The organism is Rhizobium sp. CBN3, assembly GCF_030518245.1.
GTDB classification, from domain to species: Bacteria; Pseudomonadota; Alphaproteobacteria; order Rhizobiales; family Rhizobiaceae; genus Rhizobium; species Rhizobium aethiopicum_A.
The window spans coordinates 54965-268109 of sequence record NZ_JAULSE010000007.1 but is presented as its reverse complement, the minus strand read 5'-3'; the positions used below and the strand labels follow the sequence as shown (position 1 = coordinate 268109).

Below are 213145 nucleotides of genomic sequence, written 5' to 3'. Positions count from 1 at the left end.
TGCCACGATGGCTCCATCGCTACAATTGGCACAGGCCTCACGGAAGCCTAAATTCAAAACCACCAATCAGCAGACTCGCTCTTACCCAGGACAACCTGTTGAGGCTCCACACCTAGAGCCTCCCTCACTGGAATTCGAAGATCTGCCGGAAAACACCAGGGGCGATGATCGATAGCGGATTGATCTGCAGGTTCGGCTGGTCGAACTTGCCGGTGAGCTTGAAAGTGATGCCGATCAGGCCGCGGTCGCTGCCATTGCCGAGGATGACACCGATCAGCGGCAATTCGGCAAAGAGGCGATTAAGGCCGTAGGCCGGCATGAAGGTGCCGGTCATATCCATATTGCCCTTGCGGTCGCGCACCACGCCCTGGAAGGTCGCGCCGATCTGGTCGCCGCGCAGCACGCCGTTCTCGATACCGACCATGCCGTTGCGCGAGATGACGCGGGCAAAGCCGCGCTGGAAGCGTTGCGACGAGGTGTCGATGTCGCGTTTTACCGCCTCATTGAGGCTTCGCTGCTCGTTGCCGACAGGTGTCGAGACGATCGAATGCAGGCGCTGTTCATTGACGATCGAGAAGCGGCGCACATCGAGCGAGCCGTCCCATCCGCCCTGCGGCGAAAGCCGGATCGCCAGGTTGAGCAGGCCGCCCTGTATGTGCTGATAGAGATCGGCAAAACGCGATACCGCACCGGCATCGCCGCTGGTGATATTGATGACACCGCCGTCCTTCATCTGGCTGACAACGGCCTCGCCGCTGCCGGTGACGCCGGAAAAATTCAGCGTCTGCAGCTTGTCGCCGCGCAGTGACACCTGCGCCTGGAAATTGCCGATCTTCTCGTCGTTGAAGCCGACGACGTTTTTCAGCCTGGCGCGCACCGATACGCCGGTGTTGTCGCCGTCGCCGTCCTCGCCGCCCTCCGAGCCCGATTTCAATCGCGCGATGACCGGCCGCGCATCGGCGCTGTCGCCGGAAACGGAGACGTCGAAATTGCCCTTGCTGCGCTTGACCGACAGAGCGAAATCGTCGAGCGAGGAGAGCCTGACGCTGTCGAAATCCGCCGAGATAAGGCCTGTCTTGCCGACAACAAGCGATCCGCTGGCACCGAAGCCGTCACCCTTCAGCCGGAAATTCTTGATATCGGTATTCTCGGGCGGGCCGGACATCTCGAATTCCGCGGAGGCGGCAATGCCGCTGCCTTTCGACCAGCCGATCCAGGGCAGGTCGAGCATCGATTTGGTGAGGTCGAGCTGAACGTCTTGCCGGTCGTCGTCGATCCGCGTCAGCACCATCTTCAGGTTGCCCCTGACGATATCGGAAAGCCCGGGCATCACCTTGCTGCGCTGCTCATCGGAGAGCGTCGCCGTAATCACGCGCTGCCGCTCGACGCCCGACGACGCCTCGACCGGCTCGGTCAGATCGATATCGGCGGGAATGCCGTCGATCTCGCCCTTGGCATCGAGCGTGATCTGCTTCGGATCGCCGTTAAGCATGCCGCTGACATTGCTGATCCTGCGGCCGGAAAACGGCTTGGCAAGATCGACGTCGGCGAGCTTCATGGCAGCCTTCCACTCGGCCGGCGGCGGGTTCTGCGAGGAGAGCAGTCCGAAATGCGCCTTCACATTCGCGTCGATGTGCCCCTTGAAGTCGTCAGCCGAAAAGCCGGCGCGCTGCAGCACCCGGACCGGCTTATAGGTGAGGAGTTCGCCTATGGCGTCCGCAGCACCCGATACCGCCAGATCGATATCGGCCATCAGCGGCTTGTCGTAGGCGGACGGTATGACGAACGTCCCCTGCCCGAGGCCGACGGACCGGCCGGAGGGGAAATAGGACATGCCGCTCTTGATCGAAATCGTCGCAACGGGACCGGTCAGATCGAAATGCGCCGCCGTATCGCGGACCGGCGGAATGTCGCCGGCGACGTTCATCCGCGCGCCGGCAATATCGAAGCCGATGCGGATCTGATTGGCGTCGAGCTTCAATCCTTTTCCGCCCGCTGCCTCGTCAAGCCGGCCGAAGGGAATGAAGACTGAAATCGAAGCATCGGTGACGATGCCGCCGAAGAGATTGCCATGCACCCAGGTGCGCACCTTAGGCGCCATCCAGAACGGCCAGAGCTGCTTGATCGCCGTCGTCTGCAGCTCTCTGGACTGGCCGGCGAAGCTAATTTCCGGCGATTTGTCACCGAGCCTGATGTGCAACGCCCCGTAAAGCGCGCCGAGCGGGCTGGAGACGGTCATATTGGGAAACAGGAATTCCCGGCCGGCGACCATATAGCGGCCCGTCGCCTGGATGTCGAAGGCAACTGGCTGTTCGCCGGAGCCGCTCGGAGCGGCGGTGCCGCCGCTGACGAGCAGATCGATGCCGAAGCCCTTGCCGGCTTTGGGATCGAGTTTGTCGAGATCGATCAGCGCCCCATTGAGGGGCAGCGTGGTCGCGCCGAACCGAAGATTCGATTTAGCAATCTCGACTGTCTGCTTGACGAAATCATAGGCCAGATTGATTTGCCCGCCCGACAGTTCCTGCGGATCCCCGTCGGCATAGATCAGACCGGGATCGACGTCGACCGTCGCCGCGAGCGTCGGCTCGACGCCGTCGCGTTTCCTGGTGGCCGACACCGTCAGATCGGCAAAGGCGCTGAGCCCCTGCCGTATCACGCCCTGATCGTTGCGTTTCAACGCAAACGGCGTGAGGTTCGCATGCTTGAGCGTCGCCGTCACCTTCGATACCTGGCCGTCTTCCTTCTCGGCCAGCACGTCGAGTTCCGCCACCTCGCCGTTAAGCGCAACCTCGCCTCGCAATTGCAGCGAGGATGGCCCGCCATGAGCGAACACCAGATTGTCGACGACGAGCGACAGCGGGCCGTTCGCCGTATCGGCAAGCTTGATGTCGATGCCGGAGATGCGCACGGAATTCGTCGAGCCGCGCGTCACGATGCTGTCGAACATGTCGAGTTGCTCGAAAATCGTCTCCATCGCCGCCGGCATGGCGTCGATGCGCAGATCGTCGAGCTTGACCGGGTTGCCGGAGGGCAGAAGCGCGGTGTCGAGTGCGATATCCTCCGCTTCGATGTCCGCAACGGCGATACGGCCGCGGAAAAGCTGCAGCGGATCGAGGCCCAGGCGCACCGAACCCGTCGTCGACAGGTGCTGGCCGCTCTTCTGGTCGATCATGTTGACGTTGCGCGCTTCGAGCGCCAGCCGGAAGTCGGAGGTGAAACGGATGACGGTGGAGCCGACTTCGGCACGGTAACGCGGCCCGGCCACGCCATCTAGCGCCGCCTGCGCCTGTTGCGACAGCGGCTTGTCGAACATGCCGCTTTCGATGGTGAAGACGATGGCAGCAAGGATAAGGAGAATCAGTCCGAGAAAAACTGACGTCAGCTTCGCCGTCCGGCGCATCGGCGAACGCGGCGGCGGGCAATGAACGATGATCGGATCCTCGGCCTGAGCGGACGGCAAGCGGTCCAGCGCAACGATATCCTTCTTGCGAAACGTGACCTTTTCGCCGCGGATGGCTGACATGCGCCCTCGGGCTCTCCCTTAAATCGAAGAATTGAACCCGGCCATGCTGGACGGGTTTCCGTCCACTATATAATTCGGGGACAGAGAGTGTCATCCACAAACCCGGCAAAAGAAAGGTTTTCCCAATGGCGGTTCCCGGCATCGGTGCCCTAGCCCCCGACTTCAACCTCCCCCGCGATGGCGGCGGCCGTGTCTCGCTATCCGATTTTCACGGCCGGCCGCTCGTCCTGTTCTTCTATCCCAAGGATGATACGACGGGCTGCACCGCCGAATCGCTGGCTTTCACTGCGCTGGCGCCGGAGTTTGAAGCAGCAGGTGCTGCCGTCATCGGCATGTCGCCCGATTCGGCCGCCTGCCATGACAAGTTCATCAGAAAGCACCGTCTTTCGGTGGCGCTCGCCTCCGACGAAGAGAAGACGACGCTGCAGGCCTATGGCGTCTGGAAGGAAAAGAGCATGTACGGCCGCAACTTCATGGGCGTGGAGCGCACGACTTTCCTTATCCGCCAGGACGGCACGATCGCGACAATCTGGCAGAAGGTGAAAGTACAGGGCCATGCCGAGACTGTGCTCGAGGCCGTCAGGAACCTGGCCGCGTGACGGGTGATCTCGCGATAAGCTCGCTGCGCGGCGGCGCTATCGACGCCATCCGCTCGGCCGACCTCGACCGCAAGACCGCCCTTGCGCAGGAAAGCGCCATCCGCTGGTTCGCCCGCCGGGTGTCGCTGCGTTCACCGCTCGACGCGGCCCTGCCGAAGAGGCCCGGCCGCCCCGAAAAACCGGTGCTGACACCGCCGACCCAGGTGGAAAAGCGCTCGCTGCACACGCTGAAGGGCCGGATCGCCCTCCTCCATGCCATTGCCCATATCGAGCTCAACGCCGTCGATCTCGCGCTCGATATCGTCGCGCGATTCGCAACCGAGCCGGTGCCCAATTCCTTCTTCGACGGCTGGATGCAGGTTGCCTTCGAGGAGGCGAAGCATTTTCGCATGGTGCGCGCGCGCCTCAACGATCTCGGCGCCGATTACGGCGATCTTCCCGCCCATGACGGGTTGTGGCAGGCGGCTCATTCGACGCGCAACGACCTGACGGCAAGGCTCGCAGTCGTGCCGCTCATTCTGGAAGCCCGCGGTCTCGACGTCACGCCATCGCTGCAGGCGAAGATGCGTGAGACCGGCGATCTCGAAAGCGCAGCGGTGCTCGATGTCATCTACAACGACGAGAAAGGCCACGTCGCCGTCGGCGCCAAATGGTTCCGCTTCCTCTGTGCGCGGGAGAAGCGCGATCCGGCGAAGACCTTTCAGGAACTGGTGCGCGCCAATTTCCGCGGGCCGCTGAAGCCGCCTTTCAACGATCTCGCCCGCGCCGAGGCCGGGCTGACGCCATCCTTCTACCGCTCGCTGGCATCGATCAGCCATGCCTGAGCTAATTGATTTTCTAGCGTAAACGGCGGCAACGAAAGCATTCATTAACCATAAACGTGTCTAATTTTCCGAAAGAGGCGTAGAGCATCATTCGGGAGAGCCTGCGTGAACGGCGGACATCAGCACCGGGTATTCGGCAAGCGGGCCCAGGAACATATTTTGATCCTGGCAAGTGGTGACAAGGTCCGCCACATGACGGTTCGGCCGTGGATGGCCGCCCTCGCCTTCTGCTTCGTCGGTGTGTTTTCCATCGGCTATCTCTTGGCGACCTCCTATCTCGTGCTGCGCGACGACCTGATCGGCGCCACCATGGCGCGCCAGGCCCGCATGCAGCACGACTATGAGGACCGCATCGCCGCCCTTCGCGCCCAGGTCGATCGCATCACCTCCCGCCAGCTTCTCGACCAGCAGGTGGTGGAAGACAAGGTCGACAAGCTGATGGAGCAGCAGATGGCGCTCACCTCACGCCACGGCAAGCTCGACAACCTGCTCGACCGGGCCGAAAGCTCCGGGCTTACGGATAAGGACAGCGCGCCGTCTTTGCCTGCGCAATCCTATGCCCCCGCCATTAAGGACAAGCGCGCCTCGCTCGGTGAAAGCGGCATCGAGGCGATCGAGAAGCAGCTGGCAAGCGGCGCACCAGCCGATGCCACTCCCGACAATACGACCCTCGCCTACGTGCCGGCCACGGAGACGGTCGGCGATCGCGCAGACCGCATCTTTTCCAAGGTGACGCTGTCGCTGAAGGATGTCGAACAGGACCAGCGCAACCGCGTCGAGCAGCTGACGAGCGACGCCGGCAATGCCGCCAATGCCATCGAGAGCGTGCTGACCCGGTTCAAGATCCCGATGCCCGAGACCGCTTCGAAGCAGGACCGGGATGACAGCGCCGTCGGTGGCCCCTATGTCGAGCCGGAGAGCAATGACGATTTCAACAATTCGCTGATCGCTCTCGACGGCGCGCTGACACGGCTCGAAGCTGTGCGCGGCACCGCCGAATCCCTGCCCTTCCGCAACCCCGCCGTCGGCAAGGAAATAACCAGCCCCTTCGGCAACCGCCGCGATCCTTTTCTCGGCCGCCTGGCGCTGCATTCCGGCATAGACTTCCGCTTTTCGCCTGGCGAAAAGATCCGCCCGACGGCGCCGGGCAAGGTGATATCAGCCGGCTGGACAGGCGGTTACGGCAACATGGTCGAGATCGATCACGGCAACGGCATCTCGACGCGCTACGGGCATATGTCGCAGGTCCTGGTCACGGCCGGCGACACGGTCGACCGCAAAGACGTCATTGGGCTTGCCGGCAGCACCGGTCGCTCGACGGGCACGCATCTGCACTATGAAGTGCGCCAGAACGGCCGTGCGGTCGATCCAGTATATTTCATGAATGCCGGCCTTAAACTCGCCACCTATATCAAGTAATACCCACCCGGTAACCAAAGCTTCACTCTGCACAGGGTGCGGCCTCTCTATTTCTTGACTTGCCGGCCATTCGGGGCTATGTCGCGCTGCATTGCGGCATGCAATCCCGCCGACTCGTTCAGAGCTCGGCCGAACCGGAACGGAAACTGTTTTCCCTTTGACGACATTCGCTGACCTTGGCTTGAGCCAAAAAGTGCTATCCGCTGTCACAGACGCGGGCTATACGATCCCCACACCTATCCAGGCAGGGGCCATTCCCTTTGCCCTCGAGCGTCGCGACATTTGCGGCATCGCGCAGACGGGCACCGGCAAAACGGCATCTTTTGTCCTGCCGATGCTGTCGCTTCTGGAAAAGGGCCGCGCCCGCGCCCGCATGCCCCGCACGCTGATCCTCGAGCCGACGCGCGAACTCGCCGCCCAGGTCGCCGAAAATTTTGAGAAATACGGCAAGAACCACCGCCTCAACGTCGCCCTGCTGATCGGCGGCGTTTCCTTCGAGGACCAGGATCGCAAGCTCGAGCGCGGCGCCGACGTGCTGATCTGCACGCCCGGCCGCCTGCTCGACCATTTCGAGCGCGGCAAGCTCTTGATGAGCGGCGTCGAAATCCTCGTCATCGATGAAGCCGACCGCATGCTCGACATGGGCTTCATTCCCGACATCGAGCGCATCGCCAAGCTCATTCCCTTCACCCGCCAGACGCTGTTCTTCTCGGCCACCATGCCGCCGGAAATTCAGAAGCTCGCCGACCGGTTCCTGCAGAATCCCGAGCGCATCGAAGTGGCGAAGCCCGCTTCGGCCGCAAAGACCGTGACGCAGCGCTTCGTCGCCTCGCACAGCAAGGATTACGAGAAGCGCGCGGTTCTGCGTGAACTCGTCCGCGCCCAGACCGAGCTCAAGAACGCGATCATCTTCTGCAACCGCAAGAAGGATGTCGCCGATCTCTTCCGTTCGCTCGAGCGCCACGGCTTCTCCGTCGGTGCCTTGCATGGCGACATGGACCAGCGTTCCCGCACGACGATGCTGCAGAACTTCCGTGACGGCAACCTCCAGTTGTTGGTTGCCTCCGACGTTGCCGCCCGCGGTCTTGATATTCCCGATGTCAGCCACGTCTTCAATTTCGACGTGCCGATCCACTCCGAGGACTATGTCCACCGCATCGGCCGCACCGGCCGCGCCGGCCGATCCGGCGCCGCCTTCACCCTCGTCACCAAGCGCGACACGAAATTCGTCGACGCGATCGAGAAGCTGATCGGCGAAAATGTCGAATGGCTGAATGGCGACCTGAACTCGCTGCCACCGGCGGAAGAAGGCAAGGACAGCGACCGTCCGCGCCGCAACGGACGCGAACGTGGCGACAAGGATCGCGGGCGCGGACGCGGCAGGCACAGTGCTGCGAGTCATAAATCTGATAACGATATACAGGATAATGACGTCCAAGTGATCGCAGCAGCACCAGCAAAGGCCGAAGTCGTGAAGAACGAGCGCAAAGCAGAGCAGAAGCCGCAAAACAATGCGCGCAACAATCGGCCCTATCCGGCAAATGACGACAGCCGCGACCGCCGCCGTCATCGCGATCACGACGATGGCCCAACCCCGGTCGGTTTCGGCGACGATATCCCCGCCTTCATGCTGATCGCCGGCAGCGCCAAGGTCTGAGCATCCAATGGGCAGGCCTGGCGTCGACTTCCCGGGCCTTGGCGTCGGTTTGGTGATCCTGCGCCAAGGCAGGATCCTTCTCTATAAGCGCATGCGCCCGCCTGAAGCCGGCTACTGGAACATCGTCGGCGGCAAGGTCGATCACATGGAACCGGCTGAAGAAGCTGCGCGCCGCGAGGCCGAAGAAGAAACCGGCCTCACGATCGGCCGAATCGAGCGCATCGGCATGACCGAACAGATCATCGATGCCGACCGCCAGCACTGGATCTCCATCCTTTATCTCGCGCGCGACGTCGATGGCGAGCCGCAATTGACCGAGCCGGACAAGCTTTCGGATTTTGGCTGGTTTCCCTTGACCGATTTGCCTGAGCCGCTGTCAGCCTTCACCAAGGCGGCGATCGCAGCCCTGCCGCCAGCCGAACCCGCTCAACTTTCGGCGCGAAGCGCCGCCTCATAGGCAAGCCGCACCCACTTCGCCATCAGATCGGGATCGTCGTAAGCTTCTTCGGGGATCGACCAGTAGGGCATTTTCACCGGCTTGCCCTTTTTGCCTTCATAGGCCCATTGCGTGGCGCCGGCGGCAGCAAATTCTGGGGCGCTCGTCTCATCGGCTTTCAGCAGCATCTCGTCGCGCACTTCGACGGCGACGATGCGCCCGAGATGATAAATGCCCTTGCCGCCGAACATGCGCTTGACCGTGACGGGGCCGAGCCCCTGAAACATTTCCTCGATTCCGGCATTGTCCATTCTCTGTTTCCTCGCATACCCGCCAGCCGGATTACAGCGTGTGATAATCCCGGTTCATATAGATGAGCGCCGGGTGCTTCTCGCTGAAGCGGACGGCGGCAACCTCACCGAAGATGACATTGTGCGTCGGCATTTCCTTGATGTCGGTCACCCGGCAATCGAAGGCGGCGAGCGCATCGGCAAGAACGGGGGCGCCGGTGACGAGCGTGTCGAAACGGCCGCTGGCGAAGCGCTCGTCATTGGCAATCGCGGTGCGCCCGGAGAAAGCGTCGGCGACGCCCTGGTGATGGGCCCCGAGCGTGTTGAGCACGAAGATGCCGCTGCGGAAAAAGATCTCGTTCTTTGGATTGGTGTTGTTGAGGCAGATCAGCACCGAAGCCGGATTGTCCGAGACGGAGCAGGCGGCGGTGATGGTGACGCCGCGGCGCAGACCTTCCATCGCCGTCGTCACGAGCTGCACATGACCGGCATAACGGCTCATGGCATCGCGATAAAGGCCGGGGTCGATATGCTGCCTGTTCAACACGTGCTTCTCCCGCGCGCTCTTCTGCCTGCGTCGTTCCTTAAATCGGGATCGATTTAGGAGAACTATGCAGCAATTCAAAATGCTACAGTGTCCTTTGCGCGACTGAAATGACGTCCGACACCGTAGTTCGACTTGCTATCGCGCCAATATGGCGAGCATCGGTTACCTTTTCTACAATAGGACCGGTGAAAAGCGCTGGGTTCCGCTTGTTTTTCTTTGACGATTGCGGCCTTGCGGATAAAAGGGCATGGACGATGGCTAGGGATCTTCGCCTTTCATGATGAACCTGCGTGGCATAGCAGCCTTTCTGACGCTGCTCGGAACGGCGGCGCAAGGCCATGCGGCCGGCGTAACGATCGGCGTCGTCGCCCCGCAGGGCGGGCCGCTCGGGCTGCTCGGCGCGCAGATTGCCGCCGGCGCCGGTTTCGAGATCCAGCAATCCGGCAATACGCTCGTCGCCGTCAACGAGACCTGCGAAGACAATAGCGGCGCGGCGGTCGCCGATGCGCTCGTGAGTGCCAAGGTGCAGATTGCCGTTGGTTTTCTCTGCAGTGAGACGCTGGAAGGCGCACTGCCGAAGCTGAAGGACGCCAATATTCCCGCGATCACCGTTTCGGCACGTTCGCGCATCCTGATGGAGGATGCGCTGAAAAACGGCTGGCCGCTCTTCCGCTTGGCACCGGCCGATGGCACTGAGGCGGCAAAGATCATCGAGGTGATCCTTAAGGACTGGGCAGCCGACCCGATCGCGCTGATTGAGGACGGCACCATTCACGGCCGCGAACTGACGGAAGCTGTGCGCAATGCGCTGGAGCAGAACGGCCTGAAGCCGGTTTTCACCGATACCTACCGGCCGGGACAGGAGCAGCAGATCGCCCTCATCCGCCGCCTGAAACGGGCCGGCGCCACAAGGGTCTTCGTCGGCGGCGATCGCAACGATGTCGCCGTCATGGCCCGCGACGCCAAGGCGGAAAACATTCCGCTGTCGATCCTCGGCGGCGACGCCATGCGCGCCGCCGATCAGCCGCTACCTCTCGCCCCCGGCGTGCGTGCCGTCGCCCTGCCCGAATATGCGCTTTTGCCAGAAGGCGCGCCGGCGGCCGGCGCTTTGCGCGCCAAGGGCACCGAGCCTGAAGGTTATGTCTTGCCATCCCTGGCGGCGGCCCTGATTGCCGGCCAGGCGGCCGAAGCCGCCGCTGCCGCCGGCAAGCCGCTGCGGGAGACCCTTGTCGGCACGACGTTCCAGACACCAATCGGCGCGGTCGTCTTCACCGGCGCGCACGAGCTTTCGCAAAACCCCTACCGCCTGCTTGAATGGCGGGGCAATGGCTTTTTTCCACCTGCTGCGCCGACGCAATGAGCGGCCGCCAGCCCTGAATTCCGGCGCCGTGCGCAGATGGCGCCCCGTACGGGAGTAAGACTTGATGACGCTGCCCATTCGCATTGCCCCTTCGATCCTCGCGGCGGATTTCGCCAGGCTCGGCGAGGAGGTGCGCGACGTAACGGCCGCCGGCGCCGACTGGATCCACCTTGACGTGATGGATGGGCATTTCGTGCCGAACATCTCCTTCGGTCCCGATGTCATCAAGTCGCTGCGTTCCTATACGAATGCCACTTTCGACTGCCATCTGATGATCTCTCCGGTCGATGACTACCTCGAAGCCTTCGCCAAGGCGGGCTGCGACCGCATCACCGTGCATGCCGAGTCCGGGCCACATCTGCACCGCTCGCTGCAAACCATCCGCAATCTCGGCAAGAAGGTCGGCGTGACGATCAATCCGGCGACGCCGCTGAGCGCCATCGAGAACGTGGTCGACGACGTCGACCTCATCCTCATCATGTCGGTCAATCCCGGTTTCGGCGGACAGAAATTCATTCCCGCGATGACGGCCAAGATCGCCGCGGCAAAGTCTCTGATCGGTGACCGGCCGATCGAACTCGAGGTCGACGGCGGCGTCACCGTGGAAACGGCGCCTGATATCGCGCGCGCCGGCGGCAACGTCCTCGTCGCCGGCTCGGCAATTTTCAAGGGCGGTACGGTCGACAGCTACCGTAAGACCGTCGCCGAATTGCGTCAGGCAGCCGAAGGGGCACGAACATGAAGAAGCGTCTGATCATTGGCGGCATGCTCGCCGCCGCATTGGCCGGCCTTCCCGGCTTGTCGCTGGCCGGCGACATAGCCAGCATCCAGCCGATCGGTTTTTCCGCCGACGGCAAGGTCTTCGCATTTCAGGAATTCGGCATCAAAGAAAACAGCAAGACTCCCTATTCGGAAACCTATTTCATCAATACCGACGGCGGCCAATATCTCGAAGGCACCCCCTTCCGCACCGAACTGACGGATAAGGACGCCAATCTTTCCAAGGCCCGACGCCAGAACTTAACGGCGGCGCGCAGCCAGATGGATAAGTACGACCTTCTGACAAATCCGGGTCTGATTGCCGCTTTCAACCCGCCAACCGAGCTCGGCTCGCCCTCGAAGACACTTCGCTACACCACACTTGCGATCGATGGGCCGCCGAAGACGCCCTATACACTCTCACTCGCCGAGATGCCGGTGCCGACGCCGAAGGAATGCGCAACGGTCGACAAGCGGATCCTTGGCTTCAGCCTGCAGATGATCGAGAAGGAAGGTGTCCCGAACCGTCAGGCGGCGCGGCAGGCAACGGCTGTTCCGGCCGAGCGCACATGCTCGGTCGAATTCAGGATCGGCGGCGCGGTGGTCTACCAGCCGGAAGGCGGAAATCAAATTCATATTGCACTCGTCCTCGCTTTCGATGCTGAGAGGAACGGACGCTGGATCGCCGTCCCGGTCCATCCCTGAGCATGGATCACCCCAGGATGGATCGTCTAAGGGCGGCAAAACCGCCCTCCTCCGATCTCTTTGCCGGCGCATTGCTCTGGGGTGTGCAGATGCTGGCCGCCGCCATGCTCGGCCTTTACCTCCGCAACGGCCTTGAGACGAGCCGGCTCGCCGAGGTGGCCGCACTCTATTTTCTCGGCGGCCTGCTCTCCTGGCCCTTCGCCCTGCCGGTCGCTCGCTTTTTTGCCTATAACAGGCCGCCGGAAGCGCGGTTCGCCGCCTTTTTCGTGACCCTGACGGCAGCCACGATCCTGATGACCGCCTTTCTCTTCGCCATGGAATACCGGATCTTCTATTCGCGCTGGCATGCGCCCTTCGGCAGCGTCGCCTGGGCCTTCCAGTTCGTCTTCACCGGCATCAGCGCCGTCTACCAGTTCCTGGTGATCGGCCTTCGCCTTTTCCTGCCGCTCGGCCTCGTCTGCCTTGTCGTCAGCAGCTATCATCTCGCCAAACGCATGCGTTGAGATTGCCGCCGGTCTTTGCTAAAGGGGCGCTACCTCAATGCAGCAATTTCAGCAAAAGTGCCCAGCGGTTTTGCCAGGCAAAGCGCGAAGCGGTTTTGCCGGGAATTGCGTCTTAGACGTTCAAACCTCTTGAAGTGAAGGCAGCCGCCCATGATCCCGCGTTATTCCCGGCCCGAAATGGTGGCCATCTGGTCTCCCGAAACCAAGTTCCGCATCTGGTTCGAGATCGAGGCGCATGCCTGCGACGCGCTGGCCGAACTCGGCGTCATCCCGACATCGGCGGCAAAGACGATCTGGGAAAAAGGCGGCGCCGCCACCTTCGACGTCGCCCGCATCGATGAGATCGAGGCCGTCACCAAGCATGACGTCATCGCCTTCCTGACCCACCTCGCCGAGATCGTCGGTCCGGATGCACGCTTCGTCCACCAGGGCATGACCTCGTCAGACGTGCTCGACACCTGCTTCAACGTCCAGCTGGTGCGCGCCACCGACATCCTCATCGCCGATCTCGACCGGCTGCTCGCAGCGCTGAAAACCCGCGCCTTCGAACACAAGGACACGGTCACCATCGGCCGCTCGCACGGCATCCATGCCGAGCCGACCACATTCGGCGTCAAGCTGGCGCTTGCCTATGCCGAATTCGAGCGCTGCCGCCAGCGCCTCGTCGCCGCCCGCGAGGAAGTTGCGACCTGCGCCATCTCGGGCGCCGTCGGCACCTTCGCCAATATCGATCCGCGCGTCGAGGAACATGTCGCCGAGGCGCTCGGCTTGAAGGCCGAGCCGGTCTCGACCCAGGTCATCCCGCGCGACCGCCACGCCATGTATTTCGCCACCCTCGGCGTCGTCGCCTCGTCGATCGAGCGGCTCGCGACCGAAATCCGCCACCTGCAGCGCACCGAGGTGCTGGAGGCCGAGGAATATTTCTCGCCCGGCCAGAAGGGCTCCTCGGCCATGCCCCACAAGCGTAACCCGGTGCTGACCGAAAACCTCACCGGCCTCGCCCGCATGGTCCGCTCCTACGCCCTGCCGGCCATGGAAAACGTCGCCCTCTGGCACGAGCGCGATATCTCCCATTCCTCGGTCGAACGCATGATCGGCCCGGACGCCACAGTCACCCTCGATTTCGCCCTCTCGCGTCTGGCCGGCGTCATCGAAAAGCTCCTGGTCTATCCCGAGAACATGGAGAAGAACCTCAACAAGTTCCGCGGCCTGGTCCACTCCCAGCGCGTCCTCCTGGCGCTGACCCAGGCTGGCACCTCCCGCGAGGACGCCTACCGCTTGGTGCAGCGCAATGCCATGAAGGTCTGGGAACAGGGCAAGGATTTTCTGGAAGAGCTGCTGGCTGATGCTGAGGTCAGAGCTGCGTTGTCCGAGGAGGATATTCGGGAGAAGTTCGATCTCGGATATCACACCAAGCATGTCGACACGATCTTCCGCCGCGTCTTCGGCAACGCTTGAGCGGGCTGCGACGATATGACGGCGTCTTTGCGGGCGCCGTCAGGCTGTTGAAATACCACTGCGAAACCGCGACGTCATCCTCGGCCTCGTGCCGAGGATCTGCGCCGGCCCAGTTAAGTGGCTGAAAATAGATGTTTTCCTGTCAAAATATTGTGGTGGTTAGCTGCTCGGCACAAGGCCGAGGATGACGTCGCGGGTTTGCAGTGGTTTGTCAACAAACTGACTGGGCCTTCGCAGGCGCCGTTTTCATTTCTGTCTTTTTCTTTTTGTGATTGCAGAATGGATGATGGTTAGCTTTTCTCAAGTGGCCGTTGTTTCTGCTTCGATGCTTTGGCATTCGCAGAGCGTTTGCGCGCCTGCGCCTTTTTCGGTGGCGGCATCGCTAGCTCAATCTCGGTCGTTTGGCAGACCTCCGTCTGCTCCCGCCCCTTGGCGGCCTTGGCGACCAGTTCATCCAGATGTTTCAACTCTTCCTCATCGAGATTTTCGATGCCGATGAAGCGGTTCTCTGCATGGCTTGTAAGAATGATTTCGTTGAGTTTGGCCTGGATTGCCCGGGTGTCGCGCGTCTGGGCGTTCTGCAGCACGAAGACCATCAGGAAGGTGATGATGGTCGTTCCCGTGTTGATGATGAGCTGCCAGGTTTCCGAATAGTCGAAGAAGGGGCCGAGCAAGGCCCAGATAATGACGACGCACAGCGCCAGGATGAAGATGACGGGCTTACCCGCCCATTCCGATGTCTTGGTTGCGAAGCGGGCAAACAAATGCGTCATCGTCACCTCTGAAATCTCTCCTCGGAGTCTCGGGAGCATGATGTTGCTACAATCATGCTCTCGCAAAAAACTCCGAGGCAGGTTCGAGGTTCCCGAAAATCGGGGATCGCACGGTATCAAGGTTTTCCGCGGGCAGGACCGAAGCTAGACAGCTTCCCGCGCAATCAGCTTGCGGTAGAGATGCCAGGTCGCATGGCCAAGGATCGGGATAACGAGCGCGAGTCCGGCAAAGACCGGGATGGTGCCGACGACGAGGAGCGCTGCGACGATCAGGCCCCAGAGCAGCACCGGCACCGGATTGATGACGGTCGCACGGATCGAGGTGACGACGGCGGCGACCGCCCCAATATCACGATCGAGCAGCAGCGGGAAGGTGATGACTGAAATCGCCAGCACGACTAGCGCGAAGCCGAATCCGATGAGATTGCCCCAGACGATCAGCTGCAGGCCCTGGGCCGTGCCGAAGACCTGGCGGGTGAAGTCCGTCATGGTGCGCGGAAACACTTCGCCGAGAAGATTGGCGTACAGCGTCTGTGCCGTGACCAGCCAAACGACGAACAGGCCAAAGAGCATCAGCCCGACCGCGATGATCGACGGTAACGCCGGCGAATGACGCACCTCGAGCGCATGCGTCCATGACGTATCGAGGCCTTCCTCGCGCCGGCGGCTGATCTCATAAAGACCGATCGCCGCAATCGGGCCTATCAGCACGAAACCGGACATCAGCGGGAAGACCATCGGCAGAAGGTTGGCGCCGGAGGTCCACAGCGTCAGGAAGACGCCGGCAATCGGATACATCAGGCACAGGAACACATAATGGGAAGGTTTCTCACTGAAATCGTCGAGCCCGCGCTTCAGCGCATCGAAGACGTCGGCGATGCCGATGCGATTGACCACGGGCCGCGCCAGGTTTTCACTGGCACCCGTCATGACATGAAATGCCGCCATGGCTTTCTCCTCCTCAGCCGAGACTTGGTCGGCCGCGGACATGCATCGGCGGGTAAGCCGATACGAAATCCGCAACCGGCACTGGAGTAACATAACAAACTTCAGCGCCCGTGTCGCTCCCTTGCCGCCCCCTCTTGACATCTTGGTCAAGCCTTCTCACATCGGCGGCACTATGAAAGCCTCAGACGCAGATATTCTCATCATCCCCGGCTACACCAATTCCGGCCCCGGCCATTGGCAGAGCCGCTGGCAGGCGAAGCTCAGCACGGCGCGCCGCGTCGAACAGGCCGAATGGACGAAGCCGGTCCGCGAGGACTGGATCGCCCGCATCGCCGAAGAGGTGAACGCCTCGACCCGCCCGGTCGTGCTCGTCGCCCATTCGCTCGGCGTGCCCTCGGCAATCCATGCCATCCCGCATTTCCGCAAGCGGGTGGTAGGCGCTTTCCTCGTCGCTCCGCCTGAAGTCACCAATCCGGATATTCGCCCCAAGCACCTGATGACCTTCGGGCCCTATCCGCGTGACCCGCTGCCCTTCCCGTCGATCACCGTCGCCAGCCGCAACGATCCGTTCGGCAGCTACGACCATGCCGACGATATCGCCAGCAGCTGGGGTTCCTTCCTCGTCGATGCCGGCGAGGCGGGGCATATCAATGCTGATTCCGGGCACGGCCCGTGGCCCGAAGGAACAATGGTCTTCGCCCAGTTCCTCAGCCGCCTCTCTGTCTGACTTGGAAACTCCGGCCCTCGCCATTTCAGCGATCGCTTTCTAAGCCTTTCTTAATAGAAAGACCGCAGACTGCGCCGAGGTGAAATCAGCGAGAATGCCCGTGAAGAAAGCCCGCCCGGAGGCCGACAAACCGCATGGCGATATCGCAGCGGCTGAGGCTGGCGTCGGCAACGGATCAACCGACGATTCCGATCTGGCTGAGCGCGAGAGCCGCTGGAACCATGCGCTTGTTGGTTCCGGCCTCGGCGTATGGGATCACAATTACCGTCTCGACCGGAAATATTATTCGCCAACGTGGAAAACCATCCGCGGAATGGCGCCGGACGAGGACGTCGCCGGCGACTATGAGGCCTGGCTGCAGCTCGTCCATCCCGACGACCGCGATTTCGTCGCTCATGCGATCGAGCGGCAGAATGCCAGCGATCCGGATTATCAGATCTTCCAATATCGTGAACGCCACAGGGACGGCCACTGGGTCTGGATCGACTGCCGTGGCGCCTGCGTCGAATGGGATGAGAACGGCGTCCCGACGCGCATCGTCGGAACGGATACCGATATCACCGCCCGCAAGGAAGCCGAGGAGACACTGTCGCGCCTGTCGCGCCGGCTCGACCTGGCGCTGGAAATTTCCCGCATCGGCGTCTTCGAAGCCGATATCGAAAATGACATTGTCGAATGGGACGATCGCCTGATTGCCATCTACGGCTTGCAGGGTGCGGCGCGCAAGATCGGCGGCGACGCCTGGGCCCAAAGCCTGCATCCGGACGACCGTGAACGCGTGCTCGGCCTCGCTGACCGCAGCGTCGAAAGCGGCAGCGACTTTCAGCAGGAATACCGCATCATCCGCGGCGACGGCGTCGAACGCATCATCCGCGCCCGCTCGGCCTTCTTCGTCGACGGCAACGGCCAACGCAAGCTGATCGGCGCCAATTGGGACGTCACCGAGGAAGTCGCGCTTCGCAACGAACTGCAGCGCGCCAAGGATCTGGCGGAAGCCCGTAACCGCGAACTCGAAGCCGCCAAGGAGAGCATCGAGCATCTGGCCTTGCACGATTATCTCACCGGCCTGCCGAACCGCCGTTATCTCGACAAGATGCTGGGCGACCGCGCGGCAGAATGCCGGGCTAATGGCCTCGCTTTGGCGGTTCTGCATATCGATCTCGACCGCTTCAAGCAGATCAACGATACCCTCGGCCATCGGGCTGGGGACGCCATGCTGCAGCACGCCGCAAATGTGCTCAGACATTCCGTCCGCGCCGCCGATTTCGTCGCACGTATCGGCGGTGATGAATTTGTCATTCTCTGCGCCATCGATGCGGCATCGAAGAAGATCGCCAGCCTGGCCGAACGCCTGATCCGCGAATTGCGCCGACCCGTCAGATATGAGGGGCATGACTGCCGTTTCGGCGCCAGCATCGGCATCGCCGTCAATGGCGGCGCCAAGCTCGACGCCAAACAGACGCTGCTCGACGCCGACATCGCGCTCTATCGCGCCAAAGGTCTCGGCCGAAACCGCTTCGAATTCTTCTCGGCATCGGCCCGCAACGATATCGTCTCCGCCAAGCAGCTCGCCGATGAAATCCTGCTCGGCCTGGAGCGCAATGAATTCGTGCCGTTCTATCAATTGCAGTTCGACGCCCGCACGCTCGATGTCACGGGCGTCGAGACGCTCGCACGGTGGCAACACCCCGTGCACGGCCTGCTGACGCCAGACCGCTTTCTCGATATCGCCGAGGATCTCGACGTCGTCTCGACGATCGACGCCCTGATCCTGGAGCGCGCGCTTGCAGACCGGCGTGCCTGGATCAAGGATGGGCTGTCGATACCGAAAATATCGGTCAACGTTTCCGCCCGGCGGCTGACCGATCCCGATCTCGGCAAGAAGCTCCGCGCCCTGAGGATCGAGCCCGGCGCCATCGCCTTCGAACTGCTGGAATCGATCCCGCTCGATGATTGCGACAAGGCGGTGGCCGCCAATTTGAAAAAGCTGCGCAAGCTCGGCATCGACATCCATATCGACGACTTCGGCACCGGCCACGCCTCGATCGTCAGCCTTCTGCGCCTGAGCCCGAACACGCTGAAGATTGATCGCGAGCTGATCCGCATGCTGCCGCAATCGGCCGAGCAGCGTAAACTCGTCGGCTCGATCATCGATATCGGACGCTCGCTCAATATCCTCGTCATTGCCGAGGGCGTCGAAACGGCGGATCATATCCGCATTCTGGAGCAACTCGGCTGCGACACGCTGCAGGGTTATGCGCTCGCCCGGCCGATGCCGGCCATGCAGATCCCCTCCTTCATCCGCGCTGGAAGCTGGCGCCACGGGCTGACCGCGGCGCGCGGCTTGCAGACGCATCTTCTCCGCGCGACGCCAAGCAGAACCGCCAAATAAAACCTGTATAAGCGGCCCGCCATTTCGCCTTCATTCCACCGTAGAGAAAAAGCCGCTAGACTCGTAAAGCGAATTCATTCGATTCTCTTGGCGCTATTCCGTAAAATCCGGAAACAGGGCCATGAAATCCGGGAACCGGGGCCACGAAATCCGGAAACGGGGGAAGGAGCGACAGGCGGATTGTGAAACACTCTCTTTTCCTTTAAGGGGACGCCACGAGATCGATCCACTCGCGCTATCCCAAGAGCGCCAACAACAGAGAATGACCAAGATGAACCGTCGCCGCCGTATCTACGAGGGCAAGGCAAAGATTCTGTATGAGGGCCCGGAGCCGGGCACTTTGATCCAGTTCTTCAAGGACGATGCCACCGCCTTCAACAAAAAGAAACATGAAGTCATCGACGGCAAGGGCGTCCTCAACAACCGCATTTCCGAATATATCTTCAGCCATCTGAATAAGATCGGCATCCCCACCCATTTCATCCGCCGGCTCAATATGCGCGAGCAGCTGATCAGGGAAGTGGAGATGATCCCGCTGGAGATCGTCGTGCGCAACGTCGCCGCCGGTTCTCTCGCCAAGCGCCTCGGTATCGAGGAAGGCGTGGTTCTGCCCCGCTCGATCATCGAGTTCTATTACAAGTCCGACGCGCTCGACGATCCGATGGTCTCCGAAGAGCACATCACCGCCTTCGGCTGGGCCAATCCGGCCGAGCTCGACGACATCATGGCGCTCGCCATCCGCGTCAACGATTTCATGACCGGTCTCTTCCTCGGCGTCGGCATCCAGCTCGTCGATTTCAAGATCGAATGCGGCCGCCTCTTCGAAGGCGATCTGATGCGCATCATCCTCGCCGACGAGATCTCGCCGGACAGCTGCCGGCTCTGGGATATCGAAACCCGCGAGAAGATGGACAAGGACCGCTTCCGCCGCGACCTCGGCGGGTTGCTCGAAGCCTATTCCGAAGTCGCTCGCCGTCTCGGCATTATCAATGAAAACGAGCCTGTGCGCGGCACCGGCCCGGTTCTCGTCAAGTAAGACAGGAAAGACAAAGTGATCAAGGCTCGTGTCACCGTCACGCTCAAAAACGGCGTTCTCGATCCGCAGGGCAAGGCCATCGAAGGCGCGCTCGGCGCCCTCGGCTTTTCGGGCGTCGGCCATGTAAGGCAGGGCAAGGTCTTCGACCTGGAGCTCGAAGGCGCCGACAAGGCCATGGCCGAGGCAGACCTCAAGGCGATGTGCGAAAAACTGCTCGCCAACACGGTCATCGAGAATTACGCGATCGCGATCGACTGACCATTGCAGACCTGCCCGTCATCCGGCGGGTCTTATGGATTGAGCGTCATGCTGAAGGCAAAGCTGGAGACGGAAGTCTCGAAATTCATGAGCTATGTTTTGCGCCATGCGCCGGATGCCGCAGGCTTGACGCTTGATGCCGAGGGTTGGGTATCGTTCGATGATCTCGAAAAGGTGCTGACGTCGAGATACGGCGTCTCCCGCGCCGATATCGTCGAGATCATCGACAACAGTCCGAAGAAACGCCTCACGCTTGTCGATAACAGGATCCGCGCCAATCAGGGCCACAGTGTCGAGGTCGATCTGGCATTGACCCCGGTTGAACCGCCGGCAGTTCTCTTTCACGGCACGTCACTCACGAACTGGCCGTCGATCGAGCGCGAAGGTCTGGAGAAGATGGAGCGGCACCACGTCCATCTGTCGGCCGACGTCGATACGGCGAAAATTGTCGCCGTGCGCCGCAAGGGCGACTATATCATTCTGCGTGTCGACGCAGCCGCCATGTTTTCAGAAGGCCATTCTTTCTTTGTCGCGGACAATGGAGTATGGCTCGCCGAGAGCGTTCCAGTCCAATATCTTTCGCGAAATGCGGGGACTCTATGAAATCAGCCGTCGTTCAACTTCCGGGCCTCAATCGCGATCGCGACATGATCGCCGCTCTCACCAAGATCTCGGGTCACCAACCGGTGACGATCTGGCAGACAGAGACGGAAATCCCCGACGTTGACCTGATCGTCATCCCCGGCGGCTTCTCCTATGGCGATTATCTGCGCTGCGGCGCGATCGCCGCCCGCATGCCGGTCATGCAGGCGATCATCGACAAGGCCGCGAAGGGCGTGAAGGTGCTCGGCGTCTGCAACGGCTTCCAGATCCTCGTCGAAGCGGGCCTGCTGCCCGGCGCGCTGATGCGAAACGCCTCGCTGAAATTCGTCTGCCGCGAGATCAAGCTCGAAGTCGTCAATGCCGAGACGGATTTCACCCGCGCCTACGCGCAAGGGCAGATGATCCGTTGCCCTGTCGCCCACCACGACGGCAATTATTTTGCCGACGAAGCGACGCTGGCGAAGATCGAGGGCAATGGTCAGGTGCTGTTCCGTTATGCCGAGGGCACCAATCCGAACGGTTCGATCAACGACATTGCCGGCGTGATGAACGAAAAGGGCAATGTGCTCGGCATGATGCCGCATCCCGAAAACCTGATCGAGGCCGCCCATGGCGGTTCGGATGGCCGAGGCCTCTTCGCCTCGGCGCTCGACGTCGTCGCCGCCTGACCCCACCTCAACCATGCCGCCCGCAGGCGTACCGCGGACAACGGCATGCGGCCGAGAAGACCTTCATCCGGATCACTGGAGCAAGATCAATGCGCCCTCTCCCCGCCGTCGCAAACGCCGCTTTGTTGACCGCTCTGGCAATCATGATTGCAGCCTGCCAGTCGCCGGCACCGGCAGCAGGTCCAAACCGGGCGGCATTGCCGACGATGGAGCGCGTAGCGCTCGGCGCCAATGCCTGCTGGTTCAAATCGGGCGATCCGGCCTTTGCAGCCTATAAGCTCGCTCCGGAACTCAATTCCTTCTCCGGTCGGCCGCGCATCCTGCTCGTCCACAAGGGCAGCCCGGAAAGCCGGCCGCTGCTCGTCGTCCAGGCCGAGGGAAGCCCTGCCCGTCTGCAGGCCTTTGGTCCGATGATGTCGGAGCCTGTCGCCGGCCGCATCGCCACCGACGTCAATCGCTGGTCCGGCGGCAACAGGGCCTGCAATTGACCGCTGCGGTCGCCCGCAGCATCAGTCCCAGAAAAATGACTTGCTGATTTCGCGTGCGGCTTCGGACTGCGATACCCCGATATCCTTGAGTCCTGCCGCCGTAAGCTCGCTGAGCGCGCGCCGTCCCTCCCGCTTCTGATGCCAGAGACGAATGGCGGCCCAGATCCGTCCCAGAGGCGTCGTCGCCTCGATAGGCGGGCTGGGAAGGATGACCCGCCGGTCCTCATAAGAGACAATCGGTACAATTGGCGTATTGATTTCGGGCAATGCAGACATTCCAGGAATCCTCTCGGCTCGTCCTTGGAATTGACTCTTAATCTTGACAGGGGCAAGGTGACAATATAAGCAATTGTCACCATGACAAATTGGCTTCCAGATCTTTCCCGCGGCTCCGGGCCGGTCTATCTCCGCCTTGCCGACAGTATCGAATCCGCTATTGCGAGCGGTGCCCTGCCCGCCGGCAGCAAACTGCCGCCGCAGCGCAATCTTGCCTATGATATTGGGGTGACGATCGGCACGATCGGCCGCGCCTATGCCCTGGTGCACGAGCGGGGCCTGGTTGCCGGCGAGGTAGGCCGCGGCACCTATGTGCTGAACCGCGCCGAAACGCCGCCCGGCGAACAAACCGATGCACTGGCCGTCTCGCTCGGCGGCACTCGCTATCAGGACGCGCCCGCCGACAAGATCCGTTTCGATACCACAGCCGCTCCCGATCTCGGCCAGGGCAAGATCATCTCGGGCATCCTCGCCGAGATCGGCGAACAGCATCTCAGCGAGATTTCCTCCTATTCCCGTAGTTTTCCGCGGAACTGGTTCGACGCCGGCCACCGCTGGCTTGCCCGCAGCGGCTGGACACCGGAGGTCGAAAACATCGTGCCGACGCTCGGCGCCCATGCCGCGGCGGTTGCCGTTATTGCCGCTGTCTCTGCGCCGGGCGACAAGATCGTTTTCGAAAACCTGACCTACACCCAGGTCAGCCGCAGCGCCCGGCTTCTCGGCCGCCGCACGGTGACGGTCGATTCCGACGAATTCGGCGTGATTCCCGACGATTTCGAACGGCTCTGCCAGCAGCAGCATCCGAAGATCGCCTTCCTGATGCCGACCGTGCATAATCCGACGGTGACGATCATGCCCTACGAGCGGCGCGCAGCAATTGCCGCAATTGCCAGAAAGCACAGCGTCTGGCTGATCGAGGACGACCTCTACGGCGGCATGGCCGACGATGAGACGCCGCTCATTGCCGCGCTTGCGCCCGACCGCACCTTCCTGGTCAACGGCCTGTCGAAATCGGTCGCCGCCGGGGTGCGCGGCGGCTGGGTCGCCTGCCCGCCGCATTTTGCCCAGCGCATCAAGGTGACGCACAGGATGGTCACCGGCGGCCTGCCTTTCATCCTGGCGGAGACCTGTGCCCGCCTGGTCGAAAGCGGCCGGGCGCACGAGATCCGCAAAGAAGTTATCGGGGAACTCTCCCGGCGTGCCCACATCGCCCGCGAGCATCTGCGGGGTTTCGACTTCGCGTCGCACCCGCATGCTCCCTTCCTCTGGCTGAAACTGCCGGAGCCCTGGATGTCCGGCACCTTCAAGAATGCCGCCTTTCGCGACGGCGTGCTGGTCGATGACGAAGACGAGTTCAAGGCGGCGCGCAGTGAGAAAACCTATTACCGCATTCGCATCGGCTTCTCCTCACCCAAAACGGGCCAGGAATTGACCGCAGGCCTGATGATCCTGCGCCGGCTGCTGGAAAATGGCGGTTCCGCCTATGACGGCGAAATATGACCTGTTGCAAATACACGCCATAATTCCGGAAAAACGCACACGCTTGACGAGACCGCTTTACCGCTGCGACCCCCATGCTACCTCTTTGTTATTCCCGCTTGGTGCGAATCAAAGGACGGCAGATGAGGGTCGAGTTCGGAAAGATCGCGTTACGCTTCTTGGGGCTGGCATCAGTGGCGGCCGTAGCCGTCACCTCGATGGCGGGTTCGGCCAATGCTGGCGAGCAGATATTCGATGAATTGCGTTTCGGGGCCTCCGCCTCGGTGCAATCGGGTCGTGCCGCGGAAGATGGCGTCTTTCCGGAGATTACCGCTCTCTTCGATCCTTTCGGATATGAGGAGGCTGTCGGCTGGCAGCAACAGCTGTTGCATCCCCGTATCCATCTCGGCACCTCGATCGGCACCTCGGGTGAAGCAACCCAATTCTTCACGGGCTTCACCTGGACGGTCGATCTCAACGAGAAGCTCTTTGCCGAAGCCGGATTCGGCGGCGTCATCCATACCGGCGATCTGGACGACAATGATGACGGCCCGGAACTCGGCTGCCGCGTCCTGTTTCACGAATATGCCGGCGCCGGCTACCGTTTCACCCGCAATTGGAACGTGATGGCCCAGATCGCCCACTCCTCTCATGCCGATCTCTGCGACGGCCCGAACGATGGCATGACGCGCGCCGGCATCCAGATCGGCTACAAGTTCTGAGCGATTGCCGCCTTTACGAGAGAAGCCTGCCCGCCCTCTGTTGACGGTGGGCTTTTTTCTGTCGCGCGTCGCCGCTACATAAGCTAAAGACAGCGCAAAACGCGCCAGGGACTTTCCGCTCATGACCATTCCAAACACCATCCCGATCACGCCGGAACTCATTGCAAGCCACGGCCTGAAGCCGGACGAGTACCAGCGCATCCTGGATCTGATCGGCCGCGAGCCGACTTTCACCGAGCTCGGCATCTTCTCGGCCATGTGGAACGAGCACTGCTCCTACAAATCCTCGAAGAAATGGCTGCGCACGCTGCCGACCAAGGGACCGCGCGTCATCCAGGGTCCCGGCGAGAATGCCGGCGTGGTCGATATCGATGACGGCGATTGCGTCGTCTTCAAGATGGAGAGCCACAACCACCCCTCCTATATCGAACCGTACCAGGGGGCCGCGACCGGCGTCGGCGGCATCCTTCGCGACGTCTTCACCATGGGCGCGCGGCCGATCGCCGCGATGAACGCGCTGCGTTTTGGCGAGCCGGATCATCCGAAGACCCGCCATCTCGTCTCCGGCGTCGTTTCCGGCGTCGGCGGTTACGGCAACTCCTTCGGCGTTCCGACGGTCGGCGGCGAAGTCGAGTTCGATGCGCGTTATAACGGCAATATCCTGGTCAACGCCTTTGCCGCCGGTATCGCCAAATCCAATGCTATCTTCCTGTCCGAAGCCAAGGGCGTCGGCCTCCCGGTCGTCTATCTCGGCGCCAAGACCGGCCGCGACGGCGTCGGCGGCGCGACCATGGCATCGGCCGAATTCGACGAATCGATCGAAGAAAAGCGCCCGACCGTTCAGGTCGGCGACCCCTTCACCGAAAAGTGCCTGCTCGAAGCCTGCCTCGAGCTGATGCAGACCGGCGCTGTCATCGCCATCCAGGACATGGGTGCGGCCGGCCTCACCTGCTCGGCTGTCGAAATGGGCGCCAAGGGCGATCTCGGCATTCTGCTGGAACTCGACAAGGTGCCGGTCCGTGAAGAGCGGATGACCGCCTATGAGATGATGCTGTCGGAGAGCCAGGAGCGCATGCTCATGGTGCTGCAGCCGGAAAAGGAAGAGCAGGCCAAAGCGATCTTCGTCAAATGGGGCCTCGACTTCGCCATCGTCGGCAGGACCACCGATGATCTGCGCTTCCGCGTCATGCATCAGGGCGAAGAAGTCGCCAACCTGCCGATCAAGGATCTCGGCGACCAGGCGCCGGAATATGACCGCCCCTGGCGTGAATCCGGCAAGCCTGCGCCCCTGCCCGCCAATCTCGTCGCCGCCCCCAAGGATTACGGCCAGGCGCTCCTCCAGCTCGTCGGCTCCGCCAACCAGTCGAGCCGCCGCTGGGTCTACGAACAGTATGACACGCTGATCCAGGGCAATTCGCTGCAGCTCCCGGGCGGTGACGCCGGCGTCGTGCGCGTCGATGGCCACAAAAGCAAGGCGCTTGCCTTCTCCTCCGACGTGACGCCGCGTTATGTCGAGGCCGATCCCTTCGAGGGCGGCAAGCAGGCGGTCGCCGAATGCTGGCGCAACATCACCGCGACCGGCGCCGAGCCGCTCGCCGCCACCGACAATCTCAACTTCGGCAATCCCGAAAAGCCGGAGATCATGGGCCAGTTCGTTCAGGCGGTGAAGGGCATCGGCGAAGCATGCCGCGCGCTGGATTTCCCGATCGTCTCCGGTAACGTCTCGCTCTACAACGAGACCAATGGCGTTGCCATCCTGCCGACGCCGACGATTGCAGGCGTCGGCCTGCTGCCGGACTGGCGCAAGATGGTCCGCATCGGCAGCGCCAATGACGGCGACAAGGTAATCATGATCGGTGTCGACGGCAGCCACCTCGGCCAGTCCGTCTATGTCAGAGACCTGCTCTCCAGCCGTGAAGGGCCGGCGCCGGAAGTCGATCTCTTCGCCGAGCGCCGCAACGGCGATTTCGTCCGCTCCGTCATCCGCAACGGCCAGGCGACCGCCTGCCACGACATATCCTCGGGTGGTCTGGCCGTCGCGCTCGCCGAAATGGCCATGGCCTCGGACAAAGGCATGAAGATCGATCTCGGCGAAGGTAAAGGTGCTGCGCATGCGCTGCTCTTCGGCGAAGATCAGGCGCGCTACGTGCTGACGGTGCCGGCCGATGTGGCGGATTTCGTCTGCGTCAATGCGGAAGGCGCCGGCGTTCCCTTCCGTCGGCTCGGCATGGTCGGGGGCGATACACTTGATGTCGGCGATCTTATTTCACTGCCGATTCAGCAATTGCGCGATGCCCATGAATCGTGGTTCCCTGATTTCATGGAAGGCCGCGGCGAACTTGCCGCGGAATGATGCGCAAGGAGTAACAATCATGGCCATGAAACCCGGCGATATCGAAGACATGATCAAGGCTGGGATTCCCGGTGCCAAGGTGACGATCCGCGATCTCGCGGGCGACGGCGATCACTACGCCGCCGAAGTCGTCGCCGAAGCCTTCCGCGGCAAGAGCCGCGTGCAGCAGCACCAGATGGTCTACGAGGCGCTAAAGGGCAACATGGGCGGCCTCTTGCACGCTCTCGCTCTGCAGACCTCCGCGCCGGATTGACATGCCGGCTTCGGCCGGTTGAAGCTTTGAAATAAAGAGGCCCGGGTGGAAGGCTTCCTTCCTGCCGGGTCTTTAGTTCTCTGCAAAGCGGTTCTGGATGACAAAGGTGTCCGGCCTCGTATGCGGCGTACTTCAACCTCCCTCAGGAATGTTCTTCACCGCGCATCAGCTCGGTGAATGACTTAATGCTCCGGACCGCCTTGAGCTGGCGCGCAACCATTTAGGTCAGGCTGATACGCTTGCCCGCTGCGGCGGATCGCTTCACGGCGTCGATAACCTTTAAGGTTTCCAGTCCCTCACGTCCGCTGACCAGCGGCGCTTCTTCCCCTCTAATGACCCTGCATAGCTGGCGTATCTGCAGGACCAGTGGATCCTCGTTCTCGACTTCCGCGCGATGACATTCGAACGGTTCCATCCAGCTCCTTTTGCCCGGATTGCTCCAGACGTTAAGTGACGGCACCGACAGCGACCCGTGGGTGCCGCCGATCATGTAGCAAGCCTCCTCAGTTTTAGGGTAAGCGGGGTTTTCGCCGGTCGTCATCTCCCAACTCCATGGCGCGACGACGGAATCCGAAACGGAAGCAGTGCCGAGAATTCCGTTCTTGAACTCGATGAGGATCACCGCGGTCTCCTCTACGGCGTTTCCGCGAACTGCGTTGGATTCGAGCGCCTGGACCGCCGTGATATCCCCGAATAGGTAGCGAAGGTTGTCGATGTCGTGGATCAGATTGAGAAAGACTGGTCCCGCGCCGCGTTCGCGGCGCCAGGGAGTGTCGAAGTATTCTTCCGGTTTGAATAGCCAGAACATGGCATTCACGACCAGTATTCGCCCGAGCTTTCCGCTTTCGATAATCTGTTTAGCTTTTTGCATCATCGGATTATGTCGGCGATGATGTCCGGTCAGCAGCGGAACGCCTTTGGCCTCGGCCATTTCAACGAGCCTCTCGCCAGCAGCAATATCGTCGACGATGGGCTTCTCGATCAATGCCGGGATGCCGGCCTCGAGGGCCTCAAAACCGTTTCTGACATGGATCTGGTTGGGAGTCGCGATGATAACGCCGTCAGGACGCGCTGCGGCGACCATCTCAGCAAAGGCCGAAAACCATTTGACGCCAACCTCGCTGGCGATCACCTTTCCAACCGGGCTCGGGTCGACGATAGCGACAAGCTCCGCCATCGGTTCGTCCAGCACGTGTTTGATGTGGCGCTTCCCGATAAGCCCCGCGCCGAGGACCGCCAGTTTGACCGGAGGAGGCATTTGTCAGTCCTTCTTCGGTGCCGTGAGCATCGTAGCGACGCGGCGGATTCCGAGCGTATAGCCCTCCGTACCAAGACCGGTGATGATGCCGTCGGCGCGGTGGGAAACGAAGGAATGATGACGGAAGCTTTCGCGCTTATACATGTTGGAGATATGGATCTCGATGACGGGACCTTCGAACGTGTTCAAGGCATCGAGAATCGCAAGCGACGTGTGCGTGAATGCGGCCGGATTGATGACGATGCCCCCTCCGTCTTCGCGCGCTTCGTGAATCCAGTCGATGATTTCATATTCACGGTTGCTCTGGTGGAAACGGATCTCGTGGCCGAGTTCTGAGGCCAGTTTCCGGCAGTCTGCCTCGACATCGGCCAGCGTCTCGTGACCATAGATGTGAGGCTGACGCTTGCCGAGCAAATTGAGATTTGGGCCATTGAGAACGTAGATCAGGCTCATTGTTATTCTCCTTGTGAGGGCGTTGCCAAGTTTAGGCGAACGCTATTTCCTGGAATGCGAAATTCGGGTCGGACTCGTAAAGATCGGCCCGCAGCCCCAGCCGCCCTGCTTGAAGCGCGGGGGCTGCGACATCGCGCGCAGCTTCGAGGACCGCCTTCAACAACTCCCGCTTCGTTTCTGCCGGCCGGCCAGGGGCCATGCGCACGATTATCTGGATGAAGTGATTGTCCGGATGCTCGTCGCCAACGCAGGAGAAGGTCGCCTCCCGGGCGAAGGTGCGCACGGCAGTGGGCTTGACCAAGCCTCCGTCGCGCACTCGATAATGGACCGCTCTGGTCAATTCGTCGATCGCCACCCGTTCGGCAGCACCTCGGCTGTAGTCGATGATGATGTGCGGCAAGGCATGTCCTCCCGGTCAGGCTGGAGCTCGGCACAATTCTTCGAAGTGACGCGACATGCGTTCCGCATCCGGTTTTACACCCGTGAACAGTTCAAAGGCCGCCGCGGCCTGGAACACGGTCATGCCGCCGCCCGGCAAGGTCCTGCACCCCTTCTTCTCTGCCAGAGCCAGAAGTTCCGTCACGAGCGGCATGTATACAATATCGGCGACCCAGTGACGTGGATGAAGCCATTCCGGTTCGATCGGGAGACCCGGATGACTTCGCATGCCCGTCGGCGTAGCGTGAATCAGCCCGTCGGCCGAAGCGAGCGCCGCACCGACGTCTCTGACCGGTTGCGAGCAGGTTCTTGAAAAGCGTCGGTTGAGCTGATCGGCAAGCGCGGCGGCGCGATTTGTGTCCTGGTCGAAGATCGAGAGCATCCCAATACCGAGCTTGATGGCCGCATGCGCGACGGCGACCCCTGCGCCGCCTGCGCCGAGCAGGACGGCATGAGTTTTGGCGACACCGGGCATACCACGCTCGAAATTCTTGTAGAAGCCATACCAGTCAGTATTGTGCCCGATCCGCTTTCCGTCCCGAAGAACGACCGTGTTGACTGCTCCGAGCATCTCGGCGTCCTCGGACAGGCTGCTAAGATGAGCGATGACCGTCTGCTTGCACGGGTGCGTAATGTTGCTTCCTGCGAAGCCGCGGTCTTCGAGCTCTACGAGCAATTCGGGCAGCGCAGAAGCGGGTAAACTGCGCTCGGCGAAATCGACGAGTTCGTAGTGGTAATCCAGCTCCAGGTGCCGCGCCTCGGTTTCGTGCAGGGCTGGCGACTTCGACATCTGGATGTCGGCCCCGATGAGACCGACGAAGAATTTGTTGTTATTCATTTCGATAACCCAATCTCAGTGATGTGCGAGGATCTCGCCAAGGAAAGCCTTGGTGCGCTCATGCTTCGGAGACTTGAAGAACACCTCGGGCTCGGCCTCCTCTACGATCTCGCCGGAAGCCATGAAGATGACCCTGTCTGCAACCTGACGGGCGAAGCCCATTTCATGGGTGACGCAGATCATGGTCATGCCATCGCGTGCGAGACCGATCATCGTGTCCAGCACTTCCTTGACCATTTCCGGATCGAGCGCCGATGTCGGTTCGTCGAACAGCATCGCCTTGGGTTCCATGCAAAGGGCCCGGGCAATAGCGACACGCTGTTGCTGCCCTCCACTGAGCTGAGCGGGATACTTCTCCGCCTGATCAAGGATTCGGACCCGTTCGAGGTACTTTCTCGCCAGCCTCTCGGCGTCAGCGCGGCTCGTTCCGCGGACCCTCATAGGCGCGAGCGCGCAGTTCTGCAGAACGGTCATGTGCGGGAACAAATTGAAGTTCTGGAACACCATCCCGACTTCGCGCCGAATGGCGTCAACCGCCTTGCTCGTGCCATCGAGCGACTGCCCGTCGACGATGATCCTGCCTTCCTGGATCAACTCGAGAGCGTTGATGCAGCGGATCAAGGTCGACTTGCCGGAACCCGAAGGTCCGCAAAGGACGATCTTCTCACCTTTGCGAACCGACAGACTGATGTTTTTCAGCGCATGGAAGGAGCCGTACCATTTCTCCACCCTTTCAAGGGATATCAATGTCGACCGATCATTAGCGGAACTGAGCACGGCGCCCTCCATGTATGCTTTACTTGACTGTGAACGGGATGTTGGGGATGGATTCCGGGAACGTCGGCAGATCGATGTTCATCCACTTCTTGGTGATGGCTGCGAGCTCGCCATTACCCTTGATCTTGTCGAGGAAGGCATTGACGGCCTCGTTCCAGTCCTTCTCGCCAAGTCGCGTTCCAACGCCATTGTAAGTCGTCAGGAAGTCGATCTTGCGCTCGTAGGTGCCGGGGCTGGCGGCATCGAGCCGCTGTCCGTAGAACATGTTGCCTCCGACGGCCTTGACCTGTCCGGAGACCAGCGCCTGTATGGTTGAAGCGTCGTCGTCGAAGCGGCGGACCGTGGCCGTCGATCCCACGGCGTCGGTAATGGCCTTGTCCTGCGAGCTGGACTTCGGCACGCCGATTTCCCAGCCGGCAACATCGGCAGGCGTTTTCGCGGTATCGGCCTTTGCCGCATAGAGCGAGATCGTGTTCGCCGCGTATGGCTTGCTGTACTGGATCGATTTGGCGCGCTCTTCCGTCATTGCCATCGTGGCGAACAAGATATCGACCTTACCGGTGGTCAGGGCCGGAATGCGATTGGCGACGGCGAGCGGCTGGAACTGGACCTTAACTCCGAGTTCCTTAGCGAAGAGTGTCGCGACATCGGCGTCGAAGCCGTCCTGCTTGCCGCTCGTGTTGACGAAGCCCCATGGCGCGTTGTCGCCCTGAATGCCGACGACGATCGTGCCCTTGGCCTTGATCTCCTCGACGGTCGCTGCGGAAGCCGCAGCAGCGCCTACCGTAACGAAGGCGGCCGTAGCCAGGGCCATTCCAAGAAATTGTCTGCGATTGCTATTCATTCCATTCTCCTCCTCTGTGGTCTTTGCTTCGGGCGAAGCAAGATTAGCGGGCAGCTTTCGCCATCCGTTTTTCGAGGCCGCTCCCGATGTGGGAGAGAGGCCAACAAATGATGAAGTAGATTATTCCAACGATTCCGAAGACGAGCAGCGGGCGGTAGATCTGGTTCGAAATGATCTGTCCGGCGCGGGTCAGCTCGATGAAGCCGACGATTGCTGCGAGCGATGTGCCCTTGATCAGCTGAACGAGAAATCCGATGGTCGCAGGCATCGAAATCTTCAGCGCCTGCGGCAGGACAACGTCCTTCATTCGGGAGACGTAATGCAGCCCGAGTGCGTTCGCGGCTTCGGTCTGGCCCTTCGGAACGGCCTCGATCGACCCGCGCCAGATCTCGCCCAGGAAGGCACTTGCATGGAGGGTGAAGGCGATGGCCACAGCGATCCATGCATTGACGTCGACGCCCAATAGCGCGACGCCGTAGTAGACGACGAAGAGCTGCATCAGGAGCGGCGTGCCCTGGAAGAGCGCGATGTAGCCCGACGATACGAAACGTGCGAAGCGGTTCTTCGACGTGCGCACCAGAGCGATCAGAACTCCAAATATGCCTCCGCCGACGAAGCCGATGATGGCCAGCAGCACAGTCCACTTCAGACCCTGCAAGAGGAAGAACAGCTCGTTTTCGCCGATGGGACCCATGAACGCCTCCTATCTGGTCGGGTAGTTGAAGTAGTGACGGGAGATAAGGGCGAAGATGCCCATCATCAGGCTCGAGATGACCAGGTAGATTGCGGTTACGCTGAAATAGACCTCGAAGCTTCGGAAGGTGTCGGATTCGATCCGCTGCGCCGCCGAGGTGAGCTCGTAGGCGGCGATTGAAGTGCAGACCGAAGTCGTCAAGGTCAGCATCACGAACTGGCTGGTCAGGGACGGATAGATCGCCCGCAGAGCCGGCTTCAGAACGATCAGCCGGAACACATCGGCCTTATGCAAGCCCAACGCAAAACCTGCCTCGACCTGACCCTTGCTCACACTTTCCACACCGCCTCGAATGATCTCAATCGCATAGGCGCCGCCATTGATGCCCAGTGCGATGATGGCGGTAGCCGTAGGGCTCAGTCGGATACCCATGAGTGGAAGCGCGAAGTAGATAAAGAATATCTGCACCAGGAACGGCGTGTTTCGAACCACCTCGACGAAGCTAATCACCGGAGCTCGAACGAGTTTGTTCTTGGATGTTCTTGCAGCGACGCCGAGAATACCGATCGCGAGCGCAAGGATCATTCCGGCAACCGCGAGACCGAGCGTCCCAAGCGAACCCCAAAACAATTCCGGGGCGCGGTCGAAGACCGCACCAAAATCGAACGTATAGCCCATATGTTGACTTCCTCCCTCCGGCGCGGCTCACGCCTTGCCGGGGCCGGATCAGCGATCCGGCCCGAATAATCCTTCGGCCCTGTCGTACAGATGTTTCAAATGCGTCTCAGGCGGGGCAGACCCTGCGAGTGGGACTTCCACCGAGATCGCCGCGTAGCTATCGACCGCCGCAACGAGTTCCTTCAACGGCAATTCGCCCTCCCCCGGTGCGAACCGCCCGCCTCTAGCTTCAGCGATCATCTCCTCCGGCGTCACCGGCGCCGGTCCAGCGACATCGCACAACTGAACGTGCTTTACCCAGCCGATCTCGGCTCGGAGCGAGGCGAGTGTGCCGCCATTCCTGAAGAAATGTACTCCGTCGACGAGGGCGCCGGCATTGCGGGCACCGCTCGCCTTCACAAGATTGACGCTGTCCTGAAAGGTTTTGATCACCCGCCAACCCATGTTCTCGACATCGACAGCCAGCCCGTAGCGGTCCGCAAGGCCGCAGAGATCCGAGAAGTTCGATGCCAATCTGGCCTGATCAGGATCATCTCCGCAGACACTGAGTCGGCGTGCTCCAATATTCGCAGCCGCAGCAACTGTGGCCTCCACCGACGACGCGTCGAACGAGGGGTCGATGACGAAGAACTCGATATCGAAAACCTCGATGCCTTCACCGCTAAGCACGGATTTCAGCTCGCGCGCAGCCGAACCACCGACAGGCAGCTCGTAGTAAGGCGCACCAGGGAACGCCGGATTCAGTCTGAGCCCGATCCTGGAAAATCCCGCGCGCGCAGCGGCCGTCGCAAACTCCACGGGAGACAGCAATATCGATGAGAAGTGCGCGACGCCAATCGGTGGCGCCGATTTCGATGCGGCGGCGGCCATCAAGCGATCCCCTTCGTCGCGAGATGGTTGCGAAGATTGGTGCCGGTGCGATGGATGTGCTGGCGGAGCTTCTCGCAGGCATAGTCGACATCACGCGCGACCGCTCCCTGGGCAATCTCGCTGTGCTCCTGCCCTACATTGCGGTCCCCCGACGTCCGGATCAGGAAGACGCGGCGATATCGGTCGTTGAGATTCAGCAGAAGACTGCAGAAGTGAAGTAGCAGAGGTTTGCCACAGCCCGAGATCAGGGTGAGGTGGAATTCGCGGTGAAGCGCTTCCCAGTGCTCCAGCGTTTCGGGACGCGCGGCGTCGCGCTCCGTGCGGTTTAGACGATGAAGCGCACGCATGATGTTGCCCTCCCATTCGACGTCGCCAAGACGCATGGATTCACGCAACGCGAAAACCTCGAGCTCCTCGCGCAGGGTCGTGACCTCTTCGAGATTAGCCAGCGAGATCGGCGCGACGCGATAGCCTCTGTTGTCCTGAAACTCGACCAGGCCGTCTGAAATGAGCCGGGCCAAGCCCTCCCGCAACGGGCTCAGGCTGACGTTGAAAGTCTTCCGCGCCTTGTCGAGATTGATCTTGCTGCCCGCTTCCAGCTCACCGGAGATGATCGCCTCCCGAAGGCGCGATGCGAGCTGGCTGCCGATGGTGTTCTTGCCATCGTCAAGAAAGCCGGTTGACGGCACATCGTCTGTCAACGGCCCAAGAGAGCTGTCGTCGGCCGTGTCCATTCTTCCTCCAGCAATCCAGGGCAAGTTTCGATTATCGGTATAATAAACGATTATTTATGTCAACATGGATACACTGAAAAGCATCGATCTTCCGACCCCTCGCCCTCAGAAGGCATTTTAATCACGTGATTTCAAAGATCTGTCGCCTCATTCTGGGCAGGTTTCATTAGCCATCAGCATTGAGCGCATAGTGACAGCTTGACAAATAATCGATTATTTTGATAATCGAACCACATTGGGAGGTAGCCTTATGGCAATCAGAACGGAAAGCGAGTTGACGCCGGCCGTCCTCGCCGTGATGAACCGCACCGAAGATCCACGTTTGCGGGATATACTTGTTGCAATGGTGAAGCATCTCCACGCATTCGTGCGGGAAGTCAGGCTGTCGGAAGTCGAGTTTCGCGAAGCAACCGCCATCCTAAATGAAATTGGCCAGCTGCAGACCGACAGCCACAACGAATTCGTGCTCATAGCCGGATCGCTGGGCGTCTCCTCGCTTGTGTGCCTGCTCAACAACGGCGACAACGGGCAGACGGAGACTTCACAGTCGCTACTCGGGCCGTTCTGGCGGCTCAACTCTCCGCGGGTCGAAAACGGCGGAACCATCATCCGGTCGGAAACGCCGGGAACACCCTTGTTCGTCCACGCGAAGGTGGTTGATCGGGGAGGCAAGCCCATCCCGGGCGCCGAGATCGACGTATGGCACGCCTCTCCTGTCGGCCTTTACGAGAACCAGGATCCTGATCAGGCGGAAATGAACCTGCGCGGCAAGTTCACTACGGACGACGAGGGTCGGTTCTGGTTTAGAACGGTCAAGATGGTGGGCTATCCCATCCCTGTCGACGGGGTCGTCGGTCGGCTTCTCCAAGCGCAACGCCGCCACCCTTACCGACCTGCGCATCTGCACGCGCTGATCTTCAAACAGGGATATAAAACCCTCATTTCCCAGGTCTTCGACCCGAGCGATCCAAACATTGAATCCGATGTGCAGTTCGGCGTCACGGCGGCTTTGACAGGCGACTTTGTCCGTCACGACGAGCCGCACCCGTCCGACACGGACGTCACTGGCCCGTGGTTCTCGCTCGACTACACCTACGTCATGGAGCCGGGCGAGGCCATCCTGCCGCGTCCACCGATCAAGTAACGAAACCAGCAGAGCTAGATAATGATTACCGAAAAAGAACGCCAGGCGGCAGCCGACGCGCTGCTGAGGGCAGAAACCGAACGCAGGCCCATTGTCCAGCCAAGCAGGACATACCCGCATTTGGAACTTGAAGACGCCTATAAGATCCAAGCGCTCTGGGCGCAGGCCCGGATTGCAAAGGGCGCGCGGATCGCGGGTCATAAAATCGGACTGACATCGCGGGCGATGCAGATGGCCTCGAAAATGACAGAGCCCGACTACGGCGTGATTCTCGACGACGCCCTCTATAACGACGGAGCGCAGATCAGGGCGGAACTCTTCATCAAGCCACGTCTCGAAGTCGAACTCGCCTTCGTAATGGGCGAGGATCTCGAAGGACCAAGCGCTCGGATCTATGATGTCATGCGCGCGACTGAATTTGTCGTTCCTGCGCTTGAGATCATCGACTACCGAACCGAGGTACCCAGAGCGATCACCGATACAATCGCCGACAACGCCGCCTTTGGAGCGATCGTCGTGGGTGGCCGCATCATCCGGCCAATGGATATCGACATCCGCTGGGTCGGCGCGACGCTTTCGAAAAACGGCATCATCGAAGAATCGGGGGTTTCCGCAGCTATAATGGGGCATCCGGCCGCGGGTATCGCCTGGCTCGTGAACAAACTCCATGCCGTCGGAGGCGGCTTGAAGAAGGGCCAGATCGTGCTTGCCGGCTCGTTCACCCGCCCCGTGGACATCGTCAAGGGCGATGTCATCCAAGCCGACTATGGTCCGGTCGGCTCCATCGGCGTCTCGTTCGTGTGAGGCGCCGATGGAACTTCCCGTCAATCACTTCAAGCGGAAACTGAGAGCCGGTCAAAGCCAGATCGGACTCTGGTGCGGCCTTCCCGGAAGCTACGCGGCAGAAATCGTCGCGCCGTCGGGCTTCGACTGGCTGCTGTTCGATACCGAGCACTCTCCAAGCGACGTCCTCACCGTCCTGCCGCAATTGCAGGCGGTCGCGCCTTACGACGTGTCCCCAGTCGTACGCCCGGCATTCAACGATCCGGTGCTGATCAAGCGCTTTCTGGACATCGGCGTCCAGACGCTCCTCATTCCCTATGTCCAGAACGAAGAGGAAGCGAAGGCGGCGGTCGCCGCTATCCGGTATCCGCCGCGCGGGATTCGCGGCGTCTCCGCCTTGACGCGCGCCACCCGCTTCGGGCGTGTGCCGAATTACGCGCGGATTGCTGAACAAGAGATTTGCCTGCTTCTGCAGATCGAGACCCGCGAGGCACTCGCTCGGCTGGAAGCCATCGCCGCGGTCGAGGGCGTCGACGGCATCTTCATCGGCCCCGCCGATCTGGCGGCTAGCTTCGGTCATCCCGGCCAACCGGGGCATCCCGAGGTGGTCGCGGCGATCGAAGATGCGATCGGACGTCTAAAAATTCTTGGAAAGCCGGCAGGCATCCTTACGCCGGACGAGTCGTTCGCGGCCCGCTGCATTTCGCTCGGGACGTTGTTCACCGCCGTTGGCGTAGACGTCGCCCTGCTTGCGAGAGGATCGGAAGCGCTCGCAGGCAGGTTTGCATCTTAGGGAGTTCGCGCCGATGTCGACGCGGAAAAAAGTTCTGGCCGAGATAGCGCCGGCGGGCGCAATCCGGGCGGCCGTCAACATGTCGAATGCTGCCCTGGTCCGGTGGGACGATCAGGCCGGCGCCTTGGTCGGTCCAAGCGCTCGGATCGGTCGCAAAATTGCGGAGCAACTGGATTGCGGCCTGTCGCTGATCCAGTACGGCTCGGCCGCCGACATCCTCGCCGCCGCGGATCGCGGCGAGTGGGACATTGCTTTCATTGCCTCGGATGCATCGAGAGCCGACCGATTCTCCTTTTCACCCCCCTATATGTCGGTCAAAGCGACCTATATGGTGCGCGAGGCTTCGGCGTTCCGGACAGTCGGAGACCTCGACCTCGAAGGCGTGCAGATCGCCTCCGCAAGAAGTGCCGCATACACGAAGCAGCTCGAACGTACCCTTGAAAAAGCGACTGTCTCGCATACCGACAGCCCGGCAGCTGCCATTGATCTCCTTGTCGGGTCGCAATGCGACGCGGCTGCGGGATTGACCGAATTCCTCGTTCAGATGTCGGAGCGGATTTCCGGCTTCCGGCTGGTAGAAGGAGCGTTCTCCGAAATTCCCCAGACGATCGCCGTGCACCGAAGATCCACTCATGCCTCGGCCTTCTTTGCGGATTTCGTACGCGGTCTGAACGGAACTGCTGCGGGAGACGGTGACTTGGCCGGCGACTGTGAAGAGAATCTCCCTTGATGGCGACGAAACCAGCCCTCAAGTCGGCAGCTTGTTCTGCTCCGGAGAGGCAAAAACCGACGCCGGCATCGGACCTGACGTCATCAGCGTGAAATCAAAGGGTGCCCTGAGATCTGGCCCCAGCACATATTGCCGGTGGACGCGCAGCTGGTCCTTGCGGATCTTCCGATAGTGCTCGCCCGTCAGCATCTGCTTGACGCGGATAAGAAGGATCTTCGCCGCAGGCGCGTCTGCATGGCCTGCGACGGCAACGACCGGCACCTTGTAGAAATTGATCGAATCCGTCAGGCATTGCACGTCGAGCCAGGAGATCTCCGGACAGCGGGCGATCAGGCCGACGCGGGCGCGAAGCGACGTTGCCGATGACAGCAGGGCGCATTGCAGAATGGCGCTGCCGAGCGTGGCAAACACGACGCGCCTGCCCTTGAAAATCTCCGGCTCCTTTTCAAGCAATATGCCGATGACATGGGCGGCGACGCTCGATCCCATGCTGTGCGAGGAGATCACGTACTCGTCCGCCTCCTCGGTCAGCGCCTTGCGCACCGCAATGGCCCGCTCTTCCAGCCAGTCGTTGAACTCGGCCCGATCCATACGGCCGAGCGCCACTGCCATTTCCCAATCGGCAAAAAGATGCAGCGTATGGAAACGCTCGGAAAAAGGCAGGAAGGCGAAGATGAAGAAGCAGAGCGCCAGTGGCCCACTCCACAGCACGTGCCAGGCGGAGAAGCCGAGACTATAGGGCAGGAAAACGATCTCGGCCGTCAGCGCGATCGCCAGCGCCGTCAGCAGGAACGGAAAGAGGAAGAACAGGCCGAAACGCCACGCATGCCTGAAATATCTCCGCATGCCACCTTCCAGCATGATCTCGGCGCAACTCCGAAAGCCTGCAATGATCCGGCTCAGCGTGTTGCGGCCACGCAGCCGACGCACGAACATGTCGTGATCAACCATATGGATCCGGCTCTTCGTCCGCCAGCCGGCGGAACTGGTCTTCGCCGCAGGCGCCGTCTCGTAGGCTCCTGCGCTGCCCGTCGTGACCTCGAAGCTGAGAGGATCGCTTCCCGCCTCCGGCGCACCGGTTTCGACGGAGTAGCCCCAGACGGCAGCACTCTGTCTGGCAGAGCGTTCGTACCGCGCCCTATGGGCAAGGCCGTCGAGAGGCTCGAAGCCCGGGAAATGCAGGACGACCCGCTTCTTTATCAATGTCATTCCGCTGTTCCGGCCGGGCAAATAGCCGGCGTATTGCTGCAAACCGCCTGCTGGCCGCCGACATCGCGAAAAAGCAGGTATGATTTCAAAGCCGTCTTGCTAACCGAACTCATCCGGAATTCAATAGCAGGCACGTCGTTTTCACCGCAAACGGAGGGGTTTTGTGGCCGATCTTGTAAAAGAATTGATATCGGGCGTCGTCGACAGCGTGCTGAAGGAAATCCTGAAGAAAACCACAGGTCGCGTCGCGACGAAACGCAAGAGGCGCAAGGCACGCTCCGCCGCGACGACGACGGCTGTCCGGAAGACGTCTACGGCCAAGCGCAAGCCTGCCCGCAAACAGGTCAGCAAGCGCCGCACCGCCGCCGGCCGCAGCCGTCAACGTCGCGTCTGAGACGCGAGGAAAACTTCCGACCGTAACGCGACAGCAACAATCGCAAAGTGGTCTGACCAGATGGTCTTTTTTTGGTTCGGGCGGCTGGAATTCCTGCTGTCACATGCTATCTAAGGGAAACGATTGAAACGGCGGGCCTTTAACTCGCCTGTTGAAAGGAATCAGATCCCATGAGCGGCATTCACGAATTCATCGACAACGAAATCAAGAGCAACGACGTCGTCCTCTTCATGAAGGGCACGCCGCAGTTTCCGCAGTGCGGGTTCTCCGGCCAGGTCGTGCAGATTCTCGATTACATCGGCGTCGACTACAAGGGCATCAATGTGCTCGCCGATTCGGAGATCCGCCAGGGCATCAAGGATTATTCCAACTGGCCGACGATCCCGCAGCTCTACATAAAGGGCGAGTTCGTCGGCGGTTGCGACATCGTCCGGGAAATGTTCCAGGCCGGTGAACTGCAGCAGCATCTCCAGGAAAACGGCGTCACCGTTCGCGGCGCCGCCTGACCGGTCACCGGACGTCCGCCCGGTTTCCAAATCTGTTTCTCGAGTCCGAGGCGCTGCGGTGAGCAGCGCCTTAGCCTGTTTATGGGAATTTCATTGTGACAGATTCATCACAAGCCGTGTCCGCGGGCCGCCTGCCCATGGGCAAGCGTGAGTTCATCGCGCTTGCCGCCTTCCTGATGGCCATCAACTCGCTTGCCATCGACATCATGCTCCCGGCGCTGCAGCAGATCGGCGCGAGCCTCGGCGTCGAAAGCGAGAATCACCGGCAGTTCGTCGTCTCCTCCTATCTGCTCGGTTTCGGCTGCGCCCAGCTGTTCTACGGTCCGCTCTCCGACCGTTTCGGCCGCCGCACGCCGCTGTTGATCGGCCTCGTCGTCTATATCACATCCGCCATCGGAATCGTTTTCGTTCCCTCCTTCGCCGGCCTGCTGGTGCTTCGCTTCATCCAGGGCGTCGGCTCGGCCGCCACCCGCGTCATCACCATCTCCATCGTCCGCGACATCTATGGCGGCCGGCAGATGGCGGAGGTCATGTCGCTCATCATGATGGTCTTCATGATCGTGCCGGTGATTGCGCCCGGCACCGGCCAGGTCGTCATGTTCTTCGGCAACTGGCACCTGATCTTCCTCTTCATCGCCACAATGGCGACGGCGATCGGCGTCTGGGCCTATGTCCGCCTGCCGGAAACCCTGCATCCGCAGAATGTCCGCCCCTTCACCGCCCGCTCGATCTTCGGCGCCTTCAAGCTGGTGCTGACCAACCGCGTGGCGCTTTGCTACACCATCGCCAGCACCTTCATCTTCGGTGCGCTGTTCGGGTTCATCAACTCCGCCCAGCAGATCTATGTCGGCATCTACGGCCTCGGCGTCTATTTCCCCTTCGCCTTTGCCGGCGTGGCGATCTTCATGTCGCTGTCGTCTTTCTTCAATTCGCGTTTCGTCGGCAAACTCGGCATGCGCCGCCTGTCACACGGCTCGCTGCTCGGCTTCATCGCCATCAACACCATCTGGCTGATCGTCCAGATGGCAAGTTCCGAGCCGATGCCGTTTGCGCTGTTCATCTCCTTCTTCGGGCTTGCCATGTTCCAGTTCGGCTGGATCGGCTCGAACTTCAACTCGCTCGCCATGGAGCCGCTCGGACACGTTGCCGGCACTGCCTCCTCCGTCCTCGGCTTCATGAGCACGGTCGGCGGCGCCCTTATCGGCGCCGGCATCGGCCAGGCCTTCGATGGCACGGCGCTGCCGATGGTCGCCGGTTATTTCATCGTCTCGATCATCGGGCTCATCTTCGTGCTGATCGCCGAAAAGGGCCGCCTCTTCCATCAGCACAATCCGGCCGTTTGAGCGGCCGGTCCCTTCCGAATCCAGGATTTCACCGCATGACGCCGCCGCATAAACCGCACCAGGAAAACCAGGGTTCCCGCCGCATCGGCATGGGCTTCGGCGAATTCGTCGTCACCATCGCCATCATGACCGCCAGCATTGCCATGGCAATCGACAGCATGCTGCCGGCATTGCCCAATATCGGCCATTCCCTCGGTGTCACCAACACCAACGACGCGCAGCTCATCATCGGCGTGTTCTTCCTCGGCTTCGGCGTCTCGCAGATATTCTTCGGCAGCCTTTCCGACACTTTCGGCCGCCGCAACATCCTGCTCGGAGGCCTCGCCTGCTATGTGGTCGCAATGTTTGCCGCTGCGGCAACAGCGAGCTTCGAAATGCTCCTCCTCATGCGCTTCATTCAGGGCGTAGGCGGCGCGGCCGTGCGCATCACCACCATGGCCATCGTCCGCGACTGCTTCGGCGGCCGCGAAATGGCCCGCGTCATGTCCTATGTCATGATCGTCTTCATGATCGTGCCGATCGTCGCCCCTTCGGTCGGCCAGCTCATCATCCTCTATGCCAACTGGCACTGGATCTTCATCCTGCTCGGCGCCGTCGCCAGCATCCTGTTCGTCTGGGCTCTTCTACGGCTGAAGGAATCGCTTCCCCCGGCAGAACGCCTGCCGCTGTCGGTCGGCTCTGTCGCAGACGGCTTCAAGACCGTGCTGACCAACCGCATCACCTGCGGCTACATGATCGGTCTGACCATGTTCACCGGCGTCATCAGCGCCTACGTGATTTCCGTTCAGCAGGTTTTCGGCGAAGTCTATGGTCTCGGTGACTGGCTGCCGATCGCCTTTGCGGCGACCGCCGGCGGCATTGCCGTCGCCAATTTCGCTAACGGCTTCTTCGTCCGCAAATTCGGCATGCGGCGCATCTCGCACGCCGCGCTGCTGATCTTCACGGCCTTGTCGGCTCTCGGCTTCGTCATCGCCTTGGCGGGCAAGCCGGATTTCGCCACCGCCTACAGCATCTTCACCATCGTCCTGATGATGTTTGCGGTGATCGCCACCAATTTCACCGCCATCAGCCTCGAGCCGATGGGCAATCTCGCCGGCACGGCGACCGCCATCACCGGCTTCGTCTCGACGACCTTCGGCGCCATCTTGGGCGGCCTGGTCGGTCAGATGTTCAACGGCACGGTGCAGCCGCTCTTCGGCGGCTTCGCGCTGTTCGGCCTGCTGACGATCGCCGCCACGCTGTGGGCTGAGAACGGCAAGCTCTTTACCCATCCCGGCGACAGCCCGCAACTCGATCCGGGCGCGGCTCACTTCTGAGGCAGGAGCACCGGATCAACTCAAGGCGGTCTTGATGGACGAGCGAATTCTGATCAGGCCTTATGTACCGGGTGACGTGGACGCCACGATCGAGATTTTTCTCCGCTCCATCCGGGAAGTCTCGTCGAAAGACTATTCCGCCGCTGAGATCGAAGCTTGGGCAAAGGTGGAGGATCGTGGCCTATGGGCGGAGCGAAGGATAAGCAGGCCCGGCTGGATCGCGGAAATCGACGAAGAGCCGGTTGGATTTTCCGATCTGACGGACGACGGATGCCTTGATATGATGTTCGTTCACCCTGACTTTCAGGGCGCGGCATCGCAAGCGGCCTGTTGCGCAGAGTCGAGGAGGAAGCTTCGAGCCTCAGATTCAAGCGAATCTATACCGAAGCCAGCCGCACGGCTCGGCCATTTTTTGAACGCAAAGGATTCCGTGTGATAACCCGGCAAATCGTCGAGAAGCGCGGACAAGGCCTGGAAAACTTCCTGATGGAAAAGTTCTACGGCTGAATTGCCAAAGTCTCCCCTCCAATCCCACGTTGCGACCGGCTTTGCGACGGCCGGTCGCATAGGTTTAGACGGTAACGACCTCACGCCGCAGCGTGTCCCATGATGCCTTGTCGGGCGCAATCAGCAGTCCGCCGTCGAGATGCTGCGGCAGGTAGGGCGAGCCGTCGAAGCGGGCGGCATAGGCGCCGGCCTCCTGAGAGATCAGCGTGCCGGCAAGATGATCCCAAGGCATCAGCTTGTTGTACATCAGGTAATGGACGTGCCCGCCGGCAAGGGTGCGGTATTCGTGGGCAGCACAGCGGTAGTTGGTGAGGAAACGCACCTTGGCGAGATTGCCAAGGACCTCGGCGCGCTTCTCCACCGGCAGGTAGCCGGTCGAAGCCATGCCGACCATCTGGTCGAGCTCGACAGGCTCGGCAGCGCGCAGTCGCTGGGCGTCGCCATCGGGCCGGCGAAGCCAGGCACCACCGCCCTTCTCCGCCATCACCCAGTCGTCGCCCATCGGATCGTAGATAATGCCGGCAACGGTTTCGCCGCCTGATATGACCGAGGCCATGACACCGAAGGCCGGGATGCCGGCGGCGAAGTTGAATGTTCCGTCGACCGGATCGACCACGATCGCGAGATCGGCATCGGCAAGCCTACCAAGCAGCGTCGGGTCGGCCGCGACCGACTCTTCCCCGAGGAACAGCGCGTCCGGCCAGAGCCGTTGCGCTTCCGACTTGATCATCCGCTCGGCCTGCTCGTCGGCCTCGGTGACAAGATCGGTCGCCTCGCTCTTGGCGCGCACCTCATCCCGGCCGAGCCGGCGGAAGCGCGGCAGGATCTCGGCCTTTGCCGCGCGGCGCAAGAGATCGGCAAGAACAGTCACGTCAACGTTTGTTGTCATATCAAATCCTATCACTTCGGCCGAGGCCTTATATCAGATGCCGACGATCTCGCGGCGAACCAGCTGCCAGCTTTCCTTATCGGGCGCAGAGATAATGCCGCCGGTCGTCTCGCCCGGACGATAGGGCGTGCCATCGAATTTCGCCGTGTGGCCGCCCGCCTCCTGGTGCGCGAGCACGCCGGCCAGGTGATCCCAGGGCATCAGCTTCGCATGCCCGATGAAATGCATCTTGCCGGATGCGACCATCCAATATTCATAGGCCGAGCAGTTGAAGGCGAAGGTCATCCGCGCCTTCGCCATGTTGGCGCAGATTCGCGAGCGGTCGGGTTCCTCCATATGGCCCCACGACATGCCGCCGACCATCTGGTTCAAGCCGGCAGGCGCAGCCACCTTCAGCCTGCTCGATTGTCCGTCCTGGCGCGACATAAAGGCGCCCGCCCCCTTGATCGCCGTAACCGTGTCGCCGAGAGCGGGATCGTAAATGATGCCCGCGACGGTCTCGCCCCGGACAGTAACCGCAAGCATCGTTCCGAAAACGGGCAGTCCGGCGGCGAAATTGAACGTGCCGTCGACAGGATCGATGACGAAGGCAAGCTCGGCATCGGCAAGCGCCGGCACCACCGATTTATCGGCGTCATAGGCCTCCTCGCCGACGATAAGCGCTGAGGGAAAACGCTCTTTCAGCGCTGCGGTGATCCGGTGTTCGGCAAGCAGATCCGCCTGCGTCACCAGATCGGTTGCCGAGGTTTTTTCCGAAACATCCGTGTCGCCGAGGTTGCGAAAACGCGGCATGACCTCCGCACGCGCCGCCTCCCTTACGCATTCGCCGAGAAAGAGAATATCCTGATCTGAAATAGTCATGCGAATTGCTGTCCTTCATGCAAAGAGCCAGCCTGCTTAGCCGGCCTTTCATGAAGGATCGGTGACACCAAGGCTGGAAAAGTCGAAGAGTTTCGGATCGAGCAGATGCGAGGGGTTCACATGGGAAAGCGCCCGCAGCATCGTGTCCTTGCGTCCAGGCATGCGCCGTTCGATATCGGCAAGCATGTCCTTCATCGCATTGCGCTGCAGCCCGTCCTGCGAACCGCAGAGATCGCAGGGGATGATCGGAAACTGCATGGCGGCGGCGAACTTGGCGAGGTCGTCTTCGGCGGCATAGGCAAGCGGCCGCAGCACCATCAGGTCGCCCTCGTCGTTCAGAAGCTTTGCCGGCATCGAGGCAAGCCGCCCACCGTGGAAGAAATTCATGAAGAAGGTTTCGAGAATGTCCTCACGGTGATGGCCGAGGACCAGCGCGTCGCAGCCCTCCTCCCTCGCGATGCGGTAGAGATTGCCGCGCCGCAGCCGCGAACAGAGCGAGCAATAGGTGGCGCCTTCGGGCACCTTCTCCTTCACGATCGAATAGGTGTCGCGATATTCGATCCGATGCCGGACGCCGATCTTCGTCAGATAATCCGGCAGCACATGCTTCGGAAAGTTCGGCTGTCCCTGATCGAGATTGCAGGCGATGAGCTCGACGGGCAGCAGCCCGCGCCATTTGAGATCGAGCAGCAGCGCAAGCAGACCGTAGGAATCCTTGCCGCCGGAGAGGCCGACCAGCCAGCGCTTCTGTCCCTTCAGCATGTCGAAGTCATCGAAAGCCTGACGTACTTGCCTGAGCAGGCGCTTGCGCAGCTTGTTGAAGGAGACCGAACGCGGCGCATCGGCAAAGAGTGCAAGACCAACGCCGTCGTCCGCTTCGAGCTCATCCGCGATATTCGCTGCGATATTCATTGCTTGTCCTATCGAAGGTGAACTTGCCATAGCAGAAAGCAGCCTGGCAACACAGCCTCAATCGCCGAAAACCGACCAACCGGTGCGGGCCGCAAGCATCTCGAGCGCCACGGCGCCAAGCTGCGAATTGCCGACCTTGTTCAGCCCCGGCGACCAGACCGCGATCGAGGCAATACCGGGCGCTACCGCAAAAATGCCGCCGCCGACGCCGCTCTTGCCGGGCAGGCCGACATGATAGGCAAAGTCGCCCGAACCGTCATAATGGCCGCAGGTCAACATCAGCGCATTGATACGCCGCGCCCGCTTCGGCGAGACCACGGAATGACCAGTCATCGGATTGCTGCCCCGCGCCGCCAGGAACAGCCCGGCCCGGGCCAACTGTTCGCAACTCATCGCGAGCGCGCATTGATGGAAATAGACGCCGAGCACGTGATCGACGGGATGATCGAGATTGCGATAGGCGCGCATGAAATTGGCAAGCGCAACATTGCGGTATCCGGTCTGCGTCTCCGACCGCGCCACCTTGTCGTCGATGGTGATCGACTCGTCGTCGGCGAGATAACGCACGAAACGCAGCAGCTCGCCGATCGCTTCGCGCGGCGCATGGCCCGCCATGACAACGTCAGTGACAGCGATCGCGCCGGCATTGATGAAGGGATTGCGGGGAATGCCGCTCTCGTGTTCGAGCTGCACGATCGAATTGAAGGCCGATCCCGATGGTTCACGCCCGACTCGCTTCCACAGTCCCTCGCCGACCTTGCCAAGCGCCAAGGTCAGCGTGAAGACCTTGGATATGCTCTGGATCGAAAAGGCGATATCGGCATCGCCGACGCGATAGACCTGCCCGTCAACGGTGACGATCGCCATGCCGAACTGCCGCGGGTCCACCTTGGCAAGCTCGGGAATATAGTCGGCGACCTTGCCCTCGCCGATACGTGGCAGGATATCGCTGTAGATGCTATCGAGGGTCGCCTGCAAATCCGCCATCGCTTCTCTCCGGATAACAAAAAAGCCGCCCGAAAGAGCGGCTTTTCCATATGCGAAAACGCCTGGTTTTTCTTAACGCGAATAGAATTCGACGACCAGATGCGGTTCCATGACGACCGGGAACGGAACGTCGCTGAGGGTCGGAACGCGGCCGTAGGTGGCGACCATCTTGTTGTGATCGACTTCGATATAGTCGGGAACGTCGCGCTCGGCGAGGCTGACGGCTTCCAGAACAGTCACCAGCTGCTTCGACTTTTCGCGAACTTCGATGACGTCGCCGGCCTTGCAACGGTAGGAACCGATGTTGACGCGGACGCCGTTGACGGTCACGTGGCCATGGTTGACGAACTGACGGGCAGCAAAGACCGTCGGAACGAACTTGGCGCGATAGACGATCGCGTCGAGGCGCGATTCCAGCAGACCGATCAGGTTTTCCGAGGTGTCGCCCTTGCGGCGGGCGGCTTCTGCGAAGATCGCGCGGAACTGCTTCTCGCGCAGGTCACCGTAGTAACCCTTGAGCTTCTGCTTGGCGCGCAGCTGCACACCGAAGTCCGACAGCTTGCCCTTGCGGCGCTGGCCGTGCTGGCCCGGGCCGTATTCGCGGCGGTTCACCGGGGACTTCGGACGGCCCCAGATGTTTTCGCCCATACGGCGGTCAATTTTGTACTTGGACGATTCGCGCTTGCTCATCGTATTTCCTTTCAAAGGTTTATGGCGGCTTGTTGCCAAACCGCGCGAAGGAAACACGCCCTCCTCTGACCTCTGCCGAGACCTGACAGGATGTTTCGGTTACGCGAACAGAAACCATCCACGGGACATGTCAAATGAAACACCGGACATTGCTGCCCGGTGCTTGGAGCGGTCTTTAGAGGCCCGTCATGAAAATGTCAACTGCGCCAAAGTCCGAAAACGCCACTATTCCGCTGCCAACGGCTGATCGCCCGTATCCGGCGCGTTCGCATCGCCCGGCGCCGTCTGACAATTCATGTCGGGGAACGCCACAATGCGCCTGCCGGAGAAATCCGTGTGCACGACGACGACCCCCTGTTCCTCGAAATAACCGAGCAGCCGTCGGGCGCGCCGCGTCGAATGCGTGCCGTAGGCACGGGCAATGCGCGCGTCGGACGGGCACGGTTCGCCGCAGACAGCGGCCTTCGCGAGCATCAGGAAGACACCCTGCAAATCGTCGGTGACGCCCGCCGACAGCGACAGCGCCGTCGACCACTGATCGCTCGCGGCTGTTGCCGCATCGACGCCGGAGCGCGAAATCGCCACGCGCCGGCGGAAATCCGGCAGCGCGATCGGCGGTCCCGGCACGCGGCGCATGCGCAGCCGGACAAGGAAGTCCTGGTAAAGCACGGAATCGGTGCGGAAGGCGGATGCGGGATCGTCGAGAATTTCGGCGAGCACGCCGGCAAGGCGCTCCTCCCGCTCCTCGGGCGAGATCTCCGCCTGGCTCGCCCTCGCCTCCACCGGCGCTGGGGGTGCCGCCGCCGTCGAGCGCGAGAGTTCGGCCAGGATATCGGTCGTCGGCCGCGGCGCCGGCGGCGGGCGACGCACGAGCGGGCGCTGGAACTCTTCCGGGTCGGGCGTGAAGATCAGGTCCTCGACGTCCTGGGGTGCATCCGGCAGCGGCATCAGCTTCGGGCTGGAGGAGCGCGCCGAGGTCTCCACGGCGCCGATCTGGATCGGCAGCGGCCGGCGCGACAAGGCCGGCCCGAGGGCGACGAAATTGCCGCGCTTCAGATCCCGGAACATTTCCGCCTGGCGCCGGTCCATGCCGAGCAGGTCGGCGGCGCGCGCCATGTCGATATCGAGGAAGGTGCGGCCCATCAGGAAGTTCGAGGCTTCGGCCGCGACATTCTTGGCGAGCTTCGCAAGCCGCTGCGTGGCGATCACGCCGGCAAGCCCGCGCTTGCGGCCGCGGCACATCAGATTGGTCATCGCGCCCAGAGACATCTTGCGCGCATCTTCCGAAACATCGCCGCCGACAGAGGGCGCAAACATCTGCGCCTCGTCGACGACGACGAGGACGGGATACCAATATTCGCGATCGGCATCGAACATGCCGTTGAGGAAGGCGGCGGCAGCGCGCATCTGCTGCTCGATATCAAGTCCTTCGAGCGTCAGAACGCAGGAAACGCGATGCTGTCGGATGCGATTGGCGATGCCTGCCAGTTCCGCCTCGGTGCGCTCGCCGTCGACGACGACATGACCGAACCTGTCGCTAAGGGTGACGAAATCACCCTCGGGATCGATGATGACCTGCTGCACCCATTGCGCGGATTGCTCGAGCAGGCGGCGCAGGAGATGTGATTTGCCGGAGCCGGAATTGCCTTGCACGAGCAGACGGGTCGCCAGCAACTCCTCGATATCGAGTGTCGCCGGAGCGCCGGACGCCAATCCCATATCGATGCCAACCTGCAATGCTGATCCTCGCGGCGAAGAGACTCACATGAATGAAGTGCCATTCTTCCGAAACGGCAACGCCCCGTCTATCAAAGAATGGACAGTATTTCAGGGCTGGATTTCGCCAACCCACAGGACAATTCCGCTCATGCCCTCAAGCCGAATCCCTGCATCAGCCGCCGCGTGGCAAAATCGGGCTTGCCTGACGTGAAGACTGAAAAGTCGAAATTATCCGGATGCACGGCATCGGCAATCAGCGGCACCAGCGTACGGGCGCGCCGCGCGATTGCCTCGGCCGGATCGAGCCAGTCGACCGGCCAAGGCGCAAGACGGCGGAAGAGGTTGGCCATGAAGGGATAGTGCGTGCAGGCAAGCACCACGATATCGGTCTTGTGCCCCTCTTTCTCGACGAAGCACTGGTCGATCTCAGCAAGCACGGCCTCGTCGGAGACCGCGTCGCCGCGAATATAGGCTTCGGCCATGCGCGCAAGATTTTCCGAGCCGACAAGCCGCACGTGGCATTGCTGCGCGAAGGACTGGATGAGGTCGCGCGTATAGGCGCGCTTTACCGTCCCCGGCGTCGCCAGCACCGAAACCAAGCCTGAGCGCGTCCGTTCCGCCGCCGGTTTGATCGCTGGCACTGTGCCGACGAAGGTCATCTGCGGAAAGGCCGCGCGCAGGTCGGCGCCGACAAGGGTGAAGGCGGTGTTGCAGGCGATGATGCAGACTTCTGGATCATGCTCTTGAAGCAGCTTGCCGAAGAGCCCGATGATGCGCTCCTTCAGCGCCTGCTCCTCCCAGCCGCCGTAGGGAAAGCCGGCATCGTCCGCGACATAGATGAAGCCGCGTTCCGGCATCAGCACACGCGCCTCGCGCAGCACGGTCAGCCCGCCTATGCCCGAATCGAAGACGAGGACGGGTTTCAGTTCATTGGTCGGCGCTGTCATCGGTTGGCGCTTCCTTGCCGGATCTGGTGAAACCGCCTTTACGCGGACTGTTACGCGAAAAGCGATCGAGGGAGGAGATGACGCCGCGCAGCACGCTGATTTCCTGTTCCGTGAAGGCCCGGCGGGAAAGAACAGCGCGAAGGTTGTCCACCATTTTCGGTTTTTTCGAGGGCGGATGGAAATAGTTGCGTGAATCGAGTGCTTCTTCCAGCTGGTCGAACAGGCCGAAGAGCTGCTCCTTTGTGGAAGGCCGCTGCTCGAGCGCCTGGAACGGCACGGCCTCCAGATCTTCCATGCCGGACTTCATCCATTCATAGGACATCAGAAGCACGGCCTGAGCAATATTCAGCGACGCGAAGGCGGGATTGACCGGGAAGGTCACGATCTCGTCAGCCAGCGCCACTTCCTCATTGGTCAGGCCCCAGCGCTCACGGCCGAAGAGAATGCCCGTTTCCTCGCCTGCCCGGAACCTTGTGCGCAGCGTTTGCGCGGCAAAGACCGGGGAGCGCACCGGTTTATAGTTGTCGCGGCTGCGCGCCGTCGTGGCGTAGACGAAATTGAGATCGGCAATCGCCTGCTCCAACGTGTCATAGACTTTGGTGGCCTCGATCACGTGGTCTGCCTTGGAGGCCGTCGCCTGCGCTTTCTCGTTCGGCCAGCCGTCGCGCGGATTGACGAGACGCAGTTCGGCCAGGCCGAAATTCGCCATGGCGCGCGCCACCATGCCGATGTTCTCGCCCATCTGCGGCTCGACCAGTATGATGGCCGGTCCTTCGGCCATAAGTTGACGCTCGCTGTTCGTGCCTGCCATGGTCTTATCCCTGTTTCGAGCGCGCAATAGCCTCGCCCGACGCAAACGGCAAGGTGTCGGCCTGCGGATAGAGCCTTTCCAGCGCCGAACCGATCATCTCGAGCCCCACCCGGGCGCCCTCTCGCGACACTGGCAAATGCCGCCCCGTCGTCCGCGACGCCCTGCGCTTGACGAAGAAACAAGCAGAGCCGCGTGGCGCCGCATCATCGATCAGCGCCAGATCCGCCGCGATCAGCCTCCTCTGATCAACGTCGGCAGGCGGTGCTTCATAGCTCCTCGCCAGGACGCGCGCCCAATAGGTGCAGGAAAGAAAGATCGCCAATGTCTGGCGGATCTGGCCAGGCCGCGTCACCACCGACCAGGGGGAGCCAAGCGGGCGGGCCGCCACCGTCACGTCGCGGTAGCAGGCATCGATCTTCTGCGACAACGCGATCAACTCGAAACCGCTCTTGCCCTCGCCGATTGCGTCAAGCAGCTCGCGCAGCGCCTGGAACCAACGGGCGACCGCAGCATCGAGCGCGCCGCGCGTGCGCGCCGGGAAAACGACGAAAGCAACTGCCGTTCCGGCCGCCGCGCCGATCATGGTCTCCCCGATGCGCAGTTTGAGAAGATCGAGCGTCAATACGCCGGTCATGCCGTAGACCAGACAGAGTACGATCGAAATGAAGAAGGTCATCGTCGCGTACGAAACCTGCAGGAAATAGAAGGCGAGAAAGATGCATATGGCCACGACCGGGATAGCGATATCAGGCTCGCCGGAAATCGACGTCGCCAGCACGAGGCCCATGGCGATGCCGAACACCGTGCCGAGCGAGCGCGACAACGCTTTCATAGCTGTATCGCCGCGCGAATTGGTGTTGGTAAAGACAAGGAAAGAGGCAAGCACCGCCCAAAACCAGCGCTCACGCGACAAGAGCAGCCCAAAGCCCATGGCGGTCGCCGCGGCGAGCGTGATCTGCAGCGCTGAACGCAGCAGCGGATTGGCCAGCGAAAAATCGATCGCTTGAGCTTGTGCTTGAGCTGTATCCTTAGCCGCATCAATGCAGGAGAAACCGGATGCACGTCCGTTGTTGATCGCCTCGGTCAGTAGCCACCGCGCTTCGCCCAGCCAGAGCAGCGCCCGTACGGTTTCGCTCTGCGGCTGATCCTTGATGGCCTCGGTTATTCGCTCATATCTTTTGAGTTCTGCCGCATCCGCCTCAATTACCGCGTGAACGAGTGCAAAGGGCGGCGGGCTCTGGAAGCTCAGCACAATAGCGCTTTCGGCGGCAAGATGCGCATCGAAGAGCCGGATCGCCAGCTCCGCAGCGGGATCGGAAGCGCCGTCGAAGACGCCCGCTGCCGGGCGCGGGATGAAGGTCTCGGCCATTAGCACCACTTCCTTCAGCCGCTCTTCCAGCTGGCGCAGTTCCTGCCGGTCGGCATCGCCGATATCGCCACTGGCAGCAAGGGCAGCGAGCCTGAAGAGGATCTGATTAATCCGCCCGCTGACACTTTCGAGCGAGCGCAGCAGATCGCGCCGCCAGTCGTCAGGTAGAAGCACCGCCCTTACCACATGTCCGACAAGCACGGAGACGACAGGCCCGATCGTCACCTCAGGCAGTTCGGCAAGCGGCGGCTGGAAATAGGCCCCCATGAAATAGGAGGTGAAGGCGAACATGCCGATCGCAAAGCCGCGCGGCCCGAACACGCGCCCCGCCGATGCGAGCAGGATGATGACGAGAAAGACGAGGTCGGAGAGAACGCGCTGATCCTCGAGCCCTGCGGCAATGGCGACGGCAACAAGGCTTACAGCACAGCCGAACAGCCGTGTCACCAGCTGGCGTGCATTGCCTTTGTCGCGCACCGCCACCCCGCCTTCGATAGACAGCACGATGCCGAGGCCGAAGGCCGCCGTCGGCAGCGGCAAGATGAAAGCTTTTATCGCAAGCAGGATCAGGAATACGAGGACGATGGTCAGCGTCACCCGCGAGGCCATGCGCAGGCGCGAAAGCGCCGGATCATTGGCAAGCAGCCAGTCGCGGAACTGAAAACGGGAAAACAAATGCATGAGCCCCTCATGCCATGAGGATAGATAGATACCCCCGCGGGAGCGGAAATCAAACCGCCGACCAGCCCCCTCCGATGCCGATCGAATGTCGCGCCCTTACTGGCCCTTGGCGATCAGCACCATGGATTCCTTGAGCGAGCTCGGCCTCTGCCCCTCTTCCCCCTGAACCATGATGTCGTCAATGACGGATTTGCCGTTCTCCTCAATCACCTCGAAACGGACAATCGTGAAGTCATCCTTGTTGGGTGCGCCTTCCATGCAGGTCGTCGCCTTGAATTTCACAGTCACCTCTGTCGTGCCGTTTGCTGGCTGGCCGCTTTCGATGGAAAGGTCCTGCAGCGGACAGGCATCCTGGCCGTTGACGATCACGTCATAATCGAAGGGCGAAATGCCGTCCTCGTCGGCCGCCGGGTTCTGGGCGGCCGCTTTGTATTTGTCGCCGAAGTCCTTGCTGTAGAGCCGGCCGAGCATGCTTTCCTCGAAAATATCGATCCAGTCGCTGACGTCGCTCGCCCAGTTCTTCTGCGTGTCCTTCATGATTTCCTTGACCGGCTCAGTCGCATCGGCCGCAAACAAAAGCCCAGGTGCGACAGACACGGCGGCAATAAGGCCGGCGAACAGAACGGCGATCTTCTTCATGGCAAAATGTCCGGGACTCGGGCGGGCTTATGCCGCGGAGGTTAGCCATTTTCCAGCACTTGGCAATGGCGGCAAAAACGTCATGTCCCTGCCCGTTGCAGCTTTGCGTTCCCGGCTCACAATGCTATAGCGCTCCGGATTACACCACCCAGCCGGGACAATATCCCCTTCCAAGCTTACGAGGCAGATACATGAAGAAGATCAAGGTCGCCAATCCCGTCGCCGATCTCGACGGCGATGAAATGACGCGCATCATCTGGCAGCTCATCAAGGATAAGCTGATCCATCCGTATCTCGACCTCGATATCGACTATTACGACCTCTCGGTCGAAAATCGCGACGCCACCAACGACCAAGTCACCGTCGATGCCGCCAACGCCATCAAGAAGTACGGCGTCGGCATCAAGTGCGCGACCATCACGCCGGATGAAGCCCGCGTCAAGGAATTCAACCTCAAGGAAATGTGGAAGAGCCCGAACGGCACCATCCGCAACATCCTCGGCGGCGTCATCTTCCGCGAGCCGATCATCTGCCGCAACGTGCCGCGCCTCGTTCCCGGCTGGACCCAGCCGATCGTCGTCGGCCGCCATGCCTTCGGCGACCAGTATCGCGCCACCGATTTCAAATTCCCCGGTAAGGGCAAGCTGACGATCAAGTTCGTCGGCGAAGACGGCACGGTCATCGAGAAGGAAGTCTTCAACGCGCCGGGCGCCGGCGTTGCCATGGCCATGTACAACCTCGACGAATCGATCCGCGAATTTGCCCGCGCCTCGATGATGTACGGCCTGATGCGCAAGTGGCCGGTCTACCTGTCGACCAAGAACACCATCCTCAAGGCCTATGACGGCCGCTTCAAGGACATCTTCGAGGAAGTCTACGAGACCGAATTCAAGGACCAGTTCAAGGAAGCCGGCATCACCTACGAACACCGCCTCATCGACGATATGGTTGCCTCGGCCCTGAAGTGGTCTGGCGGCTACGTCTGGGCCTGCAAGAACTACGACGGCGACGTTCAGTCCGATACCGTTGCCCAGGGCTTCGGCTCACTCGGCCTGATGACCTCGGTTCTGCTGACGCCGGACGGCAAGACGGTCGAAGCGGAAGCCGCTCACGGCACCGTCACCCGTCATTACCGCCAGCACCAGAAGGGCCAGGAAACCTCGACGAACTCGATCGCTTCGATCTTCGCCTGGACCCGCGGTCTCGCCCACCGCGCCAAGCTCGACGACAACGCCGAACTCGCCAAGTTCGCCTCGACGCTGGAAAAGGTCTGCGTCGACACCGTCGAATCCGGCTTCATGACCAAGGACCTGGCGCTGCTGATCGGTCCCGATCAGCCGTGGCTCTCCACCACCGCCTTCCTCGACAAGATCGACCAGAACCAGCAGAAGGCAATGGCCTAAGCAAGCCCTTTCGAAATACATTGAAGCGGCGGGGATTTCCCCGCCGTTTTTCGTTTTGGGAGAATTGAAAATGACGGTGACCGTGCGCCCGCTCGAACCTTCAGACCGTGCAGCCTGGGAACCCTTATGGGCAGCCTACCAGCGGTTCTACGAAGTGGTCATCCCCGCCGAGACAACGGATCTTACCTGGGCTCGTTTCCATGATCCCGACGAACCCATGCATGCGCTCGGGGCCTTCGACAAAGACGGCCGCCTCGTTGGCATCGCGCACACCATCTTCCATCGGTCCTGCTGGCTGCCGCAATGGACCTGCTATCTGCAGGATCTCTATGTCGAAAACAGTCAACGCGGGCTCGGCACCGGAGCCGCGCTGATCGAAGCCGTCGCCGAGCTTGCCCGCTCAACGGGTGCCGGCAGGCTTTACTGGATGACTCATGAAAGCAATGCGACCGCGCGGCGCCTCTACGACAGGATCGCCGAGCGCTCGGGTTTCATCCAGTACCGCAAAGCGCTCTAGCTCCGGGCTTGCACAAAGACTTCGCCGCGCTATTGATTCCGCACAACAGCGTCAGGAGGAGGACGTCATGAGCGAAGAGCTGGTATTCTATACGAACCCGATGTCGCGCGGCCGCATCGCGCGTTGGATGCTGGAGGAGATCGGCCAGCCCTATCGTACCGAGCTGCTGACTTTCGGCGAAACCATGAAGGCGCCGGAATATCTTCGGGTCAATCCGATGGGCAAAGTGCCGGCAATCCGCCACGGCGACACCGTCGTCACCGAATGTGCAGCGATCTGCGCCTATCTGGCAGAAACTTTCCCGGAAAAGGGCCTGGCGCCGAGGCCGGAGGAACGCGCCCGCTATTACCGCTGGATGTTCTTTGCTGCCGGCCCCCTGGAATCGGCGGTGACGATGAAGGCGCTCGGCTTCGAAATCCCTGCGGAACGCCTACGCATGGCCGGTTGCGGCGGTTTCGGCGACGTCATGAATACACTTGAGATGGCGGTCTCCCAATCGACCTACGTCACCGGCGAGCGCTTTACCGCCGCCGACGTCTATGTCGGTGCGCATATCGGCTGGGGTCTCGGTTTCGGCAGCATCGAGAAGCGCCAGGCCTTCATCGACTATTTCGGCCGCATCAGCGAGCGCGAGGCCTACAAACGCGCGAACGCATTGGACGACGAGGCCGGCAAGACGATGCAGGCTGCCTGACTGTCAATCCGGCGCGACGTCCGGAACGCCGCGCCGGGATCCAGCCGTCAGGCAAGCGGCATGTGAATATCCGTCATCAGTTCTGTCGGCGGCAAATCGCGCGGATTGTTGAGATATTCCTCGAACATGACACTGTCCTTCAACTGTCGTCCCGAGTTCGGCAGCCATTCGGAATAAAGCCACTGATAGGCCTTATACATGTCCGCATAAGGACCCTTATGGCGCAGGACGGCATAGTTGCCACCCTCGATCGTACGTCGCTCGAACGGCGCCTCGGTGGGAACTCCTGGGGTGCTGGTGACGCAGGCGATGGAGCGCAGTTTTTCGGCAGGCACGATGTCGGGATCGTCGAGATAGACGCCGATCATCCGCATATCCGGCTTGGCAAGGCCGCGGGCGTAAAGCGTGCCGAACAATGTTTCGAAGGCTTTGCCGATCTGCATGTAGGAACCGGTGTGGGCGACGCCGATCAGCTCGATCGGCTCGATCTGCCGCAGGGTAACGTCAAACATGGCTTTGGTCTTTCCGTTAGGTGAGGGTAGGAACGCTGTATGGCTTCCCTCTTTCCGGTAGCGCGCCGGCGGCATGCCATAGACCGATTTGAAGATGCGGTTGAAGGATTGGAGGTTGGGAAAGCCGGATCGCTTCGCAATCTCGCTGACGGCAAGCTCCGTACGGACAATCTCGCCCGCGGCGCGATGCAGCCTGAGCCGCTTTACGGTGGCCGCCAGCGTCTCGCCATAGATCGCCCGATAGATCCTGTGCCAGTGATAGCTCGACAGGCAGGCGATCTCGGCAAGGCGCTCCATATCCAGTTCCTCGTCGAGGTGGTCGTGAATATAGGCCGAAACCCGTCGAAGACGGGTCTCGTAAAGCGTCCATGCAGTCTCGCCGTTCATGTCGAAGCCCTCTGCAAATCGATCGACCGCAGACAACCATATATCGATTTGACAAATCTTGCGGAGTTACTGGATCCGGAGCGCCGACGCTACGCAATCGACCTGCTAAGCGGCAGAGAAAGCCTCGCGATTGTCAGCTACGCCGCCCTCCTCCCTCATTCCTGTGCTCGTCACAGGAATCCAGCCACGGCGCGTCCGCGCCGTGAATGAATCAGCACCTAAAGAAAAGTGCCTTCGCGCCCAAGGACTTGGGCGCACTGGATTCCTGTGACGAGCACCCGTGACGGAGGCTGGGGAACGCCGAATGAAGAACAAGCCTATCAGCAAACTAAGGCGGAAGCCCCAGGTCAGTTCACCCGGCAAGTGCCCCTGCAACAGCCTCAATGGCTTCTTCGGCCTTGGTACCATCCGGACCGCCGGCCTGGGCCATGTCGGGACGGCCGCCGCCGCCCTTGCCGCCGAGCGCGGCAGAAGCAACCCGCACCAGATCGACGGCGCTGAAACGCTGCACCAGATCCGGCGTCACCGCGACGACCGCGCTCGCCTTGCCGTCTTCGGAAACGCCGACCAGCGTCACGACGCCGGAGCCGATGCTGGTCTTGCCATCGTCGGCGAGGCTCTTCAAATCTTTCGGGTCGACGCCCGAGATCGCCTTACCGAGGAACTTGACACCGGCAACTTCGCGCACGGCATCAGCCGAGCCGCCCTGCCCGCCGCCCATGGCGAGCTTGCGCTTGGCGTCGGCCAATTCCTTCTCGAGCTTGCGGCGCTCGTCGATAAGCGCCTCGACGCGCGACAGGACTTCCGACGGCTGCACCTTGAGCGACGCCGCGAGCGTCTTTACGCGCTCGTCCTGCTCGGCAAGATATTCACGCGCCGTTTCACCAGTCACGGCTTCGATACGACGGACGCCGGCGCCGACTGCACTTTCGCCGAGGATACGGACGAGCCCGATCTGGCCGGTGGCCGACACATGCGTGCCGCCGCAGAGTTCGACCGAGTAAGGCTTGTCGGTCTTCGCGCCGTGCAGACCCGTGCCCATCGAAACGACGCGCACCTCATCGCCGTATTTCTCGCCGAAGAGCGCCATTGCGCCTTCGGCGATCGCGTCATCAACGCTCATCAGGCGGGTCGTGACGGGCGCATTCTGCAGAACGATCTCGTTTGCCATGTCCTCGACGACCTTCAACTCCTCGGCCGACATCGGCTTGGGGTGCGAAACGTCGAAACGCAGACGCTCGGGCGCAACCAGCGAGCCCTTCTGCGCGACATGCGTTCCGAGCACTTCGCGCAGTGCCTCGTGCAGCAGGTGGGTTGCCGAATGGTTGGCGCGCAGGCGGGAACGGCGGGCATGGTCGACAGTCAGAACCACAGCATCGCCGGTCTTGAACGAACCTTCGACAACGGTGCCGGAATGCACGAAGAGACCCTCGCCCTTCTTCTGTGTGTCCGATATTTCGATCTTGCCGTGATCAGAGGAGATGACGCCGGTATCGCCCATTTGACCACCGGATTCTCCATAGAACGGCGTCTGATTGACGACGATCTGGACCTTGTCGCCGGCCTTGGCTTCATCGGCAACGGCGCTGTCTTTGACGATCGCCTGCACCACGCCTTCAGCACTCTCTGTGTCGTAACCGAGGAACTCGGTTGCGCCGTGCTTTTCCCTAAGCTCGAACCAGACGGTTTCGGTGGCCTTCTCGCCGGAGCCGGCCCAGTGCGAGCGGGCTTCGGCCTTCTGGCGCTCCATGGCATCGGTGAAGCCGGAGATGTCGACGCCGATCTCGCGAGCGCGCAGGGCGTCTTGCGTCAGGTCGAGCGGGAAGCCGTAGGTGTCGTAAAGCTTGAAGGCGGTCTCGCCATCCAGCATGTCGCCCTTGTCGAGATCCGCGGTCGCATCCGACAGCAGCGACAGGCCACGCTCCAGCGTCTTGCGGAAGCGGCCTTCTTCGAGCTTCAGCGTCTCCGAGATCAGCGCCTCGGCCCGCACGAGTTCCGGATAGGCGCGGCCCATCTCCTGCACCAGCGTCGGCAGCAGCTTGTACATCAGCGGCTCCTTGGCGCCGAGAAGCTGGGCATGCCGCATGGCGCGACGCATGATACGGCGCAGCACATAGCCGCGGCCCTCATTCGACGGCAGCACGCCATCGGCAATCAGGAAGGCCGAGGAGCGCAGATGGTCGGCGATGACGCGGTGGCTGGCGCTGCCTTCCGCCTTGACTCCTATCATATCCTCGATGGTGCCGGTCAGCGTGCGGAAAAGATCGGTATCGAAGACGCTCTGAACGCCCTGGAGGATACAGGCCATACGTTCCAGACCCATGCCGGTGTCGATCGACGGACGCGGCAGCGGATTGCGAACCCCCGGCTCGGTCTGCTCGAACTGCATGAAAACCAGGTTCCAGAATTCCAGGAACCGGTCGCCGTCTTCCTCGGGCGAACCGGGAGGGCCGCCCCAGACGTTCTCGCCCTGGTCGATGAAAATTTCCGAACAGGGGCCGCAGGGTCCGGTATCGCCCATCTGCCAGAAGTTGTCGGAGGTCGGGATGCGGATGATCTTGTCGTCGGAGAAACCGGCGATCTTCTTCCACAGCGCCGCTGCTTCCTCGTCTTCGGAATAGACGGTCACAAGCAGGCGATGCTTCGGCAGATCGAAGCCTTCAGTCACGAGCTTCCAGGCAAGCTCGATCGCATTCTCCTTGAAATAATCGCCGAAGGAGAAATTGCCGAGCATTTCGAAGAAGGTCAGGTGACGCGCGGTATAGCCGACATTGTCGAGGTCGTTGTGCTTGCCGCCGGCGCGCACGCACTTCTGCGAGGTTGTCGCCGTCGCATAAGGACGTTTCTCAAGGCCGGTGAAGACGTTCTTGAACTGTACCATGCCGGCATTGGTGAACATCAGCGTCGGGTCGTTGCGCGGCACGAGCGGACTGGACGGAACGATCTCGTGGCCGTTCTTCTTGAAATAGTCGAGGAAGGTCGACCGGATATCGTTCACGCCGCTCATTCTATGCCCTTCAATGCGGCCCGAGGCCGGTAAATACAAATCCATCGGCTTTTAACGTTCGCCTCCGCCACTGTCCAGCCGACAAACAAAACCGGCCGCATTCTGATGAGGGAATGCAGCCGGCTGAGATATCAGATCAAGTTCAAGCGCGAAAATTACATTTCCGCGGCAGCATCGCCGTCATCGGCATCCGGACCGCCATTCTGAAGGAAACGATCCGCGATCAGGCCGGCATTCTGGCGCAGCGCCAGCTCGATCTCCCGAGAGAGATCCGGATTGTCGCGTAGGAAAGTTTTGGCGTTTTCGCGGCCCTGGCCGAGACGCTGGCTGTTATAGGAGAACCAGGCGCCCGACTTCTCGACGATACCGGCCTTGACGCCGAGATCGACGAGTTCGCCCGTCTTCGACACGCCTTCGCCATACATGATGTCGAACTCGACCTGCTTGAAGGGAGGCGCCATCTTGTTCTTGACGACTTTGACGCGGGTCTGGTTGCCGACCACTTCTTCGCGCTCCTTGACCGAGCCGATGCGGCGAATGTCGAGGCGCACGGAGGCATAGAATTTCAGCGCATTGCCGCCCGTCGTTGTCTCAGGCGAACCGAACATGACGCCGATCTTCATGCGGATCTGGTTGATGAAGATCACCATGCAGTTCGACTTGGAGATCGAAGCGGTCAGCTTGCGCAGCGCCTGGCTCATCAGGCGGGCTTGCATGCCCGGCAGGCTGTCGCCCATCTCGCCTTCGATTTCGGCGCGCGGCGTCAGCGCGGCGACCGAGTCGACGACGAGAACGTCGACGGCGCCGGAGCGCACCAGCGTGTCGGTGATTTCGAGCGCCTGCTCTCCGGTATCTGGCTGCGAGATCAGCAGATTCTGCAGATCGACGCCAAGCTTACGGGCATAGACTGGATCGAGCGCGTGTTCGGCATCGACGAAGGCGCAGATGCCGCCCTTCTTCTGCGATTCCGCAATGGTCTGCAGCGCAAGCGTTGTTTTGCCCGAGCTTTCCGGCCCATAGATTTCAACGATGCGGCCCTTCGGCAAGCCGCCAATTCCGAGCGCGATATCGAGACCAAGCGAGCCCGTCGAAACCGTCTCGATCTCGACGACGTTCTCGTTGGAGCCGAGTTTCATGATCGAGCCCTTGCCGAACGACCGCTCTATTTGTGAGAGTGCCGCTTCAAGCGCCTTGCTTTTGTCCACCGATTTGTCCTCTACCAGCCGCAATGTATTCTGAGACATCCGATCCACCTTTAGGTTATTGAAGCCGCTCAAGCAATGTCGAGTTTGTACCCTATTTGTTCCATTCCCGCAATAGGCGCACAAACATTTGAAAGAAAAAGGTAAAACGGTCCGTGTTCTACATTTGTTTTATCGATGCAAAGCAACGGCTTAGACCCTCTGCGCAAGCTTTGCCGCGGCCGGGCAATGAGCATCGATTCGCCCTTCGCACTTTATGATCCCGGGTAAGTTGATGAAAAAGATTCTCGTTCTCGGCGGTGCCCATATCGACAGGCGTGGCCGCATCTCCGGCGAAACGGCGCCAGGCGCCAGCAATCCCGGCACCTGGTTCGAGGAGCCGGGCGGCGGCGGTTTCAATGCGGCGCGCAACCTTGCAAGACTGGGTTTTCACGTGACGATGATCTCGCCGCGCGGCGGCGATCCCTTCGGCGAAATGGTCGGAGAAGCAGCCGATTTCGCCGGCATTGACGACCGCCCCTTCGTCTTCCTCGACCGCAAGACACCGAGCTATACGGCGATCATCGAGAAGAACGGCGACCTCGTGATCGCTCTTGCCGACATGGATCTCTATCGGTTCTTCGTGCCGCGGCGCCTGTCCATCCGCTGGGTGCGCGAGGCCTTCGCCGCCCATGATTTCATTCTCGTCGACGCCAATCTGCCGGAAGAGACGATCGCGGCGATCGTCGCCAAGGCGAACTCCCTGGCCAAACCCGTCGCGGCCATCGCCATCTCGCCGGCCAAGGTGGTCCGGCTGAAACCCTGCATTGGGGATATCGACTATCTGTTCCTGAACGAGGCCGAAGCCGCTGCCGTTACCGGCGTGCAGCCCGAGGATTCGGGCGGTTGGCCGCCGCTCCTGAACGAGATCGGCATCAGAAACGCCGTCGTCACCCGCGGCCGGCGCGAGCTCGTTGCGATTTGCCAAGACCGCGCCGTGGCGCTGCAGCCGCCAATCGCCGATACCGTCGCCGATGTCACGGGCGCCGGCGATTCCCTTGCCGCCGGCACGCTCGCCGCCTTGATATCAGGCCTGCCGCTTGAGGAGGCCGTTCGCCACGGCGCGGCGGCGGCAGCGCTCACCGTCCAGTCGCGGCACGCCGTCAACGAAAATCTGACGCCGGACCTCTTGAATGAGGCCCTTGCCCTTGTTCCCGAGGTCAGAATTCTACATTGAAGCGACTGAATTAAAGAGTTGAGCATGATGTCGTTCGAAAACCGTCCACGCTTTTCGGTATCATGCTCTGCCGATCACAGGACAAGATCATGACCAAGCCCATCTCCCCTCTTCTGCCGATCGCCTATTCGAAGGAGGTCGCCAGCGCCAAGCAGCGCGGCGCGCCGCTGGTGGCGCTGGAATCGACCATCATCACCCATGGCATGCCCTATCCCGGCAATATCGAAATGGCGCGCAGCGTCGAGACGATCATTCGCGAACAGGGCGCCGTGCCGGCGACCATCGCGGTCATCCACGGCACGCTGCATATCGGCCTTGAAGCCGCGCAACTGGAGCAGCTTGCCAAGGCGACGGAGGTGATGAAGGTGTCGCGCGCCGATCTCGCCTTCGCGATCGCCGAACGGCGCACCGGCGCAACGACGGTTGCTGCGACGATGATCGCGGCGGCTCGCGCCGGCATTCGCGTCTTTGCCACAGGCGGCATTGGCGGCGTGCATCGCGGTGCCGAGGAAAGCTTCGATATTTCAGCCGATCTCGAGGAACTGGCGCGCACCGGCGTTATCGTCGTCTGCGCCGGCGCCAAGGCGATCCTCGACATTCCGAAGACTCTCGAAGTGCTGGAGACCCGCGGCGTGCCTGTGGTCACCTATGAGAGTGAAGAATTCCCCGCCTTCTGGTCGCGTTCATCGGGCATATCAAGCCCGCTATCGCTGAACAGCCCGGCAGCCATCGCCAATTTCCAGACGGTGCGCGAACAGCTCGGTATCGACGGCGGCATGCTCGTCGCCAATCCGGTGCCGGAAGCCGACGAAATCGCACGTGAAGAGATGGAAATCTATATCGAGCGGGCACTTGATAGCGCCGAACGCGACGAAATCACCGGCAAGGCGGTGACGCCCTATCTGCTCTCGACCATTTTCGACCTGACGGACGGCCAAAGCCTGAAGACGAATATCGCGCTGGTCGAAAACAATGCGCGGCTTGCGGCAGAGATTGCCGTGGCGTTGGGTGAGTAATTGGTGGGTTCGTTTTTATCGGCTTAAGGATTTTCAGAGAGGGTTGGCCGTGTGGCACCCCCCTCTGTCCTGCCGGACATCTCCCCCACTAGGGTGGAGATCGGCAAGAGGCCGGCCCATCGTTCCCTCGCTACAGTAGCGGAACAATCATACGGCAGTTGTTTGAGGAATCCATCGCGCCCAGCCGATCTCCCCACCTGTGGGGGAGATGCCCGAAAGGGCAGAGGGGGGTGCCACACAGTGTGCCTCTCCGCAAACCATTAAGCCGTAATCAGCTATCCAACGTTTCCTTCACCACCACGGCAAGCTGCTTCAGCGAGAACGGTTTCGGCAAAAATCCAAATCTTGCATCCGGCGGCAGATTGCGGGCGAAGGCGTCCTCGGCATAGCCGGAAACGAAGATGAATTTCAGGTCGGGATAGTTCTTACGCAACTCGCGCAGCAGCGTCGGGCCGTCCATTTCAGGCATCACCACGTCGGAAACGACGATGTCGACCTTGCCCTCGAGCTCCTCCATGATGCTCAGCGCCTCGACGCCCGAGCCAGCCTCATGCACGGTGTAGCCGCGCGTTTCCAGCATGCGCTTGCCGCCGCGGCGCACCGCTTCCTCGTCTTCGACGAGAAGGACGACGGCCGAGCCGGTCAGGTCCTCCGGCTGCTGCGCGGCCACCGCCGGCGCGGCTGGGACTTCATTGATGGCGTTGTCGATCGAACCCGCCTCCGCGGCAATCGCCGGTTCTGGGATGTGGCGCGGCAGGAAGACCCGGAAGGTCGTGCCTTTGCCGACTTCGGATTCCGGCTGGATGTAGCCGCCCGATTGCTTGACGATGCCGTAGACCATGGCGAGACCAAGCCCGGTGCCCTTGCCGACATCCTTGGTGGTGAAGAAGGGCTCGAAGATCTTGTCCATGATCTCGGGCGCGATGCCTGTACCGGTATCGGCGACTTCGACCAGCACCATGTCCTCGGCCGGCATGTAGGAATAGTTGAAGGCCGCGACGTCGGCTGCGGTCAGATTGCGGGTGCGCAGCGTCAGCGTGCCGCCGTCGGGCATGGCGTCGCGCGCATTGACGCAGAGATTGATCAGCACCTGCTCGAATTGCGAAAGGTCGGTTTTGACGGGCCAGAGATCGCGGCCATATTGCACATCGAGCTTGACATTGGTGCCCGAGAGCAGCCGGTCGACCAGCATGCGCAGGTCGCCGACGACATCGGTGAGGTTCAGCACCGAGGGCCGCATCGTCTGTTTGCGTGAGAAGGCAAGCAACTGGCGCACCAGCACCGCGGCACGGTTGGCGTTGCGCTTGATCTCCATCAGATCGGCGAAGCTTGCATCGGAAGGACGCGCCTGCAGCAGCAGATGATCGGAAGAAAGCAGGATCGCCGTCAGGACGTTGTTGAAGTCATGCGCAATACCGCCGGCAAGCGTTCCGACAGCGTTCATCTTCTGCGTCTGCGCCATCTGCGCTTCCAGCGCCTTCTGCTCGGTCACCTCGACGGCATAGACGATCGCCGCCTCTTCCGGCGCCTCGTCGCTCTGGTCGATGACGGCGTTGACATAGAAGCGGAAATAGCGCGCCTCGTCGGTCGGTGTGCGGGTGTCGAGCGGCGGGATGTCGCTCTGCCGGTCCTTGGCGGCCGTCAGCGCCGCGACCAGTTGCGGCCGATCGCTCTCCTGCACGATCGTTTCCAGATACGGCGCCTTTTCCAGGTCGTCGCGCGAGACGATGCCAGAGAACAGCTTCAGGAACGGCGCGTTGGTGCGCAGGATGCGTCCGTCGCCGTCGACCGAGGCGATCGCCATCGGGGTATTGTTGAAGAAGCGGGTGAAGCGCATGGCGGCAGCTGAAGCGGACTGGCCGCTCTCGCTGCTCTTTCCGCGCGCCAGCACGATCGTCCGGCTTTCGCCCGGGGCGCCGTCGCGCATCGAGGTGACGCTGTGAATGATCTGCACCGGCAGGCTCTGGCCGTTGGTCTTGCGCAGATCGAGATCCAGCGTCACGGTTTTTTTCAGGCCGGGCTCGGCCTGCACCGACTGGATCAGCGCCAGCCCCTCGCCCGCCACCAGGTCGCCGATCGACATCGAGCCCGGCAGGAACTTGGTCAGGTCGAGACCCAGCCACTCCGCAAGCGTCGCGTTCAGGTAGAAGATCTCGCCCTTCCTGCCGGCGGAGAAGAAACCGGCCGGCGCGTGATCGAGATAGTCGATCGCATTCTGCAGCTCCTTGAAGAAGCGCTCCTGATCGTCGCGTTCGGCGGTGATGTCGGTGATCTGCCAAATCTGCAGCGGCTTGCCGCCATCATCCTCCGGCTGCAGCAGCCGCACCTTCAGCCGGTACCAATGCGCGCCCGAGCTGTTGCTGCCGGGCCCGACGGCGCGCAGCAGGCGGAATTCCTCCCGGCCCTCCTTGCCCTCGCGCAGACCATTGACCAGCCGGTAGAGCGCCTCGTTGGATTCGCGGTGCCGCGACAGCAGCGTTTCCAGCGTCTGCACTTCGGTTGCCTTGCGCGCGCCGGTGAGCGCGCCATAGGCGGCGTTGGCATAGATAATCCGGCCCTTTTCGTCGGTGATCAGCGTGCCGTCGGGGTGGCTGTTGAGGAAGGCGCGCGCCAGGCTGTCGGACTGGCGCTGCGGCATCACCTCGATGAAGCCGATAACGGCAGATACCAGGAAGAAGATGCCGACCATGGCGAGAACGCCGAGACCGCCGAGCACCATCTCGTTGTCGAGCGATCGCTTGAAGACGACAAAAGCCCCGGCGGCCGCGATCAGCACGAGCGCCAGGAGAAGAATCCGCAAAACCGTGCCAGAACGCCCCCCACGATCCACAAGCGGTGCGTTATAGTCGTCGACCTGACGCGGTTTCGTCATATATTCCTCGCATAAGCCCCTCCCACCTCGTAGCACGAACAAGAAGCGGGAATCAGGCGCTCTTTCCTTCTTAGCAATTTGCCACGCCGGCAAAAACACCGGTCGCCGGCAAGACCGCTTGAATTCACAGACAAGAGCGCCATCTGCGCCTGATACCTGCGGCAGCGGCCCGCGCGCGAAGCCGGCAGCTGCAATTCGGCATAACACGAAATCGCCTTCGTGCATGGCTGGACAGGACCGGCTGCCCTTGCCTAAGGAACGGAAAAGTCGTCAATATGTGCCGAATGTGAAATGGAGTGAGTGACTATGTTCGATGATCTTGTCGCAGCCTATGGCAGCCGTTTCCTGCTTGCGGCCGGTGGCGTCGGCCTGGCGCTCCTCCTGCTCATTCTGGCACTCTGGCTGATGCGAGGCCGCGCCCCGTCGCCCTTCGTCCGCGGCGGCCGCAACCGTCAGCCCCGCCTGCAGGTGCTGGACGCGGCAGCCGTCGATGCCCGCCGCCGGCTGGTGCTGGTGCGCCGAGATGATGTCGAGCATCTTATCATGATCGGTGGCCCCACCGATATCGTCATCGAAAGCCGCATCCTGCCGGAGACGGCCGAACAGCCGGAAAGCCTCTCACGCCCGGAGCCTGCCGCCGAGCGGCCGATTGCAGTCCCGCGGCCGGAAACACCGCCTGTTTCCGCCGCCCGTGCGCCGGTCACCCCCCGCGCCGAGCCGGCCGCCGAGCCCTCCTTCGCTGCGCCCGCGTCGGAGCCGCGGCCGCGCCCCGAACCATCGGCCCCGCCCACCGTGCCGCCGCCGGTGGCCACCAGCCCGCTTCCGCCAGAACCCGCGACGGCGCCTCTATCGGCCGAACGCGACCAACCCCTACGCGCTGTCCCGCCCCAGCCGCAGGCCCCGGAGCGTCCCTCTGCTGCCGCCGGGGCGCAGCCGGCACCGTTCCGCGATACCGCGAGCGCCGCCGAAATCCTGGAGGCCGCCCGCCGGCGCGTGCTGCCGCAGCAGCGCATCGAGCCCGAGGTCTCCGCCCCGGATATGCCGGCGCCCCGCGCCGCAGCCGCCACGGACGAGGACGATGCGGCTGCGCAATCGCCAGCGGCGATCCGCCGTGATTTCCAACGGGTGCTGGAAGAGGAAATGTCGAACAATCTCACGGCCGAGCGCATCGTGCCGGCCCCCCCGCGCCAGGCCGCACCGCAGCCGGCCAAACAGCCGCGCCGTGATCCCGAGCTTGCGCCCATCACCGGTGCCGATACGGACCTGCAGAAAGAAGTTGCCCGCATCTTTGGCGAAATGAGCGTCAATCGCGACAAGTAAGACAAACGCTTACATCCGGTTGTCATCCCTTAGCCTTCGTCATGAAGTTGCATAAAAGCCGCAATGCTGCGGCTTTCACCTCGCCGACGCATTGGGGACTCCCTATCAGCCGATCATTTGCTATCGATCAGGTTGAAGAGCATTGGCGCATCCGAGGTAGACTTTGCCTAAGTAAATACCGGTCTCACCCCAGTTTCACCCGTGTAGCCGCAAGCGACGCGCTGGCGGCATGCGACCATGTTCATCGGGTGGTGGCGAGAGACCGGTTTGGCATTGTTACAATGTGCCATGTGCAGCTCCGCTGTCTCAGCTCTTCAGCCGCCCACAACATCGCCATACCGCGCCCGCAAGGGTTTTCTCATGCACCATCTTGGTGGACTTCCGAACGGAAGACCAAGACGATATGTGCAAGACACTTCGGGTCCGATGGACCATCACTCCCAAAACGGCGCCCCAGCCATGGATTGCCTGCGGCGGATGCGGGGGCCTCAGAGCTTTCCGATCCAGCGGCAAGGTCCGGCTCAATGCCAACGGTCGCAAGCTCGACGCCTGGCTGATCTACAAATGCCTGATCTGCGAAAGGACATGGAACCGCCCGATCTTCGAACGCCGGAATATTCGAGACGTCGATCCGATGATTCTCGACGCGCTGCAGTCCAACGACCCGGACTGGATTCGGGCGGAAACCTTCAATCTTGATGCGCTGCGGCGCAAGTCACAGCGTGTGGACGAGTTCGCCGAATTCGACATCGCCAAGGAGGCCCGGCACGAGACCGCAGGCTGGACGAGCTTGGAAATCGAACTGGCGGCTCCGTTTCCAACGAGCACACGCCTGGATCGGCTGCTGACCGGCGAGTTGCAGATGTCACGCTCCCGCCTCCAGGCTCTTCACGATCGGGGCCTCTGTCGAACACAGCCCGACCGGGCCGACATCATGCGGCGGCGGATCATGAATGGCACCCTCGTCACAATCGATCTCGCCACAGAGGCGGAGCGGGAAGTATTCTGGAAAGCTCTGGCGACCGACGCTTTCCCGTAACCGCCTCTTCGACACGCCGGAGATGGCTCAACAAAAAGCGCCGCGATCGGATCGCGGCGCTGAATGTCTCTCATCTCTGCACGGGAATGGTCATTCGTCGCGGTAAACCTTTTCGCGACGTTCGTGGCGCTCCTGCGCCTCGATCGACAGCGTCGCGATCGGACGGGCGTCGAGACGCTTAAGACCGATCGGTTCGCCGGTTTCCTCGCAATAGCCGTAGGTGCCGTCTTCGATGCGCTGCAGCGCCGCGTCGATCTTGGAGATCAGTTTTCTCTGCCGGTCGCGGGCGCGAAGTTCGATCGCCCTGTCGGTTTCCGATGACGCCCTGTCGGCGAGATCGGGATGGTTTGCGCTTTCCTCGGCCAGATGGTCGAGTGTTTCGCGCGCTTCTCTAAGGATATCGTTTTTCCAGGCGACCAGCTTTGCCCTGAAGTAGGCACGCTGGTTTACGTTCATGAATTCTTCCTCTTCCGAGGGAACGTAATTGCTAAGATCGATCTTCTCACTCAACGCGATTCTCCTGAAGAACATCTCATCTGGCGGGGTGTATATCCCAAGCGCTAGCCGCGATTCAAGCCAAATACGACAGCTAAACAGATTTTTAAATCTGTTACAATTTTCGGCTAACGGACTATTTTCTCATGATTATTCGCGTTCGCAATTTTCGTCTCGTCTTCAAAACGCCGCGTTGTCGGCCACGTTTTGGGCCGTTGCGGCATGGCTGGCGGTTGACGGCGGATGATCGCAACCGCTACTGAAAAGACCCGCCGATCCTGGATTTGCCCATGACCGTACCGCTGCCTCCGCCCAATCGCATCTATCTCCTGCGTCATGCCGAGGCCGCCTGGGCCGAGCCAGGACAGCGCGATTTCGACCGGCCGCTCAACGAAAAAGGTTATGGCGATGCCGAGGTTATCGCCGACAAAGCCGCCGACAAGGGCTACCGTCCCGATCTTCTGATCAGTTCGACGGCGCTGCGCTGCCGCGACACCGCCGACGCCGTCCATCGGGCGATGGGTGTGGCACTTGATGTGAGTTACATCGACGCGCTCTACAACGCCACGGTCGATACCTATGTCGAAATCGTTGATGCGCAGGATAACGCCGCCGTCATGCTGGTCGGCCACAACCCGACGATCGAGCAGGCGCTTGAGGCGCTGATCGGCCACGAGGCTATGGTGAACGCACTTCCCGCCGGCTTTCCGACGGCAGGTCTCGCCGTTGTCGATTTTGACGCTTCCGCCAGCGGCTGGCGCCTGATCGATTTCCTCGTCGTCTGAAGTCTCTAGAGCAATTCCAGCAAAAGTGTGCAGCGGTTTTGCGTCCGGAATTGCGTTAAAACAAGAAGATAGAGGATGCTCGTGATTCGAAGAAAAACGAAAATGCTCTAACTCCGCTTCTTTTTCGGCCGGCGCAGTCTTCCTATATTGCCGGCAGTCATCAACCGGAATTGCGCCTTGCCGCCACGCCTGACATCTCTCGCCGACGACGCCCGCATCGCGTTTGATAATCTCGCCGACAGGGCAAGCGGCCTCGTCAATCCGACCGTACGGCTCGGCGTCACCGGCCTCTCCCGTTCCGGTAAGACGGTCTTCATCTCCTCGCTTGTCCACAATCTCCTGCATGGCGGCCGGCTGCCGCTGTTCGAGCCGGTGCAGTCGGGGCGCGTTTCAGCCGTGCGGCTGGAGCCGCAGCCGGATGACGCCGTGCCCCGTTTCCAATATGAGGATCATATCCGAGCGCTGGTGAAGGACCGCGTCTGGCCGGATTCCACTCGCGCCATATCAGAACTGCGCATCACCCTCGATTATCAGAGCGCCAGCGGCTGGAACCGCCTGTTCTCGCCCGGCCGGCTGTCGATCGATCTCGTCGATTATCCAGGCGAGTGGCTGCTCGACCTGCCGCTGCTCGGCAAGGATTACCGCACCTTCAGCGAGGAAACGATCGCGCTTGCGCAAAAAGGCGTGCGCTCCGAACTGTCGCGGCAATGGTTGGCTCTGACACGTGCTGCCGATATAAATGCCGGCGCCGACGAGATGGTGGCTCGCGAGCTTGCCACCGCCTTTGCAGATTACCTCAAGGCCTGCAAGGCCGACGAACGCTCGCTCTCCACCTTGCCGCCCGGGCGCATGCTTCTGCCCGGCGATCTTGACGGCTCGCCGGCGCTGACCTTCGCCCCGCTCGTCCTGCCGCCGGGCGCACGTCCCGATCGCGGCTCGCTCTGGACGATGATGGAGCGGCGTTACGAGGCCTATAAATCCGTCGTCGTCAAACCGTTCTTCCGCGAGCATTTCGCCCGGCTCGACCGGCAGATCGTGCTGGTCGACGCGCTACAGGCCATGAACCGCGGCCCCGAAGCCGTCCAGGATCTGGAGCGCGCGCTGACCGACGTGCTTGCCTGCTTCCGCCCGGGCACAAATTCGCTGCTCTCGTCGCTGCTGGGGCGCCGCATCGACCGTGTGCTGGTCGCCGCAACCAAGGCCGACCATCTCCATCATGAGAGCCATGATCGGCTCGACGCGCTGACCCGCCGCCTCGTCGATCGCGCCATCGCCCGCATCGGCATGGCCGGAGCCGGCATCGACGTGATGGCGCTCGCTTCCGTGCGCGCCACGCGCGAGGCATCGGTCAAGCGCGACGGCAATGAACTGCCTGTCATCGTCGGCACGCCGATCGAGGGCGAAACCATTGCCGGCGAGCTATTCGACGGCCAGAGAAAGACCGCGATCTTCCCCGGAGACCTGCCGCAGGATCCGGAAAGCCTGTTCGACCGCATCGCTTCCGGCGAGACCGCCGATACCCTGCCCGACGTTAACGTCGTCAGATTCCGCCCGCCGCATCTCGAGGAGACCGGCGGCGGCATCAAACTGTCGGTGCCGCATATCCGCCTTGACCGCGCCATGCAGTTCCTGTTCGGAGACCGTCTCGCATGAGTAAGCCCCCCTCCGATTTGCCGCACCGCCCGCCCGCCGCCTTCGCCTATGAGGATGAGGCTGCCGTGCCGCGCGATAATGGCCGGCAACAACAAGGCCAACGCAGACCGGAAAGCTTCTCGGAAGACATCGTCTTGACGCCCGACGACGAGGATCCCTTCATCAATCCGGACAGGGATGCGAGTGCAGTGCCGGTGGCAACACCGCGCAAGCGGCGCGCCTCCTTCGGCAAGATCGCACTAGGCGCCTTCGGGATCCTGCTGTCGCTCGGCATCGGCCTCTGGACCGACCGGCTGATCCGCGATCTCTTCACCCGCGCCGACTGGCTGGGTTATGCAGCTCTTGGCGTGCTGGCGATCGGCGTCCTCGCCGTGCTTGCCCTCGTCATCCGTGAGACCGCGGGCATGATGCGCCTTGCCGCTGTTCAGGCGATCAAGGCGGAAGCAGAGGCGGCGGTCCTCGAAACACGGCCGGCGAAAGCGCGCGCCGTCGTTGCGCGCCTCACCACGCTTCTTGCGGCCAATCCCGAGACATCGAGGGGGCGCGCGACGCTGAAGGCGACCGAGGGCGAGGTCATCGACCCCCCGCATCTGATCGCCTTGGCCGAACGCGAACTGCTGGCCCCACTCGACCGCAAAGCGCGGGCGCTCATCCTCAATGCCTCCAAGCGCGTCTCGATCGTCACCGCCGTCAGCCCGCGCGCGATCGTCGATCTGCTTTATGTGCTCTACGAGTCCGTGCGCCTCATCCGCGCCATGGCCGAGCTCTACGGCGGCCGCCCCGGCACGCTCGGCATGTTCCGCCTCCTGCGTGACGTGTTGGCCCACCTCGCCGTCACCGGCTCGATCGCCGTCGGCGACAGTCTCGTCCAGCAGGTGCTCGGCCATGGGCTGGCCTCGAAACTATCGGCCCGACTCGGCGAGGGCGTGATCAACGGTCTGATGACCGCTCGCATCGGAATCGCGGCGATGGATCTCTGTCGCCCGCTTGCCTTTCGTGCGGTGAAGAGACCGGGAATCGGCGATTTTATCGGCGATCTCACACCTTCAATGTCGCCGCGCGGCAACAATCCTTAACTGACCAGGCGATTTTGCAGTTCTCACCTTCCCGTAGGTGAAGTTGGCGAAGTTAAGCAGATTCAACACTGTAGCCGCCGGATCCTAAAATCCGCGAGGCGCGACAGAAATCCAATCCCTCGCATTTCGGCACAATCGAAAGGAAGGATTAACCATTCTTCGGCAAAACTTGGCAGCAGTTCGTGAGTGGTGTTTGCCAAGGAAAATCCATGTATTCGCGCCAGTTTCTCTTCTTATGCGGCCTCGCCGCCGCGGCATTGTCTCCCGTCGCAGACGTCGCTCCGGCAGCCACTGCCGCAACCCGCGACAAGGCCTTCTTCGAATCCGTCACCGGCTCCTGGAAGGGTCCTGGCGAGATCGTCGCCGGCAAGTACAAGGGCACGAAATTCACCTGCAATCTGACCGGTGAACCCACCGGCGACAGCACTGCCGGCATCAAGCTCGACGGCACCTGCCGCGTCGGTGTCTTCAAGCAGCCGATGAGCGCCGTCATCTCGCAGTCGGGCTCCACCTACAAGGGCAAGTTCCTCGACGGCGCCGCCGGCAAGGGTCTTGACGTCGTCTCCGGCGCTGTCACCGAGGATACAGTCGTGGTCGGCATCAACCGCGCCAAGCTGAATGGCGCGATGATCGCTCGCGTGCGGGACGACAAGACGATGAACGTCACCGTGTCGGTCAAGGTCGAAAGCCAGATGATCCCGGTTATCGGCCTGACATTGACTCGTCAGGTCGACGAAATGGCGGTCGGCTCCATCCAGTAGCAGACAGACCGGATGACCCGGTTTTCCTGAAGCGGCGGGTTTCCCGCCGTTTCGCGTTTTAGAGCCTTAGAGCTTTTCCGGGTTAGATTGAAGCATTCTGCCGGAGCAGGTTTTCGTCAGGGCAAAGGCGATTGGCGACGGGCATACCCCCAGGTACGTCTGAGCCGATCGCCTTTGATCCTGGCGGAAAGATGCCCGGCCCTTCGGGTTGGCTGAAACGGGCCGGCTGATCGACCGGCCGGCTTGGCCGTAGAGCCGGGCTACGACGCGCGCCGGCCGGTCGACCATCCGACTCCGTTTGAGCCAACAGAATGCTTCAAGCTAACCCGGAAAAGCTCTAGGCGCGCCGCCACCAGTCGCCGCTGTCATCGGCGACCTCGATGCCGGTCACGTCTGCCTCGAGCAGCCAGTCGCTGACCGGCCGGTCCCTGACGAGAAGGCCTGGGGCGATGTCGGCAAGCGGCATCAGGACGAAACCGCGATCGGTCATACGGGGATGCGGCAACTCCAGCCGCGGCGCCTGCTGGACGACGTTGCCATAGGTCAGCACGTCGATATCGAGCGTGCGCGGCCCCCAACGTTCGACACGCTCGCGTTTCATCTCGCGCTCGATCGACAGGCAGACATCGAGCAGCGCCTCTGGAGAGAGCCGGGTTTCGACGGCGGCGCAGGCATTGAAGAAGAACGATTGGTCGGTTTTACCCCACGGCGGCGTGCGATAGAGCCGCGACACGGCGGTGATACGACAGTCGTCGCGCTCCTCCAGTCTCTGCAGTGCCGCGGCCATCGCCTTTACCGGATCGCCGATATTGCCGCCGAGGCCGAGTGTGGCCGATTGCGATGCAGCCTCAGGCAAAATGTTCAACACTCACCTGCACGAAATCGAGCACGCCGGGCACCGGCGCATTCGGCTTGCGCACCGTGATCTTCGCCCGGCGCACCTGCGGGAATGTCTGACAGAGGCCCTTGGCGATATCGAGCGCCAGGGCTTCGATGAGGTAGCGTCGCTTGCCGGTGACGATCTCCTCGATCACCGTAAAGGCAATGCCGTAATTGACGGTGTCGTTGATCGAATCGCTTTCCAGCGCCTCGCCGGCGACGACATCGAGCTCGGCGTCGACGAAGAAGCGCTGGCCGAGAAATTCCTCCTCGTCATGAACGCCGTGGCGCGCGAAGAAGGCGCAGTTCTGCAGCGTGATCGTGTAGGTGGTCATGTCGGCCGCTTCCTCTCGAATTCCTGGCGCGCATTGAGCATAGCATCGGCGATAGCAAGCGCATCCCTGTTGATTGCGACATTGTGCACCCGGAAAACCGCAGCCCCTTGAAGCCTGAGCAGCGCGCTTGATGCGGCCGTCGCCGCATCTCTCTCCGGCGCCTCGCGCCCCGTCACCACGCCGAGGAAGCGCTTGCGCGAGGTGCCGGCAAGCAGCGGCAGGCCGAAGCGCGAAAGTTCGGAAAACCGCGCCATCAGCTCCAGGTTCTCCTCCGCCGTCTCCTTGGCGAAGCCGAAACCCGGATCGAGCACGATCCGGTCGCTGTTGACTCCGGCCGTGGCGGCGATCGCCAGCGACCGTTCGAGGAAATGCGCCTGATCGGCGATCACATCGGCAAGTTTGACCCTGTCACGGCCGGTATGCATGATGCAGAGCCCCGCCCCGGTGGCCGCGGCCACATCCGCGATACCTGCGTCTTTCTGCAGTCCGAAGACGTCGTTGACAATATGGGCGCCGGCGCCGACGGCCAGCCGCGCCGTCTCGGCACGATAGGTATCGATCGAGATCAGCGCCTCGATGCGACCGCGCAGCGCCTCGATGACGGGCAACACCCGCGCCTGCTCTTCCGAAGGGCTGACCGACGCCGCACCCGGCCTGGTCGATTCGCCACCGATGTCGACGATCGCAGCACCGTCTCTGACCGCCTGCAATGCGTGTTCGACGGCGGCATCGACGGTTTCAAAGCGTCCGCCGTCGGAGAAGGAGTCCGGCGTCACATTGACGATCGCCATGATCGCCGACCGACGGCCGAGTTCGATTTCCCGGCCATGGCCGACACGCCAGAAACTGCCTTCGAGCCCTGTCACCAGACTTGTCCTATTGATGACGAAAAAAGCCGCCATCCGATATTGCGCTTACGGTGGCTATGCCCCAAGCTCCTGCCGATTTCAACATGGGTTGCGTTCAGAATGCCGCTTGCAATGCGTTATATGTGCCTTCCTGTCGCCTTTTCCATTGCTCTTTCCCTCAGCAGTCCAGCGGCAGCCGAAGTGATCGCATCGAAAAGTTATTCCTATTTCGACATCCGCGGCAAAACCGCCGATGAGCTAGACCGGGAACTCAGCCGGCGCGGCCCGACGGCGAGCGGTTCGTCGGCACGCCATCCCGGCGCCACCAAGATCCGCTTCGGCGGCGAGGCCACCTATATCCAGGATAATGGCCGATGCCGCGTCGGCAACGTAAAGGTCACCGTTCACACCCAGATCATCCTGCCGCGCTGGAACAGCCGCAGAGGCGCCAGCAAGGAGCTGTCGATGATATGGGACGCACTGTCGAGTGACATCAAGCGCCACGAGGAGCGTCATGCCGAGATCGCCAGAGATCAGGCCCGCGCCATGGAGCGCGCCATCCGCGCATTGCCGCAGCAGCGCAGCTGCGAGGCCATGCAGGAGCTCGTCTCCAACGAATCAACTCGCGGCATAGAGGAGCACGATCGACTGCAGGCGCGATTCGACCGGGTTGAGGCGGTCAACTTCCAGAAGCGCATGCTGAGATTGCTGAAAAATCGAATCAACGGTCGAGCCGGCAGAAAATAAGACTTTCTCGAGCTGATGACGAGCGGAAAAACTTAGCTGCACAACGAAACTTGTGCGAAACTTACCCCTTCCCCAGCGTTTTAATGGTCATTTTTCATCCTGGCAGACTCAACCGGAACGCGTTAATATGAACACATTCGAAAGTTCAGGTACGGCATCTGGACTTTCCTCGCTGGGTTCTCCTGGCGCGTTCCGAAGCCGCGGATGTTCCTCCCTCATCCGTTGGTAATGCGCCCGCCTCGCCTCGCTCGCACCAGCGCGCGAGGCGTCTTTTTTGTGGTGATGGTGTCGGTTATTCGACTCCGAAAATCGGTTCCGATTTTCGGGCCGATACGTTAGCGCGAAACGCGGGGCGCCTCAGGCCTGGCGTTCGGGCACGTGCACGACGAGCCCGTCATAAGCGGCCTTCATCCGGATCTGGCAGGAGAGCCGCGAGGTAGGGCGCACGTCGAAGGCGAAGTCGAGCATATCCTCTTCCATCGCTTCCGGCTGGCCGACCTTCTCCGTCCATTCCTCGTCGACGTAGACGTGACAGGTGGCGCAGGCGCAGGCGCCGCCGCATTCGGCCTCGATGCCGGGCACCGAATTGCGCACGGCATTCTCCATCACGGTGGAGCCTTGGTCGACGTCGAGGTCGAAGCGCGTGCCGTCGAAGGCGACGATGGTAAGTTTGGGCATCAGGACTATTTCCGGTCTTCAAATGGGTGGGCGGAGTTTCTTCCGACAATTCGACGCTTCAGTCAACATTCGGAAATCCGCCATAACCTCGCAGATCGGGCCTTCGCCCGCCGTCTTCAAAGCGTCATCTAGGACGTCGCAAAAAGACCCGTGGTTCCGCAATGAAACAACGGGCCTCGTTCAATCAACGAAAGAAGACTTGGAGGTCAGCCGCGGCAGAGCTTGAGAATGAAGTTCTCGGCATCGAGGACGGCAGCGCCGAGCGCCGCCATCGCGCCGGCATCGCCGCCGGTCTCCTCGACGACCTCAGCCGTCTGCGACACGCGGAATGCGCCGACCGAACTCGCCGCACCTTTCAGCCGATGCGCGGCCGCGCCGACACGCACGGTCTCACCGCTCGCCATATCCTGGAGACACGCCCGCGCCTGACGCGCAAACATCTGAAGGACTTCGATTTCCAGGGACTTGTCGCCCATCGTCTGTTTTGCGAGATGGACGAGATCGATCGGCCGGACCGTCGAGGGGCACGGCCCTTTTGCATTATCAGGCGCCTCGAATACGATCTTCAATGCTGCCAGCTGGGCCGCCATTTGCCATTTCTCCCGTCTCAGGTCGTCCGCACTTGCTACAGTTCTGCGTCAGGAGGGTGGCCATCGCGTTAAATTCCGGCACATCGGGCGTGGAAATCTCACCATATGGTTAACATCCGTTAAATATCGCTAAATTATTGGTTTTTAAGCAGGGCCTCGGATTCAAAGATGTTAACAACGGGTTAACGAGCCATAAATCTCAAGCCTTCATTAATTGTGTGCAGAGCCCAGATGTGTCACTACGATACTGGTGGAGCGGGTTTATGGTACGCGCCTTTGCCGAGTGAGTGGATAATGGTAGTGTTTTGATACCTTCCGTTTGAAAAAGCGGCTATCTACTCTGAAATGACATGCTTATCCGTCCGCGGTCGGGATGGAGGGCCGTTACGGCAAAGTTGTTCCCGGACAAGGTGGAAGCCGGGGATGTGCTGCCGGGCCGGCCGACAGTAACGAGGCGTAACCGAATGGCGAATAACAAATATAACGAGTCGATCGAGGACAAGGCGTTCAAAGCGTTGGACGAGGCGCTCCAGATCGACTTCGGCAAGGATAACGTGCCGTCTCGCCGCGGCGACGCGCCCCAGGCGCCGGAGGGTAATGTGTCTGATCCATCAAATGCGCGCAATCAGCAGGCCCAGGAAGAAGCGCAGCGCCGCAGCCGCCGCGGCTCCGGGGCCGAGCAGGCTTCCAGGGCTTCGGCCTTCGCGCCCGCCAATGATGCCAGCCGCAATACGCCCGCCTCGATCCTGAAGTCCTTCGACGGCGCTTCCAGCCGCTCGGCGATGCGCACCGCTACCCTGTTTTCCGTGCTTTGGGTCATGGCGGGCCTCGGCCTGATGTCGCTGCTTTATGCGCCGCAGATCTGGCAGATCCGCTCGATCGCCGATCTCGTCGCCCTGCCCGGCGTCATTGCCGGCCTGGTCGGCATCATCATTCCGGTGATGATGTTCTATGCTTTCGCCGTCATGATCTCCCGCGCCCAGGACATGCGCAACGCCGCCCGCTCCATGGCAGAGGTGGCATTGCGCCTGGCAGAGCCGGAAACCATCGCCTCCGAACGCATCATGACCGTTGGCCAGGCGGTGCGCCGCGAAGTCTCGGCGATGAACGAAGGCATCGAGCGCACCATCGCGCGCGCTTCCGAGCTGGAAACGCTGGTCCATTCCGAAGTCAACGCTCTCGAACGCTCCTATGCCGACAACGAGTTGCGAGTGCGCGGCCTCGTCCACGAACTCGGCTCCGAGCGCGAAGCGATCGTCAACCATGCCGACCGCATCCGCACCTCGATCGGCAGCGTCCACGACCAGCTGAAGGAAGAACTGTCGCTGGCGACCGAAGAGATCGCCGTGCGGCTCGCCACATCGGGCGAAGCCTTTGCCTCGCTGATCGACACGCGCGCAGCGACGATCCTGGAAAAATCGGACAGCGCCCTGCAGTCGATGGGCAGCCTGCTCGCCGCCAAGACCGACAGCCTGCTTCAGACCCTCAATGCCTCCGGTTTTGCGCTCGCCACCGAATTCGACAACCGCCTCGAGGCGCTCTCCGTCAACCTCAACGAACACGGCGAAAAACTGCTCAGCCAGTTCGAGACGCGCGCCTCGACCATGGACAGCAGCACCGAGAAGCTGAACGCGGCGCTGAACGAGCGCACGCATCAGCTGAACGAAATCCTGATCGCCCGCACCCGCGAGATCAACGAGAGCCTGACATCGGGCGAACGCACCATCGGCGGGACGCTCGACGACGTGCTGTCGAAGCTGAACAGCGCGCTCGATGAGAAGGGCGCAAGTTTCCGCCAGAGCCTGCAGAGCACCGCCGACGACGCCGTCATGGATCTCGATCTGCGCTCCGGCTTCTTCGAAGAGCGGCTGCAGACGACCGTCGCCCAGCTGTCGACCGCCTTCGACGAGCGTGTCGCCGAATTCACCAGCGCTTTCGACAAGCGCACCGGCTCGCTCGACACCAAGCTGATGGAGAGCCTTGCCCGCATCAACGAAACGCTGACCGGCAGTTCGGATTCGATCGAGGGCATTTTGAGCTCCAGCATCGACCGGCTTGGCTCCTCGATGACCGACCAATCGCTGGCGCTCGCGACGGCGCTCGCAACCGGTCATGAAGTGCTGGAGAGCACGCTCAATAGCCGCACCGAAGAAATCACCACGGCACTCACCAGCCGCACCGGCGAGCTGACCTCGGCGCTGCAGAGCGCCACGTCGGACATCGCGCTGGCGCTTGCATCCGGCACCTCCGACCTGCACAACAATCTTCAGGCCCGCTCGGCCGAATTCCGCGATACGTTGCGCACAACCACCACCGATTTGACCGCCGCCGTTGCCGCCGGCACCGAGCAGGTCACGACGGCCTTCGGCGGCCGCGCCGAGGAACTGACCAGCGTATTGACAGCGCGCGCCGCAGAAATCCGAGACGCGGTTGGCACAGCCCATGAGCGTATCGACAGCGTCATGGCGGAGCGCGGCGGAGCGCTGATCAATGCGCTGACCACCCATCACGGCCGCTTCGAGGAAGCGCTGACGACTCGCTCCGACGCCATCATCAACGCGGTTTCCGGCACCCATGATCGTCTTGCGGAAACGCTTGACGAAAAGGCGATGGCGCTCGCCATTTCCCTGAACGAGGGCCAGGCCCGCATCGAGGATACGCTCGAAACCCGCTCCGAGGCGCTGCTCAACGCCGTTTCCGGCACTCATGACCGCCTCTCCGAAACGCTCGACGAAAAGGCAATGGCGCTCGCCATCTCCTTGAACGAAAGCCAGAGCCGCATCGAAGACACGCTGGAGACCCGTTCCGCAGCCTTCCTCAACGCCGTCTCGGGCACGCATGATCGGCTGTCGGAAACCCTCGATACCAAGGCAGCGGCGCTGACGACTTCGCTCGACGAGCGCCATGCCCGCATCGAGGACGCGCTCGGAACCCGCGCCGAAGCATTGTTGAACAGCGTGTCCGGCACGAGCGACCGGCTTGCCGAAACCCTTGATGAAAAGGCGATGGCGCTTGCCATTTCCTTGAACGAGAGCCAGGCTCGCATCGAGGAAACGCTGGAAAGCGGTTCCGCAGGCCTGCTGAACGCCGTCTCCGGCACCCATGACCGGTTTGCCGAGACACTGCAAGGTAAGGCGGCAGCTTTTGCCAACTCGCTGAACGAAACCCAGGCACGCATCGAAAATACGCTCGAAACCCGCTCCGCGGCCCTGCTGAATGCCGTATCCGGCACCCATGACCGTCTCTCCGAGACCCTGGATGAAAAGGCGATGGCGCTTGCCATCTCGTTGAGCGAAGGCCAGGCCAGCATCGAGGATACGCTGCAGACCCGGTCGTCGGCGCTGCTGAATGCCGTTTCCGGCACCCATGACCGGCTGTCGGAAACGCTGGACGAGAAGGCGATGGCGCTCGCAATCTCGCTCAATGAGAACCAGACGCGGATCGAAGACACGTTGGAAGCCCGCTCCGAAGCTTTCCTCAAGGCCGTCTCCGGTACGCATCAGCGTATCGCCGAAACCCTTGATGAGAAGGCATCGGCACTGACCGCCTCCTTGAGCGAAGGCCAGAGCCGCCTGCAGGATACGCTGGAGAGCCGTTCGGAATCCTTCCTCAGTGCGGTTTCTGCCACCCATGACCGCCTGTCCGAGACGCTCGACGATCGGGCGATGGCCCTTGCCATTTCGCTGAACGAGAGCCAGAGCCGCCTCGAGGAGACGCTGACATCAGGCGCCGATGCGATCACCAATGCGGTCTCCGGCACACATGAACGCCTGAATGGCGTGCTCGACCAGAAGGCCAGCGCATTGGCCGCCTCGCTGAACGAAGGGCAGGTTCGCCTGGAGGAAGCCTTGGGACACCGCGCAGCCGCGCTCGTCGGTGCCGTAACGGCAAGCCATGACCGGCTCACCGATACGCTCGACGAAAAAACCATGGCGCTCGCCATTTCGCTCGATGACAACCAGAGCCGCTTCGACAGCGCCCTCGAGGCCCGCAGCAATGCGATCATGGAGGCCGTCACCAGTGCCGAGGCCCGTGTTGCCGGCGCCTTTGCCGACAAGACGGACGCCATCCACAACGCCTATGCCGACAATCAGCGGCGGCTTGAATCCGCCCTCTCCGAGCACAGCGCGGCGCTTTCGGGCGCGCTCGATGCGGGCGGTGCCCGCTTCGAGGATCTCGTCGGCGGCTTGACCGGCCGCATCGAAGGCCGCCTGAGCGATGCCCATGCGCGGCTCGGGAGCCTGGCCGAGGAGGCCGCGGCGCGGATCGAAGGCGGGCTCGCTTCTGCCCATGAGCGCATCCGCACGACGCTCGAGGATCGCGGCAATGCCATCGAGCTGTCGTTGAGCCAGGCGCATGCGCAAATCAGCGATACGCTCACCGAACAGGCGACCAGCATCGGCACTTCGGTGGCGACGAGCGTCAGCATGCTCGAAATGTCGCTTGAAGATCGTGAAGCCTCGATCCGCCAGGCGATCGATGCCGGCGCCCAGACATTGGAAGATCGCATGCGCGCCGGCGCCGGCCAGATCGCCGGCCGCTTCCAGGAGGCGGCGAACACGATTTCGAGCTCCGCCCAGAACCTTTCGGCCCATCTCGACCAGTCGGTTGAAAACCTTGCGGGACGTCTTGAAGAAACCGGTTCTCGTATGGAAGCCGGCCTTACGGCGATCGAGACCCGCATCCGTGACGGCGTCGGCGGCGTTGCCGAAAAGGTCGAGGCCGCCAACAGCCAGCTCTCCGGCGTGCTTACCGACGGCATTTCCCGGCTCGGCGCGCTCGGTGACGACGCCACCCGGCGCATCTCGGCGACGCTCGAAGGCAGCGCCGCCAATCTTACACAGGCAATCGACAGCCGCGCCGCCAATCTGGCCGAGACGCTGGACAGCCGCACGACCACGCTTGCAGGCGCCATCGAGGGCCGCACGGCAAGTCTCGGCGAAACCCTGGACCGCGGCAACGAACGCATCGAGGAACGCCTCTCCACCATGGATCGCGCGTTGACCGTCGGCCTCGACGCCGTCAACCGCACCATCGAGGGCAAGGCCGCCGGCCTCGCCTCGACGCTGCGCAGCGCGGTGGCCGAAGCAGCCCAGGGAATGGAAGGCGAAGCGACGAGAACCACGGAACTGCTCGGCAAGACCGGCCAGCAGTTCGCCGAGGATCTCAATGCAAAAAGCGACGAATTCACCCGCACCATGGATGAGCGCTCGTCGCAGATCGTCACGCGGGTTGCCGAAGCTCAGAACCGCTTGGCAACCCAGGCCGCTGCCGTCGCCCAGACATTCTCGGAAGCCGGCAACGCCATCGTCAACAAGGTCGCCGAGGCGGAGACCGTTGTCGGCACGCAGGTCAATGCCATTTCCAGGGCCCTGTCGGACGCCGGCCAGTCTCTCGAGGCGCGCGGCAATGCCATCCGCACGACGTTGTCGGGGGCCGGCAGCGAGATTTCCGCCACCATGGCGGATGTCGAGCGGGCGCTCGAAGCGCGTAGCAGCGCCATCCGCTCCAATCTCGAGGAGCGTGTCCGCGAGATCGATACCTCCCTCTCCGACGTCGACCGGGCGCTCGAAGCGCGCGGCAACTCGATCCGCTCGACGCTCGAGGAACGCACCCGCGACCTCAACTCGATGCTATCGGGCCGCTCTGTCGAATTGACCCGCATACTCGATGAAACGGCCCGCCCGATCATCGATCGCTACACCGATGCCGGCGAGCAGGCCGCTGCCCGCATCACTGCTGCAGCCAATCTCAGCGCCGATCGCCTGCGCGCCGAGAACGAAGCGCTCGCCAGCGCCGTCGCCGCCCGCACCGAGAATGTTGCCAACGCTGTCAGCGCCATCGAGAACAGCCTGGTCGGCAACGTCAACGGCCTGGTTCAGCGCATGTCGGAAAGCAGCGCGGCGATGGCGATGATGATGAACCGCGCCGCCGAGCAGCTGACGAGCGTCGACGGGCGTCTCGGCGAAACCACGACCCGCTTTGCCGACTCCGCCACCAAGGCTGCCGAAATGGTCAACGCCTCGACCAGGCTTCTCGAAGGCAAGGTCGACCGCCTCTCCGACATCTCCGGCCAGACGCTGGCCCAGGTCGGCAGCATCATCGGCCGCTTCGACGACCATTCCAAGGTTCTAACCCAGGCCTCGCAGCTTCTGGGTGCCGCCCAGTCCAACCTCGCCTCGACGCTCGAAGAGCGTGAAGGCGCGCTGCAAGCCCTCTCCGTCAGCCTGGTCCAACGCTCCGACGAGATCGAAAAGACCATGCGCGGGCTCGGCGGCATGATCGAGACCGTGTTCGAGCGGGCCGAGCAGCGCTCCAACCAGGTCACCGGCAACCTGCGCCAGGGCGTCCAGTCCTCCTTTGCCGATATCGGTCGCGTTCTGACGGAAACCGAGAAGCGCGCCCAGGAAGCCGCCGAGACGATGCGCGAGGCGATCACCCGCGCCGGCGACGAGGCCAATACGACGATCGACAGCACCTTCGCCAATGTCGAGCGCCGTTCCGGTGATCTCTCCAATCGTATTCGCGGCGGCCTGACCGCCTCGCTGTCGGAAGTCGAGCGCATGCTCGGCGAAGCCGGCCGCGCCTCCGACGGTGCCGCCCAGCACATGCGGGAATCGCTGCGCGAGGCGATCGAGGATGCTGTCGGCCGCTTCTCCGGCGCCACCGAGGACATCCGCCGCTCCGCTGCCGACATCCGCAGCGAACTCGACGCCACCCGCGCCGAACTGAAGCGCGGCGCCTTCGACCTGCCCGAGGAAGCCAAGGAAAGCGCCTCGGCCATGCGCCGCGCCGTCGCCGAACAGATCAAGGCCCTGCAGGATATCTCGCAGCTTGTCGGCCGCTCCAGCCAGCAGCTCGAAATCTCAGAGCCCGCCGCCCGCTCGCTTGCCCAGGCGCAGCCGGCTCCGCGCCCAACCCAGCCGATCGCAGCCCAGCCGCCGCAGCCGGCAGCGCCTCCGCCGATCGAAGCGGCGGGTCTGCGCGGAACGATTGCGCCGTCCGCTCCGGCCGCCGCTCCTAAGCGGACCGCCCAGCAGCCAGCCCCCACTCGCCAGGAATTGGGCCGCCAGGAACCGGCGCGGGAAAGCGGCGGCTGGATCAGCGATCTTTTGCGTGGCGCATCCCGCGAAGACGTCGCGGACACGGCGCCGGCCCGTGCTCCCGCCCGCCCGGCGGAAACCGCCGCACCGGCCGCACGCAGCAACGACAGCCGCAATCCGCGCCATGTCGTGGAATCGCTAAATTCGCTCTCCGTTGATATCGCCCGCGCCATCGATCACGATGCGTCGGTCGATCTCTGGCGCCGCTACCAGCGCGGCGAGCGCGACGTCTTCACCCGTCGCCTCTACACGCTGAAGGGCCAGCAGACCTTCGACGAGATCAAGCGCAAATACGACCGCGAACCGGAATTCCGCACCGCCGTCGACCGCTATATCGGCGATTTCGAAAAGCTGCTCGCCGACGTCGCCCGAACCGACCCGAACCAGACAGTCACACAGTCCTATCTGACGTCGGATACGGGCAAGGTTTACACCATGCTCGCCCACGCAGCGGGCAGGCTGAGATAGAGTCTGGCCGATATCGTCGAGCTGAAGCCGCCTGAAAATGTGTCAGGCGGCTTTCCCTGATGATGGGGATATGATCTGCTCCCCGGCCCGGAACCGCGAACGAAATGACCAAGGCCCTTCTGATTATCGACGAACGCAATTCTCTCCGGAAAGGCCACGCCGGAGCGCCAGCCCGAGGTCGATTCCGCACTTGATGAGACCGTCGCTCGATTGGCGTTGCTCAAGGAAAGGGCGCGACAGGCCGGCGTGCCGGTCGTGCTGGTGCAGCATGATGGCGACAGCGGTCACCGATTGGCCGTGGGCACGTCAGGATGGGCGCTGCGCCGGGAGATTGCGCCGCAAACAGGTGAGGTCGTCGTGCGCAAGAAAAGCGCCGACTCCTTCTTCGGGACCGATCTTGCCGACCGCTTGCAAGAGCGATCGGTTACCCACCTCATAATCGGCGGCTGCATGTCGCAATTCTGCGTCGACACGACCGTCAGGCGGGCCGTTTCGCTCGGCTATGACGTGACCTTGGTTGCCGACGGCCACACAACCGGCGACACGGCGACCCTTAGTTTCTCCGAGATTGTCGCCCACCACAATGAAACGCTTGATGGTTTCGATGCAGGCAAGGCGATTGCGAATGTCCGCCCTGCCGCCGACATTGCCTTTTCATAAGGCTCTGGCAACAGCCGCTGATATCTTCTGTTGTGCATCGCCGGCTACAGTCCCAGCAAGATCGTTTGCCGCCCCAAGCCCGGATGAAGCGAAAACCGGGATCCCATTCGGTCCCGGTTTTCCGCCTCTCACCCGTCGGCCGCTATGCCCCAGCGGCCGAGACAAAAGGTATTATCTGTGGATTGCTCTTATTTATTGCCCGCCTTCCTTCATTCCGTCACAAACTTTTTCGATCCGCTTGCGTTTAAAGCCAACGGCCCCTCGGCCGTGCAACGAAAGAGACAGCAATACCGATGACCACGAAGACATCCCGGCTCCTTGCCATCGCGCTCTCGTCCACCTTGCTGATGGGCGCTTTCATTCCGGCCGAGGCCGGTCAGGCAAGCTTCGTCATCGATGCGCAGTCGAGCAAGGTCCTTGAAGCCTCCAACCAGGACGAACTTAACTATCCCGCATCGCTGACCAAGATGATGACGCTCTATCTCGCCTTCGAGGCCCTGCACGAGGGACGTCTCAGCTGGGACCAGAAGCTCACCATGTCCGAAAATGCCGAGAGCAAGGAGCCCTTCAAACTCGCTATTGGCGCCGGCCGCCAGGTGACGCTGCGTGAAGCGGTCGAAAGCATCGTGGTATTGTCTGCCAACGATTCTGCCGTGGCGATCGCCGAACATCTCAACGGCTCCGAACAGGCCTTCGCCAGAACGATGACCGACAAGGCGCAACAGCTGGGCATGAAGGACACGGTTTTCAAGAACCCTTCGGGCCTGCCTGATCCGGAGCAGGTCACCACGGCGCGTGATATGGCGACCCTGGGCGTCTCGCTGATGCGGGACTTCCCCGAGGAGTTCAAGCTCTTCTCCATGCGCGGCTTTAAGTTCCGCGGCATGAAGTTTCGCGGTCACAACAACCTGATGTATCGCTATGACGGCGTCGACGGCATCAAGACCGGCTATACCGACGCATCCGGCTATAACGTCGTGACGTCGGCGCTGAAGGACGGCCGCCGAGTCGTCGGCGTCGTCATGGGCGAAAAGACCGCAAGCCTGCGCGACGATAAGATGGCAAGCCTGCTGGACAGCACCCTGTCGTCGTCGACCGCCACCGCTTCCACCACTCCAGCAAGCCAGTCGGGAGTGATCATGACGGATACACAGCCGACGAAGTAAGACAGGCGCAAGACGTGAGGCTAAAGCGCGACAAAGCAACGAAGCACAGCGGGGCGCTTTTCTACCTGAAAGCCACTTCCAGGTGTTGCCGGTCTTGCGCAATCACCTGGCAATTCGTTTCGAAGCCTTCTCCCTTGATGGCAAGAATGAAATCCGAAGGAATGCCTGCGGTATTGGAGACCAAAATGCCCGCACTCTCCGAACCCAGAGATTTGACGGTGCAGTCGATGGTCGAGCGCCGATCGTTGAATAGGATCGAACCTGCCTTCAGCACCCGCCGGCGAGCGCCGATCGCGTGATCGGCGTGAATGGAACTCCAGGCTACGCAGCGATTCCGGCCGCCGTGCTTGGCCTGATACATCGCGGCATCCGCCTGCGCCAGCAAGGTCTCGATCTCCTTGCTGACGATCGAGAGTGCCGAGCTTCCCAAGCTCGCCGTGACGTGCAGAACACCATGATCACCGCGGACGGGTTGCGAGGCGATGGCGGCTCTGATTTTTTCGGCAACGGCGACTGCACCGTCGCGATCGACATGCGGTAAGACGACGGCGAACTCCTCGCCGCCGATCCGTCCGAAAAGATCACCGGCGCGAAGGCTCGCTTTGCAGACCGACGCCACCGCCTTGAGAACTACGTCGCCTGTGGCATGTCCATGCCTGTCGTTCACCTGCTTGAAATGGTCGATATCAAAAACGATGCACGACAGGTCGTGCTGGTGCCGCAAAGCAAGCGAGATCAGCTGGTCGGCCTCCTGCTTGAAGGCGCGCCGCGTCATCGCCTCGGTCAGACTGTCGGTAGCAGCAGACTGCATGAGTTCGATGCGGTCCATCGCCGCTCCCGCCAGTTCCTCGAGAATAGCAAGGTCTTTGCTGCCGAACGATTTTGGCCGGCGATCGATGGCGCACACAGTTCCGATCATGTGGCCAGCCGTCGTTCTGAGGGGAACGCCGGCATAAAAGCGGATATGTTCTTCGCCCGTCACCGCCGGGTGCTGTGCAAAGCGGAAATCCTTGGTGGCATCCTGAACGATAACAGGCTCGTCACAGTCCACCACGCAGCGGCAAAACGTGTCTTCGAGTGACACCTCATCGGCCGACATTCCGGAGCAGGCCTTGTACCATTGCCGGTGGGCATCGATCAGCGACACGATCCCAATGTCGATGGAAAAGATCTGCTTTATAAGACGGACTATTCGCTCGAAACCTTCGTCCCTCGGCGTGTCGAGCAGATCGAGCTGCTGCAGCGCAGCAAGCCGGTGTTTTTCGCGCTGGATCGCCTCCGATGACGACTTTCCGAATACACGTGCGACTACCATGCAGCATGCCTCCTGACAGCGCTATCATGATGCATTCCACAAATTCATGAACAATTTAATATGATGAGCGCCTGAACCTAGTGGCGCTCAATTTTTTCGGATTTCACAACGCTTAATCGTGACGCAGCAGTCACGCAGCGCCGTCTCAGATTGAGCGCAGCGTCCAACTGACGATCTCCGAAACCACCGTCGAAAAGGCGCGGTCGAGACCCTTGACGAAGCCGACATTGTCGCCGCCGGCCGGCGCCATGGCGCGGAACACCTTCTGCGCGCGCACCGAGCCGTTTCGGTCGTTGAGAATCTTGGCTGAGATTTCGACTACCGCCTGATTGCCGCTCGAAGCGTCGATCTCGAATGAGCGGATATCGGTAACAATCTGGTAATCGATCGCCAGCCCCTGCCCCGGCATGCCAACGCCGCCGAGTTTGCCCGAACTCTCGAAGGCCTCGACCAGTTTCGATTGCACGATGCGCGGCAGCTTGTCGCCCCACTGCGCCCGCGACAGATACTGGATTTCCGACGACGAGACACGGATGACAATCTGGTCACTGTCGAGCGATCTAAGTGCCGTCGGGCCGGCGATCAGGATCTGGCGGGATTTGGCAGCAGGCCCATCGCCATCGACGGCCGCAGAGAGATCATAGGTATCGTTCTTGGCTGAAGTCCCACAGCCCGACAGGATCAACGCAGTCAGCGGCAGCGCAATCGCCGTTCCCCTGATCCGTGAACGGCGCGACAACTGATGCGATGCGACCATACTGGGCTACCCCTGACTTTCCCTATTAACGCCGCGTTCGGCCGTCGTACTGTTTGACCGTGTCCCCGCCGAAGATCAGGCGTTGCGGATTGCGGTCAAAGTTGCTGATCGTATCGTTGAGATTGCTCACGGTTCCACGCATGTCGTTGATCAGCGTCTGCACGTCGCGCAAGCCGCCGCTCGAGAATTTCTGAAGATTATCGGCGATCGGACCGATTCGCGAGTTCAGATTGTCGGCCACCTTCTTGAAGGATTCCAGCGTATCGCGCGCCTCGGCGAACAGCGATTGCGTATTGTCGGTTCCAAGCAGCGCATCGACCTTGATGAGAATGCCGTCGATGCGTGTCGAGGCCGAATTCAGCTTATTGGCAAGCTGCGACACGTCCTGGATCGTATGGTCGATATCTTTCTGGCGCAGCGAAACCGTGTTGGCGACGTCGCGGATCGAAGCGACTGCCGCACGCGCATCCTTCGTGGCTTGCGAGATATCGTCGACCGAGCCCTTGATCTTCCCCGGGTCGATCTGGGCGACGAGCGTGTCGACGCGGTCGAGCGTTGCCTGCGCCTGCTTGCCGAAATCGTTGAAGGTGGTGGCCGTCTCGTCGAACTTCTGGATCGCGCCCTTGAGATCGCCCGAGGCATCGGCGACATTGGCGGTGATCTTCTCGGCATTGGAGACGATATTGTCGATCTTCTGAGCGTCGACGGCCTTGACCAGCGATTCCACAGCTTGAAGCGTCGAATCGACCCGCCCGGAAACCGCCTTCACCGTATTGGAGAGCTCACCGACGCTCTGCAGGAAAGCGTCGATATTGTCGGAATTCTTGGCCAGCGCATCCGAGAAGGTTTCGGCATTCTTGAACGTTTGGGTCAGCGGAGCGCGTGAATCCTGGATGAAGCCCTGAAGTTCGCCGACCGCGTCGTTGGCGCGATCAAGGATCTTGTCGGCGGTCGCCAGAAGATTGGTGACGCTCGACTGGTCGGCGACGATAACGGCACGTTTGCCGTTTTCGATCGCATGTTTAAGGATACTCTCCTCACCCTTGCGGCCGCCCGACAGTTCGATATAGGCGGCCCCCGTCAGGCCCTGAATTTCAAGGGCGGCCTTGGTGGAGGGGTAGATCGGTGCGTCCGTGCGCACCTGCGTGAAGGCTAGCGAATATTGCGGATCGTCGGCATCGATCGACAGCGTCTGCACCGAACCCACCTGGATACCGTTGAAGCGCACCGGCGAGCCGACGCTGAGCCCGTTCGCTGAGCCGGGAATACGCACGATCAGCTCGGTCATCGGGCCGCCGCGGCCATATTCGGCCATCCAGTAGACGAAGCCGAAGGCGGCCGCGATCACCAGCACCGTGAAAAAACCGACAATCGTATAATTGGCTTTGGTTTCCATCTATCCGGTCACTTCCCGCCGCTGCCGTTGCCGTGCCGCGCGCCATTGTCCTGCGGCACGATCGACCGCGCTCGCTTACCTCTAAAATAGGCCTGCACCCACGGATCGTCATAGGCCAGCATGTCGTCGATCGTGCCTTCCACCATTACCCGCTTCTTTCCGAGCACGGCAATACGGTCGCAAACCGAAAAAAGGCTGTCGAGATCGTGCGTCACCATGTAGACGGTCAGACCGAGACTATCGCGCAGATTGGCGATGAGTTCGTCGAATTCGGCCGCTCCGATCGGATCGAGGCCTGAAGTCGGTTCGTCCAGGAAGACGAGTTCGGGATCGAGCGCCAGGGCGCGGGCAAGAGCGGCGCGCTTGATCATGCCGCCCGAAAGCTCGGACGGATATTTGTCGGCGGCATCGGCCGCCAGCCCCACCATGCGAATCTTCAGATGCGCCAGCTCATCCATCAGCGAGTGCGGCAGATCGAGATATTCGCGCATCGGCACCTGGATGTTTTCCTTGACGGTCAGCGATGAAAACAATGCGCCCTGCTGGAAGAGCACGCCGAGCCGCATGTCGAGCGCATTGCGCTGCGGCTCGTTGAGCTCGTCGAAGTCCTGGCCGAGAATCTTGATCGTGCCGGAGCGGCGCGGCAGCAGCCTCAGCACCGTGCGCATCAGCACCGATTTGCCGGTGCCCGACGCGCCGACGAAGCCGAGGATCTCGCCGCGATAGATATCGAGGTTCAGTTTGTCGAGCACCACCTTGGAGCCGAAGGCGACGGTGACGTCGCGCGCCGAAAGCACGACATCCCTGCCCTGTCCTTTGCTTTCGATCGGTTGCTCGTCCACGCTGCCCGCCATGCTAGAAGTCGATCGCTGCATAGAACATCGCAAAAAGCCCGTCCATCAGGATGACGACGAAAATCGCCTTCACCACCGAGGCCGTCACGTGTTGACCGAGCGACTCCGCACTGCCGCCGACCTTCAGCCCTTCGACGGCGGCAACAATGCCGATGACGAGGGCCATGAACGGCGCCTTGATCATGCCCGACAGCACGGTCGACAGCGTAATCGCCTCGTGCAGCCGCGCCAGGAAATTGGCGAAGGTGATGCCGGAATAGCCCCAGGCGACAACCGCCGCACCGGCGAGCGAAGCAAAGTTCGCCAGTACCGTCAGAAGCGGCAACGCAATGGTCAGTGCCACCAGCCGCGGGAAGATCAGCACGCCGATCGGGTTCAGCCCCATCACTTTCAGCGCGTCGATCTCCTCGCGCATTTTCATCGAGCCGATTTCAGCAGTGATTGCGCTGCCTGAGCGGCCGGCAATCATGATCGAGGTCAGCAGCACGCCGATTTCGCGCAATTGCAGGATGCCGACGAGATCGACGACGAACACCTCCGCCCCGAAATACCGCAGCTGGAAGGCGCCCTGCTGGGCGATGATCGCACCGATCAGAAACGACATCAGCAGGATGATCGGAACGGCGCGCACGCCCATGTGATCGATCTGGTTGACGATCGAGGCCGGCGAAACGCCGCTGCCGCGGCCGAGCTTCATCTGCGCCCCGCGCACCGCCGAGCCGAGGATATACATCGAGGCGGCGAGATTGTCCCAGATGTCGTAGGTCATCTTTCCCACAGGCGCCAAGATACGCGCGGCAATCGAGACCTTTTCCTTCTGTTCCGGCTCCGGTTTGGCCGGTTCCTCGGAAAACATCTCCAGCATTTCGTCGATATGCGGATTGGTGCCGACGAAGCGCACCGTACGGCCGGCCGTTTCCTCCTGCTTCTTTAGTCGGCAAAGAAGCCAGATACCGGCGGTATCGATGTCTGATACATCGGAGAGGTCGAGCATCAGATTGCCGGTCTTCTCTCGCTGAAGCTTTTCGAAGTCGCGCAGCACAAGATGCACATAGGCGCTGCGCCAGTTGCCGCTGAGACGAACATGCTGCCCCGAACCATCTGACCGGTCGTCCACTTGCAGCGAGGCGGCGTTGCGATTCTCAGCGTTCAAGATACTTGTGTCTTTCAAGGCTTACGGCGACATTGCCGACTCGCGAAGCGGATCGTCGCCGCCGGCGCGTCAATATACAGAAGCAACGTCCAATTTCCATGCTCGCAGGATAGCAATAATGCCGCGCAGCCTCGATATCCAGATGAATTCCTTTCCGATTGCCGGGACCTTCACCATCTCGCGCGGCGCAAAGACTACGGCCGAGGTCATTACCTGCACGGTCACGGAAGAAGGCGCGCAAGGGCACGGCGAATGTGTGCCCTACCGCCGCTACGGCGAGACCATGGAGAGCGTCTTCGCGCAGATCGAGGCAGCGCGCCCGCTGGTCGAATCCGGCATTTCGCGCGACGATCTCTTGTCGGCGATGCCGCCGGGTGCGGCGCGCAACGCTGTTGATTGCGCTCTCTGGGATCTCGAAGCAAAACGGACTGGCCAAACGGTCGCCGCCCGCCTCGGCCTCACCGCCCTCAAACCGCGCACGACAGCCTACACCATCTCGCTCGGCGAGCCGGAAGTGATGGCCGCGCAGGCGCGCGAACATGCCGGTCGCGCTCTGCTCAAGGTCAAGGTCGGAACCGGCGACGATGAAAGCCGCATCCGCGCCGTCCGCGCGGCCGCGCCCGATGCCGCAATCATTCTCGACGCTAACGAGGGCTGGCCGGAGGCGGTGCTGGAACGGCATCTGCAGATCGCCGCAGAGGCGGGTGTTGCCCTCGTCGAGCAACCGCTGCCGGCGGGCCGCGACGCGCTGCTTGCCGAAATCCGCCGCCCGCTGCTGGTCTGCGCCGACGAGAGCGTGCATCACACCGGCGATCTCGCAAGCCTTGCCGACCGCTATGATGCAATCAATATCAAGCTCGACAAAACAGGCGGCCTCACCGAGGCCCTGACGATGAAGGCCGAAGCCGAGAGGCTCGGCTTTTCGATCATGATCGGCTGCATGGTCGGCACTTCGCTTGCCATGGCGCCGGCCGTGCTGCTCGCGCAGAATGCCGATTTCGTCGATCTCGACGGCCCGCTGCTGCTCGCCCGCGACCGCGAGCCCGGCCTGCGCTACGCCGCTTCCCTGGTCTTTCCGCCGGAAAGCGCCCTCTGGGGCTGAAGATAATAGGCTGAGATGACGAGTCCGAGGCCGGAAAGCGCGACGAGCGCCATGACGTAATAACTGACGAGGCCGAGCCAGGCGTAGAGATAGCCCGAAGCGATGGTCATTAACCCCATCGCCATGCCGACATAAAAGAAATAGGCGCCCTGCGCCGAGGCCTCCTGCGTTTCCTGCACCGTCGCCACGATCCGCCGCTGCACGCCGGTGTGCACGAAGGCATAGGTGAAGCCGTGGAAGCATTGCAGCAGGAAGAAGCCGGCAAAGCCGGCATTCATGGGAAACAGGATCCAGCGACAGACGCTGACGGCGCAGCCGAAGCGGATCAGCGTCCAGGCGGTGAAGCGCCGATTGAGACGCTTCGACAGAAAGAACACCGTCACCTCCGAGGCAACGCCGGCGCTCCAGAGCAGGCCGACTTGCGTGCCGGAAAAGCCGAGCTGATGCCAATAGATCGAGGAAAAAGCATTAAGCACCGCATGGCTCGACTGCTGGATGGCGACGCCGATCAGAAGCAGCAGCAAATGCGGCTCCCTCAGACCGCGCCCGGTGGCGGCCGGAAGATCTATCGGCTGGCCGCGCCGCCGCGTCGGCCCGATCCGCGGACAGAAGATCGCCATCGCGACGGTCATCGTGAAGCCGAACACCATGACGACGAGCACCATGCCGCCGCCCCACCGGCCGATCAGCTGACCGCCGAGGAGTGTCGAGACGATGAAGGCGATCGATCCCCACACCCGCATCGACCCGTAGTCGAGCCCCCAGCGGCGCACGCCGGAAATAACGATCGATTCGACGACCGGCAGATAGGGCGCGAAGGTGGCGCCCTGCAGCGCGAAGACGATCGTCACCGGCCAGAAGCTCGTCGTCCAATAGAGTGCGATTGCCGTCAGCAGCGACAGAGCTCCCGACCAGAGCAACACGTCGGCGCGCTCCTTCATGCGGTCGGCGATCATTGCGACGATGGGCCCCACCAGGACGCGAACCACCATTGGTATCGCAAGGATGATGCCGATTTCATGGTCGCTGAAACTGTGGCTTTCCAGCCATACGGGGAAGAACGGCAGCACGACGCCGTTGACGAGCAGCGGCGCGCAATAGGACAGCGCGCTGAGCAGCCGGAAGCGCGCCGGCGCTCCCTCACCCGGGGGATGTTGAGCGGGAATCATGGGTGGACCTGAAGGAAACTGGACGTTGTCCTAACACACCACCCGGGAGGCGACCATTGCGAGAAATAGCCGTCCGGAAACGTTTTAGAAAATAAATTGGGCCTGTCACCTCGCGGTAACGGCTAAATTGCTGGAGAGCCGCCGCGACTGCGACGGCGCTAAAATCAAGCCGCCTGCGGGGCGAGTTCCGCCTCTTCGGCACGCTCGACGGCGGTAAGCGCCGGTACGGCGGTGGCAAGCGCCCGCCAGGTGATCAGTTCGAAGGTGCCGTCGGCATGTTCGGCAACAGCCGTGCAGCTTTCCACCCAGTCACCCGTGTTGATGTAGCGAATGCCGTCCATATCCTGGATAATGGCATGGTGGATGTGGCCGCAGATCACGCCGTCGGCGCCGCTCTTGCGGGCCTCTTCGGCAACGACGCGCTCGAACTCGCCGATGAAATTGACTGCATGCTTGACCTGCAGCTTTGCCCAGGCGGAAAATGACCAATAGGGCATGCCGAGGCGGCGGCGTACGGCCGCGAGCAGGATGTTGATCCGGATCGCCGTATCATAGGCCCAATCGCCCAGATAGGCGAGCAGGCGGGCGTTACGGACGACGACATCGAACTCGTCGCCGTGCAGGATCAGGTATTTCTTGCCGTCCGCGCCGTCGTGCATCATACGCCCGACGACCTCGATGCCGCCGAAATGCATACCCGGGAAGTCGCGCAGAAATTCATCGTGATTGCCTGGGATATAAACGACGCGGGTGCCCTTGCGCGCCTTGCGCAACAGCTTCTGGACGACGTCGTTGCAGACCTGCGGCCAGTACCAGCTGCGCTTCAAGCGCCAGCCGTCGACGATATCGCCGACGAGCACGATCGTGTCCGCCTCGTGGTAGCGCAGGAAATCCAGCAGGAAATCAGCCTTCGCGGCTTTCGAGCCGAGATGGACATCGGAAATGAAGAGCGTGCGGAAATGTCTGGGTTCCATCATGTCTATCACGAGCTGCCGCTCATGCCCCATCTTTCATCTAGCCTTCCAAAACCAGACTCGTGTTTCAGGAAGATGACAAGCTGGGGAAAAGCCATGCAAGCGCGCTTATTCCGTCTGAATGGTAAATGCCGATCCAGTCGGCCAGGAGCTCGCAACACCAACACCTGGGAGTCCCATCATCATAATTTCTCGCCGCGAGGTCCTGGATCTTTCCCGCATGCCGAGAATCAAATTAACAGCAGCTGCCGATCAAGGCGTAACCTGGGGATATTGATGATGCGCGCCCGAACCGCGACAATAATGATTTCTATGGCACTGCTTGCCGGCTGTGCACCGACGCAGCAGGACTATGATGCGACAGTCACGCTGCTGCAAGGCAGCGCGAGAGCGAGAAACGAGTTCGTCAAAGTGTGCACAAAGGATTTCGATGCAAATGCGCGGCGCGCCGCGGGGATCGTGACAAACGTCTCCGACAATGACGCTCCGAGGATCGCCTGCCAGCGATATCTGACGGCCGCGATCTCCGGTCGCGCTACGTATCAGGATCTGCTCGACATCAAGGCTCACCGGTTTACGCCAAAACTCATCAAGATCTTCCAGGGCCGATAGCCCGGAAGACGCTCTCTCGCTTCTCGATTTGGAACCGAGTGTACAAGATCGACGGGCCAAGCGGATTGGGGGCAAGCGGCGACCAGACGCTACGCCCCTTTTCGGCCGGCAATATTGCCCTGCCGATCGAGCGCGTTCATGATGACAACGATTCCATGTCCGACAAAGCGGGATGGCCGATGCGTCTCTTTCTCGTTCGCCACGGCGAATCCCTCGGCAACATCAACGAACAGGCCTACCGTCAATTCGGCGATCATAATGTGCCGCTGACTGAATGGGGCTATCGCCAGGCGGCTGAGGCAGGCGCTGTCATCGCTTCGTACCTCAAAGGGCTGCCGAGCCAGGGATTCCAGAAGCTGCATATCTGGTATTCGCCGTTCTGCGCACGCGCCAGAGCAAGGATGCGCTGCTCGAAGCGCTGCCGGAAAACTTCGTTGGCGATGTCAGGGAAGATTACCTTCTGCGCGAGCAGGATTTCGGCCTCTTCACCGAAATCTACGACCATGCCGAGCAGAAACAGAAATTCCCCGAGGAATTCGACAAATGGGCGAGGCTGCGCAACAATAGCGGCAAGTTCTATGCGCGGCCGCCGGACGGCGAAAGCCGGGCGGATGTGGCGCAGCGGGTGCGTCTCTTCCTCCAGACCGTCATGCGCGAGGCCGAAAGCGGCGACCACAACGTCGCGATCGTCGGCCATGGCGTCACAAACCGGGCGGTCGAAATGAATTTCCTGCACCACTCGGTCGATTGGTTCGAGCGCTCCGACAATCCTGGGAATGCCGACGTCACGCTGATCGAGGGAACGCGTTCGCAGGGCTACGACACCACACTGCTGCACCAGGCCGCCGACAGGCATCCGGGACAGGAGGACAAACTGCGCGATGCCTATGGTGCCGACCTGACGATTACGCCCAAGGCCGGCGGATAGACCCCTCCCCACAAGGGGGGAGGGACTAATCTGGGCCACCGCCTGGGGCGGGGTCTTCTACGCTCTTCACGCAGCTCGCACGGCCGCCATCGGCTTCACGTTCTGGTTCATCCGGAACAGGTTGTTGGGATCGTAGCGCAGCTTGATTTCCGAAAGGCGCGCATAATTGGCCCCGTAAGCCATTTCGACCCGGTCGGTCTCGTCCTCCGGCATGAAGTTGATGTAGGCAGTGCCCACAGCATGCGCCTTGGTCGCCTCGAAGAGCTCGCGCGCCCAGCCGATGCAGCTTCCGTCCATCTCGGTCTCCCGCCAGCGCGCATGCACATTCATGACGAAATGCGAACTGCGCTGTGGAAATGCCGTGGCTTCCGTCGGCACGCGGCCGGCGGCGCCGCCGACATGGCCGATGAATATTTCGCATTCCGGCCCTGGTAACGTCCGCACGGCATTGGTGAGAACCTCGATCGCCGCATCGGAAAGGGAGGCGAAATCCTGGCTCTTCCAATAGTTACGGGCGCCGGGCGTCAGGAGTGGGTCGAATGCCTGCTGCCAGCCGATGAACGGCATCGGGCCGACGATGTCGGCGATCGGCTTTCCGATCCCCCGCAATCTCGCCGCCGCCTTTTCGCCCGCCGCCATGTCCCCGCAATAGCACATGGCGAGCACCACGATCTCCTTGCCGTGCCATTCGGCCGGTAGGAACGGCAGCGGCGGCGCCTGGCGCATCACCACCCAGCAGGTCAGCTCGTCGGGTGCTGTTTCCAGCGCCTCGCGATACTCCCTGAGAACGTTTTCCGCATCGGCGAAGGGATGCACGACCAGTCCGGCGAAAACTTCGGGATGGAGCGGGTTGAGCTGGAATTCGAAGGAGGTGACGACGCCAAAATTGCCGCCGCCGCCGCGCAGGGCCCAGAACAGGTCCGGCCGTTCGGTCTCGCTCGCCTTCACCAGTTCGCCATCGGCCGTCACCACATCGACCGAAATCAGATTGTCGAGGGTCAGCCCGAATTTGCGCGTGAGCCAGCCGAAGCCGCCGCCGAGCGTCAGGCCGGCTATGCCGGTCGTGGAGTTGATGCCGGTCGGCAGCACCAGCCCGAAGGCCAGCGTTTCCTTGTCGACATCGCCGAGCGTAGCGCCCGGCTCGATCCTGGCGCGACGCGTCTCGGGATCGACCCGCACGGACTTCATCGGAGACAGATCAATGACGACACCCCCCTCGCAGACGGCATTGCCGGCAATGCCGTGCCCGCCGCCGCGCACCGAAACGAGCAGATTGTTATCGCGTGCAAGGCGCACCGCGCGCACGACATCAGCCGCCCCTGCGCAGCGCGCGATCAGACCCGGCCGGCGATCGATCATCGCATTCCAGATCGCCCGCGCCTCGCCGTAATTCATGTCTTTGCTGGTCAGGAGACTGCCGCGAAAACCGGCGGCAAACGCATCCATGGCCGCGTCATTGACCATCGTCTGATCCCGTTGCAGGGTCGTCAGGTTCAAATTGTCCATGATTTCCTCCATGCGACCGGCGCCCCGCACCGTCGCGGCCGGCATCTTGCGCTCGCAGGGGTCGTCAAACAAGTTTTCCAAAAGGATTAGTACCGGCGATGAGGATCCGTCAGGCCTACCCGCAGCGCCGTGTGGCACCCCCTCTGCCCTGCCGGGCATCTCCCCCACAAGGGTGGAGATCGGCAAGCGGTTGGATCATCCGTCCCTTTCTGCTGTATCGAAATAACGCATGCGGTCGTTATTTGGGGAAGCCATCGCGCCCGGCCGATCTCCCCACCTGTGGGGGAGATTCCCGGCAGGGCAGAGGGGGGTGCCACACGGCACTCGCTCTCGACGAAAACTTCTCCCAGCCCTCATTTCCATACTGTCGCCCGTATCCGATTGATGTATGGAGGGAACTCCAGAAAAAGACGTGCACGGAGGCGGCAATGGATCACCAGGATAAATCCAAGACGGACAAGAACCTGCCGGGCGGCGATCTCGACGAGCAGGCGCTCTTCTTCCACCGCTATCCCCGCCCCGGCAAGCTGGAGATCCAGGCGACCAAGCCGCTTGGCAACCAGCGCGACCTCGCGCTTGCCTATTCGCCTGGCGTCGCAGCCCCCTGCCTTGCCATCCGCGACAATCCGGAGATGGCCGCCGAATATACCTCGCGCGCCAATCTCGTCGCCGTCATTTCCAACGGCACCGCCGTTCTCGGTCTCGGCAATATCGGACCGCTGGCTTCGAAGCCAGTCATGGAGGGCAAGGCCGTGCTCTTCAAGAAATTCGCCGGTATCGACGTCTTTGACATCGAGATCGACGCCGCGAGCGTCGAGCAGATGGTCGCGACCGTTTCCTCGCTGGAGCCGACCTTTGGCGGCATCAACCTGGAAGACATCAAGGCGCCGGAATGTTTCGACGTCGAGCGTCGCCTGCGCGAGAAGATGAAAATCCCGGTCTTCCACGACGACCAGCACGGTACCGCGATCATCGTCGCTGCCGCGATCCTCAACGGTCTGGAACTTGCCGGCAAGGCGATCGAGAACGTCAAGATCGTCGCCTCTGGCGCCGGTGCGGCCGCCCTTGCCTGCCTCAATCTGCTGGTGACGCTCGGCGCTAGACGCGAAAACATCTGGGTTCATGATATTGAAGGCCTCGTCTACGAGGGCCGCACCGAACTGATGGACGAATGGAAGTCCGTCTATGCCCAGAAGAGCGACACGCGCACGCTCGCCGAAAATATCGGCGGCGGCGATGTCTTCCTCGGTCTCTCGGCCGCCGGCGTCCTGAAACCGGAGCTGCTGGCGCAGATGGCAGACAAGCCGCTGATCATGGCGCTTGCCAATCCGACGCCGGAGATCATGCCGGATCTCGCCCGCGCCGCCCGCCCCGACGCGATGATCTGCACCGGCCGCTCGGATTTTGCCAACCAGGTCAACAACGTCCTCTGCTTCCCCTATATCTTTCGCGGCGCGCTCGATTGCGGCGCCGAGACGATCAACGAGGAAATGAAGATGGCCGCCGTGCGCGCCATCGCAGCGCTTGCCCGCGAAGAACCCTCCGATGTCGCTGCCCGGGCCTATTCCGGCGAGACCCCGGTCTTCGGCCCCGACTATCTGATCCCTTCCCCCTTCGATCCGCGCCTCATCCTGCGCATCGCCCCAGCAGTCGCCAAGGCCGCTGAACAGAGCGGCGTCGCGCGCCGACCAATTCAGGATTTCGACGCCTATCTCGATCAGCTGAACCGTTTCGTCTTCCGCTCCGGCTTCGTCATGAAGCCGATCTTCACTGCGACAAAGACCGCCGAGCGCAAGCGCGTCATCTTCTCCGAAGGCGAGGATGAGCGCGTGCTGCGCGCCGCCCAGGTGCTGCTTGAGGAAGGCTTGGCCAAACCGATCCTGATCGGCCGCCCGCAGGTCATCGAGACGCGCCTCAAACGCTACGGTCTGCGCATCCGGCCGCTGCAGGATTTCGAGGTCATCAATCCGGAGGACGACCCGCGCTTCCGCGAATATGTCGATCTCTATTTCTCGCTCGTCGGCCGCCGCGGCGTCATCCCGGAAGCCGCCCGCACCATCGTGCGCACCAACACGACCGTCATCGGCGCGCTGGCGCTGCGGCGCGGCGAGGCCGATGCTCTGATCTGCGGCCTCGAAGGCCGTTATGAGAAACATCTGCGCGACGTCCGCCAGATCATCGGCAAGCGCAAGAATGTCCGCGATTTCTCGGCGCTCAGCCTGATGATCTCGCAGCGCGGCGCCACCTTCTTCACCGACACCTACGTGACCTTCAACCCGAGCGCGGAGGAAGTTGCCGAGGCGACTGTCATGGCGGCCGAGGAAATTCGCCGCTTCGGCATCACGCCGCGCGCCGCCCTCGTCTCGCACTCCAACTTCGGCTCGCGCGAATCCGAAAGTGCGACCAAGATGCGCAACGCCCTGCAACTCATTCGCGAAACCGCGCCCGATCTCGAAGTCGACGGCGAAATGCACGGCGAAAGCGCCATCACCGAAGCGCTGCGCAAGCGGGTCATGCCGGATACGACGCTGCATGACGAGGCGAATCTGCTCGTCTTCCCGAACCTCGACGCCGCCAACATCACCTTCGGCGTGGTGAGGTCGATGACGGATGGACTGCATGTCGGCCCGATCCTACTCGGCGCCGCCCTGCCCGCCCACATTCTCGCTCCCTCGGTCACCTCCCGCGGCGTCGTCAACATGGCCGCACTCGCCGTCGTCGAGGCATCGCAGCCGGCATAAGCCGGCTTTGCGACCAGGAGATTCACGGATAACCAGCACTCGCCGAGATATTTCGCAAGTGCTGGCATCCTGCGGCGTTTTACCTCGGCGTAACGTCGAAGCCGAACCACTTCTGCGATAGCTTGACGATCGTGCCGTCCGCCTTGGCTGCTGCGATCGCGTCGTTGAACATGGCTTTCAGTTTCGTATCCTCCTTACGCAAACCAACCGAGCTGCCCCGCCCGAGCATGCCGCCCTGGAAACGAGGACCTGTGACGATCAAGTCCTCGTTGCCCGGCTTTGCCGCCGCAGTCGAGAGATATGCCATCGACGCCATGACGAGGTCGACGCGACCGGCCTTCAGATCGAGATCGTGCTGTTCCGTCGTCTTGTACTCACGGATATCGACGACGCCCTTCAAATATTTGTCGAGGAAGGTCGCGGCGATCGATGCAGTCTGCACGCCGATTGTCCTACCCTTGAGCAACGGCTCGATCTGCTTCAGCGCGGCGACAGCGCCGGCCTCGTCCGTTGCGAGCGAAAACACCTCGCCCTTCAAAGGCAGATTGGCAACCGGAGAGTCTTTCAAGGCAGCAAAGGTCTGACCCGTCGTGCCGTAGGAATCGCTGAAGGCAATGACCTCTTCGCGCTTGGCAGTTGCAGACATCCCCGAAATGATTGCGTCGAACTTGCCGGCATTGAGGGCCGGGATCATGCCGTCAAAAGGCTGGATCACGGTCGTGCATTCGACCTTCATATGGGCGCAAAAATACTTGATCAGTTCTATTTCGTAACCATCGAGGCTACCGTCGGCCTTGGTGAAGTTCCACGGCCGAAAGGCTCCCTCAGTCGCAATCGTCACATGCGTCCAGTTCTTCTCCTCGGCGCGTACCGCCGTCGAGACGGCCAAGGCGCCGATCATAGCGATCGCGGTCATAATTGCAGTCAGGTATTTCATGTTTGAGTTCCCCTTGTTTGAGCTGACGAACTATTGATTGATGAACTGGCGGAAGCGCTCCGACTTCGAATTCGAAAAGACCTCCTGAGGTCTGCCCTCTTCCTCGACCACGCCCTTGTGTAAAAAGACGACGCGGCTGGAGACGTCGCGCGCAAATCCCATCTCATGTGTGACGACCAGCATGGTGCGCCCTTCCTCTGCCAAGGCGCGCATGACGCGCAGAACCTCTCCCACAAGCTCCGGATCGAGCGCCGATGTCGGCTCATCGAAGAGCATCACCTTTGGATGCATGGCCAGCGCGCGGGCAATCGCGGCGCGCTGCTGCTGCCCGCCAGAAAGATGAGCGGGATAGAAATTGCGTTTATCGGCGATGCCGACTTTAGCGAGCAAAGCTTCAGCTTCCTCGATGCATTCGGCGCGTGAACGGCGCTGAACATGGATCGGCGCCTCGATAAGGTTTTCGACGACCGTCTTGTGAGACCAGAGATTGAAACTCTGGAACACCATGCCGAGCTGGGAGCGGATACGGTCGACTTGCTTTCGATCCGCCGCCCGGTGTGCGCCGCCGGCACTGCGCTGCATCGAGATCGTTTCGCCGGCAACGGTCACTTCACCGGAATCCGGCGTTTCCAGCAGATTGATGCAACGCAGGAATGTCGATTTCCCGGAACCGGACGAACCGACAATGGAGACGACATCGCCTTCTAAAGCGTCAAGGGAGATGCCCTTGATGACTTGTACAGGCCCGAAGCTCTTGTGCATGTCCCGCACGCTGAGGGCGATCGGTGTAGTTGTCATCGATGTTCTCCTGCAGGGGACGCCGTAACGGCACTCTCTCGGGTTACGGGAAGAGGCGCGCGCAAATGCGGGCTAAGCCTGTATTCGGCAAATTGAATGAGACGTGTGAGCAAGAAATTGAGAGCGAGATAGATAGCCCCAGAGACGACGAAGACCTCGATTGCCCGATATGTTTCGGAGATGATCTTCGCGGCAACTCCCGTTACCTCCATCAGCGTAATGATCGAGGCAAGCGACGTCGCCTTGACCATCGATATCATCTCGTTGCCGTATCCGGGCAATGCCTGACGGATTGCCAGCGGCAGGACGATCCGGCGAAACATCAGGAAACGATGCATGCCGCAGGCGCGGGCAGCCTCGATTTGACCGTGCGGTACCGAGAGCAGGCCGCCGCGAATGATCTCGCTGGCGTAGGCGGCTGTATTCAAGGTCAGCGCCAGAACCGCGCACCAGTAAGGATCGCGGAGAAACGGCCAGAAGACGCTGTGCCGTATGGCGGGAAACTGACCCAGACCGTAATAGATGAGAAATATCTGCACCAACAGCGGCGTGCCGCGGAAGACAAAGACATATAGCCGTGCGAACCAGTCCAGCACTGCAACCCCGGAGAGGCGGGCAAGCGCCAGCAGCATCGCCAGAATGGCCCCAAGGCAGATCGACGTCACCGCAAGCTCGATCGTCAGCGGAATTGCGGAGACCAGGCTCACAAATGTTTCGTTGAGAAACTGCCAATCCATCATCCCCTCCTCCTCACGCCGCGCGACAAGCGCCGCTCCGCCTGCTGGAGAACGAGGCTCGAAACTGTCGAGATCATCAGGTAGATCGCGCCGGCCATCAGATAGAAATCGAACGGAAGCCCGGTCGATCCGGCGCCGACCTGGGCCTGGCGCAGGAGTTCGGCAACACCGGTGATCGATACCAATGCCGACTCCTTCAGGACGACCTGCCAGACATTGCCGAGACCGGGAAGCGCGTGACGCAGGGTCAGCGGCGCAATGATCCGCCGCAGACGAAGCCAGCGCGGCATGCCGCAGGCGATAGCCGCCTCGATCTCACCCGGATGGACCGCCTTGAAACCACCTCGCAGCACTTCCGTAAACTGAGCGCCGGAAGTGACGCCCACGGCGAGGGAGCCGGCAAGAAAGCCCGGAAAGCCCAGGAAGCCTTCCGTGCCGAAAAGCCTGCCCACCGCCGTGACCACGGCGCTGCCGCCGAAATAGAAGAGATAGATGACCAGCAGATCGGGAATGCCCCGCAGCACCGTCGTATAAGCATCGGCGGCCGCGCGAGCAAAACCGTTGCCGGCAATCTTGGCCCATGCCCCAAGGGTCCCGATACAGGCGCCGACGGCATAGCCGGCGATTGCAACAAGGATGGTCATCCAGGCTCCGGCCAGAAGAGCATGGCCCCAGCCATCCGGACCGAAGCCGGCAAGCTCGAAAAAACCAGGCTGGCTCATGATGCTGCCCCCGGAGAGCTAATTCTTGCAGCAACTGACATTGTCATAGCCTCAGCTGAGCGTGATGCGCCGAAAAGGCGCTTAATGGGCGTCGAAAGTAGGTGTCAGGTCGATCTTGCTCCATTTTTCCGAGAGCTGCTTGATCGTGCCATCCTCGGCAGCCTGCCTGATCGCGTCATCAAATTTGGCCTTCAGATCGGTCTCGCCCTTGCGCATGCCGAAAGCGACTTCGGTAGCCAACATCGCGCCTTTCACCAGCGGGCCGGACATCGTCAGATCGTCATTGCCGGGCTTGCCGAGCACGGAGGTTTCATAAACACCGCTATCAAAGCCGGCATCGATGCGACCGGCCTTCAGATCGAGGTCACGCTCGCCGGAATTCTTGTAGGCGCGCACCGTGACATCGGATCCGAAATAGGCGGTGATCAACTGCTCTTGGCTGGTCGACTGAACGACGCCGACCGTCTTGCCCTTGAGGACCTTACCGATTTCCGCCATCATCGGATCGGCCTTGGACTTGTCGTTCAAATTCAGCCGTTCGCCGGTCATCGGCAGCGGAGACACCGGCCCACCCTTCAGAAGCAGGAAGCTCGCGACCCCGCTCGCGTAAGGTACGGTGAAATCAACCACCTGCTTCCGCTTCTCGTTGATGCCGAGGGTCATCACCAGATCAAATTTGCCCGCATTGAGGCTGGGGATCATCGCATTCCATTCGCCTGCGATGAGTTCGCAGTCGACTTTGGCGCGTTTGCACAGGTCATTGATGAGATCGACGTCGAAGCCGGCCAGCTTGCCGCTGGAATCCATGAGGTTCCAGGGCGGAAAAGCCCCCTCGATGCCGACCTTGACATGCGTCCAGTCCTTGGCGCCGGCAGCGAATGAAGTCAGGAAGGCAATGGCGCCGAACAAAACGGCAGGCAGAATTCTATTTTTCATTTTCTGTTCCCCTTTTGGCGGCCAAATGGCCGCTTGTTAGTTCTGCAGTATGGCTGCCTCAGTCCTCCAGGGCCGCACGCAAAGCCGCGTTGGCTTCCCTCAGTCCGTGGACCAGGCGATTTCTCGTCTGGCGGGCATGAACAGCATAGAAAGGCATGTCTGGCGACCCGGCGGGCTGCGCGGCCAACGCCCGCAGCCCCTCAAGTGACGGCCAGGCCGGGTGCGGGAGGGCGGAATCATGATGAAAGCGCTCGCCGCTCGTATAATTCAGCGGCACGAGATGGCGGCCGACGCGCATCAGCGAAGCGTCGACGCGCGCCGCCTTTGCCGCAGACAGGTCCTTCGTCTCCAATACGGCTTTCGCGTAGCTCCCCAACTCGTCGACTGCGTTTGCGAGAGCCGAGATGTCGATACGCCCGGAAAGCTCAGCCTGCAGTTGCGTGAGTTGTTCGCCGAGGGCCCTCGCGTAAACCGTATAGTCAAGTGGCAGGACCGCCGAGGTCAGCAGCCGCCAAAGTGTTTCCAGCACGATTCGCGTATCCCGGCTCAGATTGCCGGCATCGATGTGCTCTGCCGTGTCATGCGGCGTGTGCCACCACCAACCGAGCGGCGTCAGCGTCTTGACGGGCCCGGGCGGCTGATGGCTGAGGCTGCCGAACATTGAGGGGATGCCGACACCCCAGAATGAATGATCTGCGGCTCTGCCATGCCGCCTGCCCGCGTGCCTTTGTCTGCTGACGCTCTTGATCACCTCAAGCGCCAACGGCTGCAACTCATCGATGACTCCGGAATTGGTGAGGACGGTTGCGCCCTCGCCGCCCGTGGAATCGACATTGACATGCACGGCGCAGCGGCGATCGAGCTCGTCGAAAAATTCATCCGCATACCAGGCTGAGCCGGAATAACGACCGTGCGAATGGCCTGACCAGAAGCAGATGCGCAGGCCGCGTCGCCAATCACCCGCATGAAGGGCAAGCAAACGTGCCGCCTCCAGCATGGTTGCGTTCGCGCCGCCATTGTCCATGACGCCGAAATGCCAGGTGTCATGATGGCCCGAAAACAGTACGAACGGTTTGTCCTCGCCTGCCGGCTGAAGCTCGGCGACAAGCAGCGGCGTTCTGCGCCATCCGGTGTCGACCTCTGCCGTGAGCGTCGCACGGCCCTTTGCGTCGAGAGCGAGCCTGTCGCGCAGGCGCACTCCATCTTCCCGCGCGATGGTGCAGATCACGGTTTTCGGCAGATGAGCCCGCGTGTGTTGCGACGGGCTGCCCCAGACCGGCGACACGCAAATTTCGTAGAGATGCTCATTCGGGCTCACATGGATTTCGCCGAGGGCGCCGGCCGCGCTCGCCAACACGGCGACTTCCTCCGTCGCAATCCCCTCGACCAGGACGATCTTGCCGGCCAAGTCCTTGCCAACGAAATCGGCTTCCTTGCCCTCGCCGACATATTCAAGGTCGCCGCTGATGCCCGCTGCGGCCGTCGGAACTGACATCGAATGGGTAATGCAACGGAGACTTTCGCCTTCGACCTCGACCTTCGCCGGGCCGGGCAGGCTGATGTAAGCATCATGCGACAGCAGCTGCGTCCCGTATCCGTAGCTCTCCATCTGCGCCTGAAGATAATGAAAGCTCTCGAGCTCCTCCGGCGTTCCGGACAATTTCACCCGACAGGCAAACTCGCGGATATGCGCCATCAGGCGTTCACGATCGGGCTGCAAGTCCGGGTTAGGCATCAGCCTTCTCCGGCAATGGCGGATCAACGTCATCGGGGATCGGATTGACGAAAGGCGTACGCTCCAGACGCGCCCTGTGATCGGCCTTGGCAGCTTCGATCAATTCGGGGTTACTGATGAGATCGGCGGCCGTGCTCGCCATCACCTTGGCGGCGTGTTCGGTTCCCTTGTGGGCAGCCGGCAGTTTCCCTTGCGCAACCAACTGCCAGGAATGTCCCGGCGTACCGACAGCATAGGTAGCCCCTCGCATCTGCACGGTCGGCACCACCCAGCTGACGGTCCCGACATCGGTGGAGCCGACCAGTGTGCCGTCACCGGCATTCAACGGAAAAATCTCCTCGCAGAGCGGCTGGTCCTCCTTCGGTGTCAGCGCGAAACGACCATAGGACGCAGCGATATCCTCTGCATTAAAGGTCTGCTGGAACTTGCGGGCCTTTTCTCGGTCGGCATCATCGAACACGGGTGGGCCAAGCCGCTGCAGATGGGCGAACATGCACTCTTCGAGTGGTGTATTGCCGACGAGATTGGCATCGCCGCTGACGATGTCACTCCGGACGGTCGTCTCGGTCATCAGGGCAGCACCTTCGGCAACTTTCTTGACGCGGGCAACCAGAGACAGCAGTTCCGGCAAGGTCCTTGCACGGACGAGATAGCGTACCGTCGCGCGTGCCTGTACGACGTTTGGCGCGCCACCACCCGCATCGGTGATGGCATAGTGGATGCGCGCGGTGGAAGGCATGTGCTCGCGCATATAATTGACGCCTACATTCATCAGTTCCACTGCATCGAGAGCGCTGCGGCCGAGATGCGGCGTCGCGGAGGCATGCGACGCCCGCCCCGAAAAATGGAAGTTGATCTCATTGCAGGCGAGCGAGATGGGATTGTTGACGCCGGCAAAGGCTGCCGGATGCCAGGAGATCGCGATATCGACGTCGTCGAAAACGCCGGCGCGCACCATGAAACCCTTCGAAGACCCGCCTTCCTCCGCGGGGCAGCCATAATAGCGCACCCTTCCCATCAAGCCGCTTTCGGCAAGGAAATCCTTGACCGCAGCGGCAGCGAGCATGGATCCGGCGCCCAGCATATTATGGCCGCAGCCGTGACCATTGCCGCCGTCGACCAACGGTCGCTGCTCGGCAATACCGGCCTCCTGGCTCAATCCCGGCAGCGCATCGAACTCGCCAAGGATTGCGATGACCGGGCCGCCTTCGCCTGCTTCTCCCATGACTGCCGTCGGCAGCCCGGCAATGCCGCGCTCGACACGAAAGCCTTCCCTTTCCAGCATGCCGGCGTGCTCTTCGGCAGATTGATGTTCGAGGTAATTGGTCTCGGGAATGTCCCAGATGCGGTCGCTCAACTCGAAGAACGCCGCGCGCTTTCTCTCGACGATTTCCCAAACCGCATCGGAATTCTGCATGGATTTACAACCCGCCTTATATAATGGTAATCAAATTGGCGCCAATTTTATGCTCCAATTGAAACAAGCACGCAAGCCATGAGCTGGAATATTTTTCAACGCTGTCAATCGGCCTCGTTGTTGGCCGGGGGAGAGCTATGATAGTCATCGCCAAAATCGGGCTGGGGAGAACTGCATGAATTCGCTGGAAAGCGGAGCGACGGCGCAAGCACAAGAGCCGCAAACCTCCGACGTGACCGAACTCATTCTCCAGGATATCCTTGCCGGCCGTCTCCCGCCCGGAACCTGGTTGAAGCAGATTGATCTCGAGAGGCGGTATAACTGTACGCGACCCGAGGTCCGCAGGGCTCTCGACAGATTGGTGCAGAAGCGACTGGTGGAGCATGTCCCCAATCGAGGTTATCACGTCCATGAGCAAGACGGGCGCCGCGCCCAGGAGGTCAGCGACATTCGCGTCATCCTCGAAGTCGCCGTCAGCGACCGCATCGTCGCGAATGCGAGCGAGGCGGATATTGCGAACTTACGGGTTCTGGCTTCACGCTTCGACGATCTGGTGCTGAACGGCACCATGCTTGAACTTTACGAAGCCAATCTCGCCTTCCACCGCCATCTGCTTGCTCTCGCAGGCAACCAGGAACTTGTGGAACTGATCACGGAGATTCGGCAGCGGACATCCTCTGCGCCGGTGTCGCAGTGGCGAACGCGCGCCCGCATCGAGCAATCCGGTCGCGAACATCAGCAGATGGTTGATGCGATAGAGAGACGCGACACCGATGGTCTGATGGAGCTGACGCGCAGGCACATTCTTCAAGCTTGATGGGCCTCAATGACGCCGGCAGCTGTTGCTGGAACTTGGGCATACCGGAAATCGCTGGAGGGTGCATTTTTCGCCACCTCCGGCGATGGCCTTGTGGCTTTTATGCAATGGAACCGCCTGGAGTTTTGGCGAGTGCCATCCCAACCATCCGCAGCCAGTTGATATCCCCATATCATGCACCTCGTACCGACAGCCGCCCTCCATCAGCAAGCTCATCCGCGCGTTCGTTGCCGGCTATGCCGGAATGGCCCTTGCACCAGGCAATGGTCACCAGGGCGTTCTGCGAGAATTGAAGATCGACCGCTTTCCAGAGTTCCGCATTAGCGATCGTCCGGCTTCGGGCGTTCCCATTCGGACTGCTTTTCTTCCAGCCGTTATTCTTCCAAATGTGCCGCCTGACGTTGCAGCCTTTGACGGCATAGATCGAATCCGACCAGATGGTCGCGGCTTCGCCCGTTGCTTCGCTATTGATCCACATGATTGCCTTCAAGACGGCGGTCAATTCCATCGAATTATTGGCGGAATCACGCATACCGCCGAAGCTGGACGCGATTTCCGCAGCCTCGCGATAGGTGATAAAGGCCCAGCCTCCGTGCCCAGAACCGGGGTCATAACAACCGTCCACAAAGACGTGGAGACCGTGGCCTTTCGGTATTCCGGCCGTCGTTGTGGGGGAGCCTAGCTCATTGGAAATGCCTGCCATTTTCGCCTTCGCTGCGCCCCACCGGCGCGATTTGCGGCGGCCACCCGAAGCCGACATTGGAATTGTACGTCCTTTGTGTCAACTATTGACGATGGTGGCGCCGACAGCGCCTACTGCCGATGGGAAACTGTGAGGGGCAGCGCCATGGACAATCCGTTGAGCAGCGCCGGCAAGCGGGATCATGCCGTAACCGTTCGCCGTATTCTCAAGGTCAATCACGCCGGCGAATTCGGCGCAATTCGCATCTACGGGGCACAGATCTGGATGGCCCGTCGGCTGTTTCCTGAGATCGTGTCCGCACTTCGCGAAATGCGGGACGACGAGATCGAGCATTGCCGCCTGTTTCGCGACGCGATGCCATCCAGGAATGCCAAGCCATGTCGCGTCATGGCATTCTGGAGCCTCGGCGGTTATCTGCTCGGTTTCCTGACGGCCCTCGGCGGGCGCAACATGGTCTGGATCTGCACCGAGGCGGTTGAAAGCACAGTTCACCGCCATGAAGATCAATTGGCCTTCCTGAAAACCCGTGATCGGGAGCTTCACGGCCTCATCGCCTCGATCCAGGAAGAGGAATTGGCGCATCTCAGGGAGGCTGAGAGGAACCAGACAAGACGCGGCATCGGCCACGCGCTGCTTCTGCCCGTCGTCGCCGCGCTCACCGACCTGATGATCTGGCTATCGACATGGGGAGACTCAAGCTGGATGCGCGCCGAAATGGCGCGCTCCAAGCGGGTTTGATGGTCTGGCAGCCATTCAGTCATCACCGGTATTGGCCCAAAGCAGCCATTGCTCTGGGCCAAAGGCTCAATAGTCTGGAGACGGCGAAGTCAGTTGTTCGCAAACCGTTTGGGAGGCTCAGCCAGGTTGATCCGGTTGCCCTCACCGTCGAATATCTGAGCCACGCGCCCAAAGTCGCCTTCGATTTTGTTGGCGAGTTGCAAGCCCTGACGCGAAAGCCTTTCGAGCTCAACCTCGAGCTCGGGGACGGCGATCGTTATGATCCCGTTGCCGGCGCGTTTGTCATCCTTCCAGACCTGCAGGCCGGCCCCGCCCATGTTACGCCACTGAGCCATGCCCGGTATCGGTTTGCTATCTGCGGGGCGTCCCATGAGCTTCTCATACCAGATGAGTGCCTCGTCAAAGTTGGAAACGGTGGCGGAGGCGAAGATGCTCTGGACAGTTATTGAAGTGGTGGTCATGTCGTACTCCTTGGTTGGACAAATGGATGTCGTGCAGGAGTTCTCGATTTCGACAAGCCGCGCAAAAAAGCTCGCGGTCAACACAAAACTTTTGAGCGCTGTTCTTCGAGGTGGCGCCGTTCTGCCTCCGACCAACACAATCCGATAGCGACCGTGAAAGCTTCCGCCGCCTCGACACGCCTGCCCAGATCGGCGCAAATCTGCGCTCGGGCCGTCCAGTACGGCAGGTAGTCGGCCATTCGCGGATCGCCGGCAAGCGCATATATGTCAGCAAGAGCCGCGTCTGCCTGCCCTATCCGCACGAGGGCCACGGACCGATTGAGCGTCACGACGGGCGACGGAGCAATCCTGCCCAGCACGTCGTAGAGGGAGACGACGGCTTGCCAGTTTGAGATGCCGCTCAAAAGGCGCGCGATATGGGCAGATTGGATGGCCGCCTCTATCTGGTAGCGGCCGGTGGGACCGTTTGCATTTGCTTCTCGGAGGAGTCCTTCGGCGAGGCGCAACTGCTCATGGTCCCACAGTCCGACATCCTGGCTGTCCAGCGGTACGAATGCACCGTCGGGGGCCTTGCGGGATGATCGCCGCGCCTCCGTATAAAGCATCAGTGCAAGAAGACCTTTTGGCTCCGGCTCGTGCGGAAGCAGGGATACAACCACGCTTGCAAGCCAGATTGCCTCTTGTCCAAGCGCTTCCGCCCTGTCGATGTCCATCCACACGCTGGTATAGACGGCGTAGATGGAGGCGAGTATCGGCGGCAGCCGGTGCGACAGCTCCTCCTTTTCCGGCACGAGGAACGGAATTTTCTCATCCCTGATCCTCGCCTTGGCTCTTACGAGCCTCTGGCCCATGGCCCTCGGAGAGACGAGAAACCGCGCGGCGATGTCTGCAGCGGTCAGGCCCAGCACGGTCTGGAGGATCAGCGGCGTTCGCGCGGACGCATCGATGCCAGGATGTGCGCAGGCAAACATGAGCGCCAGTCGCCTGTCCGCAATTTCCTCATCCATGTCAGCCGCAGCCGAGAGTTCCTCGGCGATGAGGGCAAGACGATCGGCGCTCTTCGCCTTCACTTTGTCCTTGCGCCAATCGTCGAGCTGGCGCCTGCGCGCGATCGTCAACAGCCAGGCATCGGGGTTGTCGGGCACGCCATCGGCAGGCCATTTTTCGAGAGCCGTGAGGAAAGCAGTCGCGAGCGCATCCTCGGCGGACGCGATATCACCCAAGCGCCCGCCAAGATAGGCGACGAGACGGCCATAGCTCTCGCGCGCCACTCGCTCTGCTACACCTCGGGCAACGGTGGAACCCGAAGCCGTCATCCTGCATATTCCGACGCATCCCTGATGCGACGAACCTCAACCGTTCCCCAGGACGCAGCAGGGCAGCGCGCCGCCCATTTGTTGGCTTCGTCCATATCGGCAACGTCGATGATAAAGTACCCACCGAACTGTTCGCGAACATCCGCATAAGGGCCGTCCAGAACACTGACTTCATTCCCTTGAACGCGAACGACACTCGCCTCAGAGGAACCGACCAGGGCATTGCTGGAGACGAATGCTGCCGCTTTCTCCAGCGCTTGTTGATAGGCATACATCTGGCCCATAAAGCGCGCCATGTCCTCGGGCGCTATGGACTTCCCGGCAGCTTCGTCCGCATGCAGCATCAGCATGTAGCGCATTTGCTTTATCCCCAGTGAAACCAATCTCCAGCAGGAGCGAGCGGCGAGAATAACAATTCGGATGAAGAAGGGAACTGCTGTTAACGGCTGCAGTGTCCGTCTCCGGGGCAACGCCGTTGCCCGCATCTTCTGGATAAAATCTCGAAAATGCGCTAGGAATTGATCCAAGCTTATTAAGAGAAACACGTTAAGAGACAAGGTACGGCGGATGGACGCCACCTTTGACCGATCGACACTTTCTTATTCCCGGACGACGCCGTGAAACGCCGAAACCTGTCTCTTGCTCTTATGCTTGCGCTGGCATCACCGGCCGCCGCACAGAGCAGCGCCATTTGCAACGACTTACGCGGTCGCCTTGCCGACCTACCACGATCGATCGGCAACAATAACGGGCCGGAAGCGCGCCAATATGCCAGCGCCATGGCCGAGCAGAACCTCGAGCTGCGCAAGGTCCGCAACGATCTGCGCAATAACGGATGCACCTCTGGCAGCATGGTCGTGATTGGCGGTGACAATGCCGATTTTTGCGCCGAACTCTCTGACGCCGAAGCCCGGATGATCGACAATATTCGTTATCTCCAGGAGCGCCGCGACGAGCTGCGCAACCAGGGCGACGGCACCGACGACGCGCGCCGAGAATTGACGGCGGCACTCGAACGCAACGGCTGCAACAGCGACAATTTCTATGCCCCGACCGAGCGTAGCGCAAACGACACCGCCCCAAGTGTCGAGGAACAGGCGATGAGCACCGATACCTTCATCCCGCTCGGCGGCGGTGAAGGGACCGATCTGCGTTACGGCCTGCCGAGGGCTGAAATGTTTTCACCGATCAGCACCATCTGCGTGCGCAGCTGCGACGGCGGCTTCTTCCCGATCAGCTCGAACACCACTTCGGTGGATTTCGGCCGCGATGCCCAGACCTGCGCCAAGATGTGCCCCGGCATTGAAACCGAGCTCTTCTATCGCGACGTGACCAGCACCGACTCCTCTAACATGATCTCGGTCGCAACGGGCGCACCCTATAGCGCCATGAAGAACGCCTTTGTCTACAAGAACCGCGCGCCTGGCGAGAAAAATTCCTGTGCCTGCAATCTCACCGCCTATTACGAGGAGATGCGCGGCAAGCAGGCCCTGAGCGAACCGCAGCAGCAGAGCTCGATCACGGCGGTCCGCACCAATCCGCCGGCGAAAGATACTGCGGCAGCGTCAGCCCCGCTGCAGCCATCCGTTCCCGAACGTCCCTACGACCCCACGCAGAACAAGGTCCGTCAGGTCGGCCCGCAATTCCTCGCCGGCGACCAGGGCTCGATCGACCTTGCCAATCCGGCGACTCCCGGCCCGCAACCACAACAGCAGTAATTGCTATGGGTCGTTGCGTCCCCATCCATCGTGGAAAACCAGTTCCTCGAGCGGCAGCCGCTGCCGCCAGCCTTTGACCGAGAGTTCCGGTTCGTCATAAAGCCGGTCGACAAAGCCGGCGCAGAGCCAGGCGACCACCTCGATATGCTCGGGTATGCCGAGAATCGATTTCAGGTCGCCTTCACGAAAGATGCTGACCCAGCCAATGCCGACGCCTTCGGCGCGGGCCGCAAGCCAGAGATTCTGGATGGCGCAAACGGTCGAATAGGAATCCATCCGCGGATTGTGCGTCCGTCCCAGCACCACGCTGCCGCCGCGGGTGGGATCGCAGGTCACGCATATGCCGAGCGGCGCCTCCACGATGCCTTCGAGCTTGAGGCATCGATAGGCCTGCCGCCGCTCGCCTTCGAACATCGACGCCGCCTCTTCGTTGGCCTCGGCAAAGGCGTCGCGCACGCGCGCACGGACGGCTGCACTTTTCACCAGAATGAAATTCCATGGCTGCATGAAGCCGACCGACGGCGCATGATGGGCCGCTGTCAGGAGCCGCGCCACGACATCGTCGGGCAAGGGATCGGCCAGGAACTGGCTGCGTACGTCACGCCGCGTCATGATCGCGTGATAGACAGCCTCACGTTCGGCCAACGAAAAACCGAATGCCGCCGAAAGGGCATCCGCATCAAAGGGTCGCATCGTCAAATCCCCAACAACGCAACCGCCCGCCGTCCGCGCGGGTTGGGTCTATCTCGCCAGGCCGGTCTTCTGACTTGGCTTCATCCATCTGCCGCAGCCTTCCCGGCAAAAGCCAGTGGCATGATGAAGCGGCAGACGTCGGCCTTACAGCGTTGGGCACGTTCCGGCCTTGCACCGGATTCCCGATTCTCCCGCCTCGACGGCGAGCACCTGACGGCGCATCTATCTCAGGAAACCGGCGCGGCGGCAAGTGCAGGCGGAGCGAACCTGTAACCTCCGTCGCAGAGGGGTGTTTCACGGGCGGATTGGCAGCCGCCCCGAATGGCGATTTCAGCTCGCAAATTTTGCGTGACAATGGGCGACCGCGACGCTACATACGCGGGATGTCGACGACTTCAATCTACGCCTCGCGATTTTATTCGTACCGCTGCTCCCAGCGGATGCGGGCCCGTGCGTAACTGAATTCGACGCGACGACCACCCGAACAGCCGCTAGTCTACCTGGCGGCTTTTTTGTTCCGCACGGTATGACCAAACAGGAGCCATACAGTGCCCGATACCATCGATGATCTGCGTATTCTCGAGATCACCCCGCTGACCAAACCCGCCGATATCATAGCGGAAATTCCCCGAACTGCTTCAGTCAGCGAGACGGTGACCAGCAACCGCAATGCCATCCATCAGATTCTCGAGGGTGAAGACGATCGCCTGATCGTCGTCATCGGCCCCTGCTCCATCCACGATCCGGTTGCCGCACGCGAATATGCCGCGCGGTTGGCCGAGCAGCGACAGCGCTTCTCCAGCGACCTGGAAATCGTCATGCGCGTCTATTTCGAAAAGCCCCGCACCACAGTCGGCTGGAAGGGCTTGATGAACGACCCGCATCTCGACGGCAGCTACCGTATCGAGGAAGGGCTGAGAATTGCCAGACGCCTGCTGCTCGACGTCAATGCGATCGGGCTTCCCGCCGGCGTCGAATTCCTTGAGACGATCACGCCGCAATACATTGCCGACCTCGTCAGCTGGGGTGCGATTGGCGCGCGCACGACCGAGAGCCAGATCCATCGCCAGCTCGCCTCCGGCCTCTCCTGCCCGATCGGCTTCAAGAACGGCACCGACGGCGGCGCTCGCGTCGCGCTCGACGCGATCCTGGCAGCTTCACAACCGCATCACTTCCCGGCCGTCACCAAGGACGGACAGGCGGCAATCGCCTCGACGAAGGGCAATGAGGACTGCCACATCATCCTGCGCGGCGGCAAGCGGCCGAATTACCAGGCGGCCGATGTCGAAGCCGTCACAGCGGAATGCCTGAAACTCGGGGTCGCCCCGCGCATCATCATCGACGCCAGCCATGCCAACAGCAGCAAGGATCCGATGAACCAGCCGGGGGTGGCCAAGGACGTCGCCGGACAGATCGCCACGGGCAATCATCACATCAAGGGCATGATGATCGAAAGCAACCTCGTCGCCGGTCGCCAGGATCTCGTCCCCGGCAAGCCGCTGGTCTACGGCCAGTCCATCACCGATGGCTGCATCGGCTGGGATATATCGGTGGAAGTACTTGAGGATCTCGCCAAGGCTGTCCGCGACCGCCGCAAGGCCGCCGTTGCCGCTTAGGCGGCCGCATTCAACGCGGCGGGCAGACCCGCCGCCCATTCAAAAATGGCTTGTGGAGTCGGCGGCATCGATGCAATCGTACGCCGTATGACTGAATATTTTAAGGACAAGAAGCTTGATTGCCGCTCCTGCTCGCTTGCTTTTAGCCTGTTGTATAGCGTCAACCATGGGATTCAGTGCCGAGCTCGCCAAGGCTGACACAGCTGATAGCCCAAGCGTTTTTAAATTAGGTAGCTCGCTAGATGAGGCCAGGCGCATCTCAAGCGAGCGGGGTTGGAACGTAAGGGTGCTTTCACCTGAGCTGCCCGGTCAATGGTATGTTGATGGCGCAGAAGTTAGTCTTGTCGTTTGCGATAACAACCAAATCGTCGCGGTGACGAAAACACGAGATGGAGGCGTTGATGAGTTCGCCTCGATCGTGTTCTATTCGTTCACATCCAAGTATGGTCGACCGGAGACAACCGTAGTGGCATTTCAGTCGGGACCGACCACAGTTTCAAGTATCGATTCAAAATTTCCCCCTTCCGGGGGTGAGTCTGTTTCGGTGCAACTACAAAGCATCGGAGGGCACTCAAGAGTTACTGTGCACCGCGCTTCTGAAACATTGTGTCCGGCGGAAACAGCCCCCGCTAATCAGTGACTGCCCATCCCGCCATCATGAACTGGCGGTGCGCCCTCTCAAGATTTCGCCGGAAAATACCGTACATAGGCGAATTCCTCGCCATCAGGAGACCAGCAGGGCACGTTGATCGTGCCCTGCCCGCCGAACAGCTCGAACAGCGTCTTCAGATTGCCGCCGTCCATATCCATCAGCCGCAGCCGCACGTCGAGGTCTCGCGGATGGTCGAACACCGAAGGGTCGTAGGACAGGATCAGCACCTTGTCGTTTTTGGGCGAAGGATGGGGAAACCAGTTCCCCTGATTGTCCGACGTCACCTGCTCGAGGCGTGTGCCATCCGGATGGATGCGCCAGATCTGCATCAAACCGGTGCGGCTGGAATTGAAATAGATCCACTGCCCGTCGGCCGAATAATCCGGCCCGTCATTGCGGCCCTCGCCATGCGTCAGCCGCGTCTCGGCGCCGCCGTTAACGGAGATCGTATAGATGTCGAAGAGTTCGTCGCGGATGCCGCAATAAGCGAGCTGGCGGCCATCCGGCGACCAGCCATGCCAATAGGAGGGCTGGTTCTGCGTGACCAGCCGCGGCGTGCCGCCCTCGATCGGCAACACATAGATCGTCGACTTTCCGAATTCGGTCTTGTCCGAGATGACGATTTTGGTGCCGTCCGGCGAAATGCCGTGATCATTGTTGCAGTTGACGGCAAAGCCGGTATCGACCTGGGTGACGTCGCCACCATCGAGCGGCAGCCGGTAGAGCAGCCCGTCGCCGTTCAACAGCAGGTAGGCACCGTCAGGCGAGAAGTTCGGCGCCTCCACCAGCCTGTCGGTCTGCCAGACTTCGCGAGCCCTGCCCGTCCTGACATTGTAGATCTCGACCGAGCTGCGCATGCTGCCTCCCTGATGTCCCGATGGCGCTAGCAATCCCGATTGCGTCAGCGATCCCGGAATCGATTGGTGATCGGATAGCGCCGGTCGCGGCCGAAGTTCTTCTTGGTGATCTTCACGCCCGGCGCCGATTGCCGGCGCTTATATTCGGCGAGATAGAGCAGATGCTCGACCCGGTGAACGGTCGCCACGTCGTGGCCGCGCGCGACGATCTCCTCGACCGCCATTTCCTTCTCCACCAGGCACTCGAGAATATCGTCGAGAACGGGATAAGGCGGCAGTGAATCCTGATCCTTTTGATCGGGGCGCAGCTCGGCCGATGGCGCCTTGTCGATGATATTCTGCGGGATCACCTCACCCGACGGGCCCAGCGCAGTCGGCGGTACATTCTCATTGCGCCAGCGCGCCAGCGCATAGACTTGCATCTTGTAGAGGTCCTTGATCGGATTGAAGCCGCCGTTCATGTCGCCATACAACGTGGCGTAGCCGACCGACATTTCCGATTTGTTGCCCGTCGTCACCACCATCGCGCCGAACTTGTTGGAGATCGCCATCAGGATGACGCCGCGCGCGCGGCTCTGCAAGTTCTCCTCGGTAATACCGCTCTCCGTACCCTCGAAGAGGTTGGACAGCGCGCTGCTGAAGCCGGTTACCGGCTGTTCGATCGGCACGATGTCATAGCGGCAGCCGAGCGCCTTGGCGCAGTCGGCTGCATCCTTCAGCGAATCTTCCGAGGTGTAACGATAGGGCAGCATGACCGTTCGCACCCGCTCCTCTCCGAGGGCATCGACCGCGATCGCTGTGCAGATCGCCGAGTCGATGCCGCCGGAAAGGCCGAGAACGACGGTTTTGAAACCATTTTTGTTGACGTAGTCGCGGAAGCCGAGCAGGCAGGCGCGATAATCGGCCTCCTCGCCCTCGGGGATACGCGCCATCGGTCCTTCGGCGCAGTGCCAGCCCGCTTGCCCACGTTTCCATGTCGTCACTGCAAGCGCCGTCTCGAACTGGCTCATCTGGAAGGCGAGCGATTTGTCGGCGTTGAAGGCGAAGCTCGCCCCGTCGAACACGAGCTCGTCCTGCCCCCCGAGCTGGGCGGCATAGATCAGCGGCAGGCCGGTCTCGATCACCTGCTTCAGCACCACCTGGTGACGGATATCGACCTTGCCGCGATAATAGGGAGACCCGTTCGGCGACAGCAGGATCTCCGCCCCGCTTTCGGCCAGCGTCTCGCAAACGCCGAGATCACCCCAAATATCTTCGCAGATCGGAATGCCGAGCCGCACGCCGCGGAAATTCACCGGCCCCGGCATGGCCCCCTGCACGAAGACCCGCTTCTCGTCAAACTCGCCGTAATTCGGCAGATCAACCTTGTCGCGCACCGCGACGACCTTGCCGCCGTCGAGCACGGCGACGGAATTATAGCGCCCCCTCTCGTCCTGCCTGGGGAATCCGATGACGACGCCCGGTCCGCCATCGGCGGTGTCGGCCGCAAGACTTTCCACCGCCTTCCAGCAGGCACGGATGAAGGCCGGCTTCAGCACCAGGTCTTCCGGCGGATAGCCGGAGATGAAAAGCTCGGTCAACACGAGCAGATGCGCGCCCTCCCGACCTGCATCGGCGCGTGCTTCACGTGCTTTGGCAAGATTGCCGGCCACATCGCCGACCGTGGGATTGAGCTGGCCGATAGCGATGCGGAAGATATCGGAGAGAGCGTTTTCCTGTGTCATGTCATCTGTTTAGCCTGCGGCTCCCGCTACCGCAACACGTTCGCGGCCAAAGCGTTGCACCGAGCTCACGAATTTTTTGTGAACAGGCGCGCTGAAGGCTTACGGCACCGATGCATTGCAATTTACCGGCGGAGCGGAATACTGACGCACGAAAGCGGCAGCATTGATAACGGTCATCGGAAACAGGCCATGAATAACTTCTCGAACTTCGTGCACCATCATTTCGACAAACCGGCCGACGAACTCGGCGACACGGAAAAGCGCGTCCTGGCGAAAGCGCACGAGCGCAAGATCATCTCGACCGACGTCAACGCCGCTTTTTCGGCCGAGGCCTCGTTCGGAGAACGTATCGCCGACAGCATCGCCCGTGTCGGCGGGTCATGGTCGTTCATCCTCGGCTTCCTGGCCTTCCTCGTCGTCTGGACGATAATCAACACCATCGTTTTGGCGAGTGGCGCTTTCGATCCCTATCCCTTCGTCTTCCTGAACCTGATTCTGTCGATGCTCGCCGCCATCCAGGCACCGATCATCATGATGTCGCAGAACCGCCAAGCCGAGCGCGATCGCTTCGAGGCGGCCAAAGATTACGAAGTCAATCTCAAAGCCGAACTCGAAGTGCTCTCTCTGCACCAGAAGATCGACATGCGCGTCCTGACCGAACTGACGGCGCTGCGCGAAGACGTCGCTCGTCTCAGCGCCGCGCTCGCTGCCAAGACCTGACGCAGGGCATCCTCAAATCAACGGGATGGATACCTGTCATATTGCGGCAGGCCATCTGTTATCTCGTAGAAATCACCCTTGTCGGTGCAATAAATGTGATGGCTGAAGGCAAGGCCGCTCGGTTCGTCGAAGGCGCCTGCCAGGACCGAAACCTCCACCGCTTCATCCCCCTGCCAAAACAGAGCGGAGCCGCAATTGGCGCAGAAGCCGCGTTGCGCCTCACCGCTCGACCGTACCAACGAACCGCGCCGGGATCTTCCACCGAAAGCGCCACGCGCGGTACGTTGACCGCAGCATAATAGAGTCCCGTCTGCCGGCGGCATTGGGAACAGTGGCAACCGACGACAGGTCCGGGCTTTGCCCGAATTGAAAATCGCACGGCGCCGCAAAGACAGCCGCCTGTATGGTGTTCACTCATGATCGCTCTCCCCTCGCTCCTGGAGAAACTTGCGGCCACAAAACCTTGTCGTCAAATCCATTCCCCTGAACGAACGATCAGAAATCTTGAAGCATTCACTGGTCGCTGGCGGTCCTCGGATGTTGCCCGTTGACCACACCCGCCGATCTCCTCTCATCACCGAGTTGAACCGCACCCTGTTCTCGGTGATACTAGTGGCTCATTTTATTCAACCGCCGGGAGACTGACATGAGAGCGACCCTGTCCAGACAGAAAGGAAACATCGCCCACAAGGACATTTTGCTTCATGCACACGCCATTCTCTCGCGCGAGGAAAAGCTCGCGACTCCATAACCTCTTCCTGAACTTCTTCCGCGACTATTCGAACGCCGCTGAACGCCAGCGGCGCTGGTCGCGCATGCGCAAGTTCATCTGCTATTACCGCCCGCATCTACCTTTGCTGCTGGCGGATCTGCTTTGCGCCATCCTCGTGGCCGGCACCGCCGTGGCGTTGCCCCTCTGCGCCAACATCGTCACAAGCCGGCTTCTGGCTCTGCCGGATGCCCCCGAAGCCTTTGCGCAGATCCTTGCCATGGGCGGTGTGATGCTGGCCGTTCTGGCGGTCCAGATAGCGGCGATCTTCTTTGTCGATTATCGCGGTCATGTCATGGGCGCCCGCATCGAAGCGACGGTGCGGCAGGAACTCTTCGAGCATTGCCAGAACCTGTCCTTCAGCTTCTACGATCGCCAACGCACCGGGCAATTGATGAGCCGCATCACCAACGATTCCCTCTGGCTGGGCGAGCTCTTTCACCACGGCCCCGAGGATCTCTCCATTGCCGTTCTGAAATATGGGGGCGCCATGCTGGTCCTGTTCTTCATCGACCCGCTGCTGGCGACCCTCATTCTGCTGCTCACTCCGGTGGCGGTGGCCTATGCACTCTATTTCAACCGGCGCATGAACCATGCGCTCGAAGCCAGCAAGCGGCAGATCGCCGCCGTCAACGAGCGTGTCGAGGATGCGCTGGCGGGTATCCGTGTCGTCCAGTCCTTCGCCAACGAGGCGCTGGAAAGGCAGCGTTTCGCGGCGCAGAACCAGCGTTTCCTGCAAAGCCGCGCCGACGGCTACCGCAGCGAGGCCTGGTTTTCGGTCGGCACCGAAACCTTCGCCCAGGTCGTCACCATATTGGTGATCATCGCAGGAGGCCTGCGCATCCTAACGGCGGACCTGACCGTCCCGGATATGCTGACCTTCCTGCTCTGCGTCGGCGTGCTGGTCGATCCGGTGCAGCGGCTCGCGAACTTCGTGCGCCTCTGGCAGGAGGGATATACCGGCTTCATCAGGGCCATGGAAATCCTCGAGATCGATCCCGATATCACCGATCGGCCGAACGCGCGTCCGATGCCGGCGCCGAGAGGCGAGATCAGTTTTTCCGACGTCGCCTTCGGCTACGAAGCCGATGGTCCCAGGGTGCTGGAGCGGCTTTCTCTCACCATTGCCCCAGGGGAATTCGTGGCCCTGGTCGGCCCTTCGGGAGTGGGCAAGAGTACGCTTTGCGCGCTGATACCACGCTTCTACGACGTCGAGGCGGGCGCAATCCGCATCGACGGAAGCGATATCCGCGATGTCACGCTGGCCTCACTGCGGCGCCATGTCGGGGTGGTGCAGCAGGATGTCTATCTCTTTGCCGGCACTGTTGCGGAAAACCTGCGCTACGGCAGGCCGGATGCGACCGATGCCGATCTCGAAGCGGCGGCCCGGGCCGCCAATGCGCATGATTTCATCATGGCCCTGCCCAATGGCTATGACACCGATATCGGCCAGCGCGGCGTCAAACTCTCCGGCGGCCAGCGCCAACGCATCACCATCGCCCGCGCTTTCCTGAAAGATCCGGAAATCCTGATCTTCGACGAAGCGACCAGCGCGCTCGACAACGAGAGTGAACGGGCGGTGCAGCAGGCGCTGCTGACCTTGGCGAACGGCCGCACCACGCTGGTCATCGCCCACCGCCTGTCGACCGTCCGCCATGCCGACCGCATCCTGGTCCTGACGGGCGATGGCATCGTCGAACAGGGAACACATGACGCACTCATGGCGCAAGGCGGCGTCTACGCCAATCTACACAGCGTCCAGGCCAGCATCTGAAAAGCAAAAAACCCGGCGTCACGCCGGGTTTTTTTCATCAGTTTCGAGCTGTTCTCAGCCGTTGGCGACCATGCGCTTCTCGTCGCGGCCGCCCTTCATGCGCTCGGCAAGCAGGAAGGCGAGTTCGAGCGCCTGGTCGGAGTTGAGGCGCGGATCGCAGTGCGTGTGGTAGCGGTCCTGCAGGTCGTCGGCGGTGACGGCGCGGGCGCCGCCGGTGCACTCCGTCACATCCTTGCCGGTCATCTCGACATGGATGCCGCCAGGATGCGTGCCTTCGGCGCGGTGGATCTGGAAGAAGCTTTCGACTTCCGACAGGATCCGTTCGAAGGGACGGGTCTTGTAGTTGTTGAGCGTGATCGTATTGCCGTGCATCGGATCGCAGGACCAGACGACCTTGCGGCCTTCACGCTCGACAGCGCGGATGAGGCGCGGCAGGTTCTCGGCGACTTTTTCATGACCGAAGCGGCAGATCAGCGTCAGGCGCCCGGCTTCGTTGCCCGGATTCAGGATGTCGATCAGCTGCAGCAGATCGTCGGCCTGCAGCGACGGGCCGCATTTCAAGCCGATCGGGTTCTTGATGCCGCGGCAATATTCGACATGCGCATAGTCGGCCTGGCGGGTGCGGTCGCCGATCCAGATCATGTGGCCTGACGTAGCATACCAGTCGCCGGAGGTGGAATCGATGCGTGTCAACGCCTCCTCGTAGCCGAGCAGCAGCGCCTCGTGGCTGGTGAAGAAATCGGTTTCGCGCAGGCTCGGGTGGTTTTCCGAGGTGATCCCGATCGCCTTCATGAAATCCATGGTCTCGCTGATACGGTCGGCCAGCTTGCGGTAGCGCTCGCCCTGCGGGCTGTCCTTGACGAAGCCGAGCATCCACTGATGCACGTTTTCGAGGTTGGCGTAGCCGCCCATCGCAAAGGCGCGCAGAAGGTTCAGCGTCGCGGCCGACTGGCGATAGGCCATGGCTTGGCGTTCCGGGTTCGGAATGCGCGACTCCTCGGTGAATTCGATGCCGTTGATGATGTCGCCGCGATAGGCGGGCAGTGTCACGTCGCCCTGCTTCTCGACATTGGACGAGCGCGGCTTGGCGAACTGGCCGGCGATGCGGCCGACCTTGACGACCGGCAGCTGCGCGCCGAAGGTCAGCACGACGGCCATCTGCAGGAAGGCGCGGAAGAAATCGCGGATGTTGTCGGCGCCGTGTTCGGCGAAGCTCTCGGCGCAGTCGCCGCCCTGCAACAGAAAACCGTTGCCCTCAGCGACATTGGCGAGATGCTTCTTCAGGCGGCGCGCTTCGCCTGCGAAGACGAGCGGCGGATAGCTTGCGAGAGTGGCCTCTGTTGCCGCCAAAGCGGCTGCATCGGGATATTCGGGAACCTGCAGGATCGGTTTCTGCCGCCAGCTGCTCGGAGTCCAGTTCTCTGCCATTTTACCAACCTCACTCACATCCATTCCTCGGATGCCCTGTCTTAATATCCGGCGGCTTATAGACCTTTAGATCAAGCTTGCAAAGGCCAATCACCGGAAGCTTTAAACCAGCATATACCATGTCGATTTCCCCATATTTCAGACTTTGCATGTAGAAGCTGAAGGAGTTTCAACTCGAGGACATGTCATGGCGATCCTTCCGCCCGGCTTCATATTGGACCGCTCGGGCAATTTCGGCATCATGACGGCATTGCTGATGGTGCCGCTCGTGGGTGCGGCCGGCATGGCGGTGGATGTGGCCCACGCACTGAGCCTGAGAACGCAGCTCTACGCCGCCGCCGATGCTGCGGCCGTCGGTTCGATCGCCGAAAAATCCGGCGCGGTCGCCGCCGCAATGACAATGAACGGCAACGGCACGGTCTCGCTTGGCAAGACCGACGCCCGCAACATCTTCATCTCTCAAACGTCGGGTGAGCTGACCGACATTCAAATCGATCTCGGCATCGACGTCACCAAAACCGCCAATAAGCTGAACTCGCAGGTTTCCTTCACCGCGACCGTGCCGACGACCTTCATGCGCATTTTTGGCCGGGATTCGATCGCCATCTCCGGCACGGCGACAGCCGAATACCAGACTGCCGCCTTCATGGATTTCTACATCCTGCTCGACAACACGCCTTCCATGGGCGTCGGCGCGACCGCAACCGACGTTTCAAAGCTGCAAGCCAAGACCGGCTGCGCTTTCGCCTGTCACCAGATGGACCAGAGCACCAACAACTACACCATAGCCAAGAGCCTCGGCGTCACCATGCGCATCGACGTGGTTCGCCAGGCCACCCAGGCGCTGACCGATACGGCCAAGGCCGAGCGCGTCAGCAGCGATCAGTTTCGAATGGGTGTCTACACTTTCGGCACCAAGGCCGAGGACGCGAAGCTGACGACGATTTCCGGCCTCACCTCCGACCTGACAAAGGTCAAGAATTATACCGACGCGGTCGACCTGATGACAATTCCTTACCAGAATTACAACAGTGACCAGCTCACGAGCTTCGACAGCGCGATGACGCAGATCAACACGATCATCGACCCCGCGGGCGACGGAACCTCGAATATCAGCCCCGAAAAAATCCTGTTTTTCGTCGCCGACGGCGTCGGCGACAGCTACAAGCCCTCGACATGTACCAAGAAGACGACCGGCGGTCGCTGCCAGGAGCCGATCGACACGTCTTTCTGCAAGCCGCTGAAGGACCGCGGCGTCAAGATCGCCGTGCTCTATACCACTTACCTGCCGCTGCCCAGCAACAACTGGTACAACACCTGGATCAAGCCCTTCCAGAGCGAGATACCGACGAAAATGCAGGCCTGCGCCTCGCCCGGCCTTTATTTCGAAGTCACGCCGACCGACGGCATCGCCGACGCGATGAAAGCGCTTTTCCTCAAAGTCATCCGCGCGCCGCGCATCACCAGTTAACAGTGCTCAGAGGCGCTGCCCATCACGGATGCGGTAGCTCGGCGCATACATGGTGACGAGCTCTTCGGCCGCGGTCGGGTGCAGCGCCATCGTCCGGTCGAAATCGTCCTTGGTGCAGCCGGCCTTGAGCGTGACGCCGAGCAGCTGCGCCATCTCGCCGGCATCGTGCCCGAGAATATGAGCCCCCACCACCTTGCGGCTCGCCGCATCGACGATCAGCTTCATGATCATCCGCTCGGACCGGCCGGAAAGCGTCGCCTTCAGCGGCCGGAACTGGGCCCGGTAGACTTCGAGCTCGCCATAACGCTTGCCCGCCTCCTCTTCCGACAGGCCGACGGTGCCGATCTCGGGCTGTGAGAAGACGGCGGTGGGGATCAGGTCATGGTCCGGCCGGGCCGGATTGTTCTTGTACTCGGTCTCGATGAAGCACATCGCCTCGTGAATCGCCACCGGCGTCAGCTGTACCCGATTGGTGACATCACCGAGAGCATAGATATTTTCGACGTTTGTACGGGAATAATCATCGACTATGATGGCGCCGCGCTCGTCGATGGCGACGCCGGCTGCCTCGAGGCCGAGGCCTTCCGTATTCGGATCGCGCCCGAGCGCAAGCATCACGACATCGGCCTGCAGCGTGCCGCTGTTCAGCGTCTCCAGCACCAGCCCATCGTCAGTCTTCGAAACCTGCTGCAGCGTGTCATGACAGAGGATACGGATGCCCTTGGCGACCATCGCCTCGTGCAGCCCCCGCCTTAGATCCTCGTCGAAGCGGGACAGGATCTCGGCGCCGCGATAGATCAGCGTCGTCGCCACGCCGAGGCCATGGAAGATATTGGCGAATTCGACGGCGATGTAACCGCCGCCTGCGATCACGATCGATTTCGGCAGTTCCTCGAGATGAAAGGCGTCGTTGGAAGAAATGCAAAGCTCGTGTCCGGGAAGCGCGACATGCGGGTTCGGGCGTCCGCCGGTGGCGATCACGATCGTCCTAGCCGTCACCGTCTGCCCTGTTTTCATGAGCCGCACCGTATGGGCATCGACGAGTTCAGCACGCGTTTCCAGGATCTCGGCATTGGCGCCGGCGAGCCCCTTCTTGTAGAGGCCTTCCAGCCGCGCGATCTCCGCATCCTTGGCAGCCACCAGCTTATTCCAGTCGAAGCTGCTTCGGCCGACCGTCCAGCCGAAACCCGCCGCATCCTCGAAGTGCTCGTGGAATTGCGAAGCATAGACGAAGAGTTTCTTCGGCACGCAGCCGCGGATGACGCATGTTCCGCCGTAGCGATATTCCTCGGCGATCGCCACCTTCTTGCCGAGCGAGGCGGCGACGCGCGCAGCGCGCACGCCTCCGGAACCACCGCCGATGACGAAAAGGTCGTAATCATAGGAAGACATGAGAAGCTCCGGAAGGGGAATCGCAGGAAGGACGTTCCTGATATAGGGGCGATCATCATGAAAACAAAAGCCCTGCTCCTGCGTCTTCCCGTACTCCATTGCCGAATCTTGATCGGAAGTCGCCTCGGTCACCGTTTACGGTTGACCCTGTCGGCAGAGGCTGGCAGGCAATGCACGAGACTGAAAGGATGCCGGAGCAAAAGATGGATCAAACTCTCTTCGCCAACCTGTGCAGGGCCGGCAAGTTCAAGGAAGCGCTCAACCTCGCCATCCAGGGCCACGAGGGCGAGAAATTCACACCAAGCCGCTTTGCCATGGACAAGAAAACAGGGCTGCCGATCTTCTACCGCGGCAACAAGCGCGTAGAGCCGGATGAGACTGGCGTATGGCAGTTGGCCAAGAGTTCGAAGGACTGGGGCTGACCGCCCATGCCGTGTTTTCTCTCTCGAGGATTTGCCGCTCTCAGCCGGTAATGTGGAAATCCCTCGGCATATTCTCGAGCTGAGCCGCTTCCGTCTCGACGCTTGAGACCGATGCCCCTGCAGGTCCGCGCCTCAAACTCTCGATCATTGTCGAAATCGCGCTATCCGCTCCAGCGATCAAGGCGGACACGGATCCGTCCGCCTCGTTGCGCACCCAACCCGTTACGCCGAGCCGCAGCGCCTCATCGCGTGTCCACATGCGAAAACCGACACCTTGGACCCTGCCCGATATTCGCACTCGCACCGCCTCGTCATGATCGGACATATCGCCTCACCAAAACCTAGCCGCTATTGCCGGGTCCATCATAACAAAAAAGCCCGGACGATGCCGGGCTTTTGCAAATCTGCGGAGGCAGCCCTTACTTCTGGGCAGCCGGGGCCGGCGCTGGAGCGGGTGCCGGAGCCACTGGGCTCTCGGTTGCCGGCGGCGGCGCCTTGATGACCTTGGACAGTTCGGCATTGCTCTGCTTTTCCAGGTCTCGCGAAATGCCTTGCGCCCAGATGTCGGCAGCCTTGGCCGTTTCGCGGGAGGCGACCGGACCGTCGCGCAGCAGCTTCTTGCCGACGTCCGAATTATAGAAATCCGCAATCGCCTTCAGCTCGTCGACCGTGAAAGCCTTGGCATAGGTGAGCGCCGCCTCCTTTTCGAGATCCCCGCGGCGCGGCGCCAGCTTCAGCGCCTGCGCGTCGACCGTCGATGAAATGATGTCCTGATAATTCGGCGAATCCTGGATCAGGCCGGCCTTCAGGCGCTCAGCGAGGCCGGGCAGGATATTGTCGAACTGGGCAGTGGCGCCGATGGCGTCGATCGCGGCACGAGACGCCTTGAGCTGCTCCTCGGAGACCTCCTGCGCCTTGACGGCGGAGCCGAAGGCAAGCCCGGAGAGAACGAGGGTCGCAGCGGCGAGACGGCCAAGACCTGCAATGTTCATCATGAGTGTATGCTCCTGTTATCTGTTTGCCTGCAGCGTGCGCGCACCCGCAGAACCGGCGATGATCGCAAGTGCCGCCATATTGATAAAGAGTCCGTGTTCAACGACGCCGGGTATGGAATTCAGCTCGCTCGAAAGCGCCTCTGCATCAGGAATGCGGCCAAAAGATGCATCGATGATGTGATGGCCGCCGTCCGTGGTAAACTCTCCGTCACCGGACTGGCGCAGGTTGAGTTCGCCGGAAAGGCCGAGCCGGGCGGCAACTTTTTCGATGGCGATCCGCGTCGAGACGAGACCGAACGGATTGACCTCGATCGGCAGCGCGAAAGCGCCGAGTGTTTCGACCAGCTTGCTCTCGTCGGCGATGACGATCATCCTCTGCGACGCGGCAGCGACGATCTTTTCGCGCAGCAGCGCGCCGCCCCCACCCTTGATCAGCCTGAGCGCCGGATCGACCTCGTCGGCGCCATCAACCGTCAGATCGAGCGCCGGCAGCTCGTCAAGCGATTTCAGCGGAACACCGAGCTCGACACAGAGCCGCGCCGTTCGTTCGGATGTCGGAACACCTTCGACCTGGAAGCCGCCCGCGACCTTCTCCGCCAGCAGGCGAACGAATTCTTCCGCTGTACTCCCAGTTCCGATACCGAGACGCATCCCGCTTTCGACATGGGCGAGCGCGGCCTCGGCGGCCTTGATCTTCATTTCGCGCGCATCCATGCGCCGCCAGCTCCGAATTATTGCGTTGGATGTGCTGTTTACACGGCTCGCCTGGCAAACGAAAGTCAAAATCATCACGGAAAATGAAAAGCCGAAACAAACGCCTGCGGCCTCCCGGTAATCCTCAGGCCGTTGCTTTCCGTCCCGCGATCGCCTACCTCAGGAAGGATATCGTCATTCCGGGAGTGACGCGTCTTTCCCAGGAATGATGCGTCGTTCCATCGACGCCGCTCGCAAGACGCCCATCGCACAAAGAGGCAAATCCTTGACCCCTGCCCCCGCCCCGCTCGTCGTCTTCGATCTCGACGGCACCCTTCTCGACACCCATGCCGATCTCGTCGAAAGCCTGAATCATACGATCGCAGCCCTCGGCCTCGAACCGGTCAGTTATGACGACCTCACCCATCTCGTCGGCCAGGGGGCGCGGGTGATGATCGAGCGCGCCTGCCGGCTGCGCGGCCATTCGCTCGCGGAAGACGGCCTGCCGCTACTGGTGGAACGCTTCGTCGCCCATTATGCAGGCAATATGCCCGGCCATACTGAACCCTATCCCGGTCTGGTCGCCGCGATGAACCGCCTGAAATCCGCCGGCTATCGCCTCGCCGTCTGCACCAATAAGATGGAGAGCCTCGCGCTCGGTCTGCTCGACAAGCTCGAACTCGCCCACTATTTCGAAGCCGTCACCGGCGGCGACACCTTCCAATATCGCAAACCCGACGCCCGTCACCTCACCGGCACCATCGAGCGCGCCGGCGGCGATATTTCCCGAACCGTGATGATCGGCGACAGCATCAACGATATCGCCGTGGCCAGGAACGCCGCCGTGCCGTCGATTGCAGTGCCTTTCGGCTACTCGGATGTGCCGGTTTCAAGCCTCGATCCGGATGTCATCATCACCCATTACGATGAACTAACGCCGGAATTGGTGGAAGGTTTGCTGAAGGGTTCTGCGGCCAAGGTTGCTGTCTGAGGAGTGGCCACTTCGCCGATGCTCCTGCAGTTGCGGCCCCCTCATCCGGCTGCCGCCACCTTCTCCCCGCTGGGTAGAAGGGACAAGCCTCTGATGCTCTGCGCCAACTAAAACGTCTCAGATTTATAAGGCGTGCGCCGCTGGTTTCCCCTTCTACCCAGAGGGGAGAAGGTGGCCCGCAGGGCCGGATGAGGCGGCCACACGGCAGATCCTAACCTCATATTGCACGCAGACGCCCCAAAAACAAAACGGGCGGCCCAAAGACCGCCCGTCAAAACCACCACAAATTAGGCGTCAGATCTGCGCCCCACGCGCCTTCGTCGTCGCATCGAAAGCCTTGTCGACATAGGCGTCACGGCCGTAGACGTCGTCGAAATACTCCACCACGCCATCCTTGTTCGGCCAAGCGGTGAAATAGGAGACGTAGACCGGGATCTTCTGCGGCACCTTCACCGCATGATTCTGGCCGCTGGCGATCTGCCTGGCGACATCGTCGGCCGTCGTGCCGAGCACGGCGGCTGCCATCGCGCGCGGATTGGCAAGGCGCACGCAGCCGTGGCTCAGTGCCCGCATATCGCGCTTGAAGAAGCTCTTCGAGGGCGTATCGTGCATGTAGATCGCGTGGCTGTTCGGGAACAGAATCTTCAGTTCGCCGAGGGCATTATCGCTGCTTGGCGGCTGGCGCACCGAAACATTTGCTGTCGAGCCGTACCAGTCGACGCTGGACGAGGCGACGGCATGGCCATTCACCTCAACCTCGTAACCGAGCTGATCGAGGTAGTTGGGATCCGAGCGCAGCTTCGGCAGCATTTCGTTGATGATGATCGACTGCGGCACGCCCCAGAACGGGTTGAACTCCACCGTCTCGATCTCGTCGTTGAAGAAATAGGTCTGGTTGTTCTTGCCGCCGACCACCACGCGCATTGACAGCTGTTCCTTGCCGTCATTGTGGTAGTAGGCCATGTAGGCCGGCTGATTGATCATGACGTAGCGTGAACCAAGATCTTCCGGCAGCCAGCGCACCTGTTCCATGGCGACGACGAGCTTGTCGATCTTCGAGGCATTGGTATCGCCGCCAGTCATGGCGCGCACCGTCGCCTGGCCGATGACACCATCGGGCTTCAGGCCGTGCTCTTTCTGGAAGTCCTCGACCAGCGAGACGATCTCGGGCGAATAGTCGCTGCCGCCCGCGTAAGCTGCGAACGTCGCCGCATGATCGGTCTTCAGCTTCTCGGATCCGTGCTTCTGCAGCGCCTTGACGATATTGGCAATCTCGGACGAGCTGTCACCGGGTTTGAGCAGCCCCTGGAGCGAAATGACGATCTGCTCCTCATTGCCATCGGCGGCGCGAAGCTTGGCAAGCTCCGCCTTCAGCGCCTCGAACTGTGGGCTATCGGGCGAACGGCTGGTGATATAGGCGCCGGCATTCGGGCTCATGCGGGCAAGCTTCAGCACCGGTGCAAGATTGACGGTCTTGCGCTGGAAATCGTGATAGCCGGAAATCTTGTTCGGATCGATGCGGCCGCGGACCGTGTCCTGCACGAAGGCGAGCACCTTGGCCGAAAGTTCCAGCTCGAACTGCGTCAGTGCCCGGTCGCGCGCGGCAGGATCGGGATTGGCCGGATCGACCGCCGGCGTCTGCACGGCGTAATCGGCAGGGTCGAGGCCCACGGAAGCCGCATCGGCCAGCGCCGCCATTGCCGACTGGGCGCGCTCGTTGATCTGGTTGCCGTCGACCCAGACGAGTGGATTGCGGCCATCGCTGTAATAGGTTTCGAGCGCCTTGGCGACGTCGGCATTGGCGCGAACCTTGGCCTGCGCCAGGAAGCGGCGCTGCACCACCGGTTCGGAATCGCTCCCCGGCGAAACCTCAGCAACCGCACCCGTGACGATGGGATCGGCGAACTTGCTGGTATCGACGAACTGCAGGGCTTCGGTCTTGTAGGTGTAATAACGCGGACCGCTCACCTTCGGCAGCGGCGCCTCCGGGTCAAGCCCGCCAAGCGATCCGCCTTCGCCGCCACGCGGCGCCACACGCCCGGGCGGCATCTGATCCATGAAAATGGTGCTCTGAGTCCGCTGCCTGTCGCCGCGCAGCATATCCATCAGCGTATAGGCATGCGCGGGAGCGGCCATCATTGCCAGGCTGCAAGAAACTGCCAATGCGGATACCGCGCTTTTCAAAACGAACGTCATATAAATTCCAGTCCCGATGTCATGCTGTTCTCAGCTCAAATCCCGCGAAACTCAAGCAGCGTAGGGCCTCATTGATCAGAAACCGGCCTTCGCCGCCAGCGCCGGTGGACTAATTTCATGTGAGAGGAATCCTGCGCGGCGCCGCACAGCAGTTCACACAAAATTATGAAATTATTAGTTAATTTTTTACCGAATTTTCGCAGCCGGGCCAGTACGGCAAAAACGTGCCGATGCATAAAATTTCCAACGTGGCCGAAAAAGCACGCCGCCTGGCAGGCACAAACATGACTGTGATCATCAATATTTCGCACCGCATCCGGTTTTCTTGCCCTGGTTTCCAACTTATAAGACCACATCTTTCGAAGATGCCAGAAAATAGCATGTGATAGGAAGGCAAGGCTCATGACCGCAACCCGCACCGAAACCGATACTTTTGGCCCAATCGACGTCGCCGCCGACCGATATTGGGGCGCCCAGGCGCAGCGTTCGCTCGGCAATTTCAAGATCGGCTGGGAAAAGCAGCCGCTGTCGATCGTCCGCGCGCTCGGCATCGTCAAACAGGCGGCCGCCCGCGCCAACATGTCGCTCGGCCAGCTCGATCCGACGCTGGGCAAGGCCATCGTCGACGCCGCCCAGGAAGTGATCGACGGCAAGCTCGACGAGCACTTTCCGCTGGTCGTCTGGCAGACCGGTTCCGGCACGCAGTCCAACATGAATGCCAACGAGGTGATCTCCAATCGTGCCATAGAAATGCTCGGCGGCGTCATGGGTTCCAAGAAGCCGGTGCACCCGAACGATCACGTCAATATGAGCCAGTCGTCGAACGACACCTATCCGACGGCGATGCACATCGCCTGCGCCGAACGGATCGCCCATCATCTGCTGCCGTCGCTGAAGCACCTGCATGCCGCCCTGGACATGAAGGTCACCGAGTTCAGCCACATCATCAAGATCGGCCGTACCCATACCCAGGACGCCACGCCGTTGACGCTTGGCCAGGAATTTTCCGGCTATGCCGCCCAGCTCGGCTCTGCCATCAAACGCATCGAGATGACCCTGCCCGGTCTCTGCGAACTCGCTCAGGGCGGCACGGCCGTCGGCACCGGCCTCAACGCACCCGTCGGCTTTGCTGAGAGGGTCGCCGAGGAGATCGCTGATATCACGGGCATGCCCTTCGTCACCGCGCCGAACAAGTTCGAAGCGCTCGCCTCGCATGACAGCATGGTCTTTTCACACGGCGCCATCAATGCGGCGGCTGCCGCCCTCTTCAAGATCGCCAACGATATCCGCCTGCTCGGCTCCGGCCCCCGCGCAGGCCTTGGCGAGCTGGCGCTGCCGGAAAACGAGCCCGGCTCCTCGATCATGCCCGGCAAGGTGAATCCCACCCAATGCGAAGCGCTGACGCAGGTTTGCATCCACATCTTCGGCAACCACGCCGCGCTGACTTTCGCCGACAGCCAGGGCCATTTCGAGCTCAACGTCTACAATCCGATGATGGCCTATAATTTCCTGCAGTCGGTGCAGTTGCTGGCCGACGCCGCCGTTTCCTTCACCGACAATTGCGTCGTCGGCATCGAGGCGCGCGAGGACAACATCAAAGCCGGCCTCGAACGCTCACTGATGCTGGTCACCGCCCTCGCCCCCAAGATCGGCTACGACGCCGCCGCCAAAATCGCCAAGACCGCTCACAAGAACGGTACAACGCTGAAGGAAGAGGCGCTTGCCAGCGGACTGGTGACATCGGAAGAGTATGACGCGATCGTGCGTCCGGAGACGATGATCGGGCCGAAGTAAAAGGGCCGGAAAACCAGCCCCTCATCCGCCTGCCGGCACCTCCCCGTAAACGGGGCGAAGGGAGATAGCCGCAACCTCTCCGTCCCTCGCCAACCTCTCGCGGGGCACGTCCCCTCTCCCCGTCAGAACGGAGAGAGGGCTAGGGTGAGGGGCACACACACGGCACACCAGACAAGCCTCAAACCAACAACGAAAAATTGTCCATCACGACAGCATTGCCCATGAAGTCGAAACGGATTTCTTCGATGTCTTCGATATCGGCCTCGATACTGGGGCCGGTGACCTCGAGCTCCTGCTGATAGACGATCTGGCCGTCGTTCAGGGCTGTCAGGGTCAGGTGAAAGGGCGATGTCGACAATTCGGCGATCGAGACGCTCTGAAAGGTGAACTCTCCGCCATCGACCATTTTCAAGCTTACGGGGGCCGAACCCGGGGATAGAACGGTATCGCTGAAACCGTCCTCGGTAATGGCGTCGACGCCCGGGATGGTATCGTAGACGATGCCGTTCAGAAGCGTCACGTCGTGGCTGCCGTTCACGGAGAGCGCAAAGCCCCGGTAATTGGGGAGAGAGAAATTATCCGCCCTCGATAAGATGCCCATATCATCGAAATCCAGGACTTCGTGATATTTTTCGCCCTCGTTGACGCCGTCGATCGCCAGCGTCAGCACGCCGAGATCCGTGCCACCCCAGCCGTCGGACATCTTGTAACTCAGCTTTTCGATGAGCTGATCGTACTTCCCCAAATTCTTCACCACGTCGAGCGTATAATCCAGCTCATATGTGAAGTGACCGTCAGGTTTCACTTTGAAGGTTCCGTACTCGCCCTGAATGATCGTTTCGTGGTCAGGCCCATGTTTGGCGTCGATGCGGACGCCATTGACGAAGCGAACATACATGTTCGCTCCTTCGGGATCGCTGGCAAGGCGCAGCAGATCGCCCCTTATCCAGTCATGTTCGAAAAATACGAGAAGGTCGTCGACAGCAGTTGGCTTTGCATTTGTCATTGGAAGCCCCGGCAGGTTAACGCTGCCGGGAATATGAACTGGGCTCCAGTTGAAGGCAACCTGAAGTCGGCCGTTTCGCGACAGATGTCGATTTCTGCTCTCTTATTGCGTGTGCCAGGCGGGTTGCAAAATGTGGCACGACATAGCCCCAGCTCCAGACTCCGCCGTTCCCAATTGCATTTGCTTCGCAGCAGATTTAGACCGGTTCCAATTTAGCGACGCACGCCCAGCAGAAAGGTCACTTGGATGGCTGACGATCTCTTCCCCCTTGGCGAGGATGGCACCCCCTATCGCAAGATCAGCAGCGACTACGTCTCGGTCGACAGTTTCAAGGGCCAGCAAATCCTGACGGTCGATCCCGAGGGTATCCGGCTGCTTGCCGAAACCGCCTTTGCCGACATCAATCACCTGCTGCGTCCCGGCCATCTGAAGCAGCTTGCCGCCATCCTCGACGACCCTGAAGCGACCGACAACGATCGCTTCGTCGCCTACGATCTGCTGAAGAACGCCAATATCGCCGCCGGCGGCGTGCTCCCCATGTGCCAGGACACCGGCACGGCGATCATCATGGGCAAGAAGGGCCGCCGGGTCTGGACAGAGGGCGGTGATGCAGCGGCGCTTTCGAAAGGCGTGCTCGACGCTTATGAAAAGAAGAATTTGCGTTATTCGCAGCTCGCGCCGATCAAGATGTTCGAAGAGAAGAACACCAGGAACAATCTCCCGGCTCAGATCGATATCTATGAGGAAGGCACGGACTCTTACGACTTCCTCTTCGTCGCGAAGGGCGGCGGCTCGGCCAACAAGACCTTTCTCTACCAGGGCACGCCCTCGCTCCTGACACATGACCGGATGATCGACTTCCTTAAGGAGAAGATCCTGACGTTAGGGACGGCAGCCTGTCCACCTTACCATCTGGCGATCGTCATCGGCGGCACCTCGGCCGAGATGAACCTGAAAACCGTCAAGCTCGCCTCGACCCGTTATCTCGACGAGCTGCCGACCGAAGGTTCCGAGAGCGGCCACGCCTTCCGCGACGTCGAAATGGAAAAGGAAATCCACAACCTGACGCAGCAGATGGGCGTCGGCGCCCAGTTCGGCGGCAAGTATTTCTGTCATGACGTCCGCGTCATCCGCCTGCCCCGCCACGGCGCCTCGCTGCCGATCGGCCTCGGCGTCTCCTGTTCCGCCGACCGCCAGGCCAAGGGCAAGATCACCCGCGACGGCATCTTCGTCGAACAGCTCGAAACCGACCCGTCGAAATACATGCCTGAGATCGACGAGGCGAAACTGTCGGAATCGACCGTGCATATCGACCTCAACAAGCCGATGGCCGAAGTGCTCGCCGAACTCTCCAGGCATCCCGTCAAGACGCGCCTTTCGCTCACCGGCACCATCATCGTCGCCCGCGACCTCGCTCATGCCAAGATCCGCGAACGGCTGGAAAAGGGCGAAGGTATGCCCGACTACCTGAAAAATCACCCGGTCTATTATGCCGGCCCCGCCAAGACGCCTGCCGGTTATGCCTCCGGCTCCTTCGGTCCGACGACGGCCGGCCGCATGGACAGTTACGTCGACCAGTTCCAGTCCTTCGGCGGCTCGATGGTGATGCTCGCCAAGGGCAACCGCTCGCGCGCCGTGCGTGAGGCCTGCAAGAAACATGGCGGCTTCTACCTGGGTTCGATCGGCGGCCCCGCCGCCCGCCTCGCCCAGGACTGCATCCGCAAGGTCGAAGTACTCGAATATCCCGAGCTCGGCATGGAAGCGGTCTGGAAGATCGAGGTCGAAGACTTCCCCGCCTTCATCGTCATCGACGACAAGGGCAATGATTTCTTCCAGGAGCTGAACCTGGGGTGACTGGGTGACGTGGCCATTGAGGTCAAGGGCAATCAACGGCGTGCCGTGCAGCCCCCCTCATCCGACCCTTCAGGCCACCCGCAGGGGAGAAGAGGGTGCAAGCCGCCGACCATCAATGGGAGTGAGGCGCTCCCCGGTTTTCTGGCAGCAACCGGGTTTACCACTGGAAATTATCATCCCGAAACATTCACGCGGAAATAGGAGACGATCAAAACCGGATGTCGACAAGATGAATACGATCTCCAACGAGAAAAAGAACTGTAAGTTTTTTAAACGCCGCTCCCGCACAACGGGTATGCACTGTTCCGCCAAAGATACCTTTTTCCATGGAAAATCATAGGCCTGCATGAAGTATTGTCCGGATGCGAAGTTGTCGTATGTAATCTTTGGTATATGTCGCTTTAATCTTTTCCCAAGAAATTTAAGCTAACAACTTAAATATTGCCTTTGAATACATGAGGAGTTCGCCGGATGAATACGGCTGTCGCGCCCAAGGTGCAGGTTCCCGACGTCGCGGGTCAGATCACCTATGCCATGCGCTCGATGGGCGTTGCGCCGATACCGCGCAATTACGAACTCTTCTACGAGGCCTATATCGGCTCCAATCCCGCCCTCACCCGCGAACTCGCAGCCCTTGGCAGCCAAGCCACACAGGCCGAACTCGATGCGCTGGGCGCGCAGTATTTCACCAGCAGCCCCGCACGCGTCTTCGACGATGCCCATTCGCGCATATCGGGCGAACTCGACGGTCTGCTGCGGATTCTGAGGCAGGAGCAGAGTTCACTCGAAAGCTATACAAGGCTGCTCGGCGAGACCCATAAGCGCATCACCTCCAAAAGCAATGCCAGCGTCGAACTGATCGAAAGCGCCATCGAGCTTCTGAGCCAGGCGACTGGTGATACCATGGCGCATGGCGAACGCACCGTCGAGGACGTCGTCCAGCGTTCGCAGGAGATGGACCAGGTCCGCAAGGAACTCGACGAATACAAGCGCATCGCCAACACCGATTCGCTGACGCGCCTTTCCAACCGCCGCGCCTTCGATGACCGCCTTGCAGCGGTCTTCAACAATCCCGGGATGCGGCCGGTAACGGCCCTGCTGCTCGCCGACATCGACAACTTCAAGAAGATAAACGACACCTACGGCCATCCCGTCGGCGACAAGATCCTCGCCACCGTCGCCTCCGTCATCCGCAGCAATGTCCGGCGAGACGTCTTCGTCGCCCGTGCCGGAGGCGAGGAATTTGCTCTGATCATCGAGGGCAACACAGCCGAGGAAGTGACGGCGATCGCCGAACGCATCCGCCGCACGCTGGAAACCACGCCGTTCAAGAATTCCCGCACCCGGGTGAATTACGGCCCGATCACCGTTTCGATCGGCATCTGCATGGCCTCGAATGCGGAGGATGCGGGCGAGCTCTACAGCAAGACCGACATCGCCCTTTACGGTGCCAAGAACGCCGGCCGTAACTGCATTGTCCTCTACCAGGACGGCATGCAGAAGGACTTCAGCAAGAGCTGGCTGATCTACAAGGCCTGACGCGGAACCCTCATGATAAGCACGCTGTCGCCACCAGATGACGGCATCAGCTGTTGTCCGGTTCACTCCACGGCTATTACTTTCTCGACATCAGGAGCGCGAGGTAGCCGCTTCCTCCCTCATTCCTGTGCTCGTCACAGGAATCCCGCCACGGCGCGTCCGCGCCGTGAATACTGTTACGGGGGAGAGAGTCTCCCGCGCCCAAAGACTTGGGCGCACTGGATTCCTGTGACGAGCACAGAAATGAGGGAGGAGAGGTGCGTGGCCACCTCTCGCCATCACAGCCTCTCGGCATCCCTACCACATCGTCTTCGCCGCTCGCCCCGGCCATTCCCGATCATACGTTTCCTGATCGAAATCTTCGACCGCGGCCTTCAGCATCTGGCCCGGCGTCGGCAGCGCCGCGGGATTGGCAAAGTGCTCGGCATTCCAGAGTTCGGCCCGCATCACGGCGCGCGCGCACTGGAAATAGACCTCGTCGATCGAAATGACGATGACGCTGCGCGGATGTTTTCCGTCCATCTCGAAGCTAGAAAGCAGCGCCTCGTCGTTGGAGACGACGCCGCGGCCGTTGATGCGCATCGTCGTATTCGAGCCGGGGATCAGGAACATCAGCGCGAGCCTGGGATCACGCACGATATTGGAGAGCGAATCGACGCGGTTGTTGCCGCGCCAGTCCGGCAGATGCAGCGTCTCGTCGTCGACGACGCGCACCACGCCGCCGAGATCGCCGCGCGGCGAACAATCGAGCCCTTCCGGCCCGACGGTCGCAAGCGCGGCAAAGGGCGAGATCTCGATCATCTGACGATAGAGCGGCGTCAGCCGCTTGGTCACCTTGTCGACCGAGGCCTGCGACAGGCCGGCGCCATAGATCGTATTGAGCTCTTCGATGCTGCTGATGATTTTCATGAGGCGTCCCGCCGCGGCTTGATATGGGCCGGACGCTACAATGCCGCGCGCCTCGCTGGAAGCTCAAAAAATGGAATGATCTCCCCATCTTTTTTGATGCGTTCGCCGGCTTCCTCGCCTGCGCCGCCTTCGAGAAAGGCTGCGATCGCGCCAAGCACGGGAGCCGCGCCGATGATGCGCCGGTGACCGAATCCGTTTGCCCAGAACAGCCGCACTCGATTTCCCGCCGCGCCGTAACGCCGGGCATGGTCCGCTGACACCTCCTTGTCGTCCTCGGCATGGATCACCAGAACCGGCCGGCCGATCGAGCCCGCCGTATGGCTCGCGTCGAAATCCCCGAGTCTCCGTCCAGTGACACGATGTGCCTCATTCTCCAGCGCGGCCTGGGCAACGGGGCAAAGGCCGACCATCCGGCCGAAATCGGTAAAGAGCCAGGCCATCTCGCTCGGCGCGCCGATCAGCACCAGTCGCTCGCCGGTAACGGGCACCGCATCCGGGATCAGGCCCGCCGCCGAGACCATCAGCGCCGCGCCACCGAAGGAATGACCGATCGCCGCATCGAATGCACCGAACCGCTCGCCTGCCGCCGCAATCGCCTCGACCGCAAGTCCCATATGCAGGAAGCGTCCGCCCGCGCGCCCGTGACCGGGAAAATCGAGCGCTATCACCTCGGCACCCGTCGCCGCCAGCATCGAAACGAGATCGGCCATGTAGACGGCGCTCGAGCCCCAGCCATGCGTGACGAGATAGCGCTTGCGCTGACCGAGTGCCCCGCCGTTCAACCGGTAGGCATGTGCTTTGGCGCCGCCGGCAAGCCTGAGGACGAAGCACTCGGCGCCGGCAAGCCGTGCCGCGCCCGCCGCATGCGCCGCCTTCGCCTTCTCGCCCTTCGGCCGTGGCGATGGTGTGCGGCAGAACAGCAGGAATGCAGCCCTGCCCGCCAGCCGCGGCAAAATCGCCTGCAGAAGCCGGAATCCGAGGCGGGTGACCTCAAGCGCGAAATTTGCCATAGTGGGAATCCAAAAGACTGTTCAACACTGAACAATAAAGTACAACGATGAACAAAAATCAATCCCTACCCTGGGATCATCCGCGTTTTCGCAGCTGGATTGCGGTGGCGCGCGCCTGTCAGCTGATGCAGCAGTCCCTGACCCGCTCGCTTGCCGATCTCGACATCAAGCCACCGCACCTCGATATCCTCGTCAATCTCTACCGCTTCGAGGCCATCTCGCAGCAGGAACTGGCGCGCAAGCTCCTCGTCGGCCGCTCCAATATGAGTATGCTGCTGCCGCAGATGGAGCAACGGGGTTTGATCGAGCGGCGCGGCGACGAGCGCGACAAGCGCGTGTTGCGCCTTTATCTCACCGGCGAAGGCCGCAAAGTGACCGAGGCGGCAATGGCGATCCAGACCGACCTCATCGAACGCACGCTCTCGGACGAGCCGATCGAACAATGCATGGCGACCGCCACCTCGATGGAGCGCATCATCGCCATACTGCTGAAAGATCTGCGCGACGATGACTGATGCATGTCACCCAAAAGTGTGCAGCGGTTTTGGAAGGACGACATGCATAAAAAGACCCTCAAGCGCCTCGCATGAACCAAGTTCGATGCGAGGCGCTTGAGGTTCAATGCAGCGACGGCGCCGCCGATGTGCCGCTCAGCGAGCGGTATTCCCAGGCGGCGACGATGATCAGCACCAGCGTCGCCAGAATGCCGAGCAGGTAGACCTCGATGAACGGGGCTGCGAAGGCCAGCAGGATCACCAGCACGAGGCCGGCAAGATGCGACAGCGGCATCTGGCCGCTGGTCGCGCCCTTGAACCAGAGATTGCCGACGAGGAACAGGCCGGAGCCGCCGAGCACCGCCGCGGCAATGCCGAAATCGCCCGTCTCGTGCGGATGCGAGAACATGAATTCAACCGCCACCGCATGCACAATGATCCCGGCCAGGATCGGAATATGCCCATAGGTGAAGGCCTGTCGCGCCAAGGCTCCCGGCGTTTCCTCATGTTCGATGCGATGGGCGGCGCGCCCGTGGCCGAAGCGGAAATAGAGCCACCACATAGCGACCGTGCCGACGAAGCCGGTGACGAAGACGATGCTCGTCAGGCCTGAGATCGGCAGTTCGGAAAACGTACGGCCGGATACGAGAATCGCTTCACCGAGGCAGATGATAACGAAGAGGGCGCAACGCTCGGCCATATGCGCGCCGGACACGTCCCAATCGCTTGGAACCGAACGGCCGAGCCCGGGCACTGCAAAGCCTGCGGCTGGCCCGGCATATTCAATCGCCAGCGCAATCATCCAGGCAATCAGCCTGGCTTCGTGTTCGAGCAAGCCACCGGCGATCCAGAAGACACCGGCCGCCGCTAGCCAGCTTGTGATACGGGCGAAATTCAGCGTATTGGCCCGGTCGACGCGCGTCATCGCATAGGTCGTAAACAATGAGCGTCCGACCTGCATCGCCACATAGGCGCCGGCAAAGAGCAGTCCCTTGTCGCCGAAGGCCTCGGGGATGGAGGCGGAAAGCACCAGCCCGAGCATCATCAGCACCACCAGCATGCCGCGCACCGGCATCTTCTCTGGATCGAGCCAATTCGTCACCCAGGCGGTAAAAATCCACACCCACCAGACGGCGAAGGTCATCAGCGCCGCTTCGGCAGCACCCAGCGGCGTATAATGGGCAGCAAGCGCATGCGAAAGCTGCGAGATCGAAAAGACGAAGACCAGGTCGAAGAACAGTTCGAGGAAGGTCACCTTGCTGCCGGCGGCGCTGCCTTTGGCGCGCAGCCAGTTCTTTCTATTCGCTTTCGCCATGTGTCCCCCGATGGCCATGAATTGAAATTCAGCGCGGCTTTTCCGCCGTGTCGCGGTTCATGCCCTTTTCCCGGAGCTCGTCCTCATAGGCTGAAAACAGCTCCGCCCCCCGTTCGCCGAGCTCGCGCAGATAGGTCCAGGTGTAGATGCCGGTATCGTGCAGGTCGTCGAAACCGATCCGCACCGCATAATTGCCGGTTGGCGTCATCGAGATGATCGCGACATTGCGTTTGCCCGGCACCGTCACCTTCTGCCCCGGCCCGTGGCCCTGCACCTCGGCAGACGGTGACAGAACGCGCAGCAGTTCGGCCGACAGGTCGAAGCTCTGGCCGTCGTTGAAGGTCACCACCAGCCGCTGCCGGTCCTTTGAAACGCGAAGTTCGCTCGGCCAGATATCGCTCATCTCAATCATCCTCTTTCTCCTGGAGAAGTAGGCGTTCGGCTTTTTCGAGGCAAGCGCAAATTAGCGTGTGCGAAATCCGTTTCCCTTGACGCGGCAATCACATATGCACAAATAGAAACATGTCGCTTGAGACCGGGCTCATCCCGCTTGGCGCGCTTCAAATCCCGCCGCGGAGGAATTGGTGAATAAGAGAATGGGAACGATAGGCAACGCATCGCCGCTCACGGCAGATGCACATCCGATGATCGACCCTTTCGGCCGGGCAGTCACCTATCTCCGCGTCTCCGTCACCGACCGCTGCGACTTCCGCTGCACCTATTGCATGGCGGAGAATATGACCTTCCTGCCGAAGAAGGATCTCTTGACGCTCGAAGAGCTCGACCGTCTCTGTTCCGCCTTCATCGCCAAGGGCGTCAGCAAGATCAGGCTGACCGGCGGCGAGCCGCTGGTGCGCAAGAACATCATGTATCTGGTGCGCAAGCTCGGTGAAAAGATCGGCTCCGGCCTCGATGAGCTGACGTTGACCACCAACGGCTCGCAGCTTTCCCGCCATGCCGCCGAGCTTTATGATTGCGGCGTGCGCCGCATTAATGTCTCGCTCGATACGCTCGATCCCGACAAGTTCCGCAAAATCACCCGCTGGGGCGATTTTGATAAGGTCATGGAAGGCATTGACGCCGCCCAGAAGGCCGGTATCAAAATCAAGCTCAATGCCGTGGCGCTGAAGAATTTCAACGATGCCGAGGTGCCCGATCTCCTGCGCTTCGCCCATGGCCGCGGCATGGACCTCACCGTCATCGAAACCATGCCGATGGGTGAGATCGAAGAGGACCGCACTGATCAATACCTGCCGCTTTCCGAGCTGCGCGCCGATCTCGAACGTCAGTTCACGCTAACCGACATAGATTACCAGACCGGCGGCCCCGCGCGTTACGTCAGGGTTGCCGAGACCGGCGGCCGCCTCGGCTTCATCACGCCGATGACCCATAATTTCTGCGAGAGCTGCAACCGCGTCCGCCTCACCTGCACCGGCACGCTCTATATGTGCCTCGGCCAGAACGACGCCGCCGATCTCCGCGCCGCACTCCGCGCCACGGAAGACGACGCCCTCCTCCACGCCGGCATCGACGAAGCTATCACCCGCAAGCCGAAAGGCCACGACTTCATCATCGACCGCACGCATAACAGACCGGCGGTGGCGCGGCATATGAGTGTCACTGGTGGGTGATAAGTTGGTGAGGTGGGCGTGCCGCGTGGCCCCCTCATCTGCCTGCCGGCATCTTCTCCCCGAGGGGAGAAGGGATCAGGCGGCACGACCGCCATTCCACAACTAAGTTCTAGAGGGACGCGAGGCGCTGCGGCGATTCCGCTTCTCCCCAGCGGGGAGAAGATGCCGGCAGGCAGATGAGGGGGCCACACGGCACGCCCTCTATTGCCCTCCGCTAACGCTCAGCGCACTCGCTCCCTTGCCCTCCCGGGCATCTTCTCCCCGCGGAGAAGAAGGAAACTGCCGCAATGCCGTGCTCCCAAATCACCCAGGCTTACGCGCACAAATCGCAAACCGCTCCTGCACCATCCGCTCCAGCCCGCGCAGGAACGGCATCTTGCGCGCCTGCGCCCAGTGAATATCCGCGAGCTTGCGATCGACCACGATATCCGTAAAGCCGGCTTTACTGAGAAGATCGACGATCGCTTCGGCCGGCATCTCGTGGGAAAAATGCACGCGGGAACGGATCTTCTGATGGCGCGCCATCATGTCAGGTGACATATGGCTTGCCGCCGGCTTGCCCGTCATCTTCGTCCAAAACTTCTGCAGGCTCTTGACCCAGGTTTCCCGGCCCATATTGCCGTCGACGATCAGCACCTTGCCGCCCGGTTTCAGCACCGCAAACCATTCCTTGAAGGCCGAAGCCGGGTCCACCAGCGTCCAGACGAGATGCCGGTTGGTGATGGCGTCGTAGCTGTCCCTCGGCTCCATGGTGTTTTCGGCGTCGCCGGAAACGAAGCGGATATCGGTGCCGCGCTTTTTCGCCTTGGCGCGCGCCTGCGCCAGCATCGCATCCGACCAGTCGAGCCCCGTCACCTTGAAGCCGGCATCATTCATCAGATGCGAGATGACGGCCGTGCCGCAGGCGAGATCGAGCGCCGCACGCCCCTGCCCCTCGCCGAGATGCTTTCGGATCAGCCGCCGCCAGCCCTTCCGTTCCGCTTCGGAAAAGATTTCATGGCCGACGCTCTCGTCGAAGGTATTGGCCCGTTCCGACCAGAAATCGCGAATTTCGTCGCGGATGGAGTAGTTCGTGTTCATGGAATTCATCGCAGGCACCCCGGCATGGCATCAGTTTGGAAATGCTCTAAAACATATAACTTGATTCAGAAAGTCATATTTCTTATGCCTGCGGACATTATTCAGACCTCGGGGGAATTTCCAGATGAATTTCGTGAAAATGTTCGCAGTTTCCGCTGCCACGATTGCGAGCCTGATGCCGCTTTCGGCCCTCGCCCAATCCTTCACCATCAAGGATGTGGCGGGCCGCGAAGTGAGCTTCGACAAGCCGGTCGAGCGGGTGATCCTTGGGGAAGGCCGCATGCTCTACGCCGTCGCGCCGATCGAGAAGGAAGACCCATTCGCCAAGATCGTCGGCTGGCGCAACGATCTCTGGACCACCGACAAGGATGGCTTTAACGCCTATGTCGAGAAGTTTCCCAAGGGCAAGGACCTGCCCTTCCTCGGCAACCTGACCGACGGCACGCTGCAGACCGAAACGGTCGTCAAGCTGCACCCGGACGTGCTGCTGCTGCCGATCGGCAACAAGACGGCCGCCGACGAGGTAAAGCTCGAGGAGATGCTCTCCGGCATCGGCGTGAAGATCGTCTACATCGATTTCCGCGAGCATATTCTCGCCAACACCGAGCCGAGCCTGAGGATTCTCGGCAAGCTCTTCGGCCATGAGGACCGCGCCGAGGCCGTCGCCGGCTTTTGGAAGGAACAGATGGCGCGCGTCACCGACAGGCTGAAGGCGGCCAATCCCCCGAAGCCAAATGTCTTCATGTACCGCGCCGCCGGCCTTGTGGAATGCTGCGGCACATTCGGCCCGGATAATTTCGGCCTAATGGTCGATTTGGCCGGCGGCCACAATCTCGGCTCCGATTTCCTGCCGGGTTACACCGGCTCCATCAATGCCGAACAGGTCGTCGCTTCCAATCCGGAAGTCATCGTCGTCACCGGCTCGAACTGGAGCCAGACCAAGGATGCCAAGGATTTCGTCAATGTCGGCCCGAATGCCGCCGCCACCCTCGGCAACAGCCGCAAGGCGCTGATCACGCTGATGGAAAACCCGGCCTTCACCGGCTCCAAGGCGGTGGCCGGCGGCAATGTCCATGCGATCTGGCACCAGTTCTACACCAGCCCCTACCAGTTCGTCGCCGTCCAGCAACTCGCCAAATGGTTCCACCCGAACCTGTTTGCCGATCTCGACCCCGATGCCACCTTCAAGGAATTCCACGAAAAATTCCTGCCGGTCGCCTATCAGCCGGGTTACTGGGTCGACGCCAAGGCCGGACAGTAAATCGCAATGGCCGAGATCGCCGCACATTCGATCGACGTGGAAGCCGGGAGGGAGCGCTACCGCGCCCTCGCCCGGCGCAAGCTGCTGATCCTTTTCGCCATGACGGCAGCGCTTTGTCTGTCCTTCGCCGTCGATCTCGCCTGGGGGCCGGCCCGCTATAGTCTCGGCGAGGTCGTCTCCGCCCTCCTCGACCCGTCTTCGGTTTCGGATCAGGTCCGCGCCGTCGTCTGGGATATCCGCATGCCGGTCGCCGTCATGGCGATCGTCGTCGGCGCCTCGCTCTCCGTCGCCGGCGCGCAGATGCAGACGATCCTCGCCAATCCGCTCGCCAGCCCCTTCACCTTAGGCATTTCGGCGGCGGCAAGCTTCGGTGCGGCCCTGGCGATCGTTACCAGCGTTCCGCTTCTGCCTGTCGCGGCCGGCCTGCTGGTGCCGGTCAACGCCTTCATCATGGCGCTGATCGCCACACTTTTCATCCATTTCGTCTCGCAGGCCCGCGGCGTCTCGGTGCAGACGGTGGTGCTGCTCGGCATCGCCCTGGTTTTCACCTTCAATGCGGCCCTCGCCTTCCTGCAATATCTCGCCTCCGAACAGGCGCTGTCGGCCGTCGTCTTCTGGACGATGGGCAGCCTCACCAAGGCGACATGGCCGAAGATCTGGGTGACGCTCGCCGTGCTGCTGGCTGCACTGCCGCTCTTTGCCCGCAATGCCTGGGCGCTGACCGCCATCCGCCTCGGTGAAGACAAGGCGGCAAGCTTCGGCGTCAATGTCCGCCGCATCCGGCTGGAAACCATGCTCGTCGTCTCGCTGCTGGCCGCGGTGCCGGTGAGTTTCGTCGGCACCATCGGCTTCGTCGGCCTCGTCGGGCCGCACATCGCCCGCATGATTCTCGGCGAGGACCAGCGCTTCTTCCTGCCGGGCTCGATCCTCTCGGGCGCATTGTTGCTGTCGCTGACCTCGATCGTCTCGAAGTCTATCATCCCCGGCGTCGTCTTCCCGATCGGCATCATCACCGCGCTGGTCGGCGTGCCCTTCTTCTTCTCGCTCATCCTCTCGAACAGGAGCCGGTCATGGTAGCGCTTCAATTGCAGTCGGTCGGCGCCTTTCATGGCCGCAAGCTCTTCGTCGAAGACGTGACGACCCCGGTGATGAAATCCGGTGAGGTCGTCGCGGTGATCGGCCCGAACGCTGCCGGCAAGTCGACGCTCTTCAAGCGCATCACTGGCCTGCTCAAGGGCCCCGGTCATGTCGTCGTCGAAGGTTCGAAGGCGAAAAACGCCATCAGCTACATGCCGCAGGACACCTCGGCCAATGCGGTACTGACCGTCTACGAATCCATCCTGCTCGCCCGCAAGCAGGGCCAGTCCTGGTCGGTCGGCGACGGCGACCTGCGCTTCATTGACGAGATCATGGCAGCGCTTGATATCACCGCCATCGCCTTCCGCGATCTCGGCGCGCTCTCCGGCGGCCAGCGCCAGCTCGTCTCGATCGCCCAGGCGCTGGTGCGCGAGCCCGAAATCATGCTGATGGACGAACCCACAAGCGCCCTCGATCTCCACCGCCAGGTCGAGGTCCTCGATTTCATGCGCCGCCGGGCGCGCGCCAAAGGCATGCTCGTTCTGATCGCCATCCACGACCTCAACCAGGCGCTGCGCTTCGCCGACAAGGTGCTGGTCATCGCCAACGGCCGCATGCGCGCCTGCGGCGCGCCAAGAGATGTCGTCACCGCCGAGATGCTGCGGGAGATCTACAGGGTCGAAGCCCGGATCGAGAAATGCTCGCTGGACCACGATCATGTGATCGTCGATGGCACGGCGCATTGACCCAAGAGAACCTATCCTGAGATAGTGGGGTTGTGCGACGGGATGCGTATTTCAGGTTGAGAGTGTATGGGCATGCCGTGTGGCACCCCCTCTGTCCTGCCGGACATCTCCCCCACAAGGGTGGAGATTGGCAAGTGGCCTGATCCTTGCCCCCTCTCAGTCGGCAGCGATAATCACGTTGCTTTAGTTGTTTGGGGAAGCCGTCACGCCCAGCCGATCTCCCTCCTTGTGGGGGAGATGTCCGGCAGGACGGAGGGGGGTCCCACACGGCATGCCGGCAAACGAAAAGTTCTCCACCCCACCCCGTCAATCAATCAACCGCTGCGCCGTAAACTTGTCGGTCACAAGCATGTCGATCACCCCCACCCGCAACGCGCCTGCGATGGCGTCGGTCTTTTTGGACCCGCCGGCAAGAGCAATGACCCGGTCCACCCGTTCGAGATCCTCGAGTGGAAGCCCGATGACCCGATCGTCCAGCGGCGTCTTGACCGGCTTGCCGTTCTTATCGAAGAAGCGAAGCGAGATATCGCCGACGGCTCCCGCTTCGGCGAGATCGGAGAGTTCGCGCGACGAAAAGATGTTGCCGGAGCGGGCGAGAAGTTCGGACGGCTCGACGGCCCCGATGCCGACGATCGCCAGCGTTATGCTGCCGAACAGGTCCATCGTCTCGCGGACGAACGGGTCGGCCTGCATCAGAAGCTTTGCCTCTCTTGATGTCGTAACACCCTGCACCGGCAGCAGTTTCGGCTCGGCGCCGGTCAGCCGTGCAAGCCGAGTGGTCAGCTGCGTCGCATGCGTCTGCACCGAAGGATCGCCCATGCCTCCCAGGGTCTGGACGACGTATTTCACCTGCGCACTCTTCGACGGATGAATGTTCTCGACCATCTTGAAAATGGTCTGGCTCCAGCTCGAAACGCCGATGATCTCTCCTGGTGAAAGCGTCACCTCCAGGAGATGCGCCGCCGCCTCGCCGATCCGGGCCATGATGGCGCCGTCCCGATCTTCCGTGCACTCGACGACGATCGCCTCCGGCAGACCGTATTTCTGGCGAAGCGCGCCCTCGAGCTCGCTATAGGTGCCGACGGGAGGGATCACGCTGGTGCGTACGATATCTTCAGCCTCGGCGCGCTTCAGCATGCGCGACACCGTTGCCTGCGACAGGCGAAGGTGCTCTGCGATCTCCGCCTGCCGCCGCCCCTCGATATGGTACATCTGGGCGACTCTTGAAATGAGGCGGAGTTCGTTGAGGCGAGTCATCGCTAATCCCAGAGTGAATTTTTATTCACCTTTAGCCTTTGTTTCGCGGGACGTCGAGCGGGCGAGCGCATCATTCCAGGTCTCGAGAAGTCCCACGCGATCGACGGGTTGCGGCTCGATGCTTTGCGTGTTTCGCGGCAGCGCCGCGACAATATCGAGATCGCTCCACAAGCCGATTGACAGTCCCGCTAGATAGGCAGCGCCCAGAGCCGACGCCTCGGGCGCTTCGCATTGGATCACGGGATGTTCGATGAGGTTGGCGACACACTGCATCAGGAAGCGGTTCTGGCTCGGCCCGCCATCCACATAGATCGCGCCGAGCGCGCCGCCGCTCTGTGTCCGCATGGCGGCGATCACGTCATGCACCTGCAAGGCGATGGAATCGGTCACCGACCGGGCCATCTGCGCACGTGTCGTATTGAAGTTGATCTGGGAGAACAGGGCGCGGGCATCGGCATTCCAGTAAGGCGCCCCCAGCCCCACGAATGCCGGCACGAAGCCAGGGCCGCCCGGCTCGGCGCTCGCCGCAAGTTCGACAAGCGCCGCCACATCCGCAAGGCCGAGAATATCGGCCATCCATGGAAGACTGGCGGCGCAAACGAGAATATTGCCTTCGAAAGCGAAAGTCGGCTTCCCCCTGATACGCCATGCAACGGTTGTCGTGACGCCGTTGCGTGGAGGAATGAAGTGCGAAAGCGTCGTCATGACCGAAGAGCCGGTTCCGAAAGTCACCTTGCCGTCGCCCGGCTTGAAGGCCCCATGACCGAACAGGGCGGCATGGCTGTCCCCGATCGCGGCCATGATGGGCGTACCGTCAGGCACCCCCGGCAATCCTTGCGTTCTGCCGAAATCGGCGGAGCTGTCGAGCACCTCGGGCAGCAGCGCGATATCGACGCCGAAAATCTCGCCGAGCTCCTCGCTCCATCTCTGCTCCCTGAGATCGAACAACTGGCTTCTGGCGGCATTCGACGCGTCGCAGACATGCCGGCGCCCGCCCGTCAGGCAGTGGACGAGCCAGCTGTCGATCGTTCCCAGCCGCACCGATCGCCCGGCCGCAATACGGTCGAGCAGCCAGCGGAATTTCGAACCCGGAAACATCGGATCCAATGGCAGGCCGGTGAGCGCCTGCACCCGGTCAAGCCGGCCTTCGGCAACGAGACGTTCGCAATCCTGCGCCGTTCGGCGGCACTGCCAGCTGACCACCGGTCCAAGCGCTTCTCCGGTGTCGGCGTCCCAGGCCGTGACCGACTCGCGCTGGTTGGAAATGGCCACGGCCTCGATCGCCACATTGAGGCCGGCCCTCAGGCAGGCCTCGACCGCTTCGCAGACCGAGGCGTAAAGCCGGCGCGGGTCTTGTTCGACCCAGCCCGGTTTGGGATAGGAGATGCCGACAGGCGCCGACCCTCTGCCGACGATTTCTCCCGTCTCGGAAACCAGAACTGCCTTTGAATTGGTCGTGCCCTGGTCGATTGCCAGAATTGCCCGCATTCCATCCTCCCCGGATCAGGTGACGGCCGAAACGGCAAAAGCGTATCAGCCGCTGATGATCCCAGTTACTTGCGCTTGATCAGCGCCTGCGCGGCGTCGGCGATTGCGGCCGGCGCCATCCCGAATTCGTCGAGCAGGAACTCTGCCGAACCTGTGGGGGCATAGACGCCGGGAACGCCGAGACGCTTCATCGGCACCGGAGCATTGTCGACCACCACCTCGGCGACCGCCGAGCCGAGCCCGCCAAAGATCGAATGCTCTTCGGCGGTCACGATCGCGCCGGTTTCCCTGGCGGCAGTGATGATGGCCTCTTCGTCGATCGGACGAACCGTTGCAAGATTGAGCACCCTGGCATTGATGCCGCGTTCTGCAAGGATTTCGGCAGCCTTCAAGATTCGATGGGTCAAAGTGCCGTTGGCGATCAGGGTGACGTCGGAACCCTGGCGAAGGAGATTCGCCTTGCCAAGTTCGAACTTGTGGCCTTCCGGAAGCAGGTCTGGCACGCCGACCCGTGACAGGCGCAGGAAACAGGGCCCGTCATAACTCGCAGCCCAGGCAACGGCAGCAGCGGTTTCGATGCGGTCACAAGGCGCAATGACCGGAAGATTCGGCAGGACCCGCGTCCAGGCGAAATCTTCGATCGAGTGGTGTGTCGGACCGAGTTCGCCATAGGCCATGCCGGAGGAAATGCCGACCAGCTTGACGTTGGCGTTCGAGTAGGAAATGTCGGCCTTGATCTGCTCCAGCGACCGCCCCGTCAGAAACGGCGCGGCGGCGCAGACGAACGGAAGCCGTCCGCCGTTGGCGAGGCCTGCTCCGACGCCGACCATGTTCTGCTCTGCGATGCCGACATTGACGAGGCGTTCGGGGAATTTCGACTTGAAGCCGCCGAGCTTGGAGGAGCCGACGGAGTCGTTGCAGACGGCAACGATCTTCTCATTTTCAGTTGCCAGCCGCTCCAGCGTGGCGGCGAATGCGTCGCGGCAATCGTAGAGCTTGGGTGAGTTGATTGGCGCGTTCATTACAGGGCCTCCGACAATTCTGCCAATGCGATTTCGTATTGTTCCTTACTCGGTACCTTGTGGTGCCAGTCGACCCGGTCCTGCATGAATGAGATTCCATGGCCCTTGTTGGTATGGGCGACGATGCAATGCGGTCTCGCCCCCCGGTGTTCGAGCGCAGGGACGATTTCGCTCATGGCGTTGCCGTTGATCTCGGTGACCTCCCAATCGAAGGCTTCAAGCTTCGGACGAAGCGGCGCGAGATCGTTGGTTTCGGCCAGCGCCGCGCCCTGCTGGAACCTGTTGTGATCGATGACCAAGGTCAAGTTGTCGAGCTTGAACTGGGCTGCCGCCATGATCGCTTCCCAATTGGAGCCCTCCTGCATCTCACCGTCGCCGGTGACGACATAGGTGTGATATTGAGCGCCCGAGAGCTTGGCGGCTTTCGCCATTCCGATTGCGACCGGAAGACCATGGCCGAGCGGTCCGGTATTCGTTTCGACGCCCGGAACCTTGTTGCAGTTCGGGTGCCCGTTCAGCCTCGAATGGGGCTGCAGGAAGGTGGAAATCTCCTCCTCTGGGATGAAGCCGCGTTTTGCGAGCGTCACATAGAGAGCGCATGCCGTATGTCCCTTTGAAAGAACGAACCGGTCACGGTCGGGATGTTTCGGTTGATCCGGCCAGACATTCAGCACACGAAAATAGAGCGCCGTCAAAATGTCGATGACCGACATTTCCCCGCCAATATGGCCGGCACCCGCTTCAAAGACCGCCTGAAGATCGCGCAATCGGATCTCGCGGGCGATGCGCTCAAGTTCTGTCGTATCCATCGATTCCTCGTGTGCATAAATATTCACTACTCAATATTTTTGCACAAGAACCCGATTAGTCAAGCCCATTATGCTAAGTAGCAAGAACATGTGCAGATGAAATCTTGTTGACAGCCGGAAAGCAACTTGTTAATGAATTTTCCAGCAGGCGTGAATAATTATTCTAACCTGAACAAATATCGGATACAGGCCTACGCAGAGGGAGGAGCAATGGTGGCGCTCGATATCAATGAACACAGGCTTTCGTCCGGTGCGTGGTTGAGCAAGCTCAAGGGAGCGACCGGCCCACTCGTCGGACTGCTCGTGCTGTGCGTCTTTCTGAGCGTCAGCACAGACACGTTTCTTTCGGTTCGAAACGGCCTCAACATCCTCGACCAGATCACCGTTCTCGGCATCATGGCGGTCGGCATGACCTTCGTCATCCTGATCGGCGGCATCGATCTTTCCGTCGGCTCGGCACTCGCGCTGGCGATGATGGTCATGGGCTGGACCGCCAACGTCGCCGGTCTGCCGCTGCCCGTCGGGATCGCCTTTGCGCTGATCGCTTCGGCGGTATCGGGCCTGATCGTCGGACTTCTGGTGACGCAATTCAGGGTTCCGGCCTTTATCGCCACTCTGGCAATGATGTCGGCCGCCCGCGGCGTCGCAAACATGATCACCGACGGCCAGCAGATCGTCGGCTTCCCTGACTGGTTCATGATGCTGGCGATCGATCGCCATTTCGGCGTCATGACAGCCACGGTCTTTCTGATGCTGGCGGTGGTTCTTGCGGCCTGGCTTTTCCTGCACTTCCGCTCCGAAGGCCGCATGCTCTATGCGGTGGGCGGAAACTCCGAAGTTGCGCGCCTCGCCGGCATCAACGTCCCGCTGGTGACGATCGGCGTCTATGTCATAAGCGCCGTCCTTGCAGGCCTTGCCGGCATCGTGCTCGCTGCCCGGCTGGATTCCGTCCAGCCGTCCAGCGGTCTGGGCTATGAACTGGACACCATCGCTGCAGTCGTCATCGGCGGCACTTCGCTCTCCGGCGGCGCCGGCGGCATCGGCGGAACGCTGATCGGCGTTCTGATCATCGGTGTGCTTCGCAACGGGCTCAACCTTCTCAACGTCTCGCCGTTCCTTCAGCAGGTGATCATCGGCATCGTCATCGTGCTTGCGGTCGGGGCGGAGACCATTCGTCGGCGTCGCGCCTGACGAACGGCGTCCGCCGCGTTGGCGGACCTGGAATTCCGCCCCGGAAAATCAGGGCGGATCAATACCCCGAGGGGGAGGACATACCCGAGGGTTCCATTAAACAACGGAGGAAATACAATGAAAATAGCGCGCACCATGCTCGCGTCTGCTGCACTGCTCGGTCTCATGCTCGGTCCCGTACACGCGGCGGAACTGAAGAAGCTGGGCCTCGCCGTTGCCAACCTTCAGGCCAACTTCTTCAACCAGATCAAGCAATCGGTCGAGGCCGAAGCCAAGAAGCGCGGCATCGAAGTCATTACGGTCGACGCCAAGGGCGACGGGCCGACGCAAGTCAACCAGATCCAGGATCTTCTGACCCAGAAAATCGACGCGCTGATCTATATTCCGGCCGGTGCGGCCGCGGCCAGCGTTCCGGTCAAGCTCGCGAAGAACGCCGGCATCCCGGTCGTAAACGTTGACCGCAATGCCGAAGGAGCACCGGGCGATACGTTCCTTGCAACGGATTCCGTCGCCTCCGCCAAGGCTGTCTGCGACTACATCCTGAAGGAAGCCGGCGGCAAGGGGAAGATGGTCATCATCCACGGCCAAAAGGGCACGACGCCGGAAGTGGATCGCTCGAAGGGCTGCGGTGAATCTCTCAAGGCCTCCCCGGATGTAAAGGTCGTCGCTGAGCAGTACTCCAACATCTGGAGCCAGGATGAAGGCTTCCAGATCATGCAGAACATGCTGCAGGCCAACCCCGACGTCTCGATCGTATTCGCTCAGGCTGACGCTCTTGCACTCGGCGCCGCCCAGGCGATCAAGGTCGCGAAACCTTCCCAAAAGATCGTGGTCGGCGGCTTCGATGGCGACACCGCAGCGCTCGAAGCCCTCAGCAAGGGTGTCTTCGACGTTACGGCTACTCAGCAGACACAGAAGATGGGCCGCGACGCGGTTGAAAATGCCGCCAAGCTTGTCGCCGGCGGGAAAGTACCCCCGGTCCAGCTCATGGATGCCACGCTGACAACCAGGGAAAACGTGGCAGGCTTCATCGCCAACCATCCGTAATGAACCAAGGTCTTGAGGAGGTGTGCCGTGACTGATCCCGTTCTTTCCCTGAGGGGCATATCCAAGTGGTATGGGCCGCTCCAGGTTCTGAAGGATGTCAGCTTGGACGTCTATCCGGGCGAAGTGGTCGCACTTCTCGGTGAAAACGGAGCGGGCAAGTCGACGCTGTCGGGCATTATCGCCGGGTCACGCACGCCCTCCGAAGGATCAATGACATGGCTGGGGCATCCTTATGCCCCGGCCACCCCACGGGAAGCGATCGACAAGGGCGTTGTCCTGATTCACCAGGAGTTGCAGCTTCTGCCGCAGCTGTCGATCGCGGAAAACGTCTTCATCGGACGCTGGCCAATGAAGAACGGCGCCGTCGACCGTGCCCAGATGGTTCGCCGGGCACAGGACCAGCTTGCTCGCTTGAACCTTCACATACCCGCAACGCGGACGGTCGCCGGCCTCTCCACCGCAAATCAGCAACTCATCGAGATCGCCAAGGCGCTGGCGCTCAACGCAAAGCTGCTGATCCTCGATGAGCCGACAGCTGCCCTTGGCGGCGCGGAAACGCAAGCTCTCTTCGAACAGATTCGCAAGCTTCGCTCGGAAGGCGTCGGCATCGTCTACATTTCCCACCGTATGGAAGAGATCAAGCAGATCACCGACCGCATCGTTGTTCTTCGCGACGGCGAGCGCGTGCAGGAATTCTCAGACAGCGCGACCCCGGTGCGAACGATTGTCGAGAGCATGGTCGGACGCCCGCTTGACCGTTTGTTCCCCGCCCTGCCCGTTCCGACAGACCGTCCGGTCCTTCAAGTCTCCGGCCTGAGCTCGCCGGAGGACTCGTTCCGTGACGTTAGCTTCGAGGTGCGGGCCGGCGAAATTCTCGGCATCGCCGGCTTGGTCGGCGCCGGCCGCACCGAGCTGGTGCGTGCAATTTCGGGCGCCGATCCGATCAGCGCAGGTTCGATCAAGCTGGAAGGCGAGGAACTCAGGCTGCGCGACCCGGCGGACGCGATCGCCAAGGGCATCGTCATGGTTCCGGAAGACCGCAAGGAACAGGGTCTGATCGTCGGGCACCGGATCAGCGAGAACATTATCTACGCCAATCTCGACAAGCTGGGCCGCGGTTGGATTACGCCGCGCGTCAAACGTTCCTTTGCGGAAAAGGCGGTGGCCAAGTTCGGCGTCAAGGGCCGTGCCGAGCAATACGCCTCGGACCTATCAGGCGGCAACCAGCAGAAGGTCGTGATCGCCAAGTGGCTGATGCGCGACCCTAAGGTCGTGGTGCTCGACGAACCGACGAGAGGCATCGACGTCGGCGCCCGCGCCGGCATCTACGACATCATCGTCAATCTTGCCAAACAGGGCGTGGCGGTCATCGTCGTAAGCTCGGACCTCGAGGAAGTTCTCGGCGTCTCCAATCGCATTCTCGTGCTTGCGCAGGGCAAGCAGGCGGGGATCCTCAATCGTGACGAGGCAAATGACGTTTCGGTCATGGAGCTAGCTACCATCTAAAGCAATTCCAGCAAAAGTGTGCAGCGGTTTTGCCAGGCAAAGCGCGAAGCACTTTTACCGGGAATTGCGTGAAAACAAAACAACAGAGAAAGGAAGAGCGGTGTCCGACATCACTCTGAACGCCCCGAAGCTTTTCGATCTCAGTGGCCAGGTGGCCATCGTCACCGGCGCCGGGAGTGGCATCGGGCAGCGCATTGCCATCGGCCTTGCACAATGCGGCGCCGACGTGGCCCTGCTCGACCGCCGGACCGACGACGGACTGGCCCGGACGGCTGAACATATCAACGCCGTCGGCCGCCGCTCGATCCAGATCGCGGCTGACGTCACGAACAAATCCTCTCTTGCAGATGCTGTAGCACGCACCGAAGCGGATCTCGGCGCATTGACGCTTGCCGTCAACGCTGCCGGCATCGCCAACGCCAACCCGGCGGAAGAGATGGAGGAGGATCAGTATCAGACGTTGATGGATATCAACCTCAAGGGCATATTCCTGTCCTGCCAGGCCGAGGCGCGCGCCATGCTGAAGAATGGACGCGGAGCCATCGTCAACATCGCCTCCATGTCCGGTGTGATTGTAAACCGGGGGCTGAGCCAGGCGCATTACAACGCCTCCAAGGCGGGCGTCATCCATATGTCGAAGTCGATGGCGATGGAGTGGGTCGGCCGTGGCATTCGTGTCAACACCATCTCCCCCGGATATACGGCAACGCCGATGAACACCCGTCCGGAGATGATCCACCAGACCAAGCTCTTCGAAGAGCAGACGCCGATGCAGCGCATGGCGACGGTCGACGAGATGGTCGGTCCGGCGGTGTTCCTGCTATCGAATGCGGCAAGTTTCGTGACCGGCGTCGATCTTCTCGTCGACGGCGGTTTCTGCTGCTGGTGATGCGATGAGAACCGGCAGTTGGAAAATGAACGGTCTCGCTCCCTCCCTGGCTGAGATCGAGGCTGAAGGGGCCAACGGGCGACGGCGTGCGATATCGCCGTCTGCCCGCCCTTCACGCCGATCGAACGGGCGCTCGCGCCTAGTTTTGCTGTTTGTCGAAGATACGAGGAAAGACCATGAAACGCTTTGAGCGAAAGACCGTCGTCATTACCGGGGGCAGCCGCGGTATCGGCGCTGCGATCGCCAGGCGCTTTGCCCGCGAAGGCGCCAATCTCGTCGTCTCGGCCAATGAAGACCTGGTCCACGGCGTTGCCGAGCAGATTCGCGTCGAAGGCGGCAAGGCGATCTCTTTCGTGGGCGATGTCACCGACAAGGCGAGCGTCAAAGCGCTCTACGATGCGGCCGAGCAGGAATTCGGCTCCGTCGACGTGTCAATCCAGAATGCCGGCGTCATCACAATCGCCCGCGTCGAGGACCTGACGGAGAACGAGTGGGACAAGGTCATATCAGTCAATACCAAGGGCGTCTTCCTCTGCGCCCAGGAAGCCATTGCAAGAATGCGCAAACACAAGCGCGGCGGCCGCATCATCAACACCGCCTCCGGCCAGGCCCGCGACGGCTTCATCTACACCCCGCATTACGCGGCCTCGAAAATGGGCGTCGTCGGCATCACCCAGAGCCTGGCCAAGGAAGTCGCCACCGAGAACATCACCGTCAACGCCTTCTGCCCCGGCATCATCGAGACCGACATGTGGGCCTATAACGACCAGGCTTGGGGCAAACTGCTCGGCAACTACGCCCCCGGCGAGCTGATGAAGGAATGGGTCGAGGGCATCCCAATGAAACGCGCCGGCTCCGGCGAGGACGTCGCCGGCCTGGTGACTTTCCTCGCCAGCGACGACGCCGCATACATCACTGGCCAGACGATCAATGTCGATGGCGGGTTGATCATGTCGTAGGCGGGAACTTGGGGCGGCACCGAAGCTGAAACCTGAAGCTGCCATCTGCCTTTCGCTTGCCGCTCAAGGCGTTCGTCGCTGACGCTCCTCACCCCCCTCATCTGCCCTGCGGGCATCTTCTCCCCGCTGGGGCGAAGGGGGAGCAAGCCGCACGGTGGCAATACCTACCGCAAACGTCTCACGTGGAGCGAGACGCCGCCACGATTCCCCTTCTCCCCAGCGGGGAGAAGATGCCGGCAGGCAGATGAGGGGGCTACGGGCACATCGTTCATTGCCTAGCTTCGCCAAGCACAAGCAAAGACAAAATGAACGCCCCTCACCAATCCTACGTCCGGCTAATCGACACCCCACCATCCGCCAGCATCGCCGTCCCCGTCACGAAGCTCGACAGATCCGACGCCAGAAACAACGCCGCATTGGCGATCTCTTCCGGCTGCGCCATACGCTTCAGCGCATGCAGTCCCTCAACGAAGGCAATCAGATCAGACGTCGCATCAGGCGCGTTGGTGATGCTGGCCGGCGTATCGGTGCCGCCGGGAAGCAGGGCATTGACGCGGATGTTCTGCCGCCCGAGTTCGGCGGCCAGCACCTGCACGAAGCCGATCAGCCCCGCCTTGCTCGCCGCATAGGCGCCCATGCCGGGCATGCCGGCGGTGTAGCCGACGAAGGTGGAGGTGAAGATCAGCGAACCGCCGCCCTCTCCCATTGCCGCCGACTGGTGTTTGGCGCCGAGGAAGGCGGCGGTCAGATTGGTCTCGATCGTCTCGCGCCAGCCCTCCAGCGACAGTCCGCCAACCGGCCCCATCTCGCCAAGACCGCCGGCATTGTTGAAGGCGATATCGAGTTTGCTGAAACGCGAGACCGCCGTTTCGGCCAGTCTTTCCTGCAGCGCCTCGTCCCTGACATCGCCGGCAACAGCGACCGCCTCTCCGCCCTCCGCTTCGATTTCGGCGACGACGGCATCGAGTGCATCCTGCCGCCGGCCGTTGATCACCAGCTTCGCGCCTTGCCGTGCAAAAACCTTCGCCGCCGCGCGGCCGATGCCCGAGCTTGCGCCGGTGATGATCGCGGTTTTAGCGTTAAGAAGTGTCATATCCGTTTCTCCTCAGTTGTTGAGACGTCCCAGATCTCAAACATCTGACGGTGCAGCCACCCGTTTCCCGCGCGCAGAAACAAAATCCGCCGATGGCAGATGGTCTTGGTTGGATCAGTGCCCTCGGTGTGCATATCCGAAATACCGAATTCGTCAGATAAAACGGTAAGTTGCCGCAGTTTCCGCAGAGGCGCCTGCCGTCACGTCAGCACCATTGTGCGTCGCATCATCGATTTATCCCGGGTGTGACATTCATTCGATTCCCTTCACGTATCTTCCCGACTAAGAAGGGGCGCACAGGTAACGGGAATCTCTTCATGCCGCGGTCACGCAATACTGAGGGCGCCATCTATATGAGCATGGCGATGGCCGGCTTTTCCGCGAGCGATGCTCTCTCCAAATCGGTGGTCGCCTATATGAATGCCGGCGAGATCATGTTCCTGCGCGGCCTCTTCACCAGCCTGCTCGTCTATCTCATCGCCAGGAAAATGGGCGCTCTGCGCTCCTGGCGCGTCGTGCTGCAGCCGATCATTATCCTGCGCATCATCTGCGAGATGTTTTCCGCCGTCACCTATATCACCGCACTCGGCATGATGCCGATCGCCAATGCCTCGGCGATCCTGCAATCGCTGCCGCTGGTCGTCACCTTTGGTGCCGCGCTCTTCTTCAACGAACCCGTCGGCTGGCGGCGCTGGTCGGCGATAACAGTCGGTCTTGTCGGGGTTATGATCATCATCCGCCCCGGACCGGAAGGATTCACCGCCGCCGCCCTCCTCTGCGTTGCCGCGGTGCTGACGACGGCCGGCCGCGATCTCGCCACCCGCTCGATCGATCCGGAGATTCCGTCGTTGATGATCACCGTCATCACCGCGACCTCCATCTCCTTCTTCGGCGCGCTTCTCATCCCCGTACTCGGCGGCTGGCAGCCGGTCAGCGCGACTTCCCTTGGACATCTCCTGCTCGCCTCGGTGCTGGTGCTCGTCGGCTACCAGTCGGTCATTCTCGCCATGCGCACCGGCGAAATCTCCTTCGTTGCGCCGTTCCGCTATACCAGCCTGATCTTCTCCTCGCTGCTCGGCTTTTTCTTCTTCGCCGAAGTGCCCGACAGCTGGACGCTTTTGGGCGCCGCAATCGTCATCGCTTCCGGCCTCTATACGTTCTATCGTGAAGCCAAGCGCCGCGTGCCCCCGATCGCGCAGGAATCGGCGCCGCGCTCACCGGTTTGAGGCAGGATGATGACTGAATTCCCGCTCGACAGATCCGATATAGCAGGCGTCGTGCTGGCCGGCGGCCGCTCGCAACGAATGGGTCGCGACAAGGCGGAGGTGATGCTCGGAACCGACAGCCTGCTCCGCCATGTACTGTTCCGTCTCTCGCCGCAGGTCATCTCAGTTGCCGTTAACGCCGACGCAGTCGCCGAGGACGTGCCCGCGGTTCCCGACCGCATTCCTGGCAAGGCCGGGCCGATGGCCGGCATCCACGCGGCCATGGTCTACGGCGCCGGCCTTCCGGCGATTACCCATGTCGTCACCGTCTCTGTAGATTGCCCGTTCTTTCCCATCGATCTCGTCGCCCGCCTGGCCGCTGCCCTGGAGCGCCCGTCGCAGATCGCTGTTGCCACCTCCGAGGGCCGCAGTCATCCTGTCTTCGGTCTCTGGCCGGTGACACTGGCGGCCGATCTGGAAGCGTGGATCGCTACCGACGAGAAACGCCGCGTGCGCGACTTCCTGTTGCGGCATGACGTTACGGAAGTGGCGTTTCCGCTGCATCCGACCCGCGCCAGCCTGCTCGACCCCTTCTTCAACATCAACACGCCGGATGATCTCATCGAGGCGCAACGCTGGCTGGAGGCCCTGCGCATATGACCGCACCGAAAATCTTCGGCATCGCCGGCTGGAAGAACTCGGGCAAAACAGGGCTTGCCGTCCGGCTGGTGACGGAGTTCACCCGCCGCGGCTACCGGATCTCGACGATCAAGCATGCGCATCACGATTTCGACATCGACAAGGTCGGAGCCGACAGCTACCGCCACCGCCAGGCCGGCGCCCACGAGGTCACCATCGTCTCCGGCACGCGTTACGCCATCATGCATGAGCTCCGCGGCGCCCCCGAACCCGAGTTCGAGGAAATCCTCGCGCGGCTTGCCCCCTGCGATCTCGTACTGATCGAAGGCTACAAGCGCGAGCCGATCCCAAAGATCGAGGCTCGCCGCCTGGAAGCCGCCAACCGCGAACCGCTGGCGCCGAGCGATCGCCATATCTGCGCGATCGCCGCCGATCACACCGTCACGGACACGTCCCTGCCCGTCTTCGATCTCGACGACACAGGCGCCATTGCCGATTTCATCGCAGCGACCGTCGGACTTGAAGAGATCCGATAGAGGGTCTCGGATCCGGCCAGCGACGAGATCTATCCTCTGTAGCGAAGCGCATCGATGACAAGAGCAAATGCCGGCGAGGTATGCCGGCGGCTCGGATAGTAGAGATGGTAGCCCGGAAACGGCGGACACCAGTCCTCAAGGACGCGCACCAGCCGCCCCTCGGCCAGAGGCGTCTCGACCAGGCCATCCGGTAGAAAGGCAACTCCCATCCCTGCCAGCACCGCGCTCAGCCGGAGCGCTATGTTATTGAAGACCAGTTGCCCATCGACACGAACCTTGAGCTCACGTCCGTCCTTTTCGAACTCCCATGCATAGACGCCGCCATAGGTCGGGAGGCGCAGATTGATGCAATTATGATCGGTCAGATCCTGCGGCGTCAGCGGCTTCGGCCTTTGGCTGAAATAGGCAGGCGTTCCGACCACAGCCATGCGCATGTCGGGGCCGATGCGGACGGCAATCATGTCCTTCGCCACCTGCTCCCCCAGCCGCACGCCGGCGTCGTAACGTTCCGCAACGATGTCCGTCAGGCCATAATCGACAATGATCTCGACATTGACGTCGGGATAATTCGGCAGGAGCTTTTCCAGGACGGGCCATAGGACGAAATCGGCTGCGTGTTCGCCCGCATTGATGCGGATCGTGCCCGCCGGCTTGTCCCGAAAAGCGCTCAATGCGGCCAGCTCGCTTTCGATCTCATCCAACCGCGGCCCAATAGAAAGGAGCAAGCGCTCGCCGGCCTCCGTCGGCGAGACGCTACGCGTCGTCCGTGTCAGCAATCTCAAACCCAGCCGCTCCTCAAGCCCGCGAATGGTGTGGCTGAGCGCTGATTGTGAAACACCCAGCTTGCCCGCGGCTTTGGTGAAGCTTTGCGCCCGGGCAACGGCGAGGAAAGCGATAAGATCGTTGACGGCAGGGCGCGACATTTATGAAAATTCCTCATGGGTTCTTGTCGTTTATACCATCTAATCGAAACCAAGCGCACGCGCTAACTATCCTGTCACAGCAAGTTCGCCGGACGGCGTCATTCCGATAAGGGAAGGAAGACAAGATGGACATCAAGCGAAATGGCTCGCAGCCTTCGGCCAAGGGACCTGTCGAGTGGTTTGCGGGCAACGTGCGCATCGATCCTTTGTTTGCGGCGATCGACCCCGCCCGCGCCGCCGGCGCCAGTGTCACTTTCGAGCCTGGCGCCCGCACCGTCTGGCACACGCACCCGCTCGGCCAGACGCTGGTCGTCACATCGGGCTGCGGCCGCGTCCAACGCGAAGGCGGCCCCGTCGAGGAAATCCGCCCCGGCGACGTCATCCGCTTCGCACCGGGGGAGCGCCACTGGCATGGCGCAGCGCCGACGACGGCGATGACCCATATCGCCGTCCAGGAACACCTCGACGGCAAGGTCGTCGACTGGATGGAACCTGTCACCGACGCGCAATATCAGGCTTAGAAAGAAAACGACCATGCAGACTCGTGAACTGGGAAAGAGCGGACTTGGGGTCTCGGCCATCGGTCTCGGCTGCATGGGACTGAGCTACGGCTACGGCCCTGCGACCGACACGCGCGACGCGATCGCGCTGATCCGACAGGCGTTCGAGCGCGGCGTGACCTTCTTCGACACTGCCGAGGCCTATGGACCCTATAAGAACGAAGAGCTTTTGGGAGAGGCGCTCGCTCCCTTCCGCGACCAGGTGGTGGTCGCCACCAAATTCGGCTTCAACTTCGATGCCAATGGCGGCCAGAGCGGCATGAACAGCCGGCCGGAGCAGATCCGCGCGGTTGCCGACCAAGCGCTGAGGCGCTTGAAGACCGATGTCATCGATCTGTTCTACCAGCATCGCGTCGATCCGGATGTTCCGATCGAAGATGTTGCAGGCACGGTCAAGGCATTGATTTCAGAGGGTAAGGTGAAGCATTTCGGTCTCTCGGAAGCGGGCGTGCAGACGATCCGCCGTGCCCATGCCGTCCAGCCGGTGACGGCGCTGCAGAGCGAATATTCGCTGTGGTGGCGTGAGCCGGAGCAGGAAATCCTGCCGACGCTCGAAGAGCTCGGTATCGGTTTCGTGCCGTTCAGCCCGCTCGGCAAGGGCTTCCTCACCGGCGCGATCAGCGAAACCACCACCTTCGACAGCAAGGACTTCCGCAACATCGTGCCGCGCTTTTCTCAGGAAGCGCGAAAGGCCAACCAGGCGTTCGTCGATCTCCTGGCAGAGATCGCCGCGCACAAGAAGGCCACCTCGGCCCAGGTCGCCCTGGCTTGGCTGCTGGCGCAAAAGCCTTGGATCGTGCCGATCCCCGGCACCACCAAGCTGCATCGCCTGGAGGAGAACATCCGGGCCGCCGAGGTCGAGTTGACGGCCGAGGATCTCGCTAATATCGAAAGCGCACTCGCCACCATTAAGGTGGAAGGCGACCGGTATCCCGCGCATCTGCAGGCAAGGGTCAACCGCTGAGAAGAGAAGCGGCCACCTCTTGACGGCCGCTTCTTCATTGACCGCATCACCGTCGGGGCGCCGGGGCGTTCTCGTGGAAAGCCGGGATCGCCTCCAGCTTGGCGACAATCGCCGCGATATTCGGCCACCGGACGAGATCGAAGCCCATGCGCCGGGCGCTGACCGCTTGCGGAAAAAGGAAGATATCGGCAATGCTTGGCCGGTCGCCGACTGCGAAGGCGCCTTGCCGGCGGCCGGCAATCATCCTCTCCACGGCCGCCATTCCCTCACCGACCCAATGACGGCTCCACGCGGCGACCGCATCGGCATCGGCGTTGAAAGTGCTTTTGAGATGCAGGCCGATCCGCGGCGGCAGCAGCGCATGGATCTCGGCTGCGATGGCAAGCGCGATCGAGCGGGCCAGCGCCCTGCCTTCCGCCGTTTGAGGCAACAGCGGCGGCTCAGGCTTGATTTCGTCGAGATATTCGACGATCGCCAGCGACTGGGTGATGAGCACGCCGCTATCGGTCAGCAAGGCCGGTACCAGCCCTTGCGGGTTGACGCTGCGATATCCGGCCTGCCGGCTCTCGGCCTCCTCGCCAAGAATGGTGACCGGCAGCGCCTCGGCCGTCAGCCCCTTCAGGGCGAGCGCGATCCTGACCCGCGACGTCGCCGATGAGATCTCGTTCTGATAGAGCTTCATTGTCTTTCTTCCTGATGGTCTCGGATGAGTAGCCGCCCTTGCGCCGCAGAAGTTGCCGATGCCGCTTTCACGAGGCCTGCAAGCGGCGAAGGTTCCTGCGAGCGAATGTCGTAGATGCAGGGCGCGGCAAACACTGCCGCTCCCAGGACGCAGATGATCATCAATCTCATTTAATCCTCCGTCGGCGAGGCCCCGACCGGCCTCGCCTCTTTTTGCTTTCGGCTCCTGCCAGTCAGGCAATGCTCAATTCGACCTGGATATTGCCGCGTGTCGCCTTCGAATAGGGGCAGGTCCGGTGCGCCCCATCGACGAGCGCCTTTGCGACATCCGCTTCAATACCAGGCAGGCTGACCTTGAGACGGGCCTGCAGGAAATAATCGCCATCGGTCGTGCCGAGATCGACCTCGGCATTCACGGCGGTCTCTGCCGGCACCTTGACCTTCAACTTGCCGGCGGCAATGCCGATCGCGCCGATGAAGCAGGCCGACCAGCCGGCTGCGAAAAGCTGTTCGGGATTGGTGCCGGCGCGGGAGCTGCCGGGAGGCGAGAGCTTGATGTCCAGCTCTCCGTCATCGCTCTGCGAGGCGCCATCGCGCCCGCCGGTGGTGCGGGTCTTGCCGGTATAGAGGACCTTGTCGATCTTGGTCATGGAAACACTCCTTGTTGCGTCGCCTCATGCGACTGGCCGCTGCTGCGGCCGGGTTGACGGAGTGTGGTTTGACGGACCGATATATCCGGCATGTTTCCGGAAACGGCCGAAGTGTCACAAAATGTAGCATGCGGCGTCCAGGACATTTTCCCGTACAAAACATTCTCACGTCACCGAATAGTGACTTCAGCCACCAGTCCGCCGCCGGAGCGATTGTAGAGCTTCAGAGATCCGCCGATCTTCGCCGTCAGCTGCTGGGCAATTGCCAGCCCGAGACCTGTGCCCCCCGTCTCCCGGTTGCGGGATTGCTCGAGCCGGAAGAAGGGCTGCATCGCGGCTTGGAGCATATCATCCGGAATGCCGGGCCCGCGATCCATGACGCTGATGACGACGGCGTTGTCAGCGCCGCGCTCGACGCTGATCTCGGCGGCGCCGGCAAGCTTCAAGGCATTGTCGATGAAATTCGACAGGATACGGCGAAGAGCGTGCGGCCTGGTGAAGGCTGCGCCTTCAACCAGCCCGACGACCGTGACGGCCTTTCCGGTGTCCTGGTAGTCGTAGGCTATGCTGTCGATGAAAGAAGCGAGGTCGATGCGAGCATTCTTCTCTCCGCTGCCGTGGGCGCTGCGCGCATAGGCGATGCCGTCCTGGACGAGACGCTGGATCTCGGAGAGATCATGCACCAGCTTGTCCTTCTCGGGTGACTCCTCCGCCATGTCGGCGCGCAGCCGCATGCGGGTGATCGGCGTCTGAAGATCGTGCGAGATCGCCGCCAATATCTGCACCCGTTCCTCGAGATAGTGGGCGATCCTCTCTCGCATCGCATTGAATGCTCTTGCCGCATGCGCCACCTCGCTCGGCCCGGCCTCACTCAAAGCCTGACCGTCCTTATCAGGATCGAGTGCATCGGCGGCAGCAGCGAGTTCGCCGAGCGGCCGGATCGCCTGGCGGACGGCAAACCAGGTGCAGAGGATGAGGAGCAGCATCTGGACGGCGAAGACATAGGGCAGCCATGCGGCGATCGGCATGACGCCTCTCGGCGTGACATCGATCGTCAGAGGCGTTCCGTCGCTCAGCGTCAGATGCGCCTGCAGCCGGTTCACCTCACCCGGAATCCGTTCGATGCGGATGGGAAAGCGATGTCCGGCGGCCGCCTCTATCTTTCCTGCGATCTCCCTCGCCTTGCTGGAGCTGTCGGACACACCGGCCAGGCCGGGCCCGAGTTCGAAGCGGTAGTTGCCGCGGCTCAGCCAGTCCAGAAGGTCGCCGCGCTCACTTGCCGGAAGCCGGTCGAGAACGGCGATCGATGTCGCAACGTCATTCTCCAGCGTGCCGAGCATCACCGCCTTGGCCGACATGTAGCGCTCCATGTAGAGAACGCTGAAGGAGAGACCGTAGGCGAAGGCCAGGCCGATCAAAAGAATGACAAAGATCCGCGATCTGAGCGTTCTCGGCCACATCAGGCCCAACAGGATGGGGATATCGGCTCTCATTGGCGCGGCTCCGAAATTTCGACCGGAACCGAGAAGACATAACCTTCGCTGCGCACCGTCTTGATATAGGTCGGCTCGCGCGCATCGTCCCCGAGACGCTGCCGCAGGCGGCTGACGAGAAGATCGATCGAGCGATCGAAGAGTTCGGCGTCACGGCCCTGCGTCAGGCTCAAAAGCTGGTCGCGGTTGAGCACGCGCTGCGGATGGTCGATGAAGACACGAAGCAGGCGATATTCGGCGCCGCTCAGCGCAATCGCGGTCCCATCCTTGTCGAGCAGGTGACGGGCGACGGTATCGAGCCTCCAGTCGCCGAAGGTCAGCAATTGCCCCGCCTCGCTGATCTGCAGGTTGGGCGGCAGCATGCGCGTGCGCCGCAGCACCGCCTTGATACGGGCAAGAAGCTCGCGCGCGGCAAAGGGCTTCGCCAGATAGTCGTCGGCGCCCATCTCCAGCCCGAGGATCCGGTCCATCTCGTCGGTGCGGGCCGTCAGCATCAGGATCGGGATCGCCTTGTGCCGGCCGGACCGCAATTCTCGGCAGAGCACCAACCCATCGTCGCCCGGCATCATGATGTCGAGCACGATCAAGTCGACGGAATTCGCTTCCAGAAAGCTGCGCATCTGGCGCCCGTCGGCGGCAATGCTGGTCCTGAGGCCATTCTTCTGCAGATAGCCTGAGACCAGCTCGCGGATTTCACGATCGTCGTCGACGATCAGGATGTGGTCGACATGATCCATATTGCCCATTCCTCAACGATTGCGGCCGCGCCCACCGCCTCGTTCACCATGTCGAAGCGCCAGACGCGACCTACGCATATTCCGCCCGTTCGAGCAACGAGCCTCTGCTGCCGATCAGAAGCGATCGACGTCGATGACCGCCTGGGCGAAAGCCTGCGGCGCCTCCTGCGGCAGGTTGTGGCCGATGCCGCCGCCGATCGTGCGATGCTCGTACCTGCCGGAAAATTTTCCGGCATAGGCGGAAGGCTCGGGATGCGGCGCACCGTTTGCGTCGCCTTCCATGGTGATCGTCGGCACCGAGATCATCGGCAGGCCGGCAAGCTTCTTCTCATAGGCATCATACTTCGCCTCGCCGTCGACAAGTCCCAGGCGCCAGCGATAATTGTGGACGACGATCTCCACATGGTCGGGATTGTCGAAGGCGGCAGCCGATCTGTCGAAAGTCGCATCGTCGAAATTCCACTTCGGTGATGCAGTCTGCCAGATGAGCTTTGCGAAATCGTGAGTGTTGCTCTGATAGCCCAGGCGGCCGCGTTCGGTGGCGAAGTAGAACTGATACCACCAGGCAAGCTCAGCCTTGGGCGGCAGCGGCTTCTTGTTGGCCTCCTGGCTGCCGATCAGGTAACCGCTGACAGAGACCATCGCCTTGCAGCGCTCGGGCCACAGCGCAGCCATGATGTTGGCCGTCCGCCCGCCCCAGTCGTAACCGGCAACGACAGCCTTTTCGATCTTGAGCGCATCGAGCAGGGCGATCATATCGACGGCAAGCGCCGAAGGCTGGCCGTTGCGCGGTGTCTTGTCGTCGAGGAAGCGGGTCGTGCCGTAGCCACGCAGATAAGGCACGATCACTCTGTAGCCGGCGGAGCCAAGCAGCGGCGCTACGTCGACGAAGCTGTAGATGTCATAAGGCCACCCGTGCAGCAGCAGCACGACAGGGCCATCGGCCTTCCCGGCCTCGGCATAACCGATATCGAGCACATCGGTCTTGATCTGCTTCAGCGCTTCGAACGACGTATTGGTCCCGGCCTTTACGTCAGGCAGCTCTGCGCTGGAAGACTGCGGCTGTTGGGCTGCGGCCGCTCCGGCCACGCCGAATTCGACGGCTGCAAGCGCGATTGCCGTCATGCCGAAGAAACGGCGGCGGTGATAGTTGATTTGCTCTGACATCGGTCTCTCCTGTCGAATGGATCACGGCGCTCAGATGACGTTCGGCTTGTATCGCCCATATGTCACAGGCTGCGGTTTTTGAATGCGAGTGTAATCTCCGCCTGCCGAGATACATTCTGATACAAAAGCGCCGCCTCGGCAGGGCATCCGGCGGGCCTATCGCCGTTTTCACCGCCGCCTCGGCGATAAGGCAGTTTGTATTCTTTTGTATCGCGGGCACTCCAGCGCAATAGTTCGGTACATTTTCCCGTCAAACCAGACACATCGGAGATACCTCCGCCCGGCTAGCTTCCAGCCGTTGCTGGTTCAGGCCCATCGCCGTCCAGAGCCCGATCAATCGGTTTCAAAGGAAACGATGATGACACTTCTGATCATTGCCTATCTCGGAGGCGTGCTGACCATTCTCAGCCCTTGCATCCTCCCTATCCTCCCCTTCGTCTTCGCCCGAGCCGGCCAGCCTTTCGTCAAGAGCACGCTGCCGATGCTGGCGGGCATGGCCGCCACTTTCGCGCTGGTCGCCACGCTTGCCGCAGTCGGCGGCAGTTGGGCGATCCGTGCCAATGAATATGGCCGTCTCGCCGCGATCGTCCTTCTCGCGCTCTTCGGAGCGAGCCTGCTTTCGCCGCGCTTCGCAAGCACGCTTGCCCGCCCGATCGTCGATCTCGGCAACAATCTTCTGAACGCCAGCGGTGCCGGACGCACCGCGCCGACGGTCAGGAGCGCGCTCATTCTTGGCGTCGCCACCGGCCTGCTCTGGGCGCCCTGCGCCGGACCAATTCTCGGACTCGTGCTGACCGGCGCGGCATTGCAGGGCGCCAACCTGCAGACAACAGCCCTCTTGATCGCCTATGCCGCCGGTGCTGCGACCTCGCTTGCCGTCGCCTTGCTTGTCGGCGGTAAGATCTTCGCCGCGATGAAGCGCTCGCTCGGCCTTGGCGATCGAATCCGCCAGGCTGTCGGTACTGCCGTGCTGGCGGGTGTGGCGGTGATCGCGCTCGGTCTCGACACCAGCCTGCTGGCGCGCCTTTCCTATGCCAGCACCGCCTCGCTGGAGCAGGCCGTGCTGGACAGGCTGCATGCCAAGCCGGTCGGCGGCACGCCCTCCGGAGCGGCGAGCAGCGACACGATCATTCCCGCTGCCGATGGAAGCAAACCTTTCCGCAGTGATCTGCCCGTCGAAGCTTATGCGCCTTCGTTCGACGGCGCGGTCGAATGGCTGAACTCGAAGCCTCTGACCAAGGAGCAACTGCGGGGCAAGGTGGTGCTCGTCGACTTCTGGACCTATTCCTGCATCAACTGCATTCGCACCATTCCCTATGTCAGGGCCTGGGCGGAAAAATATGCGAATCAGGGCCTGGTCGTCATCGGCGTACACGCCCCGGAATTTGCCTTTGAGAAGAAGATCGACAACGTCAAGAAGGCCGTCGGCGACTTTCGGATCGGCTACCCGGTTGCGATCGACAATGACTACAAAATCTGGCGCGCCTTTGAAAACAGCTACTGGCCTGCCGCCTATCTGATCGATGCCAAAGGTCAGATCCGCTATCACCATTTCGGCGAAGGCAATTACGGCACGACCGAAAAAGCCATCCAGGATCTACTGCGTGAAGCCGGCAGCCAGATGGCGGAAACGGCACCGGTCGCGCCTAATGCCAAGGGCGTGGAAGCAGGCCCCGACCTCGCCAATATCCGCTCCGGCGAGACCTACATCGGCTACGCACAGGCCGAAAATTTCGTCTCGCCTGAAGGGCTGCAGGCCGATACGCCGCAGAACTATTCGATCGCGGAGCCCGGCATCAACGCATGGGGCCTGTCCGGCACCTGGACCATTGGTAAGGATGAGGCAACGCTCGATGAGGCAGGCGGCGGCATCGCCTACCGTTTCAGCGCCCGCGATCTGCATCTCGTGCTCGGACCCGGTGCCGGCGCCAAACCGGTCCGTTTCCAGGTGAGGCTCGATGGCAAGGCGCCCGGAGCCGATCATGGCTCCGACATCGATGCCGACGGCAACGGCACGGTCACCGCAACGAGGCTTTACCAGCTCGTTCGCCAGTCCGGCACCGTCGCCGCCCGCACCTTCGAAATCCGCTTCCTCGATCCGGGCGTCCAGGCCTACGCCTTCACCTTCGGCTGAACCCAGAACCATTTCATATCCCGCCCTTCAACATCACCACAAGGAGTGACCCCATGAACAAGCATCTGACTTTCATCGCAAGCCTTGCATTTGCCGCCGCCGGAATCGCATTTGCGGCCGAGGCTGCCGAGGTCAAGAACATCGTGATCGTCCACGGCGCCCTGGCCGATGGCTCGGGATGGCGAAAAGCGACCGAGATCCTCGAAAAGCGCGGCTTCAACGTCACCATCGTCCAGGAGCCTCTCACCTCGCTCGATGACGATGTGGCAGCGACGAAGCGGATTCTCGACCTCCAGGAAGGACCGACGCTGCTCGTCGGCCATAGCTATGGAGGCATGGTCATCACCGAAGCCGGCAACAATCCAGGCGTTGCGGGCCTCGTCTATGTCGCCGCCTTCCAGCCTGACAAAGGGGAAAGCTTGCTGAGCCTCGCCAGCTCGAAGCCGGCCGGCAGCATGGACATCAAGGAAACGAAGGACGGCAAATATCTCTATCTCGACCCTGGCGCCTTCGCCGTGGCTTTCGCGGCCGACCTGCCGAAGGCCGAAGCCGATTTCCTGGCAAGATCGCAGGTCTTCGCCGCCAAGCAGGCCTTTTCAGCCAAGATCGGAGAGCCGGCATGGCGGACGAAGCCGAGCTGGTCGATCGTCGCCACCGAGGATCGCTCCATCAATCCCGAGTTGGAGCGTGACATGGCCAAACGAGCCGGCAGCGACGTGACCGAGATCAAGGGCAGCCACGCCGTCTTCGCATCCCAGCCGGAAAAAGTCGCCGACGTCATCGAAAAGGCGGCTACGAAAGCCGGCCGATAGAGAGGGGTAAGACAAGGCCACCTCCCCTTCTCCCGGCGGGAGAAGGGGAGGTCAGCGCCCCTCCCTGACGCCAGGGAGGGGCGGATCAGCTACTGGTTGGAGGCGACCGGACGCACCAGCGGAGTGACGCGACGGATGGTGACGCGGCGGTTTTCCTGCTCGGGGCCTGACGTGTTGACCTTCAAGTAACGTTCGCCGTAGCCCTGCGTCGCCATGTTTTCCGGCGGAATGCCATAGACGTCGGAGAGCACATTCGCGACCGATTCCGCCCGCTGGTCGGAGAGGACCAGGTTGCTCTGGTCGGAACCGACAGCGTCCGTATGGCCCTCGATCAGGAAGGTCTCGCTCGGATCTTTCTTCAGCACCTGGCTGATCGCGTCGGCGACCTTGCGCAACGTGCGCGCCTGGGTCATCGGGATCTCGGCGCTTCCGGTCGCGAAGGTGATCGTATCGAGGTCGATACGGCGTACCTTATCGCGAATACGGGCGGAATATCTCACCTCGTCAAGCGAATAGACACGCTCCACCTGCTCGACTGGGGGCTCGCTGAGGAATTCGTAATAGTCCCGGTCAGGATCGCTGCTGGTGTCGATGATATAGTCATTAAGCGGGACACGCAGCCGCATCGGCGGCAGATCAGCGCCCGGGTCATCGAAATAGCCGCGATCAGGATCCTCATAGAGATCAGGTGAGTAGTAGAGCACGTATTCGCGCCCGCGGGCATCGACGCGCGACCGCTGGATGATGTCGCCGTAGCGGTTGCGGATGGTGACGATCCGATAGCCTTCCGGCCGGGTGATGATCTCGCGATAGCGATTATCCGGGAGCTCTTCATAGATCGGCTGCTCACCGTCGCGCAGGAACCGTCTGTCGTCGTCGCTACGCACGATCACCTGATTGTTGTACTGGATGATCACGCGGTTATCGTCCGTTTGATCCTCGATGCGCGCTCCCTCGGGACGGGCAAATTGCGGCCGCGTGTCGAGCCTCGTGCCCTTCTCGCTAGTCACTGCCTCGAGCTTTATCGCTGGGGCAGCCGCCGCAGCAGCGGCCTGCGCATCGGCATCCGAGGTCGGCACCTTCACCTCCTGGCTCTCGGCCCGCAGCTTGTCGCGGTCACGGCGGCTTTCGCGGCCCTTGCTGCGATCGGCATCCTTGTCGCTGTCGAGCACGGCCGCACCATTCTCGACCGGCAGCACGACGGTTTCGTTGCTCTTGGCCGGGTCGGCGGCAATCGCCTTGCGGCGCTGCAACTCCTCGGGGGAAACCTTTTCCGGCGCAGGAAGAGCCTGCTCCACATGCTGGCCGCCGCTGGTACCCGGCGCCGGCTGGGCCGTGTCGGTGGCGGGCGCAGCGGGCTGTTCGCCAGCGGGCTGTTTGGCGGCCGGCTGTTCGCCGGCGGGCTGTTTGGCGACGGGTTGCTCACCGGCGGGCTGTTTGGAGGCAGGCTTTGCAGCTGTGCCCTCCGTCGGCGCTTCGGCGGGCGCAGCTTCAGGAGCGGCCGCCTTGTCTTCGGCCGGCTTCACCGCCGGTGCTGCAGCCTCGCCCTTCTTCGGCTTCTTGGCAGGCGCTTCGGCAGCGGGTTTTGCCTCCGGCTCAACTGCGGGCTTGGCCTGTTCCTCGGTGGGCGTCACCGCCTCGGGAGCGGCGGTCTCGGTCTTAGCCTTGCCCTTATCTCGGCTCTGGGCCTTGTCCTGACCCTTCTTGCCACCTTCCGGCTTGACCTCGGGCTGGGCCTGTTCGGTCTCCGGCTGTACTTGCTTTGCGGCCGGCTGCTGTTCAGGCGCCGGCTGAGCTTCTGGTTCGGCTTGCTCAGTCTGCTGCTTTTTCGGCTTTCTCGGCTTTTCCTGCGTTACCGGCTGCTGTTCTTCCTGTTGCGGCTCGGCCTGCGGCTGGGCTGCCTGCTTGGCTTTCCGCTCCGGCTTGCTCTCGGCCTTCGGCGCGGGCTCCTCCTTCGGCGCTTCGGCCTTCGGCGGTTCCGGCTCTGCCTTGGGTTCGGGCGCAGGCGCCTCCTTGCGCTCGGCCTTCGGCTTCTCGGCAGGCGCCTCCTTCGGCTGCTCAGCGGCAGGCGCCTGTTCGGCCGGCGTTTCCCCCTTCTGCTTGCGCTTCTTCTTCAAGAGTTCCTCTTCGGAGGGCGCGTCCTGCGCCACTTCGAAGCTGCCCTGTTCGATCTGCCGCACGGCCGCAGCCTCGGTCGTAGCGCCGCGTGCGGCCGCCACTGCCGATGCCGGCTGCAGCGCCAACGAGAGAGAAAGCAGCGGGAAAGCTGCGCTTGCAAACAATCTTGATTTCTTGCCCATCGGGTTTCCTCGATCCTGTTTGAGCTTCCTGAAGGCCGACAGGCCTCGGTTCGCCCTAGTTTCGCAATGAGGCGAAACGGCGAATTGGCAAAGCGCCAAACCGCCGATTTGTTCCGTTTCTAGGAATCAGCGGATTAACCTCCGGTGAATGTTGCAGTCTGCTTTCGTTCATCTCATCTGTTATTTGCACCGCACAATTGGTGGGAATTTCAGTTGCATTTCCGTGAAAAAAAGTCTGATTATCGCCGCAAGGCGGTGCCCGTCACCGTTGAACAGCAGCCGTCAGCCCAAGAGAAAAAAGCGCGATGGCTACCAACAGAGAGGATCCTCATGCATATCTCCACCCGTATCTTCGCGGCAGCCTCGATCGCGGCAATGTCGCTCTTTGCCGGTTCGGCCATGGCCGATGGCGAGAAATACGTGATCGGCACCGATTCGACCTATCCGCCCTTCGAATTCGTCGACGCCAGCGGCACCATCCAGGGCTTCGACATCGATATCGCCAAGGCGCTCTGTGCCGAGATGAAGGCCGAATGCTCCTTCGTCAGCACCGATTGGGACGGCATCATCCCGGCTCTGAACGCCAAGAAGTTCGACATGATCGTCTCCTCCATGTCGATCACGCCGGAGCGCCTGAAGCTCGTCGACTTCTCCAACAAGTACTACAACACCCCTCCGGCCATCGCCGTACCGAAGGATTCGAAGATCACTGACGTTGCCGGCCTCAAGGGCAAGGTGATCGGCGCACAGACCTCCACGACGCATGCCAACTACGCCGAGAAGCACCTCGCCGACACCGAGCTGAAGCTCTATCCGACGGCTGACGAATACAAGCTCGACGTTTCCAGCGGCCGTGTCGACGCCGTCATCGACGACGTTGTCGTGCTCTCAGAATGGGTCAAGTCCGATGCCGGCGCCTGCTGCAAGATCCTGACGACCCTGCCGGTCGACAAGGAAATCAACGGCAACGGCGCAGGCATCGCCATCCGCAAGGGCGATCCGCTGAAGGAGAAGCTCAACACCGCGATCGCTGCGATCCGCGCCAGCGGTGAGTACAAGAAGATCCAGGACAAGTACTTCGATTTCGACGTTTACGGCGAATAAGAAATTCGGTATCTGGCCGATCAAGCGAATGGCGGAAGGCTTGCTCTTCCGCCATTTTTGTTTGACAAAGGTGGCAAGATCAAAACGGCAAAAGCCGTGAGGGGAATTCTCGCATGGGCGGATTGTTTTCCGCGCTCGGCTCCTTCTGGAGCTCACTTGTGCACATTTTCGATCCGCTATGCGGACCCGTCGGCATCTTCACCTGGCTGGGTCAGTCGACGATTCTTGCTTGTGGCGACACCGGCTGGGGCGACGAGATCGCCCTTGGCCTGCAGGTCACCGTATCGGTGGCGATCGTTACCTTGCCGATCGGCCTTGTCATCGGTTTCCTCGTGGCTCTCGGCCAGCAGTCGGAAGAAAGATCGCTGCGCCTGGCGGCCGGCATCTACACGACGATCTTTCGCGGCCTGCCGGAGCTTCTGACGCTCTTCATCATCTATTACGGCATGCAGATGCTCATCCAGTCTCTCCTGGAGCTTGCCGGCTATGTCGGGCCGCCTGTCGAGATCAACGCCTTCCTGGCCGGCGTGATCGCTCTGTCGGTCGTCTTCTCCGCCTATTGCTCGGAAGTGTTGCTTTCGGCCTTCCGCGCCATTCCCAAGGGCCAATATGAGGCGGGAGATGCGCTCGGCCTGCATCGCGGCCGCACGCTGCGGCTCGTCATCCTGCCGCAGCTTGTTCGCATCGCCCTTCCCGGTCTGACGAACCTCTGGATGGTGCTCCTGAAGGACACCTCCTACGTCTCGATCATCAGCCTTGCCGACATCCTGCGCCAGACGAGCGTCGCCGTGCGGGTGACCAAGGAGCCGTTCTTCTTCTATGGCATTGCCTGCTGTCTCTATCTCGTGCTCGCCATCCTCTCCTCCTTCCTGCTTGTCTATGTCGACCGCTGGGCCAAACGTTCGGAGGTCCGCCGATGAGCTATGCTGAGACATTGATCCCGCCGCAGCCCGCACCCCGCGAGGTGGCAAAGCCGGTCACGGCGGCACGCCTGTGCGGCTACGTCTTCGTTGCGGTCTGGGCTCTGTTCGCCGCGCTGCTGGTCATCACCGTCATCAATGGCTGGGATCCGGACAAATTCACCCGCTACGGACCGCGTTATCTGCACGGACTTTGGGTGACGCTCAGCTTGGTTGCCGTCTCCGTTGTTTGCGGCGCCATCCTGTCCCTGCCGCTCGCCATGGCGCGGCTGTCGAACAACCGGGCGCTTAACTGGTTCGCCTATGGTTATATATATTTCTTCCGCGGCACGCCGCTGCTTGCGCAGCTGTTCCTGGTCTATTACGGCCTCGGCGTCTTCCGCCCACAGCTGGAAGCCGTCGGCATCTGGTGGTTTTTCCGCGAAGCCTGGTATTGCGGCCTCTTTGCCATGACGATCAATACGGCGGCCTATCAGGCGGAAATTCTGCGCGGCGCAATCGAAAGCGTGCCGCATGGCCAGCGCGAAGCAGCAGCAGCCCTCGGCATCCATAAGACCATCGCCTTCCGCAAGATCATCCTGCCGCAGGCCTTCATCGTCGCGCTTCGCCCCTACGGCAACGAGATCATCCTTTTGATCAAAGGCTCGGCGGTCGTCGCCATCATCACCGTGCTCGATCTGATGGGCGAGACCCGCTACGCCTTCTCCCGCACATTCGACTACCAGACCTATCTCTGGGCAGCGATCTTCTATCTCACCATCGTCGAGGCGCTGCGCCATCTCTGGGCCTGGATCGAGCGTCGACTGACGCGGCATCTCAAGCGCTAAGCATGACGGTCAAAGTGTATCGCGGTTTTGGTTAAAGCAGCTTGGCAGCACTCGTATCATCATGCTGCCAAACCATTGAAAATAAAAAAGAATACTTCCTTCGCAACGTATCTGTTAAGCTTGCGTTAACCACTCGCATGTTTCCATTTCACGTGGCGCTAATAAAGCGCGAGTGGGAACGAGAAGAAGCTGAATACGATGCACAAGGACATGGAAAAGCAACTGCAGGGTTACGGTCTGACGACCGCGCAGATCCTCTACCACCTGCCGGATCACCCGACGATCCTGCAGACTTACGTCTGGCAGGATTATGACCTCGCCCCCGATTTTCCCGAGATGCGCGGCTTCCTGAAATTCTGGCAGGAGAAGCTCGATGGGCCGCTACATTCGGTGCGCTACGTCCACCGCAAGCTGATTTCGGCAACCGAGTGGCGGGCACTGAAGGGTGAGTTCATCCTGCACTGATCAGACATGCGCCTCGCCATGGCCGAATTCGCCCTCGTCACGATCCGGACGCAGCGCGAAATAGAGCATGCCGATATAAAAGATGACGACGATCGAAATTACCGCGAGGCCGGGGAGCGGCCCGAGAACGGCATTGTCGATTACATAGGTCCAGGACTGCGCCTGCAGCGCCGGCGCGCCCTCCGTCTGCAGTTTCGGCGTCGAGATCTTCAGGCACCAGGCAAGCAGCAGGATTAAATACATCCAGCCGTAATTGCGTTTGAGCCGCCGATGCATTGCTTCACCATAACTGAGCAGAAAGCGTGGATGACGCAGGCTGTCGGCGATCACCGCGGCCCATTCGCTGCCGGCCGCAGCGTTCGGCGCCATGATCTGCGCGAAATAACAGCGCTCGACCTGCCGGATTCGGGCGCGGTAGATATCGAAGAAGCGGTAGCGCCGCGCCTCGATCATCAGAAGCAGTGTAATCAGCATCACGCCGAACAACAACACGCCGTGATGCGAGGTCGGCGTCGACAGCGACACCGAGAGCAGCGCCGCCACCACGGTGATTGCCCAGTTGGAAGTCCGGTCGATGCGGTCGCGCCAGCTCGTCATCCGTCCGAGCTCACCGCGGTAATAATGGCTGAGCGAATTGGTGATCTCGCCTGGCGTCGTGGGCAGCAGCAAGGGGCGCTCACCCTCTTCTTCCCTTGCCGGTGGCATCCTGTCTTGCTCCCCTTTCATGGCATCTCCTCCCGTCATCTTCTTTTTCGCCATTCTGCGCCTGTAGCCGCGCCATTGCAAAACATCGAAAGCCGCCGTAGAGCCATGCCTGAACACAGAAGGACATGAACCGCAATGGCAAAGAAGATCGACGAAGAAGCCCTTGCCGAGGCCTATAACCGCGCGCTGGCGCTGGAGAAATCAGGTGATGTCGATGCGGCCGTGGCAGCCTATGAGGACGTCTTGGCGATCGATCCTGAGGACCACGGCGGAGCCGCCGTGCGCATCGCCGCGATGGGCCGCGGCGAAACCCCGGTCAAGGCGCCCGACGCCTATGTCGAAACCCTGTTCGATCAGCATGCCGAGGTCTTCGAGGACGTGCTCGTCGAGCAGCTCGGCTATCACGTGCCGATGCTGGTGCGCCAGCGCCTGCAGGCATTGAAGCTCGGGCCGTTCAAGCGGTTGCTCGATCTCGGCTGCGGCACAGGTCTCACCGGCGGCGCGCTGCGCGACCTGTGCGAGGACATGACCGGCATCGACATATCGGAGAAGATGGTCGAGATCGCCCACGAAAAAGATCTTTACGAGACGCTCTTCGTCGCCGAGGTCGAGGATTTCCTCGACGACAACGACGAGGAGGCTTTCGACCTCATCACCGCCACAGATGTGCTGCCCTATCTCGGCGCGCTCGAACCGCTCTTCTTCGGCGCCGCCGAAAACCTGATGCCGGGCGGCCTGTTCATCTTCTCCTCCGAAACCTTGCCCGAGGAGACGCTTGCCGGCCGCGCCTATATGGTCGGGCCGCATCAGCGCTTCGCCCATGCCGATACCTATGTCAGGGAACGTCTGACGGCCACCGGTTTCGAACTCGTCGAGGTATCGGACATCAACGTCCGCATGGAAGATGGTCAGCCGACACCTGGCCACCTGGTGATCGCTCGATACATCGGCTGAAGGAATAGTTGCACAACTGGCGAAGTATCTATTGCGCGGCGCTTTCAGACCTGATACTTAGTCTTTCGGTAAAGTTTTCTACCGGATAAGAAAGGTCGCCGCATGTCGCTCGTGCTCTATGGGCATCCGCTCGCCTCCTTCTGCCACAAGGTGCTGATCGCGCTTTATGAAAACGCGACTCCCTTCGAAAATCGCCTCGTCGATCTGTCCGACGAGGCTTCGCGCGCCGATCTCTTCCGCTTCTGGCCGATGGGCAAGATGCCGCTGCTGAGGGACGAGGCGCGCGACAGCACCATTCCCGAAACCACGATCATCATCGAATATCTCGACCATTACTACCCCGGCCCCGTGCGCCTGCTGCCACTGGAGATCGATCGGGCGCTGCAGGTCCGCCTCTGGGACCGCTTCTTCGACCAATATGTCCAGGTGCCGATGCAGACGCTCGTCAGCCATCGCCGGCGTCCCGAGGGCACGGCAGACGAAATAGAGATGGCCGCCTGCAAAGCGGCGCTCACCACTGCCTATGCGATGATCGAAAAGCAGCTGGGCGAAAGCCCTTGGATAACAGGCGAGGCCTTCACCATGGCCGATTGCGCCGCAGCCCCGGCCCTCTTCTATGCCGAGACGCTGGTCCCGTTTTCACAGGAGCAGCCGAAACTTGGCGCCTATTACGATCGTTTGCTGGCGCGCCCGTCCTTCGCCAGGGCGCTGGAAGAGGCCCGCCCTTATTTCAAGTTCTATCCCTATCAGGACAGGCTGCCCGCCCGCTTTCGGGATGCGGCCGAATGATCGAAAGCCAGGCGGATCTCGACCGCATGTTTCACGCCCTTTCCGACCGCAGCCGCCGCGGGATGATCGACCGCCTTGGCCGCGGCCCGGCCTCGGTCACCGAACTGGCCGCACCGCTCGCCGTCGCCCTGCCGACGGTGATGAAACATCTGCAGGTGCTGGAGGAGAGCGGCCTCGTCCTCTCCGAAAAATCCGGCCGAGTGCGGACTTACCGGCTGCAGCAGGATGCGCTCGCCGCTGTCGAGCGCTGGGTGGAACAGCGAAAAACCCGCTGGACCGCCGCCTTCGACAGACTGGACCAATTTCTCGCCGATGAGCCGGAGACCCTTCCCGAATGACGACACGCTCTGCCGAACATACCACCTTCGTCATCGAGCGCCGCCTGAAGGCGCCCGTCGCCCGGGTCTTTCGCGCCTGGTCGACGCCGGAGTCGAAGCGGCAATGGTTTGCCTGCCACGGCGAATGGGTGCCGCTGGAATATGCGCTCGATTTCAGGCCGGGCGGCACAGAGAGGAACCATACCGCCGACACCGATGGGCTTCTGCACGCCTATGACGCCCACTACATCGATATCGTGCCGGATACCCGCATCATCTATGCCTATGAGATGAAGCTCGGGCAAACCCGCATCTCAGCCTCGCTCGTCACCGTCGCCTTCGACGTCGAACCCAGCGGCACCAGAATGGTCTTCACCGAGCAAGTGGTTTTCCTCGACGGCTACACCGACAACGGCGCCCGCCTTCAGGGCACTGAGATCGGCCTCGACAATCTCGAACTCTTTCTCGAGCGCGAGACGAGCCCGATTCACTAACGCGGCCGGATGAAATGTCACAGGCCGCTTGATTTCTTCCGTGAGCCGGCCGCCCGCACCGACCTATTCAGCGCTGCCGCGGCTCGAATAAGCGCCTTCAACGCCTCCTAGTTGATCTCGTCACCTTCATGAAAGTCGATGGCACGCCGGGTGTTGCCGTCGAGGCTGGAGTTGAAAAGGCTGTTCGGATCCTCAAGCGAGGCTCCTTTGGCGAAGGTAAGCTTGACCACGCTCTTATAGGTCTCGCCGGTGCAGATGATGCCGGCGCGCTCCCACACCGGAACCCCTCGCCACTTCCATTCCTCGACCACTTCGGGTTCGGCCTGCTTGATGAGTGCGCGGACCCGCGCGAGCATGTCGCCGCGCCAATCCTTGAGCTCCTCGATCCTCGCATCGATCAGTTGAGAGGGAGAGGCTTGCCCGCTTCCTTCTTCGGAATCGGTCCTCTTCATGGTTGCCGTCACCTTCCTCATGTTTGTCGTTCTCCCGTCACCGCGCATCAAAAATCTCACATCCGTTCGCCGGGCAACCGGCTCGCCTGCTCTACCCAGGAGGCAATCTGCACCTCGTCAAACGGGTCGTTCTCGCGGATGTCGAGGTAGCGCACCTCTTTCTGCTTGGACTCGCCTGGCGGCAGAGGATGCAGCGACGCGCCCTTGAAGAAAGCCACCTTGACATAGCTGGCGTAGCAATGGACGCCGAGGAACCAACCTTGCCCTTCCATGCCGTAAAAGGGCGAGTTCCACTTGACCGCCTTGCAGACGCTGGGCACGGTTTTGGTGATCAGCGCATCGAGGCGACGCCCGATCTCACTTTTCCAGTCCGGCATGGCGGCGATGTAGGCTTGCACGGGCGCATCGCCATAACCCTTGGGGATTTGCGGGTTGCCACCCGACAGAAGCTTCGGCGCCGCGACCGCCGGTTTGGCGGTCTTTTTCGTGACCTTCTCCGCGCCTTTCGACGTTCTGCCCGCCATAGATTTCCTCCTATCCGCCGATGCCTCCCGCGCCGCGCCGTTTCGCGGCATAGGGCAGCACGAACAAGGTGAGACTGGTAACGAGAAGCAGGCCGAGCGGCAGCAATGCCAAGAGCCCAATCCAGACCGCCGACTTCTCCTGTACCATGACGATGATATTGACGATGACGGCCAGCGTAAAGGCGATGGACAGCCAACGGTGGACCTGCCGAGCCCAGTTGTTCAAGCTCAATGAAGCCTCCTCAAAATCAGCCCGAGGGCCCGCCCGCTCGGCGATGGATCAGTCAACCCGCGCCAACACCTGTTCCAGTCTGTCGAAGAATTGCGGCCACCCGCTCCTGGCGCCGCCATAGGCCTGCCGCTGATCCGCCCGGAAACCAGACTGCTCCATGCGCAGATGCGTACCCGTGCCCCTCGGCGTAAGCGTCCAGGTCACGACGGTTTCGAGGCCATAGGCGCCCCAGCTGTAAGCGAGGGTCTTGTGTGGCTCGACTTCCAGAACGCGGCAGTCGACCGCGCCCCAATCGGCAGTGAAGTTGAAGCGATGGTCAACGATCGGCTTGAAATCGCTTTTCATCAACCACTCCTGCATCAGGTGCGGCTGGGTCAGCGCCCGCCAGATCTTTTCCGCGGGAAAGGGCATCTCCCTTTCGATGATGACGGAGCGCGTCTCGGTCGTTAAGTCAGTCATTGATCCATCCTCTTCAACAAATCTTCGAGCGCAGTGAAGCGGTTTTGCCAGAAGCCGGCCATCTCGCTCGTCCAGTCGACGAGCGGCGCAAGCGCGCCGAGCTGCGCGCTATAATGCGTCTGCCGCCCCTCATGACGGTCGCGCACCAAGCCGGCTTGCTTCAGCAGCCCGAGATGTTTCGAAACGACCGGTTGCGAGACCCCGGCCTGCGCCGTCAACGCCCCGACCGTCTTCTCCCCCTCCCGGCACAGCCGCTCGAAAAGCGCGCGCCGGGTGGGATCCGCAAGCGTCCTGAAGAGCACGTCCTGAACGTTCGACATTGAAGACCCATATCTATAAGGCTATGAATTAACCTATAGCCATCGAGATATACGTATGTCAAGCGGCGAACAGAAAGCGACTAAACGACCAGAAAAACCTATAGCCAACTCGCCAGCGGATACAACAATCGAAAAGCCAAGACATATCTAGCATAGCCCGTCGGCTATGCATAATTGCGACCCGCCATCCTCAGGGGCAACCAACAGGCAGAAAAACGCCTGAAGCCGCAGACGGCTTCCGGCGATACATGCTCTGCATCTTGTTTGAGCTCAGCAGTCGCGGCGGCCGCCGTGAAGAGCGGCCATGCGCTTCTGTCCGACCGAATCGGATTGGGGGACGAAGCGTTCCTGCGCCTCGCGGATCGTATCTTCGTCGAGATGGCGGATCAGCCGCTCGGCCGCCTCCCAGGCTTCTTCGTCGGTTTCCCGCACGATGAAATGCAGGCGGATGCCGAAGGTCACCTCCTCTCGCTGCCTCGCTATCTCTCTCGGTATTCGGCGGCCAATCGCTCGCGAATGAAGGCGGGACCGCCGGCAAGACGTTTCGCAAGCAAGCTCGCCGGATCGACCATGCGCCAATATGGCGTCACCGTCGAAACCGGTTCGCCCTTCTCCAGCGCGCCGAAGGATAGTTCGGCGATCGCGCGCAAATGCCGCTGCACTGTCACCGGGCAGCAGGCATCCGCTCCGTATTGGGCGGCGAGACGGCGGCGCAGGACGCCGGCCTCGGTGAGAACACCTTCAGGCGCCAATCGAATCTGCTCTTCGATCATCTGCCGCGACGGAATAAGCATCGCCTGCGTGCCGTGCGGCCTTTGCGACGTGGCTCGATCGTTGGAATTTCGTTCATGTGATCCCCGGGGAACGCTATCCGTCTTTCCCATCTAGGGCTCGGCCGAATGGCGACCAGCCTCATATGCGCCAACCGGAAGGAAGTCCGTCTTCACGGCTTTTCTGCTTCCGCCGTTTCGGTTAATCCTCAAGGCCTCTCACTCAGGATAAGGATAGGACATATGGCAAAAGTCGCGTTCATCGGTCTCGGCGTCATGGGCTTCCCCATGGCCGGTCATTTGAAGACGAAGGGCGGCCACGATGTCACCGTCTACAATCGCACGGCCGAGAAAGCCGCTGCCTGGGCCGAGAAATTCTCCGGCAAATCCGCCCCCACCCCTGCCGAGGCTGCCGCCGGCGCCGCTTTCGTCTTCGTCTGCGTCGGCAATGACGACGATCTCCGCTCGGTGACCTCAGGCGAGAACGGCGCTCTGCACGGCATGAAGCCGGGTTCGGTGCTGATCGATAATACCACCGCCAGCGCCGAGGTCGCCCGCGAGCTTTATGCCGCGGCAAAGAAAAAAGGTGTGGATTTTATCGACGCTCCGGTCTCCGGCGGCCAGGCCGGCGCCGAAAACGGAGTGCTGACCGTCATGTGCGGCGGCGATGAAGCCGTCTTCGAAAGAGCCCGGCCGGTGATCGACGCCTATGCGCGCATGGTCGGCCTCATGGGGCCGGCCGGTTCCGGACAGCTTACCAAGATGGTCAACCAGATCTGTATCGCTGGCCTTGTTCAGGGGCTTTCCGAAGCGCTGCATTTTGGCAAGCGCGCCGGCCTCGATATTGAAAAGGTCGTCGAGGTAATCTCGAAAGGCGCGGCCGGCTCCTGGCAGATGGAAAACCGCCACAAGACCATGAATGCCGGCAAATATGATTTCGGCTTCGCAGTCGACTGGATGCGGAAAGATCTTGGCATCGTGCTCACCGAAGCCCGCAGCAACGGCGCCAAGCTGCCGGTCACCGCCCTCGTCGACCAGTTCTACGGCGACGTGCAGGCAATGGGCGGCAATCGCTGGGACACGTCCTCGCTGCTCGCCCGGCTTGAGAAATGATCGGTCCCTCCTCCGATCCGGCTGAACTGATCGCGCATCTCGAAACGCTGCGCTCGGAGGAGAATGCCGCCGGGATGGCGCGATTCGGCATCGTCACCGACCGCGCCCTCGGAATTTCCAATCCTGATATCAGGGCAGTCGCCAGATTGGCGAAGAGGAATCATCTCAGGGCAATGCAGCTCTGGCGAAGCGATATCCGCGAGGCTCGGCTGCTCGCTCTCTATACCGCCGAGCCGAAGCGGCTGACGCCGGAAGAAGCAAAAAACTGGGCTCATGATTTCGACTCCTGGGAAATCGTCGACAGCGCCGCCGATCTCTTCGTCGAGGCGGGCCTGGACGAGCTCATTCCGGAATTCGCTGCAGACGAGCGCGAATTTGTCCGTCGCGCCGCTTTTGCCATGATCGCCGGCGCCGCCGTCCATCGAAAGGGCGAGACCGATACGCCCATCCTCTCCTGGCTGCCGCTGATCGAGGCGCATTCCGGCGATCCCCGCAACTTCGTTCGCAAGGCAGTCAATTGGGCATTGCGCAGCGTCGGCAAACGCAATCGCGCATGCCATGGGCCGGCGCTGGGGCTGGCGAAGCTTTTAGCCGAAAGTCCGAATAAAACCGCCCGCTGGATCGGCAGGGACGCGGCGAGAGAGCTGAGCGGCGAAAAGCTGTTGGCGCGTCTGCAGTGAAGCGATGCCACGTCAAGTCTGGGGCTTTCGCCTCGTCAATGGGGCCTGGATTTTTCCACCAGAAAGTCGATCAAGACACTGACCGCCGGCGGCATGCCCTTAGCCGTCGTGAAGACGATATAAAACTGGCTCCCTTCCGACTGCCATTCCGGCAGCACCCGCACCAGCCTGCCGGCCTGCAGATCCGCCTCGCAGGCGCTTTCGAGCAGAAGCCCGAAGCCGAGGCCGGCGCGGGCTGCATCGAGAATGGCGGTCATGCTGCGGCAGGTCAGCCTCGGCTGATGCCGGATTACCCGTTTGTTGTCATTCGGATCGATGAGTTCCCAGCTATGGAACGACACCCACGGGGTCATCGCCAGCGTCGGAAGATCAGCGAGCTCGTCGACGCAATTTAAACCGCCGCTACGTTCGATGAGCGATGGACTTGCGACCAGGATTCGCCGCGCCCGGTCGAGCTTGCGCATCGTCAGGCTCGTTTGTGTCTCCGGCTCGTTGGTCGCCCTCACCTCAAGATCGATCCGTTCATTAATGAGGCCGGCGCGGCGTTCGGAGCCGATAATCTGCAGCTTTTTCTTCGGATAGCATTCGAGGAATTCAGGCAGTATGCCTCCGACGGGAATGTCGACCAGACCAAGCGGACAGCCCATCCGCACCACACCCTGCTGGTCTGCTTGGGCCTCGGTGACGATCGATTTGGCGCGATCGGCCTCCTGCAGAATGGCTGGCATCTTTCGTAAAAAGCTTGACCGATCTCGGTCACCCGGAAGTGACGGGTCGAACGCTCTATCAGCCGCGCGCCAAGCCCATCCTCAAGCCGGCTGACCCGCTGCTCAATTTTGAGCGCGGTATTTTCAGATTGCGACTGGCAGAAGCAAAACCACCGCTGGAAACGACGGCTGCAAAATAATAATAGTCGTTGAGATCGTCCATGCGAACAAGCTATCCGAGAGTATGAATGAATGCCGCCCCGAAGGGGTCTCCAGCAAAGCTGTAATCACATTGTCGGCATTGGATTTTCTTTCCACGACCCGTCGCGGCAAAGCCAACCAATGCCCAATGGTCAATCCAAAACTCTCTTGAGAAAAGAATGGCCTCGATCAAGGCCCGCAGGATGCCGACGTGCGATACACAACATGCCGGTTCGGCTTACCTGGATGGCGCTCCGAAAATACAACCACAAGAGCGCGTGTCAAAAACACTGCAAGGACGGTCCGGCAGGGAAGACCGGACCCGTCCCCGTAGCTGATCGGAGGTCACTCGGATCAGAAACTGATTTGAAGCGTCCCCGGTCCGAAGACCGGGGACACTCACCAAGTGGATTAGAACGAACGCTGCAGGCGGAAGTAGCCCGAGGTGGAGTCGTCGCCATTGTCCGGATCGAAGTACTGAACCGAAGCCTTGGCGTAGAAGTTGTCGACGATCTGGTAATCGACCGTCAGACCAACCTTCCAAGCGTCGTTGTCGCTGAAGTCGTCGCCAGCCTCGTAGATGTCGCCGTAGTACTGGACGCCGGGAGTGATCTTGAGCTTGTCGGTTGCCTTGATTGCGTATTCGGCAGCGACAGCCCATTCGGCTGCGGAGTAGTAGGAGTTCGGGCCGGAAGAATATACGGCTGCGAGGCCGAGCGTGCCGGGACCGATGTCAACCGTACCCATTGCACGGACAGCGCCGTCTTCGTTGTCGAAGTCCCAGCCGCCGGTGACCTGGTAGCTGAAGGCACCAGCCTTGCCGCCAACGCCGAAGGCAACGCCTACGTTGTTCGGGCCTTCGCCGGTTTTGTAGAAGCCGTCTTCCAGTTCGTCGACGCTGAGACCAGCGTAGAAGTCGCCGCTTTCATACTGATAGCGGATGGAGTTGTGCAGCGTTACGATCGAGCCGATGTCGTCGGTTTCACCCGAGAGACCGTCGTCCCACCAGCTGTAGAACAGACCAGCGCGGAAGCCCGCGATGTCGAGGTAAGCGGAGTCGAGAATGGCGTCCTGGTCGGAGGCATTGTCAGCATTGAACTGCATGACGATGACGCCGGTCAGCGGACCATACTCGGTGTCGCTCTTGGCCGTGAACTGAACCTGACCGCGAGTACGGGCATCCCAATCCGAATCGTTGCTGGCCGAGCCATTGAGCGGCTGATCACCAACGTCGACCTGGAAACGGATGTAGCCTTCGATCTTGAGGCAGGTTTCGGTGCCGGGGATGTAGAAGTAGCCGGTGCCGTAAGCGTCGCAGACGCGAACATATTCAACCGGTTCCGGCTCAGCAGCAACAATAGCGTCAGCTGCAAGAACCGGCGTCGATGCAGCAAATGCTGCTGCTGATGCAAGCAAAACCATTCTGATGTTCATTTACCAATCCATTCCTTTGTCGATCGGGGCTGACGTCTCGTCGGGTAGTCAATTTGAAGCCGGCCCAGTTTGAACAGCCATCTCGGCGTGCGGATCGATCGAACCGCCAAACCGTCATCACACAGAAGGCGCATTCAAGCAATTCTCGATATATCTGAGAGGGGTTCGCCGGAGCAACTTTCGCCAGCAACGTGATTTTTATACAACATTTCAAATAATTAGGTGAAAAACGCACAAAACGGCCTCGCAATGGAAACCTCCATCGCAAGCCGCAAACGCTATGCCGCATTCTCAAATTCTCCACCGTTCGACCCCGCCGAACACAATGGTGAAGCACATAAACTCTACCGCCGACTGATGAACCTATACAAGGTAGCGGTGTAGAACATGGTGTTCTGATTTCGATACCAATGAGTCAAAATGATGACAGGACGCTCATTGATGCCACACATCATAGCCGTGCAATCGTTATCAGGCTATATATTTTTCTAGAATTTTGGTGAAACTGAAGCGTTTTTTTGCGATTTTTCCGGCTTTTCTTGCAGTCTGGGCCACATTCTTCCGAGAGCCGCTTCCGGGCGCCGCATTTCCGCATGCCAGCGAATCGCGTCAGAGACCCGGATTCGGGGGCGAGTACCACGCGGCATATGCGACTGCCGGCCAGCGGCTCGTCGCAACCTATCGGCGACTTCAATCCTCGTTGGATTTGGCGTTCTCAAGAATCATGTAGTCGAGCGGCAGCTGCGTCGAATACTTGATCTGCTCCATCGCAAAGGCAGAGGAGACGTCGCGAATCTCGATCTTGGCGATCATCCGCTTATAGAAGGCGTCATAGGCGGCGATATCGGGCACGACGACTCGCAGGAGATAGTCGACGTCACCGCTCATTCTGTAGAATTCGACCACTTCGGGGAATTCGGCAACCACCTCGGAAAAGCGGCGTAACCACTCGATCGAATGGGTGGCGGTGCGAATCGATACGAAAACCGTGACCTTGGTGTTAACCTTCTCCGGATCGAGGATGGCGACCCGACGCTTGATGACGCCATCTTCCTCCATTTTCTGAATGCGCCGCCAGCATGGCGTCGTCGAAAGCCCCACCTTCTTGGCGAGGTCGGCAACGGCAAGGGTCGAATCTTCTTGCAGCAGACGCAGTATTTTTCGGTCGAGGCGGTCCATGCGCACGTCAGTCCTTTCGAATTATTTTCTTTGTATAACCCGATTCCGCGCGAGGAAAAGAATTTTGTTTCAGGAAAGCAGCGTTTTCACCCGCCCTTGCAACACAGGAAGCAATTCTTGCTCGAACCAGGAATTGCGTTTCAGCCAGCCGCTGTTGCGCCAGCTCGGATGCGGCAGCGGCAGCACCGCCGGCGACCGGCCCGACAGAAGGCTGTCGCGCCACGCCCGCACCGTCTCGGTCATATTGCCTCGTCTCTCGTCAGTCATATGCCAGGCCTGCGCATATTGGCCGATGACCAGCAGCAGCTCGATCTGCGGCATCGCCGCGATCACCCTTTGCTGCCAGAGCGGAGCGCATTCACGGCGCGGCGGCAGGTCCGCGCCCTGGTCGTCGTAGCCAGGAAAGCAGAAGCCCATCGGCACGATGGCGAATCGGTTTCGGTCGTAAAAGCTTGCTCTGTCAACGCCGAGCCATGACCGCAGCCGGTCCCCCGATGCATCGTCGAACGGCAGGCCGCTCTCATGCACCCGAAGGCCAGGCGCCTGCCCCGCGATCAGGATGCGTGCACGCGAAGAGATCACGGCCACCGGCCGCGGCTCGTGCGGCAGCCGGTGCTCAGACCCTTTTGCCGGGGCGTCGCGACAGATGCGACAGGCGGCTATTTCCCGCCGCAGAGTTTCCAGCTTGGCTTCGTCGGTCATCGCTACTCCCATCCGACGATCCGCCCGAGGAAGCGCAACGCCTCGCCGTAACTGGATTCCTGGCGGGCATGATCGCGCACATCGCGCGGCCGCTCGAAAGTCCCGGCCCACAGCCCCGCCTTCGCCGCTCTCGCCTCGATCTCTTCCTTGCCGTAGCCACCATAGGAGACAGCCAAGCCTCGGCGCACCATGCCGGCATTGATGTCACCGCCCGTCCCGCTTCGGCAGACGACAAGCAGCCTGTCGTAGCGGTCGCGCCGGTCGCCCTGGCAAAGCGTTCCCGATGCCAGCACCATCTCCTGCAGCGCCTCCCGCGCCACGCGCCCGCAAGCCCAGGCCTTTCCCGCCCGTTCACAGCTCTGATTGATCTCGGGCGCGTCAATGCCTTCGAGGCGGAAGCGCTCCCCGCCCAATGTCAGACTGTCGCCATCGGCAGCATGAAAAGCGCCGACACGCTGGATTGTTGCTCGATCGTTGATCTTGGCGGCAATCAGCGCCAGCAGCACCAGCAGGGCAAAAGCGGTCACGCCGTCGCGAATCAGGCGCAGGCCCCGTGTCACGCTTTCGCCTCCTTAAAAAACAAATCCTTGGCAAAGATGGCAAACATCTTCTTAAGAATTGCCGGTTAAGCTCTTATCCACCCAGGGGTGAAGTTTCAACGTGCACATGAGTACCGGCGTAAGCACATCGACCGACAAGATTATCGTCGACAGGTCGCGCAGCCACCGCAACAAGGCCGTTTCCAAGGCCGTGCGGCAAACACGCGAACGCCTGCAGTCCGGCCATGCGTCCAATTCCGCCTTCGACCGTGACGTACTCAAGATGTATATAGCATCGATGATGCAGGGCGCGACGATCATGCCGCTCTTCGTCGTCATCATCACCGCCCTCGGCGTCTATTTCACTCAAGATACCCAATTGCTCTTCTGGGCGCTGCTGACGCTTACCTGTCACACCGGCAACATCCTGCTCGCCCGGCGCGCGCGCCGACAGGAGATCACCTCCGAAAGCGCCCGCAAATGGCGCCGCCTGCTGCTCGCCGGCCAATTCCTGGTCGGCTGCTGCTGGGCCGTCTTCGCGTTGCAGGGGTGCGACACCTGCGAGCCGTCGAGCTTCATTCTCTATAAGGGCGCAACATTGCTGATTGCGCTTTCCGTCACGGCGATGTCGAACTTCATGCTGACGCCTGCCGTGCTGGTTGCCTTCGCACCGGCGGTCCTGGCGCTTGGCGCCAAGAGCGGCCTGTCGCGCGACCTCCTCGAAATCAGCTTGACCGGGCTCTTCACCACCACTCTCGTCTTCTTCAACTATATCAGCGACCGGCTCTTCAAATCCAACCTCAGGATCCTCTCCTACCAGTCGGAGAAGGACGACCTGATCGCCGAGCTTGAAGTGGCGAAATCGATGTCGGACGAGGCGCGCCGCCGCGCCGAAGAGGCAAACCTCGCCAAGTCCCGTTTCCTTGCCTCCATGTCGCACGAACTCAGGACGCCGCTCAACGCCATCCTTGGCTTCTCCGAGGTGATGTCGGCCGAAGTCATGGGACCGCTCGCCAATCCGACCTATAAAGAATATGCCGGCGATATCCATCGCTCCGGCCAGCATCTGCTCGATCTCATCAACGAAATCCTCGACCTGTCGCGTATCGAGGCCGGCAAATACGAACTGAGCGAGGAAGCGATCTCGCTGCTCGATATCACCGAGGATTGCATCGGCATGGTGCAGCTGCGCGCCCGCGCCAAGAACATTGCCATTTCGGATCAGTTCGAACGGCAGTTGCCGGCTATCTGGGCAGACGAGAAGTCGATGCGCCAGGTGGTGCTCAATCTCCTCTCCAATGCCGTCAAATTCACGCCGCAGGGCGGCGAAATCCACGTCAAGGTTGGTTGGACGGCCGGCGGCGGACAGTACATCTCGATCAAGGACAACGGTCCCGGCATTCCGGAAGAAGAGATTCCCGTCGTCCTCTCGGCCTTCGGCCAGGGCTCGATCGCCATCAAGAGCGCCGAACAAGGCACCGGCCTCGGCCTGCCGATCGTTCAGGCGATCCTTGCCAAGCATGACGGACAGTTCCTGCTGAAATCGAAGCTGCGCGAAGGCACCGAGGTTATCGCCATCCTGCCTGCCAAGCGCGTGCTCCAGAGCCTGCCGGCCGTCGAAGAGGCTCAGGCTGTCGCGCGCAAGCGCAAGAGTTTTGCCTAATGCGTGTCGCCCGGAAGTGTGCGGCGGTTCCAGGATAACGACATTCATAGAAACAAGGAGCTAAAGCGCGTCGCATGAATCAGGTTTCATACAACGCGCTTTAGTTCAACTGAAAAGCAGGTGCTTGCCGAGCATGAAGCCGAGATAGAGGCAGCAGGCGGCGATCATGCAGGTCACCGCGAAGGAACCGAGATCCTTGGCATGTTTGCCGACGATCGAAATCTCCGGTGAAATCCGGTCGATCACCTCTTCGACGGCAGTATTCATCGCCTCCATCGAAAACAGCCCGAGGAACAGCAGCACCGCCACGACGATCTCACCGAAAGTGGCCCCCACCAGCGCCAGCGCCGCCAGCGAAACGAGGGAAAAACCGAGCTCCTGGCGGAAGGCCGCCTCTTTCAGCACGCGCAGGAAACCTGCCCAGGAATAGCTGGCTGCGGCGATGAAATGTCGAAATCCGGTCTGCTTCATCACCGCGGGCTTTGTCAAGATCGATCCCCCCAGAACATATCGCGCAAAAGTGTGCAGCGGTTTTGCGATAACGACATGCGTAAAACAAGGAATTAAAGCGCGGGCCAAGCGAACCTGAAAGATCGCGACGCACTTTAATGCTTGTTGCTCACACCTGCCTGGGCAAACGTCGCCATGCCGGAATGGCAGGCAGCGGCGGCCTTGACGATGCCGGCGGCAAGCGCCGCACCGGTGCCTTCGCCAAGCCGCATGCCGAGCGCCAGAAGCGGCGTCTTGCCGAGCATCTCGATTGCGCGCAGATGGCCGGGTTCGCTGGAGACATGGCCGATCAGGCAATGATCGAGCGCGGAGGGATTGGCAGCTTTCAGGATCGCCGCCGCGGCAGTCGCGACATAGCCGTCGATCAGCACCGGTATGCGCTCCATCCGGGCGGCAAGGATGGCGCCGGCCATCGCCGCGATCTCGCGGCCGCCAAGCCGGCGCATGATCTCCAGGGGATCATTGAGATGGTCGCTATGCAGCGCCACCGCCTTTTCCACCGCCGCGATTTTGCGCTCGAGCATCTCGCCTTCCGAACCGGTGCCGGGTCCGACCCAGTCGCGCGCCGAACCGCCGTAGAGCGCATAGTTGATCGCCGCCGCAATCGTCGTGTTGCCGATGCCCATCTCGCCGATGCAGAGCAGGTCGGTGCCGCCGGCAATCGCCTCCATGCCGAAGGCCATCGTCGCGGCGCAGTCGCGCTCGGAAAGTGCCGCTTCCTCGGTGATATCGCCGGTGGGGTAATCGAGCGCCAGGTCGAAGACTTTCAGCCCGAGATCATAAGCGACACAGATCTGGTTGATCGCAGCTCCACCGGCTGCAAAATTCTCGACCATCTGCTGCGTCACCGCGGGCGGAAAGGGTGTGATGCCCTGTCTGGTGACGCCGTGATTGCCGGCGAAGATCGCCACCAGCGGGCGGTTGACGGCCGGTTGGCGGCCCGTCCAGGCGGCAAGCCAGAAGGCAATCTCCTCGAGCCGTCCGAGCGCGCCCGGCGGCTTGGTCAGCTGCGCGTCGCGTTCGCGTGCGGCCACCAGTGCGCGGGCATCCGGCCCGGGCAGGTCCCGGAGCAGGGTACGGAAATCGTCGAAAGGCAGGCCTGAAACGCTCATCGGTGCGTATTCCTATGAATCGGCTATTCTTGTTTTTTTGACGCAAATCAGCTTCTTTGCGGTGGCTCTCTCTTAAAGCCGGCGGACGAAGCGAACAACATCAAAAGCGCCGCAGCCCCTCCGGCAGAACGAAACAGAATGAAGATCAAGGACTATGCGGTCGATACCGCCCGCGCCGTCGCCTTTCTGAGCCGTCTTCCGATGCCGCCAGCGCTGTTCGAAGGCTATGACGGCAGGCTCGGCCGCCTGGTGCGCGCCTTTCCCCTCGCCGGTCTTGTCATCGGCTTCGTCCCGGCGCTCGCCCTCTTCCTCCTTTCGGGCCTGCGCGCCGACCCGCTATTGGCGGCGCTGATCGCCCTTTCTGTCCAGGCTCTTGCCACTGGCGCACTGCACGAAGACGGCTTGGCCGACACGGCGGATGGCATCGGCGGCGGCAAGAACCGCGAACAGAGCCTTATCATCATGAAGGACAGCCGGATCGGCACCTATGGCGCGATAGCGCTGATCCTCTCCTTCGCGATCCGTGCGGCCGCACTCGCCGCCATTGTCCGCCAGTCCTCACCGCTCGCCGCAGCGCTTGCCGTTGCCGCCGTCGCAGCACTCAGCCGTGGCGCTATCGCCTGGCATTGGCAACGGCTGCCGGCCGCAAAGGCCGATGGCGTGGCCGCCTCGACCGGCCAGCCGAATGAGGCGGCGATGCATTTTGCGCTCGTCTCGGCCGGTCTGCTCGCAGCACTTCTGATCTGGCCGGCATTCGGCCTGCGGCCGCTCGTCGCCAGCCTGCTCGCCACCGGTGTCGCAGGATTCGCCTTCACCGCCGTCATCCGCCGCAAGCTTGCCGGCCACACCGGCGACACGCTGGGCGCAACGCAGCAGATTTGCGAAATCGCCACCCTTTGCGCCCTTGCCACCACTCTTTGAAACTCCGATATATCAGCCATGCAAACACCCTGCATTCACGTCTGCTCCATGGTTCCAGCCACCGGATTTTGCGCCGGTTGCGGCCGCACTCTTCAGGAAATCGGTGGCTGGATGAACTATACCGACGCCGAACGGCGCGGGATCATGGCGCAGCTGCCGGCGAGGCTCGCAACCGCCGCGATGACGAGCCGGATGAAAACAAGCCTCGCCGAGCGGCCGGGGCAGCCTTCATGATCCGTTTCACCGTCATTCTCGTCGTGATCGGTATCGGTCTTATCGTGCTGATCCTCAACGGCGACAGCGGCCGCATTCTCGGCTTGCAAAGTGACGAGTTCGGCCGCTTCGTTTACCTGCTGCCGATCGCACTGATGTTGTCGGCCGGGATCTGGGCGCGCAGCGTCGGTGAAACCATGCGCCAGATGATGATCTGGCTGGTCATCATCCTGGCGCTCGTGACCGTCTATCTCTATCGTCAGGAAGCGATCGGTGTCGGCAATCGGGTGCTCGCCGGTCTCATTCCTGGCCGCGCCGTCGTCGTCACGACGAGCGAAGGTGGCGCGGAAATCATCCTGCACAAGCTCTTGAACGGCCATTTCGAAGCGGACGTCGATGTGAATGGCCGGACCGTCGAGATGCTCGTCGACACCGGCTCCAGCATGGTCGCGCTCTCACACGAGGATGCTGAACGCATCGGCATCGATCTCACCGGCCTCACCTACTCGATGACGGTCATGACCGCCAACGGCCGCAGCCGCGCGGCCCCCATTACGCTCGACCAGGTGGCGATCGGTCCGATCATCCGCAACAATGTCGCAGCCAGCGTCGCCGAGGACGGCCGGCTTGACCAGAGCCTGCTCGGCATGAGCTTCCTGGAAACGCTGGGCTCCTTGCAGATGCAGACGGATGAATTGCGCATGCGGGATTGATCCGGCAGAACAAGTCATGCCCCCGATCCGCTCTCGGCCGGCTCTCCATTGGGAATACGGACCGCAAGTCGCCGGTCGACAAAAGCTGCAAAAAATGCTGCCGACAAGGCAAGTGACGCCGATGTCAGCAACATCGCGAACAGTGTCGACACTGCGCCTGCCTCCCGGAGAAACAGTCCGGCGATCGAAGCGATCAGCGCGGCGCCGGCGATCGACATGGCTGCGGCAAGGCCTGCAGCGGTGCCGGCTAGATGGGCGCGAACCGACATCACGCCCAGATTGGCGGCCGGAAATGTCAAGCCATTGCCGATGCCGATGAACATACAGGGTCCGAAAAATGCCAGGACATGCGTGACGCCCGAGATCGACAGGATCAGCCCCATGAGCAGACCCATGCACGTCGATATACGCGCAATGACGAGCGTGGTGCTGAGCGATATCCTCGTCAATCGGGCAGCGAGATAACTGCCCAGAATGAATCCCGCGGGAACCATTCCCATGAAAAAGCCCAGTTTCGCGCTCGATCCGCCGAGCGAGGAACTGACTGCCAAGGATGCGCCTCCGAGGAAGATATAGAGAGTGCCGGTCGAGCAGGCCATGCACAGCGTATAGGCCCAGAACCGCGCCGAACCGAGAATCTGCCGGTAGGAAGCAAGGTAATTGCCTTTTGATCTCGACGCGGGTCCGGCTGTTTCCGTCAGCTCGCGCATGGAAATGGCGAGGATGGCTGCGCCTATCAGCGCAAGAGCGACGAAGATCGCCCGCCATCCGAACGTTTCGTCGAGAATGCCGCCGACGCTTGGGCCCAGCATCGGCGCGATAGCCCATCCCATGGCGGCGTAGCCGATCCTGTTGGCGGCCCCGCGCTCGCCCGCCGTCTCCTTGATGGCGACGAGCGCGACGCAGAAGCAGGCGGCGATCGACGCCTGCATCACGCGAAACAACAGGAAGATGCCGATATTGGGCGCCAGCGCGCAGCCGATCGACGCGACGATGAAAATGGAAACCGCGATCAGCGCGACCGGCCGGCGCCCATAACGATCCGACATCGCGCCTGCGATGATTTCGGTCAGCGCATTGATAACCGCATAGCCCGCGATCGAAAGATTGACGAGCGCGAAATCGGCCTGGAAGGTGGCCGCGATCTTCGGCAGCGCCGGCAGATAAATATTGACCGGCAGCACGGAGAGCGCCGTCAGTAGGAGAAGGACTGTACGCCGTGGCGCAGCGGTTGAGGCCGTGGCCGTTTCCCCGGCCGTACGGCCGGCAGTCTGAATGGAATCGTCGCGTGTCATGGTCTTGCCCGTCTTGTCAGCGAGATTTTGTGAGGGAATCTGACGAGGCGCAGCGCAAATTCAGGGCACAAAAAAAGCCCCGTCAGGAGCTTGTTTTACCGCGCATGGGGCTGATCGCCGGATGGTTACACCATCCTGCCCATGCGCCCTATCACCACGACAAGAACCATTGCGATCTTCATGACCGTACAGCTAGACAGAAATTTCCATCTCGTCAACGTGCGGTTTCAATGCTCGCAGAAAATGCAAGCCGACGCGCGTGCGCGGCGCGATGCGGCTTTACGGCAATACCTAGATCTGGCACCTTCGAGCGCAAAACAACAAGACCACAAAGAGCAAAAAGAAACTCCTAGTCTGGTGGCACCCCGCATGTGCGACCGGCCCTCGCTTCAGGCGAAGGCCTTGCTCATGAGTGCGACAGGAGTTTCGCATGAATTCACTCTGGCCGATCGTCATCGGCGGCATTCTGCCCGCCGTTTTCTGGGGCGTCACCGCCATCTTCCAGAAGCAGAGTGCTGCGGCCGCCACCGGCTCCGCCGTCTATCTCATCGCCTTCGGCGCCGCTTGCGCCCTCGCCGGTCTGATCGCCGCGCTGATCTGGCGCCCTGCCGCCTGGACCACACAAGGACTTGGTTTTGCCGCAACCGCCGGCGCCTGCTTCGCCCTCGGCACTGGGCTCATCAGCCTCGCACTCATCGCTTATGGCATGCCGGTCTCGAAACTCGCCCCGATCTGGAGCTGCAACGTGCTGGTGACGCTGGCGATAGGCGCAGTCTTTCTCGGCGAAGCCTCCGAGCTCAACATGGCGCGGCTCGCAGCCGGCACCCTTTTCATCCTGTTGGGTGCCCTGCTCGTCAGCAGTGCCTGACAGCGCCTCCGCATTGCGGCTGGATCGCCTTTGTTGATATCCTGCATTGGCGCAAATGCCGGAGCCCGACATGACCCCACGACAACTGAAAACCTTCCTGGCCGTCATCCGGCACGGAAACCTCACACGCGCCGCCGTCGAGGTCAATCTCGCTCAGTCGAGCCTCAGTGATCACATCCAGGCACTCGAAGAGGAGATGGGGGTTGAACTCTTCCTCCGCTCCCGGCAGGGCGTCGCTCCCACACCGGCAGGCATGGCACTGAAGGCCTATGCGGAAGAGATATTGGCACTGAATGATGAGGCGCAGACCGCCGCCCGCGTTGTCGCCGGCATTTCCGAAGCCTCTATCACCCTGGGCACGCTCGAAACCATTGCCGCTGAAAGGCTGGCGCCCTGGCTCTCCCGCCTCCGCAGGCAAAATCCCGATCTTGGTCTCAAACTCAAGGTCGGCGGCAGTGGCGAGTTGCATGCGAAATTACAGAATGGCTCGGTTGATATCGTCTTCACCTTCGATCGCGGCCAGCAGGACGAGCGCTTCGTGACACGCCGCATCGCCAGCGAGCCGCTGGTGCTGATTGCCGCCGGCAGTTCGCAAATCCCGCCGCCGGAAAGCCTCGCAGCCCTGCGCACAGCCCCGTTCATCGCCACCGCGGCCGGCTGCATCTATCGCCACCTGCTCGATACCGCCTTTGCCGAAGCGGATTTAGCTGCGCCGGCCGTTGCTGCGGAAGCCGACAGCATCGCAACGATCATCCGGCTCGTGGCATCAGGCGCCGGCTACGGCCTGGTCCCGAGTCTTGCGGTGGGGCCGTCCATTGCGCGCGGCGATGTCGTCGAACTGCCCTGGCCCGGCCGAGCGCTGGCGGCTTCGCTGGTGATGATGTGGCGACGCCGGCGCGTCCAGCCGCCGCACATCGCTTTTCTTCTGCAATCGGCCAGCGAAAATCTTTCGCCGATCAGACCAGCCGATGCCCGCCTTCGACATGCAGGGTAGTGCCCGTGGTGAAGCCGTTGCCGATCAGGAAACGGATTGCATCGGCGATATCCTCGGGCTGCCCAACCCGCCCAACCGGCAGGCGTTGAGCCATCGCATCCGGCCTCGCTTGCTTGGCGTCACCGGCAACGAAGCTCCAGATCGGCGTGTCCACCCAGCCCGGCGAGACCGCGTTGACGCGGATCGGCGCCAGTTCGACCGCAAGCGCCCTGACCAGGCCCTCGAGTGCCGCGTTGACGGCCGCGACCACCGATCCGCGCGCGAGCGGCCGATAGGCCGCAATACCTGAGGTGTAGGTGATCGAACCAGACGGCGGCAGCCGGGAGGCGCCATATTTCGCCAGCAGCAGCGGCCCGTAGAACTTGCTCTGGACCACCTTTTCTGCCGCCGCCAGTTCGAGCGACGACAGCAGCTGATAGGCTCCTTCGATTTCCGCCGCCGTGCTGACGATATGATCGACCGGTCCGCACTCCCGAAACAGCGCCGCGACCTCCTCCTCCCGGCCTATATCGACGACATGGGTTCGGAGTTTCGGGTGGTCGCCGAGATGACGGCAAGCTGCCGCAAGCTTCTCCTGACCGCGCCCGGCAATCGTCACCGACGCCCCCTCGTCGAGCAGACGCCCGGCAAGCGCCAGCCCCATACCGGAACTGCCGCCGGCAATTATCACCTTCTGACCTTCGACGCTCATAACAGCTGTCTCGCCTCTCCATTGGAATGAGACAGCAGATGCCTCCGCCGGACGCGAAAGAAAAACGGAAGAAACCGATAGCACTATCGGCTTCTCCGATCATCGACGTTCAAGCGGTCAGTTGCGCAGCCGGTATCCGGTCTTGAAGATCCAGCCGAGCATTCCCAGGCAGATTGCCAGGAACACGGTGATCATCGCCAGGCTGATCGCCGGGTTGACATCGGCAATCCCGTAAAAACTCCAGCGGAAGCCGCTGACGAGATAGAGCACCGGGTTGAGGTGGCTGACCGCCTGCCAGAAGGGCGGCAGCATGCTGACGGAATAGAAACTGCCGCCGAGAAAGGTCAGCGGCGGCACGACAAGCATCGGAATGAGGTTCAGCTGCTCGAAATTGCCGGCCCAGATGCCGATCATGAAGCCGAACAGGCTGAAAGTGATCGCGGTCAACAGGAAAAACAGGATCATCATGAAGGGATGTTCGATCCTGACGTCGACGAAGAGATTGGCGGTCAAGAGAATGATGACGCCAATGATCAGGCCCTTGGTGGCCGCCGCCCCGACATAACCGAGCAGTATCTCCGTCATCGCCACGGGCGCCGACAGCACCTCATAGATCGTGCCGGTGAATTTCGGGAAATAGATCCCGAAGGAGCCGTTGCTGATGCACTGGCCGAGCAGCGTCAGCATGATGAGACCCGGCGTGATGAAAGCACCGTAGGATACACCCTCCACTTCCTGGATGCGCGAACCGACCGCGGCACCGAAGACGATGAAATAAAGCGAGGTCGAGATGACAGGTGAGATGACGCTCTGCAGCAGCGTGCGGCGCGTACGCGCCATCTCGAAGAAATAGATCGATTTGACCGCTTCGAAGTTCATTTGCTCGCTCCCACCAGCGCCACGAAGATATCTTCGAGCGAACTCTGCCGCGTCGAGAGATCCTTGAAATGGATATTGTTCTCGCCGAGCCGGGTCAGCAGCGTCGCGATGCTTTCCTGCTCGTTATCGGCGTCGAAATCATAAGTCAGGCGGCTTCCGTCCGCTTCGAGAGTGAGGCCATTGCCGGCAAAACAGTCTGGCAGCCGGCTCAGCGGTTCCGCCAAATCGAGGATGAGCTGCTTGCGGCCGAGCTTGGCCATCAACGCCGCCTTTTCCTCGACGAGCAGCAACTCGCCGCCATTGATGACGCCGACGCGGTCGGCGATTTCCTCGGCCTCTTCGATATAATGGGTCGTCAGGATGATGGTGACGCCCGAAGCCCGGAGTTCTTCGACAACGTGCCACATGTCCTTGCGCAGCGTCACGTCGACGCCAGCAGTCGGCTCGTCGAGGAAAAGAATATCCGGCTCATGGGAAAGCGCCTTGGCGATCAGCACCCGTCGTTTCATGCCGCCGGAGAGCTGACGCAGCATATTGTCCTTCTTGTCCCAAAGCGAGAGCGCCCGCAGCACCTTCTCGATATGCGCGGGATTAGCCTTCTTGCCATGCAGCCCGCGCGAAAAGCTGACTGTGTTGAACACCGTCTCGAACTGATCGGTCGTCAGCTCCTGCGGCACCAGTCCGATCATCGAGCGGGTCGCGCGGAAATCCTTTACGACATCCTGGCCGTCCACCAGCACGCGGCCGCCGCTCGGATTGGCGATGCCACAGATGATCGAGATCAGGGTCGTCTTGCCGGCTCCGTTCGGCCCGAGCAGAGCCAGGATCTCGCCCTTCTCGACATCGAGGTTGATGCCCTTCAGGGCCTCGAACCCGTTGGCATAAGTCTTGGTCAGGTTCTGAACGGAAATAATGGGGGCCATGCAGGACTCTTGCGGATGCTCGAAGTATTTCGGCCCGCTATATAGTCGCTCTGTGACGCTTTGACATCCTTCGGGAACATGAACACTGCATTCACGCCTCGCCAACACCGTCGCCTTCATCAAGCCGATCACCCATCGGTGACAAGCCTGCGATAGCCGGCTTTCGATTGCCGTCGCCCGCCGCCGACTCTCCCCTGAAAGAAAGGCAGCGGTCGGCTCCGGATGTCATCATCCGGTGATATTCATGCTCGATAAGAGAGCCGAGGCAAGCACCGGCATCCGCCCCGCCGCCCATTCCTTTGCGGAGCCGTCTTACCGGCGTTCTCGTTGCGCCCTTTTCCGCTGCCTCGGCATGTAATGAAAGTAATTGTTCAGTCACCAAGCGTTTGGAACCGGCCAGTATCCCTGTGCAGCCGCGTTCGTCTCAGCCGGCCTCTGCGCCGGCTTTTCTTTTTGATGTGTCGTTGCGGCGGATGGCCGACCTCGTCCTTCGAGGCGGATACATGTAGCCATTAATGCCTTTCGCTTGCCGCTCAAGGCGTTCGTCGCTAACGCTCCTCACCCCCCTCATCTGCCCTACGGGCATCTTCTCCCCGCTGGGGAGAAGGGGAGTGAGCCCCCGACTATCGTTTCCTACCGTAAAGGTCTCAATGGGAGCGAGGCGCTGCCACGAGTCCCTTCTCCCCAGCGGGGAGAAGATGCCGGCAGGCAGATGAGGGGGTAAGCGATTTCAGGAGCGAATGCGCTGAGCGAAAGCGAAGCGCAAGGATAAAGGCCACCCCTCACAATTCATCATAATTGAACCAATCGAAATCCGCCGTCTTCCCTCGCCCGGAGGTATCGAAGGCGAACAAGCCGGCAAAGGCACCGGTGAAAGAGCCGTGTTCGCCGCGCCCGCCCTCGTCGGAAATCACGCCGGCGTCGAGGACAGGGCCGATCCGTTGCCAGGCGCCCTTGCCTTCCGTCTGCCAGAAGAATTGCAGGTCATTTTCGCGGATTTCCATCGCAAGCTGGACACGGCCGTCGGCCGGGATCGCGACACCGCTTTCAGCGGGAAAGCTGAGGCGGCCGTTCGGGTAGTCGCCGTTGCAGGAGAGGATGGTCACGCAGCGGCCGAGCGTTTCGTGCAGCGTCACGGCAATCGCGTGGAACTTGTGGCGGTTGTAATAATGCGTCAGCCCCGCGACCTGCTGATAGGTGTCGGGCGCAAATTCGATCACGGTCTCGGCGCGGAAACTATGATGCTCCTGCCGGCGCGCGACCAGCGACTGCTCGAACCAGGAGCCGATGCTTTCGCGCCCGATCAGCCTGAGATGGCCGGGACGGTCCGTCAGATTGAAGATGCGCTGGGGTTCGGGCGTGCGCAGCCACTGGAAATCGGCCGGCAACGCGCGCCCATCGAAACTGTACTCGCTGCGCATCGGCTTCTCCACCGGCGCAGCGCCGAAGGGACCCGGCACATCGACATCGGGTACGGAGGTGCCGTTTTCCAGATAGAGCCAATCATCGTCGCGCCACACGCATTTCTGCAGGGACGTTTCGCGCCCCAGCGTGCATCGCCGTTTCGGCGGCAGCGGCCGGCCGCAGAGATGAGTGTGATAGGCCTGCCCATCCGGTGTCTCGACATATTGGCCGTGCCCTGCCCGCTGCAGCACTGCGCCCGGATGATCCTTAGAGGTGATCAGATGCATGTTCGGATGCATCTTATAGGGCCCTTCGATGCGGCGCGAACGCGCCATGGTGACGGCATGGTCATAGCCGGTGCCGCCCTCGGCGGTCGTGAGATAATACCAGCCGTTCCTCTTGAAGAGATGCGGGCCTTCGACGAGGCCGAGCGGGCTGCCGGCGAAGATGTTGCGGATCGGGCCTTTCAGCGCCTTGGTCGCCGGATCCCATTCCTGCAGCAGGATGCCGTCGAAGGCGGGCGATTTCGGCGAACCGCCGAAGCTTTCGGTGCGATGGTTCCACTGCATGTTGACGAACCATTTGCGGCCGTCATCGTCATGGAAGAGCGAGGGATCGAAGCCGGAGGAATTCACATAGACCGGCTCGGACCATTCGCCCTCGATGGAAGGCGAAGTCACGATGTAATTATGCGCATCCTTGAAATTGCCGTCGAAGCGCTTGACGTCGGTATAAACAAGCCAGAACTGGCCGTCGGCATAGGAAAGGCATGGCGCCCAGATGCCGCAGCTGTCGGGATTGCCGCGCATATCGAGTTGCGAGGCACGCTCCAGTGGCCGGCGCACCAGCGTCCAGTTCACCAGGTCTCGCGAATGATGAATCTGCACACCCGGATACCATTCGAAAGTCGAGGTGGCGATGTAATAATCGTCGTCGACGCGGCAGATCGACGGATCGGGATTGAACCCGGGCAGGATGGGATTACGGATCATAGCGGCTCCTCCGAAACAAAATGTGGTACGTACGTCAGATTGGCGTGGCTATCTCGCCTTCCCCTTCTCCCCAGCGGGGGTCCGAAGGACGGGCGAGACCTGTGGCTCGCCCGGTTGATGCCCGACAGGGCAGATGGAGGGGGCGAGCGGCAAAGCCGCGAGTGCACTGAGCGCAAGCGAAGGCAAGCAAAGGCGTGCCGTGTGGCCCCCTCATACGACCCTTCGGGCCACCTTCTCCCCGTTGGGGAAAAGAGAGAGCAAGCAGCACTCCCACCTCTCTCTTAATCCCGCTCGGCCGACCTCGCCCAGAGATTGATATCCGCCTCCTTGGCATAGACATCGATCTCCTTCAGCTCCTCAGCCGAAAACTCGATATTATCCAGCGCCTTGACGCAATCGACGATCTGCGAGGAGCGGCTGGCGCCGATCAGCGCCGAGGTCACACGCCCACCGCGCAGCACCCAGGCAATCGCCATCTGCGCCAGCGTCTGGCCACGCCGTTCGGCGATCTCGTTGAGCTTCCTGATATTGTCGATGATCGAAGGACGGATGAAGTCGCGCTTCAGGAAATGATTCTGCGCCGCCCGGCTGTCGGCCGGAATACCGCCGAGATACTTCGTTGTCAGCATGCCCTGGGCGAGCGGCGAGAACACAATCGAACCCATGCCGACGTCGTCGAGCGTATCGAGCAGCCTGTCGTCCTCGACCCAGCGGTTGAGCATGGAATAGCTCGGCTGATGGATCAGGCACGGCGTGCCGAGATCCTTGAGGATCGCCGCGGCTTCGCGCGTGCGCTGCGAATTATAGGAAGAGATGCCGACATAGAGCGCCCGGCCGGAGCGGACGATTTGGTCGAGCGCGCCGCAGGTTTCCTCGAGCGGCGTCTCCGGATCGAAGCGATGCGAATAGAAGATATCGACATAATCGAGACCCATTCGCTTCAGGCTCTGGTCGCAGGAAGCGATCAGGTATTTCCGGCTTCCCCATTCGCCATAGGGACCCGGCCACATATCGTAGCCGGCCTTCGAGGAAATGATCAGTTCGTCGCGAAGCCCGGCAAATTCGGTGCGCAGGATTTCGCCGAAAGCGGTCTCGGCGCTGCCGGGAGGCGGCCCGTAATTGTTGGCGAGATCGAAATGGGTGATGCCGAGATCGAAGGCCGTGCGGCACATGTCGATCTTGCGGTCATGCGGCGTGTCACCGCCGAAATTGTGCCAGAGGCCGAGGGAGACGGCCGGCAGCTTCAGGCCGGAACGGCCGGTGCGGTTATACTTCATCTTTGAATAACGGTCTGCGGCCGGTTGCCAGCTCATCTGAATGTCTCCTTGATAAAATATCTTGTGATCGTCATGCGACATCCTCGGCCCAAGAGATTGCCGACACCTGCCCCTCATCCGGCTGCCGCCACCTTCTCCCCGTAAACGGCGCGAAGGGACATGCCGCACCGCTTCCTCAATCTCAAACTCGGCACTGCATCTGGCACGTCCCCTCTCCCCGTTTTTACGGGGAGAGGGTTAGGGTGAGGGGCAGCCGTCGGCACGAACCGAACAGCCGTGGGACAGCCCCAAGGATGACGGAATTATTGAGACAACCGTGCCGCTACGGCAAGCGCACGGCGCGAGTTTCTACTACTTCAACAGCGCCAGCGCCTCTTCGATGCCAAGCGCAGCCGGCTGCGTGCAGGTCGTCGTCAGGTCGATGAAGCGGCCTTCCTCGCCCGATTTCAGAATCGAGGTCATGACGTCGACGCCGTGCAGCGTGCGGTCGAGCGAGCAGCGCGCGTCGCGTCCCTCGATCAGCGCCATCGCCATATCGGCAAGACCGGCCGTGCGGTAGTTGGCGCGCGCCCCGTTCGGGTTTTCCTGGTTGATCTTGCCGAAGGGATGATCCCAGTCCTCCAGCGGCTTGATGTCCTTGTCGCGGCCGCTAGCTTCGACGGTGCCGCCGAAGAAATTCGGGTCCGGCACGTAAAGCGAGCCGTCGGTGCCGTAGAGCTCCATATTGGCATGGCGGTGCGACCACACATCCCAACTCGCCGACAGCGTCACGGTGGCGCCGCTGACGAATTCGAGCAGCGCCTGGATCGTCGTCGGCGTCTTGACCGGGATGATCTCGCCATGGCGCGGCTGGCTGGTGATCGTCCGGGTCGCCGATGCCATCGAGGTCATGGCGCCGACGCGCTTCACAGGGCCGATCAGGTTGATCAGATTGGCGATGTAATAAGGGCCGAGATCGAGGATCGGACCGCCGCCTGGCAGGAAGAAGAAATCCGGGTTCGGATGCCACATCTCCATGCCAGGGCTCATGACGTAGCAGGCGCCCGAAGTGACCCGGCCGATGCCGCCATCGTCGACGAACTTGCGGGCGAGCTGATGCGCGCCACCGAGGAAAGTGTCGGGCGCGCAACCGACGGCAAGGTTCTTGGCCTTGGCGATGCGGCGAAGCTCTTCGCCCTGCTCCAGCGAAAGCACCAGCGGCTTTTCCGAATAGACGTGTTTGCCGGCTTCGAGGATCGCCTTCGACACCGGAAAATGCGCATCCGGGATCGTCAGGTTGACGACGACGTCGATCTCGTCATTGGCGAGAAGCGCGTCGATCGTCTGTGCCTTCACGCCATATTCCTTGGCGCGGGCCTCGGCTGCCTGCACGTTGATATCGGCGCAGGCCAGCACCTTCAGCCCCCTGAAGAGCGGTGCGAGCGAGAAATAGGTAGTGGAGATGTTGCCGCATCCGATGATGCCGACGCCAAGTTCCCTGGTCATGATGTGCCTCAATAAGTCTTGAAGGATGCGATCGAGCGGCTGATGTTGCGGTCGATATCTTTAGGATTGTCATGTTCGACGACGAAGTGCTTCGCCCTGGTGGCGCGCAGCGCCGCAATCAGCTTTGCCCACTCGACCTTGCCATGGCCGACATCGGCCCAGCCGTCCTCGTCCTTAGCTTCGCCGGCCGGCGCGATGTCCTTGACGTGAACTGCGGTGATGCGCGAGCCGAGCTTCTCGATCCAAGCGAAGGGATCGGCGCCGCCGCGGATGACCCAGGCGATATCGGCTTCCCAGGAAATGTCGGGCGCGCCTTCGAAAATGCGCTCGATCGGCAGCGAGCCGTCGGCGAGCTTGACGAATTCGAAGTCGTGGTTGTGCCAGCCGAACTCATAGCCGGCATCCTTGTAGGGTTTGCTCATTTCCTGCAGGCGCTTGCCGAAGGCCAGCCAACCGGCTCCGTCCGAGGGACGCTGGTCCGCCGCCAAATGCGGAGCATAAATCGAATCCATGCCGAGAATCTTGGCGATGTTCAGCGACTTCTGAACTTCCTTCTCCAGGAAGTCGGGGCTGAAATGCCCGCTCGCCATAACGAGGCCGTTCTTGTCGAGTTCGGCGCGAAGGCTCTTCAGGCCGGCATCATCGAGATCGGCATAAATGCCGCCGAAGCCCTCGACTTCCGCATAGCCCGCCTTGCCGAGCTTTTCGAAAATCGCCGAATAGGGCTGGAAGTTGCGCGCACTGTAGAGCTGGTAGCTGAGTTTCGTCATCTTATTCTCCTTGGGCCTCGTGCCCATTTCTTGGAAGGATCAATCCGCCGATTGGCAGGAATGCAGGTCGTAGAAGCGGAATTCCGGCAGCTTGCCGCGTTCGAGCGGATGTGCCGGGGTGAAGGTAATGCGGCGGCTCTCGCCTGCTGCAAGGTCGAAGGCATTGTCGGAATATTTGCCGTCCGTCTCGCTCTCGATCATCACGAAGAGTGCAAGTCCCCTGGCGGTGACGTTGATGTCGATCGCGCCGCTCTTCTCGACATATTCGTGGGTAACGGTCAGGCCCGAGGGTTCCAGTTCCAGCGCCTTATAGGTGCCGTTGACATGGTGCCCCTCGCCGCCCATGCCGTTCGACGCGGTGAAATGCCAGGCAAGCAACGTTCCCTCGGTAATCTCGGACACATCGATCGTCGCGGCTGTCACCGCCGCATCCGGGGAACACATGGCCTGCACGTCTTTCAGATGTTTCCGCTCGCCCTTCATCGTGAGAAGCGAGATCGACAGATCGACGTTGACATCTGAAAGCGTGTCGTTAACGAGCGAGAAGCGGATCGTCTTGCCGTCTTCCGAGGGAATGACGGCAACCGCCACCGGCTGGAAGAACCGTTTGACGAGATAATGCATCGCCTTCCAGCGGCCGCCATAATCGAGGCTAGACCAGGAGGCGACCGGCCAGGTGTCGTTGAGCTGCCAGTAAATAGTGCCCATGCAATGGGGCTTCAGCGACCGCCAATATTCCACCGCCGTCTTGATCGCCAGCCCCTGCTGGATCTGTGAGAGATAGACGAAGTTGGGGAAATCCTTGGGGAAGCGGAAATAGCGGAACATCGTGCCGGCGATGCGCTCGTTGCCGCCGGCATTCTTCTGGTGCAGCTCCATAACGGGAGAAGCAATATTCATATCCTTCTCCTCGGCATAGGTCCTGATGACGGGCAGCGAGGTATAGGACTGGAAGCCGAATTCCGAGCAGAATCGCGGGCGCACCGTACGGTAATTGTCGAACGACTTGTTCTCGTGCCAGACCGACCAGTAATGCATGTCACCGGAGCCGTCGGCATGCCACGCATCGCCGAAATCGAGGTAGCCCGAGGCCGGGCTCGACGGCCACCACAGCGCACCGGGCAGCGCCCTCTTCACCGCCTGCTCGATCGTGCGGTTGAGGCGGTCATAGGAAACGAGATAGCGGTCGCGGTCCTTCCGCGATTCCTCGAACCAGGTCAGCGCTCCTACCAGCTCGTTATCGCCGCACCAGAGCGCGATCGAAGGATGCGAGGAGAGCCGGCGCACCTGGTAATCCACCTCGATCGCGACATTGTCGAGGAAGTCCTCGGTCGAGGGATAGAGGTTGCAGGCGAACATGAAGTCCTGCCAGACGAGGAGGCCGAGCCGGTCGCAGAGATCGTAGAAATGATCCTGCTCGTAGAAGCCGCCGCCCCAGACACGGATCATGTTCATGTTGGCGGCTTTCGCCGATTGCAGCAGATCTTCCGTCTTCTCAGGCGAAGACAGCGAATAGAGCGCGTCGGCTGGAATCCAGTTGGCGCCGCGGCAGAAGATCTCGCGGCCGTTGATCCTGAAGGCGAAGCGCGCGCCGGCTGCATCTGGCGTGGTGATCAGCTCGATGGTGCGAAGGCCGATTTGCCTGGTCACCACCTCGTCGGACACTTCCACCGACAGCGTGTAGAGCGCCTGCTCGCCGCTGCCGGAAGGCCACCAGGGCCGCGGCTCGTCGATATGGAAGAGATAATTGACCTCAGTCTCGCCTTTGACGCCGACGTCGAGGCGCACACGCTCGCCGTCGAACTCGAAGTAGATCTGGGCGACGCCGGCATGCTTGGAATAGAGGCTCGCGGTGACCGTTAGGTCGACCGAGCCGTCATTATTGTGGACCTGGCGGGTGACGACATGTTCGATGCGCGCCGTTTCGAGCTTCTTCAGCGCGACCGTGCCGTAAAGGCCGAGCGGCGCGATGGCGATGTTCCAGTCCCAGCCGAAATGGCATTGCGGCTTGCGCAGCATGTTGCCGTCGGGGATCGGCGAATTGCCGGTGCTGTAGGGAATGTAGAAGGGCTGCTTTTTCTGCCGTTCGGCGCCGACGCCGGGATTAGAGGCAAAGACGATGCGGATCGAGTTGTCGCCCGCTTTCAGCATGCTGGAAACATCAGGCCGGTAGCGGCGGAAGCTGTTGTCGGCTTCGAGCGCCAGGAAACCGTTGACATAGACGCTGGCGACCGTGTCCAGATAGTCGATATCAAGATACCAGTCGCCTTCGACCTCCTGCAGCATAAAGCTGCGCTCGACCGCCCATTCACGCTGGGCTACCCACTGCACCTTCTCCTCGTTGCGACCGAAATAGGGATTGGGGATCAGGCCGGCCCGATGCAGAGCCGTGTGCACGTCGCCTGGTAGGGTGATGACGGTTTTGATCTCGCCATCAACGGAGGTGAGCTGCCACGAACCGGAAAGGTCGATGCTGGAGGGGGTCGATTGTTGCGTCACGATATCATTTCCGAATTACGTTTTTGGGATGGACGGCGCGTGGTCGCCGTCCGGTAGCTGTCGTTCGTCGCTCGCCTCGCCCCTCATCCGCCTGCCAGCACCTTCGCCCGCTGGGGAGAAGAGATGTGTAGCAGCGCCCTTGAGTCTTTCCGTCCGCCCCGCTCTCCGTCATCCTCGGGCTTGACCCGAGGATCCAAACGGCACCCACCAGCAGCAGCGGGCATAGATCCTCGGGTCGAGCCCGAGGATGACGGAAAACGGGGTTGGGCTTCTTGCCAAACTCGCCTTGGCCTATTGGCCCCACATCAGGCAGGCGGCACCATCTCCGACCCCGCCCGCAAAATTCCCCTAGAGACGCAGCTCACTCTCCGCATCGAACACCGAAGCCAGCGCCATGTCGAAGCTGAGCTTCACCTTGACCCCGACATCAAAGCGGCGTGCGCCGTTGACGCGGACCGACATCGTGTGACCGGCATGTTTCAGCCACAGAAGATTGTCCGCCCCCATCGGTTCCTCGATATCGACGGTAGCGTCATGTTCTTCGCCGCCGGTATTCTCGTTGACCTTGATGTGCTCGGGGCGAACGCCGAGCACCACCTTGCGGCCGGGCTGCAGAGTCTCGTTGGCATCATAGGCGGCGAGCGAGAAATTGACGCCGTTTGCGGTAAAAGCGATGCCGTCACCTGTTTTGACCAGTTCGCCCCGCAGAAAATTCATCGACGGTGAGCCGATGAAGCCGGCGACGAAAAGGTTGCGCGGCCTATTGTAAATCGTCGTCGGATCGTCGAGCTGCTGGATGATGCCGCTCTTCATGATGGCGATGCGATCAGCCAGCGTCAGCGCCTCGATCTGGTCGTGCGTCACGTAGATCATCGTATTCTGCAGCGACTGGTGCAGGCGCTTGATCTCGACACGCAGTTCTGAACGCAGTTTGGCGTCAAGGTTGGAAAGCGGTTCGTCGAACAGGAAGACGTCGACATCGCGCACCAGCGCCCGGCCGATCGCCACGCGCTGGCGCTGGCCGCCGGAAAGCTCCGCCGGCTTGCGCTTCAAGAGCGGCTGGATCTGCAGGATCTCGGCCGCACGCGCCACGCGTTTGTCGATCTCGGCCTGCGGCACCTTGGCGACGCGGAGGCCGAAGGAGAGGTTCTTCTCGACGGTCATCTGGGGATAGAGCGCATAGGACTGGAAGACCATGCCGATGCCGCGGTCCTTCGGCTCTTCCCAGGTGACGTTCTTGCCCTTGATGAAAATCTGCCCTTCCGAAGCGTCGAGCAGGCCGGCGATGCAATTGAGCAAGGTCGACTTGCCGCAGCCGGACGATCCGAGCAGTACCAGGAATTCGCCGTCGTTGATGTCGAGGTTGAGATCCTTCAGCACGCTGACCGATCCGAAGTTCAGCGACAGATCTTTGATCGAGACGCTGGAATTGGAGACAGTTGAATTCATGTTCATGTGATCACCCCTTCACTGCGCCAGCGGCGATGCCGCGAACGAAAAGCCGCCCGGAGACGAAATAGACGATCAGCGGCACCAGGCCGGTGAGGATCGTCGCTGCCATGTTGACGTTGTATTCCTTCACGCCCTGGACGGAATTGACGATGTTGTTGAGCTGCACCGTCATCGGATAGGTATCCGGCCGGGTGAAGACGACACCGAACAGGAAGTCGTTCCAGATGCCTGTGACCTGCAGGATCATGGCGACGACAAAGATCGGCAGCGACATCGGCATCATGATCTTCAGGAAGATCTGCCAGAAGCCCGCCCCGTCGACGCGCGCCGCCTTGAACAGTTCTTCCGGCAGCGACACAAAATAGTTGCGGAAGAGCAGTGTCAGGATCGGCATGCCGAAGATCGAGTGCACGATGACAAGGCCGGTCAGCGTGCCGTAGATGCCGATTTCGCGCAGGATGATGACGATCGGATAGATCATCACCTGATAGGGAATGAAGGCCCCGATGATGAGGATCGAGAAAAACAGCTCGGAACCTTTGAACCGCCAGTTTGCCAGCGCATAGCCATTCACCGAGGCGATCGCGATCGAGATGACGACCGACGGCACCGTGATGCGCACCGAATTCCAGAAACCGCGCGACAGGCCATCGCAGTTCAAGCCCGTGCAGGCCTCCGCCCAGGCCTTGACCCAGGGTTCGAAGGTGATCTCCATCGGCGGCGAGAAGATGTTGCCGAGACGGATTTCCGGCATGCCCTTCAGTGAAGTCACGACCATCACATAGAGCGGCAGCAGATAATAGAGCGCTGCAACCGTCAGCGTTCCGTAGAGCATGATGTTGCGCGCTGACAGCGTCGGGCGCGGCCTCGGACCGCTCGGACCGTCGCCAAGCCTCTTTGAGACGGCGTCGAGGCCGGCAGCCGTGGTGTTGAGAGTTTCGATATCAGCCACGCTTGCGCCCTCCTCCGAACTCCAGATAGGCCCACGGAACGATGATGATCGCGACCGTGACAAGCATCATCGTCGATGCAGCGAAGCCCTGACCCAGATTCTGCGCCTGGAACATGTAATCGTAGACATATTTGGCCGGCACTTCGGATGAGATGCCGGGACCGCCCGAAGTCTGCGCCACCACGAGGTCGTAGACCTTGACGATGCCCGAGGCGATGATGACGATCGTCGTGATGAACACGGGCCGCATCATCGGAATGACGACGAGCAGGTAGGTCTTCCACATCGGGATGCCGTCGACGCGGGCCGCTTTCCAGATATCCTCGTCGATGCCGCGCAGACCCGCAAGCATCAGGCACATGACGAGGCCCGTTCCCTGCCAGAGCGCCGCGATCAGAATCCCGTAGATGACGATTTCGGGCGTATAGAGCGGATTGAAGGTGAAGCTTGTCCAGCCGAGCGAACGCACCACCGACTGGACGCCGAAATCCGGGTTCAGAACCCACTGCCAGACGAGACCGGTCACGATGAAGGACAGCGCGAAGGGGTAGAGAAAGATGGTGCGAAAAGTGTTTTCGAAACGGATCTTCTGATCCATGAGCGCGGCGAGCACAAATCCGATGACCAGGCTGA

The 213145-nt window shown here is 61.4% G+C and carries 200 protein-coding genes, 9 pseudogenes and 1 riboswitch (1 of these 210 only partly in view); of the genes and pseudogenes, 95 read left to right on the top strand and 114 right to left on the bottom strand.

Annotation, left to right across the window (positions count from 1 at the left end):
• Positions 1-116, top strand: a pseudogene (locus QWJ46_RS13870) (IS481 family transposase); the annotation flags it as partial.
• Between the two features lie 8 nt (positions 117-124).
• Here QWJ46_RS13870 and QWJ46_RS13865 read toward each other — a convergent pair.
• Complete coding sequence (locus tag QWJ46_RS13865) at positions 125-3523, bottom strand: AsmA-like C-terminal domain-containing protein (protein ID WP_302751640.1); 3399 nt, start codon at positions 3521-3523, stop codon at positions 125-127.
• A 125-nt stretch (positions 3524-3648) separates the two neighbouring features.
• Between QWJ46_RS13865 and QWJ46_RS13860 the strand changes: the two genes are divergently transcribed.
• From QWJ46_RS13860 to QWJ46_RS13840, 5 genes are all read left to right on the top strand, one after another.
• Positions 3649-4122, top strand: a complete 474-nt coding sequence (locus QWJ46_RS13860; protein WP_064691733.1) for a peroxiredoxin — start codon at positions 3649-3651, stop codon at positions 4120-4122.
• A complete protein-coding gene (locus QWJ46_RS13855) occupies positions 4119-4946 on the top strand; it encodes a ferritin-like domain-containing protein (RefSeq protein ID WP_302751639.1) in 828 nt (275 codons plus the stop codon). Before QWJ46_RS13860 ends, QWJ46_RS13855 begins: the two co-directional genes overlap by 4 nt.
• Positions 4947-5051: 105 nt before the next feature.
• Entirely contained in the window at positions 5052-6365 is a 1314-nt protein-coding gene (locus QWJ46_RS13850) for a peptidoglycan DD-metalloendopeptidase family protein (RefSeq protein ID WP_302751637.1), read from the top strand.
• Between the two features lie 157 nt (positions 6366-6522).
• Entirely contained in the window at positions 6523-8022 is a 1500-nt protein-coding gene (locus tag QWJ46_RS13845) for a DEAD/DEAH box helicase (protein WP_064810468.1), read from the top strand.
• 7 nt (positions 8023-8029) lie between these two features.
• Entirely contained in the window at positions 8030-8479 is a 450-nt protein-coding gene (locus QWJ46_RS13840; RefSeq protein WP_302751633.1) for an NUDIX domain-containing protein, read from the top strand.
• On the opposite strand, the gene QWJ46_RS13835 is transcribed toward QWJ46_RS13840, so the two are convergent.
• Both QWJ46_RS13835 and QWJ46_RS13830 read right to left on the bottom strand, forming a co-directional pair.
• Entirely contained in the window at positions 8449-8769 is a 321-nt protein-coding gene (locus QWJ46_RS13835) for a TfoX/Sxy family protein (protein ID WP_184459568.1), read from the bottom strand. The genes QWJ46_RS13840 and QWJ46_RS13835 overlap by 31 nt on opposite strands.
• A 31-nt stretch (positions 8770-8800) precedes the next feature.
• On the bottom strand, positions 8801-9295 hold the full coding sequence (locus tag QWJ46_RS13830; protein WP_085859594.1) for a flavin reductase: 495 nt from the start codon (positions 9293-9295) through the stop codon (positions 8801-8803).
• Positions 9296-9572: 277 nt separating this feature from the next.
• Between QWJ46_RS13830 and QWJ46_RS13825 the strand changes: the two genes are divergently transcribed.
• The 5 genes from QWJ46_RS13825 to purB all read left to right on the top strand — a co-directional run bounded on the left by QWJ46_RS13825 (position 9573) and on the right by purB (position 14080).
• Positions 9573-10655, top strand: coding sequence for an ABC transporter substrate-binding protein (locus tag QWJ46_RS13825; RefSeq protein WP_302751632.1), 1083 nt, complete (start codon positions 9573-9575; stop codon positions 10653-10655).
• A gap of 64 nt (positions 10656-10719) precedes the next feature.
• Positions 10720-11397: a ribulose-phosphate 3-epimerase gene (rpe, locus tag QWJ46_RS13820; protein ID WP_302751631.1), complete on the top strand. Its 678-nt coding sequence runs from the start codon at positions 10720-10722 to the stop codon at positions 11395-11397.
• Positions 11394-12119 carry a DUF2259 domain-containing protein gene (locus QWJ46_RS13815; protein WP_302751630.1) on the top strand — a complete coding sequence of 242 codons (726 nt, stop codon included), beginning with the start codon at positions 11394-11396 and terminating at the stop codon, positions 12117-12119. The genes rpe and QWJ46_RS13815 overlap by 4 nt, the downstream gene beginning before the upstream one ends.
• A 17-nt stretch (positions 12120-12136) precedes the next feature.
• Positions 12137-12622: a hypothetical protein gene (locus QWJ46_RS13810; protein WP_184459564.1), complete on the top strand. Its 486-nt coding sequence runs from the start codon at positions 12137-12139 to the stop codon at positions 12620-12622.
• A 150-nt stretch (positions 12623-12772) separates the two neighbouring features.
• Positions 12773-14080 carry an adenylosuccinate lyase gene (gene purB, locus QWJ46_RS13805; RefSeq protein ID WP_302751629.1) on the top strand — a complete coding sequence of 436 codons (1308 nt, stop codon included), beginning with the start codon at positions 12773-12775 and terminating at the stop codon, positions 14078-14080.
• Between the two features lie 290 nt (positions 14081-14370).
• Here purB and QWJ46_RS13800 read toward each other — a convergent pair whose 3' ends face one another.
• Positions 14371-14853, bottom strand: coding sequence for a low affinity iron permease family protein (locus QWJ46_RS13800; protein ID WP_302751628.1), 483 nt, complete (start codon positions 14851-14853; stop codon positions 14371-14373).
• Positions 14854-14997: 144 nt separating this feature from the next.
• The gene (locus QWJ46_RS13795) at positions 14998-15801 is read right to left on the bottom strand and encodes a DUF2189 domain-containing protein (protein WP_064802864.1); all 804 of its coding nucleotides are present in this window, start codon (positions 15799-15801) and stop codon (positions 14998-15000) included.
• A gap of 172 nt (positions 15802-15973) precedes the next feature.
• Between QWJ46_RS13795 and QWJ46_RS13790 the strand changes: the two genes are divergently transcribed.
• The 7 genes from QWJ46_RS13790 (at position 15974) to QWJ46_RS13760 (ending at position 21973) form a co-directional block, all read left to right on the top strand.
• Positions 15974-16528 carry an alpha/beta hydrolase gene (locus QWJ46_RS13790; RefSeq protein ID WP_302751627.1) on the top strand — a complete coding sequence of 185 codons (555 nt, stop codon included), beginning with the start codon at positions 15974-15976 and terminating at the stop codon, positions 16526-16528.
• A gap of 94 nt (positions 16529-16622) precedes the next feature.
• Entirely contained in the window at positions 16623-18920 is a 2298-nt protein-coding gene (locus QWJ46_RS13785) for a bifunctional diguanylate cyclase/phosphodiesterase (RefSeq protein ID WP_302751626.1), read from the top strand.
• Positions 18921-19191: 271 nt separating this feature from the next.
• Positions 19192-19956, top strand: coding sequence for a phosphoribosylaminoimidazolesuccinocarboxamide synthase (purC, locus tag QWJ46_RS13780; protein WP_085780082.1), 765 nt, complete (start codon positions 19192-19194; stop codon positions 19954-19956).
• A gap of 15 nt (positions 19957-19971) precedes the next feature.
• Positions 19972-20214: a phosphoribosylformylglycinamidine synthase subunit PurS gene (gene purS, locus QWJ46_RS13775; protein ID WP_011425539.1), complete on the top strand. Its 243-nt coding sequence runs from the start codon at positions 19972-19974 to the stop codon at positions 20212-20214.
• A 48-nt stretch (positions 20215-20262) separates the two neighbouring features.
• Complete coding sequence (locus tag QWJ46_RS13770; RefSeq protein WP_302751625.1) at positions 20263-20817, top strand: RNA 2'-phosphotransferase; 555 nt, start codon at positions 20263-20265, stop codon at positions 20815-20817.
• On the top strand, positions 20814-21485 hold the full coding sequence (gene purQ / locus QWJ46_RS13765) for a phosphoribosylformylglycinamidine synthase subunit PurQ (RefSeq protein ID WP_302751624.1): 672 nt from the start codon (positions 20814-20816) through the stop codon (positions 21483-21485). The genes QWJ46_RS13770 and purQ overlap by 4 nt, the downstream gene beginning before the upstream one ends.
• Before the next feature lie 89 nt (positions 21486-21574).
• Positions 21575-21973 carry a hypothetical protein gene (locus tag QWJ46_RS13760; RefSeq protein ID WP_184459556.1) on the top strand — a complete coding sequence of 133 codons (399 nt, stop codon included), beginning with the start codon at positions 21575-21577 and terminating at the stop codon, positions 21971-21973.
• Between the two features lie 21 nt (positions 21974-21994).
• Here the strand turns inward: QWJ46_RS13760 and QWJ46_RS13755 are convergent, their stop codons facing one another.
• Positions 21995-22249, bottom strand: coding sequence for a DUF1127 domain-containing protein (locus QWJ46_RS13755; protein WP_302751623.1), 255 nt, complete (start codon positions 22247-22249; stop codon positions 21995-21997).
• Between the two features lie 81 nt (positions 22250-22330).
• On the opposite strand from QWJ46_RS13755, the gene QWJ46_RS13750 reads away from it, so the two are divergent.
• The 4 genes from QWJ46_RS13750 to QWJ46_RS13735 all read left to right on the top strand — a co-directional run bounded on the left by QWJ46_RS13750 (position 22331) and on the right by QWJ46_RS13735 (position 27056).
• The gene (locus QWJ46_RS13750) at positions 22331-23749 is read left to right on the top strand and encodes a PLP-dependent aminotransferase family protein (protein ID WP_302751622.1); all 1419 of its coding nucleotides are present in this window, start codon (positions 22331-22333) and stop codon (positions 23747-23749) included.
• A 122-nt stretch (positions 23750-23871) separates the two neighbouring features.
• A complete protein-coding gene (locus tag QWJ46_RS13745) occupies positions 23872-24450 on the top strand; it encodes an acyloxyacyl hydrolase (protein WP_302751621.1) in 579 nt (192 codons plus the stop codon).
• 121 nt (positions 24451-24571) lie between these two features.
• Positions 24572-26803 (top strand): phosphoribosylformylglycinamidine synthase subunit PurL, encoded by a 2232-nt coding sequence (purL, locus tag QWJ46_RS13740; protein WP_302751620.1) that lies wholly within the window; start codon positions 24572-24574, stop codon positions 26801-26803.
• 19 nt (positions 26804-26822) lie between these two features.
• Positions 26823-27056 (top strand): BolA/IbaG family iron-sulfur metabolism protein, encoded by a 234-nt coding sequence (locus tag QWJ46_RS13735; RefSeq protein WP_011425547.1) that lies wholly within the window; start codon positions 26823-26825, stop codon positions 27054-27056.
• Positions 27057-27276: 220 nt separating this feature from the next.
• Here QWJ46_RS13735 and QWJ46_RS13730 read toward each other — a convergent pair whose 3' ends face one another.
• Genes QWJ46_RS13730 through QWJ46_RS13685 form a run of 10 tightly spaced genes read right to left on the bottom strand, consistent with a single transcriptional unit; the run spans position 27277 to position 34640 of the window.
• Complete coding sequence (locus QWJ46_RS13730) at positions 27277-28314, bottom strand: Gfo/Idh/MocA family protein (RefSeq protein ID WP_302751619.1); 1038 nt, start codon at positions 28312-28314, stop codon at positions 27277-27279.
• Positions 28315-28317: 3 nt separating this feature from the next.
• Positions 28318-28767, bottom strand: a complete 450-nt coding sequence (gene aroQ, locus QWJ46_RS13725) for a type II 3-dehydroquinate dehydratase (RefSeq protein WP_302751618.1) — start codon at positions 28765-28767, stop codon at positions 28318-28320.
• Between the two features lie 31 nt (positions 28768-28798).
• The gene (locus tag QWJ46_RS13720; RefSeq protein ID WP_302751617.1) at positions 28799-29167 is read right to left on the bottom strand and encodes a 5-carboxymethyl-2-hydroxymuconate Delta-isomerase; all 369 of its coding nucleotides are present in this window, start codon (positions 29165-29167) and stop codon (positions 28799-28801) included.
• 15 nt (positions 29168-29182) lie between these two features.
• Entirely contained in the window at positions 29183-30043 is an 861-nt protein-coding gene (locus QWJ46_RS13715; protein ID WP_302751616.1) for a shikimate dehydrogenase, read from the bottom strand.
• Positions 30044-30058: 15 nt separating this feature from the next.
• Positions 30059-30832: an amino acid ABC transporter ATP-binding protein gene (locus QWJ46_RS13710; RefSeq protein WP_302751615.1), complete on the bottom strand. Its 774-nt coding sequence runs from the start codon at positions 30830-30832 to the stop codon at positions 30059-30061.
• 7 nt (positions 30833-30839) lie between these two features.
• On the bottom strand, positions 30840-31664 hold the full coding sequence (locus QWJ46_RS13705) for a transporter substrate-binding domain-containing protein (protein WP_302751614.1): 825 nt from the start codon (positions 31662-31664) through the stop codon (positions 30840-30842).
• 43 nt (positions 31665-31707) lie between these two features.
• Positions 31708-32358: an amino acid ABC transporter permease gene (locus QWJ46_RS13700; RefSeq protein WP_302751613.1), complete on the bottom strand. Its 651-nt coding sequence runs from the start codon at positions 32356-32358 to the stop codon at positions 31708-31710.
• 9 nt (positions 32359-32367) lie between these two features.
• Entirely contained in the window at positions 32368-33036 is a 669-nt protein-coding gene (locus QWJ46_RS13695; RefSeq protein WP_184459544.1) for an amino acid ABC transporter permease, read from the bottom strand.
• A gap of 48 nt (positions 33037-33084) precedes the next feature.
• Positions 33085-33906, bottom strand: a complete 822-nt coding sequence (locus tag QWJ46_RS13690; protein WP_302751649.1) for a sugar phosphate isomerase/epimerase — start codon at positions 33904-33906, stop codon at positions 33085-33087.
• Positions 33906-34640, bottom strand: a complete 735-nt coding sequence (locus QWJ46_RS13685; protein WP_184459542.1) for a GntR family transcriptional regulator — start codon at positions 34638-34640, stop codon at positions 33906-33908. The genes QWJ46_RS13690 and QWJ46_RS13685 overlap by 1 nt, the downstream gene beginning before the upstream one ends.
• Positions 34641-34890: 250 nt before the next feature.
• Between QWJ46_RS13685 and QWJ46_RS13680 the strand changes: the two genes are divergently transcribed.
• From QWJ46_RS13680 to QWJ46_RS13665, 4 genes are read left to right on the top strand one after another with little or no spacing between them, the layout of a single operon-like run.
• Complete coding sequence (locus tag QWJ46_RS13680) at positions 34891-35784, top strand: dioxygenase (protein WP_302751611.1); 894 nt, start codon at positions 34891-34893, stop codon at positions 35782-35784.
• A gap of 21 nt (positions 35785-35805) precedes the next feature.
• Complete coding sequence (hpaH, locus tag QWJ46_RS13675) at positions 35806-36588, top strand: 2-oxo-hept-4-ene-1,7-dioate hydratase (protein WP_302751610.1); 783 nt, start codon at positions 35806-35808, stop codon at positions 36586-36588.
• 7 nt (positions 36589-36595) lie between these two features.
• Positions 36596-37360: a 4-hydroxy-2-oxoheptanedioate aldolase gene (hpaI, locus tag QWJ46_RS13670; RefSeq protein WP_302751609.1), complete on the top strand. Its 765-nt coding sequence runs from the start codon at positions 36596-36598 to the stop codon at positions 37358-37360.
• A 13-nt stretch (positions 37361-37373) separates the two neighbouring features.
• Positions 37374-38090, top strand: a complete 717-nt coding sequence (locus QWJ46_RS13665; protein WP_302751608.1) for a transporter substrate-binding domain-containing protein — start codon at positions 37374-37376, stop codon at positions 38088-38090.
• An 18-nt stretch (positions 38091-38108) separates the two neighbouring features.
• On the opposite strand, the gene QWJ46_RS13660 is transcribed toward QWJ46_RS13665, so the two are convergent.
• The gene (locus QWJ46_RS13660) at positions 38109-39299 is read right to left on the bottom strand and encodes a hypothetical protein (protein WP_302751607.1); all 1191 of its coding nucleotides are present in this window, start codon (positions 39297-39299) and stop codon (positions 38109-38111) included.
• Positions 39300-39462: 163 nt separating this feature from the next.
• Here QWJ46_RS13660 and QWJ46_RS13655 point away from each other — a divergent pair, with 163 nt between their 5' ends.
• The 5 genes and pseudogenes from QWJ46_RS13655 to QWJ46_RS13635 all read left to right on the top strand — a co-directional run bounded on the left by QWJ46_RS13655 (position 39463) and on the right by QWJ46_RS13635 (position 43365).
• Positions 39463-39693, top strand: coding sequence for a hypothetical protein (locus tag QWJ46_RS13655; protein ID WP_302751606.1), 231 nt, complete (start codon positions 39463-39465; stop codon positions 39691-39693).
• A gap of 170 nt (positions 39694-39863) precedes the next feature.
• Entirely contained in the window at positions 39864-40199 is a 336-nt protein-coding gene (gene grxD / locus QWJ46_RS13650; RefSeq protein WP_085737390.1) for a Grx4 family monothiol glutaredoxin, read from the top strand.
• Between the two features lie 137 nt (positions 40200-40336).
• Complete coding sequence (locus QWJ46_RS13645; protein WP_184459579.1) at positions 40337-41542, top strand: multidrug effflux MFS transporter; 1206 nt, start codon at positions 40337-40339, stop codon at positions 41540-41542.
• Positions 41543-41577: 35 nt separating this feature from the next.
• Positions 41578-42858 carry a multidrug effflux MFS transporter gene (locus tag QWJ46_RS13640; protein ID WP_302751602.1) on the top strand — a complete coding sequence of 427 codons (1281 nt, stop codon included), beginning with the start codon at positions 41578-41580 and terminating at the stop codon, positions 42856-42858.
• Between the two features lie 34 nt (positions 42859-42892).
• Positions 42893-43365: pseudogene (locus QWJ46_RS13635) on the top strand (GNAT family N-acetyltransferase).
• A gap of 64 nt (positions 43366-43429) precedes the next feature.
• Here QWJ46_RS13635 and QWJ46_RS13630 read toward each other — a convergent pair.
• The 10 genes from QWJ46_RS13630 to QWJ46_RS13585 all read right to left on the bottom strand — a co-directional run bounded on the left by QWJ46_RS13630 (position 43430) and on the right by QWJ46_RS13585 (position 53870).
• Positions 43430-44254 (bottom strand): inositol monophosphatase family protein, encoded by an 825-nt coding sequence (locus tag QWJ46_RS13630; RefSeq protein ID WP_302751600.1) that lies wholly within the window; start codon positions 44252-44254, stop codon positions 43430-43432.
• A 33-nt stretch (positions 44255-44287) separates the two neighbouring features.
• Positions 44288-45115 (bottom strand): inositol monophosphatase family protein, encoded by an 828-nt coding sequence (locus tag QWJ46_RS13625; protein ID WP_302751598.1) that lies wholly within the window; start codon positions 45113-45115, stop codon positions 44288-44290.
• A gap of 48 nt (positions 45116-45163) precedes the next feature.
• Positions 45164-46027, bottom strand: a complete 864-nt coding sequence (gene ttcA / locus QWJ46_RS13620; protein WP_302751597.1) for a tRNA 2-thiocytidine(32) synthetase TtcA — start codon at positions 46025-46027, stop codon at positions 45164-45166.
• Positions 46028-46084: 57 nt separating this feature from the next.
• Complete coding sequence (locus QWJ46_RS13615) at positions 46085-47014, bottom strand: glutaminase (RefSeq protein ID WP_302751596.1); 930 nt, start codon at positions 47012-47014, stop codon at positions 46085-46087.
• Between the two features lie 72 nt (positions 47015-47086).
• A complete protein-coding gene (gene rpsD, locus QWJ46_RS13610; protein WP_064685423.1) occupies positions 47087-47704 on the bottom strand; it encodes a 30S ribosomal protein S4 in 618 nt (205 codons plus the stop codon).
• A gap of 225 nt (positions 47705-47929) precedes the next feature.
• A complete protein-coding gene (locus tag QWJ46_RS13605) occupies positions 47930-49441 on the bottom strand; it encodes an ATP-binding protein (protein ID WP_302751595.1) in 1512 nt (503 codons plus the stop codon).
• Between the two features lie 128 nt (positions 49442-49569).
• Positions 49570-50370 (bottom strand): glutamate racemase, encoded by an 801-nt coding sequence (murI, locus tag QWJ46_RS13600; protein ID WP_064705128.1) that lies wholly within the window; start codon positions 50368-50370, stop codon positions 49570-49572.
• Complete coding sequence (locus QWJ46_RS13595; protein ID WP_302751593.1) at positions 50351-51181, bottom strand: RNA methyltransferase; 831 nt, start codon at positions 51179-51181, stop codon at positions 50351-50353. The genes murI and QWJ46_RS13595 overlap by 20 nt, the downstream gene beginning before the upstream one ends.
• Positions 51182-51185: 4 nt before the next feature.
• Positions 51186-53231: an FUSC family protein gene (locus tag QWJ46_RS13590; protein ID WP_302751592.1), complete on the bottom strand. Its 2046-nt coding sequence runs from the start codon at positions 53229-53231 to the stop codon at positions 51186-51188.
• Between the two features lie 96 nt (positions 53232-53327).
• Positions 53328-53870, bottom strand: coding sequence for a hypothetical protein (locus QWJ46_RS13585; protein ID WP_302751591.1), 543 nt, complete (start codon positions 53868-53870; stop codon positions 53328-53330).
• Between the two features lie 191 nt (positions 53871-54061).
• Here QWJ46_RS13585 and QWJ46_RS13580 point away from each other — a divergent pair, with 191 nt between their 5' ends.
• From QWJ46_RS13580 to QWJ46_RS13570, 3 genes are all read left to right on the top strand, one after another.
• Positions 54062-55273, top strand: a complete 1212-nt coding sequence (locus QWJ46_RS13580; RefSeq protein ID WP_302751590.1) for an NADP-dependent isocitrate dehydrogenase — start codon at positions 54062-54064, stop codon at positions 55271-55273.
• Positions 55274-55343: 70 nt separating this feature from the next.
• Entirely contained in the window at positions 55344-55790 is a 447-nt protein-coding gene (locus QWJ46_RS13575) for a GNAT family N-acetyltransferase (RefSeq protein WP_302751589.1), read from the top strand.
• Between the two features lie 67 nt (positions 55791-55857).
• The gene (locus QWJ46_RS13570; protein WP_285193801.1) at positions 55858-56484 is read left to right on the top strand and encodes a glutathione S-transferase family protein; all 627 of its coding nucleotides are present in this window, start codon (positions 55858-55860) and stop codon (positions 56482-56484) included.
• A gap of 47 nt (positions 56485-56531) precedes the next feature.
• Here the strand turns inward: QWJ46_RS13570 and QWJ46_RS13565 are convergent, their stop codons facing one another.
• The 3 genes from QWJ46_RS13565 to recA form a co-directional block, all read right to left on the bottom strand.
• Positions 56532-57383, bottom strand: coding sequence for a GyrI-like domain-containing protein (locus QWJ46_RS13565; protein ID WP_302751588.1), 852 nt, complete (start codon positions 57381-57383; stop codon positions 56532-56534).
• Between the two features lie 352 nt (positions 57384-57735).
• Complete coding sequence (gene alaS / locus QWJ46_RS13560; RefSeq protein ID WP_302751587.1) at positions 57736-60390, bottom strand: alanine--tRNA ligase; 2655 nt, start codon at positions 60388-60390, stop codon at positions 57736-57738.
• A 155-nt stretch (positions 60391-60545) separates the two neighbouring features.
• Complete coding sequence (recA, locus tag QWJ46_RS13555) at positions 60546-61634, bottom strand: recombinase RecA (RefSeq protein ID WP_184459524.1); 1089 nt, start codon at positions 61632-61634, stop codon at positions 60546-60548.
• Between the two features lie 229 nt (positions 61635-61863).
• Between recA and QWJ46_RS13550 the strand changes: the two genes are divergently transcribed.
• Entirely contained in the window at positions 61864-62808 is a 945-nt protein-coding gene (locus QWJ46_RS13550; protein WP_302751586.1) for a carbohydrate kinase family protein, read from the top strand.
• 89 nt (positions 62809-62897) lie between these two features.
• Positions 62898-63824: a pseudouridine-5'-phosphate glycosidase gene (locus QWJ46_RS13545; RefSeq protein WP_302751584.1), complete on the top strand. Its 927-nt coding sequence runs from the start codon at positions 62898-62900 to the stop codon at positions 63822-63824.
• A gap of 271 nt (positions 63825-64095) precedes the next feature.
• Here QWJ46_RS13545 and cckA read toward each other — a convergent pair whose 3' ends face one another.
• Positions 64096-66696, bottom strand: a complete 2601-nt coding sequence (gene cckA, locus QWJ46_RS13540; RefSeq protein ID WP_302751582.1) for a cell cycle histidine kinase CckA — start codon at positions 66694-66696, stop codon at positions 64096-64098.
• A 306-nt stretch (positions 66697-67002) separates the two neighbouring features.
• Between cckA and QWJ46_RS13535 the strand changes: the two genes are divergently transcribed.
• Positions 67003-68016 carry a flagellar biosynthetic protein FliO gene (locus QWJ46_RS13535; RefSeq protein WP_302751581.1) on the top strand — a complete coding sequence of 338 codons (1014 nt, stop codon included), beginning with the start codon at positions 67003-67005 and terminating at the stop codon, positions 68014-68016.
• 403 nt (positions 68017-68419) lie between these two features.
• Positions 68420-69055 carry a DUF1062 domain-containing protein gene (locus tag QWJ46_RS13530; protein ID WP_302751579.1) on the top strand — a complete coding sequence of 212 codons (636 nt, stop codon included), beginning with the start codon at positions 68420-68422 and terminating at the stop codon, positions 69053-69055.
• Positions 69056-69145: 90 nt separating this feature from the next.
• Here QWJ46_RS13530 and dksA read toward each other — a convergent pair whose 3' ends face one another.
• Complete coding sequence (gene dksA / locus QWJ46_RS13525; protein WP_008525884.1) at positions 69146-69565, bottom strand: RNA polymerase-binding protein DksA; 420 nt, start codon at positions 69563-69565, stop codon at positions 69146-69148.
• A gap of 275 nt (positions 69566-69840) precedes the next feature.
• Here dksA and QWJ46_RS13520 point away from each other — a divergent pair, with 275 nt between their 5' ends.
• The 4 genes from QWJ46_RS13520 to QWJ46_RS13505 all read left to right on the top strand — a co-directional run bounded on the left by QWJ46_RS13520 (position 69841) and on the right by QWJ46_RS13505 (position 73825).
• Entirely contained in the window at positions 69841-70335 is a 495-nt protein-coding gene (locus QWJ46_RS13520; RefSeq protein WP_302751573.1) for a histidine phosphatase family protein, read from the top strand.
• 177 nt (positions 70336-70512) lie between these two features.
• Positions 70513-71988, top strand: coding sequence for a YcjX family protein (locus tag QWJ46_RS13515; RefSeq protein WP_302751572.1), 1476 nt, complete (start codon positions 70513-70515; stop codon positions 71986-71988).
• Positions 71985-73064, top strand: a complete 1080-nt coding sequence (locus QWJ46_RS13510; protein ID WP_302751570.1) for a YcjF family protein — start codon at positions 71985-71987, stop codon at positions 73062-73064. The genes QWJ46_RS13515 and QWJ46_RS13510 overlap by 4 nt, the downstream gene beginning before the upstream one ends.
• Before the next feature lie 209 nt (positions 73065-73273).
• Positions 73274-73825 carry a hypothetical protein gene (locus QWJ46_RS13505; RefSeq protein WP_011425593.1) on the top strand — a complete coding sequence of 184 codons (552 nt, stop codon included), beginning with the start codon at positions 73274-73276 and terminating at the stop codon, positions 73823-73825.
• A 337-nt stretch (positions 73826-74162) separates the two neighbouring features.
• On the opposite strand, the gene folK is transcribed toward QWJ46_RS13505, so the two are convergent.
• From folK to folP, 3 genes are read right to left on the bottom strand one after another with little or no spacing between them, the layout of a single operon-like run.
• Positions 74163-74681, bottom strand: coding sequence for a 2-amino-4-hydroxy-6-hydroxymethyldihydropteridine diphosphokinase (gene folK / locus QWJ46_RS13500; protein ID WP_184459577.1), 519 nt, complete (start codon positions 74679-74681; stop codon positions 74163-74165).
• Positions 74674-75039 carry a dihydroneopterin aldolase gene (gene folB / locus QWJ46_RS13495; protein ID WP_008525873.1) on the bottom strand — a complete coding sequence of 122 codons (366 nt, stop codon included), beginning with the start codon at positions 75037-75039 and terminating at the stop codon, positions 74674-74676. Before folB ends, folK begins: the two co-directional genes overlap by 8 nt.
• Positions 75036-75905, bottom strand: coding sequence for a dihydropteroate synthase (folP, locus tag QWJ46_RS13490; RefSeq protein WP_302751569.1), 870 nt, complete (start codon positions 75903-75905; stop codon positions 75036-75038). The genes folB and folP overlap by 4 nt, the downstream gene beginning before the upstream one ends.
• A gap of 102 nt (positions 75906-76007) precedes the next feature.
• Here folP and QWJ46_RS13485 point away from each other — a divergent pair, with 102 nt between their 5' ends.
• Entirely contained in the window at positions 76008-76634 is a 627-nt protein-coding gene (locus QWJ46_RS13485; protein WP_184459513.1) for a DUF922 domain-containing Zn-dependent protease, read from the top strand.
• 357 nt (positions 76635-76991) lie between these two features.
• Here the strand turns inward: QWJ46_RS13485 and QWJ46_RS13480 are convergent, their stop codons facing one another.
• Positions 76992-77312, bottom strand: coding sequence for a 2Fe-2S iron-sulfur cluster-binding protein (locus QWJ46_RS13480; RefSeq protein ID WP_011425597.1), 321 nt, complete (start codon positions 77310-77312; stop codon positions 76992-76994).
• A 206-nt stretch (positions 77313-77518) separates the two neighbouring features.
• Positions 77519-77902 (bottom strand): Hpt domain-containing protein, encoded by a 384-nt coding sequence (locus tag QWJ46_RS13475; RefSeq protein WP_184459512.1) that lies wholly within the window; start codon positions 77900-77902, stop codon positions 77519-77521.
• A 464-nt stretch (positions 77903-78366) separates the two neighbouring features.
• On the opposite strand from QWJ46_RS13475, the gene QWJ46_RS13470 reads away from it, so the two are divergent.
• The 3 genes and pseudogenes from QWJ46_RS13470 (at position 78367) to QWJ46_RS13460 (ending at position 87299) form a co-directional block, all read left to right on the top strand.
• Positions 78367-85473 (top strand): hypothetical protein, encoded by a 7107-nt coding sequence (locus QWJ46_RS13470; RefSeq protein WP_302751566.1) that lies wholly within the window; start codon positions 78367-78369, stop codon positions 85471-85473.
• Between the two features lie 104 nt (positions 85474-85577).
• Positions 85578-86133, top strand: a pseudogene (locus tag QWJ46_RS13465) (cysteine hydrolase family protein).
• Between the two features lie 293 nt (positions 86134-86426).
• Positions 86427-87299, top strand: a complete 873-nt coding sequence (locus QWJ46_RS13460; protein WP_302751564.1) for a D-alanyl-D-alanine carboxypeptidase family protein — start codon at positions 86427-86429, stop codon at positions 87297-87299.
• A gap of 61 nt (positions 87300-87360) precedes the next feature.
• Here the strand turns inward: QWJ46_RS13460 and QWJ46_RS13455 are convergent, their stop codons facing one another.
• The 5 genes from QWJ46_RS13455 to QWJ46_RS13435 form a co-directional block, all read right to left on the bottom strand.
• Positions 87361-88614: a sensor domain-containing diguanylate cyclase gene (locus tag QWJ46_RS13455; RefSeq protein WP_302751563.1), complete on the bottom strand. Its 1254-nt coding sequence runs from the start codon at positions 88612-88614 to the stop codon at positions 87361-87363.
• Between the two features lie 145 nt (positions 88615-88759).
• Positions 88760-89371 carry an ABC-type transport auxiliary lipoprotein family protein gene (locus QWJ46_RS13450; protein WP_302751561.1) on the bottom strand — a complete coding sequence of 204 codons (612 nt, stop codon included), beginning with the start codon at positions 89369-89371 and terminating at the stop codon, positions 88760-88762.
• A 25-nt stretch (positions 89372-89396) separates the two neighbouring features.
• Complete coding sequence (locus tag QWJ46_RS13445) at positions 89397-90767, bottom strand: MlaD family protein (protein ID WP_302751560.1); 1371 nt, start codon at positions 90765-90767, stop codon at positions 89397-89399.
• A gap of 8 nt (positions 90768-90775) precedes the next feature.
• Positions 90776-91621: an ABC transporter ATP-binding protein gene (locus tag QWJ46_RS13440; RefSeq protein ID WP_302751558.1), complete on the bottom strand. Its 846-nt coding sequence runs from the start codon at positions 91619-91621 to the stop codon at positions 90776-90778.
• Position 91622: 1 nt separating this feature from the next.
• On the bottom strand, positions 91623-92792 hold the full coding sequence (locus tag QWJ46_RS13435; RefSeq protein ID WP_302751557.1) for an MlaE family lipid ABC transporter permease subunit: 1170 nt from the start codon (positions 92790-92792) through the stop codon (positions 91623-91625).
• 100 nt (positions 92793-92892) lie between these two features.
• Between QWJ46_RS13435 and dgcA the strand changes: the two genes are divergently transcribed.
• Entirely contained in the window at positions 92893-93876 is a 984-nt protein-coding gene (gene dgcA, locus QWJ46_RS13430; RefSeq protein ID WP_302751555.1) for an N-acetyl-D-Glu racemase DgcA, read from the top strand.
• On the opposite strand, the gene QWJ46_RS13425 is transcribed toward dgcA, so the two are convergent.
• Positions 93828-95045, bottom strand: coding sequence for an MFS transporter (locus tag QWJ46_RS13425; protein ID WP_302751554.1), 1218 nt, complete (start codon positions 95043-95045; stop codon positions 93828-93830). The two genes, dgcA and QWJ46_RS13425, sit on opposite strands and share 49 nt — an antisense overlap.
• A gap of 164 nt (positions 95046-95209) precedes the next feature.
• The gene (locus QWJ46_RS13420; protein WP_302751553.1) at positions 95210-96052 is read right to left on the bottom strand and encodes a UDP-2,3-diacylglucosamine diphosphatase; all 843 of its coding nucleotides are present in this window, start codon (positions 96050-96052) and stop codon (positions 95210-95212) included.
• Between the two features lie 246 nt (positions 96053-96298).
• Here QWJ46_RS13420 and QWJ46_RS13415 point away from each other — a divergent pair, with 246 nt between their 5' ends.
• Positions 96299-96631 carry a hypothetical protein gene (locus QWJ46_RS13415; protein ID WP_085780089.1) on the top strand — a complete coding sequence of 111 codons (333 nt, stop codon included), beginning with the start codon at positions 96299-96301 and terminating at the stop codon, positions 96629-96631.
• 89 nt (positions 96632-96720) lie between these two features.
• Here QWJ46_RS13415 and QWJ46_RS13410 read toward each other — a convergent pair whose 3' ends face one another.
• The gene (locus QWJ46_RS13410) at positions 96721-96888 is read right to left on the bottom strand and encodes a hypothetical protein (RefSeq protein WP_302751650.1); all 168 of its coding nucleotides are present in this window, start codon (positions 96886-96888) and stop codon (positions 96721-96723) included.
• Between QWJ46_RS13410 and QWJ46_RS13405 the strand changes: the two are divergent.
• Positions 96811-97559, top strand: a pseudogene (locus QWJ46_RS13405) (histidine phosphatase family protein). The gene QWJ46_RS13410 and the pseudogene QWJ46_RS13405 sit on opposite strands and share 78 nt — an antisense overlap.
• Positions 97560-97625: 66 nt before the next feature.
• On the opposite strand, the gene QWJ46_RS13400 reads toward QWJ46_RS13405, so the two are convergent.
• Positions 97626-99065: an FAD-binding oxidoreductase gene (locus QWJ46_RS13400; RefSeq protein ID WP_302751552.1), complete on the bottom strand. Its 1440-nt coding sequence runs from the start codon at positions 99063-99065 to the stop codon at positions 97626-97628.
• A 428-nt stretch (positions 99066-99493) separates the two neighbouring features.
• On the opposite strand from QWJ46_RS13400, the gene QWJ46_RS13395 reads away from it, so the two are divergent.
• On the top strand, positions 99494-101806 hold the full coding sequence (locus QWJ46_RS13395; RefSeq protein WP_302751551.1) for an NADP-dependent malic enzyme: 2313 nt from the start codon (positions 99494-99496) through the stop codon (positions 101804-101806).
• A 79-nt stretch (positions 101807-101885) separates the two neighbouring features.
• Here the strand turns inward: QWJ46_RS13395 and QWJ46_RS13390 are convergent, their stop codons facing one another.
• From QWJ46_RS13390 to QWJ46_RS13360, 7 genes are all read right to left on the bottom strand, one after another.
• Positions 101886-102743, bottom strand: a complete 858-nt coding sequence (locus QWJ46_RS13390) for a transporter substrate-binding domain-containing protein (protein ID WP_302751550.1) — start codon at positions 102741-102743, stop codon at positions 101886-101888.
• Positions 102744-102773: 30 nt separating this feature from the next.
• Positions 102774-103541 (bottom strand): ABC transporter ATP-binding protein, encoded by a 768-nt coding sequence (locus QWJ46_RS13385; RefSeq protein WP_302751549.1) that lies wholly within the window; start codon positions 103539-103541, stop codon positions 102774-102776.
• Positions 103538-104278, bottom strand: coding sequence for an ABC transporter permease (locus tag QWJ46_RS13380; RefSeq protein ID WP_302751648.1), 741 nt, complete (start codon positions 104276-104278; stop codon positions 103538-103540). Before QWJ46_RS13380 ends, QWJ46_RS13385 begins: the two co-directional genes overlap by 4 nt.
• Positions 104278-105000 carry an ABC transporter permease gene (locus QWJ46_RS13375; RefSeq protein WP_302751548.1) on the bottom strand — a complete coding sequence of 241 codons (723 nt, stop codon included), beginning with the start codon at positions 104998-105000 and terminating at the stop codon, positions 104278-104280. Before QWJ46_RS13375 ends, QWJ46_RS13380 begins: the two co-directional genes overlap by 1 nt.
• Before the next feature lie 81 nt (positions 105001-105081).
• Entirely contained in the window at positions 105082-105936 is an 855-nt protein-coding gene (locus QWJ46_RS13370; protein WP_302751547.1) for a transporter substrate-binding domain-containing protein, read from the bottom strand.
• A gap of 58 nt (positions 105937-105994) precedes the next feature.
• Positions 105995-107671: a M28 family peptidase gene (locus QWJ46_RS13365; protein WP_302751546.1), complete on the bottom strand. Its 1677-nt coding sequence runs from the start codon at positions 107669-107671 to the stop codon at positions 105995-105997.
• On the bottom strand, positions 107664-109088 hold the full coding sequence (locus QWJ46_RS13360) for a M20 family metallopeptidase (protein ID WP_302751545.1): 1425 nt from the start codon (positions 109086-109088) through the stop codon (positions 107664-107666). The genes QWJ46_RS13365 and QWJ46_RS13360 overlap by 8 nt, the downstream gene beginning before the upstream one ends.
• Positions 109089-109263: 175 nt before the next feature.
• On the opposite strand from QWJ46_RS13360, the gene QWJ46_RS13355 reads away from it, so the two are divergent.
• Positions 109264-109905, top strand: a complete 642-nt coding sequence (locus QWJ46_RS13355) for a GntR family transcriptional regulator (RefSeq protein WP_184459738.1) — start codon at positions 109264-109266, stop codon at positions 109903-109905.
• A 172-nt stretch (positions 109906-110077) separates the two neighbouring features.
• On the opposite strand, the gene QWJ46_RS13350 is transcribed toward QWJ46_RS13355, so the two are convergent.
• Positions 110078-110608 (bottom strand): ribonuclease H, encoded by a 531-nt coding sequence (locus QWJ46_RS13350; protein WP_302751544.1) that lies wholly within the window; start codon positions 110606-110608, stop codon positions 110078-110080.
• 144 nt (positions 110609-110752) lie between these two features.
• Here QWJ46_RS13350 and QWJ46_RS13345 point away from each other — a divergent pair, with 144 nt between their 5' ends.
• On the top strand, positions 110753-111346 hold the full coding sequence (locus QWJ46_RS13345) for a demethoxyubiquinone hydroxylase family protein (protein ID WP_302751543.1): 594 nt from the start codon (positions 110753-110755) through the stop codon (positions 111344-111346).
• 89 nt (positions 111347-111435) lie between these two features.
• Here QWJ46_RS13345 and QWJ46_RS13340 read toward each other — a convergent pair whose 3' ends face one another.
• From QWJ46_RS13340 to QWJ46_RS13330, 3 genes are all read right to left on the bottom strand, one after another.
• Positions 111436-111807 (bottom strand): VOC family protein, encoded by a 372-nt coding sequence (locus QWJ46_RS13340; protein ID WP_302751541.1) that lies wholly within the window; start codon positions 111805-111807, stop codon positions 111436-111438.
• Between the two features lie 77 nt (positions 111808-111884).
• Positions 111885-113123 carry an RNA polymerase sigma factor gene (locus QWJ46_RS13335; RefSeq protein ID WP_302751540.1) on the bottom strand — a complete coding sequence of 413 codons (1239 nt, stop codon included), beginning with the start codon at positions 113121-113123 and terminating at the stop codon, positions 111885-111887.
• Positions 113120-113482: a YciI family protein gene (locus QWJ46_RS13330; RefSeq protein WP_184459733.1), complete on the bottom strand. Its 363-nt coding sequence runs from the start codon at positions 113480-113482 to the stop codon at positions 113120-113122. Before QWJ46_RS13330 ends, QWJ46_RS13335 begins: the two co-directional genes overlap by 4 nt.
• 258 nt (positions 113483-113740) lie before the next feature.
• Between QWJ46_RS13330 and QWJ46_RS13325 the strand changes: the two genes are divergently transcribed.
• On the top strand, positions 113741-114841 hold the full coding sequence (locus QWJ46_RS13325) for a DUF2865 domain-containing protein (protein WP_302751539.1): 1101 nt from the start codon (positions 113741-113743) through the stop codon (positions 114839-114841).
• Positions 114842-114844: 3 nt separating this feature from the next.
• Here QWJ46_RS13325 and bluB read toward each other — a convergent pair whose 3' ends face one another.
• On the bottom strand, positions 114845-115534 hold the full coding sequence (bluB, locus tag QWJ46_RS13320) for a 5,6-dimethylbenzimidazole synthase (RefSeq protein WP_184459731.1): 690 nt from the start codon (positions 115532-115534) through the stop codon (positions 114845-114847).
• A 41-nt stretch (positions 115535-115575) separates the two neighbouring features.
• Positions 115576-115763, bottom strand: a riboswitch (cobalamin riboswitch).
• A gap of 319 nt (positions 115764-116082) precedes the next feature.
• Here bluB and QWJ46_RS13315 point away from each other — a divergent pair.
• The gene (locus QWJ46_RS13315; protein WP_302751538.1) at positions 116083-117150 is read left to right on the top strand and encodes a 3-deoxy-7-phosphoheptulonate synthase; all 1068 of its coding nucleotides are present in this window, start codon (positions 116083-116085) and stop codon (positions 117148-117150) included.
• Positions 117151-117828: 678 nt separating this feature from the next.
• Here QWJ46_RS13315 and QWJ46_RS13310 read toward each other — a convergent pair.
• Together QWJ46_RS13310 and QWJ46_RS13305 are read right to left on the bottom strand one after the other, a co-directional pair.
• On the bottom strand, positions 117829-118659 hold the full coding sequence (locus QWJ46_RS13310) for a PD40 domain-containing protein (RefSeq protein ID WP_184459729.1): 831 nt from the start codon (positions 118657-118659) through the stop codon (positions 117829-117831).
• A 44-nt stretch (positions 118660-118703) separates the two neighbouring features.
• Complete coding sequence (locus tag QWJ46_RS13305) at positions 118704-120383, bottom strand: NAD+ synthase (protein WP_302751537.1); 1680 nt, start codon at positions 120381-120383, stop codon at positions 118704-118706.
• 189 nt (positions 120384-120572) lie between these two features.
• Between QWJ46_RS13305 and QWJ46_RS13300 the strand changes: the two genes are divergently transcribed.
• A complete protein-coding gene (locus QWJ46_RS13300; protein WP_064810513.1) occupies positions 120573-121103 on the top strand; it encodes a DUF1003 domain-containing protein in 531 nt (176 codons plus the stop codon).
• 17 nt (positions 121104-121120) lie between these two features.
• Here the strand turns inward: QWJ46_RS13300 and QWJ46_RS13295 are convergent.
• Positions 121121-121521, bottom strand: a pseudogene (locus tag QWJ46_RS13295) (GFA family protein).
• Between the two features lie 286 nt (positions 121522-121807).
• On the opposite strand from QWJ46_RS13295, the gene QWJ46_RS13290 reads away from it, so the two are divergent.
• Entirely contained in the window at positions 121808-123646 is a 1839-nt protein-coding gene (locus QWJ46_RS13290) for an ABC transporter ATP-binding protein (RefSeq protein WP_302751536.1), read from the top strand.
• Positions 123647-123700: 54 nt separating this feature from the next.
• Here the strand turns inward: QWJ46_RS13290 and QWJ46_RS13285 are convergent, their stop codons facing one another.
• Entirely contained in the window at positions 123701-125074 is a 1374-nt protein-coding gene (locus QWJ46_RS13285) for a class II 3-deoxy-7-phosphoheptulonate synthase (RefSeq protein ID WP_302751535.1), read from the bottom strand.
• A gap of 187 nt (positions 125075-125261) precedes the next feature.
• Here QWJ46_RS13285 and QWJ46_RS13280 point away from each other — a divergent pair, with 187 nt between their 5' ends.
• Positions 125262-126545, top strand: a complete 1284-nt coding sequence (locus tag QWJ46_RS13280; RefSeq protein ID WP_302751533.1) for a pilus assembly protein TadG-related protein — start codon at positions 125262-125264, stop codon at positions 126543-126545.
• A 6-nt stretch (positions 126546-126551) separates the two neighbouring features.
• On the opposite strand, the gene gor is transcribed toward QWJ46_RS13280, so the two are convergent.
• The gene (gene gor, locus QWJ46_RS13275) at positions 126552-127937 is read right to left on the bottom strand and encodes a glutathione-disulfide reductase (protein ID WP_302751531.1); all 1386 of its coding nucleotides are present in this window, start codon (positions 127935-127937) and stop codon (positions 126552-126554) included.
• Positions 127938-128125: 188 nt separating this feature from the next.
• On the opposite strand from gor, the gene QWJ46_RS13270 reads away from it, so the two are divergent.
• Positions 128126-128359: a hypothetical protein gene (locus QWJ46_RS13270; RefSeq protein ID WP_020921455.1), complete on the top strand. Its 234-nt coding sequence runs from the start codon at positions 128126-128128 to the stop codon at positions 128357-128359.
• A 40-nt stretch (positions 128360-128399) separates the two neighbouring features.
• Here QWJ46_RS13270 and QWJ46_RS13265 read toward each other — a convergent pair whose 3' ends face one another.
• The 3 genes from QWJ46_RS13265 to rpiA all read right to left on the bottom strand — a co-directional run bounded on the left by QWJ46_RS13265 (position 128400) and on the right by rpiA (position 130068).
• Complete coding sequence (locus tag QWJ46_RS13265; protein ID WP_184459722.1) at positions 128400-128684, bottom strand: acylphosphatase; 285 nt, start codon at positions 128682-128684, stop codon at positions 128400-128402.
• 94 nt (positions 128685-128778) lie between these two features.
• Positions 128779-129354, bottom strand: coding sequence for a DUF2059 domain-containing protein (locus QWJ46_RS13260; RefSeq protein WP_302751529.1), 576 nt, complete (start codon positions 129352-129354; stop codon positions 128779-128781).
• Positions 129355-129369: 15 nt separating this feature from the next.
• Positions 129370-130068 carry a ribose-5-phosphate isomerase RpiA gene (rpiA, locus tag QWJ46_RS13255; protein ID WP_184459720.1) on the bottom strand — a complete coding sequence of 233 codons (699 nt, stop codon included), beginning with the start codon at positions 130066-130068 and terminating at the stop codon, positions 129370-129372.
• A gap of 265 nt (positions 130069-130333) precedes the next feature.
• Here rpiA and QWJ46_RS13250 point away from each other — a divergent pair, with 265 nt between their 5' ends.
• The gene (locus tag QWJ46_RS13250) at positions 130334-131038 is read left to right on the top strand and encodes an HAD family hydrolase (protein ID WP_302751528.1); all 705 of its coding nucleotides are present in this window, start codon (positions 130334-130336) and stop codon (positions 131036-131038) included.
• Between the two features lie 294 nt (positions 131039-131332).
• Here the strand turns inward: QWJ46_RS13250 and QWJ46_RS13245 are convergent, their stop codons facing one another.
• Both QWJ46_RS13245 and QWJ46_RS13240 read right to left on the bottom strand, forming a co-directional pair.
• A complete protein-coding gene (locus QWJ46_RS13245) occupies positions 131333-133234 on the bottom strand; it encodes a murein L,D-transpeptidase (protein ID WP_302751527.1) in 1902 nt (633 codons plus the stop codon).
• A 68-nt stretch (positions 133235-133302) separates the two neighbouring features.
• Positions 133303-133638 (bottom strand): hypothetical protein, encoded by a 336-nt coding sequence (locus QWJ46_RS13240; protein WP_302751525.1) that lies wholly within the window; start codon positions 133636-133638, stop codon positions 133303-133305.
• Between QWJ46_RS13240 and fumC the strand changes: the two genes are divergently transcribed.
• Positions 133637-135028: a class II fumarate hydratase gene (gene fumC / locus QWJ46_RS13235; RefSeq protein ID WP_302751523.1), complete on the top strand. Its 1392-nt coding sequence runs from the start codon at positions 133637-133639 to the stop codon at positions 135026-135028. The two genes, QWJ46_RS13240 and fumC, sit on opposite strands and share 2 nt — an antisense overlap.
• Before the next feature lie 178 nt (positions 135029-135206).
• Here fumC and QWJ46_RS13230 read toward each other — a convergent pair whose 3' ends face one another.
• The gene (locus QWJ46_RS13230; protein ID WP_302751522.1) at positions 135207-136034 is read right to left on the bottom strand and encodes a VCBS domain-containing protein; all 828 of its coding nucleotides are present in this window, start codon (positions 136032-136034) and stop codon (positions 135207-135209) included.
• A 246-nt stretch (positions 136035-136280) separates the two neighbouring features.
• On the opposite strand from QWJ46_RS13230, the gene QWJ46_RS13225 reads away from it, so the two are divergent.
• Both QWJ46_RS13225 and QWJ46_RS13220 read left to right on the top strand, forming a co-directional pair.
• The gene (locus QWJ46_RS13225; protein WP_302751521.1) at positions 136281-137888 is read left to right on the top strand and encodes a fumarate hydratase; all 1608 of its coding nucleotides are present in this window, start codon (positions 136281-136283) and stop codon (positions 137886-137888) included.
• A gap of 471 nt (positions 137889-138359) precedes the next feature.
• Positions 138360-139427 (top strand): GGDEF domain-containing protein, encoded by a 1068-nt coding sequence (locus tag QWJ46_RS13220; protein WP_302751519.1) that lies wholly within the window; start codon positions 138360-138362, stop codon positions 139425-139427.
• Between the two features lie 297 nt (positions 139428-139724).
• On the opposite strand, the gene QWJ46_RS13215 is transcribed toward QWJ46_RS13220, so the two are convergent.
• Together QWJ46_RS13215 and QWJ46_RS13210 are read right to left on the bottom strand one after the other, a co-directional pair.
• Entirely contained in the window at positions 139725-140336 is a 612-nt protein-coding gene (locus QWJ46_RS13215; protein ID WP_302751517.1) for a pyridoxamine 5'-phosphate oxidase family protein, read from the bottom strand.
• A 35-nt stretch (positions 140337-140371) separates the two neighbouring features.
• Positions 140372-141346, bottom strand: a complete 975-nt coding sequence (locus tag QWJ46_RS13210) for an alpha/beta hydrolase (protein WP_302751516.1) — start codon at positions 141344-141346, stop codon at positions 140372-140374.
• A 47-nt stretch (positions 141347-141393) separates the two neighbouring features.
• Here QWJ46_RS13210 and QWJ46_RS13205 point away from each other — a divergent pair, with 47 nt between their 5' ends.
• Positions 141394-141861 carry a MarR family winged helix-turn-helix transcriptional regulator gene (locus QWJ46_RS13205; RefSeq protein ID WP_302751515.1) on the top strand — a complete coding sequence of 156 codons (468 nt, stop codon included), beginning with the start codon at positions 141394-141396 and terminating at the stop codon, positions 141859-141861.
• A 103-nt stretch (positions 141862-141964) separates the two neighbouring features.
• On the opposite strand, the gene QWJ46_RS13200 is transcribed toward QWJ46_RS13205, so the two are convergent.
• Positions 141965-143155, bottom strand: coding sequence for a low temperature requirement protein A (locus QWJ46_RS13200; protein WP_184459711.1), 1191 nt, complete (start codon positions 143153-143155; stop codon positions 141965-141967).
• A 28-nt stretch (positions 143156-143183) separates the two neighbouring features.
• Positions 143184-143558 carry a DUF971 domain-containing protein gene (locus QWJ46_RS13195; protein ID WP_302751647.1) on the bottom strand — a complete coding sequence of 125 codons (375 nt, stop codon included), beginning with the start codon at positions 143556-143558 and terminating at the stop codon, positions 143184-143186.
• Between the two features lie 181 nt (positions 143559-143739).
• Between QWJ46_RS13195 and moaA the strand changes: the two genes are divergently transcribed.
• The gene (moaA, locus tag QWJ46_RS13190) at positions 143740-144786 is read left to right on the top strand and encodes a GTP 3',8-cyclase MoaA (RefSeq protein WP_302751514.1); all 1047 of its coding nucleotides are present in this window, start codon (positions 143740-143742) and stop codon (positions 144784-144786) included.
• Between the two features lie 303 nt (positions 144787-145089).
• On the opposite strand, the gene QWJ46_RS13185 is transcribed toward moaA, so the two are convergent.
• A complete protein-coding gene (locus tag QWJ46_RS13185) occupies positions 145090-145875 on the bottom strand; it encodes a class I SAM-dependent methyltransferase (protein WP_302751513.1) in 786 nt (261 codons plus the stop codon).
• A 115-nt stretch (positions 145876-145990) separates the two neighbouring features.
• On the opposite strand from QWJ46_RS13185, the gene QWJ46_RS13180 reads away from it, so the two are divergent.
• Genes QWJ46_RS13180 through QWJ46_RS13170 form a run of 3 tightly spaced genes read left to right on the top strand, consistent with a single transcriptional unit; the run spans position 145991 to position 148950 of the window.
• A complete protein-coding gene (locus tag QWJ46_RS13180) occupies positions 145991-147127 on the top strand; it encodes an ABC transporter substrate-binding protein (RefSeq protein ID WP_302751512.1) in 1137 nt (378 codons plus the stop codon).
• 6 nt (positions 147128-147133) lie between these two features.
• Complete coding sequence (locus tag QWJ46_RS13175; RefSeq protein ID WP_184473587.1) at positions 147134-148204, top strand: iron ABC transporter permease; 1071 nt, start codon at positions 147134-147136, stop codon at positions 148202-148204.
• On the top strand, positions 148198-148950 hold the full coding sequence (locus QWJ46_RS13170) for an ABC transporter ATP-binding protein (RefSeq protein ID WP_302751510.1): 753 nt from the start codon (positions 148198-148200) through the stop codon (positions 148948-148950). The genes QWJ46_RS13175 and QWJ46_RS13170 overlap by 7 nt, the downstream gene beginning before the upstream one ends.
• A 306-nt stretch (positions 148951-149256) precedes the next feature.
• Here QWJ46_RS13170 and QWJ46_RS13165 read toward each other — a convergent pair whose 3' ends face one another.
• From QWJ46_RS13165 to QWJ46_RS13150, 4 genes are all read right to left on the bottom strand, one after another.
• On the bottom strand, positions 149257-150207 hold the full coding sequence (locus QWJ46_RS13165) for a sugar-binding transcriptional regulator (RefSeq protein ID WP_302751509.1): 951 nt from the start codon (positions 150205-150207) through the stop codon (positions 149257-149259).
• Positions 150208-150228: 21 nt separating this feature from the next.
• Positions 150229-151695, bottom strand: a complete 1467-nt coding sequence (locus QWJ46_RS13160) for an FGGY family carbohydrate kinase (protein WP_302751508.1) — start codon at positions 151693-151695, stop codon at positions 150229-150231.
• Between the two features lie 65 nt (positions 151696-151760).
• On the bottom strand, positions 151761-152717 hold the full coding sequence (locus QWJ46_RS13155; RefSeq protein ID WP_302751507.1) for a transketolase family protein: 957 nt from the start codon (positions 152715-152717) through the stop codon (positions 151761-151763).
• Complete coding sequence (locus tag QWJ46_RS13150; protein ID WP_025416342.1) at positions 152717-153526, bottom strand: transketolase; 810 nt, start codon at positions 153524-153526, stop codon at positions 152717-152719. Before QWJ46_RS13150 ends, QWJ46_RS13155 begins: the two co-directional genes overlap by 1 nt.
• Before the next feature lie 210 nt (positions 153527-153736).
• Here QWJ46_RS13150 and QWJ46_RS13145 point away from each other — a divergent pair, with 210 nt between their 5' ends.
• The 5 genes from QWJ46_RS13145 (at position 153737) to QWJ46_RS13125 (ending at position 159118) form a co-directional block, all read left to right on the top strand.
• The gene (locus QWJ46_RS13145; RefSeq protein ID WP_302751504.1) at positions 153737-154717 is read left to right on the top strand and encodes an ABC transporter permease; all 981 of its coding nucleotides are present in this window, start codon (positions 153737-153739) and stop codon (positions 154715-154717) included.
• A gap of 117 nt (positions 154718-154834) precedes the next feature.
• The gene (locus QWJ46_RS13140) at positions 154835-155764 is read left to right on the top strand and encodes a sugar ABC transporter substrate-binding protein (RefSeq protein WP_302751503.1); all 930 of its coding nucleotides are present in this window, start codon (positions 154835-154837) and stop codon (positions 155762-155764) included.
• A 27-nt stretch (positions 155765-155791) separates the two neighbouring features.
• Positions 155792-157270, top strand: coding sequence for a sugar ABC transporter ATP-binding protein (locus QWJ46_RS13135; RefSeq protein WP_302751502.1), 1479 nt, complete (start codon positions 155792-155794; stop codon positions 157268-157270).
• A 100-nt stretch (positions 157271-157370) separates the two neighbouring features.
• Positions 157371-158159 (top strand): SDR family oxidoreductase, encoded by a 789-nt coding sequence (locus QWJ46_RS13130; protein WP_302751501.1) that lies wholly within the window; start codon positions 157371-157373, stop codon positions 158157-158159.
• Positions 158160-158335: 176 nt separating this feature from the next.
• A complete protein-coding gene (locus QWJ46_RS13125; protein ID WP_302751500.1) occupies positions 158336-159118 on the top strand; it encodes a glucose 1-dehydrogenase in 783 nt (260 codons plus the stop codon).
• A gap of 325 nt (positions 159119-159443) precedes the next feature.
• Here QWJ46_RS13125 and QWJ46_RS13120 read toward each other — a convergent pair whose 3' ends face one another.
• Positions 159444-160211 carry an SDR family oxidoreductase gene (locus tag QWJ46_RS13120; protein ID WP_302751499.1) on the bottom strand — a complete coding sequence of 256 codons (768 nt, stop codon included), beginning with the start codon at positions 160209-160211 and terminating at the stop codon, positions 159444-159446.
• A 317-nt stretch (positions 160212-160528) separates the two neighbouring features.
• On the opposite strand from QWJ46_RS13120, the gene QWJ46_RS13115 reads away from it, so the two are divergent.
• Genes QWJ46_RS13115 through mobB form a run of 3 tightly spaced genes read left to right on the top strand, consistent with a single transcriptional unit; the run spans position 160529 to position 162591 of the window.
• The gene (locus QWJ46_RS13115) at positions 160529-161437 is read left to right on the top strand and encodes a DMT family transporter (RefSeq protein WP_302751498.1); all 909 of its coding nucleotides are present in this window, start codon (positions 160529-160531) and stop codon (positions 161435-161437) included.
• A gap of 9 nt (positions 161438-161446) precedes the next feature.
• The gene (gene mobA, locus QWJ46_RS13110) at positions 161447-162076 is read left to right on the top strand and encodes a molybdenum cofactor guanylyltransferase MobA (protein ID WP_302751645.1); all 630 of its coding nucleotides are present in this window, start codon (positions 161447-161449) and stop codon (positions 162074-162076) included.
• On the top strand, positions 162073-162591 hold the full coding sequence (mobB, locus tag QWJ46_RS13105; protein WP_184459695.1) for a molybdopterin-guanine dinucleotide biosynthesis protein B: 519 nt from the start codon (positions 162073-162075) through the stop codon (positions 162589-162591). Before mobA ends, mobB begins: the two co-directional genes overlap by 4 nt.
• Positions 162592-162620: 29 nt before the next feature.
• On the opposite strand, the gene QWJ46_RS13100 is transcribed toward mobB, so the two are convergent.
• Complete coding sequence (locus tag QWJ46_RS13100; RefSeq protein WP_302751497.1) at positions 162621-163514, bottom strand: LysR family transcriptional regulator; 894 nt, start codon at positions 163512-163514, stop codon at positions 162621-162623.
• A 125-nt stretch (positions 163515-163639) separates the two neighbouring features.
• Between QWJ46_RS13100 and QWJ46_RS13095 the strand changes: the two genes are divergently transcribed.
• The gene (locus QWJ46_RS13095; protein ID WP_302751496.1) at positions 163640-164035 is read left to right on the top strand and encodes a cupin domain-containing protein; all 396 of its coding nucleotides are present in this window, start codon (positions 163640-163642) and stop codon (positions 164033-164035) included.
• Positions 164036-164048: 13 nt separating this feature from the next.
• Entirely contained in the window at positions 164049-165038 is a 990-nt protein-coding gene (locus tag QWJ46_RS13090; protein ID WP_184459692.1) for an aldo/keto reductase, read from the top strand.
• A gap of 46 nt (positions 165039-165084) precedes the next feature.
• Here QWJ46_RS13090 and maiA read toward each other — a convergent pair whose 3' ends face one another.
• From maiA to QWJ46_RS13065, 5 genes are all read right to left on the bottom strand, one after another.
• Complete coding sequence (maiA, locus tag QWJ46_RS13085; RefSeq protein ID WP_184459691.1) at positions 165085-165720, bottom strand: maleylacetoacetate isomerase; 636 nt, start codon at positions 165718-165720, stop codon at positions 165085-165087.
• 232 nt (positions 165721-165952) lie between these two features.
• Positions 165953-166369 (bottom strand): organic hydroperoxide resistance protein, encoded by a 417-nt coding sequence (locus QWJ46_RS13080; RefSeq protein WP_302751495.1) that lies wholly within the window; start codon positions 166367-166369, stop codon positions 165953-165955.
• Between the two features lie 170 nt (positions 166370-166539).
• On the bottom strand, positions 166540-167862 hold the full coding sequence (locus tag QWJ46_RS13075) for an ATP-binding protein (RefSeq protein WP_302751494.1): 1323 nt from the start codon (positions 167860-167862) through the stop codon (positions 166540-166542).
• A complete protein-coding gene (locus QWJ46_RS13070; RefSeq protein WP_184459688.1) occupies positions 167859-168599 on the bottom strand; it encodes a response regulator in 741 nt (246 codons plus the stop codon). Before QWJ46_RS13070 ends, QWJ46_RS13075 begins: the two co-directional genes overlap by 4 nt.
• Before the next feature lie 114 nt (positions 168600-168713).
• Entirely contained in the window at positions 168714-169766 is a 1053-nt protein-coding gene (locus QWJ46_RS13065; protein WP_302751493.1) for an alpha/beta fold hydrolase, read from the bottom strand.
• A 358-nt stretch (positions 169767-170124) separates the two neighbouring features.
• Here QWJ46_RS13065 and QWJ46_RS13060 point away from each other — a divergent pair, with 358 nt between their 5' ends.
• Both QWJ46_RS13060 and QWJ46_RS13055 read left to right on the top strand, forming a co-directional pair.
• Entirely contained in the window at positions 170125-171900 is a 1776-nt protein-coding gene (locus QWJ46_RS13060; RefSeq protein ID WP_302751644.1) for a cytochrome c biogenesis protein DipZ, read from the top strand.
• A 53-nt stretch (positions 171901-171953) separates the two neighbouring features.
• Positions 171954-172712 carry an alpha/beta hydrolase gene (locus QWJ46_RS13055; protein WP_302751492.1) on the top strand — a complete coding sequence of 253 codons (759 nt, stop codon included), beginning with the start codon at positions 171954-171956 and terminating at the stop codon, positions 172710-172712.
• A gap of 89 nt (positions 172713-172801) precedes the next feature.
• Here the strand turns inward: QWJ46_RS13055 and QWJ46_RS13050 are convergent, their stop codons facing one another.
• Complete coding sequence (locus QWJ46_RS13050) at positions 172802-175012, bottom strand: OmpA family protein (RefSeq protein ID WP_302751491.1); 2211 nt, start codon at positions 175010-175012, stop codon at positions 172802-172804.
• Between the two features lie 330 nt (positions 175013-175342).
• On the opposite strand from QWJ46_RS13050, the gene QWJ46_RS13045 reads away from it, so the two are divergent.
• From QWJ46_RS13045 to QWJ46_RS13030, 4 genes are all read left to right on the top strand, one after another.
• Positions 175343-176116 (top strand): transporter substrate-binding domain-containing protein, encoded by a 774-nt coding sequence (locus tag QWJ46_RS13045; RefSeq protein WP_011425675.1) that lies wholly within the window; start codon positions 175343-175345, stop codon positions 176114-176116.
• A gap of 113 nt (positions 176117-176229) precedes the next feature.
• Positions 176230-177036: an ABC transporter permease gene (locus QWJ46_RS13040; protein ID WP_302751490.1), complete on the top strand. Its 807-nt coding sequence runs from the start codon at positions 176230-176232 to the stop codon at positions 177034-177036.
• Positions 177033-177863 (top strand): ABC transporter permease, encoded by an 831-nt coding sequence (locus QWJ46_RS13035; protein WP_302751489.1) that lies wholly within the window; start codon positions 177033-177035, stop codon positions 177861-177863. The genes QWJ46_RS13040 and QWJ46_RS13035 overlap by 4 nt, the downstream gene beginning before the upstream one ends.
• A 198-nt stretch (positions 177864-178061) precedes the next feature.
• Entirely contained in the window at positions 178062-178328 is a 267-nt protein-coding gene (locus QWJ46_RS13030; RefSeq protein WP_011425678.1) for an usg protein, read from the top strand.
• Here the strand turns inward: QWJ46_RS13030 and QWJ46_RS13025 are convergent, their stop codons facing one another.
• Entirely contained in the window at positions 178329-179054 is a 726-nt protein-coding gene (locus tag QWJ46_RS13025) for a DUF2270 domain-containing protein (RefSeq protein WP_302751488.1), read from the bottom strand.
• Between the two features lie 114 nt (positions 179055-179168).
• Between QWJ46_RS13025 and QWJ46_RS13020 the strand changes: the two genes are divergently transcribed.
• The 4 genes from QWJ46_RS13020 (at position 179169) to QWJ46_RS13005 (ending at position 181587) form a co-directional block, all read left to right on the top strand.
• A complete protein-coding gene (locus tag QWJ46_RS13020; protein WP_302751486.1) occupies positions 179169-179987 on the top strand; it encodes a methyltransferase domain-containing protein in 819 nt (272 codons plus the stop codon).
• Between the two features lie 102 nt (positions 179988-180089).
• Entirely contained in the window at positions 180090-180776 is a 687-nt protein-coding gene (locus tag QWJ46_RS13015; RefSeq protein ID WP_302751485.1) for a glutathione S-transferase family protein, read from the top strand.
• Complete coding sequence (locus QWJ46_RS13010; RefSeq protein ID WP_184459678.1) at positions 180773-181114, top strand: helix-turn-helix transcriptional regulator; 342 nt, start codon at positions 180773-180775, stop codon at positions 181112-181114. Before QWJ46_RS13015 ends, QWJ46_RS13010 begins: the two co-directional genes overlap by 4 nt.
• Complete coding sequence (locus QWJ46_RS13005) at positions 181111-181587, top strand: SRPBCC family protein (RefSeq protein ID WP_184459677.1); 477 nt, start codon at positions 181111-181113, stop codon at positions 181585-181587. Before QWJ46_RS13010 ends, QWJ46_RS13005 begins: the two co-directional genes overlap by 4 nt.
• Positions 181588-181604: 17 nt before the next feature.
• Here the strand turns inward: QWJ46_RS13005 and QWJ46_RS13000 are convergent.
• The 7 genes and pseudogenes from QWJ46_RS13000 to QWJ46_RS12970 form a co-directional block, all read right to left on the bottom strand.
• A pseudogene (locus QWJ46_RS13000) lies at positions 181605-182060 on the bottom strand (DUF1801 domain-containing protein).
• Positions 182061-182095: 35 nt separating this feature from the next.
• A complete protein-coding gene (locus QWJ46_RS12995; RefSeq protein WP_184459675.1) occupies positions 182096-182563 on the bottom strand; it encodes a DUF1801 domain-containing protein in 468 nt (155 codons plus the stop codon).
• 10 nt (positions 182564-182573) lie between these two features.
• Positions 182574-182795 (bottom strand): hypothetical protein, encoded by a 222-nt coding sequence (locus tag QWJ46_RS12990; protein WP_184459674.1) that lies wholly within the window; start codon positions 182793-182795, stop codon positions 182574-182576.
• 48 nt (positions 182796-182843) lie between these two features.
• Positions 182844-183254 carry an SRPBCC domain-containing protein gene (locus QWJ46_RS12985; protein ID WP_184459673.1) on the bottom strand — a complete coding sequence of 137 codons (411 nt, stop codon included), beginning with the start codon at positions 183252-183254 and terminating at the stop codon, positions 182844-182846.
• Positions 183251-183574 (bottom strand): helix-turn-helix transcriptional regulator, encoded by a 324-nt coding sequence (locus QWJ46_RS12980; protein WP_184459672.1) that lies wholly within the window; start codon positions 183572-183574, stop codon positions 183251-183253. The genes QWJ46_RS12985 and QWJ46_RS12980 overlap by 4 nt, the downstream gene beginning before the upstream one ends.
• Before the next feature lie 276 nt (positions 183575-183850).
• Positions 183851-184039 (bottom strand): annotated as a pseudogene (locus QWJ46_RS12975) (LLM class flavin-dependent oxidoreductase); the annotation flags it as partial.
• Positions 184040-184053: 14 nt separating this feature from the next.
• Positions 184054-184424 (bottom strand): annotated as a pseudogene (locus tag QWJ46_RS12970) (hypothetical protein).
• Between the two features lie 163 nt (positions 184425-184587).
• Here QWJ46_RS12970 and QWJ46_RS12965 point away from each other — a divergent pair.
• Entirely contained in the window at positions 184588-185457 is an 870-nt protein-coding gene (locus QWJ46_RS12965; protein WP_302751484.1) for an NAD(P)-dependent oxidoreductase, read from the top strand.
• Positions 185454-186137: a DNA alkylation repair protein gene (locus QWJ46_RS12960; RefSeq protein WP_184459669.1), complete on the top strand. Its 684-nt coding sequence runs from the start codon at positions 185454-185456 to the stop codon at positions 186135-186137. The genes QWJ46_RS12965 and QWJ46_RS12960 overlap by 4 nt, the downstream gene beginning before the upstream one ends.
• A gap of 35 nt (positions 186138-186172) precedes the next feature.
• Here QWJ46_RS12960 and QWJ46_RS12955 read toward each other — a convergent pair.
• The 5 genes and pseudogenes from QWJ46_RS12955 to QWJ46_RS12935 form a co-directional block, all read right to left on the bottom strand.
• Positions 186173-187067: pseudogene (locus QWJ46_RS12955) on the bottom strand (LysR substrate-binding domain-containing protein).
• Between the two features lie 389 nt (positions 187068-187456).
• Positions 187457-188479, bottom strand: a complete 1023-nt coding sequence (locus QWJ46_RS12950; RefSeq protein ID WP_184457938.1) for a porin — start codon at positions 188477-188479, stop codon at positions 187457-187459.
• Between the two features lie 690 nt (positions 188480-189169).
• Positions 189170-189658 (bottom strand): Lrp/AsnC family transcriptional regulator, encoded by a 489-nt coding sequence (locus QWJ46_RS12945; protein ID WP_004678404.1) that lies wholly within the window; start codon positions 189656-189658, stop codon positions 189170-189172.
• Between the two features lie 69 nt (positions 189659-189727).
• The gene (locus QWJ46_RS12940; protein WP_302751482.1) at positions 189728-190360 is read right to left on the bottom strand and encodes a uracil-DNA glycosylase family protein; all 633 of its coding nucleotides are present in this window, start codon (positions 190358-190360) and stop codon (positions 189728-189730) included.
• 2 nt (positions 190361-190362) lie between these two features.
• Entirely contained in the window at positions 190363-190920 is a 558-nt protein-coding gene (locus QWJ46_RS12935; protein ID WP_184457932.1) for a thermonuclease family protein, read from the bottom strand.
• 106 nt (positions 190921-191026) lie between these two features.
• Here QWJ46_RS12935 and QWJ46_RS12930 point away from each other — a divergent pair, with 106 nt between their 5' ends.
• Complete coding sequence (locus QWJ46_RS12930; protein ID WP_064810556.1) at positions 191027-192562, top strand: HAMP domain-containing sensor histidine kinase; 1536 nt, start codon at positions 191027-191029, stop codon at positions 192560-192562.
• 105 nt (positions 192563-192667) lie between these two features.
• Here QWJ46_RS12930 and QWJ46_RS12925 read toward each other — a convergent pair whose 3' ends face one another.
• Together QWJ46_RS12925 and cobT are read right to left on the bottom strand one after the other, a co-directional pair.
• Positions 192668-193051 (bottom strand): diacylglycerol kinase, encoded by a 384-nt coding sequence (locus tag QWJ46_RS12925; RefSeq protein WP_302751480.1) that lies wholly within the window; start codon positions 193049-193051, stop codon positions 192668-192670.
• Positions 193052-193167: 116 nt separating this feature from the next.
• Positions 193168-194184 carry a nicotinate-nucleotide--dimethylbenzimidazole phosphoribosyltransferase gene (cobT, locus tag QWJ46_RS12920; protein ID WP_302751479.1) on the bottom strand — a complete coding sequence of 339 codons (1017 nt, stop codon included), beginning with the start codon at positions 194182-194184 and terminating at the stop codon, positions 193168-193170.
• Positions 194185-194322: 138 nt separating this feature from the next.
• Between cobT and QWJ46_RS12915 the strand changes: the two genes are divergently transcribed.
• From QWJ46_RS12915 to QWJ46_RS12905, 3 genes are read left to right on the top strand one after another with little or no spacing between them, the layout of a single operon-like run.
• Positions 194323-195105: an adenosylcobinamide-GDP ribazoletransferase gene (locus QWJ46_RS12915; protein ID WP_302751478.1), complete on the top strand. Its 783-nt coding sequence runs from the start codon at positions 194323-194325 to the stop codon at positions 195103-195105.
• A gap of 18 nt (positions 195106-195123) precedes the next feature.
• Positions 195124-195339, top strand: a complete 216-nt coding sequence (locus QWJ46_RS12910; protein ID WP_302751476.1) for a DUF1289 domain-containing protein — start codon at positions 195124-195126, stop codon at positions 195337-195339.
• Entirely contained in the window at positions 195336-196031 is a 696-nt protein-coding gene (locus QWJ46_RS12905) for a TIGR02281 family clan AA aspartic protease (RefSeq protein WP_302751475.1), read from the top strand. The genes QWJ46_RS12910 and QWJ46_RS12905 overlap by 4 nt, the downstream gene beginning before the upstream one ends.
• 14 nt (positions 196032-196045) lie before the next feature.
• On the opposite strand, the gene QWJ46_RS12900 is transcribed toward QWJ46_RS12905, so the two are convergent.
• Positions 196046-197326 carry an MFS transporter gene (locus QWJ46_RS12900; RefSeq protein ID WP_302751474.1) on the bottom strand — a complete coding sequence of 427 codons (1281 nt, stop codon included), beginning with the start codon at positions 197324-197326 and terminating at the stop codon, positions 196046-196048.
• A 430-nt stretch (positions 197327-197756) separates the two neighbouring features.
• On the opposite strand from QWJ46_RS12900, the gene QWJ46_RS12895 reads away from it, so the two are divergent.
• Both QWJ46_RS12895 and QWJ46_RS12890 read left to right on the top strand, forming a co-directional pair.
• Positions 197757-198194 (top strand): hypothetical protein, encoded by a 438-nt coding sequence (locus QWJ46_RS12895; RefSeq protein ID WP_184457919.1) that lies wholly within the window; start codon positions 197757-197759, stop codon positions 198192-198194.
• Between the two features lie 70 nt (positions 198195-198264).
• On the top strand, positions 198265-199188 hold the full coding sequence (locus QWJ46_RS12890) for a LysR family transcriptional regulator (protein WP_302751473.1): 924 nt from the start codon (positions 198265-198267) through the stop codon (positions 199186-199188).
• Here the strand turns inward: QWJ46_RS12890 and QWJ46_RS12885 are convergent.
• The 12 genes from QWJ46_RS12885 to QWJ46_RS12830 form a co-directional block, all read right to left on the bottom strand.
• Positions 199151-199879: an SDR family oxidoreductase gene (locus QWJ46_RS12885; protein WP_302751472.1), complete on the bottom strand. Its 729-nt coding sequence runs from the start codon at positions 199877-199879 to the stop codon at positions 199151-199153. The genes QWJ46_RS12890 and QWJ46_RS12885 overlap by 38 nt on opposite strands.
• 117 nt (positions 199880-199996) lie before the next feature.
• A complete protein-coding gene (locus tag QWJ46_RS12880; RefSeq protein ID WP_302751471.1) occupies positions 199997-200758 on the bottom strand; it encodes an ABC transporter permease in 762 nt (253 codons plus the stop codon).
• The gene (locus QWJ46_RS12875; RefSeq protein WP_184457913.1) at positions 200755-201681 is read right to left on the bottom strand and encodes an ABC transporter ATP-binding protein; all 927 of its coding nucleotides are present in this window, start codon (positions 201679-201681) and stop codon (positions 200755-200757) included. Before QWJ46_RS12875 ends, QWJ46_RS12880 begins: the two co-directional genes overlap by 4 nt.
• A 91-nt stretch (positions 201682-201772) precedes the next feature.
• Complete coding sequence (locus QWJ46_RS12870; RefSeq protein ID WP_302751470.1) at positions 201773-202063, bottom strand: hypothetical protein; 291 nt, start codon at positions 202061-202063, stop codon at positions 201773-201775.
• 400 nt (positions 202064-202463) lie between these two features.
• Positions 202464-204077 carry a glycoside hydrolase family 43 protein gene (locus QWJ46_RS12865; RefSeq protein WP_302751469.1) on the bottom strand — a complete coding sequence of 538 codons (1614 nt, stop codon included), beginning with the start codon at positions 204075-204077 and terminating at the stop codon, positions 202464-202466.
• Positions 204078-204358: 281 nt separating this feature from the next.
• Positions 204359-205390, bottom strand: coding sequence for an L-glyceraldehyde 3-phosphate reductase (gene mgrA / locus QWJ46_RS12860; RefSeq protein WP_302751468.1), 1032 nt, complete (start codon positions 205388-205390; stop codon positions 204359-204361).
• Positions 205391-205705: 315 nt separating this feature from the next.
• Positions 205706-206839: a Gfo/Idh/MocA family protein gene (locus QWJ46_RS12855; RefSeq protein ID WP_302751467.1), complete on the bottom strand. Its 1134-nt coding sequence runs from the start codon at positions 206837-206839 to the stop codon at positions 205706-205708.
• 8 nt (positions 206840-206847) lie between these two features.
• A complete protein-coding gene (locus QWJ46_RS12850; protein WP_302751466.1) occupies positions 206848-207609 on the bottom strand; it encodes a sugar phosphate isomerase/epimerase in 762 nt (253 codons plus the stop codon).
• Between the two features lie 39 nt (positions 207610-207648).
• Positions 207649-210108 carry a glycoside hydrolase family 2 protein gene (locus QWJ46_RS12845; RefSeq protein WP_302751465.1) on the bottom strand — a complete coding sequence of 820 codons (2460 nt, stop codon included), beginning with the start codon at positions 210106-210108 and terminating at the stop codon, positions 207649-207651.
• Between the two features lie 348 nt (positions 210109-210456).
• Entirely contained in the window at positions 210457-211563 is a 1107-nt protein-coding gene (locus QWJ46_RS12840; protein ID WP_184457901.1) for an ABC transporter ATP-binding protein, read from the bottom strand.
• Between the two features lie 4 nt (positions 211564-211567).
• On the bottom strand, positions 211568-212512 hold the full coding sequence (locus QWJ46_RS12835) for a carbohydrate ABC transporter permease (protein ID WP_184457899.1): 945 nt from the start codon (positions 212510-212512) through the stop codon (positions 211568-211570).
• Positions 212505-213145: the 3' portion of a carbohydrate ABC transporter permease gene (locus QWJ46_RS12830; RefSeq protein WP_011425716.1), read on the bottom strand. 265 nt of this gene lie beyond the right edge of the window; the window shows 641 of its 906 coding nt (coding positions 266-906); its start codon lies beyond the right edge, outside the window; the stop codon is at positions 212505-212507. Before QWJ46_RS12830 ends, QWJ46_RS12835 begins: the two co-directional genes overlap by 8 nt.

Coding starts and splice junctions, on each gene's coding strand:
- QWJ46_RS13865 (WP_302751640.1), bottom strand. CDS start 3,523: ATGTCAGCCATCCGCGGCGAAAAGGTCACGTTTCGCAAGAAGGATATC.
- QWJ46_RS13860 (WP_064691733.1), top strand. CDS start 3,649: ATGGCGGTTCCCGGCATCGGTGCCCTAGCCCCCGACTTCAACCTCCCC.
- QWJ46_RS13840 (WP_302751633.1), top strand. CDS start 8,030: ATGGGCAGGCCTGGCGTCGACTTCCCGGGCCTTGGCGTCGGTTTGGTG.
- QWJ46_RS13835 (WP_184459568.1), bottom strand. CDS start 8,769: ATGGACAATGCCGGAATCGAGGAAATGTTTCAGGGGCTCGGCCCCGTC.
- QWJ46_RS13825 (WP_302751632.1), top strand. CDS start 9,573: ATGATGAACCTGCGTGGCATAGCAGCCTTTCTGACGCTGCTCGGAACG.
- rpe (WP_302751631.1), top strand. CDS start 10,720: ATGACGCTGCCCATTCGCATTGCCCCTTCGATCCTCGCGGCGGATTTC.
- QWJ46_RS13815 (WP_302751630.1), top strand. CDS start 11,394: ATGAAGAAGCGTCTGATCATTGGCGGCATGCTCGCCGCCGCATTGGCC.
- QWJ46_RS13810 (WP_184459564.1), top strand. CDS start 12,137: ATGGATCGTCTAAGGGCGGCAAAACCGCCCTCCTCCGATCTCTTTGCC.
- purB (WP_302751629.1), top strand. CDS start 12,773: ATGATCCCGCGTTATTCCCGGCCCGAAATGGTGGCCATCTGGTCTCCC.
- QWJ46_RS13800 (WP_302751628.1), bottom strand. CDS start 14,853: ATGACGCATTTGTTTGCCCGCTTCGCAACCAAGACATCGGAATGGGCG.
- QWJ46_RS13795 (WP_064802864.1), bottom strand. CDS start 15,801: ATGGCGGCATTTCATGTCATGACGGGTGCCAGTGAAAACCTGGCGCGG.
- QWJ46_RS13790 (WP_302751627.1), top strand. CDS start 15,974: ATGAAAGCCTCAGACGCAGATATTCTCATCATCCCCGGCTACACCAAT.
- QWJ46_RS13785 (WP_302751626.1), top strand. CDS start 16,623: ATGCCCGTGAAGAAAGCCCGCCCGGAGGCCGACAAACCGCATGGCGAT.
- purC (WP_085780082.1), top strand. CDS start 19,192: ATGAACCGTCGCCGCCGTATCTACGAGGGCAAGGCAAAGATTCTGTAT.
- QWJ46_RS13770 (WP_302751625.1), top strand. CDS start 20,263: ATGCTGAAGGCAAAGCTGGAGACGGAAGTCTCGAAATTCATGAGCTAT.
- purQ (WP_302751624.1), top strand. CDS start 20,814: ATGAAATCAGCCGTCGTTCAACTTCCGGGCCTCAATCGCGATCGCGAC.
- QWJ46_RS13760 (WP_184459556.1), top strand. CDS start 21,575: ATGCGCCCTCTCCCCGCCGTCGCAAACGCCGCTTTGTTGACCGCTCTG.
- QWJ46_RS13755 (WP_302751623.1), bottom strand. CDS start 22,249: ATGTCTGCATTGCCCGAAATCAATACGCCAATTGTACCGATTGTCTCT.
- QWJ46_RS13750 (WP_302751622.1), top strand. CDS start 22,331: ATGACAAATTGGCTTCCAGATCTTTCCCGCGGCTCCGGGCCGGTCTAT.
- QWJ46_RS13745 (WP_302751621.1), top strand. CDS start 23,872: ATGAGGGTCGAGTTCGGAAAGATCGCGTTACGCTTCTTGGGGCTGGCA.
- purL (WP_302751620.1), top strand. CDS start 24,572: ATGACCATTCCAAACACCATCCCGATCACGCCGGAACTCATTGCAAGC.
- QWJ46_RS13735 (WP_011425547.1), top strand. CDS start 26,823: ATGGCCATGAAACCCGGCGATATCGAAGACATGATCAAGGCTGGGATT.
- QWJ46_RS13730 (WP_302751619.1), bottom strand. CDS start 28,314: ATGCCTCCTCCGGTCAAACTGGCGGTCCTCGGCGCGGGGCTTATCGGG.
- aroQ (WP_302751618.1), bottom strand. CDS start 28,767: ATGAGCCTGATCTACGTTCTCAATGGCCCAAATCTCAATTTGCTCGGC.
- QWJ46_RS13715 (WP_302751616.1), bottom strand. CDS start 30,043: ATGAATAACAACAAATTCTTCGTCGGTCTCATCGGGGCCGACATCCAG.
- QWJ46_RS13710 (WP_302751615.1), bottom strand. CDS start 30,832: ATGGAGGGCGCCGTGCTCAGTTCCGCTAATGATCGGTCGACATTGATA.
- QWJ46_RS13705 (WP_302751614.1), bottom strand. CDS start 31,664: ATGAATAGCAATCGCAGACAATTTCTTGGAATGGCCCTGGCTACGGCC.
- QWJ46_RS13700 (WP_302751613.1), bottom strand. CDS start 32,358: ATGGGTCCCATCGGCGAAAACGAGCTGTTCTTCCTCTTGCAGGGTCTG.
- QWJ46_RS13695 (WP_184459544.1), bottom strand. CDS start 33,036: ATGGGCTATACGTTCGATTTTGGTGCGGTCTTCGACCGCGCCCCGGAA.
- QWJ46_RS13690 (WP_302751649.1), bottom strand. CDS start 33,906: ATGGCCGCCGCCGCATCGAAATCGGCGCCACCGATTGGCGTCGCGCAC.
- QWJ46_RS13685 (WP_184459542.1), bottom strand. CDS start 34,640: ATGGACACGGCCGACGACAGCTCTCTTGGGCCGTTGACAGACGATGTG.
- QWJ46_RS13680 (WP_302751611.1), top strand. CDS start 34,891: ATGGCAATCAGAACGGAAAGCGAGTTGACGCCGGCCGTCCTCGCCGTG.
- hpaH (WP_302751610.1), top strand. CDS start 35,806: ATGATTACCGAAAAAGAACGCCAGGCGGCAGCCGACGCGCTGCTGAGG.
- hpaI (WP_302751609.1), top strand. CDS start 36,596: ATGGAACTTCCCGTCAATCACTTCAAGCGGAAACTGAGAGCCGGTCAA.
- QWJ46_RS13665 (WP_302751608.1), top strand. CDS start 37,374: ATGTCGACGCGGAAAAAAGTTCTGGCCGAGATAGCGCCGGCGGGCGCA.
- QWJ46_RS13660 (WP_302751607.1), bottom strand. CDS start 39,299: ATGACATTGATAAAGAAGCGGGTCGTCCTGCATTTCCCGGGCTTCGAG.
- grxD (WP_085737390.1), top strand. CDS start 39,864: ATGAGCGGCATTCACGAATTCATCGACAACGAAATCAAGAGCAACGAC.
- QWJ46_RS13645 (WP_184459579.1), top strand. CDS start 40,337: ATGGGCAAGCGTGAGTTCATCGCGCTTGCCGCCTTCCTGATGGCCATC.
- QWJ46_RS13640 (WP_302751602.1), top strand. CDS start 41,578: ATGACGCCGCCGCATAAACCGCACCAGGAAAACCAGGGTTCCCGCCGC.
- QWJ46_RS13630 (WP_302751600.1), bottom strand. CDS start 44,254: ATGACAACAAACGTTGACGTGACTGTTCTTGCCGATCTCTTGCGCCGC.
- QWJ46_RS13625 (WP_302751598.1), bottom strand. CDS start 45,115: ATGACTATTTCAGATCAGGATATTCTCTTTCTCGGCGAATGCGTAAGG.
- ttcA (WP_302751597.1), bottom strand. CDS start 46,027: ATGAATATCGCAGCGAATATCGCGGATGAGCTCGAAGCGGACGACGGC.
- QWJ46_RS13615 (WP_302751596.1), bottom strand. CDS start 47,014: ATGGCGGATTTGCAGGCGACCCTCGATAGCATCTACAGCGATATCCTG.
- rpsD (WP_064685423.1), bottom strand. CDS start 47,704: ATGAGCAAGCGCGAATCGTCCAAGTACAAAATTGACCGCCGTATGGGC.
- murI (WP_064705128.1), bottom strand. CDS start 50,370: ATGACAGCGCCGACCAATGAACTGAAACCCGTCCTCGTCTTCGATTCG.
- QWJ46_RS13595 (WP_302751593.1), bottom strand. CDS start 51,181: ATGGCAGGCACGAACAGCGAGCGTCAACTTATGGCCGAAGGACCGGCC.
- QWJ46_RS13590 (WP_302751592.1), bottom strand. CDS start 53,231: ATGCATTTGTTTTCCCGTTTTCAGTTCCGCGACTGGCTGCTTGCCAAT.
- QWJ46_RS13585 (WP_302751591.1), bottom strand. CDS start 53,870: ATGAAGAAGATCGCCGTTCTGTTCGCCGGCCTTATTGCCGCCGTGTCT.
- QWJ46_RS13580 (WP_302751590.1), top strand. CDS start 54,062: ATGAAGAAGATCAAGGTCGCCAATCCCGTCGCCGATCTCGACGGCGAT.
- QWJ46_RS13575 (WP_302751589.1), top strand. CDS start 55,344: ATGACGGTGACCGTGCGCCCGCTCGAACCTTCAGACCGTGCAGCCTGG.
- QWJ46_RS13570 (WP_285193801.1), top strand. CDS start 55,858: ATGAGCGAAGAGCTGGTATTCTATACGAACCCGATGTCGCGCGGCCGC.
- QWJ46_RS13565 (WP_302751588.1), bottom strand. CDS start 57,383: ATGAACGGCGAGACTGCATGGACGCTTTACGAGACCCGTCTTCGACGG.
- alaS (WP_302751587.1), bottom strand. CDS start 60,390: ATGAGCGGCGTGAACGATATCCGGTCGACCTTCCTCGACTATTTCAAG.
- recA (WP_184459524.1), bottom strand. CDS start 61,634: ATGTCTCAGAATACATTGCGGCTGGTAGAGGACAAATCGGTGGACAAA.
- QWJ46_RS13545 (WP_302751584.1), top strand. CDS start 62,898: ATGACCAAGCCCATCTCCCCTCTTCTGCCGATCGCCTATTCGAAGGAG.
- cckA (WP_302751582.1), bottom strand. CDS start 66,696: ATGACGAAACCGCGTCAGGTCGACGACTATAACGCACCGCTTGTGGAT.
- QWJ46_RS13535 (WP_302751581.1), top strand. CDS start 67,003: ATGTTCGATGATCTTGTCGCAGCCTATGGCAGCCGTTTCCTGCTTGCG.
- QWJ46_RS13530 (WP_302751579.1), top strand. CDS start 68,420: ATGTGCAAGACACTTCGGGTCCGATGGACCATCACTCCCAAAACGGCG.
- QWJ46_RS13520 (WP_302751573.1), top strand. CDS start 69,841: ATGACCGTACCGCTGCCTCCGCCCAATCGCATCTATCTCCTGCGTCAT.
- QWJ46_RS13510 (WP_302751570.1), top strand. CDS start 71,985: ATGAGTAAGCCCCCCTCCGATTTGCCGCACCGCCCGCCCGCCGCCTTC.
- QWJ46_RS13505 (WP_011425593.1), top strand. CDS start 73,274: ATGTATTCGCGCCAGTTTCTCTTCTTATGCGGCCTCGCCGCCGCGGCA.
- folB (WP_008525873.1), bottom strand. CDS start 75,039: ATGACCACCTACACGATCACGCTGCAGAACTGCGCCTTCTTCGCGCGC.
- QWJ46_RS13485 (WP_184459513.1), top strand. CDS start 76,008: ATGCCGCTTGCAATGCGTTATATGTGCCTTCCTGTCGCCTTTTCCATT.
- QWJ46_RS13480 (WP_011425597.1), bottom strand. CDS start 77,312: ATGCCCAAACTTACCATCGTCGCCTTCGACGGCACGCGCTTCGACCTC.
- QWJ46_RS13475 (WP_184459512.1), bottom strand. CDS start 77,902: ATGGCGGCCCAGCTGGCAGCATTGAAGATCGTATTCGAGGCGCCTGAT.
- QWJ46_RS13470 (WP_302751566.1), top strand. CDS start 78,367: ATGGCGAATAACAAATATAACGAGTCGATCGAGGACAAGGCGTTCAAA.
- QWJ46_RS13460 (WP_302751564.1), top strand. CDS start 86,427: ATGACCACGAAGACATCCCGGCTCCTTGCCATCGCGCTCTCGTCCACC.
- QWJ46_RS13455 (WP_302751563.1), bottom strand. CDS start 88,614: ATGGTAGTCGCACGTGTATTCGGAAAGTCGTCATCGGAGGCGATCCAG.
- QWJ46_RS13450 (WP_302751561.1), bottom strand. CDS start 89,371: ATGGTCGCATCGCATCAGTTGTCGCGCCGTTCACGGATCAGGGGAACG.
- QWJ46_RS13445 (WP_302751560.1), bottom strand. CDS start 90,767: ATGGAAACCAAAGCCAATTATACGATTGTCGGTTTTTTCACGGTGCTG.
- QWJ46_RS13440 (WP_302751558.1), bottom strand. CDS start 91,621: ATGGCGGGCAGCGTGGACGAGCAACCGATCGAAAGCAAAGGACAGGGC.
- dgcA (WP_302751555.1), top strand. CDS start 92,893: ATGCCGCGCAGCCTCGATATCCAGATGAATTCCTTTCCGATTGCCGGG.
- QWJ46_RS13425 (WP_302751554.1), bottom strand. CDS start 95,045: ATGATTCCCGCTCAACATCCCCCGGGTGAGGGAGCGCCGGCGCGCTTC.
- QWJ46_RS13420 (WP_302751553.1), bottom strand. CDS start 96,052: ATGGGGCATGAGCGGCAGCTCGTGATAGACATGATGGAACCCAGACAT.
- QWJ46_RS13415 (WP_085780089.1), top strand. CDS start 96,299: ATGCGCGCCCGAACCGCGACAATAATGATTTCTATGGCACTGCTTGCC.
- QWJ46_RS13410 (WP_302751650.1), bottom strand. CDS start 96,888: ATGATCGCCGAATTGACGGTAGGCCTGTTCGTTGATGTTGCCGAGGGA.
- QWJ46_RS13400 (WP_302751552.1), bottom strand. CDS start 99,065: ATGGACAATTTGAACCTGACGACCCTGCAACGGGATCAGACGATGGTC.
- QWJ46_RS13395 (WP_302751551.1), top strand. CDS start 99,494: ATGGATCACCAGGATAAATCCAAGACGGACAAGAACCTGCCGGGCGGC.
- QWJ46_RS13390 (WP_302751550.1), bottom strand. CDS start 102,743: ATGAAATACCTGACTGCAATTATGACCGCGATCGCTATGATCGGCGCC.
- QWJ46_RS13385 (WP_302751549.1), bottom strand. CDS start 103,541: ATGACAACTACACCGATCGCCCTCAGCGTGCGGGACATGCACAAGAGC.
- QWJ46_RS13380 (WP_302751648.1), bottom strand. CDS start 104,278: ATGGATTGGCAGTTTCTCAACGAAACATTTGTGAGCCTGGTCTCCGCA.
- QWJ46_RS13375 (WP_302751548.1), bottom strand. CDS start 105,000: ATGAGCCAGCCTGGTTTTTTCGAGCTTGCCGGCTTCGGTCCGGATGGC.
- QWJ46_RS13370 (WP_302751547.1), bottom strand. CDS start 105,936: ATGAAAAATAGAATTCTGCCTGCCGTTTTGTTCGGCGCCATTGCCTTC.
- QWJ46_RS13365 (WP_302751546.1), bottom strand. CDS start 107,671: ATGCCTAACCCGGACTTGCAGCCCGATCGTGAACGCCTGATGGCGCAT.
- QWJ46_RS13360 (WP_302751545.1), bottom strand. CDS start 109,088: ATGCAGAATTCCGATGCGGTTTGGGAAATCGTCGAGAGAAAGCGCGCG.
- QWJ46_RS13355 (WP_184459738.1), top strand. CDS start 109,264: ATGAATTCGCTGGAAAGCGGAGCGACGGCGCAAGCACAAGAGCCGCAA.
- QWJ46_RS13350 (WP_302751544.1), bottom strand. CDS start 110,608: ATGGCAGGCATTTCCAATGAGCTAGGCTCCCCCACAACGACGGCCGGA.
- QWJ46_RS13345 (WP_302751543.1), top strand. CDS start 110,753: ATGGACAATCCGTTGAGCAGCGCCGGCAAGCGGGATCATGCCGTAACC.
- QWJ46_RS13340 (WP_302751541.1), bottom strand. CDS start 111,807: ATGACCACCACTTCAATAACTGTCCAGAGCATCTTCGCCTCCGCCACC.
- QWJ46_RS13335 (WP_302751540.1), bottom strand. CDS start 113,123: ATGACGGCTTCGGGTTCCACCGTTGCCCGAGGTGTAGCAGAGCGAGTG.
- QWJ46_RS13330 (WP_184459733.1), bottom strand. CDS start 113,482: ATGCGCTACATGCTGATGCTGCATGCGGACGAAGCTGCCGGGAAGTCC.
- bluB (WP_184459731.1), bottom strand. CDS start 115,534: ATGCGACCCTTTGATGCGGATGCCCTTTCGGCGGCATTCGGTTTTTCG.
- QWJ46_RS13310 (WP_184459729.1), bottom strand. CDS start 118,659: ATGCGCAGCTCGGTCGAGATCTACAATGTCAGGACGGGCAGGGCTCGC.
- QWJ46_RS13305 (WP_302751537.1), bottom strand. CDS start 120,383: ATGACACAGGAAAACGCTCTCTCCGATATCTTCCGCATCGCTATCGGC.
- QWJ46_RS13300 (WP_064810513.1), top strand. CDS start 120,573: ATGAATAACTTCTCGAACTTCGTGCACCATCATTTCGACAAACCGGCC.
- QWJ46_RS13290 (WP_302751536.1), top strand. CDS start 121,808: ATGCACACGCCATTCTCTCGCGCGAGGAAAAGCTCGCGACTCCATAAC.
- QWJ46_RS13285 (WP_302751535.1), bottom strand. CDS start 125,074: ATGGCAGAGAACTGGACTCCGAGCAGCTGGCGGCAGAAACCGATCCTG.
- QWJ46_RS13280 (WP_302751533.1), top strand. CDS start 125,262: ATGGCGATCCTTCCGCCCGGCTTCATATTGGACCGCTCGGGCAATTTC.
- gor (WP_302751531.1), bottom strand. CDS start 127,937: ATGTCTTCCTATGATTACGACCTTTTCGTCATCGGCGGTGGTTCCGGA.
- QWJ46_RS13270 (WP_020921455.1), top strand. CDS start 128,126: ATGCCGGAGCAAAAGATGGATCAAACTCTCTTCGCCAACCTGTGCAGG.
- QWJ46_RS13265 (WP_184459722.1), bottom strand. CDS start 128,684: ATGTCCGATCATGACGAGGCGGTGCGAGTGCGAATATCGGGCAGGGTC.
- QWJ46_RS13260 (WP_302751529.1), bottom strand. CDS start 129,354: ATGATGAACATTGCAGGTCTTGGCCGTCTCGCCGCTGCGACCCTCGTT.
- rpiA (WP_184459720.1), bottom strand. CDS start 130,068: ATGGATGCGCGCGAAATGAAGATCAAGGCCGCCGAGGCCGCGCTCGCC.
- QWJ46_RS13245 (WP_302751527.1), bottom strand. CDS start 133,234: ATGACGTTCGTTTTGAAAAGCGCGGTATCCGCATTGGCAGTTTCTTGC.
- fumC (WP_302751523.1), top strand. CDS start 133,637: ATGACCGCAACCCGCACCGAAACCGATACTTTTGGCCCAATCGACGTC.
- QWJ46_RS13240 (WP_302751525.1), bottom strand. CDS start 133,638: ATGAGCCTTGCCTTCCTATCACATGCTATTTTCTGGCATCTTCGAAAG.
- QWJ46_RS13230 (WP_302751522.1), bottom strand. CDS start 136,034: ATGACAAATGCAAAGCCAACTGCTGTCGACGACCTTCTCGTATTTTTC.
- QWJ46_RS13225 (WP_302751521.1), top strand. CDS start 136,281: ATGGCTGACGATCTCTTCCCCCTTGGCGAGGATGGCACCCCCTATCGC.
- QWJ46_RS13220 (WP_302751519.1), top strand. CDS start 138,360: ATGAATACGGCTGTCGCGCCCAAGGTGCAGGTTCCCGACGTCGCGGGT.
- QWJ46_RS13215 (WP_302751517.1), bottom strand. CDS start 140,336: ATGAAAATCATCAGCAGCATCGAAGAGCTCAATACGATCTATGGCGCC.
- QWJ46_RS13210 (WP_302751516.1), bottom strand. CDS start 141,346: ATGGCAAATTTCGCGCTTGAGGTCACCCGCCTCGGATTCCGGCTTCTG.
- QWJ46_RS13205 (WP_302751515.1), top strand. CDS start 141,394: ATGAACAAAAATCAATCCCTACCCTGGGATCATCCGCGTTTTCGCAGC.
- QWJ46_RS13200 (WP_184459711.1), bottom strand. CDS start 143,155: ATGGCGAAAGCGAATAGAAAGAACTGGCTGCGCGCCAAAGGCAGCGCC.
- QWJ46_RS13195 (WP_302751647.1), bottom strand. CDS start 143,558: ATGAGCGATATCTGGCCGAGCGAACTTCGCGTTTCAAAGGACCGGCAG.
- QWJ46_RS13185 (WP_302751513.1), bottom strand. CDS start 145,875: ATGAATTCCATGAACACGAACTACTCCATCCGCGACGAAATTCGCGAT.
- QWJ46_RS13180 (WP_302751512.1), top strand. CDS start 145,991: ATGAATTTCGTGAAAATGTTCGCAGTTTCCGCTGCCACGATTGCGAGC.
- QWJ46_RS13175 (WP_184473587.1), top strand. CDS start 147,134: ATGGCCGAGATCGCCGCACATTCGATCGACGTGGAAGCCGGGAGGGAG.
- QWJ46_RS13170 (WP_302751510.1), top strand. CDS start 148,198: ATGGTAGCGCTTCAATTGCAGTCGGTCGGCGCCTTTCATGGCCGCAAG.
- QWJ46_RS13165 (WP_302751509.1), bottom strand. CDS start 150,207: ATGACTCGCCTCAACGAACTCCGCCTCATTTCAAGAGTCGCCCAGATG.
- QWJ46_RS13160 (WP_302751508.1), bottom strand. CDS start 151,695: ATGCGGGCAATTCTGGCAATCGACCAGGGCACGACCAATTCAAAGGCA.
- QWJ46_RS13155 (WP_302751507.1), bottom strand. CDS start 152,717: ATGAACGCGCCAATCAACTCACCCAAGCTCTACGATTGCCGCGACGCA.
- QWJ46_RS13150 (WP_025416342.1), bottom strand. CDS start 153,526: ATGGATACGACAGAACTTGAGCGCATCGCCCGCGAGATCCGATTGCGC.
- QWJ46_RS13145 (WP_302751504.1), top strand. CDS start 153,737: ATGGTGGCGCTCGATATCAATGAACACAGGCTTTCGTCCGGTGCGTGG.
- QWJ46_RS13140 (WP_302751503.1), top strand. CDS start 154,835: ATGAAAATAGCGCGCACCATGCTCGCGTCTGCTGCACTGCTCGGTCTC.
- QWJ46_RS13125 (WP_302751500.1), top strand. CDS start 158,336: ATGAAACGCTTTGAGCGAAAGACCGTCGTCATTACCGGGGGCAGCCGC.
- QWJ46_RS13120 (WP_302751499.1), bottom strand. CDS start 160,211: ATGACACTTCTTAACGCTAAAACCGCGATCATCACCGGCGCAAGCTCG.
- QWJ46_RS13115 (WP_302751498.1), top strand. CDS start 160,529: ATGCCGCGGTCACGCAATACTGAGGGCGCCATCTATATGAGCATGGCG.
- mobA (WP_302751645.1), top strand. CDS start 161,447: ATGACTGAATTCCCGCTCGACAGATCCGATATAGCAGGCGTCGTGCTG.
- mobB (WP_184459695.1), top strand. CDS start 162,073: ATGACCGCACCGAAAATCTTCGGCATCGCCGGCTGGAAGAACTCGGGC.
- QWJ46_RS13100 (WP_302751497.1), bottom strand. CDS start 163,514: ATGTCGCGCCCTGCCGTCAACGATCTTATCGCTTTCCTCGCCGTTGCC.
- QWJ46_RS13095 (WP_302751496.1), top strand. CDS start 163,640: ATGGACATCAAGCGAAATGGCTCGCAGCCTTCGGCCAAGGGACCTGTC.
- QWJ46_RS13090 (WP_184459692.1), top strand. CDS start 164,049: ATGCAGACTCGTGAACTGGGAAAGAGCGGACTTGGGGTCTCGGCCATC.
- maiA (WP_184459691.1), bottom strand. CDS start 165,720: ATGAAGCTCTATCAGAACGAGATCTCATCGGCGACGTCGCGGGTCAGG.
- QWJ46_RS13080 (WP_302751495.1), bottom strand. CDS start 166,369: ATGACCAAGATCGACAAGGTCCTCTATACCGGCAAGACCCGCACCACC.
- QWJ46_RS13075 (WP_302751494.1), bottom strand. CDS start 167,862: ATGAGAGCCGATATCCCCATCCTGTTGGGCCTGATGTGGCCGAGAACG.
- QWJ46_RS13070 (WP_184459688.1), bottom strand. CDS start 168,599: ATGGATCATGTCGACCACATCCTGATCGTCGACGACGATCGTGAAATC.
- QWJ46_RS13065 (WP_302751493.1), bottom strand. CDS start 169,766: ATGTCAGAGCAAATCAACTATCACCGCCGCCGTTTCTTCGGCATGACG.
- QWJ46_RS13060 (WP_302751644.1), top strand. CDS start 170,125: ATGACACTTCTGATCATTGCCTATCTCGGAGGCGTGCTGACCATTCTC.
- QWJ46_RS13055 (WP_302751492.1), top strand. CDS start 171,954: ATGAACAAGCATCTGACTTTCATCGCAAGCCTTGCATTTGCCGCCGCC.
- QWJ46_RS13050 (WP_302751491.1), bottom strand. CDS start 175,012: ATGGGCAAGAAATCAAGATTGTTTGCAAGCGCAGCTTTCCCGCTGCTT.
- QWJ46_RS13045 (WP_011425675.1), top strand. CDS start 175,343: ATGCATATCTCCACCCGTATCTTCGCGGCAGCCTCGATCGCGGCAATG.
- QWJ46_RS13040 (WP_302751490.1), top strand. CDS start 176,230: ATGGGCGGATTGTTTTCCGCGCTCGGCTCCTTCTGGAGCTCACTTGTG.
- QWJ46_RS13035 (WP_302751489.1), top strand. CDS start 177,033: ATGAGCTATGCTGAGACATTGATCCCGCCGCAGCCCGCACCCCGCGAG.
- QWJ46_RS13030 (WP_011425678.1), top strand. CDS start 178,062: ATGCACAAGGACATGGAAAAGCAACTGCAGGGTTACGGTCTGACGACC.
- QWJ46_RS13025 (WP_302751488.1), bottom strand. CDS start 179,054: ATGAAAGGGGAGCAAGACAGGATGCCACCGGCAAGGGAAGAAGAGGGT.
- QWJ46_RS13020 (WP_302751486.1), top strand. CDS start 179,169: ATGGCAAAGAAGATCGACGAAGAAGCCCTTGCCGAGGCCTATAACCGC.
- QWJ46_RS13015 (WP_302751485.1), top strand. CDS start 180,090: ATGTCGCTCGTGCTCTATGGGCATCCGCTCGCCTCCTTCTGCCACAAG.
- QWJ46_RS13010 (WP_184459678.1), top strand. CDS start 180,773: ATGATCGAAAGCCAGGCGGATCTCGACCGCATGTTTCACGCCCTTTCC.
- QWJ46_RS13005 (WP_184459677.1), top strand. CDS start 181,111: ATGACGACACGCTCTGCCGAACATACCACCTTCGTCATCGAGCGCCGC.
- QWJ46_RS12995 (WP_184459675.1), bottom strand. CDS start 182,563: ATGGCGGGCAGAACGTCGAAAGGCGCGGAGAAGGTCACGAAAAAGACC.
- QWJ46_RS12985 (WP_184459673.1), bottom strand. CDS start 183,254: ATGACTGACTTAACGACCGAGACGCGCTCCGTCATCATCGAAAGGGAG.
- QWJ46_RS12980 (WP_184459672.1), bottom strand. CDS start 183,574: ATGTCGAACGTTCAGGACGTGCTCTTCAGGACGCTTGCGGATCCCACC.
- QWJ46_RS12965 (WP_302751484.1), top strand. CDS start 184,588: ATGGCAAAAGTCGCGTTCATCGGTCTCGGCGTCATGGGCTTCCCCATG.
- QWJ46_RS12960 (WP_184459669.1), top strand. CDS start 185,454: ATGATCGGTCCCTCCTCCGATCCGGCTGAACTGATCGCGCATCTCGAA.
- QWJ46_RS12950 (WP_184457938.1), bottom strand. CDS start 188,479: ATGAACATCAGAATGGTTTTGCTTGCATCAGCAGCAGCATTTGCTGCA.
- QWJ46_RS12945 (WP_004678404.1), bottom strand. CDS start 189,658: ATGGACCGCCTCGACCGAAAAATACTGCGTCTGCTGCAAGAAGATTCG.
- QWJ46_RS12940 (WP_302751482.1), bottom strand. CDS start 190,360: ATGACCGACGAAGCCAAGCTGGAAACTCTGCGGCGGGAAATAGCCGCC.
- QWJ46_RS12930 (WP_064810556.1), top strand. CDS start 191,027: ATGAGTACCGGCGTAAGCACATCGACCGACAAGATTATCGTCGACAGG.
- cobT (WP_302751479.1), bottom strand. CDS start 194,184: ATGAGCGTTTCAGGCCTGCCTTTCGACGATTTCCGTACCCTGCTCCGG.
- QWJ46_RS12915 (WP_302751478.1), top strand. CDS start 194,323: ATGAAGATCAAGGACTATGCGGTCGATACCGCCCGCGCCGTCGCCTTT.
- QWJ46_RS12910 (WP_302751476.1), top strand. CDS start 195,124: ATGCAAACACCCTGCATTCACGTCTGCTCCATGGTTCCAGCCACCGGA.
- QWJ46_RS12905 (WP_302751475.1), top strand. CDS start 195,336: ATGATCCGTTTCACCGTCATTCTCGTCGTGATCGGTATCGGTCTTATC.
- QWJ46_RS12900 (WP_302751474.1), bottom strand. CDS start 197,326: ATGACACGCGACGATTCCATTCAGACTGCCGGCCGTACGGCCGGGGAA.
- QWJ46_RS12895 (WP_184457919.1), top strand. CDS start 197,757: ATGAATTCACTCTGGCCGATCGTCATCGGCGGCATTCTGCCCGCCGTT.
- QWJ46_RS12890 (WP_302751473.1), top strand. CDS start 198,265: ATGACCCCACGACAACTGAAAACCTTCCTGGCCGTCATCCGGCACGGA.
- QWJ46_RS12885 (WP_302751472.1), bottom strand. CDS start 199,879: ATGAGCGTCGAAGGTCAGAAGGTGATAATTGCCGGCGGCAGTTCCGGT.
- QWJ46_RS12880 (WP_302751471.1), bottom strand. CDS start 200,758: ATGAACTTCGAAGCGGTCAAATCGATCTATTTCTTCGAGATGGCGCGT.
- QWJ46_RS12875 (WP_184457913.1), bottom strand. CDS start 201,681: ATGGCCCCCATTATTTCCGTTCAGAACCTGACCAAGACTTATGCCAAC.
- QWJ46_RS12865 (WP_302751469.1), bottom strand. CDS start 204,077: ATGATCCGTAATCCCATCCTGCCCGGGTTCAATCCCGATCCGTCGATC.
- mgrA (WP_302751468.1), bottom strand. CDS start 205,390: ATGAGCTGGCAACCGGCCGCAGACCGTTATTCAAAGATGAAGTATAAC.
- QWJ46_RS12855 (WP_302751467.1), bottom strand. CDS start 206,839: ATGACCAGGGAACTTGGCGTCGGCATCATCGGATGCGGCAACATCTCC.
- QWJ46_RS12850 (WP_302751466.1), bottom strand. CDS start 207,609: ATGACGAAACTCAGCTACCAGCTCTACAGTGCGCGCAACTTCCAGCCC.
- QWJ46_RS12840 (WP_184457901.1), bottom strand. CDS start 211,563: ATGAACATGAATTCAACTGTCTCCAATTCCAGCGTCTCGATCAAAGAT.